The sequence below is a fragment of the Phytoactinopolyspora alkaliphila genome, assembly GCF_010550695.1.
Taxonomy (GTDB): Bacteria; Actinomycetota; Actinomycetes; order Jiangellales; family Jiangellaceae; genus Phytoactinopolyspora; species Phytoactinopolyspora alkaliphila.
The window spans coordinates 1-230,686 of record NZ_JAAGOB010000002.1; the positions used below are offsets into that span (position 1 = coordinate 1).

Annotated in this window: 214 protein-coding genes and 4 tRNA genes (1 of these 218 cut by a window edge); 65 read left to right on the plus strand and 153 right to left on the minus strand. The window is 67.9% G+C overall.

The genetic code is table 11. The features are described from left to right. Positions 1–157: 157 nt before the first annotated feature. From G1H11_RS03030 to G1H11_RS03050, 5 genes are all read right to left on the minus strand, one after another. On the minus strand, positions 158–502 hold the full coding sequence (locus tag G1H11_RS03030; protein ID WP_163815992.1) for a hypothetical protein: 345 nt from the start codon (positions 500–502) through the stop codon (positions 158–160). Between the two features lie 129 nt (positions 503–631). Continuing rightward, on the minus strand, positions 632–1,423 hold the full coding sequence (locus tag G1H11_RS03035; RefSeq protein WP_163815994.1) for an ATP-binding cassette domain-containing protein: 792 nt from the start codon (positions 1,421–1,423) through the stop codon (positions 632–634). Positions 1,424–1,433: 10 nt separating this feature from the next. Then, positions 1,434–2,324, minus strand: a complete 891-nt coding sequence (locus tag G1H11_RS03040; protein ID WP_163815996.1) for an ABC transporter permease — start codon at positions 2,322–2,324, stop codon at positions 1,434–1,436. A gap of 230 nt (positions 2,325–2,554) precedes the next feature. Beyond that, a complete protein-coding gene (locus G1H11_RS03045) occupies positions 2,555–3,664 on the minus strand; it encodes a glycosyltransferase family 2 protein (protein WP_216843397.1) in 1,110 nt (369 codons plus the stop codon). A 45-nt stretch (positions 3,665–3,709) separates the two neighbouring features. Next, a complete protein-coding gene (locus G1H11_RS03050; RefSeq protein WP_163815998.1) occupies positions 3,710–5,155 on the minus strand; it encodes an LCP family protein in 1,446 nt (481 codons plus the stop codon). Positions 5,156–5,608: 453 nt separating this feature from the next. Here G1H11_RS03050 and G1H11_RS25495 point away from each other — a divergent pair, with 453 nt between their 5' ends. The 6 genes from G1H11_RS25495 to G1H11_RS03080 all read left to right on the plus strand — a co-directional run bounded on the left by G1H11_RS25495 (position 5,609) and on the right by G1H11_RS03080 (position 13,534). Continuing rightward, a complete protein-coding gene (locus tag G1H11_RS25495; protein ID WP_216843398.1) occupies positions 5,609–6,835 on the plus strand; it encodes an LCP family protein in 1,227 nt (408 codons plus the stop codon). Between the two features lie 194 nt (positions 6,836–7,029). Continuing rightward, positions 7,030–8,094, plus strand: a complete 1,065-nt coding sequence (locus G1H11_RS03060; RefSeq protein ID WP_163816000.1) for a LacI family DNA-binding transcriptional regulator — start codon at positions 7,030–7,032, stop codon at positions 8,092–8,094. A 17-nt stretch (positions 8,095–8,111) separates the two neighbouring features. Further along, a complete protein-coding gene (locus tag G1H11_RS25110) occupies positions 8,112–9,398 on the plus strand; it encodes an ABC transporter substrate-binding protein (protein WP_163816002.1) in 1,287 nt (428 codons plus the stop codon). 58 nt (positions 9,399–9,456) lie between these two features. Next, entirely contained in the window at positions 9,457–10,485 is a 1,029-nt protein-coding gene (locus G1H11_RS03070) for a carbohydrate ABC transporter permease (protein ID WP_216843399.1), read from the plus strand. Between the two features lie 51 nt (positions 10,486–10,536). After that, entirely contained in the window at positions 10,537–11,484 is a 948-nt protein-coding gene (locus G1H11_RS03075) for a carbohydrate ABC transporter permease (RefSeq protein ID WP_163816006.1), read from the plus strand. Between the two features lie 16 nt (positions 11,485–11,500). Beyond that, positions 11,501–13,534, plus strand: coding sequence for a glycogen debranching N-terminal domain-containing protein (locus G1H11_RS03080; RefSeq protein WP_163816008.1), 2,034 nt, complete (start codon positions 11,501–11,503; stop codon positions 13,532–13,534). A gap of 35 nt (positions 13,535–13,569) precedes the next feature. Here the strand turns inward: G1H11_RS03080 and G1H11_RS03085 are convergent, their stop codons facing one another. After that, positions 13,570–13,854 carry an acylphosphatase gene (locus G1H11_RS03085; protein WP_163816010.1) on the minus strand — a complete coding sequence of 95 codons (285 nt, stop codon included), beginning with the start codon at positions 13,852–13,854 and terminating at the stop codon, positions 13,570–13,572. Positions 13,855–14,006: 152 nt separating this feature from the next. Here G1H11_RS03085 and G1H11_RS03090 point away from each other — a divergent pair, with 152 nt between their 5' ends. Then, positions 14,007–15,170, plus strand: coding sequence for an acyl-CoA dehydrogenase family protein (locus tag G1H11_RS03090; RefSeq protein WP_163816011.1), 1,164 nt, complete (start codon positions 14,007–14,009; stop codon positions 15,168–15,170). Positions 15,171–15,219: 49 nt separating this feature from the next. Here G1H11_RS03090 and G1H11_RS03095 read toward each other — a convergent pair whose 3' ends face one another. From G1H11_RS03095 to G1H11_RS03120, 6 genes are all read right to left on the minus strand, one after another. After that, on the minus strand, positions 15,220–15,492 hold the full coding sequence (locus tag G1H11_RS03095) for a hypothetical protein (RefSeq protein ID WP_163816013.1): 273 nt from the start codon (positions 15,490–15,492) through the stop codon (positions 15,220–15,222). 154 nt (positions 15,493–15,646) lie between these two features. After that, entirely contained in the window at positions 15,647–16,972 is a 1,326-nt protein-coding gene (locus G1H11_RS03100) for an ABC transporter substrate-binding protein (RefSeq protein ID WP_163816015.1), read from the minus strand. Between the two features lie 52 nt (positions 16,973–17,024). After that, positions 17,025–19,148 carry a glycoside hydrolase family 95 protein gene (locus G1H11_RS03105; RefSeq protein ID WP_163816017.1) on the minus strand — a complete coding sequence of 708 codons (2,124 nt, stop codon included), beginning with the start codon at positions 19,146–19,148 and terminating at the stop codon, positions 17,025–17,027. After that, on the minus strand, positions 19,145–20,044 hold the full coding sequence (locus tag G1H11_RS03110) for a carbohydrate ABC transporter permease (RefSeq protein WP_163816019.1): 900 nt from the start codon (positions 20,042–20,044) through the stop codon (positions 19,145–19,147). The genes G1H11_RS03105 and G1H11_RS03110 overlap by 4 nt, the downstream gene beginning before the upstream one ends. Then, a complete protein-coding gene (locus G1H11_RS03115; protein WP_163816021.1) occupies positions 20,034–20,993 on the minus strand; it encodes an ABC transporter permease subunit in 960 nt (319 codons plus the stop codon). The genes G1H11_RS03110 and G1H11_RS03115 overlap by 11 nt, the downstream gene beginning before the upstream one ends. Before the next feature lie 316 nt (positions 20,994–21,309). Continuing rightward, complete coding sequence (locus G1H11_RS03120; RefSeq protein ID WP_163816023.1) at positions 21,310–22,629, minus strand: ABC transporter substrate-binding protein; 1,320 nt, start codon at positions 22,627–22,629, stop codon at positions 21,310–21,312. A gap of 198 nt (positions 22,630–22,827) precedes the next feature. Between G1H11_RS03120 and G1H11_RS03125 the strand changes: the two genes are divergently transcribed. Then, on the plus strand, positions 22,828–24,213 hold the full coding sequence (locus G1H11_RS03125; protein WP_163816025.1) for a glycoside hydrolase family 5 protein: 1,386 nt from the start codon (positions 22,828–22,830) through the stop codon (positions 24,211–24,213). 18 nt (positions 24,214–24,231) lie between these two features. Here the strand turns inward: G1H11_RS03125 and G1H11_RS03130 are convergent, their stop codons facing one another. The 3 genes from G1H11_RS03130 to G1H11_RS03140 form a co-directional block, all read right to left on the minus strand. After that, positions 24,232–25,527 carry a sigma-70 family RNA polymerase sigma factor gene (locus tag G1H11_RS03130; protein ID WP_163816026.1) on the minus strand — a complete coding sequence of 432 codons (1,296 nt, stop codon included), beginning with the start codon at positions 25,525–25,527 and terminating at the stop codon, positions 24,232–24,234. 41 nt (positions 25,528–25,568) lie between these two features. Further along, entirely contained in the window at positions 25,569–26,030 is a 462-nt protein-coding gene (locus G1H11_RS03135; protein WP_163816028.1) for a YciI family protein, read from the minus strand. A 143-nt stretch (positions 26,031–26,173) separates the two neighbouring features. Then, positions 26,174–26,521, minus strand: coding sequence for an ArsR/SmtB family transcription factor (locus G1H11_RS03140; RefSeq protein WP_216843401.1), 348 nt, complete (start codon positions 26,519–26,521; stop codon positions 26,174–26,176). A 48-nt stretch (positions 26,522–26,569) separates the two neighbouring features. Between G1H11_RS03140 and G1H11_RS03145 the strand changes: the two genes are divergently transcribed. Next, positions 26,570–27,691, plus strand: a complete 1,122-nt coding sequence (locus tag G1H11_RS03145) for a flavin-containing monooxygenase (protein ID WP_163816030.1) — start codon at positions 26,570–26,572, stop codon at positions 27,689–27,691. Positions 27,692–27,741: 50 nt separating this feature from the next. After that, complete coding sequence (locus tag G1H11_RS03150) at positions 27,742–28,989, plus strand: MFS transporter (protein WP_163816979.1); 1,248 nt, start codon at positions 27,742–27,744, stop codon at positions 28,987–28,989. Here the strand turns inward: G1H11_RS03150 and G1H11_RS03155 are convergent. Further along, complete coding sequence (locus tag G1H11_RS03155) at positions 28,958–29,731, minus strand: IclR family transcriptional regulator (RefSeq protein ID WP_163816033.1); 774 nt, start codon at positions 29,729–29,731, stop codon at positions 28,958–28,960. The two genes, G1H11_RS03150 and G1H11_RS03155, sit on opposite strands and share 32 nt — an antisense overlap. A gap of 156 nt (positions 29,732–29,887) precedes the next feature. Between G1H11_RS03155 and hutH the strand changes: the two genes are divergently transcribed. The 5 genes from hutH to hutI are packed head-to-tail and all read left to right on the plus strand — an operon-like array spanning position 29,888 to position 37,077. Next, positions 29,888–31,495 (plus strand): histidine ammonia-lyase, encoded by a 1,608-nt coding sequence (hutH, locus tag G1H11_RS03160; RefSeq protein WP_163816035.1) that lies wholly within the window; start codon positions 29,888–29,890, stop codon positions 31,493–31,495. A gap of 17 nt (positions 31,496–31,512) precedes the next feature. Further along, the gene (gene hutU / locus G1H11_RS03165) at positions 31,513–33,198 is read left to right on the plus strand and encodes a urocanate hydratase (protein ID WP_163816036.1); all 1,686 of its coding nucleotides are present in this window, start codon (positions 31,513–31,515) and stop codon (positions 33,196–33,198) included. Positions 33,199–33,200: 2 nt separating this feature from the next. Then, entirely contained in the window at positions 33,201–34,448 is a 1,248-nt protein-coding gene (locus tag G1H11_RS03170) for an allantoate amidohydrolase (protein WP_216843404.1), read from the plus strand. Next, a complete protein-coding gene (locus G1H11_RS03175; protein WP_163816038.1) occupies positions 34,445–35,800 on the plus strand; it encodes a formimidoylglutamate deiminase in 1,356 nt (451 codons plus the stop codon). Before G1H11_RS03170 ends, G1H11_RS03175 begins: the two co-directional genes overlap by 4 nt. After that, the gene (gene hutI / locus G1H11_RS03180; RefSeq protein WP_163816040.1) at positions 35,797–37,077 is read left to right on the plus strand and encodes an imidazolonepropionase; all 1,281 of its coding nucleotides are present in this window, start codon (positions 35,797–35,799) and stop codon (positions 37,075–37,077) included. Before G1H11_RS03175 ends, hutI begins: the two co-directional genes overlap by 4 nt. Here hutI and G1H11_RS03185 read toward each other — a convergent pair. Next, positions 37,067–37,627: a CGNR zinc finger domain-containing protein gene (locus tag G1H11_RS03185; protein ID WP_216843405.1), complete on the minus strand. Its 561-nt coding sequence runs from the start codon at positions 37,625–37,627 to the stop codon at positions 37,067–37,069. The two genes, hutI and G1H11_RS03185, sit on opposite strands and share 11 nt — an antisense overlap. Positions 37,628–37,656: 29 nt before the next feature. On the opposite strand from G1H11_RS03185, the gene G1H11_RS03190 reads away from it, so the two are divergent. From G1H11_RS03190 to G1H11_RS03200, 3 genes are all read left to right on the plus strand, one after another. After that, the gene (locus G1H11_RS03190; protein WP_163816044.1) at positions 37,657–38,874 is read left to right on the plus strand and encodes an MFS transporter; all 1,218 of its coding nucleotides are present in this window, start codon (positions 37,657–37,659) and stop codon (positions 38,872–38,874) included. Beyond that, a complete protein-coding gene (locus G1H11_RS03195) occupies positions 38,871–39,299 on the plus strand; it encodes a CoA-binding protein (protein ID WP_163816046.1) in 429 nt (142 codons plus the stop codon). Before G1H11_RS03190 ends, G1H11_RS03195 begins: the two co-directional genes overlap by 4 nt. A 179-nt stretch (positions 39,300–39,478) precedes the next feature. After that, positions 39,479–40,552, plus strand: a complete 1,074-nt coding sequence (locus tag G1H11_RS03200; protein WP_174257372.1) for a potassium channel family protein — start codon at positions 39,479–39,481, stop codon at positions 40,550–40,552. A gap of 69 nt (positions 40,553–40,621) precedes the next feature. Here G1H11_RS03200 and G1H11_RS03205 read toward each other — a convergent pair whose 3' ends face one another. The 8 genes from G1H11_RS03205 to G1H11_RS03240 all read right to left on the minus strand — a co-directional run bounded on the left by G1H11_RS03205 (position 40,622) and on the right by G1H11_RS03240 (position 53,202). Next, positions 40,622–44,518, minus strand: a complete 3,897-nt coding sequence (locus G1H11_RS03205; protein ID WP_163816047.1) for a fibronectin type III domain-containing protein — start codon at positions 44,516–44,518, stop codon at positions 40,622–40,624. Between the two features lie 177 nt (positions 44,519–44,695). After that, positions 44,696–45,304 (minus strand): hypothetical protein, encoded by a 609-nt coding sequence (locus G1H11_RS03210; protein WP_163816049.1) that lies wholly within the window; start codon positions 45,302–45,304, stop codon positions 44,696–44,698. Further along, positions 45,304–47,286, minus strand: a complete 1,983-nt coding sequence (locus tag G1H11_RS03215) for a DUF4962 domain-containing protein (RefSeq protein ID WP_216843406.1) — start codon at positions 47,284–47,286, stop codon at positions 45,304–45,306. The genes G1H11_RS03210 and G1H11_RS03215 overlap by 1 nt, the downstream gene beginning before the upstream one ends. Continuing rightward, the gene (locus G1H11_RS26825; protein ID WP_163816053.1) at positions 47,283–49,160 is read right to left on the minus strand and encodes a heparinase II/III domain-containing protein; all 1,878 of its coding nucleotides are present in this window, start codon (positions 49,158–49,160) and stop codon (positions 47,283–47,285) included. The genes G1H11_RS03215 and G1H11_RS26825 overlap by 4 nt, the downstream gene beginning before the upstream one ends. Further along, positions 49,157–49,921, minus strand: a complete 765-nt coding sequence (locus G1H11_RS03225; protein ID WP_163816055.1) for an SDR family NAD(P)-dependent oxidoreductase — start codon at positions 49,919–49,921, stop codon at positions 49,157–49,159. The genes G1H11_RS26825 and G1H11_RS03225 overlap by 4 nt, the downstream gene beginning before the upstream one ends. 22 nt (positions 49,922–49,943) lie before the next feature. Further along, entirely contained in the window at positions 49,944–50,861 is a 918-nt protein-coding gene (locus G1H11_RS03230) for a carbohydrate ABC transporter permease (protein ID WP_216843407.1), read from the minus strand. Beyond that, entirely contained in the window at positions 50,858–51,802 is a 945-nt protein-coding gene (locus tag G1H11_RS03235; RefSeq protein ID WP_163816057.1) for a carbohydrate ABC transporter permease, read from the minus strand. The genes G1H11_RS03230 and G1H11_RS03235 overlap by 4 nt, the downstream gene beginning before the upstream one ends. A gap of 83 nt (positions 51,803–51,885) precedes the next feature. Next, positions 51,886–53,202, minus strand: coding sequence for an ABC transporter substrate-binding protein (locus G1H11_RS03240; protein ID WP_163816059.1), 1,317 nt, complete (start codon positions 53,200–53,202; stop codon positions 51,886–51,888). Between the two features lie 206 nt (positions 53,203–53,408). On the opposite strand from G1H11_RS03240, the gene G1H11_RS03245 reads away from it, so the two are divergent. Continuing rightward, positions 53,409–54,461: a LacI family DNA-binding transcriptional regulator gene (locus G1H11_RS03245; RefSeq protein ID WP_163816061.1), complete on the plus strand. Its 1,053-nt coding sequence runs from the start codon at positions 53,409–53,411 to the stop codon at positions 54,459–54,461. A gap of 10 nt (positions 54,462–54,471) precedes the next feature. Here the strand turns inward: G1H11_RS03245 and G1H11_RS03250 are convergent, their stop codons facing one another. The 3 genes from G1H11_RS03250 to G1H11_RS03260 all read right to left on the minus strand — a co-directional run bounded on the left by G1H11_RS03250 (position 54,472) and on the right by G1H11_RS03260 (position 57,562). Beyond that, positions 54,472–55,557, minus strand: coding sequence for a type IV toxin-antitoxin system AbiEi family antitoxin domain-containing protein (locus G1H11_RS03250; protein WP_163816063.1), 1,086 nt, complete (start codon positions 55,555–55,557; stop codon positions 54,472–54,474). A 248-nt stretch (positions 55,558–55,805) separates the two neighbouring features. Continuing rightward, positions 55,806–56,345, minus strand: coding sequence for a 5-(carboxyamino)imidazole ribonucleotide mutase (gene purE, locus G1H11_RS03255; RefSeq protein ID WP_163816065.1), 540 nt, complete (start codon positions 56,343–56,345; stop codon positions 55,806–55,808). A 92-nt stretch (positions 56,346–56,437) separates the two neighbouring features. Continuing rightward, a complete protein-coding gene (locus G1H11_RS03260; protein WP_163816987.1) occupies positions 56,438–57,562 on the minus strand; it encodes a 5-(carboxyamino)imidazole ribonucleotide synthase in 1,125 nt (374 codons plus the stop codon). 121 nt (positions 57,563–57,683) lie between these two features. On the opposite strand from G1H11_RS03260, the gene G1H11_RS03265 reads away from it, so the two are divergent. Then, positions 57,684–58,289 carry a GtrA family protein gene (locus G1H11_RS03265; RefSeq protein WP_216843409.1) on the plus strand — a complete coding sequence of 202 codons (606 nt, stop codon included), beginning with the start codon at positions 57,684–57,686 and terminating at the stop codon, positions 58,287–58,289. A 45-nt stretch (positions 58,290–58,334) separates the two neighbouring features. Here G1H11_RS03265 and G1H11_RS03270 read toward each other — a convergent pair whose 3' ends face one another. From G1H11_RS03270 to G1H11_RS03295, 6 genes are all read right to left on the minus strand, one after another. After that, a complete protein-coding gene (locus tag G1H11_RS03270) occupies positions 58,335–59,261 on the minus strand; it encodes a hydroxymethylglutaryl-CoA lyase (RefSeq protein WP_163816067.1) in 927 nt (308 codons plus the stop codon). A gap of 1 nt (position 59,262) precedes the next feature. Beyond that, positions 59,263–60,051, minus strand: a complete 789-nt coding sequence (locus tag G1H11_RS03275) for an enoyl-CoA hydratase/isomerase family protein (protein WP_163816069.1) — start codon at positions 60,049–60,051, stop codon at positions 59,263–59,265. 113 nt (positions 60,052–60,164) lie between these two features. Then, a complete protein-coding gene (locus G1H11_RS03280) occupies positions 60,165–61,274 on the minus strand; it encodes a GuaB3 family IMP dehydrogenase-related protein (protein ID WP_163816071.1) in 1,110 nt (369 codons plus the stop codon). A 79-nt stretch (positions 61,275–61,353) separates the two neighbouring features. Next, the gene (locus tag G1H11_RS03285; RefSeq protein WP_163816073.1) at positions 61,354–63,921 is read right to left on the minus strand and encodes a polysaccharide lyase family 8 super-sandwich domain-containing protein; all 2,568 of its coding nucleotides are present in this window, start codon (positions 63,919–63,921) and stop codon (positions 61,354–61,356) included. A gap of 112 nt (positions 63,922–64,033) precedes the next feature. Continuing rightward, positions 64,034–65,557 (minus strand): IMP dehydrogenase, encoded by a 1,524-nt coding sequence (guaB, locus tag G1H11_RS03290; RefSeq protein WP_163816075.1) that lies wholly within the window; start codon positions 65,555–65,557, stop codon positions 64,034–64,036. Between the two features lie 120 nt (positions 65,558–65,677). Beyond that, positions 65,678–66,601 (minus strand): alpha/beta fold hydrolase, encoded by a 924-nt coding sequence (locus G1H11_RS03295; RefSeq protein ID WP_163816076.1) that lies wholly within the window; start codon positions 66,599–66,601, stop codon positions 65,678–65,680. A gap of 96 nt (positions 66,602–66,697) precedes the next feature. On the opposite strand from G1H11_RS03295, the gene G1H11_RS03300 reads away from it, so the two are divergent. Then, complete coding sequence (locus G1H11_RS03300; RefSeq protein WP_163816079.1) at positions 66,698–67,378, plus strand: winged helix-turn-helix transcriptional regulator; 681 nt, start codon at positions 66,698–66,700, stop codon at positions 67,376–67,378. A 3-nt stretch (positions 67,379–67,381) separates the two neighbouring features. On the opposite strand, the gene G1H11_RS03305 is transcribed toward G1H11_RS03300, so the two are convergent. Further along, complete coding sequence (locus tag G1H11_RS03305) at positions 67,382–68,554, minus strand: pyridoxal phosphate-dependent aminotransferase (protein WP_163816081.1); 1,173 nt, start codon at positions 68,552–68,554, stop codon at positions 67,382–67,384. Between the two features lie 276 nt (positions 68,555–68,830). Here G1H11_RS03305 and G1H11_RS03310 point away from each other — a divergent pair, with 276 nt between their 5' ends. The 3 genes from G1H11_RS03310 to G1H11_RS03320 are packed head-to-tail and all read left to right on the plus strand — an operon-like array spanning position 68,831 to position 71,777. Continuing rightward, positions 68,831–69,874, plus strand: a complete 1,044-nt coding sequence (locus G1H11_RS03310; protein WP_163816083.1) for a putative F420-0 ABC transporter substrate-binding protein — start codon at positions 68,831–68,833, stop codon at positions 69,872–69,874. Continuing rightward, the gene (locus G1H11_RS03315; protein ID WP_163816085.1) at positions 69,871–70,962 is read left to right on the plus strand and encodes a putative F420-0 ABC transporter permease subunit; all 1,092 of its coding nucleotides are present in this window, start codon (positions 69,871–69,873) and stop codon (positions 70,960–70,962) included. The genes G1H11_RS03310 and G1H11_RS03315 overlap by 4 nt, the downstream gene beginning before the upstream one ends. Then, positions 70,959–71,777: an ABC transporter ATP-binding protein gene (locus tag G1H11_RS03320; protein WP_216843410.1), complete on the plus strand. Its 819-nt coding sequence runs from the start codon at positions 70,959–70,961 to the stop codon at positions 71,775–71,777. Before G1H11_RS03315 ends, G1H11_RS03320 begins: the two co-directional genes overlap by 4 nt. Here the strand turns inward: G1H11_RS03320 and G1H11_RS03325 are convergent. The 3 genes from G1H11_RS03325 to groES form a co-directional block, all read right to left on the minus strand. Then, positions 71,774–72,763 (minus strand): TIGR03557 family F420-dependent LLM class oxidoreductase, encoded by a 990-nt coding sequence (locus G1H11_RS03325; protein WP_163816087.1) that lies wholly within the window; start codon positions 72,761–72,763, stop codon positions 71,774–71,776. The genes G1H11_RS03320 and G1H11_RS03325 overlap by 4 nt on opposite strands. Before the next feature lie 228 nt (positions 72,764–72,991). Then, positions 72,992–74,614: a chaperonin GroEL gene (gene groL / locus G1H11_RS03330; protein ID WP_163816089.1), complete on the minus strand. Its 1,623-nt coding sequence runs from the start codon at positions 74,612–74,614 to the stop codon at positions 72,992–72,994. A 157-nt stretch (positions 74,615–74,771) separates the two neighbouring features. Then, positions 74,772–75,092 carry a co-chaperone GroES gene (gene groES / locus G1H11_RS03335; protein ID WP_343074799.1) on the minus strand — a complete coding sequence of 107 codons (321 nt, stop codon included), beginning with the start codon at positions 75,090–75,092 and terminating at the stop codon, positions 74,772–74,774. Between the two features lie 285 nt (positions 75,093–75,377). On the opposite strand from groES, the gene G1H11_RS03340 reads away from it, so the two are divergent. The 5 genes from G1H11_RS03340 to G1H11_RS03360 all read left to right on the plus strand — a co-directional run bounded on the left by G1H11_RS03340 (position 75,378) and on the right by G1H11_RS03360 (position 82,256). Beyond that, positions 75,378–77,126, plus strand: coding sequence for a serine/threonine-protein kinase (locus tag G1H11_RS03340; protein WP_163816091.1), 1,749 nt, complete (start codon positions 75,378–75,380; stop codon positions 77,124–77,126). Between the two features lie 131 nt (positions 77,127–77,257). Beyond that, positions 77,258–78,454 (plus strand): M20 metallopeptidase family protein, encoded by a 1,197-nt coding sequence (locus tag G1H11_RS03345; protein ID WP_163816093.1) that lies wholly within the window; start codon positions 77,258–77,260, stop codon positions 78,452–78,454. Positions 78,455–78,467: 13 nt separating this feature from the next. Continuing rightward, a complete protein-coding gene (locus G1H11_RS26830) occupies positions 78,468–79,712 on the plus strand; it encodes a THUMP-like domain-containing protein (protein WP_163816095.1) in 1,245 nt (414 codons plus the stop codon). 79 nt (positions 79,713–79,791) lie between these two features. Continuing rightward, positions 79,792–81,006: a glutamate--cysteine ligase gene (locus G1H11_RS03355; protein ID WP_163816097.1), complete on the plus strand. Its 1,215-nt coding sequence runs from the start codon at positions 79,792–79,794 to the stop codon at positions 81,004–81,006. Between the two features lie 89 nt (positions 81,007–81,095). Beyond that, positions 81,096–82,256, plus strand: coding sequence for an amidohydrolase (locus G1H11_RS03360; RefSeq protein ID WP_216843411.1), 1,161 nt, complete (start codon positions 81,096–81,098; stop codon positions 82,254–82,256). 248 nt (positions 82,257–82,504) lie between these two features. On the opposite strand, the gene G1H11_RS03365 is transcribed toward G1H11_RS03360, so the two are convergent. The 5 genes from G1H11_RS03365 to G1H11_RS03385 all read right to left on the minus strand — a co-directional run bounded on the left by G1H11_RS03365 (position 82,505) and on the right by G1H11_RS03385 (position 86,762). Beyond that, the gene (locus G1H11_RS03365) at positions 82,505–82,867 is read right to left on the minus strand and encodes a hypothetical protein (RefSeq protein WP_216843412.1); all 363 of its coding nucleotides are present in this window, start codon (positions 82,865–82,867) and stop codon (positions 82,505–82,507) included. 36 nt (positions 82,868–82,903) lie between these two features. Next, complete coding sequence (locus G1H11_RS03370) at positions 82,904–83,761, minus strand: ABC transporter ATP-binding protein (protein ID WP_163816099.1); 858 nt, start codon at positions 83,759–83,761, stop codon at positions 82,904–82,906. A gap of 91 nt (positions 83,762–83,852) precedes the next feature. Then, positions 83,853–84,656: an ABC transporter permease gene (locus G1H11_RS03375; RefSeq protein WP_163816996.1), complete on the minus strand. Its 804-nt coding sequence runs from the start codon at positions 84,654–84,656 to the stop codon at positions 83,853–83,855. A 39-nt stretch (positions 84,657–84,695) separates the two neighbouring features. Beyond that, complete coding sequence (locus G1H11_RS03380; protein WP_163816101.1) at positions 84,696–85,511, minus strand: ABC transporter permease; 816 nt, start codon at positions 85,509–85,511, stop codon at positions 84,696–84,698. Between the two features lie 54 nt (positions 85,512–85,565). Next, positions 85,566–86,762 carry an ABC transporter substrate-binding protein gene (locus tag G1H11_RS03385; protein WP_216843414.1) on the minus strand — a complete coding sequence of 399 codons (1,197 nt, stop codon included), beginning with the start codon at positions 86,760–86,762 and terminating at the stop codon, positions 85,566–85,568. A 364-nt stretch (positions 86,763–87,126) separates the two neighbouring features. Here G1H11_RS03385 and G1H11_RS03390 point away from each other — a divergent pair, with 364 nt between their 5' ends. Genes G1H11_RS03390 through G1H11_RS03410 form a run of 5 tightly spaced genes read left to right on the plus strand, consistent with a single transcriptional unit; the run spans position 87,127 to position 91,853 of the window. Further along, the gene (locus tag G1H11_RS03390) at positions 87,127–87,900 is read left to right on the plus strand and encodes an MHYT domain-containing protein (protein ID WP_216843415.1); all 774 of its coding nucleotides are present in this window, start codon (positions 87,127–87,129) and stop codon (positions 87,898–87,900) included. A 19-nt stretch (positions 87,901–87,919) separates the two neighbouring features. Beyond that, positions 87,920–90,403, plus strand: a complete 2,484-nt coding sequence (locus tag G1H11_RS03395) for a sensor histidine kinase (RefSeq protein WP_163816102.1) — start codon at positions 87,920–87,922, stop codon at positions 90,401–90,403. Then, the gene (locus G1H11_RS03400) at positions 90,400–90,828 is read left to right on the plus strand and encodes a roadblock/LC7 domain-containing protein (protein WP_163816104.1); all 429 of its coding nucleotides are present in this window, start codon (positions 90,400–90,402) and stop codon (positions 90,826–90,828) included. The genes G1H11_RS03395 and G1H11_RS03400 overlap by 4 nt, the downstream gene beginning before the upstream one ends. 10 nt (positions 90,829–90,838) lie before the next feature. After that, entirely contained in the window at positions 90,839–91,219 is a 381-nt protein-coding gene (locus G1H11_RS03405) for a DUF742 domain-containing protein (protein WP_163816106.1), read from the plus strand. After that, the gene (locus tag G1H11_RS03410; RefSeq protein ID WP_163816107.1) at positions 91,200–91,853 is read left to right on the plus strand and encodes a GTP-binding protein; all 654 of its coding nucleotides are present in this window, start codon (positions 91,200–91,202) and stop codon (positions 91,851–91,853) included. Before G1H11_RS03405 ends, G1H11_RS03410 begins: the two co-directional genes overlap by 20 nt. 37 nt (positions 91,854–91,890) lie before the next feature. Here G1H11_RS03410 and G1H11_RS03415 read toward each other — a convergent pair whose 3' ends face one another. The 4 genes from G1H11_RS03415 to tsaB all read right to left on the minus strand — a co-directional run bounded on the left by G1H11_RS03415 (position 91,891) and on the right by tsaB (position 95,896). After that, positions 91,891–93,546 carry a glycoside hydrolase family 3 protein gene (locus G1H11_RS03415; RefSeq protein ID WP_216843416.1) on the minus strand — a complete coding sequence of 552 codons (1,656 nt, stop codon included), beginning with the start codon at positions 93,544–93,546 and terminating at the stop codon, positions 91,891–91,893. A 73-nt stretch (positions 93,547–93,619) separates the two neighbouring features. Further along, entirely contained in the window at positions 93,620–94,666 is a 1,047-nt protein-coding gene (gene tsaD, locus G1H11_RS03420) for a tRNA (adenosine(37)-N6)-threonylcarbamoyltransferase complex transferase subunit TsaD (protein ID WP_163816109.1), read from the minus strand. 76 nt (positions 94,667–94,742) lie between these two features. Then, entirely contained in the window at positions 94,743–95,213 is a 471-nt protein-coding gene (gene rimI, locus G1H11_RS03425) for a ribosomal protein S18-alanine N-acetyltransferase (protein ID WP_163816111.1), read from the minus strand. Continuing rightward, positions 95,210–95,896: a tRNA (adenosine(37)-N6)-threonylcarbamoyltransferase complex dimerization subunit type 1 TsaB gene (tsaB, locus tag G1H11_RS03430; RefSeq protein WP_163817004.1), complete on the minus strand. Its 687-nt coding sequence runs from the start codon at positions 95,894–95,896 to the stop codon at positions 95,210–95,212. The genes rimI and tsaB overlap by 4 nt, the downstream gene beginning before the upstream one ends. Positions 95,897–96,021: 125 nt before the next feature. Between tsaB and G1H11_RS03435 the strand changes: the two genes are divergently transcribed. Then, a complete protein-coding gene (locus G1H11_RS03435; RefSeq protein WP_163816113.1) occupies positions 96,022–97,005 on the plus strand; it encodes an acetylxylan esterase in 984 nt (327 codons plus the stop codon). A 102-nt stretch (positions 97,006–97,107) separates the two neighbouring features. On the opposite strand, the gene G1H11_RS03440 is transcribed toward G1H11_RS03435, so the two are convergent. From G1H11_RS03440 to G1H11_RS03465, 6 genes are all read right to left on the minus strand, one after another. Next, on the minus strand, positions 97,108–97,413 hold the full coding sequence (locus G1H11_RS03440; RefSeq protein ID WP_216843417.1) for a pentapeptide repeat-containing protein: 306 nt from the start codon (positions 97,411–97,413) through the stop codon (positions 97,108–97,110). 343 nt (positions 97,414–97,756) lie between these two features. After that, positions 97,757–98,245, minus strand: a complete 489-nt coding sequence (gene tsaE, locus G1H11_RS03445) for a tRNA (adenosine(37)-N6)-threonylcarbamoyltransferase complex ATPase subunit type 1 TsaE (protein WP_163816115.1) — start codon at positions 98,243–98,245, stop codon at positions 97,757–97,759. Beyond that, entirely contained in the window at positions 98,242–99,405 is a 1,164-nt protein-coding gene (locus tag G1H11_RS03450) for an alpha/beta fold hydrolase (protein ID WP_163816117.1), read from the minus strand. The genes tsaE and G1H11_RS03450 overlap by 4 nt, the downstream gene beginning before the upstream one ends. Beyond that, complete coding sequence (gene alr, locus G1H11_RS03455; protein ID WP_163816119.1) at positions 99,402–100,580, minus strand: alanine racemase; 1,179 nt, start codon at positions 100,578–100,580, stop codon at positions 99,402–99,404. The genes G1H11_RS03450 and alr overlap by 4 nt, the downstream gene beginning before the upstream one ends. A 59-nt stretch (positions 100,581–100,639) precedes the next feature. Continuing rightward, a complete protein-coding gene (locus tag G1H11_RS03460) occupies positions 100,640–102,169 on the minus strand; it encodes an NAD(P)H-hydrate dehydratase (protein ID WP_174257374.1) in 1,530 nt (509 codons plus the stop codon). Continuing rightward, entirely contained in the window at positions 102,166–102,522 is a 357-nt protein-coding gene (locus tag G1H11_RS03465; protein WP_163816120.1) for a holo-ACP synthase, read from the minus strand. Before G1H11_RS03465 ends, G1H11_RS03460 begins: the two co-directional genes overlap by 4 nt. A gap of 288 nt (positions 102,523–102,810) precedes the next feature. Between G1H11_RS03465 and G1H11_RS03470 the strand changes: the two genes are divergently transcribed. Continuing rightward, on the plus strand, positions 102,811–102,954 hold the full coding sequence (locus G1H11_RS03470; protein WP_163816122.1) for a hypothetical protein: 144 nt from the start codon (positions 102,811–102,813) through the stop codon (positions 102,952–102,954). A 30-nt stretch (positions 102,955–102,984) separates the two neighbouring features. Here the strand turns inward: G1H11_RS03470 and glmS are convergent, their stop codons facing one another. Further along, positions 102,985–104,832 carry a glutamine--fructose-6-phosphate transaminase (isomerizing) gene (gene glmS, locus G1H11_RS03475; RefSeq protein WP_163816124.1) on the minus strand — a complete coding sequence of 616 codons (1,848 nt, stop codon included), beginning with the start codon at positions 104,830–104,832 and terminating at the stop codon, positions 102,985–102,987. Positions 104,833–104,976: 144 nt separating this feature from the next. Here glmS and coaA point away from each other — a divergent pair, with 144 nt between their 5' ends. From coaA to G1H11_RS03490, 3 genes are read left to right on the plus strand one after another with little or no spacing between them, the layout of a single operon-like run. Then, positions 104,977–105,930 (plus strand): type I pantothenate kinase, encoded by a 954-nt coding sequence (gene coaA / locus G1H11_RS03480; protein ID WP_163816126.1) that lies wholly within the window; start codon positions 104,977–104,979, stop codon positions 105,928–105,930. Between the two features lie 51 nt (positions 105,931–105,981). Further along, entirely contained in the window at positions 105,982–106,683 is a 702-nt protein-coding gene (locus G1H11_RS03485) for a ThuA domain-containing protein (RefSeq protein WP_163816128.1), read from the plus strand. 9 nt (positions 106,684–106,692) lie between these two features. Beyond that, positions 106,693–107,481: a PP2C family protein-serine/threonine phosphatase gene (locus tag G1H11_RS03490; protein WP_163816130.1), complete on the plus strand. Its 789-nt coding sequence runs from the start codon at positions 106,693–106,695 to the stop codon at positions 107,479–107,481. Between the two features lie 110 nt (positions 107,482–107,591). Here G1H11_RS03490 and G1H11_RS03495 read toward each other — a convergent pair whose 3' ends face one another. From G1H11_RS03495 to rplM, 4 genes are all read right to left on the minus strand, one after another. Further along, entirely contained in the window at positions 107,592–108,584 is a 993-nt protein-coding gene (locus tag G1H11_RS03495) for a GNAT family N-acetyltransferase (protein WP_163816132.1), read from the minus strand. 124 nt (positions 108,585–108,708) lie between these two features. Beyond that, positions 108,709–110,055 (minus strand): phosphoglucosamine mutase, encoded by a 1,347-nt coding sequence (gene glmM / locus G1H11_RS03500; RefSeq protein WP_163816134.1) that lies wholly within the window; start codon positions 110,053–110,055, stop codon positions 108,709–108,711. A 136-nt stretch (positions 110,056–110,191) separates the two neighbouring features. Beyond that, a complete protein-coding gene (rpsI, locus tag G1H11_RS03505; protein ID WP_163817010.1) occupies positions 110,192–110,674 on the minus strand; it encodes a 30S ribosomal protein S9 in 483 nt (160 codons plus the stop codon). 38 nt (positions 110,675–110,712) lie between these two features. Next, the gene (gene rplM / locus G1H11_RS03510; RefSeq protein WP_163816136.1) at positions 110,713–111,156 is read right to left on the minus strand and encodes a 50S ribosomal protein L13; all 444 of its coding nucleotides are present in this window, start codon (positions 111,154–111,156) and stop codon (positions 110,713–110,715) included. Positions 111,157–111,418: 262 nt separating this feature from the next. On the opposite strand from rplM, the gene G1H11_RS03515 reads away from it, so the two are divergent. Then, entirely contained in the window at positions 111,419–112,033 is a 615-nt protein-coding gene (locus tag G1H11_RS03515; RefSeq protein ID WP_163816137.1) for a histidine phosphatase family protein, read from the plus strand. Here G1H11_RS03515 and G1H11_RS03520 read toward each other — a convergent pair. Both G1H11_RS03520 and G1H11_RS26835 read right to left on the minus strand, forming a co-directional pair. Continuing rightward, complete coding sequence (locus tag G1H11_RS03520; protein ID WP_163816139.1) at positions 112,015–112,392, minus strand: nuclear transport factor 2 family protein; 378 nt, start codon at positions 112,390–112,392, stop codon at positions 112,015–112,017. The genes G1H11_RS03515 and G1H11_RS03520 overlap by 19 nt on opposite strands. Before the next feature lie 38 nt (positions 112,393–112,430). Further along, positions 112,431–114,107, minus strand: coding sequence for an ATP-binding cassette domain-containing protein (locus G1H11_RS26835; protein ID WP_163816141.1), 1,677 nt, complete (start codon positions 114,105–114,107; stop codon positions 112,431–112,433). Between the two features lie 226 nt (positions 114,108–114,333). Here G1H11_RS26835 and G1H11_RS03530 point away from each other — a divergent pair, with 226 nt between their 5' ends. Then, entirely contained in the window at positions 114,334–115,527 is a 1,194-nt protein-coding gene (locus tag G1H11_RS03530) for a CaiB/BaiF CoA transferase family protein (RefSeq protein ID WP_163816143.1), read from the plus strand. Between the two features lie 63 nt (positions 115,528–115,590). Then, positions 115,591–116,793 (plus strand): acyl-CoA dehydrogenase family protein, encoded by a 1,203-nt coding sequence (locus G1H11_RS03535; RefSeq protein WP_163816146.1) that lies wholly within the window; start codon positions 115,591–115,593, stop codon positions 116,791–116,793. Between the two features lie 274 nt (positions 116,794–117,067). Here G1H11_RS03535 and G1H11_RS03540 read toward each other — a convergent pair whose 3' ends face one another. Next, the gene (locus G1H11_RS03540; protein WP_216843418.1) at positions 117,068–118,168 is read right to left on the minus strand and encodes a C45 family autoproteolytic acyltransferase/hydrolase; all 1,101 of its coding nucleotides are present in this window, start codon (positions 118,166–118,168) and stop codon (positions 117,068–117,070) included. A 344-nt stretch (positions 118,169–118,512) separates the two neighbouring features. Here G1H11_RS03540 and G1H11_RS03545 point away from each other — a divergent pair, with 344 nt between their 5' ends. Beyond that, the gene (locus tag G1H11_RS03545; RefSeq protein ID WP_163816148.1) at positions 118,513–119,223 is read left to right on the plus strand and encodes a haloacid dehalogenase type II; all 711 of its coding nucleotides are present in this window, start codon (positions 118,513–118,515) and stop codon (positions 119,221–119,223) included. 38 nt (positions 119,224–119,261) lie between these two features. Here the strand turns inward: G1H11_RS03545 and G1H11_RS03550 are convergent, their stop codons facing one another. The 5 genes from G1H11_RS03550 to G1H11_RS03570 form a co-directional block, all read right to left on the minus strand. Next, positions 119,262–120,578, minus strand: a complete 1,317-nt coding sequence (locus G1H11_RS03550; protein WP_216843419.1) for an ABC transporter ATP-binding protein — start codon at positions 120,576–120,578, stop codon at positions 119,262–119,264. After that, a complete protein-coding gene (locus G1H11_RS03555) occupies positions 120,562–121,584 on the minus strand; it encodes an ABC transporter ATP-binding protein (RefSeq protein WP_163816149.1) in 1,023 nt (340 codons plus the stop codon). Before G1H11_RS03555 ends, G1H11_RS03550 begins: the two co-directional genes overlap by 17 nt. Continuing rightward, positions 121,581–122,705, minus strand: a complete 1,125-nt coding sequence (locus G1H11_RS03560; RefSeq protein ID WP_163816151.1) for an ABC transporter permease — start codon at positions 122,703–122,705, stop codon at positions 121,581–121,583. The genes G1H11_RS03555 and G1H11_RS03560 overlap by 4 nt, the downstream gene beginning before the upstream one ends. Further along, complete coding sequence (locus G1H11_RS03565; RefSeq protein WP_163816153.1) at positions 122,705–123,736, minus strand: ABC transporter permease subunit; 1,032 nt, start codon at positions 123,734–123,736, stop codon at positions 122,705–122,707. The genes G1H11_RS03560 and G1H11_RS03565 overlap by 1 nt, the downstream gene beginning before the upstream one ends. Before the next feature lie 219 nt (positions 123,737–123,955). Beyond that, entirely contained in the window at positions 123,956–125,572 is a 1,617-nt protein-coding gene (locus tag G1H11_RS03570) for an ABC transporter substrate-binding protein (RefSeq protein WP_163816155.1), read from the minus strand. Between the two features lie 242 nt (positions 125,573–125,814). On the opposite strand from G1H11_RS03570, the gene G1H11_RS03575 reads away from it, so the two are divergent. The 13 genes from G1H11_RS03575 to G1H11_RS03635 all read left to right on the plus strand — a co-directional run bounded on the left by G1H11_RS03575 (position 125,815) and on the right by G1H11_RS03635 (position 140,386). Then, positions 125,815–126,960 (plus strand): FAD-dependent oxidoreductase, encoded by a 1,146-nt coding sequence (locus tag G1H11_RS03575; protein ID WP_163816156.1) that lies wholly within the window; start codon positions 125,815–125,817, stop codon positions 126,958–126,960. Beyond that, positions 126,953–127,225 (plus strand): (2Fe-2S)-binding protein, encoded by a 273-nt coding sequence (locus G1H11_RS03580; protein WP_163816158.1) that lies wholly within the window; start codon positions 126,953–126,955, stop codon positions 127,223–127,225. Before G1H11_RS03575 ends, G1H11_RS03580 begins: the two co-directional genes overlap by 8 nt. Then, a complete protein-coding gene (locus G1H11_RS03585; RefSeq protein ID WP_163816160.1) occupies positions 127,206–128,657 on the plus strand; it encodes an FAD/NAD(P)-dependent oxidoreductase in 1,452 nt (483 codons plus the stop codon). The genes G1H11_RS03580 and G1H11_RS03585 overlap by 20 nt, the downstream gene beginning before the upstream one ends. Further along, on the plus strand, positions 128,654–129,547 hold the full coding sequence (locus tag G1H11_RS03590) for a dihydrodipicolinate synthase family protein (RefSeq protein ID WP_163816162.1): 894 nt from the start codon (positions 128,654–128,656) through the stop codon (positions 129,545–129,547). The genes G1H11_RS03585 and G1H11_RS03590 overlap by 4 nt, the downstream gene beginning before the upstream one ends. Positions 129,548–129,624: 77 nt before the next feature. Then, a complete protein-coding gene (locus G1H11_RS03595; RefSeq protein WP_163816164.1) occupies positions 129,625–130,626 on the plus strand; it encodes a proline racemase family protein in 1,002 nt (333 codons plus the stop codon). Further along, positions 130,623–131,549 (plus strand): carbohydrate ABC transporter permease, encoded by a 927-nt coding sequence (locus tag G1H11_RS03600; RefSeq protein WP_163816166.1) that lies wholly within the window; start codon positions 130,623–130,625, stop codon positions 131,547–131,549. Before G1H11_RS03595 ends, G1H11_RS03600 begins: the two co-directional genes overlap by 4 nt. Beyond that, entirely contained in the window at positions 131,546–132,841 is a 1,296-nt protein-coding gene (locus tag G1H11_RS03605; RefSeq protein WP_163816168.1) for an ABC transporter substrate-binding protein, read from the plus strand. Before G1H11_RS03600 ends, G1H11_RS03605 begins: the two co-directional genes overlap by 4 nt. Then, positions 132,838–133,887, plus strand: coding sequence for an ABC transporter ATP-binding protein (locus G1H11_RS03610; protein WP_163816170.1), 1,050 nt, complete (start codon positions 132,838–132,840; stop codon positions 133,885–133,887). Before G1H11_RS03605 ends, G1H11_RS03610 begins: the two co-directional genes overlap by 4 nt. Further along, positions 133,884–134,798, plus strand: a complete 915-nt coding sequence (locus G1H11_RS03615; protein WP_163816172.1) for an ABC transporter permease subunit — start codon at positions 133,884–133,886, stop codon at positions 134,796–134,798. Before G1H11_RS03610 ends, G1H11_RS03615 begins: the two co-directional genes overlap by 4 nt. Before the next feature lie 221 nt (positions 134,799–135,019). Then, complete coding sequence (locus G1H11_RS03620; RefSeq protein ID WP_163816174.1) at positions 135,020–135,523, plus strand: hypothetical protein; 504 nt, start codon at positions 135,020–135,022, stop codon at positions 135,521–135,523. A 366-nt stretch (positions 135,524–135,889) separates the two neighbouring features. Next, positions 135,890–138,283, plus strand: a complete 2,394-nt coding sequence (locus G1H11_RS03625; RefSeq protein ID WP_163816176.1) for a WD40/YVTN/BNR-like repeat-containing protein — start codon at positions 135,890–135,892, stop codon at positions 138,281–138,283. 20 nt (positions 138,284–138,303) lie between these two features. Next, positions 138,304–139,011 (plus strand): GntR family transcriptional regulator, encoded by a 708-nt coding sequence (locus tag G1H11_RS03630; protein WP_163816178.1) that lies wholly within the window; start codon positions 138,304–138,306, stop codon positions 139,009–139,011. A gap of 97 nt (positions 139,012–139,108) precedes the next feature. Further along, a complete protein-coding gene (locus tag G1H11_RS03635) occupies positions 139,109–140,386 on the plus strand; it encodes a PucR family transcriptional regulator (RefSeq protein ID WP_163816180.1) in 1,278 nt (425 codons plus the stop codon). Between the two features lie 274 nt (positions 140,387–140,660). On the opposite strand, the gene G1H11_RS03640 is transcribed toward G1H11_RS03635, so the two are convergent. The 18 genes from G1H11_RS03640 to G1H11_RS03725 form a co-directional block, all read right to left on the minus strand. Then, positions 140,661–141,602, minus strand: coding sequence for a hypothetical protein (locus G1H11_RS03640; protein WP_163816182.1), 942 nt, complete (start codon positions 141,600–141,602; stop codon positions 140,661–140,663). A gap of 161 nt (positions 141,603–141,763) precedes the next feature. Next, positions 141,764–143,776, minus strand: coding sequence for a CocE/NonD family hydrolase (locus G1H11_RS03645; protein ID WP_163816184.1), 2,013 nt, complete (start codon positions 143,774–143,776; stop codon positions 141,764–141,766). A gap of 93 nt (positions 143,777–143,869) precedes the next feature. Continuing rightward, positions 143,870–146,230, minus strand: a complete 2,361-nt coding sequence (locus G1H11_RS03650; protein ID WP_163816186.1) for a M6 family metalloprotease domain-containing protein — start codon at positions 146,228–146,230, stop codon at positions 143,870–143,872. A gap of 231 nt (positions 146,231–146,461) precedes the next feature. Beyond that, complete coding sequence (locus G1H11_RS03655) at positions 146,462–146,899, minus strand: redoxin domain-containing protein (RefSeq protein ID WP_163816188.1); 438 nt, start codon at positions 146,897–146,899, stop codon at positions 146,462–146,464. A 137-nt stretch (positions 146,900–147,036) separates the two neighbouring features. Beyond that, the gene (locus G1H11_RS03660; RefSeq protein ID WP_163816190.1) at positions 147,037–147,501 is read right to left on the minus strand and encodes a hypothetical protein; all 465 of its coding nucleotides are present in this window, start codon (positions 147,499–147,501) and stop codon (positions 147,037–147,039) included. Positions 147,502–147,536: 35 nt separating this feature from the next. Further along, positions 147,537–148,277 carry a TIGR03943 family putative permease subunit gene (locus tag G1H11_RS03665; RefSeq protein ID WP_163816192.1) on the minus strand — a complete coding sequence of 247 codons (741 nt, stop codon included), beginning with the start codon at positions 148,275–148,277 and terminating at the stop codon, positions 147,537–147,539. Further along, a complete protein-coding gene (locus G1H11_RS03670) occupies positions 148,265–149,260 on the minus strand; it encodes a permease (protein ID WP_163816194.1) in 996 nt (331 codons plus the stop codon). Before G1H11_RS03670 ends, G1H11_RS03665 begins: the two co-directional genes overlap by 13 nt. Then, complete coding sequence (locus G1H11_RS03675; RefSeq protein WP_163816195.1) at positions 149,257–151,920, minus strand: M64 family metallopeptidase; 2,664 nt, start codon at positions 151,918–151,920, stop codon at positions 149,257–149,259. The genes G1H11_RS03670 and G1H11_RS03675 overlap by 4 nt, the downstream gene beginning before the upstream one ends. A gap of 196 nt (positions 151,921–152,116) precedes the next feature. After that, positions 152,117–153,409: an alpha/beta fold hydrolase gene (locus tag G1H11_RS03680; protein ID WP_216843420.1), complete on the minus strand. Its 1,293-nt coding sequence runs from the start codon at positions 153,407–153,409 to the stop codon at positions 152,117–152,119. A 10-nt stretch (positions 153,410–153,419) separates the two neighbouring features. Continuing rightward, the gene (locus tag G1H11_RS03685; protein WP_163816197.1) at positions 153,420–153,821 is read right to left on the minus strand and encodes a hypothetical protein; all 402 of its coding nucleotides are present in this window, start codon (positions 153,819–153,821) and stop codon (positions 153,420–153,422) included. A 28-nt stretch (positions 153,822–153,849) separates the two neighbouring features. Then, entirely contained in the window at positions 153,850–154,302 is a 453-nt protein-coding gene (locus G1H11_RS03690) for a response regulator (protein WP_163816199.1), read from the minus strand. A gap of 114 nt (positions 154,303–154,416) precedes the next feature. Beyond that, positions 154,417–155,109 (minus strand): response regulator transcription factor, encoded by a 693-nt coding sequence (locus tag G1H11_RS03695; RefSeq protein ID WP_163816201.1) that lies wholly within the window; start codon positions 155,107–155,109, stop codon positions 154,417–154,419. Between the two features lie 29 nt (positions 155,110–155,138). Continuing rightward, positions 155,139–156,725 (minus strand): GAF domain-containing sensor histidine kinase, encoded by a 1,587-nt coding sequence (locus G1H11_RS03700; RefSeq protein WP_163816203.1) that lies wholly within the window; start codon positions 156,723–156,725, stop codon positions 155,139–155,141. A gap of 16 nt (positions 156,726–156,741) precedes the next feature. Next, entirely contained in the window at positions 156,742–159,111 is a 2,370-nt protein-coding gene (locus tag G1H11_RS03705; RefSeq protein ID WP_163816205.1) for an ABC transporter permease, read from the minus strand. Then, positions 159,111–161,570: an ABC transporter permease gene (locus G1H11_RS03710; RefSeq protein WP_163816207.1), complete on the minus strand. Its 2,460-nt coding sequence runs from the start codon at positions 161,568–161,570 to the stop codon at positions 159,111–159,113. Before G1H11_RS03710 ends, G1H11_RS03705 begins: the two co-directional genes overlap by 1 nt. Continuing rightward, positions 161,570–163,966: an FtsX-like permease family protein gene (locus G1H11_RS03715; protein ID WP_163816209.1), complete on the minus strand. Its 2,397-nt coding sequence runs from the start codon at positions 163,964–163,966 to the stop codon at positions 161,570–161,572. Before G1H11_RS03715 ends, G1H11_RS03710 begins: the two co-directional genes overlap by 1 nt. A 5-nt stretch (positions 163,967–163,971) precedes the next feature. Next, positions 163,972–164,724: an ABC transporter ATP-binding protein gene (locus G1H11_RS03720; RefSeq protein ID WP_174257376.1), complete on the minus strand. Its 753-nt coding sequence runs from the start codon at positions 164,722–164,724 to the stop codon at positions 163,972–163,974. A gap of 23 nt (positions 164,725–164,747) precedes the next feature. Beyond that, positions 164,748–166,079 (minus strand): adenylate/guanylate cyclase domain-containing protein, encoded by a 1,332-nt coding sequence (locus G1H11_RS03725; RefSeq protein ID WP_163816213.1) that lies wholly within the window; start codon positions 166,077–166,079, stop codon positions 164,748–164,750. Between the two features lie 186 nt (positions 166,080–166,265). Between G1H11_RS03725 and G1H11_RS26840 the strand changes: the two genes are divergently transcribed. Both G1H11_RS26840 and G1H11_RS03735 read left to right on the plus strand, forming a co-directional pair. Continuing rightward, positions 166,266–167,282, plus strand: a complete 1,017-nt coding sequence (locus G1H11_RS26840; protein ID WP_163816215.1) for a cyclic nucleotide-binding domain-containing protein — start codon at positions 166,266–166,268, stop codon at positions 167,280–167,282. An 80-nt stretch (positions 167,283–167,362) separates the two neighbouring features. Beyond that, positions 167,363–168,115 carry an MBL fold metallo-hydrolase gene (locus G1H11_RS03735; RefSeq protein ID WP_163816217.1) on the plus strand — a complete coding sequence of 251 codons (753 nt, stop codon included), beginning with the start codon at positions 167,363–167,365 and terminating at the stop codon, positions 168,113–168,115. A 3-nt stretch (positions 168,116–168,118) separates the two neighbouring features. Here the strand turns inward: G1H11_RS03735 and truA are convergent, their stop codons facing one another. From truA to G1H11_RS03970, 47 genes are all read right to left on the minus strand, one after another. Beyond that, complete coding sequence (gene truA, locus G1H11_RS03740) at positions 168,119–168,994, minus strand: tRNA pseudouridine(38-40) synthase TruA (protein WP_163816219.1); 876 nt, start codon at positions 168,992–168,994, stop codon at positions 168,119–168,121. Between the two features lie 74 nt (positions 168,995–169,068). After that, positions 169,069–169,632 carry a 50S ribosomal protein L17 gene (gene rplQ, locus G1H11_RS26845; protein WP_163816221.1) on the minus strand — a complete coding sequence of 188 codons (564 nt, stop codon included), beginning with the start codon at positions 169,630–169,632 and terminating at the stop codon, positions 169,069–169,071. A gap of 60 nt (positions 169,633–169,692) precedes the next feature. Continuing rightward, positions 169,693–170,706 carry a DNA-directed RNA polymerase subunit alpha gene (locus G1H11_RS03750; RefSeq protein WP_163816223.1) on the minus strand — a complete coding sequence of 338 codons (1,014 nt, stop codon included), beginning with the start codon at positions 170,704–170,706 and terminating at the stop codon, positions 169,693–169,695. A gap of 101 nt (positions 170,707–170,807) precedes the next feature. After that, a complete protein-coding gene (rpsD, locus tag G1H11_RS03755; RefSeq protein WP_163816225.1) occupies positions 170,808–171,413 on the minus strand; it encodes a 30S ribosomal protein S4 in 606 nt (201 codons plus the stop codon). 32 nt (positions 171,414–171,445) lie between these two features. Beyond that, positions 171,446–171,844: a 30S ribosomal protein S11 gene (gene rpsK / locus G1H11_RS03760; protein ID WP_163816227.1), complete on the minus strand. Its 399-nt coding sequence runs from the start codon at positions 171,842–171,844 to the stop codon at positions 171,446–171,448. A gap of 61 nt (positions 171,845–171,905) precedes the next feature. Further along, a complete protein-coding gene (rpsM, locus tag G1H11_RS03765) occupies positions 171,906–172,283 on the minus strand; it encodes a 30S ribosomal protein S13 (RefSeq protein ID WP_163816229.1) in 378 nt (125 codons plus the stop codon). A 201-nt stretch (positions 172,284–172,484) separates the two neighbouring features. Then, positions 172,485–172,598 carry a 50S ribosomal protein L36 gene (rpmJ, locus tag G1H11_RS03770; protein ID WP_163816231.1) on the minus strand — a complete coding sequence of 38 codons (114 nt, stop codon included), beginning with the start codon at positions 172,596–172,598 and terminating at the stop codon, positions 172,485–172,487. A 72-nt stretch (positions 172,599–172,670) separates the two neighbouring features. Continuing rightward, entirely contained in the window at positions 172,671–172,892 is a 222-nt protein-coding gene (gene infA / locus G1H11_RS03775) for a translation initiation factor IF-1 (protein ID WP_163816233.1), read from the minus strand. Positions 172,893–173,611: 719 nt separating this feature from the next. Beyond that, the gene (locus tag G1H11_RS03780) at positions 173,612–174,088 is read right to left on the minus strand and encodes a DUF1707 SHOCT-like domain-containing protein (protein ID WP_163816235.1); all 477 of its coding nucleotides are present in this window, start codon (positions 174,086–174,088) and stop codon (positions 173,612–173,614) included. A 90-nt stretch (positions 174,089–174,178) separates the two neighbouring features. Beyond that, positions 174,179–174,997 (minus strand): type I methionyl aminopeptidase, encoded by an 819-nt coding sequence (gene map / locus G1H11_RS03785; protein WP_163816237.1) that lies wholly within the window; start codon positions 174,995–174,997, stop codon positions 174,179–174,181. 13 nt (positions 174,998–175,010) lie between these two features. Then, complete coding sequence (locus G1H11_RS03790; RefSeq protein WP_343074800.1) at positions 175,011–175,592, minus strand: adenylate kinase; 582 nt, start codon at positions 175,590–175,592, stop codon at positions 175,011–175,013. Further along, a complete protein-coding gene (gene secY / locus G1H11_RS03795; protein WP_163816239.1) occupies positions 175,589–176,899 on the minus strand; it encodes a preprotein translocase subunit SecY in 1,311 nt (436 codons plus the stop codon). Before secY ends, G1H11_RS03790 begins: the two co-directional genes overlap by 4 nt. Positions 176,900–177,085: 186 nt before the next feature. Then, positions 177,086–177,538, minus strand: a complete 453-nt coding sequence (gene rplO / locus G1H11_RS03800) for a 50S ribosomal protein L15 (protein ID WP_163816240.1) — start codon at positions 177,536–177,538, stop codon at positions 177,086–177,088. Positions 177,539–177,542: 4 nt separating this feature from the next. Further along, positions 177,543–177,725, minus strand: coding sequence for a 50S ribosomal protein L30 (gene rpmD / locus G1H11_RS03805; RefSeq protein WP_163816242.1), 183 nt, complete (start codon positions 177,723–177,725; stop codon positions 177,543–177,545). Continuing rightward, the gene (gene rpsE / locus G1H11_RS03810; RefSeq protein ID WP_163816244.1) at positions 177,722–178,339 is read right to left on the minus strand and encodes a 30S ribosomal protein S5; all 618 of its coding nucleotides are present in this window, start codon (positions 178,337–178,339) and stop codon (positions 177,722–177,724) included. Before rpsE ends, rpmD begins: the two co-directional genes overlap by 4 nt. Before the next feature lie 53 nt (positions 178,340–178,392). Then, complete coding sequence (gene rplR / locus G1H11_RS03815) at positions 178,393–178,776, minus strand: 50S ribosomal protein L18 (RefSeq protein WP_163816245.1); 384 nt, start codon at positions 178,774–178,776, stop codon at positions 178,393–178,395. A gap of 2 nt (positions 178,777–178,778) precedes the next feature. After that, on the minus strand, positions 178,779–179,318 hold the full coding sequence (gene rplF, locus G1H11_RS03820) for a 50S ribosomal protein L6 (protein ID WP_163816247.1): 540 nt from the start codon (positions 179,316–179,318) through the stop codon (positions 178,779–178,781). Between the two features lie 23 nt (positions 179,319–179,341). Beyond that, positions 179,342–179,749, minus strand: coding sequence for a 30S ribosomal protein S8 (gene rpsH / locus G1H11_RS03825; protein WP_163816249.1), 408 nt, complete (start codon positions 179,747–179,749; stop codon positions 179,342–179,344). A gap of 80 nt (positions 179,750–179,829) precedes the next feature. Further along, positions 179,830–180,015: a type Z 30S ribosomal protein S14 gene (locus tag G1H11_RS03830; protein WP_163816251.1), complete on the minus strand. Its 186-nt coding sequence runs from the start codon at positions 180,013–180,015 to the stop codon at positions 179,830–179,832. A gap of 25 nt (positions 180,016–180,040) precedes the next feature. After that, complete coding sequence (rplE, locus tag G1H11_RS03835; RefSeq protein WP_163816253.1) at positions 180,041–180,604, minus strand: 50S ribosomal protein L5; 564 nt, start codon at positions 180,602–180,604, stop codon at positions 180,041–180,043. Between the two features lie 16 nt (positions 180,605–180,620). Continuing rightward, positions 180,621–180,956 (minus strand): 50S ribosomal protein L24, encoded by a 336-nt coding sequence (gene rplX / locus G1H11_RS03840; RefSeq protein ID WP_163816255.1) that lies wholly within the window; start codon positions 180,954–180,956, stop codon positions 180,621–180,623. Positions 180,957–180,959: 3 nt separating this feature from the next. Beyond that, positions 180,960–181,328, minus strand: a complete 369-nt coding sequence (gene rplN / locus G1H11_RS03845; RefSeq protein ID WP_163816256.1) for a 50S ribosomal protein L14 — start codon at positions 181,326–181,328, stop codon at positions 180,960–180,962. Positions 181,329–181,489: 161 nt separating this feature from the next. Then, on the minus strand, positions 181,490–181,786 hold the full coding sequence (rpsQ, locus tag G1H11_RS03850) for a 30S ribosomal protein S17 (RefSeq protein ID WP_163816258.1): 297 nt from the start codon (positions 181,784–181,786) through the stop codon (positions 181,490–181,492). Beyond that, complete coding sequence (gene rpmC / locus G1H11_RS03855; protein ID WP_163816260.1) at positions 181,783–182,049, minus strand: 50S ribosomal protein L29; 267 nt, start codon at positions 182,047–182,049, stop codon at positions 181,783–181,785. Before rpmC ends, rpsQ begins: the two co-directional genes overlap by 4 nt. After that, the gene (rplP, locus tag G1H11_RS03860; protein WP_163816262.1) at positions 182,049–182,468 is read right to left on the minus strand and encodes a 50S ribosomal protein L16; all 420 of its coding nucleotides are present in this window, start codon (positions 182,466–182,468) and stop codon (positions 182,049–182,051) included. Before rplP ends, rpmC begins: the two co-directional genes overlap by 1 nt. 4 nt (positions 182,469–182,472) lie before the next feature. Continuing rightward, complete coding sequence (gene rpsC / locus G1H11_RS03865; protein WP_163816264.1) at positions 182,473–183,372, minus strand: 30S ribosomal protein S3; 900 nt, start codon at positions 183,370–183,372, stop codon at positions 182,473–182,475. Then, the gene (rplV, locus tag G1H11_RS03870; protein ID WP_163816267.1) at positions 183,372–183,785 is read right to left on the minus strand and encodes a 50S ribosomal protein L22; all 414 of its coding nucleotides are present in this window, start codon (positions 183,783–183,785) and stop codon (positions 183,372–183,374) included. The genes rpsC and rplV overlap by 1 nt, the downstream gene beginning before the upstream one ends. A 32-nt stretch (positions 183,786–183,817) precedes the next feature. Continuing rightward, on the minus strand, positions 183,818–184,099 hold the full coding sequence (gene rpsS / locus G1H11_RS03875) for a 30S ribosomal protein S19 (protein WP_163816269.1): 282 nt from the start codon (positions 184,097–184,099) through the stop codon (positions 183,818–183,820). Positions 184,100–184,118: 19 nt separating this feature from the next. Continuing rightward, positions 184,119–184,955 (minus strand): 50S ribosomal protein L2, encoded by an 837-nt coding sequence (rplB, locus tag G1H11_RS03880; protein WP_163816271.1) that lies wholly within the window; start codon positions 184,953–184,955, stop codon positions 184,119–184,121. A gap of 35 nt (positions 184,956–184,990) precedes the next feature. Further along, positions 184,991–185,296: a 50S ribosomal protein L23 gene (rplW, locus tag G1H11_RS03885; RefSeq protein WP_163816273.1), complete on the minus strand. Its 306-nt coding sequence runs from the start codon at positions 185,294–185,296 to the stop codon at positions 184,991–184,993. Next, positions 185,293–185,973, minus strand: a complete 681-nt coding sequence (rplD, locus tag G1H11_RS03890; protein WP_163816275.1) for a 50S ribosomal protein L4 — start codon at positions 185,971–185,973, stop codon at positions 185,293–185,295. The genes rplW and rplD overlap by 4 nt, the downstream gene beginning before the upstream one ends. Next, a complete protein-coding gene (gene rplC / locus G1H11_RS03895) occupies positions 185,970–186,644 on the minus strand; it encodes a 50S ribosomal protein L3 (RefSeq protein ID WP_163816277.1) in 675 nt (224 codons plus the stop codon). Before rplC ends, rplD begins: the two co-directional genes overlap by 4 nt. Positions 186,645–186,657: 13 nt before the next feature. Next, complete coding sequence (rpsJ, locus tag G1H11_RS03900; RefSeq protein WP_026877498.1) at positions 186,658–186,966, minus strand: 30S ribosomal protein S10; 309 nt, start codon at positions 186,964–186,966, stop codon at positions 186,658–186,660. 569 nt (positions 186,967–187,535) lie between these two features. Then, a complete protein-coding gene (tuf, locus tag G1H11_RS03905) occupies positions 187,536–188,735 on the minus strand; it encodes an elongation factor Tu (RefSeq protein WP_163816279.1) in 1,200 nt (399 codons plus the stop codon). 118 nt (positions 188,736–188,853) lie between these two features. Continuing rightward, entirely contained in the window at positions 188,854–190,959 is a 2,106-nt protein-coding gene (gene fusA / locus G1H11_RS03910) for an elongation factor G (RefSeq protein ID WP_163816281.1), read from the minus strand. Positions 190,960–190,997: 38 nt separating this feature from the next. Beyond that, a complete protein-coding gene (rpsG, locus tag G1H11_RS03915; RefSeq protein WP_163816283.1) occupies positions 190,998–191,468 on the minus strand; it encodes a 30S ribosomal protein S7 in 471 nt (156 codons plus the stop codon). After that, positions 191,468–191,842, minus strand: a complete 375-nt coding sequence (gene rpsL, locus G1H11_RS03920; RefSeq protein WP_162450302.1) for a 30S ribosomal protein S12 — start codon at positions 191,840–191,842, stop codon at positions 191,468–191,470. Before rpsL ends, rpsG begins: the two co-directional genes overlap by 1 nt. A gap of 335 nt (positions 191,843–192,177) precedes the next feature. Further along, the gene (locus G1H11_RS03925; RefSeq protein ID WP_163816285.1) at positions 192,178–196,089 is read right to left on the minus strand and encodes a DNA-directed RNA polymerase subunit beta'; all 3,912 of its coding nucleotides are present in this window, start codon (positions 196,087–196,089) and stop codon (positions 192,178–192,180) included. 99 nt (positions 196,090–196,188) lie between these two features. Then, positions 196,189–199,656, minus strand: a complete 3,468-nt coding sequence (gene rpoB, locus G1H11_RS03930) for a DNA-directed RNA polymerase subunit beta (RefSeq protein WP_246210896.1) — start codon at positions 199,654–199,656, stop codon at positions 196,189–196,191. 412 nt (positions 199,657–200,068) lie between these two features. Then, the gene (gene rplL, locus G1H11_RS03935) at positions 200,069–200,461 is read right to left on the minus strand and encodes a 50S ribosomal protein L7/L12 (RefSeq protein WP_163816287.1); all 393 of its coding nucleotides are present in this window, start codon (positions 200,459–200,461) and stop codon (positions 200,069–200,071) included. Between the two features lie 53 nt (positions 200,462–200,514). After that, complete coding sequence (rplJ, locus tag G1H11_RS03940) at positions 200,515–201,066, minus strand: 50S ribosomal protein L10 (RefSeq protein ID WP_163816289.1); 552 nt, start codon at positions 201,064–201,066, stop codon at positions 200,515–200,517. A 477-nt stretch (positions 201,067–201,543) separates the two neighbouring features. Further along, the gene (locus G1H11_RS03945; RefSeq protein ID WP_163816291.1) at positions 201,544–203,328 is read right to left on the minus strand and encodes an alpha/beta hydrolase; all 1,785 of its coding nucleotides are present in this window, start codon (positions 203,326–203,328) and stop codon (positions 201,544–201,546) included. A gap of 61 nt (positions 203,329–203,389) precedes the next feature. Then, on the minus strand, positions 203,390–204,100 hold the full coding sequence (gene rplA / locus G1H11_RS03950) for a 50S ribosomal protein L1 (RefSeq protein WP_163816293.1): 711 nt from the start codon (positions 204,098–204,100) through the stop codon (positions 203,390–203,392). Positions 204,101–204,191: 91 nt separating this feature from the next. Then, positions 204,192–204,620 (minus strand): 50S ribosomal protein L11, encoded by a 429-nt coding sequence (rplK, locus tag G1H11_RS03955; RefSeq protein ID WP_163816294.1) that lies wholly within the window; start codon positions 204,618–204,620, stop codon positions 204,192–204,194. 81 nt (positions 204,621–204,701) lie between these two features. Further along, on the minus strand, positions 204,702–205,505 hold the full coding sequence (gene nusG / locus G1H11_RS03960) for a transcription termination/antitermination protein NusG (protein ID WP_163816296.1): 804 nt from the start codon (positions 205,503–205,505) through the stop codon (positions 204,702–204,704). A gap of 42 nt (positions 205,506–205,547) precedes the next feature. Beyond that, complete coding sequence (secE, locus tag G1H11_RS26305; RefSeq protein ID WP_163816297.1) at positions 205,548–205,796, minus strand: preprotein translocase subunit SecE; 249 nt, start codon at positions 205,794–205,796, stop codon at positions 205,548–205,550. Between the two features lie 109 nt (positions 205,797–205,905). Continuing rightward, a tRNA-Trp gene (locus G1H11_RS03970) sits at positions 205,906–205,978 on the minus strand. A 284-nt stretch (positions 205,979–206,262) separates the two neighbouring features. Here G1H11_RS03970 and G1H11_RS03975 point away from each other — a divergent pair. Genes G1H11_RS03975 through G1H11_RS03985 form a run of 3 tightly spaced genes read left to right on the plus strand, consistent with a single transcriptional unit; the run spans position 206,263 to position 209,235 of the window. After that, a complete protein-coding gene (locus tag G1H11_RS03975) occupies positions 206,263–206,874 on the plus strand; it encodes a hypothetical protein (RefSeq protein ID WP_163816299.1) in 612 nt (203 codons plus the stop codon). A gap of 52 nt (positions 206,875–206,926) precedes the next feature. Continuing rightward, positions 206,927–208,159 carry a pyridoxal phosphate-dependent aminotransferase gene (locus G1H11_RS03980; RefSeq protein WP_163816301.1) on the plus strand — a complete coding sequence of 411 codons (1,233 nt, stop codon included), beginning with the start codon at positions 206,927–206,929 and terminating at the stop codon, positions 208,157–208,159. Positions 208,160–208,203: 44 nt separating this feature from the next. Continuing rightward, a complete protein-coding gene (locus tag G1H11_RS03985; protein WP_163817021.1) occupies positions 208,204–209,235 on the plus strand; it encodes an adenosine deaminase in 1,032 nt (343 codons plus the stop codon). On the opposite strand, the gene G1H11_RS03990 is transcribed toward G1H11_RS03985, so the two are convergent. The 15 genes from G1H11_RS03990 to G1H11_RS04055 all read right to left on the minus strand — a co-directional run bounded on the left by G1H11_RS03990 (position 209,210) and on the right by G1H11_RS04055 (position 218,201). Then, positions 209,210–210,019 carry a PIG-L family deacetylase gene (locus G1H11_RS03990; protein WP_163816303.1) on the minus strand — a complete coding sequence of 270 codons (810 nt, stop codon included), beginning with the start codon at positions 210,017–210,019 and terminating at the stop codon, positions 209,210–209,212. The two genes, G1H11_RS03985 and G1H11_RS03990, sit on opposite strands and share 26 nt — an antisense overlap. 287 nt (positions 210,020–210,306) lie before the next feature. Further along, positions 210,307–211,374, minus strand: a complete 1,068-nt coding sequence (locus tag G1H11_RS03995) for a UDP-N-acetylmuramate dehydrogenase (protein WP_163817023.1) — start codon at positions 211,372–211,374, stop codon at positions 210,307–210,309. 14 nt (positions 211,375–211,388) lie between these two features. Further along, positions 211,389–211,814, minus strand: coding sequence for a MaoC family dehydratase (locus tag G1H11_RS26310; protein ID WP_163816306.1), 426 nt, complete (start codon positions 211,812–211,814; stop codon positions 211,389–211,391). Further along, entirely contained in the window at positions 211,807–212,253 is a 447-nt protein-coding gene (locus G1H11_RS04005; RefSeq protein ID WP_163816308.1) for an FAS1-like dehydratase domain-containing protein, read from the minus strand. The genes G1H11_RS26310 and G1H11_RS04005 overlap by 8 nt, the downstream gene beginning before the upstream one ends. A gap of 89 nt (positions 212,254–212,342) precedes the next feature. Continuing rightward, complete coding sequence (gene rpmG / locus G1H11_RS04010) at positions 212,343–212,513, minus strand: 50S ribosomal protein L33 (protein ID WP_163816310.1); 171 nt, start codon at positions 212,511–212,513, stop codon at positions 212,343–212,345. Between the two features lie 103 nt (positions 212,514–212,616). Then, a tRNA-Met gene (locus G1H11_RS04015) sits at positions 212,617–212,690 on the minus strand. A 33-nt stretch (positions 212,691–212,723) separates the two neighbouring features. Then, positions 212,724–212,796: transfer RNA gene (locus G1H11_RS04020), tRNA-Thr, on the minus strand. Between the two features lie 71 nt (positions 212,797–212,867). After that, the gene (locus G1H11_RS25120) at positions 212,868–213,260 is read right to left on the minus strand and encodes a hypothetical protein (RefSeq protein WP_216843422.1); all 393 of its coding nucleotides are present in this window, start codon (positions 213,258–213,260) and stop codon (positions 212,868–212,870) included. An 86-nt stretch (positions 213,261–213,346) separates the two neighbouring features. Next, positions 213,347–214,072, minus strand: coding sequence for an ANTAR domain-containing protein (locus tag G1H11_RS04030; protein WP_163816312.1), 726 nt, complete (start codon positions 214,070–214,072; stop codon positions 213,347–213,349). A gap of 113 nt (positions 214,073–214,185) precedes the next feature. Then, positions 214,186–214,344: a hypothetical protein gene (locus tag G1H11_RS04035; protein ID WP_163815990.1), complete on the minus strand. Its 159-nt coding sequence runs from the start codon at positions 214,342–214,344 to the stop codon at positions 214,186–214,188. 1 nt (position 214,345) lies between these two features. Further along, positions 214,346–214,471: a hypothetical protein gene (locus tag G1H11_RS26315; RefSeq protein ID WP_281352235.1), complete on the minus strand. Its 126-nt coding sequence runs from the start codon at positions 214,469–214,471 to the stop codon at positions 214,346–214,348. A 177-nt stretch (positions 214,472–214,648) separates the two neighbouring features. Then, complete coding sequence (locus G1H11_RS04040) at positions 214,649–215,917, minus strand: MFS transporter (protein ID WP_163816314.1); 1,269 nt, start codon at positions 215,915–215,917, stop codon at positions 214,649–214,651. Positions 215,918–216,052: 135 nt separating this feature from the next. Further along, positions 216,053–216,319 (minus strand): sulfurtransferase TusA family protein, encoded by a 267-nt coding sequence (locus G1H11_RS04045; RefSeq protein ID WP_216843423.1) that lies wholly within the window; start codon positions 216,317–216,319, stop codon positions 216,053–216,055. Between the two features lie 47 nt (positions 216,320–216,366). Next, complete coding sequence (locus G1H11_RS04050) at positions 216,367–217,536, minus strand: cysteine desulfurase family protein (RefSeq protein ID WP_216843424.1); 1,170 nt, start codon at positions 217,534–217,536, stop codon at positions 216,367–216,369. Continuing rightward, on the minus strand, positions 217,533–218,201 hold the full coding sequence (locus G1H11_RS04055; protein WP_163816318.1) for an ArsR/SmtB family transcription factor: 669 nt from the start codon (positions 218,199–218,201) through the stop codon (positions 217,533–217,535). Before G1H11_RS04055 ends, G1H11_RS04050 begins: the two co-directional genes overlap by 4 nt. A gap of 71 nt (positions 218,202–218,272) precedes the next feature. Here G1H11_RS04055 and G1H11_RS04060 point away from each other — a divergent pair, with 71 nt between their 5' ends. Beyond that, positions 218,273–218,635 carry a DsrE/DsrF/TusD sulfur relay family protein gene (locus G1H11_RS04060; RefSeq protein ID WP_163816320.1) on the plus strand — a complete coding sequence of 121 codons (363 nt, stop codon included), beginning with the start codon at positions 218,273–218,275 and terminating at the stop codon, positions 218,633–218,635. Between the two features lie 44 nt (positions 218,636–218,679). After that, positions 218,680–219,849 carry an NAD(P)/FAD-dependent oxidoreductase gene (locus tag G1H11_RS04065; RefSeq protein WP_163816322.1) on the plus strand — a complete coding sequence of 390 codons (1,170 nt, stop codon included), beginning with the start codon at positions 218,680–218,682 and terminating at the stop codon, positions 219,847–219,849. Here the strand turns inward: G1H11_RS04065 and G1H11_RS27555 are convergent. The 3 genes from G1H11_RS27555 to G1H11_RS04080 all read right to left on the minus strand — a co-directional run bounded on the left by G1H11_RS27555 (position 219,827) and on the right by G1H11_RS04080 (position 221,730). Next, the gene (locus G1H11_RS27555) at positions 219,827–220,360 is read right to left on the minus strand and encodes an endonuclease/exonuclease/phosphatase family protein (protein ID WP_163816324.1); all 534 of its coding nucleotides are present in this window, start codon (positions 220,358–220,360) and stop codon (positions 219,827–219,829) included. The two genes, G1H11_RS04065 and G1H11_RS27555, sit on opposite strands and share 23 nt — an antisense overlap. 113 nt (positions 220,361–220,473) lie before the next feature. Then, on the minus strand, positions 220,474–221,277 hold the full coding sequence (locus G1H11_RS04075; RefSeq protein ID WP_163816326.1) for an MBL fold metallo-hydrolase: 804 nt from the start codon (positions 221,275–221,277) through the stop codon (positions 220,474–220,476). A 371-nt stretch (positions 221,278–221,648) separates the two neighbouring features. Next, positions 221,649–221,730: transfer RNA gene (locus tag G1H11_RS04080), tRNA-Tyr, on the minus strand. 186 nt (positions 221,731–221,916) lie between these two features. On the opposite strand from G1H11_RS04080, the gene G1H11_RS04085 reads away from it, so the two are divergent. Then, positions 221,917–222,411 carry a YajQ family cyclic di-GMP-binding protein gene (locus G1H11_RS04085; RefSeq protein ID WP_163816327.1) on the plus strand — a complete coding sequence of 165 codons (495 nt, stop codon included), beginning with the start codon at positions 221,917–221,919 and terminating at the stop codon, positions 222,409–222,411. Between the two features lie 48 nt (positions 222,412–222,459). Here the strand turns inward: G1H11_RS04085 and G1H11_RS04090 are convergent, their stop codons facing one another. From G1H11_RS04090 to G1H11_RS04105, 4 genes are all read right to left on the minus strand, one after another. Next, positions 222,460–224,634 carry an ABC transporter ATP-binding protein gene (locus G1H11_RS04090; RefSeq protein ID WP_163816330.1) on the minus strand — a complete coding sequence of 725 codons (2,175 nt, stop codon included), beginning with the start codon at positions 224,632–224,634 and terminating at the stop codon, positions 222,460–222,462. An 18-nt stretch (positions 224,635–224,652) separates the two neighbouring features. Then, positions 224,653–225,825 carry an ABC transporter permease gene (locus G1H11_RS04095; protein WP_163816332.1) on the minus strand — a complete coding sequence of 391 codons (1,173 nt, stop codon included), beginning with the start codon at positions 225,823–225,825 and terminating at the stop codon, positions 224,653–224,655. 14 nt (positions 225,826–225,839) lie between these two features. Further along, a complete protein-coding gene (locus G1H11_RS04100; protein WP_163816334.1) occupies positions 225,840–226,835 on the minus strand; it encodes an ABC transporter permease subunit in 996 nt (331 codons plus the stop codon). 81 nt (positions 226,836–226,916) lie between these two features. After that, positions 226,917–229,343, minus strand: coding sequence for a golvesin C-terminal-like domain-containing protein (locus tag G1H11_RS04105; RefSeq protein WP_163816336.1), 2,427 nt, complete (start codon positions 229,341–229,343; stop codon positions 226,917–226,919). Positions 229,344–229,444: 101 nt separating this feature from the next. Between G1H11_RS04105 and G1H11_RS04110 the strand changes: the two genes are divergently transcribed. Next, positions 229,445–230,686, plus strand: partial view of an ABC transporter substrate-binding protein gene (locus tag G1H11_RS04110; RefSeq protein WP_163816338.1) — the 5' portion only. 708 nt of this gene lie beyond the right edge of the window; 1,242 of the gene's 1,950 nt are visible here — the first part of the coding sequence; the start codon lies at positions 229,445–229,447; its stop codon lies beyond the right edge, outside the window.

The window sequence follows — 230,686 nt, forward strand, 5'->3', positions numbered from 1 at the left end:
CTAGCGCCACGCACGCCGTTCTCCTCACACCTTGTTTTTGATCTTCGACAATCAAAAACCTAGGCGGAAAGAACGGCGTGCGCTGCTATGACACGCTCAACCCACCCACGGACATGTCACAAGAGCCTCATTTAGGTGGGCAGGGTTGACGGGCGCGTCAGGGGGTGGCACGGACCCCCACCAGAGCGGCCACTCGCCGTCTGGCACCGGCCAGCTTCCGGGCCAGGCGGTAGGAGCGGCTGCTGAGGATCCTCTGGAGACGGCCCTCCACATGGGCCAGGCGGGCCTCGGAAGCCGAAAGCCGGGCATGCAGCTCGTCGATCTCGGCGCGCATACGGCTCACCTCGTTCGCGGGACCTTGGTCGCGATTCGCGCTCTGGCGCGGCACGAGCGCCGTCGGTGCGGGGGCATCCGCCCGCGCGCTGGCCTCCGGCGTGTGGCGGCGCACGTGCAAAGGGTCTGGCTGGATCATCACGACGTGATCACTGTCACTTTGACGCACGAATATGACACTACGCAAGGGCGTCACGGAAAGTGAACGGTTCGGTCACACTCTGAGATGATCCTTGTCACATGGGGCTTCGCGCCCTGGGCAGCCGCGCTCCGCGCGATCGGCCGGGCGACGCGAGCCCTACATGTCCTCGAGAGAGAAGGCATCCTCGCCCACCTCGAGGAACTTCGTGTAGGCGGCGATCACCTCGGTGGGGTCTCCCTGCATCATCAGCTGGCCCTTGTGCAGCCAGAGAGCCTCGTTACAGAGCCGCTTGACGCTGCGCATGGCATGGCTGACCAGGAACATGGTGCCGGCGTTCTCGGCCACCTCGCGCATCTTGCGCGCGGCCTTCTGCTTGAACTTGGCGTCTCCGGTGGAGAGCGCCTCGTCGATCAGCAGAATGTCCGGATTCAGGTGGACCGCTACCGAGAAGGCAAGCCGAGCGGACATGCCCGACGAGTAGGTCTGCATCGGCATGTCGATGAACTCGCCGAGCTCTGCGAAATCGGCGATCTCCTCGTAGCGCTCGTTCAGCTCTTCCCGCGTCATGCCGGCTGCCAGGCCACCGAGGACGACGTTCTCGCGGCCGGACAGCTTGCGGTTGAACCCGACGCCGAGCGCGAGGAGCGTGCTGACCCGCCCGTGCACCTCGATCCGTCCTTCGCTCGGCGGAAGGATACCGGCGATGGCGCGCATCAGCGTTGACTTCCCGGCACCGTTGGCACCGATGATGCCGATGCTGGTGCCATGGTTGACCTCGAAGGAGACCTCACGCAGCGCCTCGACCAAATGGACGACGCGCTGGCCCCGGCCGAGCCGTCGTACGGCCGACCGAAACGTCGGGACCTTCTCGAAGGTGGTCCGGTAGCTGACCGATACGTTCTCCACGCTGACCGCGGGATCGGCAGTGGATGTGCTGTTCGTGGTCACAGTCTTGGCCTCAGAGACGGACGGCAAATTCGCGCTCCCTCGACATGAAGAACACGGCACCGGCGACGAAGGCGACAATCGACCAGACCGTGCCCGCTATCCACCACTCCGCGGCCGGAATCTGACCGCGGACCAGCAGGTCGCTCCAGCCTCCGAGCATCGAGTACAGAGGATTGACGTGCAACACCTGTGGCGGGATGCCGATCCGCTCCAGCCCGTCGGACGCCATCTCGGGATACCAGAGGATGGGCGACAGATAGAGCCACATCCGGATCATGTAGGTCAGGAAGTTGCCGATGTCGCGGAAGTACACCTGCATGGTGGCGAAGATCATCGCCATGCCCGCGCCGAAAAGGCCGAGCATGAGCAGGAACGCCGGAGCCATGATCGCTTCCCAGTGCAGGGGACGGCCGAACCCCAGCAGGATGACGAAGAACAGTGCGAGCGTCGGCAGGAACTTGAAGAACGCGGTACGCACCTCTGCCAGCGGGAGCAAGAGGCGGGGGAAGGACATGTTCAGCAGCAGTTTGCCGCCGCCGACGACGCTCGACGCACCTTGGCGCAAGCAGCCCGCGAAGAAGATGTGAAAGACGAACAGGCAGGCGCACAGGTGGACGAAGCGCACGACGTTCTCGTCGAACGAGTTGTTTCGCCCACGGATGATCATCAACAGCAGGAAGTAGACGCAGGCGAGCAGCAGCGGGTTCAGCACCAGCCAGATCTGGCCGAAGAACGTGTTGACGTTGTCGGCTCGGATGCTGGCCCGCGACATCTCGATGGCGAACGGCCGGCGCTGCCACAGCGCCTTGAAGTAGGGCCGCAGCCTCGGTAGACCGTTTCGGTGCGGCTCGTAGACGTGCACCGAGGAGGTGAAGTCCTCGTCGAGCCGAGTGGCGTTCATCTGTCCGGGTTGCCTTTCCACACCATGCGTTCCGTCCGCGGCACTACTGCGAGCCGTTGTTTCGCGGGTCGGGTCAAGGGTAGACGACCCGACCCGCTCACGCTCACGCGCACGCACACGCATCCTCCAACCTGACTCGACGACATTCCAGTATCACCGCTACGGCGGTTGTAGCCGAATCGGAGCTGGCGCGCGGGGGCCGCCGCAGCACCTCAGCGCAGTCCGGAACCTCACCGCGTCGCGCTCGGTGCCGTCGCCGTTGTACCGGCCGGCACCCGAGCACCCAACAGGAAGCCCACGCCCCAGCTCAGATGCACCGTGGCGAGAACCGCAGGCAGCCACAGGCGAGCCCGGGCGGGAAGCCCTCGCCCGACGACGACGCTCGCCGCGCCCACGCCCGCCATGTACCCGAGAGGGGCTAGCCAGCCCAGGGAGAGCCAGGCCGGCGCACCGAGCGCAGCCGCGACGCCCGCCACGGCGCCGACGCCCACCGCCGTCACCACTCCCGGCGCCGCCAGGTATCGCGCGCTCGCAGTGTCCGGGTATTTACGCACCACCTCCCGGCGCCATTGACCGGTGCGGAAGAACTGCCGAGCCAGGGCGGTGATGTCGGGCCGCGGCCGGTACGTGACCACCAGGTCGGGGGTGAACCACACACGTTCCCCGGCGGCGCGAATTCGGTAGTTGAGCTCCCAGTCCTGCGCCCGGGCGAAATGCTCGTCGAACCCGCCCAGCCGTTCCAGGACGTCCCGGCGGAAGACCCCGAGATAGACGGTGTCGGCAGGGCCGGCGTCTCCGCCGATATGGAACCGGCTGCCGCCCAGGCCCAGTTTGGAACCGTACGTGCTTGCCACGGCGCGTTCGAAGTCGGTCGTGCCCTCGGCGTGCATAATGCCGCCGACATTGGCCGCCGACGTCTCCTCCAGCACGGTCACCGCCGTGCGGATGTAGCCGTCGCTGAGGATCCCGTGGCCGTCGACGCGCACGATGATGCCGTGCCGTGCCGCGGCCAGGCCAGCGTTGAGGCCGGCAGGTGTCTTGCCCGCGGGGTTCTCGATGACCCGGATGCGCCGGTCCGCTACCGCAAGCTCGGCCGCGATCTCGGCGGTACGGTCATGGGACGGCCCGATCGCCAGGATCAATTCCATCTCGCCGGGGTAGTCCTGCGCCAGCACGCCCCGGACGGCGGAGCCGAGATGCCGCTCCTCGTTCCGTACGGGCATGACCACGGATACGGCCGGCCAGTCGCCGCCCGTCGCGCGAGCGTCAGCAGCCGGCTCATGAGCGGGGGTGTTGTCCATATCGGCGAGCACACTACCCGAGGCTGTGTGGTTCGCCATCATGGACACCCCGGGGGTGCATGAGTGTATGGACCCTCGGGCCGGTCACTCGTAGGAGCAGACGGAGGAGACCCCGACGGGTTCTCCGGATTCACCGGCCTCGCCCTCACCGGATTCGCCCGCCGTCTCATCCCGCTGCTCATCCGCGGGCTCGCTCGAGCCGCCGCTCGGCTCGTTCGACGCCGTGCTGTCTGAACCCGGGTCGTCGTCACTGGCCGCGACGTGCTCGTCCCCCGCGTCGTCGCTGCCGGTCGCCTGACCGGCGGTGGCATCCGGCCGCCCGGCGCCGGAGAGGAGCTCGGCCGTCTGGTCGGCCATCAGGGCGAAATCGGGGTCTGCCGGGACGATCAGCGGTGGCACGAACTGCAATGACATCAGCTCCTGGTCTTTCGCCTCGAAGGCGAGGTCCACCAGGTTGGACAGGTCCTGCCGCGGAATGTCGGTGCTCACGGTCTCCACGGATGCGTCGGCGACATCGAGGAAGTTCATCAGGACCGTTCTCGGATCCGCCTCCGTGAACAAGGCACCCAGAACGCAGCGTTGCCGCGCCATCCGGTCGTAGTCCGACGTGCTCTCCCGGGACCGGGCGTACCACAGGGCGTGATAGCCGTCGAGCGTCTGCAGCCCGGGCTCGAGCACCCTGCCCTTGTCGCCGATGGGCAGTTCCTCGTTGACGTTGAGCGTCACGCCCCCGAGGGCGTCGATGAGTTCCCGGAATCCCATCAGGTCGACCGCGACGTAGTAATGGATCTTGATGCCGAGAGTGCCCTCGACTGCCTGTTTCACCGCGGTGGGTCCGGGCCCGGACTCGCCTTCGAAGAGTTCGGGATTGGCCTCGCCGTAGGTCCACGTGGCGTTCAGCAGGTATTCGGAGCGGTCGCCGTCGCCGGTGAAGCCCTGTGGGAACTGTGCCGCGGCGGGTGTGCCACTGGCGAAACGCGCCCGTTCGAGGTTCCTGGGCAAGCTGATCAGGGCCGGTTCACCGGTCAGGACGTCGACCGACGCGACGTGGATGCTGTCGGGACGGGTTCCGTCCCGGCCGTCGCCGGAGTCGGCGCCCAGCAGGAGGATGTTCAGCCGGCCGTTGCTCGCCGCCGCGACCTCACCGGAGGGAAACATCCGCACGACGAGGTCATGGGCCGCCTCGGCATAACGGGCCGCCACCACGAACGGCGTCGATACGATCACGGCGAGGCCGATGGTGGCCCCCACCATGACCAACCGGTGTTTCCGGTTCAGTCCCGGCGGATGGCCGAGCCGCCAGGCGTCGACCAGGACGGCGATCCACGCCAGCGCGAGCACGAAAGCAAGCAGCCGGACGGTGGTGAGGATCCAGGGCTGTACGGCCAGTTTGGCCAGGTCGTTCGTCGAGGTCCGCCATGCCACGAGGAGGACTATCAGGATGAGGGCACCCCATACGGACAGGGCTATCTTGCCGAACCGCCGGTTGCCGCGGAGCAGCTGTGCGCTGCCCGGGGCCACCACCGACATGCCCATGAGCGTCAGAGAACGCCTGAACCGGGTGGCCTCCGCGCGTTGTTCACGCGTGGGTCTCGACGGACGGCGGGGAGGGGCGCCACGCGCGGAGCGGCTGTGCGCACGGGCGGTGCCCCGTGTACGTGCCGCTGGCGCCATATCGCGTCCCCCATGGACCCTTTGCGCCGATGCCCCCGTAGCACCGACCCTTCACCAGTATCACCACGAGCGACCCGCCGTTGCCCGGCGGCGCGCCGAGTGCACTGAGGTACCTTCAGTCACTTTTGTCACTTCGCTACCCATGACTCCAGTACCTGGCCACATCTTCACTGTAGATGTGACTTGTTGAGCACTATAGCGTCAAGGTCTGCACAGTCCGGCAGGATCGGCTCCGCGTGTCGGCCTGACATGCCACGGAAGCCAGACCAATCGAACACATCCTCATGGCAAGCAGGTACCGTTCACCCTGTGAGCGAGCATCGCCAGGATGACCAGTGGGCTCCCGGCCCGCCGCAAGCCGGGCCGATGAAGGTGACCACCTACACGTCGGGCAATGTGCCCGGCGTGTCGTACCGCGGTGGCTACGCTCACAGCCCGCGTGAGGAGGACGACGTGGAACCCGCCGCTGCCCCGCAGCCACCACCGCGTGGGAGCACCCGGGTCATGCCGGCCGACAGACCGTCCGCCGCAACACCTCCACCCCCGTCGAGGCCTCCTCAGTCCCGGCGCACCCGGGAAGCACGGCCCAAGCGCCGCCGCTCGGGCTTCGGTCGCTTCGTCCGGTGGCTACTCGCCGTCGTCCTGATCATCGTCGTCGCTCTCGTCGGACTGGTCTGGTTCGCCTGGTCCAAGATCGAGAAGGTCGACGCCATCCCGGACGACCACGGTTCGGCCACCTCGGCCGGCCAGGTCTTCCTCGTCGTAGGTTCGGACCAGCGCGACGACCTGACCGCGGAGGAGCAGAGTGAGCTCGGGACCGGAACCGCTGAAGGGCGACGAGCCGACACGATCATGCTCGTGCACGTGCCCACCAGTGGCCGGCCGGCGCTGATCAGCATCCCCCGCGACTCGGTGGTGAACATCCCGGGCCGCGAGTCCGGACGGATCAACGGTGCCTATGCCTTCGGTGGACCCGCGTTGCTGGTGGAGACGATCGAGGCCAACACCGGCGTCGCAATCGACGACTACGTCGAGATCGGATTCGGAGGCTTCGCCCGCATCGTCGACGCCCTCGGCGGCGTGGAGATGTGCCTGGACGAGGCCGTCCAGGACGAGAAGGCACACATCGACCTCCCGGCCGGCTGCCAGGAGCTGGGTGGCACCGATGCCCTCGGCTACGCCCGAGCCCGGTCCTTCGATCCGCGCTCGGACCTCGGGCGCGTGGAGCGCCAGCGCGAGCTGATCGGCTCCATCGCCGACGAGGCCCTATCACCCGGCACGCTGCTCAACCCCTTCTCGTTCGCCCGCACGGCCCTGGCCGGAGGGAACGCTCTGGTCATCGATGAGGGGACCGGCCCCCTGGACATGTTCGGCTTCGTCCGCGCGATGGGGAGCATCTCATCGGGTTCCGGTGACACGCTGACCGTTCCGCTGGCGCGCGTGGGCAACACCGTGGACTGGGACGAGGCCGCGGCCGGCGAGCTGTGGAGCGCCCTGCAGAACGGCTCCCCGGTGCCGAGCAGCCTGCTCGAATAGAGCTGCGCCCACTTCCGCTGCCAGCACCCGCGCTCGCTTCGGGCCCGCCACCATCCGGCGATTCTTGCAGGCACATCGATCTTCACGGCAGCCTGTACCCGCGCTCACCCTTGACAGCCCGGCCACCTTTGATCCATTCTGATTTGAACGTGCAAATTTGCACGTTCAAATCGGCACACCCAGAGGCGGCAAGGATGGCGGAGCAGCGTTCCGGCCGGGAAGACCCGCACCCCGCGGAGGCCCGTGGCGAGGGCCCCACCCTGAACGACGTCGCCCGCGTTGCCCGGGTATCGAGGCAGACCGTCTCCAACGTCCTGAACGCCCCGGACAAAGTACGGACCGAGACGACGCGGCGGGTGCAGCAAGCCATCCAGCAGCTCGGCTACCGCCCGCACCGGCTCGCCCGCAATCTCAAGACCCGGTCCTCAAGGATGATCGGCTACGAGATCGCCCGGTCCCGGCCGGGTGTCATCAACCCCGTACTCGACCGTTTCGTTCACGCCCTGGTCGAAGCCGCCCGCGACGACGGCTACCACGTTCTCCTGTTCACCCCTGACGAGGCCGGCCAGATCGCCGCCTATGACGAGCTGGTGGGCACCCGCACGGTCGACGGCTTCGTCCTGTCAGAGGTGAACTACGCAGATCCACGCGCGATCGCTCTGCAGGCTCGAGGTGTTCCCTTCGTGACGTTCGGCAGGCCCGACGTGCCCGTCGCCCACACCTGGATCGACGTCGACGGTGGCGCGGGCGTCGAGGCCGCGGTGCACCACCTCGCTGCGCAAGGGCACCAGCGAATCGCGTTCATCGGCTGGCCGGAGGGATCTGCCACCGGTGACCGGCGAGCCGAAGGCTTCGGCCGCGCCCTCGCCGAACTCGGACTGGATCACGACGCCGCCCTCGACGTGCGCGTCGAGGATGGCGCGGACGACGGGGCGCATGCCCTCATCCACCTGCTCCACGGTGCCGAGCCGCCCACGGCGGTCGTGTGCGTCAGCGACACCATCGCCGTCGGTGTCCTCCGCGCCGCCACCACACGCGGCCTAGCCGTCGGTTCCGAACTCGCGGTGGCCGGGTTCGACGACACTCCGGTCGCTCCCCTGCTCACACCACAACTCACGTCGGTCCGCCAGCCACTCGAAGCCGTGGCCCAGCGCATCGTCAATCACCTCACGGACATCCTCGCCGGCGGCGCCGGCAAGCCGGACGGCGAGCTGCTCGCACCCCAGCTCATCGTCCGCGCGAGCACCCACCCCTACTGACCCGAAGGAGAGCTGTTATGCCCCGATCGACCACCACGCATCCCACCCGCCTCGCGGCGCTTCTTACCGCGGCCGCCATGTTCGCCGCCGCGTGCGGCGGGTCGAACTTCGACGACAACGAGGGCAACGACGGCGCAGCGACGGGCGCCGAGAACGGCGACGCACCCACCGACGACGCCGACGGCGTATCCCTCACACTGATGGGCTTCTCCTCGGGCACCGCCGAGGACGACGCGCTCAACGCGATCATCGAAAGCTACAGCGAGCAGTCTTCCAACACGGCAAGGTTCAATCCCGTTCCGGAGTACGACACCGCACTGCAAGCGGCGCTCGCGGGGGGATCGCCGCCGGATGTCATCTACGTCGACTCCAACCGCCTGCCCGACCTGGTGGAAGCAGGTGCGCTGGCTCCGGCCGACGGCCAGGTGGAGAACGAGGAGGACTTCTACGAGTCTCTGCGCGGTGCGTTCACCTACGACGGGACTTTCTGGTGCCCGCCGAAGGACTTCTCCACACTGGCGCTCGTCTACAACGTCGACATGCTCGACGAAGCAGGTGTCGAGCCACCAACCGACTGGGCGGAGCTCGCGGAGGCGGCCGAGGCGCTGACCGACGGCGATCGGGCCGGGTTGGTCCTCGGGGCCGAGTATCCCAGGTGGGGCGCGTTCATGTTCCAGGCTGGCGGCAGCGTGACCGACGACGAGTTCACCGAGATGACGATCGACTCGGACGAGAATCGGGAGGCGTTCAATTTCCTCGCACAGCTGCACGCCGATGGTTACGCCACCACCGCGACCGAACTCGACGCCGGATGGCCGGGCGAGGCGTTCGGCCAGGAGCGCGCCGCCATGACCATTGAGGGCAACTGGATTGTCGGTGCCCTGCAGAACGACTTCCCAGACGTGAACTGGGCCGTCGCAGAACTGCCGGTGGGCCCGGCGGGACCCGGCACGTTCGTCTTCACCGTCTGCTACGCCGTGCCAGCCGCCAGCGAGAATCAGGAGGCCGCGTGGGACCTGGTCAACTACCTGGTGAGCCAGGAGGCGTTGCTGGAGTTCACCGAACAGTTCCCGGTCATGCCCGGGCGCGAGTCGCTGGCCGGAGACTGGACGGATGCGCACCCCGACCTGGGGGCGTTCCTCGCCGGTGCTGATTACGCCCGCCCGTTCCAGTTCATTCCGGGGTTCGCGGGCGTCCTCGACACGCTCAACGACGGCATCCAGGGCATCGCGGCCGGCAACCGTGAAGCAGACGAGGTGCTCCAGCAGGTCGGCGAGGCCGGCAGTCCGGTCCTGGGCCAGTAGGTCTTTGCCCTGCGCCGCGGCCCGCAGCCGCGGCGCAGGCCGACCTGAGGAGGCTGACGTGCCCACACTGCGAGACCGGCTGGCGACCAACGAGAAGGTCGCGGGCTGGGTCTTCGTCCTGCCAGTGCTGATCGGCATCGGTGTCTTCCTGATCGTGCCGATCGGGATGGCGCTGTGGATGAGCTTCACGGACTGGAACGGGCTGAGCCCACCGGGCGACGCCCAGAACGTCGGATTGGACAACTACCGGGATCTGCTCTCGGAGCCCGGGGTCCCGCGGCTGGACTTCGCCATGTCCATCCGGAACAACCTCTACTACGTGCTCGGCGTGGTGCCGGCCCAGACCGCCATCGCGTTCGTGCTGGCCGTCGTCGTCAACCAGAAGTTCCTTCGGGGGAAGGCATTCTTCCGCACCGCGTATTACTTCCCGTCCATCACGTCGTCGATCGCGATCTCGATCGTCTTCCTCTTCCTGTTCCAGCGCAGCGGTGCCATCAACCAGACGATCAGCGCGTTGATGCCCGGAGATGACTTCCGGCTGAACTGGCTGGACAACGCCGAGGGCGTTCTGCACAACGTCCTGGGTGCCGTGGGCGTGGACTCCGCGCCCGGCTTTCTCGCCGACAACGACATCATGGGACTGAGTCTGTGGCAGTGGCTGTCCGGCCCAAGCGTCACCATGTTCGCGATCATGATGCTCGCGACGTGGACGACCATCGGCACGATGATGCTGATCTTCCTCGCCGGCTTGCAGAACATCCCGGCCGACGTCGAGGAGGCGAGCCGGGTGGACGGCGCCACCGCGCTGCAGCGATTCCGGCTCGTGACGATCCCGATGATGAAGCAGCCGATGTTCTTCGTCCTGACCATCGGCCTGATCGGCACATGGCAGGTATTCGACCAGATCTTCGTCATCTCGTCCGGTGGGCCGCAGAAGACGACCCTCACTCCCGCGTATCTCATCTACCGGGAGGGCTTCCAGAACTTCTCGATGGGCAGGGCCACCGCGATCGCCTTCCTGCTGTTCGTCCTGATCATGGTCCTGACGCTCGTCCAGCGGCGGATCCTCCGGCCGGACCGGGACTAGGGCGGGCCCGATGGGTACGTGGCCTACTGCGCGACATCTAGGAGACGCGACATGACCGTTCCCCCACCTCGCGAGCGGACCGCTCGCGAGCAGCGGCGGGCCGGGTCCGGCCCGTTCCGCCCACGCGCTGTGACGAGTGCGCCGCCGCTCGAGGAGCGAGGGCAGCCGGCGTTGTACCGGATCGGCAAGCGGGTTCTCGGCTATGCCGTCCTGGCGTTCTTCGCCGCCCTCTTCATCGCACCGTTCGCGCTGGCGCTGGCCAACTCGTTCAAGACCCGGCCGGAGACGCTGGCCGACCCGCTCTCACTGATCCCCGGCGAGCCGACGCTTCGCGCCTACGAGATCATGGCCCGGACGGACATCCCCAGGTGGGCGCTGAACTCGGTGTTCGTCACGGTCATGGTGACGGTGGCGCGGCTGTTTCTCGACTCGCTCGCGGGTTACGCCCTGGCCCGGCTGCGGTTCCCGGGCCGTGCGGTGATCTTCGCGCTGGTGGTCGCCGTGCTGGCAGTCCCGCCGATCGTCCTGGCCATCCCCAGGTACCTCGTGCTGGGTCAGCTCGGCATGCTGGACACCTACAGCGGCCTGATCCTGCCGCTGGCAGTGGACGCGTTCGGGATCTTCCTGATGAAGACGTTCTTCGAGTCGATACCGCGGGAGATGGAGGAGGCAGCGCGGATCGACGGCGCGTCGATCTTCCAGACCTACCTGCGGATCATTCTGCCGCTCGCCGCGCCGGGGCTCATCGCGCTCACCATTCTCTCGTTCCAGGCATCGTGGAACGAGTTCCTCCATCCGCTCATCGCGGCGCCCAGCGATCCTGACCTGCGCACGTTGCCGGTAGGGCTGGCGTTGCTGCGCGGGGCGCAGGGAGAATCACAGGACTTTCCGCTCCTGCTAGGTGCGTCCCTGCTGATCACTCTGCCGGTCGCACTCATCTTCTTCGTCTTCCAGCGGTACTTCATCCAGGGCGTAGCCGCTTCAGCAGTCAAAGGTTAAGGATTCTTATCAGCTCATGGTTTCTCACGACACACCGCTCACCCTCGTCCGCGGCACCACGTTCATGGTTTCCGACCATGTCGGCGACATCGGCGCCGCCACCCATCACGGTGTCTTCCATCGCGATGTCCGCGTCGTCTCGTCGCTGGTCACCGCTGTCGACGGTGCCGCGCCCACCGTTCTGGCCAGCAGGCGGGACGGCGCCGACGAGGCGCACTGGGTGTACATCCTGGCCGCCGACGACGATGGGAGCCCGACGGCCGTGCTGACGCGGCACCGGCGCGTGGACGACCGCGTCCGGGAGCACTTCGTGGCCCGCGTCTACAGCGGACGGCTGGACGGCATCACCGTCAGTGTGGATGTCGCCACCGACTTCGCCGAGCTCCTCGAGCTCAAGGGCCGGGCGAGCACCCGTCCCGCCGCCGCACTGGTCGACGAGGGCGGAACCCTGACTGCCGCCGGGAACGAGATCCGGGTCGAGTACCGGGCCACGGCCACTGGCACTCAGATAGCGGGGGCCGGCTTCCGCTGGACACTCGACCTGGCCGCCGGTGAGGACCAGAGCTTCGATCTCGAGATTGTGCCTCAGCTCATCGACGACGAGCCGGCCCCGGGCTTCGAACCGGGCGCTGGCCCGGCGCCGCGCACGCTTGAGGTCACCGACGCAGGCGGACGATGGGCGCGCAGTATCGCCTCGGCGCTGGAGGACCTCGACGGTCTGCGGGTGGAGGTGCCGTCGATGGGTCTGCGCTATCTCGGCGCCGGCGCACCGTGGTTCATGGCGCTGTTCGGCCGGGACACTCTTCTGACCGCGTGGCAGAGCCTGATCGCCGGCCCGGAGCTGACGCTCGACACGTTGCGCGCTCTGGCCTCCCGGCAAGGCCGGCGCGAGGATCCACGGACCGGGGAACAGCCGGGCAAGATCCTGCATGAGATGCGTACCGGATTGATGCCGGTGTTCGGCGTCGAGCCAGGCACGCCGTACTACGGCTCCGTCGATGCGTCGCCCTTGTTCGTCATGGTGCTGGGCGAGGCCCACCGCTGGGGGGCCGCCGACGCCGCGGTGCGGGCCCTGCTGCCGGCGGCAAGGGCCGCGATGGACTGGTGCATCGAGTACGGCGACATCGACGGCGATGGCTTCGTCGAGTACCGCGCTGACGAGCGTGGACTGGCAAACCAGGGCTGGAAGGACTCCGGGGATTCGATGGTCCACGCCGACGGCACCCTCGCCACCGGGCCGATCGCGCTGTCCGAGGTGCAGGGCTATGTCTATGCCGCGTTCCGGACTCTGGCGCAGTTGGAGGAGCGGCTTGGCGATCCGGCGGCGGCCCCGGGCCTGTATGAGCGGGCGGAGAAGCTGCGGGCGTCGTTCCTCGAGACGTTCTGGCTGCCGGACCGCGAACTGGTCGCGATGGCCCTGGACGGTGCGAAGAAGCCGTTGGCCGTGGCGTCGTCAAATCCAGGGCACTGCTTATGGACCGGACTGCTCACCGGCACGGTCGCTGACGCGGCCGCTCGGCGGCTGACCGCTCACGATGTGGCCGCGACCTGGGGCATCCGCACTTTGAGCAGCACCGAGGCCGCCTACAACCCCCTCGGGTATCACCTGGGCTCAATCTGGCCGCATGACTCCGCCATCGGCGTCGCCGGGCTTGCCCGTTCCGGCCACTCCGAAGGCGCACGCAGACTCGCCGACGGGCTGCTGGAGACGGCTGAGGCTTTCGAGTGGCGGCTACCCGAATTGCTGGGCGGAATGGGCTCCGACGAGATCGGGCAGCCCGTTCCGTATCCCGTGGCGTGCAGCCCCCAGGCGTGGAGCGCGGCCGTGCCGCTCCTGCTGCTGCGGACCATGCTCCGGTTGGAGCCCGACGTCCCGGCCGGCGTCGTGCGGATCGCGCCGATACTCGATCCGGCCGAAGAGATGGTTGTGCGTGGCATCCCGATCGGCGACGGCCGGCTCAGCCTCCGTGTCCGCGGGGAAAGCTTCGAGGTGCTCGACGCTCCGCCGGGGATGGATGTGGTGGAAGGTGTCGCCGCCAGAGCCGGCTGAGTATCGAAAGCGGACAGTGCTTGGACAGCTCCGTGTCAGTCGCGGCGGATGACGAACTCCGTGAGTCCTTCCACCGGCTCCTCCATAACCTCGACACGTTCTACTCGTGCCTCGGGCGGCCCTTTCTCCGCCCAGGCCGCCATCGACGTGACGTCGTGGTCGGATCCTTCGAACACGGCCTCGACCGTCCCGTCGGGAGCGTTACGGACCCATCCGCTCACACCGCGCTGACGAGCTTCCTGGCGGCACGTAGCGCGGAAGAACACCCCCTGCACCGCACCGTGAACGACGATCTTGATCCGCCTCTGCGAACTGCCCATGTCCCCAGCGTGCAACAGACACGGCCGCTCTTCCAGGCACCTCGCCGGGGGCGATCCGTCCGGCTGCCGGCCGGTGGCCCCGAGTTCTGGACTATGTACCGGCCTGCGGATGCTCACTCGTGAGATGTGCTACTTGCCGGTAACATAACCGCATGAGCGCAGACTTCGACCTGTACAGGCTCTCCGAGGAGCACGACGCGATCCGGGAAGCGGTCCGTGAGGTGTCCGCCTCGAAGATCGCGCCGCATGCCGCCGAATCGGACGAGACCGCCCAGTTTCCTCAGGCCGCGTACGACGCCCTCCGCGCCACCGACTTCCACGCCCCGCACATCCCGGAAGCGTACGGTGGCGCCGGCGCCGACGCGCTCGCCACCTGTATCGTCATCGAAGAGGTGGCTCGGGTCTGCGCCTCCAGTTCTCTTATCCCCGCGGTGAACAAGCTGGGTACCATGCCGCTGCTGCTCGCCGGCTCCGAGGACGTCAAGAGCCGCTATCTGCCATCCGTGGCGTCCGGTGACGCGATGTTCTCCTACGGGCTCTCCGAGCGGGAGGCGGGGTCGGCCACGGCGTCGATGAAGACGCGGGCCGTACGCGACGGCGACGGCTGGGTGCTCAGCGGGCAGAAGTCGTGGATCACCAACGCCGGCGTCTCCGACTACTACACCGTCATGGCGGTGACCGATCCCGATGCCGGCTCCCGCGGCATCAGCGCGTTCGTAGTGGAAGCCGCCGACGACGGTTTCTCTGTGGGCGCTCTCGAGCGCAAGCTCGGCATCAAGGGGTCGCCCACCCGGGAGCTGCTCTTCGACCGATGCTGGATACCCGAGGACCGGCTGGTCGGCGACCTGGGGCAGGGACTGCGAATCGCGCTGCGCACCCTCGATCACACCCGGGTCACCATCGGGGCGCAAGCGGTCGGCATCGCCGACGGCGCCCTGACCGCGGCCACCGCCTACGTTCAGGAGCGCCAGCAGTTCGGCAAGCCGGTCTCGGACTTCCAGGGCGTGCAGTTCATGCTGGCCGACATGGCCATGAAGGTCGAGGCCGCACGCCAGATGGTCTATCGCGCGGCCGCCGCCAGTGAGCGCGACGAGCCGCGGCTCTCCTTCCTGGGCGCCGCCGCCAAGTGCTTCGCGTCCGACGTGGCGATGGAGGTCACCACCGACGCCGTGCAGCTGTTCGGTGGATACGGCTACACCCGCGACTATCCTGTCGAGCGTATGATGCGCGACGCGAAGATCACCCAGCTCTACGAGGGCACGAACCAGATCCAGCGCGTGGTGATGGCGCGGCAGCTCCTGAAGGGCAACGCCTGAGCCGTTCGCCGAACATGTGCCCGGGCATGGCGGTGGAGAACTTGAGCCGTCAGTCGGGCTCGTCACCCTCCAGGCAGTCGGCACAGGTGAAGAGCAGTTCACCCGACGTGCCGTGCCGGCCCGCGAACGTCAACGGGCCGTCCGGCCAGCCACCGCAGCGAGAGCACGCCACATCTCCCTCTCCCTGTCGCCGACTGCGCTCGATCATGCCGGTCAGTGCCGACAACGACGGCCCGTCGAGGTCACGTAGTACCTTCACCGCGGCATGTTCGGCCTCGGTGCGCGGATCCAGCATGTGCGTGATGCGGTCGCGAAAAGCCATGCGAAGCCCCCCAGCCTCGGCCTGTCCCCAGCCAGGTAGCAGACAATACGCCCAATTCACGCACGCGGCCAGGAACATGACCGTTCCGTGTCGCGGGCTCCATCACGTGTAGGCGCGTGAGCAGGCTAGCTCAGCGGCAACCATGAGGCGCTCGCTAGCCGATCGCCGCCTCGACCTCGCTGATAAGGCGCTCGGCGCCCTCCTGCGTGGTCAGGCGGTCGAAGAGCACCTCGACGTTGATCCGTTTGATGATGTCGACGAACTCCCCGGCACCGACGGGCGGAGCGGGGGGCGCGTCCACGACATCGGGGGCGATGTCGCTGAGGAACTCGGCCTCAATGGTCTGATACTCGTTGAGCTCCGGGGCGATCCGCTCCCGCTGTTCCAGGTTGACCGGCAGGCCGCGGTCCGAGCCGATGGCGTCTACCGCCTCGTCGTCGTTGAGCAGGAAGTCGAGGAAGAGCGCCGCCTCCTCGGGGTGCTCGGTACGCGCCGAGATCGAGTAGTGCATGGCCGGCTTGAGGAACAACCCGGTGCGCGCATTCTCGGTCTCGCCCGGCGGCCGCAGGAGAACGAGATCCCGGCCCGACGCCTTCGACATCGCTTCGAGGGCGTTCGACCAGTTCCACATCATGGCGGCCCGGTTGGTGCCGAGCAGGGTCTGCTCGGGACTTCCCACATCCTGGATCTCGGCCGACAGCGTCGCCGACGGTGTGCCGCCGGAGTCGCGCATCGCCAGCGAGTTCTCCCACCATTCGGCGGCGGTCCCGGCGGAGAAGCCGAGCTCGCCGTCCTCGGTGTAAAGCGACTCCCCGCGCTGCCGCGCGAAGATGTTCAGCCCCGCCTCGTTGCCTCCGTAGTCCTGGGCACCGAAGACGTCGCCGCCGGTGGCCTCACTGATCTGGGTGGTGATGTCGATGTAGTCCTGCCACGTCCACGACGTGTCGTCAGGCATGTGGACGCCGGCGTCGGCAAATGCTTGCGGGTCGGCATGGACCGCATAGGCATTGACACCTGTGGGGATGCCGTAGAGTCCGCCGTCCACTTCGCCACTGCCCATCACGAGCGGATCGAGCTGGGAGAAGTCGATGGTATCGGTGTAGCCGGACAGGTCGAGGAGCGCGCCCCGGCTGGCATATTCACGCAGGAAACGCTCCTCCTGTGCCATGATGTCCGGCGCGTCGTTGGCCGCCGTCGTCGTGGCCAGCCGGTCCCAGTAGCCGCCCCACTCGATGTACTCACCCCGGATGGTGATGCCCGGGTTTTTCTCCTCGAACCGGTCGATCGCCTCCTGGGTGATCTCGTTCCGGCCCTCACTACCCCACCATGCGAATCTGAGCTCCACGGGCTGGTCGCCGCGGGCCTCGGAGCCACCGTTCCCGCTACTGCCCGCGTCGTCACCGCCACAGGCCGCGACCGCGAGCGCCGATGCCATGCCTGCTGCCGCCACCTTGCTGACCGAACCGAATCTCATCGCCATGCCACCACTCCTTCGGGGTGCGCTGCCGGGCGAATCGCCCGGCAGTGCCGTGTCACGGGCTACGGACCAGTCCCTCGTGCGCGACCGACCATCGCCCGTCTGTCGTGGGAAAGCCCGGCGCATGATCCGCCGAACCGTCCCAGCCGGCGGCCATCATCGCGACGGCCGCCAGCATCCCCCCGTTTCCCGGCAGGTACAGCGGCAGAGAGTCGGTCTGCCAGTTGTGCCCACTCGGGAGAAATCGGTTCTTCGCCGCGTCCATGCTCAACGCGGAGACCGCCAGCTCCGGTTCGCCGAGCCTCGCCGCGCACATCGCGAGCACCGGGTAGTCCCATCCCCACGTGCTGCCCCAGTCCCAGCCGCCAAGCACATCCTTGAGAGTGGATCGCATGGTTTCCGTGTCGATCAACGGCGTGGGCGGCAGGAATCCCAGGCCGCACAGCATCGACGGGTGATCCGTACGCACGGTGTACGGGTCGACGTCGATGGCTGAGTAAACGCCGTGGCGCACGCGCGGGCGGACGAGTCCGTGCGCCACAGCAGTCCAATGGGCGTGCCGCTCCTTGCCGAGCCGGTCACGCCAGCGTTGTGCCGTCTCCAGGCCCCACTGCCAGTAGGCCAGCTCGAAGGTCGGGTTGGTGAGCCGCGCACGCATCGACGCGTAGGACTCCTGCGCCGGGATCAGCGGCGGCCCCAGTTCGAAACCGCGGGGAGTGCGGATGGCAAAGCTCGCCATGAACTCCGCCGTCTCGAAGACGATGTCCGCGTACTGCTCAAGAACCCGGCGGGCCGGCGCCGCCCGGTACAGCAGCTCGGCGAGGTAGATGGGGTGCGGCTGCTGCCAGATCAGGAACGGCCCGATGGGGCTGGGGCTCTCCCGCACGTCGGGGCCTATCTGCTTGGGCCAGCGCACTCCTCGGTAACCCTGCACTCGCGCGGTCTCCCGCCCCGCCTCGGCGGCGACGTGGTACCACCGCAAGCTGCGCTCGAGCAGCTCCGGGCGTCCCCATAAGGCGAAGTGCGCCGCGTGCCACCAGTGCATCTCCAGGTGGAACCGGCCGAACCACGAGTTCGCGACGAGCCCCGTCTCCTGCGGCGGAAGTGACCCAGCGCAGTTGATCGCCGTCAGGTACTGCGAAAGGACTACGCGCCGTTCGAGCTCGACGGCGCGCTCGTCAGAGCTCCCGGCTAGTTCCACCGCTCCGCCGGTCGACCAGAACCGCGGCCAGTGCTCCGCGGCGGCCTCTTCGACGTCATCGAACGACAGTGGCGGCACCGTGTGCTCGCCTGACTGGCTGAATCCCACGACCAGCTCCAGCCGGTCAGAGCTTGCGACGAGCCGGAGTTCGTGCGGCCCGAGCCGGTCGAGCGATGTTCCCGGCCTGGCGACGACGGTCACCGCATAGCGAGTGCCGTCGAGCCGCCGGTCGACGTGCCAGCCCCCGGGTGTCCGGGTCACCGCCGTGGTGTGGGCGTCCGGCCGGGTCCAGTCGGCGGCGTCGTGCCACTGCTCTGACCCGTAGGAAAACGCTATCCCTACGCCTAGCCGGCCATGACGCGCCGCGTTCGACGTGATCCGTATCGCCACGGCGTCGTGGCGCGGATGACATACGGTGTCGACGCGGACCTCGTCGCCTTTCACCGAATATGCGCTGTGCAGAATTCCGCGCCACAGATCGAGCTCCTGCCGGACATCGTGGACATCCTCCAGGCGTACCCGTTCAGGCCGGCCGGCGTCATCGATGAGGTGCAGGCCGATCCGGCCGAGGTCCAGGCGGTGCGGGTTGGCCCGCAGCCACCGCTCTGCCTCCGAATCCGCACGCTCGCCGTCGTCGCCGATAGTGCCGGACATGTCGACGTACGGCACCGGCCCCGTGGGCGTCTGGTAACTCACCCGGACGTCGTCCACGCTGTAGGCCTCGGCCGAGGGGACAGAGTGCCAACCCCATTGCGATTGCGTCCCCAGCAATGTGCCGGCCGGTGCGTCGCCCCGGCCGGCCACCGGGTAGCGGCCGGGAAAGGTCTGCAGCCCGGTCACATCGGCGGTGAAGCAGAACTCGCCATTGCCCACCGACAGCGGTGAGCGGACGTCGGCGGCGGTGAGGACCACGCGATGCCGTTCGACCAGGGCACGCCGGTCGATGACCGGACCCGCGCCGCCCGCGGCGGAGCTCACTTGATTCCCGTGGTGGCGATGCCGCGCACGAGATAACGCTGGCCGGCAAGGAAGAACCCGAAGATCGGCCCCAGGGCCACCAGCGACATCGCGAACAACGGCCCCCATGCCGACTCACCCTGTGAGTCGACGAAGGTCCGCAGCGCCACCGGAACCGTGTAGAGGTCCGGATCGGTGAGGAAGATCAGCTGGCTGTAGAAGTCGTTCCACACCCAGATGAACGTGAAGATCGCCGTGGTCGCCAGTGCTGGTGTACACAGCGGCATGATCACCCGCCAGTAGATGCGGACGTGGCCGCAGCCGTCGATCCTGGCCGCGTCGTCGAGCTCGCGCGGCAGGCCCCGGATGAACTGCACCATCAGGAAGATGAAGAATGCGTCGGTGGCCAGGAACTTCGGAACGATCAACGGGTAGTAGGTGTTGATCCAGTCCAGCTCCGAGAACAGGATGTACTGCGGAACGATCACCACGTGGATGGGCAGCATGATCGTCGCCAGCATGGCCGCGAAGAACCACTTCTTCCCGCGGAACTCCAGCCGGGCGAACGCGTAGGCCGCCATGGAGCAGGTGAGCAGGTTGCCGATCACCGACGCGACGACGATGACCGCCGAGTTGAACATGTAGTGGTGGAACGGCCGGGCCAGTGCCGTCCACCCCCTGCTGTAGTTGCTGAAGTCGAACACGCTCGGGATGAGCGACGGCTCCCGGAAGATCACATCCGATGGCTTGAACGAGCTCGACAGCATCCACAGCAGCGGATACAGCATGATGAAGCCGAACAGGATCAGCAGGGCGTGCTTGAGCAGGCGCCTGCGCCGCTCCGCCGGCCGCCGGATCTTGGTCGGTCCTCGCGTGCCGGTCGTCACGTCGCTGATGTTGTCGATGTCAGTCGCCATAGTGCACCCACCGCTTGGCAGCCAAGAAGTTGATCGCCGTGAACCCCGCGATCACCACGAGCAGGAACCACGCCAGGGCCGAGGCGTAGCCCATCTCGAACGAACCGAACCCGCGCTGGTAGACGTAGAGGGTGTAGAACAAGGTCGAGTCTGCCGGTCCTCCGGTGCCGCCGCTGACGATGAACGCCTGGGTGAACGTCTGGAACGACCCGATGATCTGCAGCACAAGGTTGAAGAAGATGATCGGCGTGAGCAGCGGGATGGTGATCCGCCAGAACTTGGTGAATCCGCTGGCGCCGTCGACGTCGGCGGCCTCGTAGTACATCGTGGGAATCTGCCGTAGCCCGGCCAGGAAGATCACCATCGGTGAGCCGAAGGTCCACACGTTGAGCACAATCAGCGTCGACAACGCGTGGTCCGGGTGCGACACCCACCCTTGACCTTGGATACCCACCAGGGCGAGCAACTGGTTGATCAGGCCTTCAGTGCCGAAGATCTGCCGCCAGAGGATGGCGATAGCAACGCTGCTGCCGAGCAATGACGGCAGGTAGTACACGGACCGGTAGATGGTGAGGCCCCGCACGCCTTTGTCGAGGAAGAACGCCAGGGCGAGCGCGAGCGCCAGCTGCAACGGCACGGAGACGAACACGTAGGTGAACGTGACCCGCAAGGCGGCATGAAGTCGCTCGTCCTCGAGCATGCGCTGGAAGTTGTCCAGGCCGATCCATTCCGGCGGCTGAAGGAGGCTGTACTGGGTGAACGACAAGTACAGCGAGCCGAGGATGGGCCCGATGGTGATCAGGCCCATCCCGACGAACCACGGCGCCAGGAAGAGGTAAGCGGCTCGCCCCTCCCGCTTCGCGAGGGAGCTCCGCTGTCGCTTTGGCCGTGCCGGTGCGGGCCGCTCGTCCAGTGTGGTCACTGGACTCTCCCGGACCGCGTCAGCCATCGCGACCCGTGACCTGTCGATCTGTACAGCTCTGCTGGTGCACGGTGACCATCGGCGTCCTCCTCGCATGTGGCCCGACGTCGCCGCAGGGCCTCTGAGCCGAGATATCGCTTTCTAGCAAGGTTTTCCAAAACGTGTCAATGCCTCTCAGCAGGAGCAGAAGGCGGCCTATTCAATCGCAGTTCACGCGGGGTCCACGTGCTGAGATACCGGTTCCTGATGTGGACACTCACCGCCGCTCAGCATCGCGACCTACGCTACTTCGGGCCTGCTCCGGCTTCCCGCCGGGCTTCGCGTGGATCTCCGGCGCAGGACACTAACCGATGGCGGCTTCCATCTGCCGGATGAAGCTCTCGGCCGCCTGTGCCGGCGTCGTCCGGTCGAAGAGGACCTCGTCGTTGAGGCGCTGCATGATTGACACCGACTCCGTCGAACCGGTCGGCCCGATGATCAGATCCGGGTTCACGTCACCCGAGACCTCGGCGATGAACTCCGCCTGTACCGTCGTGTCCTCGTCGAGCAACGGCGTGATCGCCTCAAGTACCTCGCTATTGGCCGGCAGGCCACGGTCGGCCAGAATGAACGAGGCGGCTTCCTCGCTGTTGACCAGGAAGTCGATGAGCATCGCCGCTTCTTCCGGATGCTCGGACTGGGAGTAGATCCCGTAGGACTGCGACGCCTGGAGCCACATGCCCGGGGCCACGCCGGTCGACTCCCCGGGGGCCCGCAACATCTGCAGATCCGCGCCGGACGCCCCCCGCAGCGCGGTGAGCTGGTTACTCCAGTCGAACTGCATCCCCGCCAGCCCGCGGCCCATCAGCGTCTGTTCCGGACCGGGCTGGCCGGCGAGTTCGGTGGTGAGGGTGGCCGAGGGAGTGGCCCCGGACTCACTCATCCCCTTGGTCATCGTCCACCAGTTCTCCAGCGTCTCCGCCTCGATGGCGAGCTCACCGTCCTCGGTGTAGAGGCCGGCACCCGTGTGCTGGCGAGCATAGAGGTCGACAACGTCCGGTGCGGTCGGGTCGACCAGTCCGTAGGTGTCGTCCGGGGTGCTATCGGAGATCTCCTGGGCGATGTCGACCATGTCGTCCCATGTCCACGACGAGTCGTCGGGCAACGGCACGCCGGCGGCATCGAACACCTCCGGATTGACGACGATCGAGTACGTGTTCACGCCGGTGGGGATGCTGTACTGAACGCCGCTGAAGAAGCCGTTGCTCAATGCCGACTCGTCGATCAAGTCGGTGGGCAGCTGTTCGGACACTGTGGACAGGTCGAGCAGGGCGCCCCGGTCGCCGTACTCCCTCGGGTAGGCGCCGCCCAGAGTGATCACGTCCGGGGCGTCACCGGCGGCGACGCTGGTGGCCAGCCGGTCGAAGTAGCCGTCGAAGTCCAGCGGCTCACCGTTGACCGTGATGTTCGGGTTCGCCTCTTCGAACGCATCGATGGCCTGCTGGGTGATGCGTGCCCGCTCGTCGTTCCCCCACCAGGAGAAACGGAGGGTGACATCGCCGGTCGCCTCGTCGGAGCCCCCGCCGTCGCTGGAGCCCCCACACGCGGCGACAGTCAGCATGGCCGTGACGCCGGCTGCACAGGCCCAGCGGAACCGCCTGAAAGCTCGAGGTGCCTGTCTCATGTGTTCCCCTTCATCCGGATGGAAGTTACTCTGAGTGACCGGTTTCTGCGCTATGTTTCAGGTAAGACTCGTGGATATGACGTCGGATAGTCCTCATCGTGGCATAGGGAGCCGACGTTGGTCACCATTGCTCCGGTACCGGTTTCTGAAACGTTATATTTCTCGGGACGATGGTTGTGGATCACAGGAGGTCTTGACATGACGATGTCGTGGTTGCGCATCGACGGCGACCGGCTGGCTGACGAGCGCGGTGAGGGTATCGCGCTCCGCGGCTTCGGACTCGGCGGCTGGATGAACATGGAGAACTTCATCACCGGCTATCCCGGCACGGAGTCACAGGTCAGGGCGGCTATGAAGACCGCTTTGGGTGAGGACGGGTACCGCCGCTTCTTCGATCGGTTCCTGCGCGACTTCTTCACCGACGACGACGCCGCGCTGCTCGCCTCTCTGGGCCTGAACTGCCTCCGGGTGCCGTTCAACTATCGCCATTTCGAGGACGACGATGCCCCCTTCGAACTCAAGGAAACCGGATTCCAGCAACTCGACCGACTGATCGCGGTGTGCGCCCGGCACGGGATCTACACCATCCTCGATCTGCACGCGGCACCCGGACACCAGAATCACCACTGGCACAGCGACAACCCCACACATCAGCCGCTCTTCTGGACCCACCGGCACTTCCAGGACCGGGTGGTGCATTTGTGGGAGGCTCTCGCCGGGCGGTACCACGACAACCCCGCCGTGGCCGGCTACAACCCGCTGAACGAACCGGCCGACGAGAGCGGCGAGGTCATCGGCCCGTTCTACGCGCGGCTGGAGCGGGCCATCCGGGCTGTCGATCGACGCCACATCCTGTTCCTCGACGGCAACCGGTACTCCAGCGACTTCTCCGTGTTCGGCGAGCCGGTCGACAATGCCGTCTATACGGCACACGACTACGCCCTGCCGGGAATCGCGCGAGACAGCGAGTACCCCGGCATCACCAGGGGCGAGTTCTTCGACCGTGACGTCGTGGAGAAGACCTTCCTTCGGCGGACAGAGTTCATGCGGCGGACAGGCACACCGATCTGGATCGGCGAGTTCGGCCCCATCTACACCGGAGACCCGCGGCGCGACGCGGCATGCGCGGACCTCCTCCGCGACCAGCTGGACATCTACCGTGCGCACGGTGCGAGCTGGTCGCTGTGGACCTACAAGGACATCGGCCGGCAGGGCCTCGCCTTTGTCCCGCCGGAGAGTCCGTACCTCCAGCAGATCAAGCCCTCGCTGGAGCAGAAGGAGAGGCTCGGCACGGACTCGTGGGGCGGATCCGACGCGCAGGTCAGGCACATTCTGGAGCCGATCGAGACCCTGATCGCCGACGAGTTCCCCGACTTCGCCCCGTACCCATGGGGTCAGCGCCAGTGGATCCCCCTGCTGATCCGGAACATCATGTTCGCCGAACCCGCGGCCGAGCGTTTCGGCCGGTGCTTCGAGGGCGTCACCCCTGCCCAGGCGGAAGACCTCGCCTCGGCGTTCGCCTTGTCGCGGTGCACGGTCCGGACCGAGCTGGCTGAGGTTCTGAAGGCGCACGTCGCGGCGTAGCTCGCATCAATGCCGGCGTCACCCGGCGCGGGAGGCGACGTCTCCCGTACCGGCGGCGGCCGCGCGGCGGAGGAGCAGAGTACGCTCACGCTCGTTGGCGGTGAGCTCGGCGGCGCGGGCGAACTCGGCCCGGGCCTCGTCAGCCCGTCCGAGCTTGAGCAGCAGGTCACCGCGGACACTCGGCAGCAAGTGGTACTTCGCCAGGGCCGGCTCGTCGAGCAACGAGTTCACCAGCTCCAGCCCTGCCGCCGGCCCGAACGCCATGCCGAGGGCGACGGCACGGTTCAACTCGACCACGGGTGTGGGCCACACCTGCGCGAGCGCCGCGTACAGGGCTGCGATCCGGATCCAGTCGGTGTCCTCGGCGGTGACGGCCCGGGCGTGACACGCCGCGATCGCCGCCTGCAATCCGTACGGCCCAGATGGTCCCGGGAGTGCCTTCGCCCGCTCCAGAGCATCCAGGCCCCGGCGGATCAGGAGCTGGTCCCATCGAGCCCGGTTCTGCTCGAGCAGGAGGATCGGCTCGCCGTCCGGGCCGGTGCGGGCGCGCAGCCTGGATGCCTGCAGCTCCATCAGCGACACCAGCCCGTGCGCCTCGGATTCGTCCGGCACGAGCCCGACGAGTATCCGGCCGAGCCGAAGGGCGTCTTCGCACAGCGCCGGACGGATCCAGTCCGCACCGGACGTGGCGGAGTAACCCTCGTTGAAGATGAGGTAGACGACCTCGAAGACAGAGGTCAGCCGCGCCGCCCGGTCTTCTCCGTGGGGCAGTTCGAACTCCACCCGATTCTTGGTCAGCGTGCGCTTCGCGCGGACGATGCGCTGGGCCATGGTCGGCTCGGACACGAGGAACGCGCGGGCGATCTCGTCCGTGGTCAGCCCACCGAGCAGGCGCAACGTCAGCGCCACCCGGGCTTCCGTGGACAAGACCGGATGGCAGGCGGTGAAGATCAGTCTGAGGAGATCGTCACCAATGTCGTCGTCGATCGCGTCGTCCAGATCGTCGGCATGGTCCTGCCGTCCCTCCAGGTCCCGACCGATCTCGGACACCTTGCGTTCTAGCCGTTCCTGCCGCCGGAAGTGGTCGATGGCGCGCCGCTTGCCGACCGACATGAGCCATGCTCCAGGCTTGTCCGGGACGCCGGTCTCCGGCCATTGCTCCAGGGCGGCTACCAACGCGTCCTGAGCGAGGTCCTCCGCGAGGCCGACGTCCCGGACCATGCGCGACAGCGCGGCGATGACCTTGGCCGCCTCGATACGCCAGATCGCGTCGATGGTGCGGTGGACGTTCGTCGGTGAGGTGGCGCCGGGCACGGAGTCATCAGAGCAGCTTCGACGCCCGGCCGCAAGCGTCCCTACTGAGTCGAGCCACCCGTAGGCTGTTCGGTGGGCGCGCTCTGGGCATGCTCCTGCTCGCGTATCCGGGTGTCGATCTCCCGCAGCTCGGGGGTGAACTCGTCGCCGAAGTCCTCGGCCTCGAAGACCGGCCGGATCTCCAGTTCACCATGGTCGCCGTGGGGGTTCGGGCACCGTTTCGCCCATTCGATGGCCTCGTCCATCGACCGGACCTGCCAGAGCCAGTACCCGGCGACCAGCTCCTTGGTCTCGGAGAACGGGCCGTCCACGACGGTGCGACGCTCCCCGGCGAACGTCACGCGCGCGGCTTTCGAACTTGGGTGCAGGCCATCTCCGGCCAGGATGACGCCGGCCTTGGCCAGCTCCTCGTTGTACCTCATCATCTCGGCCAGCTGCTCCTCCGTGGGCAACTGGCCCGCCTCGGAGCTTGCACTGGCCTTCACGAGCACCATGACACGCATCGGGGTACCTCCCTGAGAGACGAGACCGGGCCCTGAACGCTCATGAACAGGTGCTTAACCCTGTCTCTGCCTACGCGTCGAACATCGGAGCCGCGAATCGACACGTCGCGCACATAATCTCAGCTTCACCGCCGGACGACAGGTCAGCAGCAGACTTCCAGATAGGCCTGGAGCTCGCTGAGGGCCTTGCGGATGCCGTCGCGATCACCCCGGTATCGGATGATCTTGCCCTCCCGGCGCGGGGTGACCACGCCGCCCCGGCGTAACAGAGCCAGCTGTTCCGACGCGGTGGACTGGCCGATGCCTGCGCGCTCGGCCACCTCACCCACAGAGAGCTCAGCGCCCTGGAAGAAGAGCATCATGATCCGCTGGCGACTGGGGCTGGCGAGCGCCCGGAGGAATTCATGGGTGTCAGCGCTCAGCTCGGCTGGCGCTTGACCAGCGCCGTCTTCTCTCACCGCGACGGGCTCCACCATGCGATCGACCTCCATGACCACTGTATGACACTCCCCTACTTTGTCATTTCGCGATATGACGATATGTTGGTCGCCGTGAGCACCCCACCTGATCCCGTGATCATCATCGGCGGCGGCCAATCCGGCCTGAACACCGCGCGTGCCGCGCTCGAAGCGGGCCTGCGGCCCGTGGTGCTGGAGAGCGGCCCCCGAGCGGTCGGCTCCTGGCCCCACTACTACGACAGCCTCACTCTCTTCTCGCCGGTGAAGTACAGCTCGTTTCCAGGTGCTCCGTTTCCGGGGGAGCCCGACGAGTACCCCGCACGTGATGCCGTCATCGCCTACCTGGACAGCTATGCCCGGGACCTGGACGTCGAGATCCGTACCGACACCCGGGTCAGCGCGGTGACGTCCAGCCGCAAAGGCGGTTTCCAAGTGCACACCGAGGCCGGGGAGGAGATCGCCGCGAGCGGTGTCGTGGCGGCGAGTGGCTCCTTCGCCAATCCCTACCGGCCACAGGTTCCCGGGCAGGATCACTTCGCCGGGGCCGTGCTGCACGTGGCCGAGTACCGCAATGCCCAGCCGTACGCGGGCAAGCGCATCGTGGTGGTCGGCGCCGGCAACTCGGCCGTCCAGGTCGCGTACGAACTGTCCGGCAGGGCCTCCGTCACTCTCGCCACCCGAGCCCCGGTTCATTTCGTCGCGCAGCGCCGGCTGGGCAAGGACCTGCACTACTGGCTCAAGACCACCCGCCTGGACGTGTTACCGAGGGCGTGGCTGGTGCGCATCTTCACCTCGACGCCTGTCCTCGACACCGGCATCTACCGCGACGCGCTGGCGTCCGGACAGCTCGACCGCCGGCCGATGTTCACGCGATTCGACGGCGACGACGTCGTGTGGCCGGACGGCAGCCGGGAGAAGGTGGACGTGGTCATCTATGCCACCGGCTACCGGCCGAATCTCGGATACCTCGAGGGGCTGGGCGCACTGGACCAGACCGGCATGCCCCGTCACCACGGCGGGATCTCCACCACGCATGCCGGACTGGTGTACGCGGGGCTGGAGTTCCAGCGGTCGTTCTCCTCGAATACCCTGCGAGGGGTGCACCGTGATGCGAAATACGTCGTCGAGCCGCTCGCGGCCCACGTGAACAACACCACGCGCGTCGTCAGCAGCGGCGGAGCGGTTCCCGGGCCGGCTGGGTGAGCACGAGCGCTCCGGACTCCCCCGGCTCCGGCGGCGGGCCACCAGAGCCGATGCCCCGCGCCGGGCGACGACGCGTCCTGGCCGTCCTCTGCTTCACCGTGACCATGAGCTACGGGATCCTGTTCTACGCGTTCCCCGTGCTCCTCACCGAGATAAGTGCCGATACCGGCTGGTCGAGGGCAGCGCTCACCGGAGCATTCTCGGCCGGCTTGCTGGTGGCGGCAGCCGTCGGGGTTCCGCTCGGTCACCGGCTCGATCGGCACGGCCCGCGCTGGCTGATGACGGCCGGTTCCCTACTGGGCGGGCCGTCGCTCGTCGTCGTCGCTCTCGCCCCGAGTCTTGCCGTCTTCATGATCGGGTGGGTTCTGGCCGGCCTCGCCATGGCCGCGCTCTTTTACCCGCCGGCGTTCACCGCGGTGACCCGCTGGTACGGGTCGCAACGGGTTAAGGCGCTCACCCTGCTCACGCTGGCCGCCGGTTTCGCCAGCACTGTCTTCGCGCCGCTCACGGCGTGGCTGCTGGATCAGATCGGCTGGCAGTCGACGTATCTACTTCTGGCCATTGGGCTGTCACTCGTCACGGCGCCGGCCCACTGGTGGGGCCTGCGTGGTCCCTGGCCCGAGTCCACCGCAGCGGTGATCCCGAGCACCGAAGCGTCGGCGGCCGCGCCCCCGGCCGCCGAACCTGGGCGCATCACTCGCAGCCTGTCGTTCGTGGCCACCACGCTCGCCGTCAGCCTGGCGTCGTTCACCGCCTACGCCGTCGTGATCAACCTCGTCCCGCTGCTCGTGGAACAGGGGATGGACACAGGTCAGGCGGCTGTGGCACTCGGTCTGGGCGGTGTCGGCCAAGTGGCGGGGCGAGTGGCCTATCCGGCCATGACGCGCCGCCTGAGCGTGCGCACACGCACCACGGTGATCTTACTGGCTACAGCGCTCACCACGGTTGCGCTCGGGCTCGTGACGGTAGCCATGGCCCTGATCGCGGCGTCGGTGGTGGCCGGGATGGCTCGTGGGCTCCTGACGCTGGTGCAGGCCACAGCGGTGAGCGAGCGGTGGGGCGTCGCACACTACGGGAAGCTCACCGGCCTGCTGTCCGCGCCCGTCACGGTCACCGTCGCCCTCGCGCCGTGGGCGGGGGCGGCGATCGCCGGCCTCACCGGCAGCTACGCCTCGGCGTTCCTGGTGCTGGCCGGAATCGGGCTGGTCAGTGTGGCATTCGCCCTGGTGAGCGTGCCGCTGACGCGGACGAGGGCCGGCACGCGGGTCAAGGACGGCCACCGCCGAGCCGCCGGCTGAGGTCGCTCGCGGTCCGCACGATCCGGCCGGCCAACGCCGGCCGCACCCGCAGATCGACGGCATCCTCGGCGAACGTCACCGCGATCCCGGCGATGGGGTAGCCCGCGTGATCGCGCGCAGCGACCGCCACGGACGCGAATCCTGGCGTGACCTCCCCGGATTCCGTCGCGTGCCCGAGCTGCCGCACCTCGGAGAGAACGATGCGCAGCGCGGACAGACTGCGTGGGCCAACTCCGTGCCGATCGGCGAACGCCGACGCATCCGGGAACAGCGCACGCACCTGCGCGGCGTCGAGGCCGGCCAGGATCGCCCGGCCGCTGGCCGTGAGATGAGCGGGTAGCCGGACTCCCACCCCCGTCACCAGAGACGGGCTGCCAGGAGCTCGCTCCTCGAGCAGGTACACCACCTCGCGTCCATGGAGCACGGCCAGGTGGGCGCCGTGCCCGACGTCGTCCACGAGGTCATGGAGGAGCGGCCGGGCCAGCCGAGCCAGCGGCGCCTGCCTGGTGTAGGCGGAGCCCAGCTCGAAGGCCCCGAGGCCGAGTCCGTACCTGCGTTCCTCAGGCAAGTGGACCACCAGGCCGTCCGTCTCCAGTTCGGAGAGCAGGTGATAGATCGACGAGCGAGGCAGCTCGAGCTCGCGCGCCACCGCCGCCGCGGGCATCGGGCCACCGTGCCGCGCCAGCAGCCGCAGAATGCGCACGCCCTGTCGCAAAGCCGGGACTCGGCTGCTGCGTCCCATCCCGCACCACCTTTGTCTGAGATACCAGACAGTATCTCCCGCGAGTGTGTTCCAGCCTCGTGCCGGCCGCGATCCAATGGCAACTATGAGCGCCTACGACCTCACGGGTGTTGGTCATTGCCGAGTGACACGCCCTACCGCGGGAGAAGTCGGGCGATGATCGAGGACACCCCTACCGTCACCGTCGGGACCGGTCCGATCAGCGCCGCCGACGTGGTCACCGTTGCCCGGCACGATGCTCCGGTGACCCTGAGCGACCAAGCTCGGGCGGCCGTCGCCCAGAGCCGGGCGATCATCGAGGATCTCGCCGATGACGACGCTCCACACTATGGCGTGTCCACCGGCTTCGGTGCTCTCGCCACCCGGCACATCCCTCGCGAACGACGAGCCCAGCTGCAGCTGTCACTCATCCGCTCTCATGCCGCCGGCTCCGGGCCCGAGGTAGAGCGCGAGGTGGTGCGAGCCCTGATGCTCCTGCGGCTGTCCACCCTGGCCACCGGACACACAGGAGTTCGCCCCGAGACCGTACAGGCCTACGCCGACCTTCTCAACCACGGCCTCACACCGCTCGTCTACGAGTACGGCTCACTCGGCTGCTCCGGGGATCTGGCGCCCTTGGCGCACTGCGCCCTCGCCATACTTGGCGAGGGCTACGTTCGCGACCGGACGGGCCGCGTCGTTCCCGCCGCCGACGCCCTGGACGCAGCCGGCCTGCGGCCGGTCATCCTCGCCGAGAAGGAAGGGCTCGCGCTGATCAACGGCACCGACGGCATGCTCGGCCAGCTGGTGCTCGCGCTGCACGACCTCGACGTGCTGATGACCACCGCCGACGTCGCCGCAGCCATGAGCGTCGAGGCCCTGCTCGGCACCGATGCCGCCTTCGCCGCGGATCTCGTGGCCCTGCGCCCCCACCCGGGCCAGGCCGACTCGGCGGCCAACATGCGAGCGCTGCTGGACGGCTCGGCGATCATGGCCAGCCACCGGACGCCGGAGTGCACCCGAGTCCAGGACGCCTACTCGATGCGCTGCGCCCCGCAAGTACACGGCGCCGCCAGGGACACGCTGAGCTTCGCGCGCGACGTCGCGGAACGAGAGCTCGCCTCCGCGATCGACAACCCGGTGGTCACCGCGGACGGACGGGTGGAGTCGAACGGCAACTTCCACGGCGCGCCGGTGGGGTACGCGCTCGACTTCGTCGCGATCGCCGTCGCCGACGTCGCCAGCATCTCCGAGCGGCGCACCGACCGGATGCTCGACGCGAATCGCAGCCAGGGCCTGCCCGCGTTCCTCGCCGACGATCCAGGTGTGGACTCCGGTCACATGATCGCCCAGTACACCTCCGCCGGGATCGTGTCCGAGCTGAAGCGCCTCGCCGTGCCGGCCTCCGTCGACTCCATCCCGTCGTCGGCGATGCAGGAGGACCACGTCTCGATGGGATGGGCCGCTGCCCGCAAGCTGCGCCGTGCGGTCGACGGCCTCAGCCGCGTGCTGGCGGTCGAGATCCTGACCGCCGCACGTGCCCTCGATCTGCGCGCGCCGCTCACCCCGGCCCCGGCCACGGCGGCGGTCGTCTCCGCTGTTCGCCGTGGTGGTACCGGACGGGGCCACGCCGGCGCCGGCACGGACCTCGCCGACGCCGGCCCAGGAGTCGCTGGTCCGGGTCCGGACCGTTTCCTCGCCCCCGAGATCGAGAACGTCGTCGCCCAGGTCCGTTCTGGCGCCCTGCTCGACGCTGCCGCCGCCCACCTTTCCGGCCTGCGCTGAATCTGAAGGAGCCCCGCATGACCACACCACGCACGGTCCGGTCCCCTCGCGGCACGTCCCTGACGGCTCGTAGCTGGCAGACCGAGGCGCCGCTGCGGATGCTCATGAACAACCTCGATCCGGAGGTGGCCGAGCGCCCGGACGACCTCGTCGTCTACGGGGGCACCGGAAAGGCGGCGCGGGACTGGGCCAGTTACGACGCCATCGTCCGCACCCTGACCGACCTGGGCGACGACGAGACACTGCTCGTGCAGTCCGGCAAGCCTGTCGGAGTGCTGCGCACGCACGAATGGGCGCCGCGCGTGCTGATCGCTAACTCGAACCTTGTGGGTGACTGGGCGACCTGGCCGGAGTTCCGGAGGCTAGAGAAGCTGGGACTCACCATGTACGGGCAGATGACCGCGGGCTCCTGGATCTACATCGGCACCCAGGGAATCCTTCAGGGGACCTACGAGACGTTCGCGGCTGTCGCGGCCAAGCGGTTCGGCGGCACACTGGCCGGCACTCTGACCGTCACCGGCGGCTGCGGTGGGATGGGCGGCGCGCAGCCGCTTGCCGTCACCTTGAACGACGGCGCCTGCCTGGTCGTGGAGGTGGACGAAGCCCGGCTTGACCGGCGGGTCCGCCAGCGGTACCTCGACACCTACAGCACCGACATCGACGACGCCGTGCGCCAGGTCGAGGCGGCGAAGGCCGAGCGGCGGGCGCTCTCCGTGGGGCTGGTCGGCAACTGCGCCACGGTGCTGCCCGAGCTGCTCCGGCGTGGGGTTGGCGTCGACATCGTCACCGACCAGACATCAGCGCACGATCCGCTGAGTTACCTGCCCGAGGGCATCGCCGTCGAGGACTGGCACGACTACGCCGAGCGAAAGCCGGCCGAGTTCACCGAGCGCGCTCGCGCCTCGATGGCCGCGCACGTCCAAGCCATGGTCGGGTTCCTCGATGCCGGTGCGGAAGTCTTCGACTACGGGAACTCGATCCGCGACGAGGCCCGCGCCGGTGGCTTCGCCCGCGCCTTCGACTTCCCCGGATTCGTTCCGGCCTACATCCGGCCGCTCTTCTGCGAGGGCAAGGGCCCGTTCCGGTGGGCGGCGCTGTCCGGCGACCCCCGCGACATCGCCGCCACCGACGAGGCCGTGCTCGAGCTGTTCGACGACGATCACCTGCACCGCTGGATCCGCGCCGCCCAGGACAAGGTGGCCTTCCAGGGCCTGCCCGCCCGGATCTGCTGGCTGGGCTACGGCGAGCGGCACCAAGCTGGCGTGAAGTTCAACGAGATGGTGGCGGACGGGCGGATCAGCGCGCCGATCGTCATCGGCCGGGACCACCTCGATGCCGGGTCCGTGGCCTCTCCCTACCGGGAAACCGAGGCGATGGCCGACGGCTCGGATGCCATCGCCGACTGGCCCCTGCTCAACGCGCTGGTGAACACGGCCTCGGGTGCGTCCTGGGTATCGATCCACCACGGCGGTGGCGTGGGCATGGGCAGGTCGATCCATGCCGGCCAAGTCAGCGTCGCCGACGGGACGGAGCTGGCGGCCGCGAAGCTGGAACGGGTACTGACCAACGATCCCGGCATGGGCGTTCTGCGCCATGTGGACGCGGGTTATCCCCGGGCTCGGGAGATCGCCGCCTCCCGTGGCCCGCACGCTCCCATGATCATCGACGATCAGCCGGGTCGTAGCACGGGCGACCGTCGATGATCATGGGAGCGGATGGGACGTTCGAGCGGATGTGGTCCGAGCTGGAGCCGGTCGGGCGCCACCCCCGCAGCGGAGGGTACCGGCGGTTCGCCTGGGCCGATGCCGATCTGGAGTGCCGAACGTGGTTCGTGGCCAATGCCGCAGAGCGGGACCTGGACGTCGAGGCCGACGGCAACGGCAACCTCTGGGCCTGGTGGGGCGACCCCGAAGCCGGGAACGCGCTGGTGACCGGTTCGCATCTGGACTCGGTGCCCGACGGCGGCGCGTTCGACGGCCCCCTCGGCGTCGTGTCCGCGTTCGCCGCCCTGGACGTCCTGCGTGCGCGCGGCTTCACACCGTCGCGGCCGGTCGCCATCGTGGCGTTCTCCGACGAGGAGGGCGCTCGGTTCGGCGTGGCGTGCGGCGGCTCCCGCCTGATGACCGGAGAACTCGACGCGGACCGGGGCCGGGCGCTGACCGACGCCGAGGGCGTGACCATGGCCGAGGCGATGGCCGCCGCGGGCCACGACCCGGCCGGCGTGGGCACCGACCCCGAGCGGCTGTCCCGTCTCGGCCAGTTCGTCGAACTCCACGTCGAGCAGGGCCGGGTACCCCTGACCACCCCTGACGGAGCCAGGGTATGGGGGCTCGACGGGTACGGCGCGCCGATCGGGCTCGCCTCGATGATCTGGCCGCACGGCCGCTGGCGGTTCGACTTCGCCGGACGAGCCGACCATGCCGGAACCACTGCCCTGGGCGACCGCGACGACCCGATGATCCGCTACGCCGATGCCGTCCTGGCGGCCCGCGCGGCGGCTGAACGGCACACCGCGGTGGCGACCTTCGGGAAGGTGAGCGTCCATCCCAATGGCGTCAACGCAATCCCCTCACTCGTGCAAGCGTGGCTGGACGCCCGGGGCAGTGACGAGGAACGCGTGCGCGCGACGGTGGCCGACGTCTCCGGCCATACCGGAAGCCGAACCAGCCCGCAGCCTGCCGTCGAGGAGTCCTGGACGCCCGCTGTCCGGTTCGACGATGCCCTGCGCGACGTGGTCGCCACCGCCCTGAAACCCAGGTTCGGCGCTGTCCCGGTCCTGCCGACGGGGGCCGGGCACGACGCCGGGATCCTAGCCGCGGCCGGCGTCCCGGCGGCGATGCTCTTCGTGCGCAATCCGACCGGCGTCTCCCACTCGCCCGCGGAGTCGGCCGACCGCGCCGACTGCCTCAGCGGTGTCGAAGCCTTGGCCGATGTCCTGGAGGCGCTGGGATGACCGGCTTCTGGTGTGAGCGGGCGTGGCTGCCGCCAGATGGAACCGCGAGACGGCCGGAGCGCCATGGAGCGGCGGTGGACGGCGTCCGGGTCGCTGTCGACAACGCGGGGATGATCATGGGCGTCCAGGTGGACGCCCGGCCGGAACCCGGTGACGTCCATCTGCACGGGATGGTCTTCCCCGGCTTCGCGAACGCCCATTCGCACGCCTTCCACCGGGTGCTGCGCGGCCGGACCCATCAGGATGGTGGGACGTTCTGGACCTGGCGAGAGTCCATGTACGCCGTGGCCGGAATGCTCACCCCCGACAGCTACTACCGGTTGGCGCGCGCCGTTTACGCGGAAATGGTGCTGGCCGGGATCACCTCCGTGGGCGAGTTCCACTACCTGCATCACGGCCCGGGCGGGACGCCGTACAGCGACCAGAACGCGATGGGCATTGCTCTCGCGGAGGCGGCCGCCGACGCGGGCATCCGCCTCACCCTGCTCGACACGTGCTACCTGCGGGGCGGGATCGACAAGCCGCTGCGAGGCGTTCAGGCCCGGTTCGGGGACGGAGATGCCGAAAGCTGGGCCGATCGGGTGACGAGGCTGCGCGCCTCGGTGCCGCCGGCTGTGGTGGTTGGTGCGGCGCTGCACTCGGTGCGAGCGGTGCCCGAGACCGAGTTGCACGTCGTCGCTGGCTGGGCCCGGGACGTCGTCGCTCCCCTGCACGTGCACCTGTCCGAGCAGCCGGCCGAGAACGAGGCCTGCCTCGCCACGTACGGGCGCACCCCGACCGCGGTGCTGGCCGATGCCGGGGTGCTGGGCCCGCGGACCACGGCCGTGCACGCCACTCACCTGACCCGGGCCGATGTCGCGCTGCTGGGCCGTTCGGGAACGTCTGTGTGCGGGTGTCCCACCACCGAACAGGACCTCGCGGACGGGATATCTCCGATGGGTGCGCTCGCTTCGGCGGGATGCGCCGTGTGCCTCGGCAGCGATCAGCACGCCGTCGTCGACCTTCTCGGCGAGGCCCGGCTGCTGGAGATGCACGAACGGCTCAGCGGCGGGCAGCGCGGCCGGTTCTCACCCGGAGCGCTCGTCGACGCGCTGACCAGGAACGGTCAGGCCGCGCTGGGACGGCCCGGTGACGGCCGAATCGCCCACGGCGCCACGGCTGACCTCGTCGCGGTGCGCACGGACACCGTGCGCACGGCCGGGTCCGACCCGGCGCAGCTCGTCCTGACCGCGACGGCGGCCGACGTCGACACGGTGGTGGCCGGGGGCCGCGTCGTCGTCGACGGCGGTAAGCACCTGCTCGGCGACATCACGACGCTGCTGACGGACAGCATCACCCCACTCTTCCCATGAAGAGACCAGGAGGCACACGCGTGACAACGACGACGCTCGTCACCGGGATCGGCGAACTGGTGACCATGGACCCTGCGCACGCGCCGGGTACCAGGTACGACGACGTCCCCACGGGCTCTGCACATCGGCCGCATCTGGGGATCCTGGAACACGGCGCTATGGTCGTGGACGCTGACACAGTCCTCTGGATCGGCCCCCAGGACTCGGCACCGGAAGCCGACCAGCGCGTCGACCTCGGCGGCCGGGCCGTGGTCCCCGGATTCGTCGACTCCCACTCGCACATCCTCTTCGCGGGCGATCGCGCGCGGGAGTTCGAGGCCCGGATGGCCGGTGAACGCTACGACGGTGGCGGCATCACGACGACGGTCGACGCCACCCGCGCCGCGGATCAGGACACCCTCGTCCAGCACGGCGGGAGGCTGCTGGCGGAGATGCGCCGGCAGGGCACCACCACCGTGGAGATCAAGAGCGGATACGGGCTCACCATCCACGACGAAGCAAAGCTGATGCGCGCCGCGTCGGCGCTCTCGCCCGAGACGACGTTCCTCGGTGCGCACGTGGTACCACCGGAGTTCCGGACCGACCGGGCCGCGTACGTCGATCTGGTCACCGGCCCGATGCTCGACGCCTGCGCGCCCTACGCGCGGTGGGCCGACGTGTTCTGCGAACCGGGAGCACCCACCGCCTTCGACGGTGACGAGTCACGGGCGGTGTTGGAGGCGGCGGCCCGCGCCGGCCTCGGCCTACGCGTGCACGCCGGACAGCTCGGGCCAGGCCCGGGGGTCGCGCTGGGGGTGGAGCTCGGTGCCGCGAGCGTGGACCATTGCACGTATCTCACCGACGAGGACATCGACCTGCTGGCCGGCGCTCAGCGATCGGGCGATGCCGAGTTGCCGCCGGGCAAACCGCCGGCGGGGCCTGTGGCGACGCTTCTGCCAGGCGTCGAGTTCTCCACTCGATCGCCGTATCCGGACGCACGACGGCTGATCGACGCGGGCGTCCCCGTGGCAATCGCGACCGACTGCAACCCGGGGAGTTGCTACACGTCGTCGATGCCGTTCTGTATCGCCCTTGCTGTACGGGAGATGGGGATGACACCAGCCGAAGCGTTGTGGTCCGCCACGGTGGGAGGGGCCAGGGCGCTGCGCCGCTCCGACGTCGGCCATCTTTGGGTGGGAGCCCGGCCCGATCTGTGCGTCCTCGACGCCCCGTCGTACCGTCACCTCGCCTACCGCCCCGGCGTCCCCATCGCCTCGGTCCCGGCGCTCACGTCCTGACTCCCCCACGCCCCGGCGGCGGGGCCGGAGCCGTGTTCCGCGCCCGGCCGCGGTGCCGGGCCACCCGGGCGCGGCTGGCACATCTCGCCGAGCAGTAATGACGCTCACCGCCACGGCCGTCACCGACGTAGTACCGCTCGCAGCTCTCGGCCTCGCACTGACCCCACGTGCGGCGGCCGTGCTCCTGGATCGCCGCCGCCAGCGCCAGCGCGCTGCTGGCCAGCAACCATGTTCCCCACCCAGCGCCCTCCGGATCAACATGGACGTGCCACGGCGTTCCGTCGTGCTTCGACAGACGCGGACGTGCGGCGACGTCATCGAAGATGCGGTTGATGTGCTCCGCGGCGAGGTCGATGTCCTCGATGCGCAGCAGCGCGCGGAGGCGATCCAGCGCACCGAGCAACTCCTTCTCCTGGGCGGGGCCGAGATGGTCCACCTGTTCGCCGTGCTCACGCAGCACCGCCACGATCGCGGGCCAACGCGCCTGACCGTCAGGCGCCGCCACGTTCAGCAGGGCTTCGAGCCGGTTCAGCGGGCGAATTCGATCCACACCGCCAGCGTACTGTAACGTACTCTCGAATGAAGGCGTTACACGCTTCGGCTGGCCGCCGGCTTCCACCCGCATACGTCGGGGCGGCGTTCTTCGCGCGCATGGCCGCAGAAGGCGCGCCGGTAGTGATCGTCCTCCTCGCCCTGCACCGCACCGGAGAGGCGTGGCTGGGCGGCCTCCTGGTCGCGGCCGCCACTCTGCCCCACGTGATCACCGGGCCGCTCGCGGGACGAGTACGAGACCGGACCGGTCACCCGGTGGCGGTCACCGTGGCAGCGGCTCTCATCGTCGCCGCCGCCCTGGCCGCACTCGCCGGCACGACAGGTGTCGCCGCCTGGCCGGTCGTCGCTTTGTTCGCTGTGATCGCCGGTACGGTCGAGCCGCTTCTCCTCGGTGGATTGTCGAGCCTCATCGGCGCGCTTGTGCCTGCGGACCGGCGGCACACCGCCCATGCCGTCGATGCGGCCACCTACAACGTCGCGGGAATTGCCGGACCTGCTGCCGGCGCCGCTATCGCCACGGTGGCTTCGCCCGCGATCGCACTTGTGTCGCTCGCGGCAGCCGCCGCCCTCGGTGCCGGATTCGCGGCCGGCCTTCCCCGCCTGCCCGGACCTAGCGCCGGCGCCGAGAGCGCCGGCTGGGCGGATGGGTTCAGATGGATTTGGCGCACCCCGATTCTGCGGACGACGACCGTCGTCACCACCCTGGCCCACGGTGGACTCGGTGGACTAGCCGTCGTGGCACCGATCCTTGCCGTTCACCTCGGCGCGTCGGAGAACGTGGGAGGGCTGTTTATCTCGGTGTTCGCGGCCGGCGCGGCAGCCGGATCGTTGGCTATCAGCCATCCGAGTGCCCGGCGCCTGGCGCCGGTACCCGTCGTCCTCACCAGCCTGGCGGTCATGGCCGGCGGCCTCGCCTTAGGGGCCGTGGCATCGTCAGTCGCGGTGGCGGCGTGCGGCTTCGCCATCGCCGGCCTGGCGGACGGGCCGCTGCTCACCACCACGCTGCACGTGCGGACCATGACCAGTCCGGCGCCGGTGCGCACCCAGGTGTTCATGGTGGGCGCCAGCCTGAAGCTCACCTTCTCCGCCGTGGGCGCGGCGGCCTTCGGGCTGCTCGCCGATGTGGGCGGCCCCACGTTGCTCGCCGTCGCGGCCGTCGTCGTCGTCGCTTCGATACTCCCCGGTCTCGGGGCCCGCAACCATGCCATCACCGATCGAAGGTCCCATGGCAGAGTGACGACATGACTCATTCGAACGATCCGGATCTCGTGCGCAGGCTCCTCACCACCCCGGCCACGTGGGCTGTCGTCGGCCTGTCCGCCAACAAAGCGCGCGTCGCCCACGGAGTGGCCGGTTTCATCAAGGACGGCCTGGGCATGCGGATCGTTCCGGTGAACCCGCGCTCCGAGGACGCCCATGGCGAGACGGGTTACGCCCGGCTGGCGGATGTTCCGGCTCCGGTCGACGTCGTGGACTGCTTCGTCAACAGCTCACGCGTGGGCACTGTCATCGACGACGCGATCGCCGAGCGGGAGCGCCTGGGCATCAGCGCGGTGTGGCTCCAGCTGGGAGTGATCGACGACGACGCGGCCCAGCGCGCCAGGGACGCCGGCCTGGACGTCGTCATGGACACGTGCCCCGCGATCGAGGCGCCGCGACTCGGACTCTGACGGCCGTCGCCCGACTGACGGTGTGCGGCTGCGCAGACAGTGCGGGGCCGAAGACAGCATGGAAGCTCGGTGTCGTCCCAGCGACACCGAGCTTCCATGGTGCGGCGCGCATCATGATGTTGCCGAGCACAAAACCGGCCCCGACGGTACGGTCCGGCCGTTCCGGGTAGTTCAGCACCATGAATATCGCGATCATCGTCCTCGGCGTAATGGTGACGCTCCTGGTGGTGCGCGATGTGTGGCAGACGGTGCTGCATCCGGATGCGGAGGGCATGGTCGCCGCCTTGACCAGGCGCGCCATGTGGCGGCTCGCCACGGGCGCGGGCATCCGGCTGCGGTTTCGGCGCCGGCGGATCCTGGCGCTGGCCGGCCCCGGAATCGTGGTGCTGACGTTCGTCGCGTGGATGGGGTTGCTCACGCTCGGGCTGACACTCGTCTTCTGGCCCATGGGAGATCAGTTCGCCTCCGACCCCGCATTGGGGTCCCTCACGTTCCTTGACACGTTCTACTACGTGGGCGGGACAGTGACCGTGCTCGGCTTCGGCGACATCACTCCCATCTCGGGGCTCGGCAAGCTCCTCACGATCAGTGCGGCTGCCCTGGGCTTCACCATGTTCACCGCCATGGCGTCGTATCTGATCGAGGTGGTCAACGGGCTGTCCGCACGTGACCGGTTCACGCTGGCGATCCACGACGAGACGCGGGGCCGCACCGGGGACGTCGCGCTGGCAGAGTTCCTCGCGTACGAGGGCGCGGATGAGACACGTAAGAGATGCCGGGTCTGGGCGGCGCATCTGCGCGGCGTCGACGAGATGGTGCACCGGTATCCGCTGGTCGCACTGACCTACCGGTCCAGACGCGCCGAATACGACCCCGAACCCGCGCTCCGCCGGTGCGCCGAGGCTGCCGCGGCGGCCCTGGTGGCGGTGCGGTTCGAACCTGCGCTACGGTCGGCCGCCGACGAACTGGCCACTGCGATGGCCAGGCTGGAGCGCACCATCGCCGAGAACTACCTGGCCGACGAGGTCGTCAGGCGACTCTCCGATGCCGAGCCGGAGGAACGCGACCTGAACACGGTGGACGAGATCCACCGGCTGCTCGCGGAGCGGCTCGGACCGCATGCGGCGTCCGTGGCCACCGACGGACACGCCGGCGAGGCCGTGTTCCGCGCCAGGGTCTTCCTGTCCTCACTCCGAGACTGGTCCCGTGCCGACGTCAGCGGCTACGAGTGGGGCGCCGGATCGAATGCCTAGCCCGTGACAGACACCGGCGCGGCATGACCTACCCGGGTCATGCCGCGCCGCGCGCCGGACGGCGACCGGTTAGCCGCCCGTCACCACCGGTGAGGGAGGCGACTCACCTACCGCGTTGGACGCGATGATCGAGTACGACGCCGTCCCGCTCGTGCCCGAATCGGTCCATCTGGTGGCGGTGAGCCCGGTGGCCACCACGTCGCCGTCCCGGAGCACCGTGTACGACTCCGCCAGCCGGCTGCCGGACCAGGCCAGGCGCACACCGTCGTTGGTCACGGTCGCCGTCGACGACGTCACCGCCTCCGGCACGCTCGGCTCACCCGCGCCGTCGCCGCACCCCGGGTCGGAAGGCAGCGTCCAGGTCTCGGAGAACCGCACGCTGTCCGGAATGCCGCTGGCCGGGTAGATCACGAACCGGTCCACCCTGGCGCCGTCCTCCCGGGAGGAGATCAGGAGGGTGTGGAAGCCTTCCTCCAGGTCGAAGCCGATGGGCGACTGCCGGTAGAACCACTCACCCACGCTGAGGTTGACCGTGGTGGGGGTGCTGTCATCCACTGACAGGTGCACGCTGTCGTTCGAGCCGGACTCGCCGTAGCCGAGCACGGCCACGTAGTAGCGGCCGGCTTCCTCGACCTCCAGGTCGTACCGGCCCCACAGGTCCGGATTGTTTTTGTACTCCGATCCGCGCGGGACTTCCGCGACCCGGCCGCCGAAGCGGGCGAGGTCGTCCACCAGCTGGTACTCGCCGCTGCGGCCGCTGTACCGTTCGGCCTCGATCACCGCGCCCTCCGGCCCGACGCCGTGCGTCAGCGTGCAGCCGGGCACCGCCGTCACCGCCGGCGACGCCTCGCTCGCCCCGGCGTCATTCTCGGCGACCACCCGGTAGGCGTACCCGGTGCCGTCGATCACGTCGGTGTCAGTCCACCACGGGTCACCGGTGGCGGCCACGACGGTGAAGTCGCCGCTGGTCAGTCCGGCGCGCCACACCTGGTAAGACTCAGCGCGCGGAACGTCCGCCCAGGCCAGCGTCACTTCGCCTGGCGCTCGCCCCACCGTGACGCCCTGCGGCGTGTCCGGCGGCGTCGTCGACGGTGTCAGCTCCACGACGTCCGAGAGGGCGCCGTTGCCCGCCGCGTTGACGGCCCGGACCGCGTACCGGTAGGTGACGCCGTTGGCGACCGTGGTGTCGGACCATTCGGCCGCGGTCACCCCTTCCGCGACCGGCTCCGGCTCTCCGCCCGCCTCGGCTCGCAGGATGTCGTACGACGACGCGTCCCGCACCGGCAGCCAGGACAGCTCCACCAGGCGGTGCGAGGCCGTGCCCGCCAGACCCGTGGGAGCCGCCGGCTCTCCGAGGCCCGCACGGACCGTGACCGCCGACGACGGCCGCCCGGAACCGCGCTCGTTCACGGCCACCACCCGATAGGGATAGGTCATCCCGTCCGACACGTCCGGGTCCTCGTACGACGGGGTCGTCACCTCGGCGATCCGCTGCCCGCGCCGGAGCACCTGATACGACGTCGCGGTCGGAACGGGATCCCACGAGAGTTCCACGGCGCCGGCGTATCCGGTGCCGGCCAGGCCGGCCGGTGTGCCAGGTGCCGCGTCCGGAGCGCCGTAGGAGAAGACCAGCTCCCCGCCGCCTGTCACCTTCACCATGACCCGGCCGTCCACGATCTCGGCGGCCACGGGTTCGCCGTCGAACGTTGCGCCGGTCAGTTCCCGCCCTGGTGAGGCGGCCAGGTCCACCTGAACGTCACCGTCGACCGGAGCGATCTCGATGACGTGCCGGGTCGGGTCCGTCACGTCGGCCGACAACGTCAACGGCGACGACGCCTCCACCAGCGAGACCCCATTCCACGAGGCCGACTCGCCGTCGTGCACGGCGAATCCGGTCAGCGCCCCTCCGGTGGTCCGGACCCAGCCGAGGCCAGCCTCGACGTCGAGCCCTCCCGCCGAGGCGGACGAGCCGGAGCGCGGCGCCACCACGGTGTCCACGTAGTCGTCCGCCGAGACCCGGGCGGCCAGCACGTCGTCGGTCCCCAGATCCTCCAGCCGCGGCGCGGCTCCGTCGACGGAGGACGGCACTAGGACGGACAGGAGCTGCGCGTCGGTGCCCTCCTGCGTCAGCCGCAGGCCGGTGGTCTCCTCGACGTCCGTGGACGGGTCGGGATAGCCCTCGAAGCCGGTGTCGGTTCCGGTGCCATAGGGGTTGAACTGGTCGTCGACGGTGCGGAGCTCTGTGTCGGACGGCACCGTCAGCGCATGCAGCCGGGCAGCGTCGCCCCACGGACCGTCCTCCGTGGTCCAGGTACGCCGGTTCGCGGCTCCGGAGAGATCGCCCCGCACATGCCAGTACGCGTCCCACGTCTTCGGTTCCGCGGACTCCATCCGGTCGAGCACCACGAAGTAGTCCGAGCCGGGGAAGGCCACCGCACGGGTGTGAGAGGCGTCCTGGTCGTTCCAGTACGCCGCGGCCTTCTCGGCGAAGCCGAAGACCGATCCGGAGAGGAAGCCGCGGGTGGGTGTCGGGTCCCCGACCGCCGCGCCGTCGGCCGTGACGACGTTGTGGTGCTCCGGCCCCTTCCACTCGTTGCGCCCGCTGAACCGCCGCGGGCCGTAGCCGTTGTCCCGGGCTAGCACCGCGTTCTCGGCCTCGATGAGGAACTGCAGGCCGTCGGCGTGGTCGTGGTTGTTGCTCATGGCCGTGCCGCCGAAGTAGCCCCAGCGGGTAGCGGCGTCGCCCATTCGCCAGTCGCTGCGGAAGATCGTGTCGCCGCCGCGCGGGCCCTCGTTCATGTCGATCGTCCCGGTGCCCTCGTCCGGGGCAACCTCATCGATCGTGGAGTCGTAGAGGGCGATCTCCTCCGGCCAGCCGTAGAACTGGTCGCGGGCTCCGGTCCAGTCGTCGGGGTAACGGGCGGCGGCCAGGTCGCTACTGAAGAACTGCCATTGGAACAGCTCACCGAGCGTACCGGTGGAACTCAGCTCGGTGGGTGTGTCCGCGTAGGCGGCGGCCACGGTGTTCAGCCAGGTCACCTTGTACCAGCCGTCGTCCAGGGGCGGCTGCAGGCCCTTGGGGTTCACCGTCTTCAGCTGCCATTCGAAAGCCGGCTGCAACGCCGGGAACAGGTCGACGCCGGAAGCGTTGCGGTACTGCCACATGAACGGCGTGCTGTTGATGATTGTGAAGATCCAGTAGTAGCCGGAACCGTCGCGGTAGATGCCGTCCTTGGTGAACATGTACCGGAACACCCGGTTCATGTTCTCCAGAGAACGGTCCAGGTACGCCTGCGCGTCCGCATCAGCGGAAAAGGCCAGTGCCCACGAGCCCAGCGCCGCCCCGGCCTTCGACCGGTGGTTGTGGCTGCGCACACCCTCGTCCTCGAGGTAGGTATACAGCCAGTCCGCGCCGCGCTTCACCGCCGTGCGGATGGCCGCGTCGTCGTCGGCGCCGATGTCGGCGGCGATCCAGTCGTAGGCGAGCGCGTAGTTGGTCATCTGCTGCGCCACGTACTGGTCGGTGGGGATGATCGTGTCGTAGGCGGCGCGCAGGTTCGCCACGGCCGCGTCCAGGTACCGCTGCTCCCTGGTGATCAGCCAGGCGAACGCGGTCGCCTTGGCCGCCTTGGTCTTGACGTTGTCCGAGGGGTCGACGACGCCGGCCTCCGCGGCCGCGTCGGCATCCTCGATCAGCCGGTTCCAGGCCATGGCGTAGTGCCCGTGCGGATCGGGGGCGTCGCCCTCCACGCGGGCGCGCAGCACCTCCACGCCCTCAGCGTCGACGTACTGGCTCGGGTGGATCTCCTGGTCGGGCAGGACACCCTCGGTGGGGATGGTGATCCCTTCCCACCATTCCTCGTCCGGGTCCTGCCCGACAGACTCTCCCGGCACCAGCGGTGGGCTCGCCGCCTGCACGGGCCCCAGCAAGGCCCCGGTGACGACCGTCGCCGCCAGGCCTGCCATTACTGCGTGAACCGTTCTTCGCCGAGCCACGTGGGTTCTGCACAAGTCCGGCGACGATGGTGGGGGCCCGTGCTTTCTGCGGGTGCCCACCTGAGGAGTCGGAGACGAAGGTTCTTGTGCATTACCCACTTCGGAATAGGCCTGCATGGATCGCTCCGATCGGTAGGGAAGGAGGTGTTACGCGGACCGCGGGCGGGCCGTGGTCAGGCCGAGCCACACGGGCAGTGAGATGCCGAGGAACGGCACGATAGTGGGGAGAAGCACGCAGGTCAGCCCGAACGCCACCACGATCGCGAGCAGGACCAGCGAGGCGAGCGGACGCTGGGCGGCGAGCACCACCGCGCCGCGCAGCCACACCCGCATGGTCGCGTCCCGGTCGGCCGATGCAGCGGCCGGGAGCATCAGGACGACGAGCAGCAGGGTGGCCGCGAGCGGAATCGTCGCCATCCCGAAGAGGAACGCCACCGGCGCCTCCCGGCTGCCGAGGAAGATCAGGTTCAGCGCGATCATCGTCGCCATCGCCGTGGCGGCGATGCTCGCGGGCAGAGTCCGGCGCCACGTCGCCGCGAACTCCCGGAACGTGCCGGTGAACGTCCGGTCGTCGCCATCGCTCTGCCACCGGTGCAGCGCCCGGCCAGCGGCGATCGCCGCGGACAGCCAGGTCACGACCCCCAGGGCCAGCACGAACGCCGCGACGCCGGTGAAGGCGAGGTTGGCCGGGTACGAGAGCCCGGCCAGCGCCTTCTGCTCCCAGCCGCGCCGCACCTCTCCGGTCTGCACGGCCATCAGCGCTCCGTCACCGAGTACGCCGCGAAACCGTCGCCGGCGATGTCCGGCCCGGCGCCGAGCGCCTCGGTGGCGTCCTTGCCGTTGAGCTGGAAGGCGACGATCTCCCGGTCACCATCGCGCTCGATGTCGACAACGACGTCCCGGGCGGTGGCACGCACGGATATCCGCGAGATCGCTTGCTCGTTCCACGGCAGCGGCTCCAGGACGGTCACGTACCGCGCGGTCGTCGTCGGCTCGGTGGCGCGCCGGAGCGTGTGCTGGACCTTCTCGATGGCCAGGCTGGGCGTGCTCGAGGTCGGGTTGGCCGCGATCGGTGTGGCCACCACGTCGTCGACGCTGCCCTCCGGCTCCACGGCGGTGATCCGCAGCCGCGCCGACCCGCATTCGGCCTCCCATTCGCCGCCGCCCGTCGGCTGGGCCGGGTTGTCCGTCTGGAGCAGCCAGGTCCAGGTGCGTGGTTCGGTCGCGGCGAGCTCGTCGACCAGGATCAGCGTGCCCCGTGGAGACATCACCAGGTGCCGGTCCACCTGGCGCACACCGAGCTCTGGTGGGTACATCGCGGCGCTCTCACTGACCGCGTGCACCCACCCGTCACCGACACTGGCCGAGCGGATCCGGGCAGTGTGCTCGTGCGCCAGGCCCTTGTAGACGTGGTAGCGGTCCTCGTTGACGAAACCCTGGCCGTCCACCAGGACCGAGTTGTGGTGCTCCGCCCGCTTGCGGTTGGAGTATCCCTCGTCGACGGCCAGGTAGGAACCGTGCCCGAGCAGCACGAAACTCCCGGCGTCAGGGTGATGGTGCCCGGCGTTGAGCGTCGTCCAGCCCTTCTCCACGGCCATCCGTTGCGACGCCTCCCATGCCTTATGGCCACCGCCGGGTGAGGCCTTGAAGGACACCAGGCACGCGTCGTCGGCCCAGGACGTGCGGCCCACCACCAGGCCCAGGTCGGGAAAGACGCGGCCCAGCGGCAGCGACTCCGGATTCTGCTCAGGCACCTCGGGGTCGTACCAGAGCAGTTCCTGGTATGCCTCCGGGCGGACGCCCGGCTTCACGCCGCTCTCGTACGCCTCGCGCCAGAAGAAGTCGTCGAGCACCCGGTTGGCCAGCCACTGCGCCTGCGGGATCCGGTACTCAGCAGCCAGCTTGTAGTAGAACGCGGTGGAATGCCCGCTGCGCCGGTCGTGGCAGTCGCCGTGGTCGACGATGCGTTCGAGGTCCGGTGCGGCCTGGTAGAGCCGGTACCAGAAGGTCTCGCGCAGGTAGGGGCTGCGGGGGAACCAGTCGATGCCCTCCGCCGCCTTCAGGACATCCAGGTACGACGCGATCCAGGGCACGCCGTAACGCCAGTAAACGACGCCCTCGCAGTTCGACCCGTCCTCCGGCATCAGTTCGAGCACCGTGTCGAAGTTCCGCTTCGCCCGCTCGGTCCAGTCCCGCGCAGCGGGATGCTCGCCGGCGAGGACATACCCGGCCGTGGCCAGCCCGGCGTAGCAGATCCAGTTGTGGTTCTGCCAGAACGACGACGACCACCAGTCGCCCTCCGAGGCGAGCGCGAATTCGTAAAGCCGCGTGCCCTGCAGGATCAACTTGTCCCGCAGTGCGGCCCGTTCGTCGTCGGGCAGCGCGTCCCCGGCCCATGAATAGGCCAGCGACAGGCCGTGGCACAGCCAGCCCGCGTCGAGATCGTGGTCCGGCATGTGCGCCTTGCCCCAGTGCGGGAAGGACACCGGCACCGCCACCCAGCGGCGGAGTTCATCCAGGTAGTGCTGCTGCCCGGTCAGGCGGAAGGCCAGGGCGAGGTTCGCCGCGGCCGGCCCGAAGTAGGTGATGCTCTCCCGTGGATGCTCGGCCGGGAGCGCGATCCCGCGGTAACGTTCGCACTCCTCGAGCAGCCGGCGGAACTGACGATGCCGGACCGTGGCCGACTGTTCGCGAAGCTGGTCCAGGCGGCCGGCCAGGAGCAGGGGTTGCGTGGTCACACGTCCTCCCAGAGGTATTCGTCGGTGCGTCCGTCGTCGAGCGTGAGCCGGACCCGGCCGGCTCCGGCCCGGCGGGTGCTTTCTCCATCGGCCGAGTGCCGTGTCGCTGCCGGGTCGCCGACCGTCGCTGAGCCGGTGCTCGTGGTCAGCTCGACCTCGCTGACCTCGCGTGGGCCGTCCGGCCAGAGCACCGACACCATCGCGATGTCCGACGCTGTGGCGGTCCAGTCCCCGGTCGTGAGCACTGCCGCCGGGTCGTCGGAGGGGCCTCGACCCGGCCCGATCTCCAGGGCCGATGGGCTCGACGCCAGGTGGATGCCGTGCAGCGGTCTGCCATCGGCGTCCCAGCGGCTGCGCCATCGGCCGTCGTCGCCCGCGGTGACATGCAGTCCGTGACCCGGCCGGAAGCCGAGAGTGACCACCCGCTCGTCGCCGGAAGAGGTACTCACCCGGACGATGTCCAGAAGGTAATCGCCGTGCATCACCACCTCACGCACCATCGACACGCCCGGAAACGCCTGGCCGGAGCGGACGACGGCGCGGGTGACGTCGCCGGTCTCCCAGCTGAGCACCTCGCCGGTGCAGGGCCGCTGATCCTCGCCGTCCACCCGGACAGTGGGGTGCGCGACGGTCCGCGCGTAGTAGCCACGGCGGAATCCGCTCGCGTACGGCGGGACACCCGGTGCGGGCTGCCACGCCTCGCCGTCGCCGTAGAGGTAGAGGGCAAGCTTGTCCAGGTGGCCGTGGGATCCGCCGTGCGGACCGGCGTCGATCACGGCCTGCCAGGTGTCTTGCGGGTCGCGCAGGACCATGACGCCGACGTCGCCGAAGCGCACCGAGCCGCGGTCCACGCCGATCCCGGCCCTCGGCGGGCCGTCGAACCAGCTGGTCAGCAGATCCTCCATGCCGTCGTGTGCGTCGCCGAGCTGGGAGCGGGCATGCGACTCGATCCGTTCCGTCCCGGGCTCGCGCCAGAACTGTTTGGCCAGGACGCATAGCTCGATCAACTCCAGGTAGACACCGGCGCGGCGATACGGACCGTCATGCAGCACCGGGAGCGCACCGTCGGGCGCCGCCAGCGACGTGAGCACCCGGACCATGCCCGCGAGCCGGTCCGCCGCGTCGGCCGGCAGGCCGCACGGGTCGGTGCCGGCCAGGTTGAGGAGGTAGGCCCGGAGCACGAACAGGTGGTAGTACGTGGCGCCCTCCCACTCCCAGCCGTCCTTCCCCACGGCGGCGCCCAGGTGCTCGAGGGTGCCCTTGACCCACGGCTCCGGATCCTCGGGAGTGCCGAGCGCGGTGAGAGCTCGGGCAATCATTCCGCCGGCACAATCCAGCCAGGCGGTGTAGTTGCTGCGCAGGTCTCCGCGCTCGTCCACCAGAACGCGCCGCGAGTCGGCCGCGGTAGTCAGCAACCCGTGGAGGAGGTCTGCCACCGGTGCCTCCAGCAGCGGACGCGTTGCTGGGTCGTCGGCCAGGGTCCGGACCGCGTCGGCGATCTGCACCGCCCACAGTCCTTCAGTCAGGGCCTGGGAGAACAGCTTGCCGCGCAGCATCCAGGATTCCGCCTGCTCGCTCCAGCCGTCGGCGGCGACCTCGCCGTAGAGCCGCGCGTACCCCTCGATGAGCTCCAGCGCCCGGTCGCGGTCGGCGTCGTCGCCGCCGGCCCGGTAGCGGTGGGCGAGAAGCCGGGCCTCCCGGGCCCGGGTCTGATGCTCCAGCACGGTCCAGGCCGCCCAGTACCGTTCTCCGGTCAACCGGCAACCCCGCGGGCACGGGTGACCGTCCAGCTCCGGCGGGCCCAGCTCGATGCCGTGAGTGGGGCACACGTAATCGTGCCACCAGCCACCACGCGACCACGGGATCGGTGTCACCGGAACTGCGACCCCCCGTTGATGTCGACGACGTGCCCCGTGACGTAGGACGACAGCGACGACGCGAGGAAGGCCACCACACCGGCCACGTCGTCCGGTGTGCCTTCCCGCCCGAGCGGCACGCCCGCGAGAATCCCCGGCCGGGCCTCGGGCGCGGTGAACGTGTCGTGGAAGGCGGTCTGACCGATGAAACCGGGGGCCACCGCATTGACGGTGACACCGTCCGGCGCCAGTTCCTTGGCCAGTCCCCTGGTCAGGCCGATCACGGCGGCTTTGGAAGCCGAGTACGCCGCGGAGCCGTTTCCGCCGCCGTTCTCGGCGGCGAGCGAGGACATCATCACCACCCGGCCGGCCGGGGAATGCCGCAGGTGCGGGATCGCGGCCCTGGTCGTCACGAATGCGCTGGTGACGTTGAGATCCATCACCTTGGCCCAATGCTCGTCGGACATGTCCTCGATGGGGGAGCGGCCTACCAGGTGGCCGGCGTTGTTCACCAGCACGTCCAGCCCGCCGAGCACCTCGGCGGCGCTTGTCACCAGGCTGGAAGCCTCCGTGGACACGGTGAGGTCCGCCTGCAGGGCAATCGAACGGCGGCCGTCGGCGGCGATCTCCTTCGACACCTCCTCCGCGCCGTCCCGGCTATTGGCATAGTGCACGGCGACGTCGGCGCCGCACACACCGAGTGCTCGGGCGATGGCGCGGCCGATCCCGCTGCCTCCTCCGGTGACGAGTGCCCGCCGGCCGGTCAGATCGAGCTGCATGTCGTGTCCTCTTTCTTCTCGGTTACTTGATGCCCGCCGTGGCGAAGCCCTGAATGAAGTACCGCTGGGCCACCAGGAACAGCACCACCATCGGGATGGTGGCCAGCGTGGTGCCGGCCATCAGGTACGCCCACTGGGTCGTGCCCTCCTGCTGGAAGACGGCGAGCCCCACCTGGATCACCCGCAGGTCGTCCCGGGTGGTCACCAGGAGCGGCCACAAGAAGTTGTTCCAGCTGTCCTGGAAGGTCAGTAGGGCGACGGTGGCGATCGCGGGTTTGACCAGGGGCGTGTAGACCTGGCCCCAGATCCGGAACTCGCCCAGCCCGTCCAGGCGGGCGGCCTCCTCCAGCTCGCGGGGCAGCGACAGGTAGAACTGGCGGAAAAGGAAGATCGCGAATGGGCTCAGCCCGCCCGGAATCAGCAGCGCCCACCACGTGTTCAGCCAGCCGCTGCCGCCCTGCCCGAGGATGTCGTTACCGCCGAACAGCGGCATGAACTTCACCAGCAGGAACTGCGGGACGATCTTGGTGTACGTCGGGATCATGAGCATCGCGATGAACCCGAGGAAGATCAGTTCCCGGCCCCGGAACGGGATGCGCGCCAGCGCGTAGCCAGCCATCGCCCCGAAGAACACCGTGATCAGGGTGTGCCCGGTGGCGATCACCAGACTGTTGCGGAAGTAGGTGGCGAACGGCGCGGCGTCCAGCGCCTCGGTGTAGTTGCTCCACACCCACTCCTTCGGCCAGAACGACGGCGGGAACTCGATCAGCTCGGCCGGGCTCTTGACCGACGTCAGGATCATCCACAGAAACGGGATGATCATGGTGAACGCTCCGAAGGCGAGCAGCACGGTGAGCAGGACCCGCCGGGCGTTCACCCGAGGACGCCGCTCGGCCGGCTGGCCCGCGCCGTGCGATGCGGAGGTCGTCGTCGCAGTCACTTCTCGTCACCTCCCGTCAGGCGGCGGTTGATGACCGTGAGGACGATCAGGAAGGCGAACAGCACCACCGATTGCGCGCAGGCCATGCCCATCCGGAAGTTCTGGAAGGCGCTGCGGTAGACCTCGTAGGTCATCATCGTCGTGGCGTTCGCCGGGCCGCCGTCGGTGAGGACGTAGATCTGGTCGAAGACCTGGAACGCACCGATGATCGAGATGACGAAGACGAAGAACGTGGCGGGCTTGAGCATCGGCAGCGTGATGGAGAAGAACTGCTGCACCTTCGACGCGCCGTCGATCGACGCCGCCTCATACAGGTTCTGGTCGATGTTCTGCAGCGCAGCCAGGTAGATCAGCATCTTCATGCCGATGCCCTGCCAGATCCCCACCGCGATCACCGACCACAGCGCCAGCGACGGGTCACCCAGCCAGATCTGGCGGGGCACCCCGACCATCGAGAGCAGGCCGTTGAGCAGGCCGTACTGCGGGTTGTACATCCACAGCCAGACCATCGCGATGGCGACCGTCGCCGTCACCTGAGGCAGGAAGAACGCCGCCCGGTAGATGGTGCGTCCGCGGAGTTTCTGGTTCAGCAGCACAGCGATGACGACGGCTACCGCCATCGACACCGGGACGGTGAAGAAGGTGTACACGATGGTGTTCCACGTCGCCTTGCGGAACACGTCGTCGTTCCAGAGCTCCACGTAGTTCTCCAGCGCCACCCAGCGCGGAGCCCGGAAGACCTGGTAGTCGGTGAAGCTGAGCACCAGCGTGGCCAGCACCGGTATCGCGATCCAGAGGATCGTGTGGGCCAGCGCCGGCGCCACCATCAGCCAGCCGGCGCGCCGAAGCTTGCGACCAGCCGGAATACTGCGCCGCGGCCGCCGCCGCGCAGCGGATGCCGCCTCCGAGGCAGTGCCCGGCGGCTTGATCGTCATCGTCATCGCCCTCACCAGTTCGACATCTGGAAATCCGGTCCGGCGCGAGGACCGGCATCGCGCCGGACCGAACGTGTGTCTGCGTTCCGCTATCGATCCATCGCCGCGCGAGCACCATCGGCCAGATCGTCCAGCGCCTCCTGGGCGGTCTTCTGCCCGAGCAGCGCGGATTCGACGGCCGGGGTGAAGTCACCCCGGATCTCCAGCCATTGCGGAACACCACCCTCACGCTGGGCGACGTCGAGGTTCTCCATGGCGAACTGGACCAGCGGGTTGCTTTGGACGTACTCGCTGTCCAGCAGAGCCGTGCGGGCCGGCACATTGCCGCGTTGTTCGTTGGCTGCCAGCGCCGCCTCCTCGCCGGCCAGGAACTCGACGAGGGCCATGGCGGCCTCCGGGTGGCTCGAGCCCGACGAGACCGTGGCGAGCGTGCCGCCGAAGAACATGCCGGGCTGAGTACCGGTGATGGAGAACGGCATCAGCTCGTCGGCCAGTTCGGGGGCCGCTTCCTGCAGCTGGATCCACAGGTTGTTGTGGCCTACGGCCATCGCCGCCCGGCCGTTCAGCAGCGGATGCACGTCGATGTCGGTGCTGGAGAAGCCGATGTCCTCCACTTCGTCCTCCTGGACGAGGTCCACGAGGAACTGCAGTGCCTCTACGCCTTCGGGTGAGTTGAAGGCCGGCTCGGTGTAGTCGTCGTTGAACAGCGAGCCGCCGTTCGCGAACAGGAACACCTCGTACATCTGCCGCAGGTCCATCGAGAGCAGGTCGAACCCGGCACGCTCGAGCTCACCGCTGTCCGAGCGCTCGGTCAAGGCAATGGCGTACTCGCGTAGCTCTTCGAAGGAGCCAGGTGGCTCGGTGAAGCCGGCCTCGGCGAGGATGTCCTTGCGGGCAATGCCGAACCGGGTGTCGAGCATGATCGGCACGGCGTAGAGGTCGCCCTCCCACACGCCGCCTTCCAGGATCTCCGGCGTGAAGTCCCCGGAGAGCTCGTCGATGGTGACGCCGTGTTCACCGAGGTCGGCCAGCACTCCGTTCGAGGCGAACGCCTCGATCCAGCCGACACCCATCATCATGACGTCCGGAACGAGGCCGCTGGCCACCGCCGTGGTGAGCTTCTCGTTCAGGCTCCCGAAGTTGGTGTAGTCGACGGTGACCGTGACCTCCGGGTACTGCTCGTAGAACTGCGGGAGCAGCTCCTCCTCGAGTAGCTGCTTACCTTCGTTGCCCTCGTAGATCGGGGTGAGCAGGGTGATGTCTCCGCTCACCTCGGAGTCACCTGAGTTCGCGTCGCCACGGGCCTCCGAGCCGTTGTCGGTGCCTCCGCACGCCACGAGGACGAGCGAGAACGCGGCGGCCCCGGCCGCCAGCGAGGCCTTGACCCGGCGTGTCTCCTTCTTCATGCGCTGCGCTCCTTCACGAGTGCGTCAACGTGCTGTCGGCTTCGTTCACTGTAACGTTGCAGTGACAGTAGGCCACCATTATCCGGACGTCAAGGGCGTGTTACCGTACTTTTCATTCGCCACCTGCAGCGATGATGATCTTTCTGCAGTAGATCGTTACACTGCTAAGATCTCCATACCTGCCCCGACCCGGAGGAGCCCAGACGATGGCAGACGTCACCATCCAGCACGTCGCCAAGGCCGCTGGCGTATCTCCCAGCACGGTGTCCAACCTGCTGAACGGACGGGCTCACCTGATGCTCCCGGAGACCCGGCAGCGGGTGGAACAGGCCATCGAGGAATTGGGCTATCAGCCCAATCGGTCCGCCCGGAATCTCCGCACGGGGCGCACCCGCACCATCGGCCTGGTGGTGCCGTCGGTGGGCAACCCGTTCTGGGGGACCTTCGCCCGTTATGTGGAGTCGGCCGCGCTCGCGGAAGGCTACAACGTCCTGCTGTGCAACAGCGAGCGGGACCCGAACCGGGAGCAGCGTTACATCGAAGAGCTGTGGTCGGACGGAATCCGCGGCCTCGTGCTCTGTTCCTCCCTGCCGTCGCTCGACCACGTCTCCGCCCTGATGAAGCGCGGCCTGCAGATGGTCGCCTTCGACCGGACGGCGCAGATCGGTGACCCCGACACCCTGGTCAGCATCAGCATCGACAACACGGTGGGAAGCGAGCTGGCAACGACGCATCTCACCGGCCTCGGCCACCAGCGTCTGGCCTTCGTCTCCGGTGCGCTGGGTAGCGTCAACCGTAAAGACCGTTTCCGCGGCTTCGCGGCGGCGCTCGAACGGGCCGGCCTTCCGAGCGAAGGCACGCTATGGCCCGGCGCGGCCGAGCAGCGCTTCGGCGACGTCGAGTCGGCGGAGCTGGGGCGCCAAGCCGCGCGGGAGTTGCTGTCCGCCGACGAGCCCCCCACCGGCATCGTCGCCATCAACGACATGTGCGCTCTGGGCGTGTGCCGCGGGGTCCGGGACGCCGGGCTCGAGGTCGCCAAGGACGTCTCGGTCGTGGGTTTCGACGACATCGTGCTCGCTGACCTCTACGACCCGCCGCTGACCACCGTCCGGCAGCCGATGCAGGACATGGCAGCGATGGCCATCAGCGAACTCAAGGCACGGGTCGAGGACTCCGGCACCAGCCACGGCCGCTCGCTCCTGCTCCGGCCGGAGCTGATCGTCCGCGAATCGACCGCTCCACCGCGCGCTGATCGTTGACTTCAACCGGTTATCGATGCCGGCGGCGTTCGGACTGCCAGCCCGCCGGCAGAGCCATCGACACCGGGTGTGGGGACGGCCAATCTTCAGCGCTTGGCTCCACCGGCCCGTGACCGGGCACGTGCTTCCACCACCGCACGGGTTCTGCACGGACCGCGTTGTCGCGCAACAGATCTCCGAAGCGTGTGGCGAGCTCCGCGCGCTGCCGATATGCCAGGTCCCAGGTGTAGCGGGCGAGGTCGAGGCCGAGGCGTCGCAGTACCCATTCACGCTCGTTCTGATGGGCGACGACGTACGACGCGTCCGGCCGGTTGTCATACTTGAGCGCGCCGTCGGCCTCGAAGCCGGCCCAATGGAACGGCCAAAGACCATCCAGCCGGTAGGTAGGACCATCTACACCGACCCAAGCATTCGACACCGGCATCGGAAGATCGGCGACGATGCAGCAGAACCGGCCGAGGGTCTCGAGCGGCGACTCCGCCAGCGGATCGGCGTGCGCTGCCACCCAGCGGGCGCGAGTGACTCCGGGCCAGCGGGGCATGTGCCGGATCGCGTCTTGCAGGTCTCGCCCGTCTCGAACCACCGCGTCGGCCACCACGAGCGCGTCCGCGACCGGGGCGTTGAGAGCGATGGTGGCCGCTGCCCACTCGGGACTCACTAGTGTCGTCTGCTCTTTCCGCCATTGATGATCAGGCGGCAGGTGGACGGCGTGGAGCGTGCCGTGGGTGCTGACGATGGCGCCCCGGCCCGTGTTCTTCGGCCGGACCGCCGCGGGCTTGCGCGGCGGCGAGCCAAGAGTCGGCAGGTCCCAGACCGCGGCGGCGGACCAGCCGGTGAGATAGGCGGGCACACCGCACGAGCGGACGAAAGCCCGCGCCTTGATGCCATGACGACGCCAATCCGAGGATTTCCACAGAAGCTCCGTCGACGTGTACACACCGTCGGCGACCCTCGTCAGATGACCGGCTTTCACTAGCCGCACCAGCCGGTCGAGGGAGACGCCAGCCGCGAGGGCCGAGTCTACGTCCACGATTCCGTCACCACGGTGAAGGAGTTCCGCGATGTCGGAGGGGATACGGAGAAGCCGGGAGGTCATGTCCAGCAGGCTTCCCGATTGTGGGAGCGCGGCACAGGGGGCAGGAAACGAACTGTGGATAACTCGGCTGAAGCGCGCCACCACCACACGTGGATTTCGCTGCCCAGCAGGGCCGACTTCACTGCTCAGGGTTAACTTCACTGCCCAGCTGATCGCGCGAACGCCGCCCGATCAGCTGGCACACGCGATTCACAGCAGTGAAGTCAACCCTAGGCAGTGAAGTGGCGGCCGGAGGACGCGGAGATCGCCTATTCCGGCCGTTCGTCGCGCAACTTCTCGCGCAGCGCGTCGCCCTTGGCGCGGGCCGCCGCGTCCAGCTCGGCCCGGAAGCCGTCCATGCGCGCCCGCAGCGCGTCGTCGGCGGCACCGAGGATGCGGGCGGCCAGCAGCCCGGCGTTACGAGCGCCACCGACCGAGACTGTGGCCACCGGCACACCGGCCGGCATCTGCGCGATCGAGAGCAGTGAGTCCATCCCGTCGAGGTACTTCAACGGCACCGGCACGCCGATCACCGGCATCGATGTGACGGACGCCAGCATGCCCGGGAGATGGGCCGCGCCACCCGCGCCGGCGATCAGCACCCGGAGGCCCCGGCCGGCGGCCGCCGCCCCGTAGTCCAGCATCGCGTGCGGCATCCGATGAGCGGACACTACGCCCACTTCGTGCGGTATCCCGAACTCCGACAGCGCGTCACACGCGGCGGACATGACCGGCCAGTCGGAGTCCGATCCCATCACGACGCCCACCCGCGGCTCGCCCTCACCGCGACGCGTCACCAGCTCACTCATCCACATCTCCAGGTCACATTCCTCAGTTCGTTCACTCCGCGGGCGACCTCGTCCCTCGGCCGACCACTCCGCGCACTCACCTCGTCACCAGCTCACTCATCGATGTCCCCCCGGATGTAGTCGGCCGCGTGCCAGGCCCGTTCGCGGAGCGAGGCGAGGTCGTCTCCGTAGGCCGTCACGTGCCCGACCTTGCGTCCCGGCCGCACGGCCTTGCCGTACCAATGGACCTTCAGCCCGGAGTCGCGTGCCATCACATGCCGATACGCCGGGTACACGTCGGGCAGGTCGCCACCGAGGATGTTGACCATGACCGTGTACGGCGCGCGTGCGTCCGGCGATCCTAGGGGCAGGTCCAGCACTGCCCGCAGGTGGTTCTCGAACTGGCTGGTGACCGCGCCGTCGATGGACCAGTGACCGCTGTTGTGCGGACGCATCGCCAGCTCGTTGACCAGCAGCTCGCCCTCGGTGGTCTCGAACATCTCGACGGCCAGAACTCCAACGACGCCGAGCTCCGCGGCGATGCGCAACGCCGTCCGCTGCGCCTCCACAGCACGCTCGGATGGCATCCCGGGGGCGGGCGCGACGACCTCCACACAGATGCCGGCTTTCTGGACCGACTCGACGACCGGGTATGCGACGGCCTGACCGTGTGGTGACCGCGCCACCACCGCGGACAGCTCGCGGGCGTAGTTCACGCGCTCTTCGGCGAGGACCGGCACACCGGCCCGGAACGGCTCGGCCACCACCTCGGGTGCCGTGTCCGTGTCGATGAGCCAGACGCCCTTGCCGTCGTATCCCCCGCGGGTGGTCTTCAGGACGGCATGCCCACCGTGCTCCACGACGAAGCGCGCCACCTCGCCCGGATCGGCGACGACGCGATACCGGGGGCAGGCGATACCCATGGCGGACAGGCGCTCACGCATCGCGCCCTTGTCCTGCGCATGCAACAGCGCGTTGGTGCCCGGGCGGACCACGACACCGGCGGCTTCCAGAGCCTTCAAGTGCGCCGGGGGGACGTGTTCGTGGTCGAACGTCAGCACGTCGCACGACTTCGCGAACGAGGTGAGATCTTCCAGCGCTTTCTCATCGGCCACGACGGGTTCGCGCACCACTTGCGCGGCGGATTCCCCGGCGTCGGCGGCTAGGACGGCCAGGCGAACGCCGAGGGCTACAGCCGCCGGCTGGGTCATCCGGGCCAGCTGGCCGCCACCGACCATTCCCACCACGGGCCAGAACGCATCAGTCACGAACGCCTAGCCTACGCGAGCCGGTGTGCCTGCGCCGATACCCGTGGCCATGGACCATGCGTGAGCTGCACGGATGCCCACGCTGCAGCCGATGCGTGTCGAATTTTCGCACTATGTGGCTTACGCTGGGCAGGTGCTCGATACCTGGCCGCCCGAACCTCGCGCGCCGTCGTCCGCGCGACGACGGCTGCTTTATGCCGCGTTGCACATGTGGTACCGGCGTGACCGGGTCGTCCGTGAGCTGCTCAAGTTCGGCGCCGTCGGCGGCGTCGGCTTCATCGCCGACATCGGCCTGTTCAACCTGCTTCTCTTCGCCGGCGGCGAAGGTCCCTTGCACGATCAGCCGCTGGTGGCGAAGACACTCTCGGTGACGTTGGCGACCATCATCACCTACGTCGGCCACCGGGCGTGGACCTTCCGGCACCGCACCCGCATCAAGCACTCCCGCGGCTACCCGCTGTTCTTCCTGTTCAACGGGCTCGGCTTGGGCATTGCACTGTCGTGCCTCGGGATCTCGCGCTACGTCCTGGACCTGTCCGGGCCCATCGCGGACAACATCTCCGCGAACGTGGTCGGCCTTGCCCTCGGCACGCTGTTCCGGTACTGGTCGTACCGGACGTGGGTATTTCCGGCCAATCCGTCCGGCCCGGTACCGCCTCCGCCCGCGGCACGCGAAGCCGAGCCGGTCAACGCCTGACCACAGCCCGGATACCGCACCCGGGCATGGAACCGTCCTGGCGGCTCAATCGGCCGGGGGCCGCGGAACGGTCTTCCAGCGGGGGCCCGCTCGCAGGACCTGCGACGGCGCTGGATGCCCGACATATGCTTCGGCCATCCCCGCGACTTCGAGAAGAGCTTCGAGGTCGACGCCGGTCTCCACACCCATGTCCTCGAGCATCGAGACCACCTCTTCGGTGGCGATGTTCCCGGATGCTCCAGGTGCGTACGGGCAACCGCCGAGACCGGCCACTGCGGCGTCGAAGTCGTCCACGCCGAGCTGCAGCGCGGCGTACACGTTCGCCAGCCCGGTACCGCGGGTGTTGTGGAAGTGCAGCCCGATCGGGCTGTCCGGGTGCGCTGCCCGGACCTCGCCGACCAGGCGGGTCACCCGGGTGGGTGTGGCCATTCCGGTGGTGTCCCCGAAGGCGAGGGAGTCGACGCCTGCCGCCACACCCTGTTTGACCACTCGCAGCACCCGTTCAACGGGCACCTCACCCTCGTACGGGCAGCCCCATGCCGTCGAGACGATCAACTGGAGTGTCGCGCCTCCGGCGTGGGCGAGTTCGGCAAGCTCGGGCAGGCCGGCTAGTGACTCGTCAGTCCCGCGCTTGATGTTCTCCCGGTTGTGAGTGTCCGAGGCCGAGATCACGACCTCAAGGTCCACGAATCCCGCCGCCAGAGCGCGCTGCAGGCCACGCCGGTTCGGCACCAGCGCGGAATAGCGCACGGAGTCTCGCGGGCGCACCCCTGTCCAGACCTCGTCGGCGTCCGCCATCTGCGGGATCGCCGCAGGATGGACGAACGACACCGCCTCGATCCGGCGCAGCCCAGTGGCGGAGAGCGCCTCGATCAGGTCGACCTTGGCCGCGGTGGGAATCGGATCCTCGTTCTGCAGCCCGTCCCTCGGCCCCACTTCGCGCAGGCTCACCCGCGCCGGCAGTTCAGTCATCTCACGCCCCGGTTCGTGGCCAGTTCGGATCTCTCTTCTCATTGAACGCCGCGATGCCCTCTTTTCTATCCGCGCTGAACGCGGCCGTCCGCCAGGCGGCGTCCTCGATCTCCAGCCCGGCGGCCAGCGAGCCGTCCATCCCGAGGCGCATGGCCCGCTTCGCCTGCCGCAAACCCACCGGCGAGTTCGAGGCGATGTGGGTCGCGAGCTCTAGCGCGGCCTCACGAGCCTGCCCGGACATCACCAGCCGATCGGCGATACCCATCCGGTAGGCCTCGTCGGCGTCGATGCGGCGGGCGGTGAAGGTGAGGTCACAGGCACGCCCCCAGCCGATCCGGCGGGCGAGCAGCTGGGTTCCGCCTCCGCCCGGGACCAGGCCGACCGATACCTCTGGGAGCCCGAGCACAGCAGTATCGTCGACGACGATCAGATCGCAGGCGAGGGCCAGCTCGAAGCCGCCTCCCAGCGCGTAGCCCTGGATTGCGGCAATGGTGGGAACAGGCAGATCCAGGATGCTCGTATACGCCGCCCGGGTGATCGGTCGCTGGTCGCGCAGCTCGTCGTCGGTGAACGACGCGCGCTCCTTCAGATCCGCGCCGACGCAGAACGCCTTGGGCGACGACGACGTCAGCACCACCGCCCGCATGGTGGTGTCCTCGGCGAGACCCCGTCCCACGGCGGCGAGGGCGCGCGCGTGCTCGGTGGAGACCGCGTTGAGCGCGTCCGGCCGGTCAAGCACGATCTCCACCGTGCCGGACGGATCGTGCCGGCGAATCTTCACAGTCTCCATCGGCCGACCTTATCCCGCTGCGCGGTGTTCGTCAGGCCCCGCGGGGAAGCGCCGGGAGTGTGGCCGACCATAGCGGGACCCAGCCGCCTGAGATTCTCGCCTGGTGGCCGGGTCTAGCGCAGAACCGTGACCTCGACCCGCTGGAACTCCTTGAGCTCGGTGTAGCCGGTGGTGGCCATGGACCGGCGCAGCGCGCCGACAATGTTCATCGAACCGTCGGCGAGGAACGACGGCCCGTTCAGGATCTGCTCCAGGGGCGCGATGGTCCCCGTCCACAGGCGCTCGCCCCGGGGCAGATCCGGGTGGTGCGCCTCGGAACCCCAGTGCCAGCCGCGGCCCGGCGCTTCGGCCGCACGGGCCAGGGGTGAGCCCACCATCACCGCGTCGGCGCCACAGGCGATCGCCTTCGCGATGTCGCCGGAGCGGCCGATCGAGCCGTCGGCGACGACGTGGACGTACCGTCCACCGGACTCGTCCAGGTAGTCACGCCGGGCTGCCGCGACGTCCGCGACGGCACTGGCCATCGGCACCGTGACACCGAGCACGGAGCGAGTGGTGTGTGCCGCGCCGCCACCGAAGCCGACCAGGACACCCGCCGCGCCGGTCCGCATGAGGTGCAGCGCGGCCTGGTACGTGGCGCAGCCGCCCACCAGCACCGGGACGTCGAGCTCGTAGATGAACTGCTTGAGGTTGAGCGGCTCGGCCTGCCCGGAGACGTGCTCCGCGGAGACCGTTGTCCCGCGGATGACGAACAGGTCGACACCGCCGTCGATCACCGCCTGGTAATGCTGCTTGACCCGCTGCGGGGAGAGCGCACCGGCCACCGTGACGCCGGCAGCGCGGATCTCCCGGAGCCGCTCGCCGATGAGCTCCTCGCGCACCGGCTGGCCGTAGATCTCCTGCAGCCGGTTGAGCGCCTTGCCTTCTTCGAGTTCGGCGATCTCCTCGAGCAGCGGTTCGGGATCCTCGTAGCGGGTCCACAGTCCCTCGAGATCCAGGACGCCAAGGCCGCCCTTCTTCCCCAGCGCGATCGCCGTTGCGGGCGACATCACCGAGTCCATGGGAGCCGCGATCAGCGGCGTGTCGAACCGGTAGGCATCGATCTGCCAGTGGGTCGACACTTCCTCCGGGTCCCGGGTACGACGCGACGGGACAATCGCCACGTCATCGAACGCGTACGCCTCGCGGCCGCGCTTACCCCGGCCGATCTCTACTTCTGCCACTGGACCAGGCTACCGGGAAAGGCGGCACACGCTGGCACCGCATCCGGACGTGCCCGGACGCGGTGCCGGCAGATGGATCTCAACGCCTGCGCAACCGCGCCGTGAAGCTGCGCCCGTAGGCCTCGCGGGTGCGCACGTCGATGCGGATGCCGCCCTGGGCCGGTCGTACGTCGACACCGTCGTCGGCCGATTCGAGTGTCAGGGGGCGGCCACGGACGACGATCGAGATCTCGGCGCGGTTCATGGTCGGGTCGGACACGGCGACCGTGACGATCCCGTCGCGTTCCCGGACGATGACCGATGCGGGCCCGTGGATCGCCACGTGCCCGGCATGGTGCCATCCGTCCGCGAAGACGTTCGCCGCGATCATCCCGAGGCCGGTGTGCTTGACCGCCTGCAGCCGCGGGTTGTTGACCAGGACGCTCAACCGGCCGTCGGCGTATGCCTGCAGCCGATCCTCGTCCGCGTGGGGCACCAGCGCGTACGCCACGGACGCTTCACCCTCCCCGGCCGGGTGGGAGACCGAAACCCCGAAGACCTTCTTGCTCACCTGAGTGTCCGGATTGGACACCCGCACAGCGCGGCGGCTCCGGGTGACCTGCTCCAGATCGACGTTCACCGGCGACGCGTCGCCGAGCAGCAGATACCCCACTGCGACGCCCTCGGTGCCGTTGGCGTAGCGAAGCCAGGCCAGCTTCGCGGAACCGGGGCCGGACCACGACGAGCCGTCGGGCCGCGCGCCGGACACCACGACATCGTCTCCGGTACCGGCGATGCGGCTGTCGATGGTGGTCACCGCGTCACGGCCACTCTGACCGGAGATCCCGGAAGCCAGGACCACGATCTCGTCGTCGAGCATGAACCACGATTTCGTCGACGTGGCGTTCTGGTAGGCCACGAAATCCTCGGGCAGGATTCCGGCCTGCTTGTCGGCGTACGGAACGTCGTCGGACTGCACCATTCCCGCGACGCCGTAGGTGCCGAGCGTGGCACCGCCGGAGTAGCCGTTGGTGCCTGTCGGGAAGTAGACGTAGGTGTTCTGCGACACCGACGACGACGTGAACCCCAGCGGATGGTCCGGGTTCTCGTACCAGAACCGCCCATAGAGGTCCGGCACCGTGGAACGCTCCTCGACCGGGGCCGTCACACCGGACAGCCGGTACGGCGAGACCGTGGTGTAGTAGTCGACGCCGAAGGCCTTCGTCTGGTCCTGCCCGGACAGGTAGAGGTAGTACGCGCCGTCGCCCTGGAACCAGGGCATCAGGTTCTCGCCGTTCATGTACTCGTACTTGCTGATCCGATCCGAGCTGCGAGCCAGCGCGAAGGCATACCCGGGCCGAATGTGCACCGCCTTGTCCATGGCGTTGAACGCGACGCTGCGCTCGGCCGGATTGAGATCAGCCGCGGGAATGGCGTCGTCGGCCAGGATGTCGGCGTACCGGGTGATGCTGACCGGAGAGACGAAGCTGCCCGGGTTGAGCGTCGTTCGTGACGTGGACCGGATGAACTTCACGTATCCCTTGAGGTCTCGGGCATCTTCACCGTCGAGGTAGTCGGCGAGGTCGACGATCGCCTCCACGATCACGCCCACGTCGGTATACCCGGTGGTGGTCCGCGAGACCGCCCGGCCCTTGACGATCTCCATCATCCAGCCTTCGAAGATCAGCGGCGCGAACCCGTTCACCACCCATCCACGCACCACGTCGACGAGTTCGCCGCCGCTGGCGTAGGACGTGCCGTCGAGAATCTTCACCGACTGCACGACGCGCGTGAGCAAGCCCTTGCCGTATGAACCGGTGTAGGCAACCGAATGATGCTGGATGAAGGAGCCGTCCTCGTAGTAACCGTCGGTGTTTCCGTGCTGGAGGTTGTACGGATCGATCGTCGCGAACACGGTCGACTGGTCATCGACTGCCTTGGCGATCCGGGCGTCGTCGCCCAGCATCGCGCCCTGGATGATCCGGTTGGCGGTGATGTCGGCCAGGTTCGCGCCCGTGTGGAAACGCGAGTCGAGATCGACGTCGCCGTCCTTGCCCTCCCGAAGATAGGCGTCCAACGACGCCACGTATGTCTCGACCAAGCCCGGCGCGTATTCGGCCACTTGCTCGGCAAGCAGCGCGAAGGTCTTGCTGACATGCGTGGGGATGGCGATCTCCCAGACGTGCCAGTTGCCGTAGTATCCCTGCTCCTGATCGCCGAAGTGGTGATCGTGCAGCCAGATCAGCCCGTCGATGACGCGCCGCTGAACCCCGATATCGCCGACCAGTTCGGAGTCGACGCCAGGTGTGGCCGTGGCCAGCGCGATCTCGTAGAGGAACTGGTAAGCCGACCGGAGGTTGGTCTCATCGCTGCCGAGCTGCTGTCCGGCGAACAACTGACCGTTGCCGGCGTTGTCCATGGCGGTGAGCCGGCTGCGGGCGGTCTGGTGAATGGTCGCGAGTTTGCCAGCAGCCTCGGGTCGCGAGTTCGACTCGGCCTGTCCGGCGAACATCTCGACCGTGTTGGCGAGCAGACGGGTGTGATCCGCAGCGGCCTCGGCCAGGCTTCTGGTGGGCGTCGTTGTGACAGCACGCGCTGGATCAGCGACGGAGAGGAGCCCGACAGCGGGAATGAACGAAAGCACTCGGCGGCGGGAGATCTGAGGCATTGCGGAGCCTCCAGTCAGGTAGAGGTATAGACCACGACCTCTGATTCAAGCAAGCGCTTGCCGGGATGGCAAGGCCCGCATCGTCGGTTTCTCTCCTTGAACCGGACCTGGCCTACCTGCGCGACGCGTAGTTCGGAGCCTCGACGGTCATCTGGATGTCGTGCGGATGGGATTCCTTCAGGCCCGCCGAGGTGATCCGGACGAACCGGCCCCGCTCCTTGAGATCCGGCACCGTCCTGGATCCGGTGTAGAACATCGCCTGCCGGAGGCCGCCGATCAGCTGGTGCGTCACGCTGCTCAGCGGGCCCCGGAAGGGGACCTGGCCCTCGACTCCTTCCGGAACCAGCTTGTCCTCCGACGAGACGTCGGCCTGGAAGTAGCGGTCCCGGGAGCCGGTGTCAGCCGCCCCGCGCTTGCGCAGGGCACCCAGGGATCCCATGCCCCGATACGACTTGTACTGCTTGCCGTTGACGAAGATCAGCTGGCCCGGGCTCTCCTCGACGCCCGCGAGCAGGGAGCCCAGCATGACGGTGTCGGCGCCCGCGACAATCGCCTTCGCGATGTCACCCGAGTACTGCAACCCACCGTCGCCGATGACCGGGACCCCAGCTGGACCGGCGGCCAGCGACGCCTCGTAGATGGCCGTGACCTGGGGAACACCGATACCGGCCACCACGCGCGTGGTGCAGATGGAGCCGGGCCCGATGCCGACCTTGATGGCGTCCGCGCCCGCGTCGATCAGCGCCTGCGCGCCAGCACGGGTGGCGATGTTGCCGCCGACCACCTCCACGCCGGCAGCGGCGGGCTCCGACTTCAGCCGGCGGACCATGTCCAGGAGGAGGCTGGTGTGCCCGTGCGCGGTGTCGACCACCAGCACGTCGACCCCCGACTCCACCAGCGCCATGGCCCGTTCCCAGGCATCGCCGAAGAAGCCGACAGCGGCACCGACCACCAGGCGGCCGTCGGCGTCCTTGGTGGCCTCGGGGAACTGCTGGGACTTCACGAAGTCCTTGACCGTGATCAGTCCGCGCAGCCGGTCGTGCTCGTCCACCAGCGGCAGCTTCTCGATCTTGTGCTTGGCCAGAAGGGCGATCGCGTCCTCGGGCTTGATCCCGACGGGCGCGGTGACCAGCGGCATCGACGTCATGGTCTCGCGCACCGTGCGGATGTGATGCTGATCTTCCGGCACGAACCGCAGATCCCGGTTGGTGACGATCCCCACCAGCACGCCGTCAGCGTCGACCACCGGCAGCCCGGAGACGCGATAGTGACCGCACAGCGCGTCCACCTCGGCCAGAGTGGAGTCCGGACCCGTGGTGACCGGGTCGGTGACCATGCCGGACTCGGAGCGCTTGACCTGGTCCACCTGGCGGGCCTGATCCTCGATGGAGAGGCTGCGGTGCAGCACGCCCAGGCCTCCCTGGCGGGCCATGGCGATGGCCATCCGGGACTCGGTCACCGTGTCCATCGCGCTGGAGACCAGCGGAATGCGCACGTCGATGTTCCGCGTCAGGCGCGAGGTGGTGTCGACCTCGCTCGGGACGACGTCGGATTCGTTGGGCTGCAGCAGGACGTCGTCGAACGTCAGCCCGATGGTCGCGAACTTGTCGGGGATCTCGTGCGGTCTGGACTCCATAAAGATGATCCTCGTGCGTGAAGGCGGGCAATGCCCCCATGGTATGCCGGGCGCCGGCGTCTGACGTATGGGCCGTTCGTGTATCCCGTGCGGGCCGGCAGCCGTGGCATCGGTCACCCGTTACCCGGCGGTGTGGTCCAGGATGGCGGGAACGACGACGTCCCAGACGTCCACCGCCGGGAACTCGTGTCCCCCGCCCTCCAGCGGCAGGAACCGTGCACCCGGGATCTCCCTGGCCAGCGCCTCGCCGTGTGACAGCGGGAACAGCGGGTCAGCGGTGCCGTGCATGACGAGCGTGGGCACATCGATCTCCCGCAGGCGATGCCGGATGGGCTCGCCGTCTTCGAGGATCCAGTGGTTCGTCTGGCTCGCGGCGATGTTCGTGGTGCGATCGTAGATTCGCCCGACGAGCCGGTGCAGGCGCGTCGCGTCGAACGGGTGCGTCCCGCCGAACGCACGCAACTCTTCGACCATCGACTCGACCACCGCATCCCGGTCCGACCAGTCTGGCTCGGGCGCGGGCTCCGCGAACATCGCCCGCACATGGTCCGCAGGCGGCGGAAGCTCCGGATCGTCAGGCCCACCCGTTCCACCAGGGGAGGTGGACAGCAGCGTGAGCGAACTCACTCGCTGAGGATGCTCCAGCGCGATCCGCTGGGCGATACCCGCACCCATCGAGATACCCACCAGGTGCGCACTCGGCGCACCGAGCACGTCGAGCAGGCCCACGACGTCGCCGGCCAGATCCTGACCGGTATAGCCGGGCGCGCCGGCCGGATAGCTGACCGAGCGGCCGGTGTCACGCAGGTCGTACCTGACGACGTAGCGCCCTCTAGCGGCGATGCGCTCGCAGAACTCGTCCTCCCACCAGTCCATGGAACTGGCCGCGCCGCCGATCAGAAGGAGTACCGGATCGGACCGGTCTCCGAACGTCTCGATGCACAAATCCACGCCGTTGGCGCGGACGATCCGCTCGCCGGAACGCTCCGGCGCGGTGGTGGAGCGGCTACGTTCCTGATCCGAACTGTGGTGATCCGTGTTCATGGCTACCTGCCTTCCGTCTGTTGCGACGACTGTACTACACTTTCCTAAGTAACTGCTACACTTTTCTAAGTAAGTCGAATCAACGTGAGGATGGCCATGACCACCAGCCGTACGTACGGCGAGGCGTGCCCCATCGCCCACGCCATGGACATCGTCGGTGACCGGTGGGCGCTCCTGGTGGTGCGGGAGCTGCGACTCGGCCCCCGCCGCTTCAGTGACCTGCAGGCGAGTCTGCCCAAGGCCGGCCCGAACATGCTGACTCAGCGGCTTCGGGACCTCGAGCGGTCCGGCGTCGTCGCCAAGCGGAGCCTTCCGCCCCCTGCCGGCTCGACGATCTACGAGCTCACCCCATGGGGCAGTGAGATCGAACCCGTCTTCCGGGCACTGGCCCGCTGGGGTGTCCGGGCGCCGGTGCCGCCGGACGGCACCAGGCTCAGCCCCGATTCGGTGATGCTGGGCCTGCGGACCTTCTTCACCGAGCGGCATGACCCAGCGTGGTCCGCGACGTACCACATCAGCCTCGGCCGGGAGAGCTATCGGCTCACCGTGACCGAAGGAAGACTCACCGAGCTCACCCGCGGCCGCGTCGATGCGCCGGCCGACGGAGCGCCTGCCGCCACGGTCACCTGCCAGGACCACATGACCATGCACGCGCTGATCGAGGGCAGGGAGGACCTGCCTGAATTGACCGATCGCGGTGAGCTCACCGTGGCAGGTGATCTCGCGGCGGTGCGGCGCCTCGTGGCGGCTGTGAGCAAACCGCGCCGGACCTCGTGACGGTCACCGCGAACGTAACCGGGCCAGCCGGTCCACCGCCTCGGCCAGGACCTCGTCACGCTTGCAGTACGCGAACCGGACGAGTGTGCGCGCCGCCGCCTTGTCGTCGCAGAACACCGAGACCGGAACGGCGGCGACGCCGGCCCTCTCGGGCAGTCGCAGGCAGAAGTCGACGCCGTCGTCGTACCCGAGTGACGCGACGTCTGTGATCACGAAGTACGTGCCGGATGTCGGGAAGACGTCGAAGCCCGCCGTGCGCAGCCCGGCGCAGAGCAGGTCACGTTTTGCCTGCATGCCGGCGGTCAGACCGGCATAGAAGTCGTCGCCGAGCCCGAGCGCCGAGGCGACCGCCCGCTGAAAGGGACCACCGCTCACGTACGTGAGGAACTGCTTGACCGCGCGGGCGGCCGCCACGAGCTCGGCTGGGCCGTGCAGCCAGCCGATCTTCCACCCGGTCACGGAGAACGTCTTGCCCGCCGAGGAGATGGTGACGGTCCGCTCTGCCATGCCGGGCAGCGTCGTCATCGGGATGTGCGGGCGGGCGTCGAAGGCAAGGTGCTCGTAGACCTCGTCGGTAACCACGACGGCATCGTGCTCGACGGCCAGCCTGGCCACGAGTTCCAGCTCCGCGCGACTGAACACCTTGCCGGTCGGGTTGTGCGGGCTGTTGAGCAGCACCACCCGGGTCCGGTCGGTGAAGGCGGCCCGCAGTTCGTCGTCGTCGAACCGGAAGTCCGGAGCACGAAGGCGCACGGTCCGCCGCCGCGCTCCCGCCAGCGCGATGGATGCCGCATAGGAGTCGTAGTAGGGCTCAAATGTCACCACCTCGTCGCCCGGTTCGCACAACGCGAGGATCGTCGACGCGATCGCCTCGGTGGCGCCGGCGGTGATCAGAATCTCCGAGTCGGCGTCGGCCTCGATCCCGTAGAAGCGCTTCTGGTGGTGAGCGACGGCGGCCCGCAGCTCCGGCACACCCGGCCCGGGCGGGTATTGGTTCTCTCCGCTGTGGATGGCCTCCGTGGCCGCGTCCAGGATGAGCTGCGGCCCGTCGGTGTCGGGGAAGCCCTGACCGAGGTTGATAGCGCCGGTGCGCACGGCCAGCGCCGACATCTCCGCGAAGATCGTCGAGGTGAACGGTCGCATCCGTTCGATGAGATGGGCGCGTGGCTCGCTCATGTCCGCCACCCTACGCGAGCCCTGGCATGGGTTGAGGTCGTAAATCCGCCCGAAATATCCCACTTGTGGGACCACAACCCATGCCAGGGTTCCGAAATCGGGTGAAGGGCTTAGACTTGGCGGCAGGCCCAGGAGCATCACTTGTGCTCCCATGTGTCTGCCCGATGAGTGGGTAGCTGGTTCGGCGGTCGCCTTGGTCGCCTCACCGCTCGCTGTCCCCTGCCGTGCCGTTCGCCGGCCCGGCATAGACCGGCACCCGCCATCGTTGGAGTATCCGTGTTTGCTCTCCCGCCGCTTCGCGCATCCAGCCGTACCGCGGCCACCGTCCTCTCGCTCCTCTCCGTCGGCGTCCTCGCCGGTTGCGCAGCCGAGGCCACCACCGGCGACCACGGCCGGCCTTCGCAGGCGGCCGAGGCGCCCGGCGGCCCCACGACCCTCGACAACTGCGGCTTCGAGGTGACCGTCGACGACCCGCCTGAACGCGTCGTCACGATCAAGTCCACGTCGACTGAACTGATGCTGGCGCTCGGCCTCGCGGATCGGCTCGTCGGCACGGCGTTCGCCGACGGCGCCGTCCCGGACGAATACGCCGCGGATCTCGCCGGCGTGCCGGTCCTCTCCGAGCAGGTGCCCGGCCAGGAAGCCCTGCTCGACGCCGAACCGGACTTCGTCTTCGCCGGCTGGGAGAGCAACTTCGCCGTCGATACCGCAGGTGAGCGGCAGGCGCTGGCCAGCTTCGGGATCGACACCTACGTGGCGCCTTCCGCCTGCAAGGAACCCGGATACCAGCCCGATCCGATGACATTCGACGCGCTGTTCGACCACATCCACGAGCTGGCCGGGATCTTCGATGTGGAGGACCGGGCCGACGCCCTCGTCGCCGAGCAGCGAGAGCTGCTGGAGGGGGTGGACGCGCCCGGCGACGGGCTCACCGCCCTCTGGTACAGCTCAGGTGAGGACACGCCGTACGTGGGCGCTGACATCGGCGCGCCGGCGATGATGATGCGCGAGCTCGGTCTGGAGAACATCTTCACCGACGTCCACGACACCTGGGCGAGCGTCACCTGGGAACAGGTGGTGGACAGGGACCCGGACGTGATCATCCTCGTCGACGCGGCGTGGAACACCGCGGACAACAAGATCCAGCTGCTGGAGTCCAACGCCGCCACCGCCGCTCTGCCGGCGGTGCAGGAGGGACGCTATCTGCGGATCCCCTTCCCGGCGGCGGAGGCAGGAGTCCGCAACGCCGGTGCTGTGGTGGATCTCGCTGCTCAGCTGGACGACCTCGGACTGACCGAGGCGGAGAGCGGCCGACGATGACAGCGTCCCTCACCTCCGGGAACCCGGCGACGACGGAGTCGCCGCCCGGACCGGCGCGTCGCCGGCACGTTCCGACAAGCGTGTGGACCGCTGCGATGACGGCCGTCCTCGTCGCCTCTGCCACCGTCGCGGTGACGATCGGCTCGGCGGACATCGGCGCCTTGGACGTCTGGCGCTCGATCGGCAGCCACGTCGGCCTGGAGCGCGTCGGGTTCCAGACGTCGTTGTCGGAGCTCAGAGATGGGATCGTCTGGGAGTTACGCCTGCCGCGCGTCCTGACGGCCGCCGCCGTCGGTGCGGCGCTGGCAATCTGCGGGGCCGTCATGCAGACGCTCACCCGTAACCCCCTCGCCGAGCCCTATCTGCTGGGGCTGTCGTCGGGCGCGTCCGTCGGTGCCGTGGTTGTGCTCGTCCTTGGCGTCGGGACTCTCGGCCTGCCGGTCGCCGCGTTCGCGGGTGCGCTGCTCGCCCTCGCAGCCACCCTGGCCCTGGCCAGCCGCCGCGGCGAGCTGCCGCCTACCCGTACCATCCTGGCCGGTCTCGCGGTCTCATACCTGTGCTCGGCCGTCACCTCGTTCGTCATCTTCTGGTCCGCGACGGGTGATTCCTACCGCTCGATCCTCAGCTGGCTGCTCGGATCGCTGGGAGGCGCGAGCTGGAACGACGTGGCGGTCGTCAGCGCCGCCGTGGCCGTCGTCGGCACCGCCCTGATGTCGCGCAGCCGGACCCTGGACGCGTTCGCCTTCGGCGACGGGGCCGCGTCGAACCTGGGCATCAATGTCAACGCGACCCGATGGACCATGCTGGCCCTGGTCGCTCTGCTCACCGGAGCCGCGGTGGCGGTCAGCGGCGCGATCGGGTTCGTCGGGCTGATGCTGCCCCACGCGGTCCGGCTGCTCGTCGGCGCCGGTCACCGGCGAGTCCTGCCCCTGGCCGCGCTTGCCGGGGCGAGCTTCATGATCTGGGCCGACACCGTCGCCCGCACCGTGTTCGATCCGCGAGAACTCCCGGTCGGGGTGGTCACCGCCTTCCTCGGCGCGCCCGCATTCGCTGTCCTCCTGCGACGACGGAAGGTTGGCCGAGCATGACGATGAGCGCCCATAGCACCGTCACCATGGCCCACCCCACTCTCCCCGGGGTGCGCCCGGACGCCGCCGGATTGCGGGTCACCGATGTGTCGTGGTCGGTCGATGGAAATCTGATCATCGACGGCGTGGACGTGGCTGTACGGCCCGGCACTCTCACCGGGCTGCTCGGACCCAACGGGTCGGGGAAGAGCACCCTGCTGCGCGCCGTGGCGGGCACCACCCGCCCGGACCGCGGCACGGTCGCGCTCGGGGGCGAGGACCTGCGCAGCATGCGCCGCCGCGAACGCGCCCGCCGCGTGGCTGTCGTGGAACAGGAGGTGTCGACCGATGTGCCGTTGCGCGTGCTCGACGTGGTCCTGCTCGGCCGCACGCCGTACCCGGCGTCGGACTCCGACGACGACATCGCCCTCGGCGCGCTGCAGACCGTCGGCGTGCCCGGGCTGGCCGAACGCGACTGGCACACACTCTCGGGTGGGGAACGTCAGCGCGTCCACCTGGCACGCGCCCTGGCCCAGCAGCCCGAGCTTCTCCTACTCGACGAGCCCACCAACCACCTCGACATCCACGCCCAGCTGGACCTGATGAGCAACGTGCTCGAGCTGGGCCTGACCTCGCTCGCCGCACTGCACGACCTCAACCTTGCCGCCGCGCATTGCCACCAGGTGGTGGTACTCGATCACGGCCGGGTCGCGGCGACCGGGGCACCGGAGGACGTCCTGGTTCCGACGCTGATCCGGGACGTATTCCGTGTGGACTGCGACGTGCACCCACATCCCCGCACCGGCCGCCCCGTGCTGACGTTCTCGCCGCTCTAAGGCGTGAGCCCGGGGATCACCTCACGTCCGAAGGCCTTGAGCCAGCCCAGCTGATCGGTTCCGGCGTTGTGCAGGTACACATGCGTCGCCCCGACGTCGAGGTACCGCTGGATCTCGCGGCGGTGATCGTCGGGGTCGGCAGAGATGAGCAGCTGGCCCTCGAAGTCTTCCGCGCGTACCGTCCTGGCGATCTGCTCGATGTCATGCGGCGAGCGGATGTCCGCCTTGGAGAACCGCATGGCACCGTTGGGCCACTCGCGTACCGCCTGGGCGGCGGCCTCGAGGGGGTCCGGTGCCCAGGAGAGGTGGATCTGCACGATCTTCGCCGCCGACGACGGGTCCTTGCCGACCGAGCGTGCCCCCTCGTCAAACCGGGAGAACAATGCGGCCACCTTCTCCGGCGTCGATGCGACCGTGATGATCCCGTCGCAGACGGAGCCGGCACGACGCGCGGTGACCGGGCCTGACGTCGCGACGTAGACAGGGGGTGGGACGTCCGGCCGGGTCCAGAGCCGGGTCCGCTCCAGGGTGAAGAACTTGCCGTCGTGCCGGACGTCACGGCCGGAGAACAGCTTCTGGATGATCTCGATCGCCTCGAACATGCGGGCGATCCGCTGGGGCGCTTCCGGCCAGTATCCGCCCACCACGTGCTCGCTGATGGCCTCACCGGATCCGATCCCGAGCCAGTGCCGCCCCGGGTACATCGCTTCCAGCGTCGCGGCGGCCTGCGCGACGACGGCCGGATGCCAGCGGAAGGAGGGACACGTGGCGCCGACACCGACAAGGCCATGAGTGCGCTCGGCCATCGCCGTCATCACGTTCCAGACGAACCCGGCGTGTCCCTGGCGCGGCGTCCACGGCTGGAAATGGTCGTCGGCCATGACGCCGTCGAAGCCGGCCCGCTCCGCTTCGACCGCGAGATCCGTCACGTCGGACGGGTGGAAGCGTTCCAGCATCGCCGCGTATCCCACGCGTGCTCCGCTCATGCGCCGCTCCTCCTGCTCGCCCTAAATGATCATGTAAACCATGTTTGTACGTGCTTCACCATGCCTGCAGGCATGGTAGGGCACGAGAAAACATGGTTTACATGATCATTTAGGATGGCGCCGTCATTGCGGAGGCAAATACGGTGGAGATGAGCCGGGGCTCGTCCGCTGAAATTCTGTAGCGGACGAGCCCCGATATTTTCCACGCAATGTGCAGCGAACTGATCTTCAGTGGCCGTGCCCGTGACCGTGACCAGCAGCGGCAGCGGCTTCCTCGTCCTCGGGCTTGTCCACGACGAGCGCCTCGGTGGTGAGGAGCATGGCCGCGATCGAGGCGGCGTTGGCCACCGCGGAACGGGTCACCTTCACCGGGTCCAGGACACCGTCGGCCAGGAGGTCTCCGTACTGGCCGGTGGCGGCGTTGAAGCCGTGACCAGGCGTGCCTTCGGCAACCTTCGACACGACGACATAGCCGTTCTCGCCCGCGTTCTCAGCGATCCAGCGCAGCGGCTCGACGAGGGCATCGCGGACGATGCTCACGCCCACCTGCTCGTCACCGGTCAGGCCGAGGTCACCGTCCAGAGCGGAACGAGCGTGCACGAGTGCGGCACCTCCACCGGAGACGATGCCTTCCTCGATGGCGGCCCGAGTAGCGGACACCGCGTCCTCGATGCGGTGCTTGCGCTCCTTGAGCTCCACCTCGGTGGCCGCGCCGACGCGCACCACACCGACGCCGCCGGCGAGCTTCGCCAGCCGCTCCTGCAGCTTCTCCCGGTCCCAGTCGGAGTCGGTGTTCTCGATCTCCGCGCGGATCTGGTCGACCCGACCCTGGATGTCCTCAGCCGCGCCGGCACCGTCGACGACGGTGGTCTCGTCCTTGCCGACGACGATCCGCCGGGCGGAACCGAGCACCTCGAGGCCGACCTGGTCGAGCTTGAGGCCGACTTCCTCGGCGATGACCTGGCCACCGGTCAGGATCGCCAGGTCCTGCAGCATGGCCTTGCGGCGGTCGCCGAAGCCGGGAGCCTTGACGGCTACCGACGTGAACGTGCCGCGGATCTTGTTGACGACGAGCGTGGACAGCGCCTCGCCCTCGACGTCCTCAGCGACGATGAGCAGCGGCTTACCGGCCTGGACGACCTTCTCCAGCAGGGGCAGCAAGTCGGCGACCGACGTGATCTTGCCCTGGTGGATGAGGAGGTAGGCGTCCTCCAGGATGGTCTCCTGGCGCTCGTGGTCGGTGACGAAATGCGGGCTCAGGAAGCCCTTGTCGAACTGCATTCCCTCGGTGAACTCGAGCTCGGTGCCGAAAGTCTGCGACTCGTCGACCGTGATGACGCCGTCCTTGCCGACCTTGTCGAAGGCTTCGGCGATGATCCGGCCGATCTCGGGGTCCTGCGCCGAGATCGCCGCCACCGAAGCGATGGACGTCTTCTCGTCCACCGGCTTGGCGGACTCGACCAGCCGGGCGGTGACCGCCTCGACGGCCGCGTCGATGCCACGCTTGATGGACATCGGGCCCGCGCCGGCGGCGACGGCACGCAGGCCACGGTGCACCATGGCCTGGGCCAGCACGGTGGCCGTGGTGGTGCCGTCTCCGGCGATGTCGTTGGTCTTGGTGGCGACTTCCTTGGCCAGCTGTGCGCCGAGGTCTTCGTAGGGGTCGTCCAGCTCGATCTCGCGAGCGATCGTGACGCCGTCGTTGGTGATGGTGGGCGAGCCGAACTTCTTGTCAATGACGACGTTGCGACCACGCGGGCCGAGCGTCACCTTCACGGTGTTCGCGAGGGCGTCCACGCCGCGCTCAAGGCTACGGCGGGCTTCCTCGTCGAACGAGAGAATCTTGGGCATGGGTTCTTTCAACGTCCTTCCACGTCAAAAGGACGACGCCCCGGCGCGGCGGCCCGCTCGCTAATTGAGCGGGCCAAGAGCCACCGGATGGAGGCCCTCCGCCGCACCGGGGCGTCGCACTGATACGTCCTCAGTGGTTACAGAGGTCGCTCGTGCGTCACTTGTTGACGACGGCGAGCACGTCGCGGCTAGACAGGATCAGCAGCTCGTCGCCGCCGTACTTCACCTCGGTGCCGCCGTACTTGGAGTAGAGGACGACGTCGCCGACCTTCACGTCGACGGGGATGCGCTTCTCGCCATCCTCGTCCCAACGGCCCTCGCCCACGGCGACGACCTCACCCTCCTGGGGCTTCTCCTTGGCGGTGTCAGGAATGACGAGTCCGGATGCTGTGGTCTGCTCCGCTTCCAGCGGCTTGACCACGATGCGATCCTCAAGTGGCTTGATGGAGACCGACACTAGTCTGACCTCCCCTTTCACGGGATGTCACGGATGCTTCGTATGGACTGGCCGCGTGCCACCGTCGTCGCGGGTGCCGGCGGTATCGGCCGTTGGCACTCTCCATGTGAGTGTGCCAATGTCGAACATAGCCAATCATTAGCACTCGGTCAAGGTGAGTGCTAGGCCGGGGGCGTGAACGCGTCCCATTACGATCGCCGTCACGTCCGGTTCGGCGGCAGCGTCGCCGACACGAGCACTACACTCGGAGCCTGCAGGCGTGCTGTCCGGCCTACATGTACCCCACGACCATGGATACAACGAGCGATGACTGTGCTGTCCGGAAGATACGAACTCGGCGAGCCGCTGGGTTCCGGCGGCATGGCCCGTGTGGTCAGCGCGTACGACCGGGTCCTCCAACGCGACGTCGCGGTCAAGCTCATCCACGACGCGTTCGCCTTCGACCCCTCCAGCCGCGAGCGGATGCTGCGGGAGGCCCGTGCCGCCGCAGGCTTGCACCATCCCCACACGGTGGCGGTGTTCGACGTCGGCGAGGCGGATGGGCGCCCGTTCATCGTGATGGAACTGGTCAAGGGGCCCACGCTGGCGGATCGGCTGCGGACCGACGGCCGTCTTCCACGGAGCGAGACGCTCGCCGTCGCCGACGCGGTACTGTCCGCCCTCCACGCGGCACACGAGCGTGGTCTCGTGCACCGGGACGTCAAACCGTCGAACATTCTCTTGCCCACCGCCGGCGGCGTGAAGCTGGCCGACTTCGGCATAGCCAAGGCACTGACCGAGGGTTCCAGCGGCCTGACAGGAACCGGCCAGCTCCTCGGCACCCCGCGCTATCTGACCCCCGAGCAGGTAGCGGGCCATCCGGCTACGCCGGCCAGCGACCTCTACTCACTCGCCGTCGTCCTCTACGAGTGCCTCACCGGTGATCCGCCGTTCCGGGCCGACACACCCATCGCTGAGGCGCTCGCGCATCAACGCCAGCCGGTGCCGCGGGTCTCCGATGTGGTCACGGATGTCCCGCCAGCAGTGGCCGCCGCGGTGGAACGAGCGATGGCCAAGGATCCACAGGACCGATACCCCAGCGCGGCGGCGATGCGCGCAGCCCTGCACCAGCGCCCCAATGAGTACCCTCCACCACCGCCGCCGGAGACCATGGCAAGCATCTCGGCGCCACAAAACTCCGCCGTCACACCTGCGCAGACCACTCGGGTATTGCCTGCCGCCCAAAGCTCTGTGGACGCGCCGCCAGATCCGCCCAGCTCGGCTAGAGCCACGACCGACCGGGAACGGTCACGACACCGCCTCGCCCGCCGCCTATGGGCACTGGGCCTCGTCGCCGGTATCGCGGCGGCGATCGTGGTGGTGGCGTTGGTGGTCAGCAATGGGGATGACCCAGACGATCTCGCGGCGCCGCGAGAAGCCGACGGCATGAGCGCGGAGGACAACTCGCCCGATGACCCCGGCCAGGATGACGAATCCGAAGAGAGTTCGGATGAGAACGACGACGACCGCACCGCGCGGGACGACGACGCGGGCGACGACCCGGGCGACGAGGCCGCCGGCTGGCCTGAGCACCTTGAGGGACTGATCGCCGCGTTGGACGCCGATGGCGCCGCCGCCGGCCAGAAAGGCGAAGACCTCGCCAAAGCCCTGCGGGAGAAGATCCAGCAAGAGGGTAGGGAAGGCAAGCGCACCGAGGAAGCACGCAAGCTGATCATGGAAACGTCGTCATGGCTCATGGACGGCGAGATCGATACCGCGGCTGGACAGGCCGCCATTGTGGCACTAACCCCTCACGTAGGCCCTCAGGACGACCGACTCACACCCGTGCGGGAGCTTTTCGTCGACGTCGCCGTGGCCCGGAGGGATTGGGGCGAGAAAGGGGATAGCCTGCTATCCGAACTCGATGAGGTCCTCAAGGCCGAGAACCCTCGCAAACGTACGCAGAAAGCGGCTGAACTCCGACGGGAGCTGGCCGAATGGATCGACGACGACGAGATCGACCGGGAACGGGGCGAGCGGGCTCGCCAGACGCTGCGGCCTCTGAGTTCTCGCTGATCGGCAGTGCGCCCCCAGCGCGTGCGTCCCAGCACACGCATCCCAGCGCCGCACGCGGCCTACGCGGCGTGGCGTAGCCGCGCGTCCCCCGCCCGGACGTCGCCGGGAGCCGGTTCGGCATACTCACATAGATGACGACGCCGCTGCTCGAGGCCGCGCAGGCATTGGCCGAGCGCACCATAGCCTTCCGCCGTGCCCTGCACCAGCATCCCGAGATCGGCCTGCATCTGCCGGTCACGCGGCAGGCGGTCCTGGACGAGCTCGCCGACCTGGGGTTGACGCTGCGGATGTCGGACACCACGTCAGCCGTCGTCGCGGAGCTGGACGGCGCGCACCCGGGGCCCACGCTCATCCTGCGGGGCGACATGGACGCTCTTCCGCTGCGCGAGGATACCGGCCTGCCGTTCGCCTCGCGCATCGACGGAGCCATGCACGCGTGCGGACACGACACACACGTCGCGATGCTGGCAGGCGCCGCCCGCCTCCTGGCCGCGAAGAGAGACGAGCTGGCCGGCAGGGTCCTGTTCTTCTTCCAGCCCGGGGAGGAAGGTGAGCACGGTGCCCGGTTCGCCCTGGAGGAGGGCCTGCTCGACGACCCCGATGTGGTGGGCGCGTTCGCGCTGCACATCACCACCCAATTCCCCAGTGGCGAGATCCACATCCGGCCGGGTCCCACCATGGCCGCCGCCGACACGTTCGAGCTCGTACTCACCGGCCGTGGTGGGCACGCGTCGGCGCCGCATCGGGCCCTGGACCCCGTGCCAGCCGCGTGCGAGATCGTCACGGCTCTCCAGGCGGCGATCACCCGCCGCGTCAACGTGTTCGATCCGGCGGTGCTCACCGTGGGCCGGGTCTCGGCTGGGACGACGTCGAACGTCATCCCAGCCACCGCCGAGATCGAGGGGACCATCCGTACCTTCTCCGCACGGACCCGCGACGAGGCGCACCGGCAGCTGCGTTCCGTGGCGGAAGGCGTTGCGGCGGCCCACGGCCTCCGGGTTGAGCTGGAGATCGTGCAGGGTTACCCGGTCACCATCAACGACGCCGCGTTCAGCGCCACAGTGCGCGAGGTCGCCGCGGCATTGCTCGGCGAACAACGCTCGGCCGAGCTGGCCGAGCCGCTGATGGGCGCCGAGGACTTCTCCTACGTCCTGGAGCGGTACCCGGGCGCTATGGCGTTCCTCGGCGCCTGCCCACCCGGAATCGACCCGCAGCACGCTCCTGCCAACCACTCCAACCTGGTCGTCTTCGACGAGGCGGCGCTCAGCTCCGGGGTCGCCATGTACGCGGGCGTGGCGCTCGACCGGCTCCGCCCCGGCTCGCCCTAGTCACCCGCCTACCGTGGACATCCGCACATTGCGGCATCTGGCCTCGCCGGAGGGCAAGGCGCTACTGCGCGAGGCCGAGAGTGGGTTCGGCGTCGAGACCGAGTTCGCACTGGGTAGCCGGCTGCGACGCGATCACGCACCCGAACTCGTGGCCGCCGCGCTCACCCAGGTGCGCCTCCGGCGGCGGGCGACGGCGAAGTTCCACCCGGCTGACGCCGCGCGGATGTTCCTCACCGTCGACGGCTATGAGCAGGCCACTCGAGCCACTGTCGCCTCGCACCGGGCCCGCAGGCTCGCGGATCGCCGGCCGGGCGGACGTCTGCTGGACCTGTGCTGCGGCATCGGCGGCGATCTCATCGAGCTGGCCCGCGCCGGCCTGACGGTCACCGGGGTGGAGATGGACGAGCTCACCGCCGAGGCAGCGCGGCTGAACATCGCCGCGCTCGACCTGACCGGGCGAGCCGGCGTGCTGACTGGTGACGCCGCCCGGCATGACCGGTCGGGCTACGACGCCGTCGTCTGCGACCCGGCCCGCCGCACGGCCCGTGGGCGGATCTTCGACCCCGATGCCTACCAACCGCCGTGGTCCTTCGTGCTGGAGCTGCTCGACGGTGACGCGTGTGTGAAGGTCGCGCCGGGGATCCCGCACGACCGCGTGCCGGCGGGCGCCGAGGCGGAGTGGGTGTCGGACAACGGCGAGGTCAAGGAGGCCGCGATCTGGTCGGGCGAGCTGGCCAGTGGCTGCCGCCGCCGGGCGACGGTGCTGCGCGGCGGCGCGGGGCCCGGTTCCGTCACTGCGGGGCCTGGCTCCGGGACCGCGGGGTCCAGCGCAGCGGCTCACATGGCAACGCTGACCGACGCGGACGACCCCGGCGATCCCCGGGTTCACGCACCGGGGCGTTTCCTGTACGAACCGGACGGCGCGGTGATCCGCGCCGGGCTCGTCACGGCGGTCGCGGCCATGACGGACGGCTGGCTGCTCGACTCGTCGATCGCGTACGTCAGTGCAGACACCCATCTCAGCACGCCGTTCGCCCGCGCCTACGAGGTGACCGAGGTTCTGCCCTACGACGTGAAGGCGTTGCGACGCTACGTCCGGGCCCACGACATCGGCTCACTCACGATCAAGAAGCGCGGCGTCGAGGTCACTCCGGAGGAATTGCGCAGGTCGCTGCGGCCGAAGGGCTCCCGCACCGCCACGCTGGTGGTGACCAGGGCAGGGCGCCGCACCATCGTGCTCGTCGCGACACCGCTGTGATCACGGACGGATCGTCACGTTAAGTGAGGAAATGAGACGAGCTATTCCATGATCTCTAACTACGTGTCACACTCCAGAGATGGAGATCCCGTTCAGGCAGTCCGACCGGGCAAGTCTCGGTGTCGAATGGGAGCTCCAGCTGATCGATTTAGACACCCGTGAACTCACCTCCGGCGCTGTCGAGATCCTCCGCGAGATCTGTCCGGAGGGCGCGGACGAACATCCCCGGGCCAAGCACGAACTCTTCCAATCCACCATCGAGGTCATCACAGGCGTCTGTGAAAGCGTCGCCGAAGCTCGGGACGACCTTGACCAGACGGTCCGGACCGTGACGCAGGCCGCAGCACGCCGCGGGCTGGCGCCCATGTGCGCCGGGACCCACCCCTTCACCGACTGGAACACCCAGGAGATCAGCCCCAAGGAGCGCTACCGGCAGCTGGTGGATCAGCTGCAGTGGCTGGCCCGCCGGCTGCAGATCTTCGGCGTCCACATCCATGTGGGCATCCGTTCCCCGCACAAGGCGATCCCGATCGTCAATGCCCTGACCTCGTACATCCCCCATTTCCTCGCCCTCTCCGCCTCGTCGCCGTTCTGGGTCGGACACGACACCGGGCTGGCATCCTCACGCAGCAAGGTGTTCGAGACGCTGCCCACCGCCGGCCTGCCGTATCAGCTGTCCGGCTGGAACCAGTTCGAGGACTACATGGCCACCATGATCTCGGCGCAGACTGTCGAATCGGTCCGCGAGGTGTGGTGGGACGTCCGGCCACACCCAGACTTCGGCACCGTGGAGCTGCGGGTCTGCGACGGGCTGCCCACCCTCGACGAGGTCGGCATCATCGCCGCGCTCACCCAGAGCCTGGTTCACAAGCTCGATCACGAGCTCGACCGCGGGTACACGCTTCCCAATCCGCCCAGCTGGGTGGTCCGGGAGAACAAGTGGCGCGCCGCGCGCTACGGGCTCGAAGCGGAGATCATCGTCGACGAGCACGGCGGCACAGTCCCGATCCGGCAGGCAATTCTCGATTTGGCCGACGATCTGACACCGACTGCGCGTAGACTCGGCTGCGCTGATGAGCTCGCGATGGTCGAGCACCTGTTGCGGATTGGCGCGAGCTATCAGCGCCAACGCGCTATCGCGGAGACCAGCGGCGGAGACCTGACCAAGGTCGTCGATGGCCTCCTGGACGAGATGAGGACCGGCCTTCTGGTGCCACCCGGGCAACGGATATCCGGAGTGCCGCTCCCGAGGGTCGCCACAAGCGACTACCTCGAGTCCGACGCAGTAGTCTGATCCGGTTCCACCGCAGACGACTCCTCGGTGACGCCGGATACCACTCAGGTAGCGCTGTCACCTGCCGCACACACATAAGAGGCACGAGCGTGAGCACTGACTGGCTTGCGAGCTGGGCGCAATCACATCACGACGACCTGGTGGCCCTGCGCCGCCGGATCCACGCGTTCCCCGAGCTCGGCATGAACGAGCACGTCACCACCGACCTGATCGCGAAGATGCTGGCCGAGGCAGGCCTGAAACCACGCATCCTGCCCCGGGGCACCGGCCTCGCCGTCGACGTCGGCTCGGGACCGCGCACCGTAGCGATCCGGGCCGACATGGACGCCCTGCCGCTGATGGATCTCAAAGACGTGCCCTACCGCTCGACCGTGGCCGGCGTGTGCCACGCCTGCGGCCACGACGCCCACACCACCATCGCCCTGGGTGTCGCGCTGGCGCTGTCCCAGGCTCGCGAGCTTCCCGGCCGAGTGCGCGTGATCTTCCAGCCGGCAGAGGAGAAGATGGCCGGCGCTCGCGAGGTCATCGCCGCCGGGGAGCTGTCCGGGGTCGAGCGGGTCTTCGCTCTGCACTGCGATCCCCGGCTCCAGGTCGGGCGGGTCGGAATCAAGCTCGGCCCCATCACCGCTGCCTGCGACCTGATCGAGGTCAAGGTCAGCGGCCCAGGCGGGCACACCGCCCGCCCGCACCTGACCGTCGACGTGGTGGACACCCTCTCCCGCATCGCCGTGGACGCACCCGGCCTGCTGGCCCGCCGCACCGATGTCCGCGCCCGGCTCCTGCTCACGTGGGGCGCCATTCAGGCCGGCGACGCACCGAACGCCATCCCCAGTGAAGGAGTGCTCAAGGGCACAGTTCGTGTCCTCGACCATGCCGCATGGGCGGATGCCGAAAAACAGTTCCGGTCGATCGTCTCGGACATCGCCGCCGCGTGCGGGGCTGACGTGGAGATCAACTACGAACGAGGCGTTCCGCCCGTCATCAACGACGACGCCTGCGTGGAATTGATGCGCGGAAGTATCGCCACGGAGCTGGGGGCCGACGCCGTCGCCCGCACTAATACCAGCATGGGCGGCGAGGACTTCGCCTGGTACGGCGAGCACGCACCGATGGCGATGGCCCGCCTCGGCGTGCACGGCGGCGGCACCATGCACGACATTCACCAGGGCAGCTTCGACATCGACGAACGCGCCCTCGGCATCGGGGTCCGTGTCCTGGCCCGCACCGCCCTGGACGCCCTCACCACCTGACCGACTTGGTCACCTGATCGTCGAAATGTCAGCTGATCGCTTCCGCGCGAGAGATCAGGTGGACCAGAGGCGGTGATCAACGCCGGTTTTGTCGTCTGATCGCGTCTCACGATACGAACAGCAAAAGATCAGGTGCACAACAACCGCGATCTGGGCCGGTTCTGTCATCTGATCGCGTCGGTCCCGCCCCGGCCCCACCCCAACGCCAACGACGACGCCAACGGCGACGACGCCAATGACGACGACGATCAGCGCAGCAGCGACACGCGCTCCCCTGGGCGGATCTCCTTGATCCAGTACTTGCGTGCCATCGCGTCGACCGAATCCTGAGTGACCATGTGCAGGTGGATCACATTCTCGGAGGTGCCCCGTGTCCGCCCGTACTCCTGAAGCTCCAGAACGTGGAAACGTTCCGGCGGGAAGTCCAGGACGACGTCCACCGCGAAGCGCCCTCGCGCATCAGGGTCGGCCCCCACCCCGTCCGCCACCTTCCCGGAAGCGGCGAGGCCGATCCAGATCTGGTACGCAAGGATGAGCACCACCAGCGCCGCGAGCGTGCGCCCGCCGACAGTACCCAGGATCCTGCGCACCACCCACATCACCCGCGACACCAGCCACCCCGCACACGTCGCATCATGCCGAGATCCTCAACTCTCGCCGCCGGCGTCCGCCCGGACCGGCGGCTCGGACGACGAGTCCACCCGGCCCGACAGCCGTTCGGCCTGCTCCTCGCCATGGGCCCGGCCACCTGCCAGCAGGTCCGTCAGGTGAGTGACGGTATGTCTGAAGTCGGGATTCTCCAGGACCGAACGCCAGTTCCGGGGTCGCTCCAGAGGCACCGTCACGATCTCGGCCACCGTGCTCGGCCGGGAGCTCAGCACGACGACGCGGTCGGAGAGGAACACCGCCTCGTCGACGTCGTGCGTCACGAAGAACACCGTGGGGCGTTTGGCCTGAAAGATATCCGTGAGGTCTTCCTGCAGCTTGCGGCGAGTCTGGGCGTCGACGCTGGCGAATGGTTCGTCCATCAGCATCACCTCCGGCTCGTTGGCCAGGACGCGGGCCACCCCCAGCCGCTGCTGCATGCCGCCGGAGAGTTCATGCGGGAACTTGCGCTCGAATCCCTCCAGGCCGACCAGTTCCAGGTACTGCCTGGCGACCGGTTCCCGTTCGCGTCGCGGCACGCCACGCATCCGCAGCCCGAAGGCCACGTTCCCGAGCACCGTCTTCCACGGGAACAGTGCGAAGCTCTGAAACACGACGCCGCGCTCCGGCGACGGCGCCGTCACCGGTTTCCCTCCCACCTCGACAGATCCGCTGGTCAGCTTGTCGAACCCCGCGACGACGTTAAGCACGGTGGTCTTTCCGCAGCCACTCGGGCCGAGGATGGAGACAAACTCACCCCGGTCGACGCTGAACGAGACATCGCCGACAGCCGTCACCGTCTCACCGGTGTACGCGTCGACGTACTCCTTGTGCAGGTTCTTGATCTCAAGGGTGCTCATGATCTCGTCCGCGCTCCGTTCCTCGTCGCCCGTGGTCCCGCCCGGCCCGGCACGCCGCCGCTCGGCCCGCTCGACCCACCCGGCTGGTCGCTCATCTGGCCACCTCCGCCGTCTGGATCATTCCCCAGCGCTCGATGGTGCTGCGCTCGAACGGCGCGAGAACCAGGGCGTCGAGCGCGAACCACAGGATGCCCAGCACGATCATTCCCACGAAGACGCCGGTGACCTCGCCCGCCCGGCGGGCGTCGAACATCATGAAGCCGATACCGCTGGTACCGACGATGATCTCCGCCGCGATGAGGGCACGCCAGCCGTATCCCAGGCCGGTGCGGATCCCGGTGGCCACAGCAGGCAGCGCACCGGGAAGGATGACGTCGGTGAACACCCGGAACCTGCCGGCGCCCAGGCTGCGCGCGGCCCGGACCATATCCCGTGGCACCTGCTCGACACCGGCGACGATGCTGATCATCAGTGGGAACACGATGGTGTAGACGATGACGAACGTGACCGCGGTCAGGCTGAAGCCGAACCATACGATCACGATCGGCAGCCAGGCGATGTCGGCGATCGCCTGGAAGAACATCAGCAGCGGCCAGGTCAGTCTGCGCGCCCACCTCGACATCGCCACCAGGAACCCGGCGGGGATCCCGATCAGCAGGCCGAAGACGACACCGGTCCAGAGTCTGGTCACCGAGTCCGAGAGGTAGGCGGGCAGAATGCCCTTCTTGATCAACTCTGCGAACTCAGCGACGACGACGTCCGGCCCGACGAAGAACGCCGCGGGGAAGAACTCCAGCTCCGCGACGGCCCACCACGCGAGCACCACCGGAACGAACGGGCCGAACGTCCGCACGACCCGGCTCCGGCCCAGCCGCCGCCACCAGAAGCCGCCCATCGCGGGACGCGTGCGCTGAGTAGCACCCGACACTGTCATCTACGCCGTCACCGCCTTCATCCCCCACCGCTCCACGGTCCGACGTTCCAGTGGAGCCAGGACGGCACGGTCAGTGATCAGCCAGAGGACCCCAATCACGATCATGAACGCGATGATCACATCGGTCCGGAAGAACTTCTGCGCCAGGAAGATCGAATACCCCACTCCCGCGCTCGCGGCGATGATCTCCGCAGCCACCAGCCCACGCCAGCCGTAACCGAGCCCCACTCGCAAGCCGGTGACGATGTTCGGCAACGCGCCAGGGAGCAGGACCTCGGTGAACATTCGTGCCCGAGGCGTACCCATGCTCCTGGCGGCACGCAACAGCTGGGTGGGGATCCGCTGCACACCGAGCATCGTGTTGTACGCCAGCGCGAAGAACATCGCGTTCCAGACGATGAAGATGACGGCCCGCTCGCCGTACCCGAGCCACAGCGTCGCCAGCGGTATCCACGCGATCCCGGCCAGCGCCACCGAGAACCGCAGCAGCGGGGCGAAGAACGCCGCCACCCACCGGCTGGAACCGAGCAGGATCCCGAACGGAATCCCGGTCAGGATGGCGGCGATCACACCGAGCACCACCCGGCGCAGGCTCGCCCCGACGTGGGTGAAGAGTTCACCGCTGGACCACAGTTCGCCGAACGCTCCTGCGACGTCCGTGATCTGCGGGAAGATCCGCATCTCCACCTCGGTGACCTCGACGATCACCACCCAGACGGCCGCGAGCAGGACGAACGGCAGCAGGAACCACAGTGCAGCCGAAAGCCGGCGGGACAGTTTCCCGCCCCGCCGGCCGGCTGGTGACGTCAGCGCCATCAGGACCCTCTCGAACGGGCTGGTCCGGAGCGCCTCGTCATCGCGTCCCGCACGTCAGCCCTCGGGGCACGCGCTTTGCGCCTCGCCCCGCGCGAACGTGTAGTCCGGCGTGATCTGTGCCTCCTCGGGGATCTCCGGGAGGTCGTCGAACAGTTCCGGATACTCCTCCATGACGCTGAGGATGGGTCCGGGCATGAAATGGTCGTTGACGTCGTACGTACCGTCCACGACCTCCATGTCGGCGAACACCTGCATCATGGTGTCGAGCGCGAGGTAGTTGCAGGCCGAGAAACGCGGGTCCAGCTGGATGATGTTGTATTGCATGGCCTCTTCGGCCACCTCGATCTCCGTCCCGGGGATCCAGCGCACGGTCACGTCCGCCGCTTCCTCCGGGTTCTCCCGCATCCAGTGGTCGGCGGCCGCCCTGGCGGTCAGCACCGCCTCCACCACCTCGGGATTGTTCTCGACGTACTCACGCGTCGACACGATGTAGCCGATGTACGCGATGTGCCCACCACCTCGGCTGACCTCGAACACGCCGTCTACGTCTTCCCGGATGGTGATCGGCCATGGATCCCAGACCACCGCGGCGTCGAGGCCGTCGGTCTCCATCGCGACCCCCATATCCGGCGGGGGAGTGTTCACCAGCTCGACATCGTCCGGGCCAAGGCCCGCGTCTTCGAGCACGCCGAGCGCGTACAGGTGGTTGATGGAGCCGATCGACACACCGATGCGCTTGCCGGCCAGGGTGCTGAGGTCGTCCGGGTCGATCTCCGACTCCTCGGTGGCCACCATCGCCATCGTTTCGTCGATGCCGAGCTGGCTCGAGCTCCCGGAGTAGTTGCCGAGGTAGACCAGGTCCATGCCTTGCAGGACCGCGCCGATGCTCGGGGTGCCGACCTGGACGAAGTCCACGTCGCCGGCGTCGAGCGCATTCAGCGCGTCCACCCCGGTGGGGAAGGGTTGTGCGAGGTTCACGTCGAGGTTCAGTTCATCGTAGAAACCGATATCCAGGGCGACCGCCGCACCCATCTGGTCGACGGCGGACACGTAGCCGATGGTGACCTCGGTCAGGTCCGGCAGAGCTTCCGGCTCCTCCTCGGCATCCTCCGTGTCCTCCGCGTCCTGTTCCTCCGCCTGCGGCTCATCTGCCGGATCGGAATTGTTCCCATCATCCGATCCGCACGCGGCGAGCAGCGCAACGGCCGCACCGCCTGCCAGGACCTTCCGCAACCGCGACGTGCGAGACACGTGTTCCTCCCTTGTTTACTGCAGAGTCAAGACAAATTACGCAAAGTTAAGCAACCGTGCAATCCCACCTAGATCGGTCCGACCCTAGGGCGGCCCACTGCCGGTGTCAACCATGCCCGACCAGCCAGCCCCCAAGATCATCCACCTTCGTGGCCGCAGCCTTCGGAGCCTGTACCGGCGCCGTTCACCGAAGGCAGTGCGGCCGTTCCGGGTCCGCACGGATGGCGTACATTTACGTTTCCCAGCCGCCCAGCCCTTGATCGACTGCACCGGATTTGTCATAGTGTGTCCGGCTAACGGAGAGACGGCCAGCACTTCGCCGGTCACAACTCAACCAACAAGGGCGATCATGTAGGGACTTCACGTGGAGCACCTGCAACACTTCTTCCAGTACGGTCCGATCACGGCCGTCGTCGCGTTTCTGATGGCGTGCATCGGTGCCGGACTCGGCTTGCGCTGCGTGGTCCGCGCCTTCGCGGCAAGCGGTTTCGCCAAACACAGCTGGCTGATCACCGCTGCCGTGGCCATCGGCTCCGGAATCTGGACCATGCACCTCATCGCGATCCTCGGCTTCGGAGTGGACGGCTCTCCGGTCCGGTACGACGTCCCGCTCACTCTGCTCAGCTTGTTGATCGCCATCGGCGTCGTCATGACTGGCGTGTTCGCCATCGGGCTCAGCAGGTCCCGCCTCCGCGGCGTCGTGCTGGGCGGCGTCGGCATCGGCGGCGGGATTGTGGCCATGCACTACGTCGGCATGTCGGCGATGCAGATCCACGGCACCCTCGGCTACGAGATGCCGGCTGTCGTCTTGTCGGTCGTCATCGCGATGGCCGCCGCGACCCTGTCGCTCGCGGTAGCGTTCCTCGCCCGCAGCTTTCGAGGCACCGCCGCCGCCGCGCTTCTCATGGGGGCGGCGGCAAGTGCCACGGAATACACGGGCATCGTGGCGTTGCGGCTGGAGATCACGCCCGGGACGTCGGTTCTGTCCGGAGCGAGCGCCGTCGAGTTCGTCTTTCCCTTCATTGTCGTTTTCGGTTCATTCCTGTTCCTGAGCTCGGCGTTCGTCGCGCTCTCCCCCATCCGGCAAGAGCGGGAGCCCGCCGTCGCCTTCGCCGGGCCGGGCCGAGACTCCAACTAGCGAGCTGATCGAGGCAACCATGCGTGAACGCCAGGACGAGGCGTACGACGAGACTTCTGAGAACGAGCAGGCGATCGAGGCCGCCACGGACGACGACGAGGGGGAGGACGCGAGGGACGACGGCCAGTCCACGCGCTCGGGCCCGCGGCACGCATCGAGGCGGGCCGCGGCGAGTCGCGTCAAGCAGCCGAACAGCCGGCGGCCACGATCGGTCCGCGCGAAGATCGTCACCGTGCTCATGGTGCCGGTGATGTCGTTGATGGCCCTGTGGGGATTCGCGACGGTCACCACCGCCCAGAACGTCTCCGAGCTCCAGCAGCTCAAAGAGGTCAACGACACGCTGCTCTCGCCGATCAACCAGTTCGTCACAGCGGTCCAGGCGGAGCGGGTCGCCGCATCGGAGTACCTGGTCGACCCGGAGGCCGGAGAGGAAAGCCTCACCACCGCGGGCCAGAATACCGACGCCGCCGCGGCCGCCCTGCGCAACGGCATCTCCCGGAGCAGCACCGATGCGGCCGGACTCGACACCCGGCTTCCTGGCCGGATCGAAGCTCTGGTGGACGCCACCGACCACGTCTCCACCATTCGTGACCGTGTCGGGGAGAGCTCGGTCAGCTGGCTGGCCAGCTACAACGCCTACACGGACCTCATCGGCCGGGCCTTCAGCGTGACCGGGGTGCTGACCCAGATGGACGCACCGGGTGTGGAGTTCGACCCCCGGGTGGTGCTCGAGCTGTCCCTGGCCAGGGAGATGATCGCCCGCGAGGACGCCATCATGGCCTCCGCTTACGCCGCCGAGGTCATGACTCAAGCACAGTACGCGTCGCTCACCGAGGCGACGCGAGCCGGACAATCCATGCTCTGGACCGACATCGACGATCCACGGCCGTCGGCCGAGGCCGCCTACCGCGACGTCCTCGCCAGTCAGTCGTACCAGACACTCCGTGACATCGAGAACACCCTCGGCCAGTCGCAGGCCGGGTACACCATCGTCACGGAGATTCCACAGAGCGAGTGGAACGAGGTCGCCAGGTCTGTTCAGGACGATCTTGCCTCGGGTGAAGAACGGGTCACCACCATCGCCGCACAGGAGGCCAACCTTTTCGGCTTCGACGTCCTCGGCACGTCGGGCCTGGCCGTCGTGCTGGGCTTGGTCGGTGTCATCCTGTCACTGCTGATCTCGGTGCTGATCGGCCGCGGACTGGTCGTGGAGCTCGCCGGCCTGCACAACTCCGCCATGGACCTGGCCCGGCGCAAGCTCCCGGCCACGTTGCGGAAGCTGAACTCCGGACAGACCGTCGACCTGGAATCGGAAGCCCCCCGGGCAGCACACGCCGACGACGAGATCAGCCAGGTCGCGGAGGCCCTCAACGCGGTCCACCGCTCCGCGGTGCAGGCGGCGATCGAGCGCTCGGACGTCCTCAAGGGCATTTCCGGCGTGTACGTCTACCTGGCGCGCCGTAGTCAGGTGCTCCTCCATCGCCAGCTTGCCTTGCTGGACAGCATGGAGCGGCGGATCGACGATCCCGACCAGCTCGAGGATCTCTTCCGGCTGGACCATTTGACCACGCGCATGCGGCGGCAAGCCGAGAGCCTGATCATCCTCTCCGGTGTGGCGCCCGCACGGCGGTGGCGCAACCCGGTACCGATGATGGACGTCGTCCGCGCTGCGGTGGCCGAGGTCGAGGACTTCACCAGGGTCGAGGTCGGGAACATCCCCAACGTGCGGATCACGGGCACCGCCGTAGCCGACCTCACACACCTGATCGCCGAGCTCGTCGAGAATGCCGTCGTGTTCTCCCCGCCGCACACCAAGGCGACCGTCCGCGGCGAAGTGGTGGGAACCGGTCTGGCCCTGGAGGTCGAAGACCGTGGTCTGGGCATGAGCCGGCAGGCCATGAACGACGCCAACCGCAGGATCCGGGAAACCGACCAGGTGGACCTCCTCGAAGCCGACCAACTAGGGCTCTTCGTGGTCAACCGGCTGTCTCGCCGGCATGACGTGGAGGTGACCCTGCAGCGGTCCGCGTACGGCGGCGTCAAGGCGATCATTCTTCTGCCGGACCAGCTTCTCGACCGGAGCACTCCGCCCGAGGTGATCACGGCACACGAGGAGTCCGCTCCGGTCGAACGTGCTCAGCTGACGGCTGTCGCTTCGTTGTCGGCCGTCCCGAGCCCCCGGCCCGCCCCAGCGCCGCAGCAGCCCGAGCCGGCACAGGCGCCGACAGGGACCTCCACGCAGGCGCCTGCCGGCAACGGCAGGTCCACCACCGTGCTGCCGGGGCATTCCCCGGACAGTGAACTCGAAGACCTGCCACGCCGCGTCCGGCAAGCCAGCCTGCGGCCGGAGCTGCGGGCGACCCCGCCGCCTCCACCCCCGGCCGGCGCCTCACATGACACCATGGCACGTACACCAGAAGAAGCCCGTGCCACGCTGTCGGCGATGCGCACCGGGTGGCTGCGGGGGCAGTCCGAGAAAGATGACAAGGGAGAAGACCGATGACCGAGCCGACACAACCATCGGGTGAGCTGAACTGGCTCCTCGATGAACTGGTGGGCCGCGTGTCACAGATTCGCCACGCCGTAGTGCTGTCTGGAGACGGCCTGCCGGTCGGGGCGTCGAACCAGCTGAGCAGGGAGGATCGCGAGCGGTTCGCGGCCATCGCATCGGGTTTTCACAGCCTCGCGAAGGGGACCGGCCAGCATTTCGAGGCGGGCGGCGTCGTCCAGACCATGGTTGAACTCGAGGGGGGCTTCCTCTTCGTGGTCGCCGCCGGCGACCGCTCGTGCCTCGCCGTCTTCGCGGGGGCCGACGCCGACATCGGGCTGATCGCCTACGAGATGGCTCGCCTGGTCAAGCAGGTGCACGAGCATCTCTACGTGCCGAGCCGGCCAGGCTCGACGAACTCTTCCTCCACGCCGAGATGACGCGGCCGCGATGAGCGATTCCACACCTCAGTGGTACGACGACGAAGCCGGTCCTCTCGTTCGGCTGTTCGCCATGACCGCAGGTCGTGCGCGCAGCAAGAACTCGGACGAGACGTTCGACCTCATGGCTACCGTCGAGGCGGACGCGTCTGCGTACGACGTGCCGACGCTCTCGCCCGAACAGCGCATCATCCTGCGGATCTGCCTGCGTCATCCACAGACCGTCACCGACATCGCGTCGGAATCCAACCTGCCGCTGGGCGTGGTCCGGGTTCTGCTCGGCGACTTGATGGAAGCGGGCCACATTCGGGTCAGCCGCCCGGTCCAGCCCACCCAACTCCCAGACACCCGAATCCTCAGGGAAGTCATCGATGGCCTCCGTGCACTCTGACCACGGCGCTAACGGCGCCAACCCTCTTGTGGCCCTCAAGATTCTCATCGCCGGGGGGTTCGGCGTGGGTAAGACGACGCTGGTCAGCTCCGTCAGCGAGATCCGCCCGCTGCGCACCGAGGAGTCACTCACCGGCGCCAGCCAGGTGGTCGACAAGCTCGACGGCGTGGAACAGAAGACCACCACCACCGTCGCCATGGACTTCGGCCGGATCACTATCCGCGACGGCCTGTGCTTGTACCTTTTCGGCACTCCCGGCCAGGACCGCTTCTGGTTCATGTGGGACGAGCTCACCCGCGGCGCGCTCGGCGCCGTCGTCCTCGCCGACACGCGTCGGCTGGAGGACTGCTTTCCGGCCGTGGACTACTTCGAGCACCGCAACATCCCGTTCGTCGTCGGGGTCAACTGCTTCGACGGCGCACGTCGCTACATGCAGGACAGTGTGCGCAAGGCCCTCGATTTGGACGAGGCGACGCCGGTAGTGATGCTGGACGCGCGGGACCGCGACTCCGGCAAGGAAGTCCTCATCACGCTGGTGGAGCATGTGAGCACCCTTCACCCGGGTTCCCAGGCGCGACTGTCGACAGCCACGCAGACCAAGGGCGGCCTGCCCAAACGCCCCCTCAAGCGGTAGCGACCATAACCCCTGGCATGGGTTGTGGTCGGGGGCGCTAAGGGGAACGTGGGCAGCCGAGCTGGTCGGCGCCTTCGACGTCGACGGGCAGGCGGCCATGGCCTGTCTCGGCGCCGCGCAACACGTCCACCAGCGCCCTGAACGCCGCCGGAGTACGACCGTAGATCGCGATCTTGGTGCTCGCCTCACTCGGCCCGAGCGGATACGGGGCGTCGAGCGCCACCGCGACGTCACCGGCCCCCGGACCGGAACCGCCGAGCAGGCGCACCGTATCGCCACCGGAGCCCACGGTCAGGCCGGCTTCCTCGGCCGCCGCCACGAAGCGGGCCCGGTCTTGTTCGGTACCGCCGGAGACGGCGACGGTGTCGCCGACGTACGGACCTCGGCATTCGCCGGCCGCGATGGTCACCGCCGCCAGCGACGCTTCGTAGGACACGTCCTCGTGAGCACCCACGACGTCGGCGGACGGCGGATCGTCAGCGGCGTCCTGGTTCAGCATGACCGCGACACCGCGGGTGGCGGCCTCCTCGAGCCGTTCGGCCGGCAACCGCCCGTCCTCCACCGCGGCGACGATGGCCTCGTGGGCGACCCGGGCGTCGGCGGGCATCAGAACGACGTCCGCACCCGCCGCGAGTGCGCCGACGGCGGCCTCCCCAGGCCCGTACAGGGCGGTGACCGCAGCCATGTCCTGCGCGTCGGTGACCAGCAGCCCGCCGAACTCGAGCTCGCTGCGGGCGAGCTCGATGACGTCGCCGGACAGGGAGGACGGCGTCCCGGGGTCAACGGCTTCCACGTCGATGTGCGCCACCATCAGGGCGGAGGCGCCGGCGTTCACGGCGGCGTGGAAGGGCGCGAAGTCACGCTCCAGCAGCTCCTCCAGCGGCGCGGTCTGCACGGGCAGCTCCTCATGGCTGTCCGCCGGTACCGAGCCATGCCCGGGAAAATGCTTCGGGACGGCGACGATCCCGGCTTCGGCGTACCCGCGCAGCGATCCGACGACGATCTCGGCGACCAGTTCAGGGTCGGACGAGGCTGACCGGCTGGCGATCGTCGGATCGTCCGGCCCGATGGTCACATCGGCGTCGGGCGCGAAAACCATGGTGAAGCCGAGGGCCCGCAGCTCCTCCCCGCTGGCCCGGGCGACGTCGGCGGCGAGCTCGGGGTCGCGGGCGGCCCCGAGCGCCATGTAGGCGGGGAACTCGGTCGCCGGCTCGCGGACGCGCGCCACATTGCCGCCCTCCTGATCGACCGCCACGATCAACGGATAGGGCCGCTCGTCGGCCTCCCGCGCAGCCGCGGTGGCGGCGGCCACTTGATCGGTCGACTCGACGTTGTCGCCCATCAGGATGACACCACCGAGCCCGAGCTCGGCGATCAGCTCGGTGGGAGGCTCGAGCCCGGCGTAACTGGCGACGATGACCTGTCCGGCCTGCTCCTCCACGGCCATGTCCGCGACGATCGACTCGGCCTGCTCGTATTCCGCCACGGTGGGTCCCCACGGCAACCGCTCGAGCTCTTCCGGCGTCGGGCTGGCGGTCGTCTCCGTCGGGCTGGGCGTCTCGTCCGGCGCTGGCGACGAGGCAGTCGGCGTCGGGAGGGCGGCCCCCGGCGCGGCGTCGTCCGACCCGCACGCCGCCAGCACGCCGGACACGCAGATCGCCGCGGCCATCGCCAGCACCCGTCGTCGCCTCATCAGAGGAAGTCTGCCATGCGGGCGCGCGGCGTTCGGCACGTGTTCACCCGTTCCCATACGTTGTTTCACCGCGTCAGACAAGAACCTGCGTGACCGGCAGCGACGAGTCGCTGGCGAACGACGCGGGGCTCGGTGGGAGCCCACGCTCGACGACGGCCGCACCGAGGGCCGCGATCATGGCGCCGTTGTCGGTACACAGTGACAGTCGCGGCTGCCTGAGCTCGATGCCGGCCGCGGCGCAACGCTCCTTCGTCAAGTCCCGGATCCGGGCATTGGCTGCCACCCCACCCGCGAGCACCATGGTGCTCACCCCGCGCTCCTGGCACGCCAGCACGGCCTTGCGGGTGAGCACGTCCGCCACGGCTTCCTGGAAGGCTGCCGCGACGTCGGGGACCGGGACGGGGACGCCGTCACGCTCTGCGGTCTCTACCCACCGGGCCACGGCCGTCTTGAGCCCGGAGAAGGAGAAGTCGTAACGGTGCCGGCTCATGTCGCGCTGACTGGTGAGCCCTCGCGGAAACGCGATGGCCGTCGGGTCGCCGTCGGCCGCCGCCTTCTGGATGTGCGGCCCGCCGGGATACTTCAGCCCGATCAGCCGGGCGACCTTGTCGAACGCCTCGCCCGCGGCGTCGTCCAGCGTCTGCCCCAGCAGCTGCGCGGACGACGCGATGTCGTCGACTTCGAGGATCTCGGTGTGCCCGCCGGACACCAGTAGGGCGATTACCGGCTCGGTGAGCGGGCCATTCTCCAGCTGTTCAGCCGCGACGTGGCCGACCAGGTGGTTGACACCGTACAAGGGCTTGTCCAGCGCTATGGCGAGCGCCTTGGCCGCGGACACTCCCACCATGAGCGCCCCAGCGAGGCCCGGTCCGGCGGTGACGGCGATCGCGTCGACGTCGGACAGCTGGACTCCCGCCTCAGTGAGCGCCCGGCGCAACGTGGGCACCACCGCCTCCAGGTGGGCCCGGCTGGCGACCTCCGGAACGACGCCGCCGAAGCGCACGTGCTCCTCGACGCTGCTGGCCACCGCATTGGCCAGCAGTGTGGTCCCGCGGACCAGCCCGACGCCGGTCTCGTCGCAGGACGTCTCGATACCCAGGATCAGCGGTTGCTCAGCCACGGGCCCACATTATCTCCGCCCAGTCCCATGAACATCGACGAGTTACCTGTGCTGGTGCGCCGTGAACCGGCGACGATCATGGAGCTGCCGGGAGGCGCATCCGCAGCACCAGGCCATCACGCCCGCCGCCGTAGTAGGCCCGGCGAGTGGCGATGCGTTCGAAGCCGTAACGGCCGTAGAACGCCAGCGCGGCGTCGTTGTCTGCGCGGACCTCCAGCAACAGCGAACCCGCTGCCCGTGCCCGGGCCTCGGTGATCAGCGCGTCCATGAGCGTCGCTCCCACCCCTCGGCGCTGGTGGGCCGGCGCGACGGCGATCGTCTGAATGTCGGCGGGCTCACCCGGCATGCCCAGTGCCCGCAGCCCCGCGTATCCGGTGAGCTCGTCCTCCTCGACCGCCACCACGTACCAGCGGGTGTCCGGGACCCCGGCGAGCTCTTCCAGAAACTGTTCCCTGGTCCACGGCGGATCGTCGGGGAACAGCTCCCGCTCGAGCGGCTCGATCGTCTCGACGTCCTCCGGGCCCATCGGCCTGAGGGCGATGGTCATGTCAGTACGCTCTTCCGTGGAGCCGGCGGGGCGATGTCCGGCCGGCGCAGGTACAGCGGGTCTGGTTCCACGATCTCGGCGTATCCGCCCACGACGACGGCCGCGAGGTCCGCCGCGGATGGATACTCCGGCTCCACCGCGACCGGGAACGCGTCGGGATAGAGCCGAGGCCCGGCACCGGCGGCCGGTGCGGTCATGTCGTCGGCCCCCGCGATGGACAGGTGCTGCCCGAACGCTGCTGCCGCATCGGCCGCGGTAGCCACCTGCGGCGGCGTCAAGCGCCGGCCGGAGGCGTCGTATCCGGCCCAGTACACCTCGCGACGCCTGGCATCGGTGGCCACGACGAACGGCCGACCTCCGCCGCCCGAGGCGATCACGCCGTGCGCGACGACGTCCAGGCTGCACACGCCCCGCACCGGGCGGTCGAGAGCAGCGCCCAGCACCTGCGCGGCGGCCAGCCCCACACGGAGGCCGGTGAACGGCCCCGGGCCGACGCCCACGGCTATCTCGGTGATCTCACGGCGATCCGCTCCGGCGGCGCGCAACACGCCGGTGATCGCGGGCGCGAGCAATTCGGTGTGACGGCGAGCGTCAACGGTGGTCGACTCCGCTACGACATCCCGGCCGTCATGCAGGGCGACCGTGACGGCGGGAGTGGCGGTATCCAAGGCCAAGAGCAGCACGGTCTCCAACCATACGCCGCCCGGCGGCGAGCCGCGCCGCTTGCCCGCCGCCTCGACGGACCGGACGCCCCGCCGGGGGCTGCCGGCGGGTCCGGACGCGTCGCGAAGCATGATGGACTTGCGGCATGCGACCTCCTTTCGACGACTGGTTCGGCGACGCCGCGTTCGACGCGACATACGGCTACGACGAGGCTGCCTTGCTCCGCGTCGGTGCACCGGACGAGCCGCCGGGCTTCGCCGAATTCTGGCAGGGCCTGTACCGGCGAGCGCTCACGGTGGACCCGGCGCCGGTGCTCTCGGCACCGGTCCTTTCACCCGCTCAGCAGAGCGGCTGCGGCATGAGGGTTCACGAGGTGGAGTTCAGCTCCCTCGGCGGAGTTCGTCTCGGCGGCTGGGTCGTGCTTCCCGCCGACGACGAGGTGAGTCAGGCCGTCGTCGTCGGCCACGGCTACGGCGGCCGCGCCGAACCCGACCTGACCGTGGTGCCGGAGCGGGCCGCGGCGATCTTCCCGGTGTCTCGCGGTCTTGAGACCCACGGGGTCCTCCCCGGTATCCCGTCGAGCTCGGCCGAGCACGTGCTGCACGGCATCGACTCCGTCGACACCTACGTGCACGGCGGATGCGCCGCAGACCTGTGGTGCGCGGCCAGCGCGCTGCTCCAGCTGCTGCCGATCCGTCCAGAGGGGCTGAACTACCTCGGCGGCAGTTTCGGCGGCGGCATCGGGGCGCTGGCGCTGCCCTGGGACCCCCGCTTCACCGCAGCCGCACTGCACGTGCCGAGCTTCGGCAACCATCCCTTGCGTCTCACTCTGCCGTGCACCGGCAGCGGCGAAGCGGTGCGACGGTACGCCCAGATGAATCCGCACGTGGCCGGCGTGCTCCGATACTTCGATGCGGCCGTTGCCGCCAGGCATCTGCGCATTCCGGCCGTCCTCGGACCGGCCTTGTGGGACCCGGCCGTACCGCCACCGGGACAGTTCGCCGTGTGCAACGCCGTCGCCGCTGAGAAGGAGCTCTTCGTCTTCAGCGCCGGACATGCCGACTATCCCGGCGACGCCGAGGAGCTCGACCGGTTTCACCAGCTGGCCCACAAGCTCTTCCAAGGCTGACAGGGCGGCACCGGCGCGGATCCCACGACCCCATCGCTCGCCGCGCACACGCCCCGGCACAGGCGTCGGGCGCCGGATACGAGCTGACCGCACCCCCGGGCATCAGCCCTCGACGACGATGCCGAGCTGGCCGAGGATCACGGCCGCCTGATCCGCGGAGATGGTGGCGCCGGCCAGCCGATGAGCGTCCTGCAAGGGAAACTCGCCGAGGTCAGCACCACGCAGGTCGGCGCCGTCGAATTCGGCCGCGCGCAGGTCGGCGCCGTCGAATTCGGCCGCGCGCAGCTCGGCACCACGCAGCCGTGAGCCGATCCACACCGTGTCCCTCAGGTCGGCTCCGGCGAGCACGGCATCGTCGAGCCACGCCTTCGACAGGTCCGACTCGGAGAAGTCACAGCGCCGGAACACCCGCGGATGATCCAGTGCGCGCCGAGGACCTCCCTGAGGTCACGGGCCGACAGATCGGCGTCGGTGATCTCGGCGCCTGAGGCCAGGCGCTCGTCGAGCGACGTCGGCGCAACACCGGAATGATCAGCATGGGGACTCTCGGGTCTGCTCTGCACACACCCAGGCTTGCATCTCGAACCGACACAGTCCGCTCCGCGGCTCACTTCTCTGCTCAAGCTTGACTTCACTGCCCAGAATCGCGCGAATGCCGCCGAACGTGCCCGCAAACGCGATTCACGGCAGCGAAGTCAAGCCTCAGCAGCGAAGTCAAGCCGGGCACCAGAGTCAGGCCTGTGCAGAGGAGTCAGGCCACCAGGAGGCCGCGCAGGTCGGCGTCGTTCCAGCGGGGGCCGACACCGGCGATGCGCACCCGCCGCAGATCCGCCCGGCCTTCCGGCGCGCCGTGCACCGACCGGTCGATGTGGATCTCCAGGCGTTCTCCGGCCAAGCCTTCGGCGAAGTCCTCACCCCACTCCACCACGGTGACCGCCTCGTCCAGGGTGGCTTCGAGGTCGAGGTCCTCGAGCTCGTCCCACCCTCCGAGCCGGTAGGCGTCCACGTGCACCAGCGGCACGCCGCCGCGCAAGGACGGATGAACCCTGGCGATCACGAACGTGGGCGAGGTGACCGGGCCGCGCACGCCGAGGCCCGCGCCGAGACCCTGAGTGAACGTGGTCTTTCCGGCACCGAGCCCCCCGCCGAGCAGCAGCAGATCACCGGCGCTCACGATGCCGGCCACCCGCCCGCCGAGCTCCTGCATGGCCTCGGCATCCGGGATATCGAGCTCGATCATCGCCGCCCCAGAAGACTCTTGACTCTCGTCATCGTGCGCCGGGGCGGCGGCATGCCGTCGCGTACCCGGGCCACCAGCGCCGCCAGGTGCTCGGTGACGAGTTCGTGCCGTTCGAGCAGAACCATGTGCCCGGAGTCGGCTACCTCGATGTACTCGGCGTGCGGCAGCGCCTTGGCGATGTCCCTGCTGTGCTTCACCGGGGTGAGATGATCGTGGTCGGCGGCGATGACCAGTCCGGGCAACGGGGCCAGTACCGGCAACGCATCGTGTGCGTCGATGCCCCACACCACCGGAAGGAACTCCGCGAGAACCTCCACCGGCGTCGACGCGTTCATGGCTGCGGTGAACTCGACCAGCGCGGGCGACCCGCCGTCGTCGAACGAGTAGCGCCGGGTCACCACGTAGCCGAGGTCGCTTCCCACCCGCCGCCCTCGCTCGATCAGCTCCGGGCGGCGGGCCAATGCGGCGACCAGTCCCGGGGCGCTGCGGCTGGCCAGCTTGCCCACTGGTGCCGGGAGACCCAGGGCCGATCCGTTGAGGCCCGTGGCGGTGGTGGCGATCATCGCCACGCCTCGGATCCGCTCGCCGAACAGTTCCGGACGCTCCAGCGCCAGCGCCAGGATCGTCATCCCGCCCATCGAGTGCCCGACGAGTATCATCGGCCCGGTGGGCACCACGGCGTCGAGCACCGCGGCGAGGTCGGCCGCCAGCCGTTCCCGGACTACGGCCTGCCTCGAGGGTCTGCGGCCGGTGCCCTGATTCGGGGGCGGTGAGAGGTCGTCACCCCCGGGAGCGCCACCCGAGCGACCGTGCCGCCGCTGATCCCAGAAGACCAGCCGGGCGTGGCCGCGAAGGTCGCGGCGCTGAAAATGCCACGAATCCTGTGTCAGCGCGTAGCCATGGCTGAACACGATGGTGAGGTCGGTGGGTTGCGGCGGCTCGTCGACCTCCACATACAGCGGCGCGCCGTCGTCGGCTACCACGATCTGCGAGGTGCCTCGCAACGTGCCGAACGGCTCGTCGGCGTACGGGTCGTCACGCCGGAGGGACCGGCCCATCACATAGCGCTCAGCCGCGAACCCGACCGCCGCTCCCGCGGCGGCCACCCCGAGCCAGGCTCCCGCCACACCCATGTTCTTGCCTCTGGTGAGGAGTCTCACGCCCGGTCCTCCTCCGCGCCGGTATACACGCGGGGCAGCCGCGGCGCGAATCTGGTGACGATCTCGTAGGAGATGGTCCGGCAGGCCTGCGCCCAGTCCTGGGCGGTGGGCTCGCCGCCGACGCCATCGCCGAACAGGACGACGTCGTCGCCGGCCCGGACGTCGTCGTCACCGAGGTCGACGACGAACTGGTCCATGCACACCCGGCCGGCCACGCGACGCACCTTACCGCCTACCAGAACGGGCGCACCGGGACCGCCGTCGCCGCCCGAGCCGTGCCGGGGCACCCCGTCGGCATAGCCCAGCGGCACCAGGCCGAGTGTGGTCTCTTTGTCCGTCACGTAGAAGTGCCCGTAGGACACGCCGCTGCCGGCGGGAACCCGCTTGGTGAGCGCCAGCCGCGCGTGCACCGACATGGCCTGACGCAACCCCACGTCCGGCGGAGCCGCCAGGTCCGGCACCGGTGAGAGCCCGTATACGGCCAGGCCGGCGCGGACGAGATCGAAATGGGTGTGCGGGAGCATCAGGGTAGCGGCCGAGTTCGCCAGATGCCGAACCTCCGGACGCGCCCCGCGGGCCTCGGCGAGGGCGACGGCGGACTGGAAGGCCTCGATCTGCGCGGTGTTGACCGGGTGGTACGGCGCGTCGGCGATCGCGAAGTGCGACCACAGCCCCACCACCTCCAGGACACCTTCCGCCTGCGCCTTCAGGGCATGATCGACCAGCGCGGGCCAGTCGGCCTGGGTGGCGCCGGATCGGCCGAGGCCGGTGTCGACCTTGAGGTGCAGCCGGGCGACTCGACCCGTCTCACGTGCGGCCGCCGCGATCTCGTCCACCGCCCAGGTAGCCGACGCCGAGACGTCGACGTCCGCGGCCAGGGCATCCGTCCACCGCTCGCCCGGCGCGCACAGCCAGGCCATCAGCCGTCCGCCGACTCCGGCCGCGCGCAGCGCGAGCGCCTCCGTCAGCACGGCCGTGCCCAGCCACGTGGCACCACCGGCCTGCGCGGCCCGGGCGGCCTGGACCAGGCCGTGGCCGTAACCGTCCGCCTTGACCACGGCCATCACCTGTGCGGATCCGGCCCGTGCCCGCAACTCGGCCACGTTGCCGCGAATGGCCGCCAAGTCGACGCGCACCTGGGCATGCGCGACGGCGGCACCTGCGTGTTCGACCACGTGGCGATTCTCGCAGAACCAGCCGCGGCGAACACGTCAACCCCGGCCTGATCGGCCGATCAGAGCAGGTCGTGCGCGGCCACCAGGCTGACCATCGCGCCTGGGACGGCGTCCAGCACGTCGCTGGCCGCGGGTTGTCCGGCTGTCCCGGCCGCCACCTGACCTGCGACGCCGTGGATGTGGGCGGCGACGCTGCCGGCGTCGAGCGGGTCCAGCCCGGCCGCGAGCAGTGCGCCGCCCAGGCCCGCCAGCACGTCCCCCGAACCGGCCGTGGCCAGAGCGGGCGTACCGGTGGAATTAACCCGGACCCGCCCGTCCGGTGACACAACGAGCGTCGTCGATCCCTTGAGCAGGACGGTGGCACCCCATCTCCGGGCTGCTTCCCGGGCATGATGCAGCCGGCGGGCTTCGACGTCGCCACGGTCCACGTCGAGCATCCGGGCGAGCTCTCCGGCGTGTGGCGTGAGCAGCGCCGGACACGTCAGTTCGGCGGGCAGGTGGCGGAGACCATCGGCGTCCACCAGCACCGGCAGGCCGGAGGCGAGCGCGGCTTCGGCCTCGTCGCCGCGATCGTCACCGAGACCCGATCCCACCGCCCACGCCTGCACCCTGTCGGTGTGCTCGACGTCCGGTGCAGTGACGGCCTCGGGCCAGCGCTCCAGCACCATCGCGGAGACCTCGCGTGGGCCGGCGTAGCGGACCATGCCGGCCCCGCCGTGCACGGCACCGCCCACGGACAGCAGGGCAGCACCGCGATACCGAGTGGAGCCGGCGAGCATGCCGAGCACGCCACGCCGGTACTTGTCGGCGTGCCGGCCCGGGACCGGGATTCGGGCCGCAACGTCGCCGTGTTCGAGCATCTCTACCGCCGGCCGGGGCAGGTAGGGTCCCAGTCCGATATCGACCAGCTCGATGTGCCCGGCGGCTTCGGCTGCCGGGTCGATCAGCAACCCGACCTTGTGCGTGCCGAACGTGACGGTGACGTCCGCGCGCACATGCGCGCCCGGGGTCTCTCCCGTGTCCGCGTCGATACCGCTGGGCAGGTCGACCGCGATCACCAGGCCCGCGTCCGCGGAGGCCAGTGCGGCGAGGTACGCCGCGTCGTCGCGCAGTCCGCCCTTCCCGCCGATGCCGAGGATGCCGTCGAGGACGATGTCCGCCTTCCTGACGGCCTGTTCCGCTGCCGGCGTGAGGGGGCCGTCGTCGTCGGAGAGCACGCGCCCGCCGGCATCGAGGAACGCGCTGAGGCCCGACTCGTGGACCCGGTCGTGCCGCAGCACCACCGCATCCACACGGGCTCCGCGCCGCGCCAGCCGGGCGCCCGCCCACAAGGCGTCGCCGCCGTTATCGCCGCTGCCGACCAGGAGCACCACACGGGCGCCGTAAGGCCCGCCGCGAGCTGGCCGCGTGACCTGTCCTCCACCACGCCAATCCATTCCGGGTGAGGCGTTGTCCGCGCCTCGCAGGATCCGGGCGCACACCGCTGCCAGCCCCGCTGCCGCTCGCTGCATGAGCGCACCGTCGGGGAGCGTCGCCAGGAGTGCCGACTCCGCCGCACGTACGTCGGCCACGGAATGCGCGGTGATCATTCAGCTCCCTCCAGGACCACCATCGCCGACGCCACCCCGGCATCGTGCGACAAGGACAGATGCATCGTCTTCACCCCGAGTTCGGCACAGCGCCGCTCCACGGTGCCGCGGACGGCGAACCACGGCCGGCCGTTCTCGTCGCTGACCACCTCGGCGTCGTGCCACTGCAAGCCGATGGGTGCGCCGAGCGCCTTGGCCAGCGCCTCCTTCGCCGCGAACCGCGCGGCCTGCGAGGAGATGGGCCGGTCGCGCTCGGCCGGAGTGAAGACCCGCTCGGCCAGCGCCGGCGTCCGTTCCAGCGTCTCGGCGAACCGCCCGATGTCCACGACGTCGATACCCACGCCAACGATCACCCTCTCAGCCTACGGGTCCGGTCGTCGGCCGCGGCCGCACACTGGCCTGGGTGGGCCGAGTACCTGCTCCGCCGGCCGTTTCGTTCACTTCTCGGAGGCGGTCAGCGCATCACGCTCCGTTCCTGTGCGGGGCACTAGACTCGACCATCGTGCTCAGTCTCCTGGCGGTCGCTCATCTAGGGCTGCTAGCCGCGTGGCTGGGTTCGACGCTGTACAGCCTTGTGATCGTGCAGCCGAGGGCGGCTCGCTTCTTCGGCTCCGACGACGAGCAGGCGCCGTTTCGTTCGCGTGTCGTGGCGGCTATGGCCGCAACGGATCTTCGCTCTGCCGGAGGAGCGCCCGGCGCATCGTTCAGCACTGCGGCGGCACGCCTTGACCATGGTGGGCCTGGTCGGCACGGCGTTCGTCCTCGCCGTCGTCGGGCTCACCTGATCCACAAGAGCGCAGCCGTGCAAGCAGCGCCTACTCGACGGTGACGCTCTTCGCCAGGTTCCGCGGCTGGTCCACGTCGAACCCGCGAGCGCTGGCCATCTCGCAGGCGAACACCTGCAACGGAACTGTGGCTACCACCGGCTGCAGAAGGGTGGGGCAGTCCGGCACCCGGACGATGTGATCGGCGTAGGGCGCCACGGCTTCGTCGCCCTCCTCGGCGATTACGATGGTGCGGGCGCCGCGGGCACGGATCTCCTGGATGTTGCTGACAATCTTGTCGTGGAGCACGGACCGCCCTCGAGGGGACGGCACGACGACAATCACCGGCACCCCGTCCTCGATCAGCGCGATGGGGCCGTGCTTCAGCTCGCCCGCCGCGAACCCCTCGGCGTGCATGTAGGCGAGCTCCTTGAGTTTGAGCGCGCCCTCGAGGGCCACGGGGTAGCCGACATGGCGGCCGAGGAAGAGCACCGACGTGGCGCCGGACAGCTCGCGAGCCAGTGCCCGGACCGGCTCCATGGTCTCCAGGACCTGGTCCACCTTGGACGGCAGGTCGGACAGGTCCCGGACGACGGAGCGGATCTCGTCGCCCCATTTGGTCCCGCGCACCTGCCCGAGATACAGACCCACCAGATAGCACGCGATGAGCTGGGTGAGGAACGCCTTGGTGGACGCCACCGCCACCTCGGGACCGGCGTAGGTGTACAGCACCGCGTCGGACTCTCGCGGAATAGTCGAGCCGTTGGTGTTACAGATCGCCAGCACACGCGCACCTTGTTCCCGCGCGTAGCGCAACGCCATGAGCGTGTCCATGGTTTCGCCGGACTGGCTGATCGCGATGACGAGCGTCTGCCGGTCGACCACCGGGTCGCGGTAGCGGAACTCGCTGGCCAGCTCCACTTCGCAGGGCACCCGGGTCCAGTGCTCGATGGCGTACTTGGCCACCATCCCGGCGTGATAGGCGGTGCCGCACGCGATGACGACGACCTTGTCGATCTCCCGCAGCTCCTCGTTGGACAGCCGCATCTGGTCCAGAGACAGCTGCCCACCCGCGCCGACCCGCCCCAGCAGCGTGTTCGCCACCGCCTTGGGCTGCTCGGCGATCTCCTTGAGCATGAAGTAGTCGTAGCCGTCCTTGGCCGCGGCCGAGGCGTCCCAGTCGACGTGATACCGGCGCTCCTCTGCCGGCGCGCCGTAGAAGTCGGTGAGCGTGACCTCGTCGGCGGTGAGGTCCACCACCTGCCCGTCGCCCACCTCCAGCGCTTCCCGGGTGTGGGCGATGAACGCGGAGACATCCGAGGCGAGGAAGTTCTCGCCCTCCCCCAAGCCGACCACCAGGGGGGAATTACGACGAGCCGCCACCACCCGGTCCGGCACGTCGGCATGCACGGCCAGCAGCGTAAACGCACCCTCGAGACGCAGGCACACCGCACGCATGGCGTCGGCCAGGTCCGCCCCGCCTGCGACCTCGGCGGCAAGGAGGTGGGACACCACCTCGGTGTCCGTGTCCGAGGCGAACGTCACGTCGGACGCCTCCAGCTCGGCGCGCAGCCGGGCGAAGTTCTCGATGATGCCGTTGTGGATCACCGCGACCCGGCCGGCCTCGTCCAGGTGTGGGTGGGCGTTGCCGTCGGTGGGCGGCCCGTGCGTGGCCCAGCGGGTGTGTCCGAGACCGGTGGTGGACGCGGGCAACGGCACCTCGTCCAGCGCCTTCTCCAGGTTGGCGAGCTTACCGGCGCGCTTGGTCGACGCCAGCGCGCCGTCCGCGACGACGGCGATGCCGGCGGAGTCGTATCCCCGGTACTCGAGTCTGCGCAGCCCCTGCACGACGATGTCGATCGCCTGCTGGCCGCCTACGTATCCCACGATGCCGCACACGCCAGCCAGCGTAGTCCCCGCCACACCCGCGGCCCCAGTCCACCCGCTCCGGCGGCTTACGCCACCCGCCCCGGGCCGTGCCGTGAGGTCGTCGTGGGTACCCGTGCTGCGAGCGACGCCTCGCTCGCGCACAATAGGGGCGCCATGACCGAACACGGAGCAGCGCCGCTGTCCCCCTTCGTCGACCTCAACCGGGCCGAGTGGGCGCACCTGCGCGACCAGACCCCCCTGCCGCTCAACGCCGACGAGCTGGAGGCGCTGCGAGGGCTCGGCGACGAGGTGGATCTCGACGAGGTCCGCGACATCTACCTGCCCCTGTCCCGGCTGCTGAACCTGCGGGTGCGGGGAACAGCGCGCCTGCATGAGGCGACGACGACGTTCCTCGGATCCTTCGCGGAGCGCACGCCTTTCGTGATCGGCATCGCGGGTTCCGTGGCGGTCGGCAAGTCCACCATCGCACGGCTCCTGCGGCTGCTCCTCGCCCGCTGGCCGGACCACCCCCGCGTCGCGCTCGTCACCACCGACGGATTCCTCCTGCCCAACGCCGAGCTGGAACGGCGCCAGCTGTTGCAGCGCAAGGGGTTCCCGGAGTCCTACGATCGCCGCGCGCTCCTGCGTTTCGTCGCCTCGGTGAAGTCCGGCGCGGAGGAGATCACCGCGCCTGTCTACTCCCATTTGACGTACGACATCGTGGCCGGTGAGCACGTGGTGCTCAAACGGCCGGACATCGTCCTCCTGGAGGGCCTCAATGTGTTGCAGCCGGCCCGGGCGCGGGGCAACGGCGTCTCCGGGCTCGCGGTCAGCGACTTCTTCGACTTCTCCATCTACGTCGACGCCGCCGACGACGACGTCCGCCACTGGTACGTGCGCCGTTTCCTGCGCCTGCGCGAAACCGCCTTCCGGCGGCCCGAGTCCTACTTCCGGCGGTATGCGGAACTGGACCACGATGCCGCCGTCGCCCAGGCCGAGCACCTCTGGGACACGATCAACGGCCCCAACCTCACCCAGAACATCCTCCCCACCCGGGGCCGTGCGACGCTCGTCCTCACCAAGGCCCACGACCACGCGGTCCAGCGGATCCGGCTACGCAAGATCTGACGCCGCGGATGGGCTCCCGGGGCCGTGTGCGTCTTTCGTTAGGATCAGCGGGTGACTGGTCGCCTGCTCGTGTTCTCCAAGACCACCGGATACCGGCACGAATCCATCGAAGCGGGTGCCGCCGCGCTGAGCCAGATCGGAGCCGAGGCCGGATACGGCGTCGAGGTGACCGAAGACGCGTCTGCCTTCACTCCGCAGAACCTGGCCGGCGTCGCGGCCGTGGTGTTCCTGAGCACGTCCGGTGAGGTTTTCGACGACGCCCAGCGGAGGGCGCTGGAGAGCTACATTCGATCCGGCGGGGGATACGCGGGCATCCACGCCGCATCCACGACGGAATACCACTGGCCGTTCTACGGCGACGTCGTCGGCGCGCGGTTCAACGGGCACCCGCACGTGCAGCCCGCCACCGTCGTCGTCGAGGACTCCACGCATCCTGCCACCGCCCATCTCGGACCGACATGGGCGTGGACCGACGAGTGGTACAACTTCCGTGCAGACCCCCGGGGCCGGGTCAACGTGCTCCTCTCCGTCGACGAGTCGACCTACGAGGGCGGCGAGATGGGACCGGGCCACCCCATCGCCTGGCACCATCGCGTGGACGACGGCCGCTGCTTCTACACCGCCCTGGGGCACGCCCCCGAGGCCTTCGGCGAGCCCCGCTTCCGCCAGCATCTGCTGGGCGGCATCCGGCACGCCGCTGGAGATGATCCAAACTCGGGCGTGCCATCACCATCCGCGGCGTCGGCACCCTAGGGTGTACTCATGCACTTGCGCTACACAGCGCGTTCAGACGTCGGTCTCAGCAGAGACGGCAACGAGGACGCGGCGATCGCCGGACCGAACGTCCTGGCTGTCGCCGACGGTATGGGCGGGCACGCTGCCGGTGAGGTCGCCAGCCACGCGACGGTCGACGAGCTGATCCGGGCAGACCTCGACGGGGCCCCGGACCCGGTCGGCTCGCTCGCCGCATTGTTCTCCGCGGCCAATGCGCGTATCCGGCAGCTCGTCATCGACGCGCCGGAGCGCAACGGCATGGGCACCACAGCCACCGTCATCGTCACGTCGGGCGCGCACCTGCCGCCGGGCACGGTGGCGGTCGGCCACATCGGCGACTCCCGGGCCTACCTCCTGCGAGCCGGGGAGCTGCGCCAGCTCACCCGCGACCACACCTTCGTCCAGACCCTGGTGGACGACAAGCACATCACACCGTCCGAGGCGAGAGTGCACCCGGCGCGGTCCGTGGTGACCAAGGTCTTGCAGGGAGTCGAGCCGGTCGAGCCGGATCTCTTCCTGGTGGAGGTCGAGGTCAGGGACCGGATTCTCATCTGCAGCGACGGCCTCACCGACGTCCTCACCGACGAGGTCCTTCAGGAGACGCTCACGTCGGCGGATACGGTCGAGTCGGCTGCCGACGAGCTGATCCGGCTGGCGCTCGACGGCGGTGGACCGGACAACATCACGGTAGTCCTGGCCGACGTCGTGGGGCTGGAGCCGGCCGACGGCCAGGTCGACCCAGCACCAACCTACGTCACCGGCGCCGCCGCCTCCTGAATGATCATGTAAACCATGTTTTCTCGTGCTTCACCATGTCTGCAGCCCTGGTGAAGCACGAGAAAACATGGTTTACATGATCATTCAGGGCTGGCGTGGGTGGGGAGCGGTCACACGTCGCGCTGATACCCGGCCGCCCAGCCCTCCACCCGGTAGCCCAGCGTCTCGTTGATGCTGATCATCTGCTGATTCGAGTCAGCGTTCCAGGTCCAAATGGCTTGAATACCCGGTCGGTCACGCAGCACTTGACGGAAGTTCGCCGCCTTGAGCAGGAGACCGAGGCGATGCCCCCGGTGACCGGGGTCGACCAGCGTCGTGTCCTGGAAGCCGACCTCGTCGCTGTCCTGGTGAACGGTGATCCGGGTCAGACCGGCCATGGTGCCGTCCCCGGACACCGCCACGGCGCTCCATGCGCTGCGGCCCATACGCTGCGCCCGCTCCTCGATCTTGCGGATCCTCGCTTCGTCCCAGACTTCCGGCTGGTAGTCCAGCTCGCCGAGCGGTGCATCGGTGGAGAGCCTTCCCTCAAGCCGGGCGTACTCATCCACCAGGTCATCGGGTACCCGGTCTCGCCAGGCCACGATCTGGTACCCCTCCGCGTGCGGACGGGCTTCGTCCTCCGCCTTGGCGATGGCGTCCAGATCGAACGGTGGCCGCTGTACCCGGGCGATCTCGGTGATGCGGCGGGTGAACCCATGCTTCTCGAAGAACCGCGTCCCCGACGTCTGCGACGCGTCGGCCGGACCTTCAAGGTAGGTAAGCAAGCTCGTGCGCTGGTTCTCCCGGGCCGCACCCTCGAGCGTCTCCAGAAGCGCTGTGCCGACCCCGCGCCGCCGTGCCTCGGGCCTCACCCAGATCTCCGGCTCGCCGAGGGCCGTGTTGTCTCGCAACGGAAGGCCGAGCTTGGCCGCGCCAACTGGGCGAGCGTCCTCCTCCGCCAGCCACAGCTTCGCGTCCACGTGCTCGCTGGGATCGAAGATCACCCGAAGCTCGCGCTCGCTATATCGCGGACCGGTCGGATGGTCCGCGACGTGCGCCGAGTGGTAGGTCTCGTACCACGCCGAGAAGGCGTCCTCTGCTGACGTGATGGTCCGGATGCGCATGCACCAAGAGTGGCGCTTACCAAGACACGACCGCAACGGATTTTCGCGGCCGGACCCTGCTCCCCTAGTGGATCAGATGCCGAAATCGCCCACAGAGAGCGCCGTTCGATCAGCTGATCGCTGATCAGAGGGCGAGCGACTCCTCCACCGCGGCGGCAAGACGACGAGCCACGGCATCGGCCTGGTCGACGGTGGCGGCCTCGACCATCACCCGGACAAGCGGCTCTGTCCCCGATGGGCGCAACAGCACCCGGCCGGTTTCGCCCAGCTCCGTCTCGGCCGTGGCGATGGCCGCACGGACGCCGTCGTCGGTGGCAACCCTGGCTTTGTCGACCCCGGGCACGTTGACGAGCACCTGCGGCAGCCGTTCGACGATGCCGGCGAGATCGCCGAGAGGGCGCCCCGTGCCGGCGACTCGGGCGAGCAGGTGCGCCGCCGTGAGCACGCCATCGCCGGTGGTGCTGTGGTCGAGCAGGATGACGTGCCCGGACTGCTCGCCGCCCAGCGCATAGCCGCCGTCTTTCATCGCCTCGAGCACGTAGCGGTCTCCGACGGCCGTGTCGATCACGGTGATGCCGGCCGTCCGCATGGCCAGCCGGAGGCCCTCGTTGGACATCACCGTGGCGACAACGGTGTCGTGACGGAGCAACCCGTCCTCGTGCATGCCGGCGGCCAGGATGGCCAGGATCTGGTCGCCGTCCACGATCTGCCCGGCCGCGTCGACGGCGAGGCATCGGTCCGCGTCGCCGTCGTGCGCGATGCCGGCATCAGCGCCGACCTCGACAACGGTCTCGACGAGACTGTCCATGTGCGTCGATCCGCAGCCGTCGTTGATGTTCAAGCCGTCCGGCTCCGCACAGACCGTCACGACGTCGGCGCCAAGCCGGCGCAACACCTCAGGCGCTGCCTGATACGCCGCGCCATGAGCGCAGTCGACCACGACCTTCAGCCCGTCCAGCCGGTATGGGGCAGAGCCCACCACGTGGGCGACGTAGGTCTCCAACCCTTCCGGGTAGTCGAGCACACGCCCGACGCCGGCGCCGGTAGGGCGCTTCCACGGCTCGCGCAGCCGGGCCTCGATCGCGTCCTCCAGAGCGTCTTCGAGCTTGTGCCCGCCCTTGGAGAAGAACTTGATGCCGTTGTCCGGCATCGGGTTGTGGCTCGCCGACAGCATCACGCCGAGCTCGGCATCGAGGCGGCCGGTGAGGAACGCGACGGCAGGAGTGGGCAGAACACCGACGCGCAGCACGTCCAACCCCGCGCTCGCCAAGCCTGCCACCACGGCGGCCTCGAGGAACTCCCCGGAAGCCCGCGGATCGCGGCCCACCACCGCGGTGGGCCGGTCGGTGCCGAACGCTCCGGCCTCACCGAGGACGTGCGCGGCAGCCACGGACAGATCAAGCGCCAGCTCCGCCGTGAGATCGACATTCGCCAATCCCCGTACGCCATCGGTGCCGAAGAGACCCGCCACGTTCTTCTCCTTGTTCCGGCTTCATCGCCCAGGTCACAAGCCGCGGCCGCGCCTGTGTACGCGGAACGAGTTCGACCCCGGGAGCCGTCGAGTCCCCCGGGGCCGAACCATCTGACAGGCGCGGTGCTGGCGCTGTCTAACGCTTGCTGTACTGCGAGGCCTTACGCGCTTTCTTCAGACCGGCCTTCTTGCGCTCCGTGACCCGAGCGTCGCGGGTCAGGAATCCGGCCTTCTTGAGCACGGCGCGGTTGTTGTCGACATCAGCGGCGTTGAGCGCCCGCGCGATGGCGAGGCGCAGCGCGCCGGCCTGTCCCGAGGGGCCACCGCCGTGCAGCCGTGCCTGGATGTCGTAGCGGCCGTCCAGCTCCAGCTCGACGAAAGGCGAGCGGATCAGCTGCTGGTGAACCTTGTTCGGGAAGTACTCTTCCAGCGCGCGGCCATTGACCTTCCACTGGCCGCCGCCGGGCGTGATACGGACCCGCGCGATGGCCTCCTTGCGACGGCCGGTGGCCATCGCCGGCTCGATCGCGGAGAATCGCGATGGGGTCGACTCGGATGTGAAGCTCTCGGGCGAGGTCTCCTCGGCGCCGGCCTCGTTCTCGACTGTGGTTTCCGTCATGTCCTCGCTCACGGTGTTGATCTGGGTGTCGGTGGCACTCACTGCGCGACCTGACCGATCTCGAAGGGAACCGGCTTCTGAGCCGCGTGCGGGTGCTCCGGTCCGGCATAGACCTTCAGCTTGCCCAGCATCTTCCGGCCGAGGCTGTTGTGCGGCAGCATGCCCTTGACAGCCTTCTCGATGACCCGGCGCGGGTTCTTCTCCAGCAGGTCCGCATAGGTGGTGGCGCGCAGGCCACCGGGACGGCCGGAGTGCCGGTAGTCAATCTTCTGATCGAGCTTGTTACCGGTCAGCGCCACTTTGTCCGCGTTGATGACGATGACGAAGTCACCGGTGTCAACGTGCGGCGCATAGACGGGCTTGTGCTTTCCGCGCAGCAGAGTGGCGGTGTGGGAGGCGAGCCGGCCGAGGACGATGTCGGTGGCGTCGATGACATGCCACTGACGCTCGACGTCACCGGGCTTGGGGCTGTACGTGCGCACGGTCGTAGGCCTTCGCTTTGGTCGGTAAGGATGGTTCGGTCTTGGTGCACCGCCCACCCGACAGGGCAAAACGCCGGCACACACAACGACGCCCTAGCTTACTCGGCCCGGGGGCACGCGGTCAAAACATGAGCCGCCACCCGGGCGTCGTCGCCAGTGGGAAGCCCTACGCTGTGGTATTGCTTCCCGTCACGACGTTCCAGGTCGCCGAGTATACGGCCTCCGCACCACCTCTAGCCACAGCAGCGAGGAGTGATCCGGCGTGCCCGTCGAGCTTGTCTACGAGACCCATTCGATCAGCGAGGACAACGAGAAGGGCATAGCCACCGGCTGGCTGCCGGGCAAGCTCTCCGCACGTGGCCGCCACCTCGCGGCCGACCTGGGCGCGCGACGTCGAGACGATGGCATCGCCGCCGTATTCACCTCCGATCTACGCCGGGCCGTCGAGACGGCGGAGATCGCCTTCGCCGGCACATCCATCGAGATCATTCAGGATCCGCGGCTGCGCGAATGCGACTACGGCGAGCTCAACGGCTGCCCCGTGGAGGTGCTGGCGGCCGAGCGCGCCATGCGGGTCGACGTGCCGTTCCCGGGAGGGCAGAGCTACCGAGACGTGGTCGCCGCTACCGCACTGTTCCTGAACGACCTGGCCGCGACCTGGCAAGGAAATCGGGTTCTTGTGATCGCACACTCCGCGAACAGGTGGGCCCTGCAGGTTCTGCTCGGCGGCGCGTCCCTCGGGGACGTGGTGGACGCCCCGTTCACATGGCAAGAGGGCTGGGAGTTCGTAATCCCGACAGACCGGCCGATCGGTGAAAGCCTCCGGGCGCCGTCGGGCCTACCCCCGTTCGGCGCGCGTCACAATGGCTCGACATAGCGCCGACGCCACTCCGGCGCCGGGTCACCGCCGACACTCGTCCAGTACTCGCGGCCGTGGACGACCTGACCGTCGCGCACGGTCCAGAACGACGCCGCCCGGAACACGCCCATGCTCACGTGCGGCACCTCCACCTCGGCCACGACGTCGTCCCCATCGGCCACGATCCGCAGCACCCGGATGGACCAGCCCTCGGGGTACTCACTGTTCACCGCGACGAAGTTCGTCCGCCCGACGATCCGCTCACCGCTCGCCGGCCACTCGATCACCGCATCTTCGGCCACGAGATCGCCGACGCCGGCCCAGTCCCGCTCCTCGATCCGCTCCCACAACGCTTCGACCACCTTCATCGGCTCCATGCCCTGAGCATGCCAGGAAGGTCTGACAACACCGCGGGTCAGCGCGGGCGTACGACGCGACCCTCGTCCCACACCGGCTCCGGCGACTCGTAGACCGTTCCGTCCGCGCCGAAGACGAGGAAACGGTCGAAGTCCCGGGCGAACCACCGGTCATGGGTCACCGCGAGCACGGTTCCGTCGAATGCCTCCAGCCCGTCCTGCATTGCCTCGGCCGAGACGAGGTCAAGGTTGTCGGTGGGCTCGTCGAGCAGGAGCAAGGTGGCACCGGACAGTTCGAGGAGCAGGATCTGGAACCGGGCCTGCTGCCCGCCGGACAGGGAGTCGAAGGCCTGCTCGGCCGCATAGGCCAGCTCGTAGCGGTCGAGGGTGCGGCCCGCCTCCTCCCTCGCCATGCCGGAACGGCGGCCGTCACCACGGTGCAGGATCTCCAGAAGAGAACGCCCCGCAAGCTCCGGGTGGTCGTGGGTTTGTGCGAACCAGCCAGGGCGTACCCGGGCGCCGAGTCGCACCACACCGGAATGTGCCACCGGCGGGATCGGGACGTCGTCGACCGGTAGATGCTCGGCTTCCGGATCGGTACCGCCACCAGCGAGCAGGCGCAGGAAGTGGGACTTACCGGAACCGTTGGAGCCGAGCACGGCGACCCGCTCGCCGTACCAGACCTCCAAATCGAACGGACGCATCAGGCCGGTCAGTTCCAGTTCTTCACACACCACCGCGCGCTTGCCGGTGCGCCCTCCGCGCAGCCGCATCGTCACGTTCTGCTCGCGCGGTATCGCCTGTGGCGGACCGGCCTCCTCGAACCGCCGCAGTCGGGTCTGGGCAGACCGGTACCGCGAGGCCATGTCGGAGTTGTAGGCGGCCTTCTGCTTGTACATCTGCACCAGCGCCTTGAGCTTGGCGTGCTCCTCGTCCCAGCGACGACGCAGCTCCTCCAGCCGGGAGAACCGGTCCCTGCGCGCCTCGTGGTACGACGCGAACCCGCCGGGGTGGACCCACACGGTGTTGCCGGCCGAGCCGAGCTCCACGGTGACGATGCGAGTGGCGGTGCGCGCAAGCAACTCCCGGTCGTGGCTGACGAACAGGACCGTCTTCGGCGTCTCGGCGATCCGCTCTTCGAGCCAGCGTTTACCGGGCACGTCGAGGAAGTTGTCCGGCTCGTCGAGCAGCAGCACCTCGTCGGGCCCGTGCAGCAGTGCCTCGAGCACGAGCCGCTTCTGCTCGCCGCCGGACAAAGTGGAAACCTGCCGCCACTGGCACCGTTCGAACGGCACGCCCAGAGCCGTCGTCGTGCATACGTCCCACAACACCTCGGCCTCGTAGCCGCCGGCGTCGGCCCACTCGCTCAACGCCTCGGCGTAGGCCATCTGGGTGGGCTCGTCGTCGCGGTCCATCATGGCCAGCTCGGCGGCGTCGACGGCCGCGGCCGCACGCCGGACTCGCGGCGGGGCGACCGACAGCAGCAAGGACCGGACGTCCTCGGCGTCACGCGCCACGAACTGCCGCATGATGCCCAGGCCACCGGTCCGGGTGATCGCGCCTTGGTGCGGCTCGAGGTCGCCCGCCACGATCTTCAGTAGCGTCGTCTTGCCCGATCCGTTGGGTCCTACCAGCGCAACCTTCGCGCCGTCGCCCACTCGGAAGGACACGTCGTCGAGCAGCACCCGCCCGTCGGGCAGCGTGAAGGAGACGGAGTTCAGGTCGACGTGGCCCACAATCATCCAGTGTCCCGCCGTCCTAGGCGGCGTGTCGATGCATTTTCGTCCGCAGCCACGCCAGAGAACCGACATTGTCGGGGCGATCACCCTGACAACGTCGGTAACCTGACGCTGCGCACACTGCTTCAGGTCAGACGAAGCCCGAGTCGCGCAGAGCCAGCCACGTCGTGGCAGCGGTCCACCCGGTTCGTTCCGACCAGCGGAACGAGAGATCATCGACGGTATGACCCCACCCCTCGACGGGCTGCTCGTCGCCGACTTCAGTCGCGTGCTGGCCGGGCCGCTCGCCACGATGACCCTGGCCGACCTGGGCGCCACCGTGATCAAGGTGGAACGTCCGGGTTCCGGCGACGACACCCGCTCGTGGGGTCCGCCCTGGACGCCAAGCTCGAGCTCCTACTTCGAGGCCGTCAACCGGTCCAAGCAGAGCGTGGCACTGGATCTCGGTGATCCGGACGACCTGGCCCGCGCACAGGAACTGGCGCGCCGGGCGGACGTCGTCGTCGAGAACTTCCGCACCGGGACGATGGCGAAGCACGGCCTGGGGTACGACGACGTGGCCGCCACCAATCCGGGCGTCGTGTACTGCTCGATCACCGGGTTCGGCAGCGGCGCGGGTGCGGACATCCCCGGCTACGACTTCGTGGTGCAGGCCGTCGGCGGGCTGATGAGCGTGACCGGTGAACCGGACGGGGAACCGCAGAAGGTGGGCGTCGCGCTGGTCGACGTGCTTACCGGCAAGGACGCGACTATCGGCATCCTCGCGGCGGTCGAATCCCGGCGCCGGACGGGCCACGGCAGCCACGTGGAGGTGAACCTGCTCTCCAGCCTCCTCGGATCCCTCGTCAACCAGGTCTCCGGATACCTCACCACCGGCGAGCCGCCACGGCGCATGGGAAACCGGCACCCCTCGATCGCCCCGTATGAGGTGCTGCGCTGCCAGGACGGCTTTCTTGCCTTGGCATGCGGCAACGACCGGCAGTTTCGCCGCCTCACCGAGGTCCTCGGCGTACCGTCCCTCGCCGACGACCCTCGCTTCACCACCAACGGCGCCCGGGTGGAGAACCGGCACGCGTTGACCGGGTCCCTGGAGGCGGCGCTGGCGTCGAACGTGCCGGAGGTGTGGGAGCCGAAACTGCTCGCTGCCGGCATCTCGGCCGGCCAGGTGTCCGACATCGCTTCCGCCGTGACCCGGGCCGAAGAGCTGGGGCTCGCCCCCACGGTGGAGATGGGCGAGGACCACCCCCGTCAGGTCGCTCCCCCGGTCCGGTTCTCCAGCCGGAGGCACGAGCATGCCGACGCCCCGTCCGCAACCTCGCGGCCCACACCACCCCCGCGGCTGGACCAACATGGCGACACCGTCCGAGCGTGGCTCTCCGGCGAACCGTCGGCGCCGCTGCCCCGGCCCGGCGGCTGATCGCCACTACCCGCCGCTACCCGTCGCCGCTTTTCCGCCGCGCGCACCCCGGAAGGACCCTCGATGACGATCAAGTCCGCTCACGAGACCGCCCTGCTCACGTTCGACCCGCATGATCCCGCCGGTATCGATGACGAGCTCACCGACGACGAGCGGGCCATTCGGGGGGCGGTGCGGCAGTTGTGCAGCGACCGGATCCAGCCGCATGTAGGCGACTGGTTCGAGGACGGCGAGATTCCCGACGTGCGCGGCCTGGCACGCGAACTCGGGACGCTCGGCGTCCTGGGCATGCACCTGACGGGCTACGACTGCGCCGGCATGTCCGCCACGGAGTACGGCCTGGCCTGCCTGGAACTGGAGGCGTGCGACTCCGGCGTGCGCTCCCTTGTGTCCGTGCAGGGCTCCCTCGCGATGTACGCCATCTGGCGATTCGGCTCGGAGGAGCAGAAGCAGGCGTGGCTTCCGCCGATGGCGGCCGGGACCGCCATCGGCTGCTTCGGGTTGACCGAGCCGGACCACGGCTCCGACCCGGCGGGCATGCGAACCCGCGCGCGCCGGGACGGCACGGACTGGGTGATCGACGGGCGGAAGATGTGGATCACCAACGGCTCGATCGCCGACGTGGCCGTGGTGTGGGCGCAGACCGACGACGGCATCCGCGGCTTCGTCGTACCGGCCGACACACCAGGGTTTTCCGCACCGGAGATCAAGCACAAGATGTCGCTGCGGGCGTCGGTCACCAGCGAGCTTGTCCTCAACGGCGTCCGTCTTCCGGCCGACGCCATGCTCCCCGAGGCACAGGGGCTGCGAGGGCCGCTGTCCTGTCTGAACGAGGCCCGCTACGGCATCGTGTGGGGCGCCATGGGCGCCGCCCGCGCCGCATTCGAGTCCGCGCTCTCCTACGCCTCCGACCGCGAGCAGTTCGGCCGGCCCATCGCCGGGTTCCAGCTGACTCAGCAGAAGCTTGCGAACATGGCCGTCGAGCTGGTGAAGGGCCACCTCCTGGCGCTGCATCTGGGCCGGCGCAAGGACGCTGGACGGCTCCGGCACGAGCAGGTCAGCCTGGGCAAGCTGAACAACGTCCAGGAAGCTCTCGAGATCTGCCGGACTGCCCGCGGCATCCTCGGCGCCAACGGGATCTCGCTGGAGTATCCGGTGATCCGGCACATGAACAATCTCGAATCGGTGCTCACCTACGAGGGCACCGTCGAGATGCACACGCTCGTGCTCGGCCAGGCCCTGACCGGCCACGCCGCCTTCCGCTGACGTCGTCAGCCTGAGCCGCCGGACCTCCGGCCCCGACCCCTTCCCTGCCCGTTGGTCATGGGCAGAGGAGGTATCGTCGCGAAGTGCCGCCACTCGACGTCCCGGTCGAAAATGCGCTCAGGCTTAGGGATCATGGCGCCACCAATGATAGGAGCATGTTTCGACGAAACATGCTCCTACCTTCTGCGCCGCACCAGTGCTTCGCATGGGCTGTGGTCCCACACATCGGACAAATCGCCCCTCACAGCGACCACAACCCATGCCAGGGGTTGGATTAGACGCGTTGCCAGGTTTCGCGGGCAACTTGGCAGGGACCGCCGCGGTGCACCATGAGCCGACCGTCGGCCACGTCGATGCTCACCGTCGCCAGCGTCTCCGACCGCAGCTCGAAGGGGTCGTCGGCCGAGGCGTGACAGCACACCGGCGCACCGTCCTCAGCATGGCTGAGCATCGCCTCCACTCGCGTCATCAGATCCGCCGACGACAATCCGGCCCCCCGGGCACGCATCCGCTTGAGCCGGTCGTAGGTGTTCGGCCGCACCGTCCCGAGTCGTTCGCCGCCGCTCAACGAGGCGTCCAGGAAGTGGTTGGTGTGGACGTAGAAGCCGTCGTCGTCGGGCTCGGCCATTCCGACCCCGGCCGGACTCAGCTCCAGCCCAGCGACGCTGCCGCGCTCACCGTCGTGCGCCACGACGGTGAGCACCGTCGACGCAGACAACCGCGCGGAGCGGGCGATCTCGGTCGCTTGGTCCACGGTCGACGCCTCGTCGAGGATGTGCCGGGCCACTGCATGGACCGGCACGCCGATTCGGTCGTGGTCCGAGGCGTGCCGGAGGATATTGAAGTGCACGCCGAGACCGGCGCTGTTCACGCCGATCTTTCCGAGGATCCCGAACTCTGTGAGGCCGCGAACCACATGACCGTGGCGGGGCTCGTAGATCCACGCCATCGGCGTATCCCGGAGGCTGTCGTTCCAGTCCCAGGTCTGGATCGTGCGGGGTGTCCCCCTGAGGGGGACCGAGACCGCCGTCGAGCATTCGTTCGGACCACGGGCACGGACCGCCGCCAGGATCTCGGTGCGCGCGTTCACCGCGCCGACCTGCCACACCGGCATGCCCGCTCCGGTAGCGATCCCGGCGATCTCCTCCGCCAGCTCAGGAGCCCACGCCTGGATCTCCTCGAGAGCGCGCTCGGCCCACGAGCGGACCTCGTCGACGCTCGCGCCCACCGCACCGAACAATCTCAGGTAGCCGGCGAGGCCCGCCTGAATCTCCTCGCTCCACGCCGCGCCATACTCCCGGCCTCGGCCACCGGCCGTCATCACGGTGGAGGTGAACGCCGGCAAGGCATCGGGGTGGCGCCGCACTGTGGACATGCCGGTCACGCTACCGCGCTGAGAACGGCGTCCCAAGCGCCTCGGAGGCGATGGAACCGAAGCCGGCCGGCACGGCCGGCACGGTCGGCTTCGGCGGCGTCGTCGTCTCATCAGCAGGCAAGGACGGCGACTTATGATCGGGGCTGTGCCAACCGATCGGCCGGTCAACCTCATCATCGCCCCCAAGCGGACGGGCGTGTCCTGCGGGACCGGCTTCACGAGACCGGTGCGCAACGTCCGCGAGCGCCGAGCGCCTCCACCCGATCCGGCTCGAGCTGTGCGAGTCCACGCAACGACGCCCCCTGCCCCCAGGCAGCGCCAGCACATCGGAAAGGCGGAGCAGCATGCCCTCGTACGCTGACATCGACCTCGTGGTCTTCGACATCCTGGGCACCCTCGTCAACGAGCCCGGCGGGCTGCACGACAGCATCCGCGAACTGGCTCCGGACAGCAGCGCCGGAGATGTCGGCGGCCTCGTCGAGATGTGGCAGAACTACGTCGCAGACGAACAACAGAAGATGCTCGACCGCGGCCGCCCCTACGCCAACAGCGACGCCGTCGACCGCGAAGCGGCGGAACTCATCGCGGCCAGGTGTGGCGTCACCGACGCCACCGCCGTCGACAGGCTCGCCACGGCAGAGCGACGGCTCGACCCGTGGCCCGACACCGTCGAAGCTCTCGAACGGATCGCACGTCATCTCCCTGTCGTGGGCCTGTCGAACGCGAGCCGGGCAACCCTGACCGGCCTCAACCTCCACGCCGGACTGCGATGGCACTACGTGCTCTCTGCCGAGGACGCACAGAGCTACAAACCCGCCCCTGACGTCTACCGGCTCGCCGTGGACCTCACCGGCGGCACCCCTGAGCGCGTGCTCATGGTCGCCGCTCACGCATGGGACCTCCGCGGCGCTCAAGCCCTAGGACTGCGCACGGCCTATGTCCGGCGGCCCGTCGGCGACCCACCCCGGGCCACCGACGCCTTCGACTACCGAGCCGACAGCCTCGCCGATCTCGCGGCTGTACTCCTCGGCCGCCAGCACGCGCGAGTCCCGTGATCATCGACGGTTGGCCACCTGACCCATGTGCCCAACCGTCAATGATCGTGGGAGAGGTTGGGGTCGTGGAGGTGACAGGCGACGTCGACGGCGTTCACACGGAGTAGTCCGGGGTCGATTCCTGGACGGAAGCGCACCACCACGGCACCGCCGTCGGACTCGATCCGCTCGACACCCTTCCACAACGGGTCGTCCGGTTCGTCGGCGCGCGCCTCCTCCAGGAGCGCCGTGAGCTCGGCAGCGCGCCCGCCCGCTCTCACCCGGACCATCTCCTCGTGCGCGTCGACCTCGGTCAGCTCACCCACCAGAGGCTCTTCCCGTGCAAGCGCGTCCTCGCCCAGCCGGATCCACCGTCGCTCGAACATCGCCCGCAGGTCACGTGCCTCCCAGCCGCACGGTTCGAACGCGAACGGACAGCGCGGGTGGAACGAGCAGCCGTGTGGCGGCGCAGCCGCATCAGGTATCTCGCCCCGAGGCAGATCCCGGGGCACCTTTCGCTCCGGGTCGAGGTCGGGGACGGCACGCAGGAGCGCCTTCGTGTAGGGGTGCTTCGGATCGGCGAAGATCTCCTCGGTGGGCCCGATCTCGACCACCCGGCCGAGGTACATGATGGCCACCCGGTCGCAGAAGAATTTCGCTGTCGCCAGGTCATGGGTGATGTAGACGTAGGTCAGGTCGAGATCCCGCCCGAGCTCGAGCATCAGCTCGAGGATCTTCGCCCGGACGCTCATGTCGAGCATGGAGATCGGCTCATCGGCGACGAGCAGTTCCGGTCCGCAGATGATGGCCCTGGCGATGACCGCACGCTGTTTTTGCCCGCCGGAGAGCTCTGCCGGCAGCTTGTCGAGAAACTGGTCAGCCGGCGTCAGCCCCACCCGTTCGAGTGTCTCCCGGACACGTTCACGCGCTTCGGCCTTGCTCTTGACCAGCTTGTGGATCCGGAGCGGATGACCGATGGCGGTGGCCAGGTCCATCGACGGGTTGAGCGCGGCGTGCGGGTCCTGGAACACCATCTGCAGGCGGCGACGGACCGAACGCAGCTGTCGCTGCGGCATCCGCGCCAGGTCCAGGTCGCCGTAGGTGATGTGGCCGGAGGTAGGCCGGACCAAGCCCAGCAACGCCCGGCCCAGCGTGGTCTTGCCACTGCCGGACTCTCCGACCAGGCCGAGCACCTCACCCTTGCGCAGCGCGACGTTGACGCCGTCCACGGCCTTGACGGTCTCGCCCTCACCGCCCACCAGCCGGGCCAGCGCGCTGCCGCGAAGCTCGTAGTGAACCTTGAGGTCGCGGATCTCCATCAGAGGCCGCTCGGCGGACTGCTCCGGCGTAGTCATCAGCTCAGGCTTCGTCGGCAACGGTGATCTCCTCCCGGACCAGCGGTTCACGGCCGCCCTCTGGTACCAGCTCGTCCGGGCCGTGCAGCCAGCACTCGACTCTCTGCGGGCCTACCTCGACCTGCTCCGGGAACTGCTCCGGGCAGACGCGCATCGCCGACGGGCAGCGCGGATGGAAACGGCACCCCGACGGTGGCTCGATCAGGTCCGGCGGCGCTCCGGGGATGTAGTGCAGACCTGTGGTGGACAACGAGATGGTGGAGCGCAGCAGCTCCCGCGTGTAGGGGTGCTGCGGGCGGGCGAAGACCTCGGTGACCGGGCCCTGCTCCACGATCCGGCCCGCGTACATCACCGCAACCCGATCACATGCCTCGGCCACGATGCCCAGGTTGTGGGTGATGAACAGCAACGATGTGTCGAAATTGCGCCGCAGGTCACCCAGGATGCCGATGATCTGCGCCTCCACGAGCACGTCCAGAGCTGTGGTCGGCTCGTCGGCGACGACGAACGACGGACGCAGCACCAAGGCGAGGGCGATCATGATGCGCTGCCGCATCCCTCCGGAGAATTCGTGCGGGTATGCCCGGTACCGTGTGGGCGGGATGCCCATGGCGCGCAGCACCTCGATGCTGCGGTGCCGGATGTCTTGCTTCGACAGCCCCGGCTCGTGCGTACGCAACGTTTCCTCGAACTGGTCCGAGATTCGCAGCAACGGATTCAGCCGGGTGAGCGGCTCCTGGAAGATCAGCCCGAGATCCGGGCCACGCAGCCGCTGGATCGCCTTCGGGCTCGCGGTCACGAGGTTGCGGCCCTCGTAATTCACCTCTCCGGCCAGCTTCGCCCCACGCGGGAGTAGCCCCAGAACACCACGTCCCAGGGTCGACTTCCCGCATCCCGACTCGCCTACCAGCCCCAGCGTCTCACCGGGGCGCAGATCGAAGGTGACGCCGTCGACGGCTCGTACCGGGCCGCGCTCACTTCCGTACCAGACCCGCAGGTCGCGCACGGAGATCACCGGTTCGGTCATGCCGCACCTCCCTTGCCGGTTTCCCCGGAGCCGGGTTCCCGGCTGTTCCGGTCCTCGCCGCCGGTGTCCACCGGCCGGTCCTGGCCGGGCCGGTCGCGCTCCGGGACCTGGGCGGCTTTTGTCCGCTGGGCGGCGGTCAGCTCGGGCATGCTGATGGGGATCAGCCGGCGCACCCGGATGGCGGGGTTCATCGTCTCGTTCAAGCCCTCACCCATCAGTGTGAGCCCCATGACGAGCAGGACGATCGCCAATCCGGGGTAGAGACCGGTCCACCAGATGCCGGCGCCGGTGTCGGAAACCGCGCGTTGCAGGTCGTAGCCCCACTCGGCCGCCTCCGTCGGCTGGATGCCGTAGCCGAGGAAGCCCAGGCCGGCCAGGGTGAGAATGGCGTCGGCGGCGTTCAGCGTGGCGATCACCGGCACACTCTGGATCACGTTGGTCAGCAGGTAGCGGAACATGATGGTGGCCGGGCGTGCTCCCATGGCCCGGGCAGCCTCGACATAGGTCTGCTCCTTGGCGCTGACCGTTGCCGCTCGCACCACCCGGAAGTACTGGGGCACATATACGGCCGTGATCGCCAGGGCGGCCGTCGAGGCGCCACCTCCGACGTACTCGGAGAGCAGGAACGCGACGACGATGGCGAGCAGCAGCGCGGGCAGGGCGAACAGCGCGTCCATCACCATCACCAGCACGCGGTCCACCCACCGGCCGACGAAGCCGGCGATCAATCCCAGGAGCACCCCCAGGAAGAGCGAGAAGGCCAGCGCCAGCAGGACCACGGTGACGGCGGTCCGGGCACCCCACACAACGCGGCTGAACACATCGAAACCCTGGGTGGTGGTCCCGAAGATGTGCTCTGCGCCGGGCTCGGCGTGGTTCATGAACCGCTGGCCGTCGGCGCCGGCGACCTGGGAGAAGCCGAACGTGGCGATCAGCGGCGCGAAGACGGCCGTCAGCAACATCAGGACGACCAGGACGGTACCCGTCACCAGCATGAACCTGCCGACGCCGTGCGAGTTCCGGTACGGCCGCGCGATGCCGCGAAGCAATCGCACGACGCGGGTGCTGCCCTTCACCGGAGTCCGGCCGGGACCCGGCATGGGTTGGGTCACCGTGGCCATCAGTACCTCACCCTCGGGTCGATGATCGCGTTGATGATGTCGATCAGCAACGATGCCGTGACGACCGCGAGTGCCACCAGCGTGATGATGCCCTGCACCGCCACGTAGTCGCGGCTGTCCAGGTAACGGACCAGCTGGCTGCCGATGCCGTTCCAGTTGAACGTCTGCTCGGTCAGGATGGCTCCGCCCAGGAGCAACGCCACCTGAAGGCCGAGAATGGTGACGAAAGGCACCAGCGCGTTGCGGAACGCGTGCCTGATCACCACGTTGCCCTCCGACACACCACGCGCCCGGGCGGCCTCGACGTAGTCGCTGCGCAACGTCTGGATCAGGTTGATCCGGACGATGCGCATGAACACGCCGGACAGGAGCAAGCCGAGCGTCAGCGCCGGCAGGATCAGGTGTTGCACGCCGTTCCAGAATGCTGCTGAGTCCCCGGCCAGTAGCGCGTCGACGAGGAAGATGTTTGTCTCCGACGGCACCCGGGCCAGTACCAGCGGGCTCGCTTGCGAGCTGGACGGCAGCCATCCGAGGTTCCGTGCGAACACCAGCTGGAAGATCAGCCCCAGGAAGAAGACCGGTGCGGCATAGGTGAGGATGCCGAATACCCGCAGGCCGGCGTCCAGGCCGGTGTCACGGACACGGCCGGCGATCAGGCCCAGCGGAACGCCGATCAGCAGGGCGATCACCAACGCCGACGACGTGAGGGTGAGCGTCGCACCGCCGTTCACCTTGAAGATCTGGGTGACCGGGCGGCTGTCGACAATGGTGGTGCCGAGGTCGAACCGGACGATCCCGCTGATGTACTCCCAGTACTGCACGAAGATGGAACGGTCGTAGCCTGCGGCGGCGCGCAGCTGGGCGAGCTGCTCGGGTGAGCGCTGCCCGCCGAGGGCCACGGTGACGGGGTCACCCGGTGCCACCCGCATGAGGACGAACACGATGGTGAGAATCACGAGAACCTGGGGCACGAACAGTACTACCCGGGTGATCAAGTACGTACGCAGCGACCCAGCTGTGCGAGTCGACACCGGCACCAGCCTTTCTTCGGTTCATGACCTGCCAGGCGAAAAGGGCCCTGGGTGGGTATGCACAAGGCCGGCGACGATGCTGGGAGCCCGCGCTCTTGGCGGGCTCCCAGCATCGGGAGCCGGAGCTGATCTTTGTGCAACGCCCATCGATGTATGTGCTTGGTGCGGAACTCACCGGACCGCACCAGAGCCCCTTGATCGTTCGCGGTGCGACAGGACCTACTCTTCGACTCCGCTCACCATGTTGTAGTAGAAGATGAACGACGGGTCGAGGGTCTCTTCGACACCGGTGACGCCGTCCCGGACTGCGGCGATCTGGTCGCGCTGCCACAGCTGGATGATCGGAGCTTCCTCCGCCACGATCCGGGTGGCGTCTTCGATCGCCGCGACCCGGGCATCCTGGTCGGTGTCAGTACGGATCACCTCGATGAGCTGGTCCATCTCATCGTTGCTGTATCCGTAGTTGAGGAAGTTCTCCGTGTGGAAGAACGGCACGATGTAGTTCGACGCGTCCGGGAAGTCCGGGAACCAGCCCAGGTCGAAGGCGTCCATGCTGCCGTCCGAGAACACCGTGGAGTACTGGCCCCAGGACAGCTGCTCGAGGGTGACGTCGAACAGGCCGCTGTCTTCCAGCTGCCGCTCGATCTCGCCGTACATGTCGCCGATCTCGGCGCCGTAGCGGTCCGGCATCCACCACAGGTCGAAGGAGACCGGGGTCTCGACGCCGGCGTCGGCGAGGATCTGCTCCGCCGCGGCGACGTCGGGCTCACCGTACTGCTCCTGGAACGACGGGACGTGACCCGCGACGCCCTCCGGCACCGGGCCGTACAGCGGCGTCACCGTGCCGCGGTAGACGGACTCGGCGATGGCATCCCGGTCGATGATCTGGGCGATCGCCTGCCGCACGGCCGGCTCGTCGAACGGCTCCCGGCTGACCTGGAGCACCATGTAGTTGATCTCGGTGCCTTCACCGACCACCACGTTGACGCCGCGGTCGGCGCCGTTCTCCTCGAGGTCGGCGATGTCGGTCACGGACAGGCTGCGGTAGGCGATCATCACCTCGCCCTCTTCGATGGCCTGCTTCAGCGCGGACTCCTGCTGGTAGAACTGGAGCAGGACACCGCTGTTGTTGAGCGGGCGGTCGCCGGAGTAGTTCGCGTTGATGCCCAGCTGGATCTGCTGGGTGACGTCGAACGACTCGATCGTGTACGGACCGGAGCCGAACGCCTGATCGTTGGGCTGCAGGGCGTCCGCCGGGTAGGACATCGGGACGATCGACGCGGCCGCCGTGGTCAGGATGTAGGGCAAGGTCGCGTCAGCAGTCGACAGGTTGAACACCACGGTGGACTCATCGGTGGCCTCGACGCTCTCGATCGTGGCCAGCAGCTCCCAGCCGCCCGACTCGTGCTCGATGGCCTTCTGCCGCTCGATGGAGTGCACGACGTTCTCGGCGGTCAGCTCGCTGCCGTCGGAGAACAGCAGGCCGCTCTTAAGCGTGCAGCTGTAGGTGGTGTCGTCGACCCAGTCGCAGCTCTCGGCCGCGTCCGGCTGGGGGTCCGTCTCACCGAGCGGCACCGCGAGCAGCCGCTGGTAGACGTTGTAGGCGATGTTCCAGGACGGCTTGTCGTAGGCGCCAGCCGGGTCGACGTTGGTAACGGTGTCGGTCGTGCCGAGCACGATGGGCAGCTCCGAGGTGGGCTCTTCGACATCCGCGTCGTCGCCATTGGCGGCGCCGTTGGCGTCAGCCGGTTCCTCGTCGTCTCCACCGCATGCTGCCAACACGAGCGCGCCCGCCGCCGCGAGTGCGGCCGCGGCTCTGAACCTCCGTGTGCGCATTAGGTCCACCTCGATGTTCTAGGAGTGTGGCCGCCATCGTGACGGCTGGGGTGTTTCTCGGCAGGTTAGTCGCTTCATGACCCCGTGTGCGATGGACCGAGATCCCACTCAGGTAACGATCCGGTCACGCCGGGTGACCCCTTCCGTCACGTGACGGAAGGACCCCCGACCGGGGTTCGACGTATGTGGTGAACTGGCCCGAAGGCGCTGTCAGCAGCGCTGAAATGTGACATATTGCGCCTGTGCCTGCCAGCCCTTCCGCAGACGTGATCGTCATCGGCGCGGGCGTCGTCGGCGCCTCGTGCGCGTGGTACGCCGCACGCGCGGGGCTGAAGGTGACGGTCGTGGACCGCGGCGCCGTCGCCGGCGGGACCACCGGTGCCGGCGAGGGGAACATCCTCGTCTCCGACAAGCCCGCGGGCCACGAACTCGATCTGGCGCGGCTGTCCTCCGGCTTGTGGGCGCAGGCGCATGCCGAGGTCGGAGGTTTCGAGTACCAGCGCAAAGGGGGCTTGGTCGTGGCGGAGTCCGAGGCCGAGCACGCCGGACTCCTGGCCACGGCCGCCGGTCAGCAGGCAGTGGGCGTGGAGACCGTCGTCGTCCCCGCGCAGGATCTGCCGGAGCACGAACCGCACCTCGCCCGCGATCTTGCCGGCGGCGTCTACTACGCGCAGGATGCCCAGGTGCAGCCGATGCTGGCGGCGGCCAGGCTGCTCGCCGATGCACGCGCCCATGGCGCGCAGGTCCGCACCGGAGTCGAGGTGACGGGCATGCTCCGGGCCGGAGACCGGGTGACCGGAGTCCGCACCGCCGAGGGCGATCTCCCGGCCGGCGCCGTCGTGAACGCGGCCGGCACCTGGGGCGGCGAGGTGGCGGCGATGGGCGGAGTGCGCCTGCCGATCCTTCCCCGGCGCGGGTTCATCCTGGTCACCGAACCGCTGCCGCGCATGGTCCGGCACAAGGTGTACGCGGCCGGGTATGTGTCCGACGTGGCGAGCGACGACTCCGGTCTGCACACGTCACCGGTCGTCGAGGGGACCGAGGCCGGGCCGGTCCTGATCGGATCGAGCCGGGAACGCGTCGGGTTCGATCGCGCCATGTCCGTCGGCATCCTCAGCCGGCTCGCGGCACACGCCGTCCGGCTGTTCCCCGTGCTGACCGCGGTCAAGGTGATCCGGGCCTACCGGGGCTTCCGTCCGTACTGCCCGGATCACCTTCCCGTGCTCGGTCCGGACGCCCGGGCCCCAGGTCTCCTGCACGCGTGCGGGCACGAAGGCGCGGGAGTCTGCCTGGCGCCCGCTTCTGGCCACGTCATCGCCATGGCGCTCACCGGCCAGGCCAGCCCCGTGGACCCGCATCCGTTCCGCCCGGAGCGATTCGATGAGTGACGTCTTCGACTTCGACGGCCGGGCCGTGCCGTTCAGCGCGGGGCAGAGCGTGGGCGCCGCGCTCGTGGCGGCCGGGATCCTCTCCTGGCGCACCACGCGGGCAGGCCACCGGCCGCGAGGCATCTTCTGCGGGATCGGCGTCTGCTTTGACTGCCTCGTCACGGTCGACGGGGCGCCGAACCAGCGCGCCTGCCTCACCACGGCGCGAGGCGGCATGCGGGTACGTGCCCAGGAAGGAGACGGCCATGCCGGACTGGACACTTGACGTGGCGGTGGTCGGTGCCGGTCCTGCCGGCCTCGCGGCGGCCGCCGCTGCCGCCCACACGGGTACGCGGGTGGGGGTCGTGGACAACGGCCGCCGGCCTGGTGGGCAGTTCTGGCGGCACCCGGTGCACCGCGGGCACGAGGTCGCGGACCTGCAGCACGACGTGCACACCTTCGCCGCGCTCGCGCCCGCCCTGCACTCGGTCACGTACCTCTCCGTCCACGACGTCTGGTCCGTGGCCAGGACGGACGGCGGGTTCACCATCCGTGCGCTGCACCAGGACGCCGAGGTCACGGTCCACGCCCGGACACTCGTACTGGCCACCGGCGCCTACGACCGGCAGCTTCCCTTCCCCGGCTGGGACCTGCCGGGCGTCTATACCGCGGGCGGCGCGCAGGCGCTACTCAAAGGGCACCAGGTGGCCGTAGGCCCACGGGTGGTTGTCGGGGGGACCGGGCCGTTCCTGCTGCCGGTCGCGGCCGGGCTGGCGCGGCGCGGCGCACACGTGCGCGGGGTGTTCGAGGCGAATCGTACGGCGGGCTGGCTGCGTCACCTTCCGGCTGTAACCGGGGCGGGAGCCAAGGCGGCCGAAGCCACCGGCTACGCGGCCACGCTGGCTCGGCACCGGGTGCCGTATCGCGGCTCGCACGCCGTCGTCGCCGCCCACGGAGACGGCCACGTGGAAGCGGTGACCGTCGCCCGCCTCAACAGGGACTGGTCGGTGCGGCCGGGATCCGAGCGTACGGTCGCATGCGACGCCGTCGCCGTGGGCTGGGGGTTCACGCCACGGCTCGAGCTGCCCCTGGCGCTGGGCTGCGCCACGCGTGTGGATGTCGACGGCTCAGTGGTCGTCGATGTCGACCACCGCCAGGCGAGCAGCGTCCCGGGTGTCTATGTCGCCGGCGAAGCGACCGGCGTCGGCGGTGCCGCGCTCGCCGTCCTCGAGGGCGAGATCGCCGGGCTCGCGGCCACCAGCCTTCCCACGCACCATCTGCTCCGGCACCGAGCCGCCCTGCGGCGTTTCGCCGCGGCCATGCATGCGGTTCATCCGGTACGGGACGGCTGGCAAGATTGGCTCTCGCCGGAGACCGTCGTCTGCCGGTGTGAGGAGGTCACCGTCTCCTCCATCCGGTCAGCCGTGCACCAGCTCGGAGCCACGGACGCCCGGTCGGTGAAGCTCATGTGCCGGGCGGGCATGGGCTGGTGCCAGGGACGGATCTGCGGCTTCCCGGCCGGCGTCATCGCGGCGGCCGAGACCGGCAGGCCGGCGGACCTTCGGGGCCTTTCCGAGCGCCCGATCGCCGTACCGATTCCGCTCGGCGTCCTCGCCGCGGCGCACGAGGATCACCCCGGGACCGCCCGGACACTAGCGCGGACGTCCGGCGCAGCAGGCGCCGAGGACGACCCACCACGAAGGGAACACAAGGGATGACAGCTTCGGACCGCACACCCTGGCACGGTGTCATCGTCGCCACTGCACTGCCGTTCCGGGACGATCTCGGCGTCGACCTGGACCGGTTCGCCGAGCACGTGCGATGGCTGGCGGAGAACGGCTGCGACGGTGTCTGCCCGAACGGTTCGCTGGGCGAGTACCAGGTCCTCACCGACGACGAGCGGGCGGCCGTCATCCGTACCGCCGTCGACGCGGCACCGGAGGGCTTCACAGTGATGGCGGGCGTCGGCGCGTACGGAGCCCGGGAATCGCGACGCTGGGCCGACCAGGCGGCCGAGGCTGGTGCCCAGGTAGTGCTCGCGCTGCCGCCGAACTCCTACCGAGGTGACCGCCGGGCCGTCGTCGATCACTACCAGCAAGTCGCGGCGGCCGGCTTGCCGGTCTGTGCCTACAACAACCCCATCGACACGAAGATCGACCTGACCCCGGATCTGCTTGCCGAGCTGCATCAGCAGGGCCTGATCGTGGGGGTCAAGGAGTTCACCGGCGACCCGCGGCGCGGCTACGAGATCGCTGAGCTCGCCCCCGGCCTCGACGTGCTGGTCGGCACCGACGACTCCGTGGTGGAGATGGGGCTCGCCGGCGCCAAGGGATGGATCGCCGGCTTCCCCAACTCGCTGCCCCAGCCGTGCGTCGAGCTGTACCGAGCCACCATGGAACACGACCTGGACACCGCACTGCCGCTGTACCGGAAGCTGCACAAGCTGCTCAGATGGGACTACCGTACGGAATTCGTGCAGGCCATCAAGGTATCGATGGAAGTCATGGGCCGGTACGGCGGGCCCTGCCGGCCGCCGCGGCAGCCGCTGCTTTCAGAACAGGCCGCCGAGGTCCGCCGCGAGACCGAACGCTGCGCCCCCTCCCAATGATCATCGACGATTGATCGTGTCATAGCACGGTCAATCGTCGATGATCACGGGGAAGGGGCGGGAGAAAGGAGCAGGCGATGCGAACCAGCCGGGTCTTCCACGCCGTGGACTCGCACACCGAGGGCATGCCCACCAGAGTGATCACCGGTGGGGTCGGCACGCTGCCGGGAGCGACGATGTTCGAGCGGCGGCAGTGGTTCGTCGAGAACATGGACGCAGTACGCAGGCTCCTCGTGAACGAGCCGCGGGGCCACGCTGCGATGAGCGGCGCCATCCTGCAGCCGCCGACGCGGCCGGACGCCGATGCCGGGGTTCTGTTCATCGAGGTCTCAGGGTGCCTGCCGATGTGCGGACACGGCACCATCGGAGTCGCCACCGTCCTGGTGGAGACGGGCATCGTCGCGGTCACCGAGCCGGTGACCACCATCCGGCTCGACACCCCGGCGGGCCTGGTGGTCGCGCAGGTGGCGGTGCGCGACGGCGCGGCCGAGTCGGTGACCATCCGCAATGTGGCGTCCTTCAGTCACGAGCTCGACGCCACGGTAGACGTCCCCGGGTACGGCACCGTCCGCTACGACATCGCCTACGGCGGCAACTTCTACGCCATCCTCGACCTGGACCAGCTGGACATTCCGTTCGATCGGTCCGAGAAACAGCGCATCCTCGACGCCGGCCTCGCGATCATGGACGCCGTCAATCAGCAGCGGCGCCCCGTGCATCCGGACAACCCGGCCATCGACGTCTGTCACCACGTGCAGTTCCTGGCTCCCGGCTCCACTGCCCGGCACTCCCGGCACGCCATGGCCATCCACCCCGGATGGTTCGACCGATCACCGTGCGGCACCGGAACGTCCGCACGGATGGCGCAACTGCATGCCCGGGGCGACCTGCCAATGGACACCGACTTCGTCAACGAGTCGTTCATCGGCACCCGCTTCGTCGGGAGGCTCGTGGACGAGACGACGGTGGCCGGAAGGCCGGCTGTGGTGCCGACGGTCACCGGCCGGGCATGGATCACCGGCACCGCGCAATACATGCTGGACCCGTCCGATCCGTTCCCCGAGGGCTTCCAGCTGTGACGCAGACTACCCGTCTCTCGGCCGCACGTTCCGGCGCACCACCGGGTGGCCGCGTTCGCGAGAGTGTCTCTGGCCGGAGGCCCGGCACCCGCCGTGCCGTGCACGTACTGGGCCGATTCGCCGTGCCCGCACTGCTGGCGGCCCTGTTCGCCGCGCCGCTGTGGTTCATGGTGACCGGGTCGCTGCGACCGGCCGGGCTGCCGCCTCCACGGACGCTGGAGATCCTCCCGCCCGAGCCGACACTGGCGGCCTACACGCGGCTGCCCGAGCTGATGCCCTTGTTCACCTACCTCGGCAACTCTGCCCTGGTGGTCGCGATCGCCGTTCCGGTCACCGTTGTCGTCGCCGGGCTCACCGGCTTCGGCATCCGGCTGCTGAGCCGCACTGCCCGCCGGCGGGTGCTCGTGGGACTTCTGGTGGTGCTCCTGGTACCGGTGACCGCCGTGTGGGCCACCCGGTTCGAGGTCTTCCGGCTGGCCGGGGTGGTCGACACGTTCATCCCGCTGCTGGCCCCGGCACTGCTGGCGGTGAGCCCGTTCCTCATCTTGCTCTATGCGTGGAGCTTCGGCGGAATCCCGGAGAGCCAGCTCCAGGCAGCGCGCCTCGAGGGCGCAAGCTGGCTGGCGATCTGGCGGCGACTGGCCATGCCGCAGGTCCGTCCGGCCACGCTCGCGGTCGCCGTGCTCGCGTTCACCTTCCACTGGGCCAACTTCATCGACCCACTGCTCTACCTGCACAGCGGCGACCGCTACACGTTGCCGCTGGGACTGCAGTTCCTACGGCTGCTCAACCCGACGGACTGGCCGCTGCTCATGGCCGGATGCGTCATCGCCACCCTGCCGTGCGCAGTGGTCTTTCTCTTCGCGCAACGGATTCTGTTGAGCGACGACCCCCTGGCCGCTCTTCGAGGAGGACGACGTTGACCCGGACCGACAGCTGGCGCCTCGGCGTCGCGGCCGTGCTTGCCCTCATGCTGGCCGCGTGCGGGGGAACCACGGGAAGCGCCTCGACGACCGACATCACCGTGGTCCTGTTCGGTGACGCCGAGGAGATCACCGGCTACCAGAGCATGGTGGAAGCCTTCGAGGACGAGAACTCCGACATCAGCGTCACGCTGTCCCCCGTGGCCACCCAGGACGACCTGATGGCTCGCCTGACCACGTCGTTCGCGGGTGGGAATCCACCGGACGTGTTCCTGCTGAACTTCCGCCGCTACGGGCAGTTCGCCGCGCAGGGCGCCATCGAACCCGTCCAGTCCTATCTGGACGACAGCGAAGTCCTCGACGAGAGCGACTTCAGCCCCAGAGCGCTCGACGCCTTCCGGTACGACGGCGACGAGCTGACCTGCATGCCCCAGAACCTGTCCTCGCTGGTGGTCTATTACAACGAGGATCTGTTCGACGCGGCCGGCCTGCCGTACCCCGAGCAGGGCTGGGCCTGGGACGATTTCCTCGCCGCCGCGAGCGAGCTGACGTCCGGCGACCATTACGGCGCGGGCGTCGCGCCGTCGATCATCCGGCTGGCTCCGTTCGTGTGGTCCAACGGCGGCGAGATCGTCGATGACGCCGACCGGCCCACCACCTTGACCCTGACCCGCGACCCCGCGACCCGTGAGGCCGTGGACTGGTTCCTCGACCTGCAGCTGGTGCACGGCGTGGTGCCGCCGGACGCGGAGGAGCAGAGCGAGTCGAGCGAAGCCCGGTTCCTGCGCGGAACCCTCGGCATGTACTTCAACAGCAGAGTCGCCGTGCCCACCCTGCGCACGATCGACGGGTTCGAGTGGGACGTCGCTCCGCTGCCCGTGGCTCCGGGCGGTGAGCCGGTCTCCATCCTCCACAGCGACGCCTACTGCATGAGTGCCGGCCTTCCGGATCAGGACGCGGCCTGGCGGTTCATCGAGTTCGCGATGAACACCGGCGGCCAGGAGATCCTCGCCGAGTCCGGCCGTACCGTGCCGTCGCGACTGGACGTGGCCGGGTCGCCCGCCTTCCTCGAACCCGACTTGCCACCCCGCTCGTCGCACGTCTACCTGGACGTGGAGCCGTACCTGCGTGCGACGCCGCGAACGGCCACCTGGTCCCGGGTGGAACGAGAATCCAACGCCTTGCTCGAAGAGGTCTTCTACGGCCGGGTGGACCGCGAGGAGGGGCTGCGGCAGCTTGAGGACAGCGTCCGTCCCCTCTTCGATCTCCAGGTGGGAGATGACGGCTCATGAGCGGCGGACTGACAGGAGCCCGGAACGGCGACGGCCGGAGCGGCGGCGCAGGCATCCGCCTGGAGAAGCTGTCCAAGTCTTACGGCCGGGTGCGCGCACTCGACGGCGTCGATCTCGACGTGCCGGCCGGCGAGCTGGTCACGCTCGTCGGCCCGTCGGGGTCCGGCAAGTCGACCATCCTGCGGCTGATCGCCGGGCTGGACCGGCCGGACGGCGGACGGGTGCTGGTGGGCGGCCAGGATGTCGGCGAGCTGCCACCGCATCGCCGCTCGGTGGCGATGGTATTCCAGGACTACGCGCTCTACCCGCATCTGAGCGTCCTGGAGAACCTCCTGTTCGGCATGCGGGTGCGAAAGGTACCGCGCGCGGAGGCCCGGCGCCGGGCCCACGACGCGGCTGCCCGGCTCGGCATCTCCGACCTGCTCGAGCGGCATCCGGACCAGATGTCCGGCGGTCAGCGTCAGCGGGTCGCCCTCGCCCGCGCGGTGGTCCGGGAGCCGAGCGTATACCTGCTCGATGAGCCGCTCGCCAGCCTCGATGCCCAGCTGCGGATCACCACCCGGGCGGACTTGCTGGCCCTGCACCGCCAGCTGGGAACCACGACCGTCCACGTCACCCACGATCAAGCTGAGGCGATGACTCTCGGAGACCGGGTCGTCGTCGTCCATGAGGGGCGGGTGCGGCAGGAAGGCCCGCCGCAGGAGGTGTACGACGAGCCGGTCGACACGTTTGTCGCCCGGTTCCTGGGCAGCCCGCCGATGAACCTGGTCGCCGGTGGCGGCGTGCTCGGAGGCGAACCCGAGACCATCGTCGGGCTACGCCCGGAAGACCTCGCCCTGGACGCCGACGGGCCGATCGAAGCGAGCGCCGAGGCGGTGGAGACGCTGGGGAACGAGGCAGTACTGCTGGCCCGCTGTCTCGACGGCACTCGTCTGACAGCCCGCACGGAGCCGCGGCTCCGCATCCGCCCCGGCGATGCGGTACGGCTCCGGGCCATCCCGGGACGGCTGCACCGGTTCGATGCCGGCACCGGACGGCGGCTGTGACGGCGCCCGAGGTGGCACCGCCGGACACTCCACGACGCGCACGATCGGACCGGACGCTTAGCGGGTGGGCCTTCCTCGCGCCCTACGGCCTGGCCGTGGCCGTGCTGATCGCGTTGCCTGCGCTTCTCAACGTCGGGTACGCCTTCACCGATCACACCGGGTTGACGCGCGACCCGCAGTTCATCGGACTGGACAACGTCCAGAGACTCACCTCGGACACGTTCTTCCGCGACAGCGTCGAGGCTTCGTTGTTCCACGTCGCGGTCTCCGTGCCACTCCGGCTGATCGCGGCGGTGGGCTTGGCCCTGCTCCTCGCGGCGCCCCGACCCGGCGGCCGGTGGTTCCGCACCGCGGTCTACCTGCCCACCGTGATTCCGGACGTCGCGCTGGCGGTGCTGTTCCTCTGGGTGCTCAATCCCCTGTACGGGCCGCTGAACCAGCTGCTGGGGTTGTTCGGGCACTCCGGCTTCAACTGGCTGGCGGACCCGTCGACCGCACGGGTAGGCGTCGTACTGATGCTGCTCTTCCCGATCGGTGAGGGCTTCATCGTGGTGCTCGCCGCGCGCCGGATGCTCGATGGGCGGCTGTACGAGGCGGCGGCGCTGGAGGGTTGCGGCCCGTTCGGGCAGCTTCGCCGGCTCACCCTCCCTCTGCTCGCACCGGTACTGATCCTCCTGGCCGTCCGGGACACCATCCTGACCCTCCAGGTCAATTTCGTCCCGGCCTATGTGCTCACCGACGGCAGGCCGGCCAACGCCACGCTGTATCTGCCGGTCTACATCTTCGACCAGGCCTTCGAGTTCTCCGGCTTCGCCTATGCCGCTCTGATCACGATCGTGCTCATGGTGATCACCGCGACGATCATCGTCGCCCAGCTGCTCGCGGTACGACGCTGGCGGATCCTCCGATGATCTACACCACGCTCCGCGTTGGCTCGAATCGCCGAATTGGCCATTGGTCGCGCTTCAATTCCATCCACCACCCGTTGAGGAGCCTCACTTCTATGCGCACAGTTGACTTCTCTGCGCAAAATCGCGCCACGGCCCCCGTAAGCTCCCTTTCGCGCGATTCTGCGCAGAGAAGTCAATCCACAGCAGAGAAGTCGCGGCAGGATGCCCCCATCAGTGAACCCGTGACCAGAATGCGCTTCACGGCGATCAAGCGCTGCGCCGCGGCTGCCGTCGCCGGGGCGGTTCTCGCCGCATGCGGCGGCGACGACCCCGGGGCCAGCGCGGAATCAGGCATGGGCCAAGCCGAGGGCATGCTGGCCAATCTGCCGAGCTGCGACCGGGTACCGCTCGACGAGGAACCGGAGATCGACGCCGACGTGCCCGGCCTGGTCCTTCCCGACGACGCCCGGCTGACCTCGGTTCTCGAACAGGGCTCCCTCACCACGGTCGACGGCACGATCCGTATGACACCGCTCGATCTGCGGGCCGACTACGAGAGCCGCACAGACCTCGACGTGATCCGGATCGAGGACGAGATCTTCGAGACGGAAGTGCTACTCCGCGCTGACGGACACCGGATGTACCTGCGAGCCACTGCGCTGTGTGCCGACGGAACCGCGCTGTCGGCCGTCATCGGCCCCGATACCGAGGATACCGATCTCCCGGAGTTTCAAAGCGATCTTTAGAATGATCATGTAAACCATGTTTTCTCGTGCTTCACCATGTCTACAGTCCTGGTGAAGCACGGGAAAACATGGTTTACATGATCATTCCGGCGCCCACAGCCATACTCGACGCTCCAGGCCACCGGTCACAGTCGCCGTTCCACACCCCCGGGTCACGCTCAACTCCTCACTCACTCCGCGGCACGGCCTCGCACGCTCACCCGACCACTCCACTCACTCGTCGTCTCGCCGTTCCTTCAGATGTCTAATCGATCCCATCGCGATTCCCGGCACTTGCTCGGTGACGGCAGGTCGGGGCCGGTTTAGTCTGCGCACAATGCGACCGGTCCTCAGGTCGCTCCCGTGCGCCGGACAGGGAGATTCCGCATGAACGCGACACTCACCCGACATCGCCGAAGCATCGCGGCTGCGGCGATCCTCGCCCTCGTCACCGCTGTCACACTGATCGCGTCTCTGGTATCGGCGGGTGATCAGGACTCGCTGGCCACAACGACGCCTACCGGCCCCATGGAGTTGCCCGACGAGTGGATGGCCGCACAGCGGATGAGCGACGGCAGTACCGAGATATCCGCTGCGACCTACAATTCGGCACGCTCGGAGGCGGACAAGATCGCCCAGCGCACCCGCAGCGTGTACCGCCACCTCGCCGAGCAGGACTGGGAGTTCTTCGGCCCCTCAAACATCGGTGGCCGGATCGTCGACATCGCCGTGGACCCCGAGGTGGACGACCAGATCTTCATCGCCGCCGCTTCGGGTGGTGTGTGGAAATCGAGCGACGCCGGCATGACCTACGAGTCCGTCTGGCCGGACTCCTGGGTTCAGGGCATGGGCGCGGTGGCCATGACCAGCGACGGCGTCCTCTTCGCCGGTTCCGGTGAAGCCCAGCCGGGTGGTGGATCGATCACCTTCGGCGGCAACGGCGTCTACCGCTCGACCGACCGCGGCGAGACATGGGAGCACCTCGGCCTCGAGGACAGCCACGCTATCGCCCGGTTCGCCATCGACCCGAGCGACGAGGACCGGATCTTCGCGGCCGCTGCCGGAAACCTGTTCACGCCCGGCGGCGAACGCGGTGTGTACCTGACCGAGGACGGCGGCGACACCTGGACCCAGGTGCTCGCGCCACTCAACGACACCACCGGCGCCACCGAGGTGGTCATCGACCCGGACAACCCGGATCGCGTCTACGCAGCCATGTGGGACCACCTCCGTGAGCCTCACCAGCGCACCTACGGTGGGCCCGGATCCAGCCTGTGGCGCTCCGACGACGGCGGCGACACCTGGCAGCGGATGACCAACGGACTGCCGACCGACGACGACCAGGGCCGCTGGGGACTGGCATTGGCGCCCAGCAACCCGGATCGCCTGTACGCCTACGTCGGAACCGCGCTCGGCCCGTTCCGGGCCTTCTACCGGTCCGACGACGGCGGCGACACGTGGACGCAGACACCGGTCACCGCCGCGCAGGCCTCGCAGTCGACGTTCAGCTGGTGGTTCGGCAAGATCTTCGTGGACCCGGAGGACCAGAATCACGTCTTCCTCATGGGCGTGAACCTGATGCGCTCGACCAACGGAGCGAACTCGTTCTCCAGCTCCAGTGGCGTCCACGCCGACCAGCACAAGATGGTGTGGGACCCGAAGGTACCGAACCGCGTGTACCTCGGCAACGACGGCGGCATGTACCGCTCGGACACCAACGGTGTCAGCGGTTCGTGGACAAAGGCCACCTACGAGCCGTACACGCAGTTCTACTCCGTCGACGTCGCGGAGACAAACCCCGTCCTGCATGTCGGCGGCACCCAGGACAACGGCTGCAACCGTGGCTACAACGGGGTCGGCGGCCCCTGGAACTCCATCGGTTGCGGTGACGGCCTTCAGGTCATCATCCATCCGGAAGACCCCACCATCGTCTTCGGCTGCAGCCAGTACGGCTCCTGCTACCGCTCGGAGAACAGTGGCGGTACCCCGCGGCAGAACATCGGGCCCGGCCAGACGACTTCGGCCCGGCGCAACTGGTTCACCCCGCTGCAGTTCGACCCCAGCAACCCAGACGTCATGTACTACGCCGGGAACATCGTCAACCGCTCGACCGACAACGGTCGCACCTGGACGGCCATCAGTCCGGACCTGACCGACGGCGGCCCGAACGACCCGGCAGGCTACCCGTGGGGCACGATCACCGCGGTGGCTGCGGCACCCACGGACGGCGACAAGCTGTACGCCGGCACCGACGACGGCAACATGTGGTGGACCGACGACCTGGGCGAGAACTGGAACCAGGTCGACGCCGACCAGATTCCCGGCACGTGGGTCACCAGGATCGCCGTGCACCCGGACGACGCGGACATCGCCTACGCCACGTTCTCCGGTTTCCGCTCCGGCAGCGACCGGCCGCACGTGATGGTCACTCAGGACGGCGGCAAGAGCTGGACCGACATCGGCAAGGGCCTGCCCGACGCCCCGGTCAACTCGGTGATTCCGACGTCCGACGGCCTCCTGGTCGTGGGGACCGACGTAGGTGTCTTCATGTCGGCGTGGAACGGCGGTGAATGGGCAGCGCTCGGCGCTGACCTGCCCATGGCTGCCGTAATGTACATGCGGTACCACGAGCCCAGCCGGCAGCTGACCGCGGCCACGTTCGGGCGGGGCATCTACGACATCGAGGTGCCGAAGTGCCGGGCCGCGTCGACCAAACTCCCGCTGCGCAATCCGGGCTCGGGTGTCACCGGAGTACTGGCCTCCTGCCGGGGAGCTCAGTGACCAGGCTCTAGGCTTGGTGCATGAGTGGGACGGGCTCGATCAAGTTGCCGACATTCGCCAAGCGGACCAGTCTGAGAGAGCAAGTCGCGGATGCGCTACGCGCGGCCGTCGTGTCAGGCGAGATGAAGCCGGGGCAGGTCTACTCTGCCCCGGCGCTCGCCGCGCGCTTCGGGGTATCGGCGACGCCGGTCCGAGAAGCGATGCTCGACCTGTCCAAGCAAGGCTTGATCGAGACCGTCCCGAACAAGGGCTTCCAGGTCACCAGTATCTCCGATGCCGATCTGGATCAGATCACCGAGATCCGACTACTGCTTGAACCGCCGGCGGCCTCGATTGCCGCACGGCGTGCCACCGACGCCGACGTCGTGCGGCTGCGGCCATTAGCACAGGAGATCGTCGAATCCGCCGCCCGCGGCGATCTCATCAGCTATGTCGAGGCCGACCGCGCATTTCACGGCCAGTTGCTCACCATCGGTGGGAACCGGCAGCTCGTGGACATCGTCTCGGAGCTGCGCTCGCGCACCCGCCTGTACGGGTTGTCCGGACTCGCTGAGCGGGGCCTGCTGGACACCACGGCGCGGGAGCACCTGACGATGTGCGACCATCTAGGCCGAAACGACGCAGATGCACTGCGCACGCTGATGCATACTCACATCGGGCACGTCCGCCACGAGTGGGCCGGCAAAGCCCTTGCGCACCATGCCGTTGATGGCAATTCGCCAGCATAATTGACGGTCTGTATTTGTAACATGTGATATGTCATACTGCTATTGTCCGTGAGTCTGCGCGCAGCTTTTCCCTGTGGAGGAGTATTTGGAACTCACGATGCAGCAGTTGTTGGACGCACTCGCCGAGCGGGTTCGCCGTCCGGCGGTGCTCGAGGATCGCTTCATGCGTCTGGTGGCCTACAGTTCGCACGATCAAGCGATCGATCACGTCCGGGAAGACTCGATCCTGCGCCGCCACGCGTCCGCCGAGGTGAAGAGCTGGCTCACCGAATTCGGTCTCGGCACCGCACGGCGTCCGTTCCGGCTCCCGGCCAATCCCGAGCTCAACATGCTGCCGCGAGTATGCGTTCCCGTGCTGCACAAGGACAAGGTCCTCGGCTATCTATGGTTTGTCGACCAGGACGGATCCATGAGCACCGCGGATATCGAGTTCTGCCTCAGGGAGGCAGCGGAGCTCGGAGGACAGCTGCATCGAGACAGCGTTGCCAGCCTGTTCTCGAACGCGCGCCTTTCCGGCGCGATGCACACGCTCTTGAGCGACTCGCCGCTGGCCGGCGAGGCAGCCGAGACGCTGGAGGAAGCCGGCTACATCGCACCGGAGCAAGGCATAGCAGCCGTCGTCATTCAGGGAGTTCCGGCGGATTCTTCCGAGAGCGTCGACATCGAGGACCCTCTCACCCAATCTGTGGCCGACTTCTGCCGCCTGGTCCGGCGCGGGCAGGCGCTCGACCTGGTCCGCAAAGATCATTGCGTACTTCTGCTCTCCTGCGCCGACGACGACGATCCGTATCTGCGGGAACGCGTCGAGCTCGCCACGCAACTGACCAGAACCGCCCTTGCCGCCGCTGGCTCGTCGGCCTCGCTGGTGGTCGGCGTCGGCGGCCGCCGAACCCGCCTCCACCAAGCCAACGAGTCGTTTCACGAGGCACGGATGTCCGCCGACGCAGCACGGCTCCTCCCCGGCATCGGTGAGGTCATCTACTGGTCCGGGCTAGGGGTTCACCAGATCGTGGTGAAGCTCGCCGCGCTGGGTGAACAGGTGCCGATCGTCCATCCTGGCCTGGGAAGGCTCATGGCCGAGCCCGACGCGTTACCACTGCTGGAGACGCTGGAGACCTATCTCGACGTCGCGGGCAACGCACAAGTCACGGCTGAGCGGCTCAACCTGCACCGCACGTCGCTCTACTATCGTCTCCAGCGCCTGGAACAGCTCGCTCACACCGACTTGAAGAACGGGGTGGAACGGCTCGCGCTCCATCTGGCTCTCAAGGTGGCGCGTATGACAGGCCAGTACGTACCGCGACTCGCGCGCGAGGACGCCCAGCCCAACTCCTCGGCCCAGCGCACCGGTCCACGCGTCGCCCTCTCCCGCTGACCCTGACTCCCCTGTTCGGGCGAGGGGTGGCGGAGATCGCTCTGCGGGCTCCGCAATCTGTGGCGGTGAAGCATGCCACAGATTGCTCTTTAGACGCCCGCTGCCGCGATCTCCGCCACCCCTCGCACCGTCCCAGACCCCGGGACGTGAGGTGAGGTCGGCGTGAAGGGTCGGGAAGTGCGGCAGCGGGCACCCTACGAGCTTCGTGTGGCATGCTTCACCGCCACACGACGCGAGGCCCGCAGAGCACTTCCCGACCCTTCACGCCCACGCCCTACTCGAAGGCAGGCCCGGCGTCCTCGGCCGCTTGCTCACTCGCGTCGGCGCGCTCGTCGATCTTGGCGAGCACCTCCGCCTTGCGGGCGTCGGCGTCGATCTGCGCGCCCCGGCCGAACGTGGTCATCGCCGCAGATCCGCAGTCCTCGCTCCCGCGTACCCGGTTGCCGCTGGCCACGGTAGCCGGGTCGTTGTCGGAGCAGGTGAGGTCACCACGGATCACGTTTCCGGTGACGAACGAGTCTCCACTGGACCCGGTGATGGCGAGATCGCCGCCGAACACGTTGAACTCACACCCGGACACCGGTCCGGCGCCGATCTGAACGAGGTCCCCGTTCCCGGTGAAGGTCGCTGCACCGTCGATCTCGGAGCCGCAGACCACGCTTCCCCATTCCGAGTCCGTGACGCTCAGCGAACGCTCCACGACCGTGTCGTAGACGTCGGTGAGCAGGTCACCGGTGGTGGTGACGTTGCGCGCCACCCATCCGGATTCGATGAACGTCTCACCCTCGGTCGAGGTCACGTTGTTGCCGTGCACGGAGTCGAGGCTGTAGTAGAACTCCGGCGCGTTGGCATTGACCGCTCCGGTGAGCTCGCTACTCTCCGTGTACACGCCGAACGCCGCGTTCAGCCGGGTGGAACCGGCGACGGCGCTGTCCACTACGCTGGCGAACCCGTCCGCTTGGACCACGAGGTTCCCCGCCACCGAGGTATCGGTCAGCAGCAGGTTCCCACCCGCCCGTACCGTCGCGTTGCCCTGAATCACCACGTCGCTCAGCTCACACGACGCGTCCGCGCGCACCACCAGGTCTCCCGGGATGGTCACGCCCGATGCCGTGCCGTCGCAGAACGTCGTCAATTGCGCCTGCGACGGCGCCGCCACCCCAACCAGGACCAGGCCGACACCGGCCGTGGTCACCATCAAACGCTGAAACCGCATGTGTCTCCCCTTGTTTTGAGAACAGATAACGGTGAATGTGTTCCGGGTGAGGCGTCAGCCGACGCCTCACGACCGCGTACGCATCGCGCACGGCGATCACCGTGCCGCGTGATCTACACGCTGATGACCACCTCCTCCGAATCGAGCGACACGGGCTCTCGCTACCCGAGGGCCCGCCGCAGCGCGGCCGCGCCGCCCACCACCGGCAGGTGCACGTGGCTACCGTTGAGGTGCACGTCGATCTCGCTGCCGAAGTTGAAGCGGGACTGGATGTTGGTGTCCACGCCAGCGATGACGATCCCGATCCGGTGTCCGGCCTCGAAGACGTAGTCGTCGGTCATGATGTCCCACTCCAGCCGGTGCGACTCACCCGGGTCGAAGCCGCTCTCCCCGGTGAGGAAGCTGGCGCTCGCCCAGCCGCGCGCCACGACCTCATGTGGCAGCGTCCTGGTCACGCGTTCGACGTCGGGGTAGCACCCGGTGTCGGCTTCGGTTCCCTGCCCGAAGCAGCTGATCGTGGAGAGGTTGGTGATGCCGCCGTTGGTCCAGTTGGTCCGCTCGGCGGTGCCATAGTCCACCACGTAGGCGGACAGACCTGCGTCGAGTCCGTCGATGGTGGCGCGCAGAGACATCTTCGTCTCACCGCTGATCCGAACCGGCTCGGTGAGCTCGTCGGTCATGAACACCAGGCGCCGCGAGTCGTCGCTGAACCCGTTCTGCACCACCGTGTTCAGAGCCCGCCGCGATTCGGTGAAACTTTGGGTACGCGGGGACAGGTTGCGGCGGTCGAGGCTCAGCGCTCCCTGCCGGGGATCGGAGGCGTTCTCCGGCTGCCCCAGCCGAAGGAGGGTCTCGGAACCGCCGGGCCAGGTGTCGAAGGTGCCCCAGTCTCCCAAGCCGTGTTCGATGTCGGCCACCGGCTCGTCCATGATCCCGTTCTCGATGCCGTGCAGCCAGTAGTCGAACCAGCGGTGAATGGTCACCATCCATTCGTCGCGACGGAAGTCGAAGGCCTTCTCGTGCGCCACCGGGGAGAGCCAGATCTTGCGCGGCACATCGTTCTCGGCCAGAGCGTCCCACCACTCGCCGTAGTTGATCGGCTTGACGTTGTAGTCGTTGGTGCCGTGGACGACGAAGACGCTCGCCTTGACCTTGTCGGCGTCCTTGATGAAGTCCCGCTCCACCCAGAACTCGTGATTCGGATCGGCGGTGATCTCACCGAGCGCGAGCTCGGATCGGACATCGGAGCATTCCGAGAACGGCGGCAGCTGGTTCGAGCCCTGGATGGAATTCGCGAGGCTCAGCGCGGTGTGACCCTGGAAGTGGACGCCGTTGTGCCAGTACCAGTGATACCAGCTGGAGATGCCCTCGATCGGCACGATCGTCGCCAGGCCATCCACACCGCGCGCGGCCACGCCATTCGCCACCGTGCCGTCCCACGACTTGCCCACCATGCCGGAGAGCCCGTTGGACCAGTCGGCAGCCACCTCGTTGCCGTCGAGGTCATAGGCGACGCCGTCGCCCGCCAGCCACTCGATCAGTTTGACGGTGTTGTCGATCTCGGCCGGCCCGCCGATGTCCAGGCAACCGGTCGAGCCCCGGGTGCCGGCTAGGTCCAGCAGCGCCACCGCGTAACCGCGCGGGACGAAGAAGTTGTCGTAATACAGGGGGAACTGATCGATCGGCCCGCCGGGCACGGGTTTGCGTTCGCCGAGCCGCCCTCGCCCATTGCTGTGATAGTACGGGCTGGCGACGACGATGGTGGGTACCTTGACGCCGTCCTCCGTTGCCGCAGGCCGGATGATGTCGACGTAGATCTCGTCCAGCTCGCCGGTGTCCTGGCTGCTCGTGGCGCCCGGCAGGACGATCGCTTCCCGGACCGCGCCGGCGTAGTCGAACGCGGGCTGCGTCACACCGTCCTCGACCACGATTCCGGCCGGCTCAGCGGCCGTGGTCGTCTTGAACTGGTCGCCGTCGAGCAGCCGGCGAGCATCCCGCTCCGCCGAGGGGTCGACGTCCGGGGTGTCGGTGAAGATGTCGGTGGCCGGCCACTCGTCGACCGGCTGGTCGGAGGCAGGCTGAGCTTGTCCTGCCGCGGGAATGGTCGTGGCGGCGAGGACTCCGGCCCCGACCACCACCACCGCGCGCCGCCATGCGTGCCTGAACGTTCCCACTGGCTCTCCGTTCTCGTGTCGTGAGTGGCTCGGAGGTGGCGCGGACGACGAAGCCGCCGCGCACACCTCCAGGCCGGGGACTTCAGTCGTCGATCACCTCAGGTCGCCGGCGAGTGAGATCAAGGCAGCACTCGCCAGGGTTCGCGGGCCGCTGCCGTCAATGTTCTGCGCCAAAGCGACGAACCGGTCCAGTGCCTGCGCCGCTCCTCTGCCGCTGGCCCGCTCGGCCACCGTCAGCTGCGCCTGGAGCCGCTGATACTCCGACCGGCTCAGAACTCCGTGCGCGTGGTACGCGTCCAGCAGGGCCGACGAGCCGGCGAAGGTGACCTTCAGGTCCGCGCTGCTCAACTCCAGCTCGATAGTCACCGTCGCGTCCGGGTCGGACTCGCTGGTGGCCGTGATCGTCACCGTCGCCGACTCGGTAGCACCATCGCCGGCCCGCGCGTAGACCGGGACGGACACACTGTCGCCGGCTTCCACCGCGGTCACCTCGTACGGCAGAGTCACCTCCCAACCGTCACCGGCCACCGACGACGAGAGTCGGTAGACGTCGGAAGCGAACAGGCCCTCGCCGGCCACGCCGGTGTTGGTGAACGGCGCCGTGATCAGCGCGGTAGACGCACCCACGGCGTACGACGACGCCTCGCCCGCAGCCACCGAGCGATCGAAGCCACCGGCACCGTCGGTGTTGCGCACCGCGACGTCATAAAACAGTGTCCCGTCGGCGTCCCGGTACGTGTCCAGGATGTAGAAGTGCAGGTTGTTGTACTCGTCGACGTACTCGTAGTCGCTGTCGGAACCCGTGCCGGCGTGGAAGGTCGCGTCGTCGAGCTGGCGCGGATCTCCCTTCGACACCGCGACGGGCTCGCCGCCGGGCTCGTCGTCGTTCCCCGGCCGGTAGAAGTCGATCCGGTCGATGTCCTCCGGATTAGCGTCGATCAGCCACACCCGCGGGGTGCCGCTGTTGCGTGCCTGCGCGAGCAGGACACCGTGGCCGGCGGTGAACGAGTCGTTGCCCACGCGATCAACCACTTCCATGGTGAACCGCTGCCAGTTGGTCGCCACCGGGGTGCACCAGAAGGGGTCGTCCACTCGCTCGGCGCACGCTCCAGGAGTGAATCCACCGTCGTCGAGGTGGACGGTCAGGCCGACCAGGTCGCCATCAGGGATCGACGAACGGGCCTTCAGCGGCAGCCGCGCGATGCCCTCTGCCGCCAGGTCGCTCCGGTTCAGTTCGATGTGCTCGCCGTCGTCGAGGACGCCCAATCGCCCGCTGCCGCTGGTCTTGAAGTGCAGCATGTGGTGCGGACCGAGCCCCGAGCCGCCGGCGTTGGGAACCTGCCACCGGTTGTGGGTGCCACCTGGGCCGTTGAACGTACCCCGGCTCATCATCTCCCAGTAGCCGGTGTAGTTGCGCCCGGTGCTTGGGTCGAATGGGTTGTTGTAGTTGTCCGGAAGGCCACGCAGGTGACTGAACTCGTGCGCGAACACGCTCCCGCCTGAGCTCTCGGCCTGGGTGGACGTACCGCCGCTGGCGTTGGGCCAGTGGTTGGCCGCCGAGCGCCACGACGTCCAGGGCACGTAACGGGTCCCGGCATACGCCGTGATCGGGTTGCCGGCGTTGTTCAGCACGGGGCCGTCTTCGGCTCCAGGCGGGCCGAACGACGCCGGGACGTCCTCAGGCGTGCGGAACATCATCTCGCCGAATTCCTGCCACGTGGCAGATTCGTCGTGGCCAGCGGTGACGTAGAAGCCGTTGTCGAACTCGCACAGGCTGGACTCGCACCCGGTGTCCGCCCGCCACAGCGCGCTTGCGTCGGCCCGGAGATTCTTGTTGCACTCGTCTCCGGCCGGGCACAGCGAGTCCGGCTGATTGCCCACTGGCCGGTTCCAGCCGGCCAGCCCGTACTCGTGCAGCTTGCCCGGAAGCGTGTACGGGCCGAACACCTCGACATCGACACCGATACGTCCGTGGCTGTCCTCCATCCAGTATCCGTGGAAGGTCTGGCCGCCGTTGAACTCGTTCGGCACCGCGTAGTACTCGTAGTACCACTGCGCGGCGTCCTCCTCCGGCACCGGCTCCCAGCCGCTCTGCGGGTTTCCGAACGGGTGAGACTCGGCGTCCTGAGTGATCAGCAGCGGCTGATCCTCGAAGTCGACCAGAATCACGGCCGTGCGGTACTGGCTCTCGCTACCTTGGCTCGTCTCCGCCGAATTCCATTCGGCCGGGCGCACGGGCGTGTAGTCGTCCCACGTGAGATCCGCTTGATCCACCCAGTCCTGGGGGTCCACCGGGACGATCGGTCCGCCGCCCGTGTCCGCCAGAGGGACATCCTGGGCGGCCGCGCCCAGTCCACCCATGATCGAAAGCACCATCGCTCCTGCCACGGCCCCTGAGCCAAGCAGCCATCCGATGGGTCTCGCCTTGCCGGCCACCTGTCCGTTCGTCGTCATGGGCCCTCCCAGGACTGCCGTCGCGTCGGTCGCTATAGGCATCGGTGTCTGGGACCTTAGGGCGCACCGCTACACAGCGTCACCGATCATCTGAACGAAGTTGCGTCCCGTCCCGTAGGACATCTGTCGAGAAGCCCTGCCGGTGATCGACGGCGGATTACTCGCCACAGCCGTGATCGCCGGCGCGTTGGGCAGGCGGAGTGAACGGCGTGGTGCCGATCATCACCGGGATCAGCCGAGGACAAGCCGGTCGATATGCTCACGGAGCTCGGCCGTGCCGATCCCGCCCGGCCAGCCCCGCACCAGGCGACCGTCCTTGCTCACCAGCGCGACCAGTGGCGGTTCGGCCACGGCGTACTTCAGCCAGCGGCTGTCGTCCTGGTCGATTCCCACGGGATATGCGACGTCATACTCGCTCACATACTGCCGCACGTTCTCGGGCTCGGACCGGCCCGCGATACCGACGAAGAGCACCACATCCTGGTAGTCGCGGGCCAGATCGTTGAGGCCGGCCTGCGCATCCCGGCACGGCTCGCACCACGTCTCGAAGAACACCAGGACCATCGGCCGTTGCGACCATTGCTCGCCGGCATCGAGCGGCGTGCCGTCCAGCAGTTCGAGTTCGAAGGACGGCGCCCGTGGAGCGTCGTCGGGCGGGTCGCGAAACACCGCATCCGAAGGGACCGGACCGGGCAAAGCGCCGGCAGAACCACTGCCTTCCGACGCAGACGAACACCCCGCCACGGCCATGCCCATGCCTACGAGGAGCGGAACCGCGACCCGAGGGACGCGCCGCCACCGGCCGGTCATGGCAAGACCACCTCCGCCGGGCCGTCGAGATCGGGGTTGGCGAGTATCGGCACCGGCCGGCGATCGCTCAGGATGAATACGTGGCCGTCGACCGTCTCCAGGCCGGGAACCTCGATCATCATCACACAGACCGTCGGCTGGCGACTCTCGCCGGCCTCCACCATCGCGGCCTTCTCCGCCGTGCCGTGTGGCAACGTTCCTGTTGCTCGGCGCGCGCCAGTGCCGTCCTCGATGGCGAAGGAGGCTTCCGGATGGGCGAACCGGTACGCGCCGGCCCCGGAGCACGACGCTTCTGGCTCCCGGATATGGCCGTCCGGAATCACCAGCCGCACCGTCACCGTCGCCTCGTCCCCGGCGGCGTGCCCTGTCGCGTGCCGGGTATCCGCTGAGTCGTCGGCACAGCCACCAATCAGCAATGCCGCGGCCGCAGCGACGAGGCACCATGCCACGTCGCTGCCCACTGGCCACGTCCTGAGCAACCGCACTCCTGTCATGCTCAATACTCGTAGGGCTCGTCCGGCGCGGGTATGACGCTCACCTGCTCGGCCACAATCACCGGGGGCTCGTCGCTCAGCGTCCCCGGCTCGTGACCGGGCCGTTGTTCCCACCGCCCGGTGACCTCCAGCCAGGTGTCCGGGGGCCGGGCGGCATCGCCCACCACCTCGACGCTGAACGCGGTGGCGTCCGCCGCGCAGCAGTTCACCGTGAAGCGGGAGAGCCGGTAACCACCGTCGTCGTCCGGCGTGGCGAAACCGACGAGTCGCACCGGCACGCCGTCCAACGATCTCCCGGGGTCATACAAGGCACGGGAGACGTATTCACGCAGTGCGAGGTCTACGGCGCCTTCCCGGGGAGCGGGAAGTTCCAGGAATCCGACCCCGGCGGATGCGGGCGGAGCACTGCCCTGCCGGTCTACGGCGAAGGACCCCAGCGCGGGCGGTGCGATCAACAGGAGTGCCAGCAGCGGCACCATGAGGAGCCAGGCGACGCCAGGCGCGTGGCGATGGTCGTGGTCCGCCCCGTCACCGCCGGGCGAAGGACCAGATCGGAGTGAACGCAGCAACCCGTGCCCGCCCAGCAGGGCCAGAGCGATACCCGCCACGAGTAGGGCCGGCTGAAGGCCAGGCTTGATGTATGCCAGAGCGGCGCTGGAGAGTCCCAGCCGTATGGAGATCGCCGCGAGAGCGAGCAACAGCACGGCCTGGGTCCGCTCGTCCATCGCCTTCACAGCAACCACCAGCCGATCACCAGGGCGCTCACCACAGCGACGACGAAGGCTAGCGGCGCGAACCGCAGTGCGAATCCCTTGCCGAAAACACCCACCTGCAACGCGATCAGCTTGATGTCCACCACCGGCCCCACCACGAGAAACACCAGCCGAGCGGTCAGGGAGAACTGGGTCAGGCTGGCCGCCACGAACGCGTCTGCCTCCGAGCAGATGGCCAGCACGACGGCCAGCAGCGCCAGCACCAGAACAGCCAGCCACTCCGTGGTCGCCACCGTGGACAGCACCGACCTGGGCACGAACACCTGCAGTGCGGCTGCAGCGCCGGCACCCACCACCAGCCAGCCACCCGCGTGCAGGAAGTCGTGACGGGCCGTTCCGGCGAACACATCCCATCGATTGCCACCCGCGGCGGCCACGCGCCGAGGCAGCCGCATCCACGTGCCTTTCCCGAAGCGTGCCCATAACAGCCCCACGGCCATGGCCGTCAGGAACGACGCGACGAACCGGGCCACCACCATGTCCGGCCTGCCCGGGAACGCCACCGCCGTGGCCGTCAGCACCACGGGGTTGATCGCCGGCGCTGCCAGCATGAATGCCAGCGCCGCCGCCGGTGCCGCACCCTGGGCGGTCAATCTGCCGGCGATCGGCACCGACCCGCATTCGCAGCCCGGGAACACCGCGCCCGCCAGGCTCGCCGACGGCACCGCCACAGACGAGCGCCCGGGTATCAGCTTCGTGATGATCGCCGGCGAGACAAAGGCCGCCACGGCCCCGCTCACCGTGACCCCCAAGATCAGGAACGGCAACGCCTGAATGGTGATGGAGACGAACACCGTGGACCATGTCTGCACCCGTGGGTCGTCGAACAGTCCAGCAAGGTAGGGCCGCAGGATCAGCGCCGCCACCAGCCCGAGCGCCAGTAATTCGGGGGCGAACTGGCCGGGCCGGTGGCGGCGTTGCTCCGGGATTAAAGAGTCCGTCAGATCGGTCACAGGTCCGCGCAGTCACCTGCCGCGTGCCCGTCGACGGCGTTGGGAGCATCGAAATCCCGAACCGGCGCGCTATTGTCCGAGCAGGTCAGACGTCCCGAGAACGTGTTGCCGGCAAGAACGGGGCCGTACTCGAACCCGTAGAGCGCGAACCTCTCGGCCCATTCGTGATGCGGCACCTGGTTATTGCCGGTCAGCGCCACCGTGCCCCGGAAGGTGTTCCCGGCCGCGGTGATCCCGCTCGTCGTCCCGGAGATCCGCACCTGCCCGCTCACCGTCGAACCGAACAGCTGTACCTGCTCGGCACGGTCGGCCACCAGGTTGCCGGTCAGCACGCTGTCCGTCACCACGATCGAGCCTCCGGAACGCACTGTCACCGTACCGCGGACCTGGGCATCGGTCAGGCAGGTGACACCGCTGGTGACCAGTAACGCGCCGTTGTGGTTGCCGGTGATGGTCCGCGTGCACTCGGGCATCTCACCGGGCAACACCGTGGCCCGGTACTCCTCGGCGTCACCGATGTTGCCGGCCGGGTCGATGGCACGGTGCTCCACCGTGTGCGTGCCGTAGCCGGGCACGAACGGTCCGTTCGGGTCGTCAGGGCCGTAGTACTGCTCGAACGTGGCCTTCGACAGGCCACCGGTGCCGAGATTGCCGTACGTCAGCGCCTTCACATCGGTGCCCGAGTGGCGGAACTTGAACGGCGACTCCGGCATCGGCTCCTCCGGGAACCCGAAGTAGTTGAACCATCCGTCGCCGTTCAGACGCAGCTCCCCGACCACGTACAGGTCCTCGTCGTACCCGGTCCGGTCGTCCTGTGGGTCCAGCCACATGTCCCAGCCGTCGAAATAGACCGGGTGCTCGTCGTCGAGTGTGGTCAGGGGCTCGGAAAGGGTCCGCTCGGCAGTGGGGCCGACGTTGTCCACGGTCCAGGTCACGCTGTCCGATCCGGCGTCCGGCGCCGCCGGGTCGGTCACCGTGGCCGTCAGCTCGTAGGTGCCGCTGTCCAGATCGAGAGCGCCAAGGTCGAGGTTGCGGCTGTTGGCGGGGTTCGGCAACTCCTCGCCGTCCAGGTGCCAGGCCACATCCAGAACGCGGTCGGCCGGGTGCGTCGTCTCGACGAACACGACCTCGTCGCCACTCACCGGCCGCGTCGTCAGAGACGCGGCGGTGATCTCCACGGGAGCCGCCTCCGGGACAACCCTGTGCCGGCCAACCGTCCATTCACGGGTCTGGACGAAGCGGGGACCGTTGTAGCCCGAGTCTGTGGCGCTGCTGCCGGCGGACGGGTTGCGCACCCAGTCCAGGCCATCCGGCCCGACCGGGTCACGGACCTCCACGTGCACGACGGTGCCAGGCGCGAGGTTCAGCGAGCCGAGGTCCAGGTTACGGCTGTTGCCGGTGTCCAGCACCTCGCCGTCGGGTCCGCCGACCCGCCACGTGACGTCCAGCTCGTGGAACTTGGGATGCATGGTCTCGACCCACAGAACACTGTCCCGGCGCACCTCGCCCTCAGGCGTGTGCTCGAGGGCCATTTCTCCACGATCGCGCTGGCCGGTGATGCGAGCCACCATGTTCTCCCGGCCCACCTGGTCGAAGTAGAACCCGATCCACCGCATCATCGAATGCGAGCTGGGACGCCACACGTTCGATCCGTTGTAGGTCCCGCTCTCGTAACCGTCAGGATCGGCGGCCCGGATGATCCCGCCGGACTCGCTCTCCTCACCCAGCCAGCGCCACCACTTGGCCTGGGACTCCGTCATCTCCTCGGAGGTCATCCTGGTGTGGTGGAAGGAGCTCGGCTCGAAGTTGCCGTGCGGAGGCCCGGGGTCGGGGCGGTTGGAGTACGGGTACTCGTCCTGCATGGTGCCCAGGGAGTGGCCCAGCTCGTGCAGGGAGATCAGGGGCGACTGCGGGCTGCCACCGGACGTGGTCGCGTCGCGGCCGCCGATACCGCCGTAGGTGAACGTGTTGGAGATGGCCAGCGTCTGCACGTTCTGCGGACCCGAGTTGGCTCCGCCCGTCGGCCGGAAGCTGCCCGAGGGGAGCCCGAGGGCCGGCGCCACATACGAGTTCAGGTACATCGCCCGCTGCTGGTTCCCGTTACACCTGAGATCCCCGAGAATGCCCGGTGCCAGGGGATACTCCGGGTTCGTGCTTGCTGTCGGGTGACCCGGGCACGCACTGCCGTTCGACGGTCCTTGCAGTGGCTGACCATAGGTGATACCCCGGGCCAGCGGATTGGTGAGACCGTCGGAGTACCAAAGCCGAAGCGGTGTGTTCTTCGCGTCCTTGACCTCCGGTGGAGCGTCTTCTTCCGGGTCACGGCGCACACCGGAGTCGGGCGACACCATCTCCACCAGATAGACGTTGATGTAGCTGCGGTAGGTCCGGAACGGTTCCACGCTCCACTGAATGGCCTGGTTCCGGTCGACATCCTCCCGGCACCGGTCCATCTCCTCGTACTGGTACCCGTCGCACAGGATCACCAGGTTGAGCCGGTCGTCCGCTGGTCCGGTCTCCTGCAGCGGTACCACCCGAGCACTTCCCACCTCGGGCCACTGTGGCAGCGCCTCGTTGGCGGACGGCACGCCCGCCATGGGCACGGCCAGGAAGCCCGCTCCTAACGCGAGCGGGGCAAGGGCAGCAATCACACGTTTCATCCGCAGACCACCTCACAGCGACGACGCCGGCGCGTCGACCGGCGCCGGGCACCTGCCCGGGCAGACCGGTCCACACATGGTGATCAGGCACGCTACCGGTGTTCCGGCGGGCGATCACCCGTCATCTGAAGGAACTTCGGCGCCCGTCGTCCGTCCAACGTCGAACGCTCCCCTCTCTCCGATAGGAGCGGAGCGGTCACAGCTCGCCGCGGACCATCCGGATCAGGCGGTCCAGCACGTTGTCGGTCTCACGCAAGCCGTCGTGCTCATAGGCGTTGGTCTTCCAGACGCGAGCGCCCCGCACCTCCCGAGCCGTCACCTCGGAGAAACCGGCGTCGACGTACATGTCGTCGGTGTACAACGCCGCTGCCACCGGCACCTCGTTGCGGCGGAGCTGGCCGACGTCGTACAGCGCCGGCCAGTCGGAGCGTTCCGCGAGAAGCTCCGCCGCTTCAGCGAACGGCGTCAGCGCCGGGTCTTCCTCGAACATCCAGGGATAGATCATCTCGCCGGTGAACAGCAGCGGCGCCGCGTCCGGGTCGAAGTCCGGCGGCCGGAGCCGGTGAGCCGCCCAGCGAGTAGCAGCTCCCTGCGCGTAGCAGGGCTCGTGCAGGACGGCGAAAAGCGGGCGGCCAGCGTACGACACCTGAGCCTGAACACCGTGCAGGAAAGTCTCCGACAGCTCGCGTCCTCCCGGTCCATCCGCGAAGGCCTCTTCGAAGAGGTAGTGGATCGGAGGCGTGCCGATCCGGGAGCCGAACGCCATGCCGAGGGTCTGCAGCCGCTGCACCGACAACGGGGATCCGTCAGGGAGCCTGACGTCGCCTTTGCGCAAGAGATCAGCGACCGCTTCGAGCGTGTCGCGGGCCTGCGGATACGCGGCGTGGAAAGCAGCGTTCTTCTCCCGGACGTGCCCGTAGGTGACGCGGTACACGTCGTCGGCACTGTTCTGGATGGGCCCGAGTCCCCCGGTGATGTAGGCGGCCGAGAGGTGGTCCGGGGCCAGGGACAGGTACGTGAGTGAGCAGAACCCACCGAAGGATTGCCCGAGAATGCTCCAGGGCCGGTCTCCCATGAGCGTGCGCCGGATCAGTTCGGCGTCGGCGACGATCGAGTCAGCCCGGAAATGGGAGAGATACGCCGCCTGCTCGGGCACCCCGCCGCGGGTGAGGATGGTCCGAGCCGTGATGGGCGTGGAGCGCCCCGTCCCGCGCTGGTCGAGGAGGAGCACCCGGAAGTCCTCGACGGCGCGGCCGATCCACCCGGTGGCGCCGGTGGGACGCGGGCTCTTGCCACCCGGCCCGCCTTGGAAGAACACCAGCCAGGGCATGTTCTCGTCGTCGACCGACGACGCCGAGGCGACCTCGCGCGCGTAGACCCGGATGGTCTCACCGTCCGGCGCGCCGTGGTCGAGAGGGACGTCGAACCAGTGGTCGCGCAGCGCCAGGCCGCCTATGCGGAGGGTGCCGTCGTTCCGGGCAGGAATCACGGGCCGGATACTACTCGATGCCGTGCTTACGCAGAATCGCCTCGATGTCGTCGAAATCGTCGTCGGTCTTCTGTGCGCTCTTGCGCTTGGGCGCGGGCTCGACCGCGGGCTTGCCGGAGCCGTCGACCTGCTTGGTCTTCCTCGGCTTCTCAGACGGGCCCTCGAGTTTCTGCCCGACGAGGAACAGCACGCCCGCGAGCGACAGGAACCCGACGCCGATCCAGGCCAGCGGGTTGAATACCAGCGTGGTCATGAAGCGCACCAGCCCGGTGGCCGACGCGCCGATCAGCAACGCGCCAAACGCGGCCAGCTGGAACGCCGCGGCGGCACCTTTGGTGCGCACCTCTCGGATGGCGCCCGCCACCATACCGGCCCCGAGAACGGCCACGGCGATAGAAATCAGAGTGCCCATACCGTCCAGGTTACGTGCCGGACACGCGCTACGCCTCAGGGTGATCCCCGACATCTCCGGGTGACCAACCCGGAGGCTGGTTTCCTGTCATGACCGCTTCGAGCACGTCCGGCGTCAGGTCCTCCTTGTGCACATACGCAACCGCGCCACAGGTACGAGCGTCCGGGGGTAGGTCCGATGCCGGATACGTGGACATCAACACGACGATGGTCGCCGGACAGGCAGCGAGCAGCCTCCGAGTCGCCTCGATGCCGGAGATACCTGGAAGGTTGATGTCCATGAGCACGAGGCCCGGGCACGACGACGCAGCTTGGCGCACGGCATCCTCACCGGTCTTCGCCTCCCCGACCACCTGAAAACCACGCGTGGCACCGACAACGACGCGTGCGACGGACAGGAAGGTCTCCTGATCGTCCACCACCAGCACGTCCACCGCCGACGTACGCGACTCGACAGGGAATCGCTGGGGAGTACCGGCCATGTCATCAGGATCCCCCGCATCCGGCCCGTTATCCACCCTGAGGGCACCCCTCCCATGGTGGTGCTGGCACCAAGGGCACCACATCACCGCACCAGAGATGGCATGTGGCCATGGTCAGCCGCGCAGGGAAGCCAGGTACATCAAGACGGCGGTGACCCGGCGATGCGTCTCCGGCTCGCTGGACAAGCCGAGTTTGGCGAACAATGCGTTGATGTGTTTTTCGACGGCGCGCTCGGTGAGCACCAGATCGGCGGCGACACCGGCGTTGCTCTTACCCTGCGCTATTCGCTCCAGCACCTCTCGTTCGCGGGGGGTGAGCCTGCTGAGCGGATTGTCGGCCGGACGCGCCCCGGCGACGAGCAACTCGACGACATCCGGGTCCACAACGCTGCCACCGCGAGCCACCTCGCGGATAGCGCCGGCCAGCTGGTCCGGCTGGCTCACCCGTTCCTTCAGAAGGTAGGCACGGTGCTTGGAACCGCCCGCCAGCAACTCCAGCGCATACCCCGGCGCCGCGTACTGGGAAAGCACCACCACTCCGGTGCCGGGTGATGTCTCGCGGAGCCTGGTAGCCGCGCGGATCCCCTCGTCGCTGTGTGTCGGAGGCATCCGGATGTCGGTCACCACCACGTCGGGCTCCCGCGCGCGGACGACAGCCATCAGCCCGTCGAGATCGGCGGCCACGCCGACAACCTCGAGGTCCGGGTACAGCTCGAGGACACGTTGCACGCCTTCCCGGACCAGCAACGCGTCGTCGGCGACGACCACCCGCACCGTACCCGCCGGTGGCGCGTCTGTGTCGGCCATGACCGCAGCGTACAGCGCGACGGCACCGGTCACGTGGATTCGTCCGGTGCGGGCACCGGGAGCTGGCCCCGGACGACCGTCCCGCTCCCCGTCGAGCTTTCGACCTCCAAACGCCCACCGAACGCACCGACCCGGTCGCGCATGTTGACGAAGCCGGCCCGGTCCTTCGCGGCCACCGGATCGAATCCCAGCCCGTCGTCGGCGACCTCGAAGAGGAGAGTCGTTCCCTTGTCGGCGAGACGAATCACCAGTTGAGCGCCCTCGCCCGCGTGTTTACCCGCGTTCTGCATTGCTTCGAGACAACAGAAGTAGACAGCGGATTCGAGTTGCGGGCCGAACCGCCGTTCAAGGTCGTTCTCGATCGTCGCCGGGACCGTCGACCGGTTCGCCGCATTTCGCAACGCCTCTGGGAGACCGTGCTCGCGCAGCAACGGAGGATAGATGCCGTGGGCTAGGTCGCGGAGCTCGGTCAATGTGTCCTGGGCATCGCCGCGCAATTCATCGAGCATCGCCGAGAGTTGCGGCGCACTGCCGTCCACCAGCCTGCGGGCGAGTGCGATCTTCACAGCGATGGCCACGAGCCGTTGCTGGGCGCCGTCGTGGATGTCGCGCTCGATCTGGCGCCGGGAGGCATCGGCGGCGGACACGATACGGGCACGCGAGGCTTGCAGCTCCTCATTGCGCTGGCGCAGTTCCTCCAGGGACGCCTGCAGCGCTGTGTCCAGCGAGACGTTGTGCAGAGCGAGGCCAACCTGTCTGGCCAACTCGGTCAGCACGCGATCGTCCTCGTCGGTGAAGCCCGGACTGTCCGCAGCCCGGGAGCTCGTCAGCAGGCCGAGAAGCCGGCCGAGGTGGGTGATCGGTGCGATCCGGAGCACGGTTCCCTCGGGCCGGCCGATCAGCACCTGTGGCAGCCAGACCTCCGCCCAGGCATTGCCAGACACCCGAGCCGCACTCACCGCCGTCAGCTCCGGGCCGGACAGCGCGATCCGGGTGCGCGGCTGCTCCGGCACTGAGACGGTCCGTTCCAGGACGCCGTCGCTACCGGTCCAGACTTCCGCACCAACGGGTCCCATGGTCGATCGCAGCGTCTCTGTGAGCTGCAGCAGCAACTCGTCCATCGGCACCGCCCGGCTCATCCGGGTACCGAACGTCTCGAGGACGGTCTTGGGAGGACGACGCCGGGCACCGACCACCCCGTCGGCCAGCTCCCCCAGCCGGGTTCGGGCCGGCCCGGTCAGCAGAAGAGAGATCAGGCCGGCCACGATGGACAAACTCAGGATCCGGTGCTCGTCGCCCTCGACACCGTCGCCCAAGCCGACCACCACAACCAGATACACCGCGAGCACCATGAGCAGCACACCGCTGACGACGAGTGTCGGGGCGAACACGGTTCCCGCACGCCGGCGCCCCCGCGCGGAGAACAACGCGGCGCCGGCAAAGGGTAGAGCGAGCAGACCACCCAAGGCGTACGGCATCATCCGCTCCGGTACGTCCAGGAGAATGCGCAGCGCCCAGACGGCAACTGCCACGGTGACCGTGACCAGCACCAACCATCCGATCCACAGCACCACGTCGCGACGACTCCTGGCTCGTTCGCTCTGGATCCTGCTCATGCCACTCACCTCCCTGCTATTCAGCTCTCAGAACGTGCCCGATGCGCATCGTCGCCGCCCGGTGCCCCGGCCAGGCTGCCAGCAGGTTCGCTGCCAGCAGCGCCAGCGGAACCACCAGGAGCAGTGCCGGCCACGCTGCCGGCGGCACGTAGTGCACGTGGGTGGTGTCCGCGTAGTACCGCCACAACACGCGTCCCAGCGCGATGCCGAGCGGCACACCCGCGGCCACACCTACCAGCGCCGGAACAGACGCCTGCGTCACCACGACGGCCCGGCTCTGCCAGGCCGTCATGCCGAGGGCGCGTAATACCGCAAGTTCCTGTCGGCGGCGACGTACCGCAGTGGTGAGCGTGTGCCCGACCGCCCCGAGCGCCAGGAGCGTGAGGAACGCGGCCAGGAAGACCGGCAGGCGCCGTATCTGCCTGAGCTCGCCCTCCGAGCTGCGTTCCAAGGCGGGCTGAATGAGCTTCTCGTCATCGCCTGCCGCGCGTTGGAGCCGGGCCAGCACGGCCGCCGGATCCGCATCCTCGCGCACCACGATGTGGGCCGTGTGGAACATGAACTCACCGAAGAGCGAATCGAACTCGGATCTGGACACCCACGCACCGGTGTTGTAATAGTTCTGCACTCCTTCCGGGACGAACCCGAATCCGGTGACGGTGAGCTCGCGCGTCGCCCGCGTTCCCGTCAGCTCGATCGTGTCGCCCACGGCAACCCCGGCCGCCGAGGCGTACGGCGCGACGACGATCTCGGCCGACCGGCTCGGCAGTCGGCCGCTCGTGACCACCGCGTCGATCGCGGTGCCGACCGGATCCAGCGTGTACACGGTGATCTGGATCTCGGCGTGCTGGGCCACGGCGGACCGGCTGTCGTTGACGGCCACGACGTCCGGGTCGGCCGCGATGATCGCCAGCATCTCGTCAGCGGAAACGACATCCTCGCCGAAGAAGCCCAATGTCGCCTCGAGCTGGTGAACCTGACCGTATCGGGCTGGGTTGGCTATCGCATCGTCGACAGCGCTGGAAAAGATGAGGGCGGCGACCACTCCGCTGACGCCGGCGACCGCGCCCAACAGAGCCGGACGTACCGAGACGGCACGCGATCCCTGCCCCGATTCGAGCGCGAACCTCGCCCCGACCACGACCGGCACCGGGAAGCCGGCTCGAGCAGCACCGGCCACGGCGGCCGACTGCCGCAAAGACCCCGAGGAGCGCTGGGCAAGCCAGCTCGCGCTGACGGCACCGGCCGCCACCAACAGTGGGACGCCTACGATCCCCGGCACCAGTACCCGCAGGTCCACGTCGACTCCAGGTTCCGGCTCCATCCACGATGCCGCTCCATACGGGAACCATTGCGACGCGACGACGGAGGCCGCGCCGCCGAGCTGCGTACCGATCACCGCCGCCAGCAAAGGGCCGAGCGCTGCCGCCCAACTTGACGCACGCGGCGTCATCCCCAACCACCGGAGCACCTCGAGCTCCGCCGTGGCAGAGGTGGTGTGCCGGGCAATCGCCTGGCCCACCAAGACCACCGAGGCCGCGCCCACGGCTACGGCTACGGCTAACATCGCGTTCGACTCGAAGCCGGTGATGCTCTGCTCGTACTCGACGGAATCCACATGCGACCAGACGTCGATGTCGCTGCGACCGGTGACCCGGACCAGGTCAGCCGCGAAGGCGGCGATCGCGTCGCCGCCTTCCTCGAGCCGCACCAATCCGCTCATCATCGCGACGGCTCCGGAGGCACCGAGCAGGTTCGGGGCATACTCGGTGACCAGCCCGGCGGATGGGACGAGGATTCCACGCGTGTCCAGGGCACTGTCGGACAGCAGATACGACCGGACCACCCCGACGATCTGAATCTCTACCGCGGGACCATCTGGGAGCAGGTCCGGATCGCGCCAGAGAGCCTCTAGTGTGTCTGGCTCGTACAGCGCAAGGATCACAGAATCACCAACACCCTTCCCCGACGTCTCCACGAAGCCGCTCGTGACCACGGCCTCGTCCGGTTGGGTCGGGTCAGCCAGCCGGCCTTCCAGGACTACCGGCCGCTCCACCGTCCGCATGGCGTCAACGCCGATCGGCACCGGCTGCTCGCTCGCCTGGCCGTCGACGTAATACCGGGTCCAGGCCGTCTCGGCCACTGCCGCGACTTGCGGCATCTCCCGAATCACATCCCAGTCGAACTCCGGATCGTTGGGCACCACTTCCACGGTGGCCGGCAGCGTCCGGTCCAGCAGCCGCTCCACCGCGCTCGCGCCCCTGAGCGCACCGGCCAGGGCCGTCATGACCGCGCCCGCGGCCAGGGCGATCAACAACGTGAGCACCAGCAGCGATCGCCACCGTCGCCGGAGGTCCAGGCGAACCCAGAATGTGATCGCCGCCATCACTCGGCCCTCAGAACTTGGCCGACCCGCATCGACGCTGCTCTCTGGCCGGGCCAGGCCGCCAGCAGGTTCGTCGCCAGCAACGCGACGGGAACGACGAGTATCAGCGCCACCCACGCCACCGGCGGCACGTAATGGACGTACAGCGCGTCCGCGACATACCGCCAGACTCCGCGTCCCAGGGCGACGCCCAAGGGAATCCCCACCACGAGGCCTGCGAGGGTGAGCACCGTTGCCTGGGTGAACACTGCGCCGCGCGCCTGCCACTGGGTCATGCCCAGGGCCCGCAGCACGGCCACGTCGCTCCTGCGCCGCCGGACCGCCGCAGCCAGCGCGTAGCCCACCGTGCCGAGCGCCAGCACCGCCAGGAAACACGCCAGGAGGACAGGCAAGGGGCGCATGAACCTGAGCTCCGGCGGGCTTTGGAACACGTACGGAAAGAGGCCGAACTCGTCGGTCCCCGCCACGGCGTACAACTGCGGAAGAATCGCCTCGGGGTCGACGCCGGACTCAAGCACGATCTCGCCGTAGTGGAACATGAACTCCCCGGCGAACAGAGCGTCATAGGCCGCCGGAGTGGTCGTCATGTCCGGCCCGAAGGAGCGATCAGTCACGCTGATCCCGACGACGACCAGGTCGGTGGAGCCTGTCGTTCCGGTCACCACGACGGTGTCGCCGACGGTGGCGTCGAGGGCGTCCGCCGCGACGCGCGAAAGCATCGCCTCGGCCGGTCCCAGCGGCGGTCTGCCCTCGGCGATGGTGTGGCCGGGAGGGCTTCCTTCGGCGCTGTACGAGAGTACCGTGACCTGTTCACCACCGACTCGGGCTACCTGCGCCCGGATGCCGTTGACCCCGGTCACTCCCGGCACGTCCGCGAGGGCGGGGAAGACGACGTCGGACTGGACGTACGTGCGGTTGTCGAAGCCGATCCATGCCTCGACCTGGTGGACGATCCCAAATCGGGCCGCGTTCGTCGCGGCGTCGTCGACGGCGGCGGAGAAGGTGAAGGCGGCCAGCACGCCAGTCACGCCGGCCACCGCGCTCACGAGAGCCGGCCGAACCGGGACGGACGTCGAGCCTCGCCCTGGCTCCAAGGCGAATCGAGTGCCCATGATCACGGAGACCGGCAGCCCCATCGACGCCGCCGCCGTGGCGACCACGGAACGGCGGGGCGCGGGTGCAAACCTGAGCGCACGCAGGGTCGACGCGGCCGTCATGGTAGCGGCGGCTCCGACCAGCACCGGCACGATGAACAGCCCCCCACCCATCACCAGGATGTCGACGTGGGCCCCCGGGGCAGGCTCGGCATGCGACGCCGATCCGATCGGGAACCACCGCGACGCCACCACCGCCACGAGCACGCCGAGTACAGCTCCGGCAGCCGCCGCGGCTGCCGGTCCGGCCGCGGCCGCCCGGGCGGCCTGACCTGGTGTCATTCCGACACCACGCAGTATCCGGAGGTCCGTGGCCGCTGAAGCCGCAAGCCGCGCGATCGAGGTTCCCACGATGAAGATCGACGCGATGCCGGCCGCTGCCGCGAGGGTGTACAGGCTAGTGGTTTCGAACCCGATCGCGTCCTGCATCTCACGCGCGATGCTGGCCAGGTTGTGCACGTCGATGTCGGACCGACCGGTCGCCTCCTGCAGGCTCGCCAGAAACGCCGGAATCTCACGCTCTCCTCCCTCCAGGCGCACCAGAGCGTTGATGGAGGCAAGGCTCTCGGCGCCGAGGAGGTTGGGCGTGTATTCGGCGTACAGGCCGGCCGACGGCACGAGGTACCCAGCCGTGTCCATCCAGTCGCCGAACCAGGGGGAGCGCACAATGCCAACGATCGTGGCTTCTATCACCGGTCCCGCCGCCTGAGCCGTATCGTTGGGGCTCAGGCCGGCCTCAACGGCAGCGGTCTGCTGGTGACTCGTCAGGAGCCAGAGCTCGGCACGGTTGCTCCGTGCGGCGGCCGGGCCCTGGCCGGTGTCGATCTGCTCAGGCGTGTACAAGCCCAACGCCACGGTGTCACCGACGGCCTTGCCATACCGGCTGGCATAAGCGGGAGTGACCACCACCTCATCCGCCCTGGCGGGATCGGAGAGCCTTCCGTCGAGTACCACGGCCCTCTCCAGGCTCCGCATCGCCTCGGCGCCGGCCGGCGGAACCATGAGGGAGTCAGCGGCCGGCTCGCCGTCGATCTCGAAGCCGCTGTAGACGACCTCTGCCAGCGCCTCGACCTGGGGCAGCTCGCGAACCGGTTCCCAGTCGAAGCCAGGTGTGAGGGGAGCCACCAGGACCGTGGCCGGAATGGTCTGGTCGACGAGCCGATCCATCGCACTCCCGCCACGTCTCGCGCCCGCGATAGCCGTCAGCACGACGCCGGCGGCGAGGGCGATGAGCAGGGTGAGGACCAGGATCGACCGCCAGCGACGACGGAGGTCGATCCGGAACCAGAAGATGATCGCGGCCATCACTCGGCCCTCAGAACATGACCGACCCGCATCGACGCGGCCCGATGTCCGGGCCAGGCCGCCAGCAGGTTGGCCGCCACCAGAGCGACCGGCACCACGAGCACGAGCGCTAGCCAGGCCACCGGGGGCACGTAGAAGACGGGGGTGGTGTTCGCGACGTAGCGCCAGACCGTCCGGCCGAGCGCCACTCCCAGCGGCACCCCCGCGGCCAGGCCCACCAGCGCCAGCACCGACGCCTGGGTCACCACGACTCCGCGGGACTGCCACCGCGTCATGCCCAGGGCGCGAAGCACCGCGAGGTCGTGCCGGCGTCGGCGTACCGCCGTGGCCAGCGCGTGTCCGACCGCCCCGAGGGCCAGCAGCGCCAGGAAACCGGCCAGATACACCGGCAGTTCACGCACCTGCTGCAGCTCGGCCAGCTCAACCGGTGGAGCCACCGGCTCAAGCGTGAGGCCGGCCGACTCTGCCGCCCGAGCGATCACGGCGGCGGGATCGGCACCCGAGCGAAGGGCTACCAGGCCGAGATGGAACTTGAAGCCATCGAAAAGCGCGTCATACGTCTCCGGCGTGACCCACGCCCCGGTCGCGTAGTCGTTGTGCGGCGCGGCCGGCACGAATCCCGTGCCAGCAACGGTGGCTTCGCTATCTCCACGGGTGCCGGTGAGGCGGATTGTGTCCCCGACGGCCGCACCAATGGAGTCCGCCGTCCTCGGCGCCAGCACGATCTCACCGGCACGCTCCGGCATCCGCCCGCCGGTCAGCACGACGTCCAGCGGGTTCCCCACCGGCCGGAACGTGGCCACCGCCACCGCCACATCGCCGGCCTGCGCTATGTCCTGCCGGGTGTCGTTGACCGCAACGACATCTGGGTCGTCGGCGAGCGCCGGCAACAGTGTGTCAACCGCCGCGAAGTCACGGCTGTTGTAGCCCAGGAAGCCCTGCAACTGGTAGGTCTGGCCGAACCGTTCCAGGTTGGTGGCGGCGTCGTTGATCCCGCTGGAGAAGGTCATCGCCGCCAGCACACCGAGCACGCCGGCCACCGCGCCCAGGATCGCCGGGCGCACCGGCACCGCGCTGCGCCCTTGGCCGGCCTCGAGCGCGAACCTGGCCCCCACGATCGCCGGCACCGGAGCACCGACACGGGCCGCCGCTGCGGCCACGGCCGACCGATGACTGGGAGCAGTCCGCAGCGTAGAACGCACCGCGAACCAGGCGGCCCCGACGGCTGCCAGCGCGACCAGCAGGGGCGTTGCCACCACGCCGGTGACGAGCACCGCGGGGTCGACGTCCATCCCGGGGGACGGCTCCGCCAGCGCCGCGGTGCCGATGGGGAACCATTGTGACGCCACTACCGCACCCGCCGTGCCCACAACGGCTCCTGCCCCGGCCGCCAGGGTCGGTCCGATCACCGCAACCAATCGCGACTGATCCGGAGTCATACCCACGGCCCGCATCACCTGAAGGTCGGCCACGGTCGACGCGGCGTAACGGGCGATCGACTGGCCGAGCAGGAATACCGCGGCGATCCCGGCCGCCGCCGCGAACGCCAGCAGGCTGTTCGCTTCGAACCGGGTGACGTTCTCGACATGGCGCGCCTTGTCGAACCAGTTCCAGACGTCGATGCCGGAATTTCCGGTCACCCCCGCGAGCGCCGCTTTGAACTCCGGGAGGGCCGACTCGCCGCCGTTCAGGCGCACGAGCGCGTTGATGGACGCGCTGCTGAGCTCTGAGCCGAGCAGATTGGGCGCGTATTCCGCGTGCAGGCCCGGTGACGGAACGATGAATCCAAGATCGTTCACCGTCTCCTCGCTGAACCAGCCGGAGCGGATGACGCCAACGATCGTCGCCTCGATGGCCGGCCCTTCCCCCCATGTCGGCTCGATGTCGTCCTCGAAGTACTGGTCGACCTGCTCAGGGGCCGCCAGCTCGATGGTGACGGTGTCGCCCACGCCGAGACCGAACGAGTCCTCGAACTTGGCAGAGACCACGACTTCGTCGGGTCGGGTCGGGTCGGCGAGGCGTCCTTCGAGCACCACCGGCCGCTCGATGGTGCGCATGATCTCGTCGTCCGCCGGCGGGAAGTGGCCAACGAAGGCCTGGTGCTCAGGCGGGACGCCATCCACCACATAGCCGGTCACCACGAACGTAGTCAGCGCTTCCACCTGGGGTAGGGCACGTACCGCGTCCCAGTCGAAGCCTGGCTGGTTCGGCAAGACGACCGCCGTCGCCGGTAACGTCTGTTCCACCAACCTGTCGATCGCGCTCGCGCCGCGCCGGGCCCCGGCGACAGCCGTCATGACGGTGCCGGCGGCTACCGCTATCAGCAGCACGAGCACCAGCAACGACCGCCACCGCCGGCGGATGTCGATCCGGACCCAGGACGCAACGGCGCTCATGACGGTCAGCTCGTCTGAGCCGGCGCATCGGCCATTACGTCGACACCGGCCGCCCGGCCGTCGTCGTTGTTTCCCTGGCCGTCGTCGTCATCTCCGATGATCCGCCCGTCACGCATGCGGACCACCCGCGACGCGCCGCTGGCGACGTCGGCCGAGTGTGTCACCATCAGGATGGTCTGCCCGTCGCCGTGGAGGCGGCGGAACAGCTCCAGGATCTCGACGCCGCCCTCGGAGTCCAACGCGCCCGTCGGCTCGTCGGCCAGCAGCACGGCCGGCTCGTTGACCAGTGCCCTGGCTATCGCCAGCCGCTGTCGCTGGCCGCCGGAGAGCACCGACGGGACCTCCTCGGTCCGGTCTCCCAGGCCCAGCAGGTCCAGCAGGTCGCGGGCACGGGTCTCCGCGGCCTTCCGGCGCATGCCGCCGAGGATCGCCGGCAGAGCGATGTTGTCGAGGGCGGACACGCCCTCCAGCAGGTTGAAGAATTGGAAGACGATGCCGACGTGGTGCCGCCGGAACTTCGCCAGCCAGTTCTCGTCGCGATCGTGGACCTGCAGCTCGTCGACGAACACCTCGCCTTCATCCGCCTGGTCCAGGCCGGCGAAGATGTTCAGCAGTGTCGACTTGCCGCAGCCGGACGGCCCCATCAGCGCGACGAACTCGCCTCGGGCGACGTCGAGGTCGACGCCGCGCAACGCCCGCACTGGCGCAAGCTCCGCTTCGAACGTGCGACGGACGCCACGTGCTTTCAACGCGGTCATCTCTTGCCCCTCTTCTCGGGCATTCAGCCCTCTGGTGATCCGAAGACGCGGCAGGCCGTGACCGGCGCGTCGCGTCCCTTGACGTGTACGGGATCGAGCCGTTCGAACGTCCATTCCGGCGCGGCCAACGCGGTGGCTTCACTGACCACGGTGGTTCCCGCTGGCCGGGCCAGGTCCTGCAGCCGCTGTGCGAGGTTGACGGTGTCGCCGACCAGCGTGTATTCGAGTCTCTCGTCGCTGCCGAGCAGCGCCGCAGCCACCTCACCGGTGGACAGGCCGATGCCCATCCCGAACGGCTCAAGCCCTTCCGTGGCCCAGCCGCGGTCTACCTCGGCTTGCAGACGGTGCATGTCGAGGGCGGCGACCAGCGCCCGCTCGGCATGATCGGCCTGCGGGAACGGTGCGCCGAAGACAGCCATCACCGCGTCCCCCACGTACTGCATGACGGTCCCCTCTTGCTTAAGAATGGCAGAGTTCATGGCTTTGCGGTGCATATTCAGCTGCCGGGCCAGCACTGACGGGTCACTGCGTTCGGCGATGCCGGAGTAGCCCCGGACATCGGACATCAGCACCGTGACCGTCAGCCGTTCGGTGCGGCCGATGGCACCCGGGTCGTCGCGCAGCTTGTCCGCCAGGCCAGAAGGAAGCAGCCGAGACAGGCTCTCGCCCTGTTCCTCGCGGTCCAGGATCGCGTTGTGCAGGGTGCGGAGCCGGTTCAGGGCGTCTCGGCGTCCCGTACTCGCGTCCCGAGCCAAGTGCAAGAAGAGCTGCTCCACAGCGGTGTCGACAGCCGCGGGCGTCGTCTGCAGCTGCGCGGCGATGGCCTTGACGGCCCGACCCTCCGCCACCATGGTCAACAGCGTCTCTTCGTCTTCGGACAATCCGGTGCCGCCCCGTGCGGGAGCCACGAGCGCCGCCACGATCTCTGGATCGAGCATCGAGCCCCCCGCGGCGACCTCCCGCACCGCTCGCACCAGCCGATCCCCGTCCGCGACCCGCTCCTTGAGCAGATACGCGTAACCGGCAGCCCCCTGCGCGAGCAAAGCGACCGCATACTCCGGGTCGCCGTACTGAGACAGCACGACGATCCCCGTCCCGGGCAGGCGCTTACGCACCTCTTTGGCCGCTTCGATCCCCTCGCTGCCGAACCGGGGCGGCATCCGGATGTCCGTGACCACGACCTGTGGACGGTGCTCGGTCGCTTGGGTGACCACGCCGTCGTAATCCTCGGCGGTGGCCACCACATCGACGTCGCCTGCCAGTGTCAGCAGTGCGTGCACACCAGCGCGAACGATGGCGTTGTCATCCGCCAGCAGTACGCTGATCCGTCCGTCTGTCGAGGTCACAAGGCTCATCACACTCCCCAGCAACCTCTTAGTGCCAGGGTGTCGGCCTCCGGATCTGCCGGGGTGCCAGCATCCCCCTCAACGGCCAGCTTGCACCCTGGTACCGCCTGAGCACCAGATCTAACGTCGTCAGTACCGCCGTTCCGGGCGGTACCGATGCTCAGATCGGAGTTGACCACAATGTCTTCCACGACCGTGCGAGCGACGATCACGTCACTTTCCTGGATTCCGTCCGAAGCCGTCACCGGCATGTCCAAAGGCGCGTTCGAGCTGGGTGTGAGTCACTACGACGAGCCCCCGCCGGACTCGTTCGAGGACCTGGAAGAGCTACGCGCGGGTGACCGTTTCCGCTTCGCCAACGTGCTGGCCGCCTCCGGCCGGGTCGAGGACGGCCGGATCGTACGAGCCGTCTACCAGCCGCACTCCACCGTGGTCATGGGCTCTACGACGGTCCGCGTCGGCAGGCTCGGGGCGACGTTCGCGGCGGTGCCGCTGCCGGTCCTTCGTGGCGAGCCTGAGTTCCGGCCCGACGGCAGCGTCCGGCTGACGCAGACGTGCGGCGGGCGGACGGCGGTGCCGATACCCCGGGCCGTCCCCCATCCACCGTTCCTGAAGATGCAGGCACCGTGGGTATGGACCACGCTCGGTCTCACCCTCCGTCCCGACGGCACGTCGGAGACGGAACTCATCGGTGCGAGCACCTTTCCGCGGCATTGGGTGTACGACGCGAGCCGGACGCTGGCGTTCAAATCCGGTCTCACCGACTACGCCGGTTGGGCCGCGCACTCGTTCGGCGCCCGTACGCCGTGGGGAGACGAGGATTCCCCGGCGCTGGTCACCGAGGCGGAGAGCGCGAGCGAACGCGTCCTGTCCAAGCTACTGATGAGTGGCGCGTCCCGGCCGAGAATCACCTCCCTGCGCGCAGGCGAGACGCTCACCCGGCAAGGTGACGCTGGAGACGAGCTGTATCTCCTGCTCGACGGAGTTCTTGCTGTCGACGTCGACGGCGACGAGCTCGCACAGCTGGGCCCCGGCGCGATCCTCGGCGAGCGGGCCGTTCTGGAGCACGGCCTTCGCACGTCGACGCTCACCGCCGTCACACCGGTGCGAGTCGCCGTCGCACCGGGAGACACGATCGACCGGGCTCGGCTCGCCATGCTCGCGGACTCGCATCGGCGCGAAGACCGCGCCGGCCGAGCTGAGCCGGCGTGAAGCTGGTCCTTCACGGGGTTCGCGGCTCGACGCCGGCGTCCGGACCGGGGTTTCTCCGCGTCGGCGGACATACGTCGTGCGTGTCCGTGACCTTGCGCAACGCGGCGGCGCCGGCACTCGTCCTGGACGCGGGGACCGGATTGACCAATCTGTCGGCGATGCTCGGCGGAGCACCGTTTCGCGGCGAGATCGTGCTGAGCCATCTGCACTGGGACCATGTCCAGGGGATCCCGTTCTTCCGGGCGGGCGACACCGCTGCCGCCGACGTCATCCTGCATCTGCCCGCCCAGGACGGCGCCGCGGCGGGCAGGCCGGGATCGGCCGCCACGCTCCTGCGCCGCACGATGTCGCCGCCGCATTTCCCGATCGGCCCGGAAGGCCTTGCCGGTCGATGGCGCTTCGAGGCCCGCGACGCCGGATGGTTCACGGCGGGCGGGGCGAGGGTGCTGCTCGCCGACGTGCCGCACAAGGGCGGGCGAACCTTCGGCATCAGGGTGGAGGCCGACGACGCCTCATTCGCCTATCTGCCGGACCATGATCCTTCTCTCGACCCCGGACCCGGCGTCGCGTTGGCCAAGGGTGTCGACGTGCTTCTTCACGACGCCCAGTTCACCGACGCCGAACGTCGGTGGGCGCGGGCGTACGGGCACGCGACCATCGAAGACGCGATCACCGTGGCGGTCCGCGCCGGAGTGCGCCGCCTAATGCTGGTCCACCACGGACCGGCCCGCACCGACGACCAGATCGAGGAGCTCACCGCGAAGTATGCCGCCGATGCACCACTTCCCGTGACCGTGGGCCGGGAGGGCGACGAACTCGACCTCGGCCGCTGATCGTCACGGGTCGGGAAGCACCCGGAGCCGACGGGTCGCCCGCGCCTGTGTGGCGAGCTCGCCGTCCGGCGGATAACCGACCCGCTCCAGCGTGAGCCCGTGCGCCGGCGCCACCGTCACTGCGGAGTCCCGCACGCCCTTCGCCAACACGGTCGCGGGCCAGTCGACCGGGCGCCGGCCGTCGCCCACGAACAGCAGCGCGCCGATCATCGCGCGAACCTGGTGGTGACAGAACGCGTCCGCCTCGACGACAGCGAACGCGAGCCCATCGACGGTCCGTTCCCACGACAGCGTCCGCAGCTCTCGGATGGTGGTGGCACCAGCCCGGGCGCGGCAGTAGGCGGCGAAGTCGTGCTCACCCAGCAGCCCCGCTGCAGCCGCGTTCATCGCGGCCAGGTCGAGTGGGCGGTCATGCCACAGGATGTGCGAGCGCAGGAGCGGGTCCACGCCGTACGACGAGTCGGCCACCCGATAGACATAGCGACGCCAGATCGCGGAGAAGCGCGCGTCAAACCCGTCAGGTGCGACGGCGGCAGCGGCCACGCGAACGTCGTCGGGCAGCAACCCGGCCAGCCGCCGCACCAATGCGCGTTCCGGCGGCACGTCGGACCGCCCCGGCAATGATTCCCAGCCCTCGACGGGTAAGTCAACGTGGCATACCTGGCCACGAGCATGCACACCGGAGTCCGTCCGTCCCGCCACGGTGAGGCGCGGAGCCTCGGTTCGCAGGACCGTGCCCAAGGCCGTTTCCAGCACACCCTGGACCGTGCGCAGCCCCGGCTGCGCAGCCCACCCGGAGAAGCCGGTGCCGTCGTAGGCGACGTCGAGCCGGACACGCAACAGCCCACCGCTCCCAGGTGCGGAGTCGGTGGGCTGCATGCTGTGAGAATCTCACGGTGCTCGCGGCGGAACACTACCCGGTGCTGGGGCAGGCGGCCACGAGCACCGGCGAGTCAGGCCTTGGCCTCGTCCTCGGGCTCGTCCTGCGAGCCCTCGGCCTCGTCGACCGCGGCTTCCTCGTCGGTGGTCTCGGGTTTCGATTCCTCGGCCGCCTCTGCGGTGACCTCAGCCTCGTCAGCCGCCTCGGCCGCCGGAGCCGCGGTGGTGTCCGCCGCGGCCCGCCGGGTAGCGCTGGTCGCTTCCTGGACGACCTGCTCCGCCAGCGGCTCGACCAGTTCGATGACGGCCATCGGAGCGTTGTCGCCCTTACGCGGGCCGATCTTCACAATCCGGGTGTAGCCGCCGTCGCGGTTCTCGTACCGCGGCCCGATCTCAGTGAAGAGAACGTGGACGATTCCCTTGTCGCGGATCGTGCTCTGCACCTGCCGCCGAGCGTGCAAGTCGCCACGCTTGGCCTTGGTGATCAGCCGCTCCGCCACCGGCCGCAGCCGGCGGGCCTTGGCCTCGGTGGTGGTGATGCTGCCGTGCTCGAACAGCGCCGTAGCCAGGTTGGCCAGGATCGCACGCTGGTGCGACGGCGAACCGCCCAGGCGAGCACCCTTGGTGGGGGTGGGCATCGTGATCTTCTCCTGTGTTGGTCAGTGTTCAGCCCGGACGCCCGAAGGCGACAGGACGGATCAGTACTGCTCGTCCTCAGCGAAGGACTGGTCGTCGTCGCCGTATGCGTCAACCGCCGCGGTGGGGTCGAATCCCGGTGCGCTGTCCTTGAGCCCGAGGCCCATGGTCACCAGCTTCGCCTTCACCTCGTCGATCGACTTCTGCCCGAAGTTGCGGATGTCGAGCAGGTCGGCCTCGCTGCGCGAGACCAGCTCACCCACCGTGTGGATGCCCTCCCGCTTGAGGCAGTTGTAAGACCGGACCGTGAGCTGCAGGTCTTCGATCGGCAGCGCCAGGTCCGCCGCGAGCTGCGCGTCGACCGGCGACGGGCCGATCTCGATGCCCTCGGCCTCGATGTTGAGCTCCCGCGCCAGCCCGAACAGCTCCACGAGGGTGCTACCGGCCGAAGCCAGGGCATCCCGGGGGCGGATCGACTGCTTGGTCTCCACGTCGACGATGAGCTTGTCGAAGTCGGTGCGGCCCTCGACTCGGGTCGCCTCGACCTTGTAGCTGACCTTCAGGACCGGCGAGTAGATGGAGTCGACCGGAATCCGCCCGATCTCGGCGTCGTTGCGCTTGTTCTGCACCGCGGAGACGTAGCCGCGGCCACGCTCGACGGTGAGCTCCATCTCAAGCTTGCCCTTGCCGTTGAGCGTGGCGATGTGCAGGTCTGGGTTGTGCACCTCGACGCCGGCGGGCGGCGCGATGTCCGCCGCCGTCACCGCTCCGGGGCCCTGCTTGCGCAGGTACATCACGACCGGCTCGTCGTGCTCCGACGAAACCACCAGGCCCTTGAGGTTGAGGATGACGTCGGTGACGTCCTCCTTCACCCCCGGGATGGTGGTGAACTCGTGCAGAACTCCGTCGATGCGGATGGAGGTGATCGCCGCTCCCGGAATGGAGGAGAGCAGCGTACGGCGCAGCGAGTTGCCGAGGGTGTAGCCGAAACCGGGCTCCAGTGGCTCGATGACGAACCGGGAGCGATCATCGGCCACGGTCTCCTCGGAGAGCGTGGGACGCTGGGTAATGAGCACGGGTACTTCCTTTCCGCGCCGCCCGCTATTTGACGGTCGCGATCAGGCGTGAGTCCGGTCGTCCACCGGACGACCGGAACCACATCGAGTAGTTTGGTGCGCTACTTCGAGTAGAACTCGACGATCAGCTGTTCCTGAACCGGCGTGTCGATCTGCTGCCGGGTGGGAAGCTGGTGGACGAGGACCCGCAGCTGGTTGGGGATGACTTCCAGCCAGGGCGCTACGGGACGCTCGCCGTGGGTTTCACGAGCGATGATGAAAGGCGTCATCTCGCGGGACTTCTCCCGGACATCGATGACGTCGTAGGGGCTGACCTGGAAGGACGGAACGTCAACCTTGCGTCCGTTCACCAGGAAATGGCCGTGCACGACGAGCTGGCGGGCGTGCCGCCGGGTGCGGGCCAGGCCGGAGCGGTAGATGACGTTGTCCAGCCGCGACTCCAGGATCTGAAGAAGCCGCTCGCCGGTACGTCCCTTGGTCTTGTTCGCCTCTTCATAGTAGCGCCGGAACTGCTTCTCCAGGACGCCGTACGTGTAACGCGCCTTCTGCTTCTCGTGCAGCTGTACGCGGTACTCGCTCTCCTTCTGCCGGCCGCGGCCGTGCTGGCCGGGCGGGTACGGGCGGCGTTCGTAAGCTTTGTCCTCGCCCAGGAGGTCGACGCCGAGACGGCGCGACTTCTTCGTGATGGGGCCGGTGTAACGAGCCATGGTGGTTCAGGTCTCCTCGTGATCTCGGGCGGTCAGACGCGTCGACGCTTCGGCGGACGGCAGCCGTTGTGCGCCTGCGGGGTCACGTCGGAGATCGAGCCGACCTCGAGGCCGACGGCCTGCAGCGACCGGATCGCCGTCTCCCGGCCCGAGCCCGGACCCTTGACGAAGACGTCGACCTTGCGCATGCCGTGCTCCTGAGCGCGACGCGCGGCGGCCTCGGCCGCCATCTGCGCAGCGAACGGAGTCGACTTGCGGGAGCCCTTGAAGCCGACCTGGCCGGCACTGGCCCACGAGATCACGTTCCCCTGCGGGTCGGTGATCGAGACGATGGTGTTGTTGAAGGTGCTCTTGATGTGCGCTACACCATGAGCGACATTCTTGCGTTCCTTACGACGCACCTTGGTTGTGCGCCCCTTGGCTGGTGGCATGTGTGGTTCTCCCTGTCAAAAGTCTGTTGTGGTCAGCACTGGCGAGCGGGCTGCGGAAGCGTTACTTTCCGGCCTTCTTCTTGCCGGCGACGGTCTTCTTGCGGCCCTTGCGCGTACGGGCATTGGTGTGCGTGCGCTGACCACGGACAGGAAGTCCGCGGCGGTGCCGGATGCCCTGGTAGCTGCCGATCTCGATCTTCCGGCGGATGTCGCCCTGCACCTCGCGGCGCAGGTCGCCCTCGATCTGGTAGTTGGCTTCGATCCAGTCACGGAGCTTCACGAGCTCCTCGTCGCCGAGATCCTTGACCCGAAGGTCCGGGCTGATGCCGGTCTGCTTCAGGGTCTCGAGCGAACGGGTCCGGCCGATGCCGAAAATGTAGGTAAGTGCGACCTCGAGGCGCTTGTCGCGCGGGAGGTCTACACCAACAAGGCGTGCCATGTGGTTCTCGCTTCTCCTCAAACGAGTGCGATGGTCTGTGCGCGTCGCGTCTCGGCCGGCCATGCTTGGCGGTCGAGCCCCGGCCAACGCTTCCGGGGGTGGGCACCCACGTGAGTCTCGGTGTGGGCGGTGCTGACGCGCTGAGTGATATTCAGTTGTCTCGGGGCGATCCGGCCTGGAACGGCCGCGCCGGTGGTGTGATCAGCCCTGCCGCTGCTTGTGACGCGGGTTATCGCAGATAACCATCACACGGCGGTGGCGGCGGATCACTCTGCACTTGTCGCACATGGGCTTGACGCTCGGCTTGACCTTCATCAGATCTCTCTCATCAACGCGTGTTGCGTAGGTCGGACGGGCTGGCCCGCGCCTTCAACACATGTGAATGGGTTACTTGTAGCGGTAGACGATGCGACCGCGGGTCAGGTCGTACGGACTCAGCTCGACCACAACCCGGTCCTGCGGGAGGATCCGGATGTAGTACTGACGCATCTTTCCGGAAATGTGTGCAAGGACCTTGTGACCATTGTCCAGCTCCACCCTGAACATGGCGTTGGGTAGAGCTTCGGCCACGGTGCCCTCGATCTCGATGACCCCGTCTTTTTTCGCCATAGCCTCCGCACTTCTTCGTCTTGTCGACTGCCTCAGGCACACTGATCCGCCACCACGCAACGTGCCGGCGGTGAGCCTGGCCGCACACTTCTATCCTCGACGACAAGCATCGGGATCAGCCGCGAAGGCGCGATCAGGCAAGCCACAGTGGGCCAACGCCAGATTCTACGCCACAACCCACGGCCAAGCCAAACCGCCAGGCGGCGGCAAAACTGGGCGGTAAGCCACCACGCCCGCTTGCTCCCCGCGCTGTGTCACCTGATCGTCGATATGTCGTCTGATCGTTCTACTGGTTGTGATCAGACGTCGAACACCGCGACAGATGCCGGAGTGTGCCATCTGATCTCGTCTCACGGTGTGGACGCGAGACGATCAGGTGTCCGAACTGACTCCATACCCGGGCCTTGGTCATCTGATCCATGTGACTCACCGGCGTCGTTGCAGCGGAAACGTCATGTACCGACCACCCCGCACAAGACAGACAGCGTAGCGCGCTAGTGGTGAGCGACAGCTAGATCGGCTGAGCCATCCCCGGTGGATCAGATGACGATGACGCGCACAAGGGCGCCGCTTGGCCATCTGATCCTCTTGCGTCCACACGGTGAGATAGATCAGGTGGCACATCGGGGCCGCTGCCAGCGTGTTCGTCGTCTGATCATCACCACCGGAAACGATCAGACGACGTATCGACGATCAGGTGACACAACCGGGACGAGGCTTCATTTCAGTGGACGGTCGCCCCATTTGGAGCGGTAGGCGAGCTCGCCGGTACCGAGGACGACGCCCCATGGTCCCGCCACCCACAACGGCCAGAGGTATTGCAGGCCCTCGTCCGAGGCCACCAGCACCAGGAACCAGATCACCATGCTCAAGGCAACGGTGGCGCCGTAGACCCACCAGCTCACCGTCAGCAGGGTACGGGCGATGCGCTGCAGCGTGATCCGCCGCGCCGGTGGTGGAGCGGACCGGGGCAGCCGATTGACCTGCGGCATGAGGGGAGCGGGACTTCTCCGCGCGATCGGGAGGTCGTCGATCACGTCGTCGAGTTGCCGGTAGGTGCGAGCTCCGTACGCGGACTCGATCCGGTTCATGAGTTCGTCCTGGTCGAGGCGGCCCTCGGTGTGGGCTTCCTGCAAGATCTCGACCACGCGCTCGCGGTCGGAGTCACTGGCGCGCATATCGGACCGGCTGGGCATGCGTCCAGTATCGGCGAAGGCGCGTCTCACGGCCATGGGGGTAACCCCCGATTCCGCCCTCAGGGACGCCCGTGCGTGAAGCGGGACTCGTCAGGACAGGGCGCCCGAATGGTGCACACCGAGCGCCGAGAGCCGTTCTACTCCGCCATCGGGCGCCGTCAGCACGAACGGCCCGTCGTCGGTGACCGCCACGCTGTGCTCGACGTGGGCCGCCGATGATCCGTCCGCGCTCTTGACCGTCCAACCGTCCGCCAGAGTCACGGTGTCCGCGCCGCCGTTGGTGATCATCGGCTCGATCGCCAGACACAGGCCGGGCACCAGTTTCGGCCCACGCTGCCGGGTGCGGTAGTTCATCACGTGTGGATCCTGGTGCATCTGAGTGCCGATCCCGTGCCCGCCGAACTCCTCGACGATGCCGTACTCGCCCCGCGCGCGAACCAGGTTCTCCACCGCCGTGCCGATATCGCGAAGCCGCCCGCCCGGCTGCATCGCAGCGATTCCGGCCCACAACGCGTCCTCGCAGGTGGTGAGCATGTGGGCGACGTCCTCGGGGATCTCGCCCACCGGGATGGTGACGGCGGCATCGCCGTGCCAACCGTCGAGGACCGCGCCGAAGTCGAGCGACACGATGTCGCCCTCCTGGAACGGAGTGTCGTTCGGGATGCCGTGAACGACGACGTCATTGACCGACACGCACACGGTCGCCGGAAAGCCGTGGTAGCCGAGGAAGTTCGACCGGGCGCCGCGGGCGGCCAGTTCGCGCCGGGCGATCGCGTCCAGGTCCATGCCGGTGGTGCCCGGCTGTACCGCCTCGCGCATCACCGCATGGATCTCGGCGACCACCAGCCCAGCGGCGCGCATGCCGGCGAGTTGTGCCTTGTCCTTGATCTCCAAAGTCGGCCGTTTCACGTCGGCTGCCGGTTCACGCTTCCGGGCTGGCCGCGGAGATCGCGTCCTCCACCCGTGCGGCCACGTCGTCGACCGCGCCTTGGCCGTCGACTCGCAGCAACAGACCTCGTTCGGCGTATACCGCCGTCAACGGAGCGGTCTGCTCCCGGTAGACCCGGAGCCGGTTACGGATGACCTCTTCGGAATCGTCTGTGCGTCCCTCTTCGGCGGCCCGCTTCAGCAGCCGCGCCACGATCTCGTCCTCGTCGACGACGAGCTCGATCACGTGCTCCAGCGGCGCGTTCTGCGCGGCGAGCACGTTGTCCAGAAATTCGACCTGGGACAGGGTCCGGGGGTAGCCGTCCAGCAGAAAGCCACTGGCGGTATCGGGCTGCGCAAGCCGGTCGCGAACCATATCGTTGGTGATCTCGTCCGGAACGTAGTCGCCGGCGTCCATGTAACGCTGCGCCTCGACACCGAGCGGGGTGCCCTCAGACACGTTGGCGCGGAAGATGTCGCCGGTGGAGATCGCCGGCACGCCGAAATACTCCGCGACCAGGACTGCCTGGGTGCCTTTGCCCGCCCCGGGAGGGCCCATGATGAGAAGTCGGGTCACTTCAAGAATCCCTCGTAGTTGCGCTGCTGCAGCTGGCCCTCGATCTGCTGCACGGTCTGGAGTCCGACACCGACCATGATCAGGATGCTCGTGCCGCCGAACGTGTTGCTGAACGCCATGCCGCTACCCGGATTGATGATGTTGAACGCCATCAGAGGCAGCAGCGCCACCAGGCCGAGGTAGATGGCCCCCGCGGACGTGATGCGGTTCAGGATGTATGCGAGGTATTCCTCCGTGGGCCGGCCCGCCCGGATGCCCGGGACAAAGCCGCCGTAGCGCTTCATGTTGTCGGAGATGTCCTTCGGGTTGAACGTGATCGACACGTAGAAGAACGCGAAGCCCACGATCAGCAGGAAGTAGAACGCCAGATAGATCGGGTGATCACCACGCTGGAAGTGTCGCTCGACCCAGCCAGCCCAGCTTGCGTCGGCGTTGAACTGAGCGGCCAGCATCGGGACATAGAGGAGCGAGGAGGCGAAGATGACGGGGATCACGCCGGCCTGGTTGATCTTCAGCGGGATGTACGTCGACGAGCCGCCGTACATCTTTCGCCCGACCATCCGCTTGGCGTACTGCACGGGGATGCGTCGCTGAGACATCTCGACGAAGACGATGAGCGACACCACCACGAGCGCGACCGCCAGCACCAGGGCGAAGATGCCCCAGCCGCGCGTCACCTGGATGTTCCAGAACATGCCCGGCACGCTCGCGACGATCTGCGTGAAGATCAGCATGGACATGCCGTTGCCGACGCCTCGGTCGGTGATGAGCTCTCCCAGCCACATGACCACCGCTGTGCCCGCGGTCATGGTGAGGATCATCAGCGCGATCCATTGCACGGAGTTGTTGGCGACCAGGTCCTCGGCACAGCCGGGGAAGAACCGGCCGCTTTCCACCAGCGTGATGATGGTGGTGGACTGCAGGATGGCCAACCCGATGGTCAGGTATCGCGTGTACTGGGTGATCTGCGCCTGGCCGGACTGCCCTTCCTTCTTCAGCGCCTCGAGCTTCGGAATCACCACAGTCAGCAGCTGGAAGATGATCGCAGCCGTGATGTAGGGGATGATGCCGAGCGCGAAGATCGCCAGATTGAGCAGCGCCCCGCCGGTGAACAGATCGAGCATTCCGTAGAGACCGAAGCCCTCGCTCTCCCGGGCCTGGTCAACACAGATGCCGACCGCTTCCACGTCGATGTTCGGGGTGGGGATGGCCGAGCCGAGTCTGAACAGGACAATGATGCCCAGTGTGAACAGCAGCTTCTGCCGCAGGTCAGGCGTCCGGAACGCCTGAACGAACACTCTGAGCACGTCACTGCCTCCTGAAGGCCGTCATTACGTGGCGACCCTTCGATCGTGTGGGACCCCTCAGCCGGCCACCGCGATGAACGACGGCCGACCCCGGGACGATAACGTATCCGGCCACCCAGAACCTAACCCCGGTCACCTGCTCGAGGTCACCTGAAGGCGCTCATCTGGGCACCGGATACGTCATCACTACAGTTCAGTTGTGGATCCGCCGGCAGCGGCGATCTTTTCCTTGGCCGAGCCGGAGAACGCATGCGCCGTCACGTCGAGCTTGACCGAGACGTCGCCGGTGCCGAGCACCTTGACCGGGTGACCGGAACGCACAGCGCCCTTGTCGACCAGGTCGGCGACGGTGACCGAGCCACCCTCGGGGAACAACGTGGCAAGCTTGTCGAGGTTGACGACCTGGTACTCGGTCCGGAACGGGTTCTTGAAGCCCTTCAGCTTCGGAAGCCGCATGTGCAGCGGCATCTGCCCACCCTCGAACCTGGCCGGGACCTGGTTGCGAGCCTTCGTACCCTTGGTACCGCGTCCGGCGGTCTTACCCTTCGACGCCTCACCGCGACCGACCCGGATCTTGGCCTTCTTGGCCCCCGGGGCGGGACGCAGGTGGTGCGGCTTGAGCGGGGATTCACCACTCATCGCGTCAGTCCACCTCCTCGACGGTGACCAGATGGGACACCGTGTTGACCATGCCGCGAACCTCAGGTCGGTCTTCCCTGACGACCTCGTCGCCAATGCGCTTCAGACCTAAAGAGCGCAACGAATTACGCTGCGACGACGTTCCGCCGATCGTGCTTTTGACCTGTCGGATCTTGAGCTGGCTCATGCGTTGGCCTCCGCTCGGGCCCGCAGGAGTGCCGCCGGCGCCACATCCTCGAGCGGCAGGCCGCGTCGTGCAGCCACCTGCTCGGGACGTTCGAGACCGCGCAGAGCGGCCACCGTCGCGTGCACGATGTTGATCGCATTGCTGGAGCCCAGCGACTTGCTCAGCACGTCACTGATCCCGGCTGCTTCCAGCACCGCGCGGACCGGGCCGCCCGCGATGACTCCGGTACCCGGCGACGCCGGACGCAGAAGAACGACGCCTGCCGCCTTCTCACCCTGCACCGGATGCGGGATGGTTCCCTGAATCCGCGGCACCTTGAAGAACTGCTTCTTGGCTTCCTCGACACCCTTGGCGATCGCCGCGGGCACCTCCTTGGCCTTGCCGTAGCCGACGCCGACGGTTCCATCACCGTCGCCCACGACCACCAGGGCGGTGAAGCTGAAGCGCCGGCCACCCTGCACGACCTTGGCGACACGGTTGATGGCGACGACGCGCTCGATGTAGGCGGTCTTATCCGCCCCGCCGTCGCCGCGACGGTTGTCGCGGTCGCGACGGTCACGGCGTTCGCGGCGCTCGCCACCGGCACCGCCTGCGCGGCGCTGTGGTTCAGCCATGATCTCCTCTTTCGTTCGAATTCGTCGTCAGTCTCATCTGGTCGACTCTCCGCTTACAGTTTCAGACCCGACTCGCGGGCGCCGTCCGCTACCGCGGCCACCCGGCCGTGGTACCGGTTGCCGCCCCGGTCGAACACGACGGCATCGACGCCGGCGGCCTTCGCCCGCTCGCCGACGATCTCGCCGACCCTACGGGCCTTGGCGGTCTTGTCGCCCTCGAGCGTGCGCAGGTCGGACTCCATGCTGGACGCCGAGGCGATGGTGCGCCCGGTCGTGTCGTCCACGACCTGCGCCACCATGTGCCGCAGCGATCGGGAAACCACCAGCCGAGGACGCTGCGTGGTTCCACTGATCCGCTTGCGAACCCGCAGATGCCGCCGGCTTCGCGCAGCAGCCTTGTCGCCACGCTTCACGCGACGGTTGATCGCGATACCCATGGTTACTTACCAGCCTTTCCGACCTTGCGCCGGACCTTCTCGCCCTCGTAGCGGATGCCCTTGCCCTTGTACGGCTCCGGCGGGCGAACCCCGCGGATCCGCGCGGCGGCGTGACCGACTCGCTGCTTGTCGATGCCCTGCACCGAGAACCTCGTCGGAGACTCGACCACGAAGGTGATGCCTTCGGGCGCCTCGAACACCACGGGGTGGCTGAAGCCGACCGCGAGCTCGATGTTCGATCCCTTGGCGGTGACCCGGTAGCCGACCCCGACGATCTCCAGCTTCTTCTCGTACCCGTTCGTCACGCCGGTGACCATGTTCGACACCAGCGTCCGGGTCAGCCCGTGCAGGGCCTTGTTCTGGCCCTCGTCGTTCGGACGACGCACCTCGAGAGTGCCGTCCTCCACCCGCTCCAGGTCGATGGTCTCCGGCAGCGTGTGCTGCAGCGTTCCCTTCGGCCCCTTGACCGTGACCTCACGGCCCTCGACGGCGACGTCGACACCGGCCGGCACGGGAATCGGGAGCTTGCCAATACGCGACATGTTCCTCTAACGCTCCCTTCCTGCTACCAGACGTAGGCGAGGACTTCCCCGCCCACCCCTTGCTTGGCCGCGGCACGATCGGTCAGCAAGCCGTGCGATGTCGAAATGATCGCGACCCCGAGGCCACCGAGCACCTTCGGCATGTTGTTGGCCTTCGCGTAGACGCGCAGACCCGGCTTGCTCACCCGGCGCACGCCGGCGATGGAACGCTCACGGGAGGGGCCGTACTTCAGCGACACCACAAGGGTGCTACCGGTCTTGTCCTCGTCGGCTTCCTCGACGTTGAATCCGCCGATGTAGCCCTCTTGCTTGAGGATCTCCGCGATGTGCGCCTTGAGCTTGCTGTACGGCATCGCCACGGTGTCGTGGTACGCCGAGTTGGCGTTCCGCAGACGCGTGAGCATGTCTGCGATTGGATCGGTCATGGTCATGGTCGTATGAACCACTTTCCCGCCGCGGTTTCCGCGTCAGCGGACCTTCGGCGATCGAGAAATGTCACCAGCTTGGCCAATTACCAGCTGGATTTCGTCACACCGGGAAGCTCACCGCGGTGAGCCATCTCGCGCAGGCAGACCCGGCAGAGCCCGAACTTGCGATACACGGAATGCGGACGACCGCACTTCTGGCACCGCGTGTAGGCGCGGACAGCGAACTTCGGCTTCCGCTGTGACTTGTTGATCAGCGCTTTCTTCGCCACGTCAGTTCTCCTCGCTCATCGTTCGTCACTTCTCCTTGAACGGGAAGCCCAGGTGGCGCAGCAGCGCCCGGCCTTCGTCGTCGTTGGTAGCCGACGTCACGACCGTGATGTCCATGCCGCGTACCCGGTCGATCTTGTCCTGGTCGATCTCGTGGAACATCGACTGCTCGTTGAGACCGAAGGTGTAGTTGCCACGACCGTCGAACTGCTTGGGCGACAGCCCACGGAAGTCACGGATGCGCGGCAGCGCGATCGAGACCAGGCGGTCCAGGAACTCCCACATCCGGTCCCCGCGCAGGGTCACGTGGGCACCGATCGGCATACCCTCACGCAGCTTGAACTGCGCGATGGACTTCCGGGCCTTGGTCACGGCCGGCTTCTGACCCGTGATGTCAGCCAGGTCGCGCACCGCGCCCTCGATCAGCTTCGCATCACGAGCCGCTTCGCCCACGCCCATGTTGACCACGACCTTCTGGACCGTGGGCACCTGCATGATGTTGGCGATGTCGAACTCGTCCCGCAGCGCCGACACGATCTCCTCGCGGTAGCGCTGCTTCAGGCGCGGGATGTCTGTGGTGGTAGTGCTCATCAGCCTTCCCTGCCGATCAGATCGTCTCGCCGGTGCGCTTGGCATACCGGACCTTGTTGCCGTCGTCGTCGAATCGGTAGCCGACCCGGGTGCCGACGGTCTTCTTCTCGCCCTCGACGTCGACCTCGACCGCAAGCTGCACGTTGGACACGTGGATGGGAGCCTCCTGGTGGATGATCCCACCACCCTCGCTGCCCCGAGCCGTACGAGTCGGCTTGGCGTGCTTGGTGATGCGGTTGACGCCCTCGACGAGCACCTTATCTTCGCGGGGGTACGCCGTGATGACCTTGCCGACCACGCCCTTGTCGCGGCCCGCGATCACAACGACCTTGTCGCCCTTCTTGACGCGCATGGTTTACAGCACCTCCGGAGCGAGAGAGATGATGCGCATGAAGCGCTTCTCCCGAAGCTCGCGGCCGACCGGCCCGAAGATACGCGTGCCACGCGGGTCGCCGCCGTCGCGGATGATGACGGCCGCGTTCTCGTCGAACCGGATATACGAACCGTCCGGGCGACGCCGCTCCTTCACGGTCCGGACGATGACGGCCTTGACGACGTCACCTTTCTTCACGCCGCCGCCGGGGATGGCATCCTTCACGGTCGCCACCACGACGTCGCCGATGCCGGCATATCGCCGGCCCGAGCCGCCGAGCACACGGATGCACAAAAGCTCCTTCGCACCCGTGTTGTCGGCGACGCGTAGTCGCGACTCCTGCTGAATCATCTCTAAAGGCTCCTGTTTGTCGCGCTGGTTCTCATCACTCGGCTCTCGCCCACCGATGAGCCTGGCGGAACGGACCTTGGGGCTTTGCCCCCTGGCTTGTCTATGGCTTGGCGGGCCCGGCCCCTACGTGTTGGGGTCGCGGGGCCGAACCCGCACAGTTCTTACTTGGCCTTCTCGAGGATCTCGACGACGCGCCAGCGCTTCGTGGCCGAAAGCGGCCGGGTCTCCATCAGGAGCACCCGGTCACCCAGGCCGGCGTTGTGCTCGTCGTGAGCCTTGAGCCTGCTCGTCCGCCGCACGACCTTGCCGTACAGCGCGTGCTTGTACCGGTCTTCGACGGCCACGACGACCGTCTTCTGCATCTTGTCGCTCACCACGAGGCCCTCACGGACCTTGCGGAAGCCACGGGTCTCGTTCTTCTTCTCACTCACCGAGGTGTCCTTGCTCGTGGGGCTCATGCCGCATCTCCCTTGGCCGCATCATCGGATGCCGACGCGACGACCGGGATGATGCCGAGCTCGCGCTCGCGCATGATCGTGTAGATGCGGGCGATGTCCCGCCGCACGGCCTTCAGCCGGCCGTGGCTCTCGAGCTGGCCCGTGGCTGCCTGGAACCGCAGGTTGAACAGCGATTCCTTGGCCTTGCCCAGCTCTTCCACCAGGTCCGCGTCCGACTTCTCACGCAGCGACTCGGCGTCGAGGTTCTTCGATCCGATGGCCATCACAGATCACCTGTCTCGCGTGTCACGATCTTGGCCTTCATCGGCAGCTTGTGGATCGCGCGGGTCAAGGCCTCACGCGCCACCGTGTCGTTCGGGTAGGACAGTTCGAACATGACCCGGCCCGGCTTGACGTTGGCCACCCACCACTCCGGCGAACCCTTGCCGGAACCCATACGGGTCTCGGCCGGCTTCTTGGTCAGCGGCCGGTCCGGATAGATGTTGATCCAGACCTTGCCGCCACGCCGGATGTGCCGGGTGATGGCGATACGTGCTGCCTCGATCTGGCGGTTGGTCACGTAGTGGCCTTCCACCGCCTGGATGCCGTACTCGCCGAAAGCCAGGCTGGTACCGCCCTTGGCCACGCCACGCCGCTTCGGGTGGTGCTGCTTGCGGTGCTTGACCCTGCGGGGAATCAGCATGACCTCACACCTCCTGCTCGTTCGTCGTCTCCGAGGTGGCCGGCGCCTCGACGGCCAGCGACTCGACCGCGGGAGTCTCCACAACGGGGCTCTCGCTGGCCGGCGTCTCGACCGCAGGGGTCTCCACCGCGGACTCGGTCTCGGCCGGGGCCGAACCCTGCTGGCCGCCGCGTCCACGCGTGGGACGACGACGCTCGGGGCGACGACGCTCACGCTGCTGGGCACGGGCCGCGGCAGCCTGCTCCGCGGCGCGCTCGGCGCGCGATCCGCTGACGTCACCCTTGTAGATCCACACCTTCACGCCGATCCGGCCGAAGGTGGTACGCGCCTCGTAGAAGCCGTAGTCGACGTCCGCGCGCAGCGTGTGCAGCGGCACCCGGCCCTCACGGTAGAACTCCGAACGGCTCATCTCCGCGCCGCCGAGCCGACCGGAGCACTGGATCCGTACGCCCTTGGCGCCGGCGCGCATGGTGGTCTGGATCGCCTTACGCATCGCACGACGGAACGCCACTCGGGCGGACAGCTGCTCGGCCACCCCTTGGGCGACGAGTTGCGCGTCGACCTCGGGCTGCTTGACCTCGAGCACGTTCATCTGAACCTGCTTGCCGGTCAGCTTCTCCAGCTCGGAGCGGAGCCGATCGGCTTCCACGCCACGGCGGCCGATCACGATGCCCGGCCGGGCGGTGTGGATGTCGACCCGAACGCGGTCACGCGTGCGCTCAATCTCCACGCTGGAGATGCCGGCGCGCTCCATGCCGGTGGTCATCAGTTTGCGGATGGCGACGTCCTCGGCGACGTAGTCGCGGTAACGCTGGCCCTTGTTGGTGCTGTCGGCGAACCACCGGCTCTTGTGATCGGTGGAGATGCCGAGCCGAAACCCGTGCGGGTTGATCTTCTGACCCACTAGCGGGCCCCTCCCTTCGAGGCACCGGCAGAGGCTCGCTTCTCCGCCGAGGCCGCATCATTGCTGGCGCCGGCCGTCCGCTTGTCGTCCACGGTGACGGTGATGTGGCATGTGCGCTTCTTGATCCGGAACGCACGGCCCTTACCGCCCGGCCGGAATCGCTTCATCGTCGGTCCTTCGTTCACATACGCCGATCCGACGACGAGCGAGTCCCGCTGCGCCCCGGTCTGGTCGTATGCGTTCGCCACGGCGCTCTCCAGTACCTTGAGCACCGGTTCGGCGGCGGCGATCGGCGTGAACCGCAGAAGGGCGGACGCCTCGTCGACGTCCAGGCCACGGATGAGGTCCACCACGCGGCGCGCCTTCATGGGCGTCACGCGGACGAACCGCGCCTGAGCCCTGGCTGCTTCCATCGTTGACTCCTAATGTTCTGCGTGGTCGACCATCACCGGCGGCGGGCGCGGCGATCGTCCTTCTCGTGGCCCCGGAAGGTCCGCGTAGGAGCGAACTCGCCGAGCTTGTGGCCCACCATCGACTCGGTGATGAACACCGGGACGTGCTTGCGGCCGTCGTGCACCGCGATCGTGTGCCCGATCATGTCCGGCACGATCATCGACCGGCGCGACCATGTCTTGATCACGTTCTTCGTGCCCTGGTCGTTCTGCACCTCGACCTTCTTGGCCAAGTGCTCGTCGACGAAGGGGCCCTTCTTCAGACTTCGTGGCATCTCTTCGTAACTCCCCGACTCAGCGCTTCTTACCGGTCTTGCGGCGGCGGACGATCTGACGGTCACTCGGCTTGTTCTTGCGACGCGTGCGGCCTTCCGGCTTACCCTTCGGGTTCACCGGGTGACGGCCACCGGACGTCTTGCCCTCACCACCACCGTGCGGGTGGTCCACCGGGTTCATGACCACACCACGGACAGTCGGGCGCTTGCCCTTCCACCGCATCCGGCCGGCCTTACCCCAGTTGATGTTGGACTGCTCGGCGTTGCCGACCTCGCCGACGGTGGCGCGACAGCGCACGTCGACGTTCCGGATCTCGCCGGACGGCATGCGCAGCTGCGCCCAGGTGCCTTCCTTCGCTACCAGCTGGACGCTGGAGCCGGCGGAGCGGGCGATCTTCGCACCGCCGCCAGGACGCAGCTCGATCGCGTGCACGACCGTACCCACCGGAATGTTGCGCAGAGGCAGGTTGTTGCCGGGCTGGATGTCTGCCTTCGGCCCCGACTCCACCGTGCGTCCCTGGGCCATGCGGCTCGGCGCGAGGATGTACCTCTTCTCGCCGTCCGCGTAGTGCAGCAACGCGATGCGCGACGTGCGGTTCGGGTCGTACTCGATGTGAGCGACCTTGGCGGGCACGCCGTCTTTGTCAGCGCGCCGGAAGTCGATCACTCGGTACTGCCGCTTGTGCCCGCCACCCTGGTGACGGGTGGTGATGCGGCCGGAGCTGTTCCGTCCGCCCTTCTTCGGCAGCGGCCGAACCAGCGACTTCTCCGGCTCGGCCCGGGTGATCTCGGCGAAGTCGGCGACGCTGGAGCCACGCCGGCCCGGCGTCGTCGGCTTGTACTTACGGATTCCCATTCCAGACCTCGATAACTCGTATCCCGTGCCTGTCTCTACGAGACCGGGCCGGAGAAGATGTCGATTCGCTGACCGTCGGCGACCGTCACGATCGCGCGCTTGGTGTCCGGCCGCTTACCCACGCCGAAACGCGTCCGACGACGCTTGCCGGCGCGGTTGGCCGTGTTGACGCGAAGGACTTTGACGTTGAACACCTTTTCGACCGCGATCTTGATCTCGGTCTTGTTCGCGCCGGGATCGACCAGGAAGGTGTACTTGTTCTCGTCAAGCAGGCCGTAGCTCTTCTCGGAGACGACGGGCTTGAGGAGAATGTCGCGTGGATCCTTGCGAACGCCGTTCATTTGGCCTCCTCCGTCTCAGCCGCGTCTTCCGAGGCTCCGTTCGCCGCGATCTTCTGCCGGCTGGCGAGAAACGCGTCGAGCGCCGCCTTGGTGAAGACGAGCTCATCAGCGCAGAGCACGTCATAGGTGTTGAGTTGGTCTGCGACGAGCAGGTGCACGCCGTCGACGTTGCGAAGGCTCTTCGTGGTGAGCTCGTCACCACGCTCCACGACGACCAGCACGTTGCGGCGCTCGGTCACCGACTTGAGCGTGGCCAGCGCGGCCTTCGTGGATGGCGTCTCGCCGTCCACGAAGGACGTCACGACGCGCACACGCTCGTGGCGGGCACGATCGGACAGTGCGCCACGCAGCGCGGCGGCCTTCATCTTCTTCGGCGTCCGCTGCGAGTAGTCTCGCGGCTGCGGGCCGTGAACGACGCCGCCACCAGCGAACTGGGGAGCACGGATGGAGCCCTGACGGGCCCGGCCGGTGCCCTTCTGCCGGTAAGGCTTCGCACCGCCGCCGCGGACCTCGCCGCGGCTCTTGACGGAGTGGGTGCCCTGCCTGGCCGCGGCCAGCTGAGCCACCACGACCTGGTGAATCAGCGGCACGTTGACCTGTACGTCGAAGATCTCCGCGGGGAGCTCGACGCTGCCCGCGGCAGCGCCCTTCGGATCATGAACGGACACGGTTGTCATTTCGCCGCCCCCTTCGCAGCTGTGCGGACCAGCACCAGGCCGCCGTTGGGGCCTGGCACGGCGCCCTTCAGCAGCAGCAGGCCGTTCTCCGCGTCGACGGCGTGGACGGTGATGTTCTGCGCGGTCACCCGCTCGTTGCCCATCCGGCCGGCCATCTTCATTCCCTTGAACACTCGTCCAGGGGTGGCGCAGCCGCCGATGGAGCCAGGCGAGCGGTGCTTACGCTGCACACCGTGCGACGCGCGCAGGCCGTGGAAGCCGTGGCGCTTCATCACGCCGGCTGTCCCCTTGCCTTTGCTCGTGCCGGTCACGTCGACCTCTTGGCCCGCCTCGAACACCTCAGCGGTGAGCTCCTGGCCCGTGGTGTACTCCGACGCGTCAGCGGTACGGATCTCCACCACATGGCGGCGCGGCGTCACGCCGGCCTTGTCGAAGTGGCCCTTGGCGGGCTTGGTGACCTTGCGTGGGTTCGGAGCGCCGTAGGCGATCTGAACAGCGTCGTAGCCATCGGTGGCCGGCGTACGGACCTGCGTCACTACGCATGGTCCCGCCTTGACGACCGTGACCGGAACGATGCGCTGCTGCTCGTCCCACACTTGTGTCATGCCGATCTTCTCGCCGAGCAGGCCGGAAACGACGCGGCTGGCGGACTGGGTTACGTCGATAGTCATCGCCCTCGGACCCTCAGAGCTTGATCTCGATGTCGACACCGGCCGGGAGGTCGAGACGCATCAGCGAATCGACGGTCTTCGGCGTGGGGTCGATAATGTCAATGAGCCGCTTGTGTGTGCGCATCTCGAAGTGCTCGCGACTGTCCTTGTACTTGTGCGGCGAGCGGATGACGCAGTACACGTTCTTCTCGGTCGGCAGCGGCACCGGGCCCGCGACCTGCGCACCAGTACGAGTCACCGTGTCGACGATCTTCCGTGCCGACGTGTCGATGACCTCGTGGTCGTAGGCCTTGAGCCGGATGCGGATCTTCTGTCCCGCCATGGCTGCTTATCGTCCTTTTCTTCGTACCGCTTACGAACCGAATACTGACTGTTGCTCGACCGACCCCCGCGGTCGGGCGTGTCGCGGTCTGCAGGCACATTGCACCCACGGTTCGCGATTCACTTCTCATCGGGGAGTTCAGCAGGGCCCACACCCACGGCATGGGCGAGGCCACTGACTACGAAGCCTCCGCTTCGGCTGCGCCTGGCCGGAACAACTTCCGGGCAGCGCACCACGGCAACCTCATCCGAGCAACCTGAACAGTATGCCAAAGAATAGTGGCCTTTGGCCAATCCAGTGATCAGCACCGGCAATCGCGCCGGTCACCGACCATTGCGGGGCGGGCGTCGCGCAGTCACGCTGGCCACGATCGGCCCCGCGATCTTCACGTTGTCCGTTGGTTGCGCCGACGACACCGAAGACCAAACCGCACCACAGGGGCGGGGCCGGAAGGTCCCGTCCAGGGTTCGGACGGGCATCGGCGAGGTACGAGCCGCGGGCGGGGACGGGACCTTCCGACCCCGCCCCAGCGCGCCGCAACCACATTGTCGACCGCCGCAACCGCCAAACTACTTGATGATCTTGGTGACGTGACCCGCGCCGACCGTACGCCCACCCTCGCGGATGGCGAACTTGAGCTGCTCCTCCATGGCGACCGGCTGGATCAGTTCCACCTTCATGGTGGTGTCGTCACCGGGCATGACCATGGCGTCCGGGCCGTCGGGGAGCGTGACCACACCGGTCACGTCCGTGGTACGGAAGTAGAACTGCGGACGGTAGTTGTTGAAGAACGGCGTGTGCCGCCCACCCTCGTCCTTGGACAGGATGTAGACCGTCGCCTCGAACTCCGTGTGCGGCGTGGTGGTGCCGGGCTTCACGACGACCATGCCGCGCTCGACGTCTTCCTTCTTGGTACCACGCAGAAGGAGTCCGACGTTCTCACCCGCACGAGCCTCGTCGAGCAGCTTGCGGAACATCTCCACACCGGTGACGGTGGTCTTCTGGGCCAGACCCGGACGGATACCGACCAGCTCGACCTCCTCGTTCACCTTCAGCATGCCGCGCTCGACACGGCCGGTGACGACGGTGCCACGTCCGGTGATGGTGAAGACGTCCTCGATCGGCATCAGGAACGGCTTGTCCGAGTCACGCACCGGGTCCGGCACGTTCTCGTCCACCGCGTCCATGAGCTCTTCGACGGTCTTGACCCACTCGGGGTCGCCCTCCAGCGCCTTCAGCGCGGAGACCTTGATGACCGGGACGTCGTCGCCCGGGAACTCGTACTCGGTGAGCAGCTCGCGGACCTCAAGCTCGACGAGCTCGAGGATCTCCTCGTCGTCGACCATGTCGGCCTTGTTGAGAGCCACCAGGATGTAAGGCACGCCTACCTGGCGGGCCAGGAGCACGTGCTCCTTGGTCTGGGGCATCGGGCCGTCGGTAGCCGCGACCACCAGGATCGCGCCGTCCATCTGCGCCGCGCCGGTGATCATGTTCTTGATGTAGTCGGCGTGACCGGGAGCATCGACGTGCGCGTAGTGGCGCTTGTCTGTCTGGTACTCGACGTGCGCGATGTTGATGGTGATACCGCGCTGCTTCTCCTCGGGGGCCTTGTCGATGTCTTCGAAGGCCGAAGCATCGTTCAGGTCCGGGTACTTGTCGTGCAGCACCTTGGTGATGGCCGCCGTGAGGGTGGTCTTGCCGTGGTCGACGTGACCGATCGTACCGATGTTGACGTGCGGCTTCGTCCGCTCGAACTTCGCCTTAGCCACTTTAGGTCCTCTCCGTATCTAGGACTCGAAGGTTGTCGTATAGCCGGTTCATGCTCGGCCGTCTTACTTGTCGGGGGCCGGGTGGCTCCACCCGGGGCGAGATTACCTGGATGTGTGGTTACTCTCCCCGGACTTTCTTGATGATCTCCTCCGCCACATTCCGCGGAACCTCGGCGTAGGAGTCGAACTGCATCGAGTAGTTCGCCCGACCCTGGGTCTTGCTGCGGAGGTCACCGACATAGCCGAACATCTCCGACAGCGGGACCAGCGCCTCGACGACGCGCTGGCCAGCACGCTCCTCCATGGCTTGAATCTGACCACGGCGGGAGTTGAGGTCGCCGATGACGTCACCCATGTACTCATCGGGCGTCGACACCTCGACCGAGAACATCGGCTCGAGGAGCACCGGATCCGCACGGCGTGCGGCGTCCTTGAATGCCATCGAACCGGCGATCTTGAACGCCAGCTCCGAGGAGTCGACGTCGTGGTAGGCACCGTCCTGGAGTGTGACCTTGACGTCCACCAGCGGGTAGCCGGCGACGACACCGAACTCCATCGCCTCCTGGCAGCCCTCGTCCACCGCGGGAATGTACTCCCTGGGGATGCGGCCACCGGTGACGTTGTTGACGAACTCGTAGCCCCCGTCGCCTTCCCCACCGGTCGGCTCGATGTCGATGATCACCCGGCCGAACTGACCGGATCCACCGGTCTGCTTCTTGTGGGTGTACTCGACCTTTTCGACCTTCCGGCGGATGGTCTCGCGGTAGGCGACCTGGGGCTTACCGACGTTCGCCTCGACCTTGAACTCGCGCTTCATCCGGTCCACCAGGACCTCGAGGTGAAGCTCGCCCATACCCGAGATGATGGTCTGGCCAGTCTCCTCGTCGGTACGGACCTGGAATGTCGGGTCCTCTTCGGCCAGACGCTGGATGGCCGTGGACAGCTTGTCCTGGTCACCCTTGGTCTTAGGCTCGACGGCGACGTGGATGACCGGAGCCGGGAACTTCATCGACTCGAGGATGACGGGCTTGCCGGAGTCGGACAGCGTGTCCCCGGTGGTGGTGTTCTTCAACCCCATCACCGCGACGATCTGCCCGGCACTGGCCTTCTCGATCTCTTCACGCTTGTTCGCGTGCATCCGATAGATCTTGCCGATGCGCTCCCGGTGACCCTTGGTGCTGTTCAGCACCTGGGTGCCGGCGGTGACCGTACCCGAGTACACCCGGATGAAGGTCAGCTTGCCGAGGTGCGGGTCAGACATGATCTTGAATGCCAGCGACGCCAGCGGAGCGTCCTCGTCCGCCTCGCGGGTGATGACCTCGTCCTCGTTGTCCGCCGCGTGGCCTTCGATGGCTCCAGCCTCGAGCGGCGACGGCAGGTACCGGACGACGGCGTCCAGCATCGGCTGGACGCCCTTGTTCTTGAACGCCGAGCCGCACAGCACCGGAGTGATCGCGCTGGCGATCGTGGCCCGGCGGATGGCCGCGATGAGCTCCTCCTCGGAGGGCTCCTTGCCCTCGAGGTACAGCTCCATCATGGCGTCGTCGTTCTCGGCGATGGTCTCGAGCAGCTTGTCGCGGTACTCGGCGGCCGCCTCGACGTGAGTGTCGGGAATGTCGACGGTCTCATACATCTCGCCCAGCGGCGTCTCGGCCGACCAGACCAGCGCCTTCATGCCCACGAGGTCCACCAGACCGCGGAAGTCCGCCTCGGCACCGATGGGCAGCTGGAGCACCAGCGGTGTCGCCTTGAGTCGCGAAACGATCATGTCGACGCAGCGGTGGAACTCGGCTCCGGTGCGGTCGAGCTTATTGACGAAGCAGATTCGCGGCACGCCGTACTTGTTCGCCTGGTGCCACACGGTTTCGGATTGCGGCTCCACACCGGCGACCCCGTCGAAGACCGCGACGGCGCCGTCCAGCACGCGCAGGTTGCGCTCCACCTCGACGGTGAAGTCGACGTGGCCGGGCGTGTCGATGATGTTGATGGTGTGGCCGTCCCACTCGCAGGTGGTCGCGGCGGAGGTGATGGTGATGCCGCGCTCCTGCTCCTGCTCCATCCAGTCCATCGTGGCCGCGCCGTCGTGGACCTCACCGATCTTGTAGGTGATACCGGTGTAGTAGAGGATGCGCTCGGTTGTAGTGGTCTTGCCCGCGTCGATGTGCGCCATGATCCCGATGTTGCGGACCTGGGCGAGATCGATCTTGCGAAGGTCGGTCGCCATAATCTCTGGTGCGTCTTCCTACGTCGTGGGTGATACCGCTACCAGCGGTAGTGCGCGAAGGCCCGGTTCGACTCGGCCATCTTGTGGGTGTCTTCCCGACGCTTCACGCTGGCTCCCAGGCCGTTGGACGCGTCGAGGATCTCGTTCATCAACCGCTCCGTCATGGTCTTCTCACGACGGTCACGGGAGTAGTTCACCAGCCAGCGCAGCGCGAGCGTGGTGCTTCGGCCCGCACGGACCTCGACCGGTACCTGGTACGTGGCGCCACCAACCCGGCGGCTACGCACCTCCAGGGTCGGCTTGACGTTGTCGAGCGCCCGCTTGAGGGTGACGATGGGGTCGGTGCCGGTCTTCTCACGGCAGCCTTCGAGGGCTCCGTGAACGATACGCTCGGCCACCGTCTTCTTTCCATCGACCAGCACCTTGTTCACCAGCTGCGTGACCAGCGGGGAGCTGTAGACCGGATCGACGACCAGCGGCCGCTTCGGAGCGGGACCCTTACGCGGCATCAGCTCTTCTCCTTCTTCGCGCCGTACCGGCTGCGCGCTTGCTTACGGTTCTTCACGCCCTGGGTGTCGAGCGAACCACGGACGATCTTGTACCGAACGCCCGGGAGGTCCTTCACACGACCGCCGCGCACGAGCACCATCGAGTGCTCCTGCAGGTTGTGTCCCACACCCGGGATGTAGGCCGTGACCTCGATCTGGCTGGTCAGCTTCACACGGGCGACCTTGCGAAGAGCCGAGTTCGGCTTCTTCGGTGTGGTCGTGTAGACGCGGGTGCACACGCCGCGCCGCTGCGGGCTGCCTTTGAGGGCAGGCGTCTTCTTCTTGGCGACCTTGTCCTGGCGGCCCTTACGGACCAGCTGCTGGATCGTGGGCACTACGTCTCCGTCATCCTCGTACGTCGCACCGGGCTTCCCCGGTGTTGTCGGCTATTGGATCTGACTGGCGGCCTCACGACGCGTGTCCGAGAACACGGAGGTCGTTGCCACCCCCGCGGTCGGGCGTGTCGCCCGGTCCGGCTCCGCACCGCTCGGCCGAGCCGATCAGCGTGGTTGGTTACTTCAACCCCGCCCGCTCTGGGCAAGCAGGATGGCCTAGAAGAACTCCAGGCACGAAGAAAGAGACTACCCGCTCGGGCAGCCCTAGGTCAAAGCGAAGGCGCGTGGAGCGCCTTCGCTTTGACCATACCAGAGAGTCTTGGGCACGACGACGGTCAGCTGAACGAACCGAAGTCGTAGTCCTCGAGACGGACGGCTTCGCCCGACCCCTGCCCGAACTCGTAATCGGAGTAGTCCGCGCCGTAGTCGACCATCGAGTACATGGCGGCCTTGGCTTCCTCGGTCGGCTCCACCCGGATGTTGCGATACCTGGGCAATCCGGTACCGGCCGGGATGAGCTTACCGAGGATGACGTTCTCCTTCAGACCGATCAGCGGATCAGACTTGGCATTGATCGCGGCCTCAGTGAGAACACGGGTGGTCTCCTGGAACGACGCCGCCGACAGCCACGAGTCGGTCGCGAGCGACGCCTTCGTGATACCCATCAGCTGCGGACGCCCGGAGGCCGGCTGACCGCTCTCGGCCACCACCCTGCGGTTCTCCTCCTCGAACCGGGACCGCTCCACGAGCTCACCCGGCAGCAGGTTGGTGTCGCCACTCTCCAGCACCGTGATCCGGCGCAGCATCTGCCGCACGATGATCTCGATGTGCTTGTCGTGGATGGACACGCCCTGGGAACGGTAGACCTCCTGGACCTGGTCGGTCAGGAAGACCTGGACCGCCCGCTGGCCCTGGACCCGCAGCACGTCGTGCGGATCCGCGGTACCCGAGTGCAGCAGCTGCCCGACCTCGACGTGGTCGCCCTCCTGGACACGCCACTGGGCGAGGCCCGGCGCGTACCGGTTCGTCCAGTCGAACACGCGGCGGCTCAGCGGGAACGACTGCTCCTCGCTGCCGTCGTCGGGAACGACGACGACGCGAGCGCCCTTGCCGTCCTCTTCGATCCGGGCGCGACCCGCGAGCTCGGCGATGGGCGCCTTGCCCTTGGGTGCCCGCGCCTCGAACAACTCGACCACACGCGGCAAACCGTGCGTGATGTCCTCACCGGCAACACCACCGGTGTGGAAGGTACGCATCGTCAGCTGGGTTCCCGGCTCACCGATGGACTGTGCCGCGATGATCCCGACCGCTTCTCCGACGTCGACGAGCTTGCCCGACGCCAGCGAACGCCCGTAGCACATGGCGCACACGCCGGTCTTGCTCTCACAGGTCAGAACGCTGCGCACCCGGACCTGCTCGACTCCGGCTTCCACCAGGCGCCGGATCTCGACGTCACCCAGGTCATCGCCGGCCGACGCAGCGGTGGTGCCGTCGGAGCCGGTGACGTCCTCGGCGAGCGACCGGGCGTAGACCGAGGTCTCGACCAGATCCTCCACCACGAGGGTGCCATTGGCGTCGCGAGTGGCAATCGGCAGCACGAGGCCGCGCTCGGTCCCGCAGTCCACCTCGCGGATGATGACGTCCTGCGAGACGTCGACCAGACGACGAGTCAGGTAACCCGAGTCGGCCGTACGAAGCGCGGTGTCGGCCAGACCCTTACGGGCGCCGTGGGTGGAGATGAAGAACTCCAGCACCGACAGGCCCTCGCGGAAGCTCGCCTTGATCGGACGCGGGATGGTCTCGCCCTTGGGGTTCGCCACCAGACCACGCATACCGGCGAGCTGCCGGATCTGCATCCAGTTACCACGCGCACCGGAGTGGACCATGCGGTGGATCGAATTGTCCGGCGTGAACGCCTCGCGCATGGCTTCGTCGACCTTGTTGGTCGCGTCGGTCCAGATGTCGATGAGCTCCTCGCGGCGCTCACCGTCGGAGATCACACCACGGTTGAAGTTGCGCTCCACCTTCGCGGCCTTCGCCTCGAACTCCTCGAGGATCTGCTGCTTGGCGGGCGGCGCGACGACGTCCTCCACCGAGACCGTGACTCCGGAGCGGGTCGCCCAGTAGAAGCCCAGGTCCTTCAGGGCGTCCAGGGTGGTACCCACGACGGTCTTCTGGTAGCGCTCCGCCAGGTCGTTGACGATGTCGCCCAGCCTGCCCTTGTCGACTTCAGAGTCCACGTACGGGTAGTCCGGCGGCAGCGTCTCGTTGAACAGGGCGCGGCCCAGCGTGGTGGTGAGCGTCAGCGGCTGGCCGGGCTCCCAGTCCTCCGGCGGCTGCCAGCCCCGAGGCGGGATGGCATCGGTGACCCGAACCGCGATCTGTGCCTGCATGGCCAGCTCGCCCTTGTCGAACGCGCTGATCGCCTCGGCGATGGACGAGAAGGCCCGCCCCTCGCCCTGCAGACCTTCCGTGTAGCTGGTCAGGAAGTGGATGCCCAGCACCATGTCCTGAGTGGGCATGGTGACCGGACGGCCGTCGGCGGGCTTGAGGATGTTGTTGCTGGACAGCATCAGCACCCGGGCTTCGGCCTGCGCCTCGGCCGAGAGCGGAAGGTGGACGGCCATCTGGTCGCCGTCGAAGTCCGCGTTGAACGCGGTGCAGACCAGCGGGTGGATCTGGATCGCCTTGCCCTCGATGAGCTGAGGCTCGAAGGCCTGGATGCCCAGCCGGTGCAGAGTCGGCGCACGGTTGAGCATCACCGGGTGCTCGGCGATGACCTCTTCGAGGACATCCCAGACCACGGGCCGGGCCCGCTCGACCATCCGCTTGGCGCTCTTGATGTTCTGCGCGTGCGACAGGTCGACCAGACGCTTCATGACGAACGGCTTGAACAGCTCGATCGCCATGCCCTTCGGCAGACCGCACTGGTGCAGCTTGAGCTGCGGACCGACGACGATCACCGAACGGCCGGAGTAGTCGACACGCTTACCCAGAAGGTTCTGGCGGAACCGGCCCTGCTTGCCCTTGAGCATGTCGGAGATCGACTTCAACGGGCGGTTGCCTGGACCGGTGACCGGCCGGCCGCGCCGGCCGTTGTCGAACAGCGCGTCGACGGACTCCTGGAGCATCCGCTTCTCGTTGTTGACGATGATCTCCGGCGCGCCCAGGTCAAGCAGCCGCTTGAGCCGGTTGTTCCGGTTGATCACCCGGCGGTAGAGGTCGTTCAGGTCGCTCGTCGCGAACCGCCCGCCGTCCAGCTGCACCATCGGGCGAAGGTCCGGCGGCATCACCGGAACGGCGTCGAGCACCATCCCGCGCGGATCGTTGCGCGTGGTGAGGAACGGCGAGACGACCTTGAGGCGCTTGAGCGCCCGGGTCTTCTTCTGGCCCTTGCCGCTGCGGATGATCTCGCGCAGCTTCTCCGCCTCGGCCTCGAGATCGAAGCTGTCGAGGCGCTCCTTGATCGCCTGCGCGCCCATGCCACCGCTGAAGTACGCGCCGAACCGGTCGCGCATCTCACGGTAGAGCATCTCGTCGCCCTCGAGGTCCTGGACCTTGAGGGAACGGAACCGCTCCCATACCGCGTTCAGCCGATCGATCTCGGCGTCGGCCCGCTTGCGCAGCTGGCTCATCTCACGCTCAGCCGACTCCTTGACCTTACGGCGCACGTCACCCTTGGCGCCCTCGGCCTCGAGCTCGGCGAGATCGGCCTCGAGCTTCTTCGCCCGGGTCTCGATGTCGGCGTCGCGGCGCTGCTCGATCTGCTTGCGCTCGACGTCGATCTGCCCCTCCAGCGACGAGAGGTCGCGGTGACGCGCGTCCTCGTCGACCGAGGTGATCATGTAGGCCGCGAAGTAGATGACCTTCTCCAGGTCCTTCGGGGCGAGGTCCAGCAAGTAGCCGAGGCGGGACGGAACACCCTTGAAGTACCAGATGTGGGTGACCGGCGCGGCGAGCTCGATGTGGCCCATCCGCTCCCGTCGCACCTTGGCACGGGTGACCTCCACACCGCAGCGCTCGCAGATGATGCCCTTGAAGCGCACCCGCTTGTACTTGCCGCAGTAGCACTCCCAGTCCCGGGTGGGACCGAAGATCTTCTCGCAGAAGAGTCCGTCCTTCTCCGGCTTCAGGGTGCGGTAGTTGATGGTCTCCGGCTTCTTGACCTCACCGTGCGACCACTCGCGGATGTCGTCCGCGGTCGCGAGGCCAATGCGTAGCTCGTCGAAGAAGTTGACGTCGAGCACGTGAATCCTTCTCTCAGATCAATCAGTGTTCGAATGCGAGTGGGTCAGTGTGAGACCGCGATGTCAGAGATGGGCGGTGCCAGGGGCACCGCCGCATCCTCAGACTTCTTCAACGCTGCTCGGCTCGCGCCGGGACAGGTCGATACCAAGCTCTTCGGCGGCGCGGAACACGTCCTCGTCGCTGTCGCGCATCTCGATCTGTGTACCGTCACTCGACAGAACCTCCACGTTGAGGCAGAGAGACTGCATCTCCTTGATGAGCACCTTGAAGGACTCGGGGATGCCTGCCTCGGGAATGTTCTCGCCCTTGACGATCGCCTCGTACACCTTGACTCGGCCGAGGATGTCGTCGGACTTGATCGTCAGCAGCTCCCGAAGCGCGTAGGCGGCGCCGTACGCCTGCAGAGCCCAGACCTCCATCTCACCGAATCGCTGGCCACCGAACTGCGCCTTACCGCCCAGCGGCTGCTGAGTGATCATCGAGTACGGGCCCGTGGACCGGGCGTGGATCTTGTCGTCCACGTGGTGGTTGAGCTTCAGCATGTACAGGTAGCCGACGGAGACCGGCTCCGGGAACGGCTCACCGGAGCGGCCGTCGATGAGCCGGGCCTTGCCGCTGCGCCCGATCATCTGCTGGCCGTCGCGGTTGGGCAACGTGGAATCGAGCAGCCCGGCGATCTCGTCCTCCCGGGCGCCGTCGAAGACCGGCGTCGCGACATTGCTGTTCGGCGGTGCTTCAGCCGCACCGATGGCCAGCAGCCGCTGCTTCCACTCGTCGTCGTCGCCCTCGACCTTCCATCCGGACTTGGCGACCCATCCGAGGTGCGTCTCCATGACCTGACCCAGGTTCATCCGGCTGGGCACACCGAGCGGGTTCAGCACGATGTCCACCGGAGTGCCGTCCTCGAGGAACGGCATGTCCTCGACCGGAAGGATCTTGGAGATGACACCCTTGTTGCCGTGCCGGCCGGCGAGCTTGTCGCCGTCCTGGATCTTCCGCATCTGGGCGATGTAGACGCGCACCAGCTGGTTCACGCCGGGCGGGAGCTCGTCGCCCTCGTCCCGGTCGAACAGCCGGACACCGATCACCTTGCCGGACTCACCGTGCGGCACCTTCAGCGACGTGTCGCGAACCTCTCGCGCCTTCTCACCGAAGATGGCCCTCAGCAGCCGCTCCTCCGGGGTCAGCTCGGTCTCGCCCTTGGGCGTGACCTTGCCGACGAGGATGTCACCGTTGGTGACCTCGGCGCCGATCCGGATGATGCCGCGCTCGTCGAGGTCCGCAAGGACGTCTTCGGAGACGTTCGGGATGTCCCGGGTGATCTCCTCCGGACCGAGCTTGGTGTCCCGGGCGTCGACCTCGTGCTCCTCGATCTTGATCGAGGTGAGGACATCCTCTTCGATGAGCCGCTGGGACAGCAGGATGGCGTCTTCATAGTTCTGGCCCTCCCACGACATGAACGCGACGAGGAGGTTCTTGCCCAGAGCCATCTCGCCGTTGTCGGTGGACGGGCCATCAGCGATGACCTCACCCGCCTCGACGCGGTCGCCCTCGCTGACCACCGGCTTCTGGTTGATGCACGAGCCCGCGTTCGAGCGTCGGTACTTCGCCAGCTGCTGTGTCTGGTACGTGCCGTCGTCGGCCATGATGGTGACGTAGTCGGCGGAGACCTCGGAGACGACACCCGACTTCTCGGCGACGACGACCTCGCCGGCGTCGACCGCGGCGTGGTACTCCATGCCGGTACCGACCAGCGGAGCCTCAGCCCGCAGCAACGGCACGGCCTGGCGCTGCATGTTGGATCCCATGAGCGCGCGGTTGGAATCGTCGTGCTCCAGGAACGGGATCATCGCCGTCGCGACCGACACCATCTGGCGCGGCGAGACGTCCATGTAGTCGACCTCGTCGCCGGGCACCAGCTCGACCTCACCGCCGCGCTTACGCACCAGAACGCGCTCGGCGACGAAGTAGCCGTCGTCCTGCAGCGGCTCGTTGGCCTGGGCGATGACGTTGTGATCCTCGACGTCGGCGCTGAGGTACTCGATCTCGTCGGTGACCCGGCCGTCGCGGACCCGCCGGTACGGCGTCTCCACGAAGCCGAACGCGTTGACCCGCCCGAAGGTGGCCAGCGAACCGATCAGACCGATGTTCGGCCCCTCAGGGGTCTCGATCGGGCACATCCGGCCGTAGTGCGAGTGGTGGACGTCACGGACCTCCATGCCGGCCCGCTCACGGGACAGGCCACCCGGGCCGAGCGCCGACAGGCGGCGCTTGTGGGTGAGCCCGGCCAGCGGGTTGGTCTGGTCCATGAACTGGGACAGCTGGGACGTTCCGAAGAACTCCTTGATGGCCGCGACGACCGGCCGGATGTTGATCAGCGTCTGCGGCGTGATCGCCTCGACGTCCTGAGTGGTCATCCGCTCCCGGACCACGCGCTCCATCCGGGACAGCCCGGTGCGCACCTGGTTCTGGATGAGCTCGCCCACGGTACGCAGCCGGCGGTTGCCGAAGTGGTCGATGTCGTCCACTTCGACGCGCACGTCGCGATCTTCGCTGGTCATCTGGTCCTCGCCGGCGTGCAGCCGGACCAGGTAACGCAGCGTGGCGATGACGTCGTCGACCGTCAGCGTGTTCTGGTCGATCGCCAGCTCGAGGCCGAGCTTCTTGTTGAGCTTGTACCGACCGACCTTCGCGAGGTCGTACCGCTTCGGGTTGAAGTACGCGTTTTCGAGGAGCTGCTGCGCGGCCTCGCGCGTGGGCGGCTCACCAGGGCGCATCTTGCGGTAGATGTCGAGCAGCGCCTCTTCCTGGGTGGTGGTGTGATCCTTCTCCAGGGTGGAACGCATCGACTCGTAGTCGCCGAACTCTTCCAGGATCTGCTCGTTGGTCCAGCCGAGAGCCTTCAGCAGAACCGTGACGTTCTGCTTGCGCTTGCGGTCCAGACGGACTCCGACCGTATCCCGCTTGTCAATCTCGAACTCGAGCCACGCGCCGCGCGACGGGATGACCTTGGACGTGTAGATGTCGCGGTCCGAGGTCTTGTCCAGCGAACGCTCGAAGTACACACCGGGCGAGCGGACCAACTGGGAGACGACGACACGCTCGGTGCCGTTGATGATGAACGTCCCCTTGGGGGACATCAGCGGGAAGTCACCCATGAAGACCGTCTGAGACTTGATCTCACCGGTCTCATTGTTGATGAACTCGGCGGTGACGAAGAGCGGAGCCGAATACGTGAAGTCACGCATCTTGCACTCTTCGATGGTGTTCTTCGGGTCCTCGAACCTGGGGTTGGAGAACGACAGCGACATGGTGCCGGAGAAGTCCTCGATCGGGCTGATCTCGTCGAGGATCTCCTGCAACCCGGAGGTGGTGTTGATGTCCTGGCGCCCCTCGGCCTCCGCCTCGGCTACGCGCGCTTGCCAGCGCGAGTTTCCGAGTAGCCAGTCGAAGCTGTCGATCTGAAGAGCGAGGAGGTTAGGAACCTTGAGAGGGTCTCTGAGCTTGGCAAAAGAGATGCGGCGAGAACCGGTGGTGAACTGTGGGGTGATGGGCGTGACGGCCAACAGGGGTCCTTCCGAGGGCACACGGTCGGATTTAGTCGAGTCATTCGGGTTTTTGCACAGACCACACCCGATGCAGACTACTGGGCAGTGGACAGCGCAAAGACGCAGTCTAGCCTATAAGGCTCACTGCTGTCGAGTGGCGGCCCATAACCCGTTCAGGACGCTCCCTATGTTTGCCGTGACGCTGGAAGAAGGATCTCCCGGACGTATCGCTCACGTCAAGCACCGACCGCGGTGGCGAGCCGGGAATCCGCCCGGTGAGGCACCCGGGCCACTCCTCGCCCACGTCGGCGCCGGAGGCCGGGACACCCCGCATCACCAGCGAAGACGTGCGGTGCCGAAAGATGGGGCCGACATGCATCGAGGGCCCGGCGCACATGCGCCGAGCCCTCGATGTCGATCAGGCAGGTGCTTACTTCACCGTGACGGTGGCACCGGCGCCCTCGAGCGCCTCCTTGGCCTTCTCCGCGGCTTCCTTGTTGACCTTCTCGAGCAGCGCCTTCGGGGCACCCTCGACGAGGTCCTTGGCCTCCTTGAGGCCGAGCGAGGTCAGTCCGCGGACCTCCTTGATGACCTGGATCTTCTTGTCGCCGGCCGACTCGAGGATGACGTCGAACTCATCCTGCTCGGCGGCGGCCTCGGCGTCGCCGCCTCCGGCCGCCGGAGCTCCGGCAGCCGCCACGGCCACCGGAGCGGCCGCGGTGACCTCGAAGGTCTCCTCAAACTTCTTCACGAACTCCGAGAGCTCGATCAGGGACATCTCCTTGAACGCGTCCAGGAGCTCATCGGTGCTGAGCTTCGCCATGGTGGCGGTTTCCTTTCTGGTGGTCGGCTGACGCCGGGGTGGTGGGCGGGCTGTCAGCCCTCGTTCTGGTTGGAAGCTCCGGCGTCGCCGCCGGCCTCTACCTTCTGGCGGAGCGCATCGATCACGCGGGCCGTCTGCGAGAGCGGCGCGGCGAACAGCGACACAGCATTCTGCGTGGACGCCTTCATCGCGCCGGCCAGCTTGGCCAGCAGAACCTCACGCGACTCAAGGTCGGCGAGCTTCTTGATCTCGTCCGCCGTGAGCGGCGCGCCGTCGAGCAGGCCACCCTTCAGGACGAGAACGGGGTGATCCTTGGCGAAGTCACGCAGACCCTTGGCCACGACGACGGGGTCGCCCTTGACGAAGGCGATCGCGGAAGGTCCGACGAGGTGCTCGTCGAGACCATCCACGCCGGCCTCCTTGGCCGCGAGCTTGGTCAGCGTGTTCTTCACCACGGCGTACGACGCGTTCCCGCTGAGCGATCGACGGAGCTCCGTCAACTCCTTCACGGAGAGACCGCGATACTCGGTCAGCACGACGGCAGACGAGCTGCGAAACTCGTCGGCCAGTTCGGTGACCGCGGCTGCCTTGTCAGGCCTCGCCATGGGACTCCTTAGGACGTACGGGTGGGGTGCATCGCCACCACCGGACACGGGAGCCACACATGAAAAAACGCCCCTGCGCACGGCACGGGGCGATGGTCATGCTTGTTCGGCACGACGTCTCGTCTTACGCACCTGCGCGGGCCGTCCGCATGTCGCGGAACCTTCATCACGTCCGGGAACGTGAGACCGGCGGTCTTCGGCAACGGCCATACTACGGTCTCGCGCACCGATTCACCAAACTCACGAGTCTCGCGCACCCCGACTTCGGTGACGAGCGGCTGGGCGCTAGTGGATCAGATGGCACAAATGCGTCCAAACGTCCCGTTTAGTCACCTGATCACTTCGCGTCCACGATGCGAGACAAGATCAGATGGCATATTCAGCCGTCTACCACAGTGTTCGTCGTCTGATCATCATCAAGGGGACGATCGGAGGACAAATCGACGATCAGGTGACCAAGGTGCCAGCGCGTTGCGATCACCAGCGACGGCTCTCGTCGAACGGGTCGAAGGACTGCACGATGTCGCGCAGCTCCTCAAGCTCCGGCTCGGACCATTCATGTTCCGGCGGCATCACCTTGAGCCAGGCATCCACCAGTTCGCCGCCGTAGTTGTGGGCGTGGCCCTCAGGCATCAGCGCGGACACCGCCATGTCCGCGGTGATCTGCCAGAACGTGACGAACGGATACCAGTTGAAGTTGGGTAGAACGTCCGGGCCTGGGGGTTCTCGCATCCAGTCCGGCTGGGACCAGATCAGCTCGGGCGACCAGAACGACACGGGATCGGACGCGTGCTGCAGGAACAGCACCCGCGGCTCATCCCACCCGTCGACGTCGAGAGGTTCCTGCCAGCCGGCCCAGAACCGCACGGTCCCACCGTCCTGGAATCTCGGGAGACGTTCGGGTGAACCCGGGTCCCGGTTCTCCGTGACGTATTCACGCAGGGGATGCCAGCGCGGCGAACCGACCCAGAGCGCGCCGTCGACCTTGCCGACGAGATCGCCGATACCGTCGAACGCCGCAGCGCTGCCGACCGCGCCGAAACTCTCGCCGTAGACCACCAGCTTGGGCCGGGAGTCTTCCGGCAGCCTCGACCACCGTTCGTGGACGGCGCCGAACAACTCCTGACCGGCGATGTCGACCTGCTCGTGATCGGCCAGGAAAGAGAGCCAGCTCGGCAGGTACGAGTACTGGATCGACACGATCGCGCTGTTGCCGTTGTAGAGGTACTCGAGCGCGTCGGCGGCGCCTTCGTCGACCCAGCCCGTTCCGGTGGGCGTGACCACCACCAGAATGTCGCGGTCGAATCCCCCGGCGCGCTCAAGCTCACGAACCGCCAAAGACGCGAGGCCGGACGGTGTCTCCGCCGAGTCCATGCCGATGTAGGTGCGCACCGGGTCCATCGCCGGCCGGCCGCTGAACACTTCAAGCTCATCCGCTGTAGGCCCGCCCGCGATGAACTCACGTCCCTTGCGACCCAGCGAGTCCCACGTGACCAGGGAACCCGGGCCGCCCGAGTGCGTCGCCACCGCCGGTGGGCTCTCACCCGCCTCGGTCTCCTGATTGATCGCAGCGAACGCGTCGTTCGCGGTGCCGAGGAGCCATGGATAGAACAATCCCGTCCATGACCAGAATGCGATTCCGGTCACGACCAGCGCGGAGGTCACTACCGCGACCGGGATGGGCACCCAGCGCGCGAAGAACCGGCCCAAGCGGCGCGAGGCACCTCGAAGCAACCTGCCGATGGCGAGGAACCCGATGAAGATCAGGAAGGAGATGAGGATGATGTAGATGTAGTGGACCAGCCGCGGGCTGTCCACGTTCATCAGCTCGCGCAGATCGCTCTGCCATCGTGCGGAGCCGAACAGGTACCACGTGGCCACACCGGTACCGGCGACGCCGAAGACCGTCCACGCGATCAGCACGGTCTGCCGCGCCAGCGGCCGGCCCCGGCGAACTCTGCGGAACACCATGCGGATCAGGACGCCGAACAAGGAGCCGATCGCATAACCGACCGTGGCCGTGACGCCGGTCACGAGCGCCTGGTAGTACCAGGTTCTGGGCAGCAGCGACGGCGTGAGGGACCAGCAGAAGAAGAACGTGCCGACCACACCGCCGGCGAAGTCCAGGCGCAGCCACGTGATCAACGGCCCCAGAATCGGCACCTTGCGCACCGTCGAGAGCCTGCGCTGAACCGCTGGGAGCCGCCGCCGCAGTGGCGTGGCTCGGTCGACGAGCGTGGCCATCACAGGTATGCCAGCCATTTCGCAACAATGACCCAGCCGCGGCCCCACAACCGTGGGAGCCGCGGCTGGGCCGGGTGGATCATGCTCGGGTGGTCTCCGGCGCGTGAACCTTGCCCGGGTCTACCGGGATACCGGGGCCCATCGTGGACGTCATGGTCGCCTTCTTGATGTAGCGACCCTTCGACGACGACGGCTTGAGCCGGTTGATCTCGTCCAGCGCGGCGACGTAGTTCTCGATCAGGGCGTCCTCGGTGAACGACGCCTTGCCGATGACGAAGTGGAGGTTCGCGTGCCGGTCGACGCGGAACTCGATCTTTCCGCCCTTGATGTCGCTCACTGCCTTCGCGACATCCATCGTGACCGTTCCGGTCTTCGGATTGGGCATGAGGCCTCGCGGACCCAGCACCCGGCCCAGCCGGCCGACCTTGCCCATCAAGTCGGGAGTGGCGACGGCCGCGTCGAAGTCGAGCCGGCCGTTCTGAACCTCTTCGATCAGCTCGTCGCCGCCGACGATGTCGGCTCCGGCGTCAGTGGCCTCCTGCGCCTTCTGGCCCACGGCGAAGACCAGGACCCGAGCGGTCTTGCCGGTGCCGTGCGGAAGGTTGACGGTGCCCCGCACCATCTCGTCGGCCTTACGGGGGTCGACGCCGAGCCTCAGCGCCACCTCGACGGTGGCGTCGTACTTGGTCTTGGTGGTCTCTTTGACGAGGTTGATCGCCTCGGCGGCGGAGTAGAGCCGATCCCTGTCGATCTTCTCTGCCGCCGCGCGGTATGCCTTGCTGCGCTTCATGTCTTCTCCTGTATGAGATCGGAGCTGTGGTGCGGGCCGAGCGCTGCCCCTCCCACGTCCCGGTCACGGTGCGTGCCGGGTGAGTTGGCACTTACTTGACGTCCACACCCATCTGGCGGGCCGTACCTGCGATGATCTTCTCTGCCGCGTCCAGGTCGTTCGCGTTCAGATCAGGCATCTTCTGCTCGGCGATGGCACGGACCTGGTCGCGTGTGATGGTCGCGACCTTGGCGCGGTGTGGTTCGCCGGAGCCCTTCTCCACACCTGCGGCCTTCAGGATCAGGGTGGCGGCCGGCGGGGTCTTGGTCACGAAGGTGAACGAACGGTCTTCGTAAACCGTGATCTCCACCGGGACGACGTCACCCCGCTGGCTTTCGGTAGCGGCGTTGTAGGCCTTGCAAAACTCCATGATGTTGACGCCATGCTGGCCGAGTGCCGGGCCAACGGGCGGCGCTGGTGTCGCGGCACCGGCCTGGATCTGGAGCTTGATCAGGCCTGCGACTTTCTTCTTCGCGGGCATGTTTCCTCGGGTCCTCGTCGTTTCTTGTCGGAGTGATGTGGTCGTGGCAGGTTCGACGTGCCGCTGACCAGGCGGCGGCCGTTAGAGCTTCTGGATCTGGCTGAACGAAAGCTCCACCGGTGTTTCCCGGCCGAAGATCTCGACCAGGCCTTTCACCTTCTGCGAGTCCGGGTTGATCTCGTTGATGGTGGCGTGCAGGGTGGCGAACGGCCCGTCGACCACCATCACTGAGTCGCCGACCTGGAAGTCGACGACCTCGACCGGACGCTTCTCCGTGGTCTTCTCGACCGGCTGCTCGAACTCGGGAGCAAGCCAGCGCTCGACCTCGGCCAGGCTCAGCGGCAACGGCTGGTTCCCGTGGCCGACGAACCCGGTCACCGCAGGTGTGTGCCGGACCGCCGCCCAGGACTCGTCCGTCATTTCCATGCGGACCAGGACGTAGCCGGGGAACCTATTGCGCTTGACCATGCGGCGCTGGCCGCCCTTGATCTCGGCGACCTCTTCGGTGGGGACCTCGATCTCGAAGATGTAGTCCTCCATGTTGAGGCTGATGATGCGGTTCTCCAGGTTCAGCCGGACACGGTTCTCCATGCCGGAGTACGTCTGGACGACGAACCACTCACCAGGCTTCGAACGCAGGACCCGGCGGAACTCCTCGAGGGGGTCGACGACCTCCTCGGGCTCCGCGTCCTCAGCCTCGGGGGTGCCGGAGCCCTCTTCCAGGCTCTCGCCCTCGTCCGGGGCTTCATCGTTCGCCCCGGCCTCATCACTCGCCTCGACCTCGTCGTTCGGCTCGACGGCATCACCGGGCTCATCCTGAGCGGCCGATCCGGCCGGAGCATCGGTCGCCTCGGCGTCATCGACTGGCGTGTACTGTTCGGACACGGTGTGGACTTCCTCCTGGTAGCTGCTGGGCACTGGGCAGGTTCAGCCGAATATCTCGAGCATCGCCCAGCCGAAGCCCAGGTCGAGTACGGAGACGATCGCGATCATGATCGCCACGAACACGAGCACCACTGCCGTGTAGGTCAACAGTTGCGATCGCGTCGGGTACACGACCTTGCGGAGCTCGGCCACCACCTGCCGAACCCACAGCGACAGACGCGCCACCGGCCCGCGCCGCTTGGGCTGACGCGGGCGATCAGGTGTCGCGGTCTGGCCGCTCGTCTCCGTCACGTGCTACCTCACTTGGTCTTTTTTCCTCTTCGCCGCCCCGGCGGACGGCATGTTCGCCGGGGCCACCGGGCACCCTGGAGCCGATGGCGACTCATGGCCTGGTGGCCAGCAGGGCAGGAGGGACTCGAACCCCCAACCGCCGGTTTTGGAGACCGGTGCTCTGCCAGTTGAGCTACTGCCCTTCGGTGAACGAACGACACCTACTCACACCGTAGCGCCTGAGGGCAAAATCTGAGCAGGGATCAGTGACCACCGAAGAGAGAGTGTACGGGGTGAGGGGCGCTGTGGTCGAACTCGCGCGATCAAGAGATCCGGACCACGGTGTTCTCGCCGCATCGAAATGCGGCTTCACATGCGGGACAACGCCTGTCGTGCTCGCTAGATGGCGTACGACCCCGCTAGGGTGCCAGGTGTAAAACACGATAATCCTTCGCCACGATCACAAGACTCGTAGGGAGTACGCGAGATGAGCGGGACGACGCCAGGCGGTAGTTCCGGGGACGAGCCCCAGAAGGATCCCTTCAGCCAGCCCACGGAACCAGCCCGCCAGCCACCCTCGTGGGAGCAGAGCCAGCCTCCCGCGTGGGAGCAGGACAACACCGCCGGCAGCCCCTATGCACGCCCGGTGCCGGAGACCCCGAAACCCATCCTCACGGCCGCCAAGCTCATGTATGTGGGCGCCTTCTTGTCGCTGCTCGGCGGCATCTTCGCCCTGATGGGCCGCGACGCCGTGCGTGAGGAGGCCATCCGCCAGAGCCCGGATGCCACGGCGGACGAGATCGACGCGTTCGTCAACACCTTCACCGGGTTCATGGTCTTTGTCGCGCTGATCTCCATCGGCCTGTGGCTGTGGATGGCTTCGGCGAACAAGAAGGGCAAGTCGTGGGCGAGGATCGTGGCCACGATCCTCGGTGGCCTGAACATCCTGTTCGGGCTGTGGGGCCTCACGGCGGGCGGATTCGACATCAACACGCTCATCAACCTGATCTCGCCCGTGCTGGCCGCGGTCATCCTGTACATGCTCTACCGGCCGGAATCCACCGAGTACTACCGGGCGATGTCGTCCAAGACCTTCTGAGGCAACCGAAGTCCTTGGCGAGACCGGCCGGGGTGGTGCAAGGATAGTCGTCATGACCCTCGCTACCCCGGCCGGCGCCACCGCCGGCACCTCGCGCCCTCGCGTCTCGCGTCGCATCTCCGCCATCGCCGAGTCGGCCACCCTGGCCGTGGACGCCAAGGCGAAGGCCCTCAAGGCCGCGGGCAGGCCGGTCATCGGATTCGGAGCCGGTGAACCCGATTTCGCCACGCCGGACTACATCGTCCAGGCGGCGATCGACGCGTGCTCCAATCCCAAGAACCATCGCTACACGCCTGCCGGCGGTCTTCCCGAACTGAAGGACGCTCTGGTCGCCAAAACGGAGCGAGACTCGGGCTACACCGTGGAGGCCAGCCAGATCCTGGTCACCAACGGCGGCAAGCAGGCGGTCTACGAGGCGTTCGCCGCGATCGTGGATCCCGGGGACGAGGTCCTGCTCCCGGCGCCCTACTGGACCACCTACCCGGAGTCGATCAGGCTGGCCGGAGGCGTCCCGGTGGAGGTGATCGCCGACGAGACCACCGGTTACCGGGTGAGCGTCGACCAGCTCGAAGCGGCCCGCACCGAGCGCACCAAGGTGCTCCTGTTCTGCTCGCCGTCCAACCCCACCGGCGCGGTCTATCCTCCGGAGGACGTCAAGGCGATCGGCCAGTGGGCAGCTCAGAACGGCATCTGGGTCGTCACCGACGAGATCTACGAGCACCTCACCTACGGCGACGCACAGTTCACGTCGATGCCAGTGGAGGTGCCTGAGCTGGCAGAGACCTGCATCGTGGTCAACGGCGTGGCGAAGACGTACGCGATGACCGGCTGGCGGGTCGGCTGGCTGATCGGACCGAAGGACGTCGTCAAGGCGGCCGGAAACCTCCAGTCGCACGCCACGTCCAACGTCGCGAACGTCTCCCAGCGGGCCGCGATCGCCGCCGTCACCGGTGACCTGTCAGCGGTCGCCACCATGCGCGAGGCGTTCGACCGTCGCCGGAAGACCATCGTCGCGATGCTGAACGAGATCGACGGCGTGCTGTGCCCGGAGCCTGAGGGCGCCTTCTACGTCTACCCCTCGGTCAAAGGTGTGCTGGGCCGCGAGATCGCCGGCCGGACACCCACCACCAGCGTGGAGCTCGCGGAGATCATCCTCGAAGAGGCGGAGGTCGCCGTCGTGCCCGGCGAGGCCTTCGGCCCGAGTGGCTACCTCCGGCTGTCCTACGCGCTGGGCGACGACGACCTTGCCGAGGGCGTCGGCCGGATCCAGCGGCTGCTGAGTTGAGCCGGCCGGGGGTGGCGGACGGACCGGGCGGAGTTGACGGCTACGTGGCTCCCCGTGACCTACGCGGGCTCCCCAAGGCGCACCTGCACCTGCACTTCACCGGCTCGATGCGGCACTCGAGCCTGGTCGAGCTCGCTGATCTTCACGGCGTCCGGCTGCCTGACGCGCTGCGTGAGCAATGGCCCCCGCAGTTGTCGGCGGCGGACGAGAAAGGGTGGTTCCGGTTCCAGCGGCTCTATGACATCGCTCGCTCCGTGTTGCGCACCGAAGACGATGTCCGGCGACTAGTCCGTGAGGCCGCCGAGGACGACGCGGCCGAGGGATCAGCGTGGCTGGAGATCCAGGTCGATCCCTCCGGTTACGCAGCCCTGTTCGGCGGCATCACCGCGTTCACCGATCTCGTGCTCGACGCCGCCCGTTCCGCCTCGGAGTCGACCGGGATCGGCATAGCGGTGGTCATCGCGGCCAATCGCACCCGGCATCCCCTGGATGCTCGAACGCTCGCCCGGCTGGCCGTCCAGTACGCGGGGCGCGGAGTGGTGGGCTTCGGCCTCTCCAACGACGAGCGCCGGGGCGTCACGGAGGATTTCGCCGCCGCGTTCCGGATCGCCGATCGCGCGGGCCTGATCGCGGCGCCGCACGGTGGTGAGCTGCGCGGCCCGGACAACATCCGCACCTGCCTCGACGCGCTTGGTGCCGACAGACTCGGTCACGGCGTCCGAGTCGCAGAGGATGCCGCGTTACTTGCCCGGGTGGTCGAACAGCAGGTGACACTGGAGGTCTGCCCGGCCTCGAACGTCTCCCTGGGGGTGTACCCGGAACTGCGCGCCGTGCCGTTGCGCCGCCTCGTGGACGCCGGCGCCAGGCTGGCGCTGGGAGCGGACGACCCTCTCTTGTTCGGCTCCCGGCTCCTGGACCAGTATCAAGCCGCGCGAGATGCGCACGGCTTTAGCGACGCGGAGCTCGCCGCCTTGGCCCGCGCGTCGATCGAAGGCTCGGCAGCGCCGCCGAATGTCCGAAAGCAGGTGCTGGAGGACATCGACGCGTGGCTCAACTCACCGGGGCCGGTGCACTGAACAGCTCAGCAGCTCCGCGGTCACCCAGCTCGTCGAGAATGCCCGCCGGCCCGGATCGCACGTACCACTCGAACCCGTACGCCTCGTCGAACGCCGCATGTGCGACGTCGTCCGCGGCGATCTGGCTGGCGTGGGCGCGGATGGCCGCCCGCTTCGTATCGAGTTCGCGGGCCGTGGCGGCGACCATGAGCTCGACGTCGGCGGCGGGTATCCCGAATGGGAGTGCCGTGGCCCGTGCCGCGGCGTGCACCAAGTGCGGGCGGGTCTCGTGCAGATGGTCGCGATCCACGGTCGTCTGGTAGGAGGTCACCCCCGCCATCCGAGCCGCCAGGGCGCCGATACGGTGACTGGCCAGGTGGTCGGGGTGTCCGTAGATGCCCGACGCGTCGTCGTGAACGAGCGCCTCGGCACTCTCCTCCTCGGCCACGGCCGCCACCCGGCGTGCCACGCGCTCCGCGTCCGCCGCGGCAAGAGCATCGGGATGGACGTTATCGGCAGCGCCGGGCAGGCCGGAGTCACGGCGGCCGAGGAGAACGAGCCTGGTGACGCCGAGCAGGCCCGCCGCGCGCTCGAGCTCCGCGGTACGCCGCTGGACGAGTGACTCGCCCGGCCGCAGCGGCACGAGGGTCTCGCCGAGGTCGCCGAGCGTCGCTGTGACGAGAACCACGCGGGCGCCCTCGTCGGCGAGCCGGCGCATGGTCACACCGGTGAAAATGGCCTCGTCGTCGGGGTGCGCATGCAGCACGACGACGCTCCGCCCGCGCAACGACTGTGGCCGGCTCATGCCGTTCCCGCGGAGGGACGATGGATACGGAATCATCACGTGCCTGCTGTCGTCAGAGTCGAGCCCGGCTGCCCGGGCTGACATGGTCAGGGGTTGGTCGCGTAAACGTCAGCGACAACAACAGCAAGACACGGCAGAACGCACCGCCAGAACGGCGTTGAGGCTCTGCGTCTCGGTCACGAGGAGAGATTGTGCCACAGCGCGGGCCCGCGCGCACCCCCCAATCGCGAAGCCTGTCCGTCCTGGGCGCGTCACTCAGCCGAACACGTCCGTGATGCCAGGTGAGGTCATAGAGCGCAGCCGACCAGGACCGGCTCGTTGACCAGACGGACCCCGAAGGCTGCCAGGACGCCGTCTCGAACCTCACGGGCCAGGCCGAGCACATCTGCGGCCCGGGCGTCGCCGCGGTTGGTCACCGCCAGTGTGTGCTTGGTGGACAGCGATACCCCGGCGCGGTCGCCCCGAAAGCCGCGCCCGAACCCGGCGTGCTCGATCAACCAGGCCGCGCTGGTCTTCACCCGGCCGTCGGCCTGCGGCCAGCGCGGCGCGTCGACCGGCAATCTGGCGGCCGCATCCGGTTCGAGCACGGGATTGGTGAAGAAGGACCCGGCGCTCCACGTGTCGTGGTCTTCGTGGTCGAGCACCATGCCCTTGCCCCGGCGAAGCTTGAGCACAGCGTCCCGGACGTCGCCGAGCGGTGCACGCTCCCCCAGGCCGACGCCGAGCGTGCGGGCGAGCTCAGCGTAGGCGACCGGCGCCCCGAGCGATCCCTGCCTGAGCTGGTAGCTGACCGAGAGGATCACGTACCGTTCGGATCCCTTGAACCGGCTCTGCCGATACTCGAAGCCGCACTCGGCGTTGGCGAAGGTCCGTACCCGCTCGTCGACCCGGTCGTAGGTGCGCACGTTCCAGATGGTCTGCGCGACCTCCTGACCGTAGGCACCCACGTTCTGCATGGGGGTGGCGCCGACCGCACCCGGTATGCCAGACAGCGCCTCGATGCCCACCCATTGCTCGGCGACGGCCCGCTGGACGAGCTCATCCCAAGGCTCACCAGCGGCGACGGTAACGTTGATCCCGCCACAGGCGGCGAGGTCGTCCGCCTCGCAGGAGGCGGAGTCGTCGACCTCGACTCCGCGGGTCATGACGCGGACGACCGTGCCGCCGAACCCGTCGTCGGCCACCACCAGGTTGGATCCACCGCCGAGCACCAGCACCGGCTCACTCCGGCGGTCGCACTGACGCACCGCGTCGATCAGTTCTGCCTCGGTGTCCACCTCGATCATCCGCGCGGCCGGTCCGCCGACCCGGAGGGTCGTCAGCTCGGCAAGGCGGATGCCGTGCTTGTCCCGCATCACGGATACCGCAGTCAAGAGGCGTTCTTGGGCGGGCGCGCGAGCGCGCGGGCCTGGGTCAGAACCTTCTGCTCGTCCACGCGGACCGCGAGCTCGACGCCCACCAGGCCGTCGTCGCGAACCTCGGTGACGGTCGCCGTCACGTGCACGGCCACGCCGTCGGCGTCATCCGGAACGACGACGGGGCGGGAGAACCGGACGCTGTACTCGACGACAGCGGCCGGGTCGCCCACCCAGTCGGTGAGCAGCCGTCCGGCCAGCGCCATGGTCAGCATGCCATGGGCCAGCACGCCGGGCAGGCCGACCGCCTTCGCGACCCGGTCGTTCCAGTGGATTGGGTTGAAATCGCCCGAGGCGCCCGCGTAACGCACCAGGTTCTCGCGGGTGATGCGGTACTGCTCGTCAGCGACGACCTGTCCGACGGCCAGCGGCTCAGACATCGTCCTTCTCCTCCGGCCGGATCAGCAGAGTCGCCTGCGACGTGCACACGTGCTCGTCAGCGGCACGGACGTCGCTGCGGATGGTGAGGAGGTCGTTGCCTGCCACCTGGCGCAGCGCGTCCAGTGTGGTGGTCGTCTCGAGTCCGTCGCCGACGAGGAGCGGACGCGAGTAGGTGAAACGTTGGTCGACGTGGACCACCCGGGCAAATTCGATGCCGAGATCGGCCATCAAGGTGTCGAATCCACGCATCACGGGAATCATCACGAACGTCGGCGGCGCGACGACGTCGTCATGACCGTACTCACCCGCCATGCCGGTGTCGACGTACACGGGATTGGGGTCACCGATCGCCTCCGCGAACTCCCGGACCTTCTCCCGGCTCACCTCATAGGGCTGTGGTGGATAGACGCGCCCGACGGCGGAAGGATCAATGGCCATAACTCGACGTTACCGGCGGCCCACTCCGGCCACCGACGTGGGCCCCGGCATAACCGGGCATCCACGCCGGATTCGGCCGGACAGCATGATCAGCGGGTTTCGCGGTGCGCCGTGTGTGTCCGGCAGCGCGGGCAGAACTTCTTCAGCTCCAGCCGGTCAGGATCGTTGCGCCGGTTCTTCTTCGTGATGTAGTTGCGCTCCTTGCACTCCGTGCAGGCCATGGTGATCTTGGGACGGACATCAGCGCTCTTGGCGGCCACGGGTGCCTCTCTTAGATCTGGGGTTTACGAACCTAGTAAGGGTAGCCGACCACGGCGTGAGTCCCTAATCGAAGCCTGGGACATTCACCGCGGCCGGAGCCGGTAGCGGGGGCGGGACTCGAACCCGCGACACCACGATTATGAGCCGTGTGCTCTAACCACCTGAGCTACCCCGCCAGGGGTTCCCGCTCCGTCGACGGGCGGGTATAGAGCCCCAATACGGAATCGAACCGTAGACCTTCTCCTTACCATGGAGACGCTCTGCCGACTGAGCTATTGGGGCGCTCGCGCCAGTCGAGGGTACACGGCGAAGGGCCTTGAGGGGAAATCGATAGGGCCAACCCCATCGGGACCTCACCGTTGCTCGGCCACCGACCTCGCCACCGGGTAAGCGCGACCACGTCGGCGCTGCTTGGGCAGAGGGTCGGTCAGCGACAAGCCCGTGACTGATGCGGGCAGATCACCGTCGGCTGCCCCGGCCGCGATCATGTCCGGACAACCCGGGTCCGCCGGTCCGGTCATGCTCGCAACGACGACCCTGGCCGCCCGCATGCAACGCGCCGAGCAGTAGACCACGCCGTCCGCGTCCAGTCCGTGCCCGATGACGGCGCATGCACATTTCGCGCATCGTGGCGCACACAGCTGGATCGCGCATTCGAAGCTGTCGAATCGGTGGACGCCGCCCCCGGGCATGGTGATGCTGAACCCCAAGTCGCTGTCGTTGCCGCATACGTCGCACATGCCCATGGCGTCCTCCCAGCCTCCAGAATCTGGCAAACCGGCCGGGCTCTGCACGGCACGATTGCCGCATTGGATACCCTCACCGCCCGAAATCACGCGAACGGCCGGTGATCGACATCGTGACGCCGGCCACTATGACTCGTACCGCCCCCCGGTACCCGATCACAGGTGACGACGAGCCGTTCGGCGACCTCGATGAGGTCGGCGCCGCCCTCTTGCGCGTAGCACTGCAGGAGTTCGAGCGCGTTGCGTGCACTGAGGCCGTGGCGTTCCATCAGCAGGCGCTGAGCTTCGGCGACGACCGGACTATCGTCCACGACCTCGTGACAGCCGGTCCGTGTGATCAGCTGCTCGAGGATGGCCGCCCCCCAGTCGGCGAGGGGCGCGACCGCTTGGACGCTGTCCGGGCCCAGCGTGGCCTTCTCGGCGTAGACGCTCAGGGTGCCGAGCACTCTCCCAGGGGTGTGCAAGCACGCGGCGGTCACTGCGTGGACACCTCGACGATTGGCCAGCCGGGACCACTCCGGCCAGCGCTGATCATCCCCGATGCCCGTGGCGAACAGCGCGCGCTTCTCCCTCACGGCATACACGCCCGGGCCATGACCGAGCCGGTGCTGCTCAAGGTCGATCCAGCCGATACCCACGGAGGAAGCCGCAGCCATATCCCAGCGACCGGCACACCTGAGAAGGAGCACGCCGGCATCCGCCCCGGTGGCGTTCATGGCTCCGTCGACCAGGCGCGTTGCTGCGCTGCTCAATGCGGCACGGTCCGGCACACCGGCGACAGCGCCGACCACATCAGCTTGAGGACTCGTCACATCCGGACCTCACCCTTCTCGAGAGGGGCAGAATGCGCCGGGTACCCGTTACACCTGCCGTCATTGGTGCATCGAGAGATCCCCTGTCCGCGATAGTTCATGCGTGTTCGTTGTCAACCTGTGTCCGTTTTCTTCCGCTCCCGCTCCACGGCGTCGGCGACCGGCAGATTCACACGGCGGGTCAGGAGTTGCCGGTCAAGCGTCGCGCGATTGAGCTCCCGCGGGTTCAACGCGTTGACGAGGCTCCGGCGGCCGGACCCGCGAAAGCCCATGTCAGCGCACCTTGCAGAAGGAGTCGCGAATGTCGCCGACCAGGATTTCCGGCTTCTCCATCGAGAGGAAATGACCGCCGCGCTCGGCGTCCAGCCCCCAGGTGTCCGCCGAGATGCTGATGGCCATAGCCGACGCCTGCCGACGCCGGGAACGGCTGGTCTGGATGATCGCCTCTCGATGTCGACGTCACCGTCACAAGCGGACCTCGGGAGCTCATCGACGTCCTGGGCGCGCAGGCACGGTGATGCCAGCGCTCGGTCCACGGCATGTGACGGTGCGTCGGCGCCGCGCTGCGAGGTGTCGTCACCACGGCGCAAGGTCGTCGATGTCTCGCGTGTGGCGGAGCACCAGGTACACCGGCAGCGCGGAGAGGACGATCAAGCCCTGTGACACGAAGAGCGTGACGCGCAGCCCGGCGAGCTCCCCGAGCATTCCTCCGACGAGGGCACCCAACGGGAACACGCCCATGATCAAGAAGCGCATGGTGGCGTTGACCCGCCCAAGGATGTGGCCCGGACAGAGGCGCTGGCGCAGGCTGAGGCTGGTGATCGCGTACACGATCTGGCCGAGCTCACCCGCTGCACCGCCCACGACTATCAGCAACACCCACCAGCCGGGCTGGGCCAGCGGCCCGAGCACAGCGACCGGACCGGTGACGGCCAGCGACAGCCAGATGATCCGCGCCGATCCGAACCGGCGGCTCAACCGCGGTGTCGCGGCGGCACCGATGACGACCGCAATCGAACCCACAGCGACCACGAGGCCGATCGCCGATGGCGGCAGCTCCAGGGTGCGGGACAGGAAGATGATGGTGACGGCGGAAGCCACCGCGAAAGCGAAGTTGGCTAGTGCGCTGGCCAGCGCGAGGGCACCCAGCACCCGATTGCGTAGGACGAAGGTGAGGCCTTCCCGCACCTGCGCCGACAGTCGTGGCCGCTCGGCGGACCGGGGCGGCGCGGGCTCCGGGGTGCGGATCGCCAGCAGCGAGAGTGCGGAGACCGCGAAGGTCGCAGCTTGGATGGCGACGACGTTCGCAGCGCCGACCAGTCCGACGAGCCAGCCCCCCAGCCCGGGACCGGCGAACTGGCCGCTCGCGCGGGCTGTCTCCATGGCCGAGTTTCCGGCCAGCACCCGGCCCGGGCCCAATAGCGTCGGCAGGTAACTCTGATAGCCGACGTCGAAGAACACCCGGGCCACCCCGGCCAGCAGTGAGACGACGATCAGATGGGTGATGCTCAGCCGTCCCTGCCACGCGGCCAGCGGGATGCTGGTCAGGAGGATCGTGCGCGCCAGGTCACTGATGACCAGCACCCGGCGGCGGCGCAGGCGGTCCAGCCATACGCCTGCCGGGAGACCGATCAGCGCGAAGGCAATGGTGGACGAGGCGTTCACCACCCCGAGCTGCCATGGCGAGGCGTGCAGTGTGAGCACAGCCAGGAGCGGAATCGCCACGCCACTGATCTGGGCGCCGAACTGGCTGGCGGTCTGGCCGAATAGGAGAAAGCGGAAATCACGGCGCGCGAACGGCGATTCACCGGACACATGAGCCTCCAGAAGCTCCGAGGTGGGCATTGACCCCACCCCGGAATCTAAAAGGCGTTGATCCGGGGGGACTACATTACCCGGGCCTACGGAGCCGTCAAACCTGCAGGTCAAGACCGTCAAGACTGGCGAAGCCGGAAGACCGTAAGGCGGCTAGATGACGAGCTACCGAGTGCGCTGGTCCGCATCGGGATCCGACGGACCCGGACACCACGGACTCGCGTCACACGCCCGGCGTGCGCTCACGTCGCTCTTGATCGCGTAAGTGGTCCGGCGAGCCGTCGTCGACACCGGCCCGAGGTAGTGGTGGCCGGTGAAGTGGCACCAGGCGGCGAGGTCGAGCGGTGCGGCGGGGTCGGTGGCTGTCAGGTAGACGGTCGAGCCGGGCGGGATCCGCTCGATCAGCCGGCGAAGTTCGATAAGCAGGTGCACGCAGCGAAGCTCACCGCCGTCGAGATGATGTGTGTCCAGCGTAGCTCCTATTCGACCAGCCGACGATGCGCCGCGGCGATCAGGTCGGCGGCACGGTCGGCGTCGTTGCTGGTCGACCAACGTCCCAGGGAGAACCGTAGTGCGGACATGCTCCGTTCGTCGTCACACCCCATCGCGGTCAAGACTGGTGATGCCTGCGCACGTCCGGTGTGACAGGCCGACCCGGTCGATGCGGCCACGCCGGGAGCGACCGCCAGAAGGTCCTCGCCTCGGACACCGGCGATGCTGACATTGAGCACGTGCGGCAGCCGCTGGTCAACGTGACCGTTGAGTCGAACAGATCTGGGCAGGCGCTGTTCAAGGTTCTCGTGCAGACGATCCCGCAGTGCGCGTAGCCGCGCCCCGCTGTTGTCGGCGAGTTCGGCGGCAGCCAGCTCCGCGGCCAGGCCGAGAGCGACGACGGCGGCGACGTTCTCGGTGCCGCTACGCATGTCGTTCTCCTGCCCGCCTCCGTAGACGAGCGGCTCCAAGCTCAGCCCAGGCCGGACGTAGAGTGCCCCGACACCCTTGGGGGCATACATCTTGTGCCCCACCACAGTCAGCAGATCCACCTCCAGCTCCGCTACGTCGACCGGCATCTTCCCGACAGTCTGAGCGGCGTCGGTGTGAAAGAGTGCGCCGTGCTCGTGGGCCATACGCGCTAGCTCGGCAACGGGCTGGATCACCCCCGTCTCGTTGTTCGCGTGCATGATCGAGACGAGGTTCGTCTCGGGCGTGAGCGCAGCGGCCAAGGTTCGCGGATCAACGAGTCCGTCCTTGTCGACCCGCAAATAGGTGACCTCTGCATGGTGCAGGCGCTCGGCTGCGCGACACGCGGCGATGACCGACGGATGCTCGCTCACCTGCGTGATCACGTGCGGGCGCTCTGTGCCGGCACCGATGATCGCGCCACGAATAGCCAGGTTGTTGGCCTCCGATCCGCTGCCGGTGAAGACGATTCCCCCAGCGGGTGCACCGATGAGCCGCGCGACCTCAGCGTGCGCTTGTGCCAATGCCAGCCGCGGCTCTTCGCCATACGCATGTGCGCTGGACGGGTTTCCGAAGTGCGCGTCAAGAAACGGCCCCATCGCGCCGGCCACCCGCGGGTCCACCGGCGTGGTGGCGTTGTAGTCAAGATAGATCGGCCCGTTGGCCAGGCCGGGATGAGCAGCGCTCACGGCGGGCTCCCCGCTTCGACGGGAAGTTCGGCTAGCCGCCATTCGAGCATCCCGTCGGCCAGCTGGCGAGCGGCCCTTCCGCGCTCGGACAACAGCCGCACAGCATCCGGCGCGAGGACACAGTTCACCCCACGGCAGTAGGCGACGATCTCCGTATCCGCGGGCAGCTCGGTGAGGCGGTCGGCGAGTTGATCCAGCGGGATGCTGACCGCTCCCGGGATGTGCCCCGCTGCGTACTCCTCGGCCGGGCGCACATCGAGTACGACGACGTCGCCGCGTCGGACGCGATCCAGCAGATCGTCCCGAGTCACATGCTCCACCTCCGGCCCGAGGAACTCGGTGACAGCGACGGCTACATCCGCCAGGTGGGTGGTCGCGACGTCGCGCAGGTTCGCGTACAGCCTCGCCACGTCTGGGCTGGCCAGTCGGTAGTAGATGCGGGTGCCCTCCCTCCGGGTGGCGACCAGCCCACCCTGTTTCAACGTCTGCAGGTGGGCCGACGCCGTGCTCACGCCCAGTCGAGCAGACTTAGCCAGGGCCTCCACGGTCCGCTCGGCCTGGGCCAGCAGATCCAGCAGCTCTAGGCGCTTACCGCTCGCAAGCGCCTTACCGACCCGGGCGATCTCCTCGAACATCAACTGCTTGTCCGTCACATGCTCACCCATGCATCCTCCAATATTCCTTGGAATAGTGTAGCTTGTTCTTCACCAGCTTTGCCTTGGGATGGAGTATCGCGATGAAGTACCTGTTCGTCTTGCACGATCCGCCTTACGGGACCGAACGCGCCTACAACGGTCTGCGGTGGGCCAGGCAGATGGTGGCCACCGATGCGGACGTATCGCCCAACGAGGTCAAGGTCTTCCTGTTCGCCGACGCCGCAGTGTCCGCGATAGCCGGCCAGAAGACCCCGGATGGCTACTACAACGTCGCTTCCATGCTCCGTGGGCTAGCCGGCAAGGGAGCGACCATCGGAGTCTGCGGAACCTGCGCGGACGCACGGGGCATCGACGACAGCATGATGCTGCCTACCGCACACCGCTCGTCGATGGCCGAACTGGCTGAGTGGACCACGTGGGCGGACCAGGTCATCAACATCTGATCACCCGAACCGGGCCATGGCCACCCAATGAAAGGGATCCGTTCATGTCGAACACAGCGGTCGTCCTCGGCGCCGGATTCGGCGGCCTGAGCACGGCCTCACGCCTACGCGAAACACTTCCGGACGGCGACAGGGTCGTCTTGGTGGACCGCACGTTCGAAAACGTCCAAGGGCTGTCGCTCCTCTGGTTGCTCCGCGGCTGGCGAAGCCTCGACGAGGTCCTGGTGACCCCCGCCTCGGGGAGACTACCGGGCGTCGAGCTCGTCACCGGGACCGTCGAAGACATCGATCTGGTCAATCAGCGGATCGGGACCACGTCCGGGACTCTGCCCTACGACGCGCTCGTCGTCGCTCTCGGCAGCGAGCTGAACACCGCCGCCGTCCCCGGGCTCGATGAGGCGCTGGCCGGCGGCGTGGCTGCCCACTACTACACCCCCGAAGCGGCGCTCGACGCACACCAGAAGCTGAGCCAGGTCCGCGCCGGCACGGTGCTGTTCCTGGTGACGAGCATTCCCTACAGATGCCCGGCCGCGCCGTACGAGGGAGCCATGCTGGCGGCCGACCTCCTGACGGAGACCGGCGCGCGCCCGAACGTGTCCATCGAGGTGCACACACCTGAGCCGCAACCCATGCCCGTGGCCGGGCCGGTGGTCGGGCAGGCCGTAACCGCCATGCTCGACGAGGCCGGGATCGGCGTCCGCACCGGTCGGCAGGTCGAGCGTGTCGACGCCGCGGCCAGGCAGGTGGTGTTCACCGATGGCCGCACCACGTCGTTCGATCTCCTCGTCGTCGTCCCACCGCACCAGCCACCCGGCCCCGTGGCGGCCGCCGGGTTCTCCGACGCCGGCTGGATCCCCGTCGACGCCGAGACGCTCGCCACTGCGGTGGCCGGCGTCTGGGCGCTCGGAGACGTCGCCTCGATCACCCTGGCCAGCGGCAAACCGCTCCCTAAGGCCGCCGTCTTCGCCCGAGGACAAGGTCCCGTCGTCGCCGCAGGTGTAGCGAACCACCTCGGCTACGGCGTACTCGACTCACGTTTCACCGGTGACGGGCACTGCTACCTGGAGGCCGGTGGCCACCGGGCGGCCCTCGGCAGCGGCAATTTCTATCACCCTGACGGTCCGCGGATCACCCTGTCCCCGCCGTCCGCGGAACTCCATCACGCCAAGGAGGACGAGGAAGCCCAATGGATCAACCAGTGGAGCGACGCCTGACACAAAGCCGCCATGAATAGGGCGGCCGCGGCCGTGCAGTCACCCCCATATCTCCAGGTCCGCGACGACGGCGAAGTGGTCGGAGGGATGTAAGCCGTCGACGATGTCGCGGACGACGTGTGCCCGCTGGACGCGGACCTGTCCTCCATTCCGAGGCGGCCGGAAGAACACGTAATCGATGCGGCGGTCGAGTTGTTTCACCGCTCCACGTGGCGCGAAGGGGACATCGAAGCTGAGGGTAATGCCAGCGGCTGAGCACCGCGACACCGAGATCGATGTCGCGGTAGTCCGGCGACTCCGGTTCAGCGGGGAGCGCCGGCAAGGACGGTCCGGCGAAGGCCGAGTACATCCCCAGGGATGCGGCTAGCGCTTCGGCCTGAGCCGACTCTCTGCTGGCCCATGATTCCTGAAGCCCGAGAATGTCCGGCTGCTGTGTCGCGATCGTCGATGCAATTCCCGCCTGGCGATCCCGCCACCGGTCGCCGAAACGCCACCAGACGTTCCATGTCATCAATCGCACAGTGCCAGGGCTCGTCACGTCTCAACACCTCCAGCATGGGGAGTACCCGTGCGGGCATGGTTGGTGCACGCACGCACGCGCCGCTCGGCGCATGCGGAAGATCGTCACGTCTGCCAGCGTCGTGCGAGTCCCGGGAGTACACGCCCGAAACGCAGTTCGGGGAAGTGTGCCCCGGCACCGATCGTCTGTCCGTCTTCAAGCTCTCGCCAGAGACGTTCTCGCGTGCGGTCGGCCAGGGCCGGGTCGACGTCCCCCATGGAGTGCCAGGACGGCTCGTCGAGCTGGATGGGACAGGTGATCGCATCCCCCAGAAGGAGCACGCGCTCGTGCCCGGACGAGACAACGACACAGAGGTGCCCGGGGGTATGCCCTGGCGTGAGCAGCGCGGTGACCCCTGGCGCGATTGTGGTGTCCTGGTCGATCAGCTGGACCCGCGATGCCTGCGCGGGAGCGCTGAATCCTTCCCGGATGTGCGCGGCCATGTGCCCGGCGCCCGCGACGAAGTGCCGCCAATCGGCGGTGCCGAGCCAGATGCTCGCCCTGGAGAAGATCGGCTGGGAGCCGAGGTCGAAGAGCCAGCCGACATGGTCGCTGTGGAGGTGGGTGCAGACGACGTCTGTGACGTCGGCGGGGGCCAGACCAAGGGCACGTAGACCGGTGAGGAGCTGGCCACCGACCAGGTACATGCCGTGCGGCAGTTCCTGCAACTCGGGACCGAGGCCGGCATCGATCAGGACGATCCGGTCCCGGGTTCGGACCAGGAAGGAGCCGATCGGCAACCAGGCGGCCCCATGGCGGTCGAAGAACTCCGGGCGCGTCGCCGATGGCAGGTGCTCGCCGAAGTACGCAGGACGAGCGACGAAGGTCCCGTCGGAAATCGGCAGCAGATCCAGTCCGCCGATCCGCATAGGTCACCCTCCTCCCGCCCTTCCGTATCACAGCTGAGCCTGGTGCAACCTGGATCAGATGACAATGACGGGTGCAAAGACACAGTTGGGTCACCTGATCCTTCCGCGTCCACGTTGTGAGATCAGATCAGATGGCACAACCCTGCATCTACCGCGGCGTTCGGCGTCTGATCATCACTACTGGGGACGACCGGACGACACATCGACGATCAGGTGACCAAGGCGGGGTGGCGGGCGAGTTCCTTGGCTAAGTCGCTGCGACGCCTGAGGCGGCACCGCCAGAAGTCGACGTCCGGCCGGGCTGTTGTCACAGGAGCAAAACGCGAGCAGGGCATCCGTCGCGTTGACGAATGCCCTGCTCAACGACCCTGTGGCAGGTGTAGGATTCGAACCTACGAAGGCTGTGCCGGCTGATTTACAGTCAGCTCCCTTTGGCCGCTCGGGCAACCTGCCGGGCTTTCCGGAGCAGTGCCCCGGACCGATGAGAGAATACCCCATAGAAGCAGGCACTCAGCAACTTGGATCCATGGCGTGGCGACGCTCACACGCGTTGCCGGGCACTGGAGGGGCACCAGCAGCCGCCGGATATGTGCCCGGACATGGATCACACGATCATCACAAGGGACGAAGGAGCAACAGGTGGCTAGCGAGTCGTCGTTCGACGTGGTCAGCAAGGTCGATCGCCAGGAGGTGGACAACGCGCTCAACCAGGCGGTCAAGGAGATCTCCCAGCGCTTCGACTTCCGCGGCACCGACGCGGCCATCACATGGTCAGGTGAGTACGGCATCGAGATGGAGGCGTCGGCGGAAGACCGGGTGAACGCGGTCCTCGACGTGTTCAAGGACAAACTGGTGAAGCGGAAGGTGTCCCTCAAGGCCCTGGACGTCGGAGAGCCGAGGCCGTCCGGGAAGCTGTTCAAGATTTCCGCGACCCTTCAGGACGGGTTGAACCAGGAGCAGGCCAAGAAGATCACCAAAGCGATCCGTGACCACGGCCCCAAGGGTGTCAAAGCTCAGGTGCAGGGTGACGAGGTCCGGGTGTCGTCCAAGAAGAAGGACGATCTCCAAGAAGTGATGACCCTGCTTCGCGAGCAGGACTTCGACTTCGCCGTCCAGTTCACCAACCGGCGCTGAAGCCCGGCCGGCGAACGCGGATCCTGGCGGATCACCGTCTGCGGGTGCTCAGGAGACACCTCGCAGGGTGAGGCTCTCCGCGTAGTGGCATGCCGTGTGCCGGTTCGGGCCGGTGCTCCGGAGCTGAGGGACCTCGTCGTCGCAGTGGTTATCGCGCCGGTGCGGACAGCGCGTGTGAAACGGGCAGCCCGGCGGAGGATTCGCCGGATCCAGCACGTCGTCGGGCACGTCAGGTAGGTTCCGGCTGCCGCGCAGCCGTGGATCCGGCACCGGCACGGCACGCATCAGCGTCTCCGCGTAAGGATGGTGCGGCTGCCGGTAGAGGTCGGCCGTGGCCGCCGACTCCACCACCTTGCCCAGATACATCACCGTCACCCGGTCGCTGATGTGCTCCACCACCGACAGGTCGTGCGAGACGAAGAGGTAGGTGAGGTCGAACTCGGCTTGGAGATCGACCAGGAGATTGAGGATCTGTGCCCGTACGGACACGTCGAGCGCGGACACCGCCTCGTCCGCGATGACCAGGCGGGGTTCGGTGATCAGAGCCCGGGCGATGTTGATGCGCTGGCGCTCACCGCCGGAGAAGGCGTGCGGATACCGTCGGATGTACTCGGGCCGCAGGCCCACCCGGCTCAGCATCTCCGCCACCCGGTCCTCCCGCTCCGAACCCTCCGCGATCCGGTTCGCCCGCAACGGCTCACCGATGATCTGGCCCAGCGTCATCCGGGGATTCAGCGAGGAGTGCGGGTCCTGGAAGATGACCCGGATCTGCCGCCGGTAGCGCTGCAGGTCCCGGGATCGCAGACCGGCGAGGTCGACGCTCTCGCCGTCGGTGCCCCGGTAGTGGATCTGGCCGGCGGTCGGCGTGAGGATGCGGGCGATGCAGCGGCCGAGCGTGGTCTTTCCGCACCCGGACTCACCCACCAGACCGAGAGTCTCGCCCGCGTTGATCTTCAGGTCGACGGCGTCCACGGCACGGACGTAACCCCGGGTTCGCTGAAGTAGCCCCGACTTCACGGGGAAGTGCATGGTCAGGCCCTGGACGTCGAGGATCGGCGCATCGGCGCGCGGCGATGGGCGCTTCGCTTGCGGCTCCTCCACGGTGGCCACACTCATCACCGGCGGCTTCGGGCTGGTGTCACGCAGTTCACCCGACTGGTCGTACAGGTGACACAGCGCTCGATGCCCTTCCCCGCCGAACTGGATCAGTGGCGGCTCGGTGGATTCACACGTCCCGGGGATCGCGGAGTCGCAGCGCGTGTGGAACGGGCAGCCGGAGGGCCGGTTCTGCGGATGCGGGACCATGCCGCGGATGGCCGTCAGGCGACCCCGGCCGGCCCCGCTGGACGAGCGCATCGTGGGGATCGAACGCAACAACGACTGTGTGTACGGGTGTTTCGGGTTGGAGAAGATCTCGTCGACGGAGCCGTGCTCGGCCACCTTGCCGAGATACATCACGGTCACGTCGTCGGCGATCTCGGCCACCACACCAAGATCGTGGGTGATGAAGACGATCGCCATCCCGTTCTGATCCTGTAGGTTCTTCAGCAGTTCGATGATCCGGGCCTGCGTCGTCACGTCGAGCGCCGTGGTGGGCTCGTCGGCGATGAGCAACGCCGGATCGCACGACAGCGCGATGGCGATCACCACTCGCTGGCACATCCCGCCGGACATCTGGAACGAGTAACTGTCGAAGATCCGCTCCGGCCGCGGCAGTCCCACCCAGCGGAGCAGGTCGATCCCCTTCTCCCGCGCCTGCTCCCTGGTGAGCCCCTGGTGCAGGCGCAGTGTCTCCGCCAGCTGGTCACCCACGGTGTACATCGGCGAGAGCGACGCCATCGGCTCCTGGAACACCATGCCGATCTCGCCGCCGCGGATCCGGCGGATCTCCTCGCCTGCCGGATCGAGTCGCGCGAGATCCGTCGCCGGCCCGGTGCCCGGCCGCCACCGGACCTCCCCACCGACGATTCGGCCGGGGCGGTCGACGAGCTGCAGCACCGAACGTGCGGTAATGGACTTCCCACACCCCGACTCACCCACCACACATATGGTCTTGCCCCGCGGCACAGTCAAGTCCATGCCGTCGACCGCCTTGACCACGCCCTCATTGGTGAAGAAGTGCGTGCGCAGGCCGTCTATCCGCAGGAGAGGCTCGTCGTCCTGCCGCCGCGTGGACCCGCCCGCAGGCATGACACTCGGCGCCTGAGTGGGAATGGCGTGCATCGATGCTCCCTCCATGTCCTAGTGCTTGTACGGGTCGGCCGCGTCGCGCAGGCCGTCGCCGAAGAAGTTGAGCGAGAGGACCGCCACGATGACGGCCAGGCCGGGCAGCATCATCCACGGCGCCGTCTCGATCACCCGGATGCTCTGCGCCTCCTCCAGCAGCACACCCCAGCTCACGGTGGGCGACTGGAGACCGAGGCCGATGAAGGACAGGGCCGTCTCGGCGAGGATCATCGCCGGTATCGCCAGCGACATGTTCGCGACGATGTGGCTGGTGAACGACGGCAGCACGTGACGGAAGATGATCCGCGGCCGGCTCACGCCGTCGACGGTCGCGGCCATCACGAACTCCTCGCCGCGTACCGCGAAGAACTTCCCGCGGACCTCACGCCCCAGCGCGGCCCAGCTGATCAGGGAGAGGATCACCGTCAGTGCGAAGTATCGCTGCAACGGACCCCAATGCTGGGGTATCGCCGCCATGAGCCCCATCCACAATGGGATGGTGGGTATGGAGACCACGAATTCGATCACCCGCTGGATCACGTTGTCGATCCAGCCGCCGAAATACCCGGACATGCCGCCCAGGGTGATCCCGAGCAGGAAGCTCAGCACCACGCCGACCAGACCGATCGACATCGACACCGCCGTGCCGTGAATGATCCGGGAGAGCATGTCATGCCCCAGCGCGTCGGCGCCGAGCAGATACATGGGCGGCCCGGCGGCGTCTTTCGGGCCGATCAGGTGCCGGTCCCAGGTGAACAAGCCGAGGAGGCGATACTCGTCACCTTTCACGAACAGGCCGACGGGCACCTTCTGGCTCTCGTCGATCTCCCAGCTCAGCCCAAGCGTCTCCGGGTCCTGCTCGGAGGTGTAGCCATGCACGTACAGTCCCCACTCGCCGTCGTCGACGACATGCAAGCGTTGCGGGGGCGCGTACGCGTACTCGGAATCGAAGTAGGAGTTCGAGTATGGAGCGAGAAACCCGGCCAGGACCGCCACGAGGTAGATCACCACGGTGACGACGCCGCCGGCCAGCGCGAGCCGGTGCCGCTTGAAGCTCCACCACACGAGCTTCCATTGCGGCGCGACGGCTATCTCCCGCTCCGGCACGGGTTCAGCCGGGCTTCCGGCTTCGATCGTCCCCTCGGGCCGGTCGTCCACCGGACCGGGCTCGCCTGCGATCCACGTCATGGTGTCAGCGCTCCTTACTGTCCGTACCGCAGCCGCACGCGGGGATCCAGCCATCCGAGCAACAAATCGGAGATCAGCGTGCCGATGACCACCAGGACGGCACTGATGAGAATCAGGGAGCCGGCGAGGTACATGTCCTGCGCCATCAGCGCACGCAGCAACAGCGGACCCGTCGTGTCCAGGTTGAGAACACGGGAGACGATGGCGTCGGCTCCGATCAACGACGCCAAGATCCATCCGATCGTCGAGAAGAACGGGTTGAGCGCCACGCGGAGTGGATACTTCACGGTCAGCCGCCGCTCCGGCAGCCCGCGAGCCCGCGCCGCCACGACGTACGGCTTGCGTAGCTCGTCGAGAAGGTTGTTCCGCAGGATCCTGATCAAACCCGCCGTGCCTGCGGTGCCCCAGACCACCACCGGCACCCAGAGATGTCCGAGGACATCGAGAAGCTTGCCGAGGTTCCAGGCGGCTCCCGCGTACTCGGGCGACACGATCCCACCGGGGCTCTGGCCGAAGTAACGCAACCCGACCCACATCAACACCAGAGCGATCATGAAGTTCGGCACGGCAAGCCCGATGAACCCGATCATGGTGAAGGCGTAATCGCCGATCGAGCGCTGGCGCAGCGCGGAGTAGACCCCGATGGGGAACGCCACGAGCCAGATGAACAGGATCGTGCAGATCGACAACGCCACCGTCAGTGCTAGCCGGTCACCCAGCAGGCCCGACACCGGCCGGTTCCACTCGAATGAATGTCCGAAGTCCAGGTGGAAGACGATGTTGCTGATCCATGCGTAGTACTGGACGAAGAACGACTCGCCGAGGCCGTAGCGCTCGCGCAGCGCAGCTAGCTGCGCCGAGTCGACCTCGCCTCCCTCGACCTCCAGCTGGGCGACGACCGTTGTGAGGTAGTCGCCCGGAGGAAGCTGAATGATGGCGAACGAGAGAACAGAGATCACGAACAACGTCGGAATCATCACCAGGACGCGACGCGCGATGTATCCCAGCACTCGTGCACTCTCCCTTCTCTGCGGCGCATTGGGGCGCGTCTCCAGCCGCGCCGGTTCTGGGCTGAGCCCAGGCGGAGCGCATCACGGCCCATCGCGGCCATCTACCGGCCGGAATCGGATCGCGTCTGCGCGGTGGTAGCCGGACCCGACGGTGAGCGTCACATCACCGTCCGTACCGGCTTCGAACGCCCAGCGCCCCAGGACTGTCCAGGTCCCCATGCCTTCCACCGGGTCAATGGTCACCTCGGCGGGCGCACCCGAGCCGTTGATCGTGTACCGGGCCGACCTGGTGGTCGTGGGATGGTCGGGCCACCAGATGGCGACCTCGTAGTCGCCGTCTGCTGGCAGCTCCGGCGTCCAGGTCGCCGTCGATCCGCTGACATTGCTGTACCGGGTGGGAGAACCGTCGTGCCCGGACAGGTTGCTCGACGTCCAGGAGCCGGACTCGTGGTACAGGGGCATGCAGTCCGACCCGAGCGTCTGGGTCGTCACGACGACGTCCTGGGTACCTTCTGTCCGGTGCCGGCCGCGGGCTGGCGCATGCGGCGGCGGACCGGTACGCCGAGCCTCGTAGGGAACGAGCTCGACCGCAGAGGACAGATCGCCGCCGCTGCTGTGCTCGACCGTCAGGCGCAGGTATCGTGCGGTCACGCCGGCGAGGTCCACATCCTTGGGAAACCGGGTCCGGTCCCACTCCACGACGGCGACATCGGTGAAGGACGAGCCGTCGTGGCTGGCCTGGAGCGTCGCCCGCAGGATCGTGCCGATCGAGCTGTCGAACCGGGGCTGATAACGCAGCGCGGAGAGGTTACGGACCCGCTGCATGTCGATGGTGATCTCGTGCGGCAGGTCGGTCACCGGATCGGTGTCGGAGTGCCAGTGCGTGCGCAGATCTCCGTCGACCGCACGCCCGGCGCCGCGGAACTCGTCCTCGGTCGACGCGACGGCGGTCAGATCATGAGCCGGAATCCGCGCACCGTCCGGCTCGCCGGGCCACTCGGCGTCAGCGTCGACCGGCACCTCGGCAAGCGGCTGCCGACCGGGGTCCTGACCCTCACCTGTCCCTCGGATCAGCACATCGGTCAGCACCGCGGCGTGGTCGGAATAGAACGGGAAGCGGTCGTCGAGGTCTGTCCCGCGATGCTCCGGCAGTCGCTCGGTCCGGATCGCGGAGCCCAGCACCCGGACGTCGTCACCCCGGGTGAGCACGTAGTCGATCCGGCCGGGCACGACGATCTGGCCTCGGGCCGGGTCCATGGTGGATCCCGGGTACCGCGCGGCGTCCGGGTACGTCCACCGATACGTGTCGGTGAATCCGGCCTCGGTGAACATGCGGGTCACCGGCCAGTCCAGAACCAGGCCGCCGTGTCCGGGTGCACCGGCGAAGCGTTCGGACCAATCCTGGTGGGACAGGGTGTTGAAGTCGCCTCCGATGATGACCGGCGCGCCGTCGTCCCCGGTGTACTCCCGCAACCGTTCTTCGAGAATGGTTCCGGCCTGGCCGAGCCGGGTGCGCTCGTCGGTGGCGAGGATCTCCTCGTCGGAGTTCGACCGGCATAGTCCGAGGAACTCCTCGGCGGCCGCGTTGTTGGTATACACGCGAGCGTTGTCGAGGTGGTGCAGCCACGTGGTGAATGCGTGCACGTGTCCGCCGGTGGGCAGACCGAGGCGGGCGCCGCCGAAATGGAACGACGTCACGCCGCCGCCGGACACGCGGTCGTAGATCTCCTCGACAGGAAGCCAGGTGTACAGCCACAGGTTGTCGCGATCCGGGTCTTGACCGGGCTCCCGGGTGACCTGGACACCGGTGAACTCGCGCCCGTCGGTGCGGTCCTGGTTCAGCGCCTGCTCCACCCGTTCGCCGGCGCCGTAGGTCTCCACCAGGAACAGGACGTCTGGGTCTTCGTGCCGGACGAACTCGAGCAGTTCGTCAAGGTTGCGCTCCCCCATGCCAGCGCCGTGCGCCGGGTCCAGGGTCCCACCGAGCCAGATGTTGAACGCCATCACCCGCAGCGCCGTGCCCACCTCGTTCGCGGGCGTCGCTCCAAGGGTGAGGTCGATCGCGAACTCCGCTGGTGAGCTGTCCGCGAGCAGCTCGAACTCCCGGCTGGTGGAGCGTCCGTCAGCGGAGTACCGCAGCCCGCGTTCGACGGCCTCGCCGTCCAGCGAGACCGTGATTGTCGCCTCGTGGCGCACGGCCTCACGCATCGGCCAGGAGGCGTCAACGTGGCAGGCGCCCGTGATGTCGTCCACCGGGACGGTCACCGGGACACGCTCGGTATCGGTGAACTCGGCGGCCGCGAGCCGCTGATCGTCACAGACCAGCTCGACGAGCACCGGGCCGTCCTCGGCAGCCAGGTCCGGTGGCGTCGTCAGCGTGAAGGTCACCATGCCGCTGGGGGCCTCGGATGGAGCCACGTTGCCATAGGCAGCGGAGCCCTTCGGGAGCACAGCGACGCTCGCCATGACAGCGGTCGCCACGAGAAGTGCTCCAAGCATGTAATGCATCTTGACGCCTTGACTATGCGTTGTGTGCATGCTGTGATCTCAACATGCACACAGTCCACAGTCAAGGGTCGATTTATTAGCGTTCGAAGAGGAGGACACTCGTGACGAAGAGCCTGTCGCGCAGGCGGTTCCTAGCCGCCGGAGGTGGCGTGTTCAGCGCATACCTACTGGTGGGGTGCAGCCTCGAACCCGAACCACGCCACAGCGGTGACACCAGCCCGGACAGCCCGGGCGGTGGAGAGTCACCGATGCTGGCTCGCCGTGTCGAGGCCGGCGAGCTGCCACCGCTGGCGGAACGGCTCCCGCTGAACCCGCTGGTTGTCGAACCGGTCGCGGAGATCGGCCGTTACGGCGGCGAACTCACCAGTGCGATCCTCGGCCCAGCAGAGGCCATCCAGCTGTACCGGATCGTCGGCTACGAGGCACTGATGCGCTGGACGCCGGAGTGGGACGTCGCCCCTGGCTTGAACGTCGCGGAAAGTGTCGAGGTCAGCGCGGACGACCGGGAGTTCACCTTCCGGCTACGCGAGGGAATGAAATGGTCGGACGGCCAGCCCTTCACCGCCGACGACCTCGTCTTCGCTCGCAACGACGTGCTCAACAACCAGGAGCTCTTTCCCGGCAGCGCCTCCAATCCGGTCCGGGCCGAGAAGATCGACGACCACACGGTGACGTTCGTCTTCGAACACCCCGAAGGCCTGTTTCTCCAGCACCAGGCGAAGGCGTACGGCGCGAGTTCGGGAACGACGCTGGTCAGCCTGCCTCGGCATCACCTGGAGCAGTTTCATCCGGACTACAATCCTGACATCGACGAGCTGGTCGACGCCGCCGGCTCGGCGGACTGGGTGCAGTTGTTTCAGGACCGCTCGGAGATCTGGTCCAACGCGGATCTGCCGACGCTGAACCCCTGGATCATCACGCACCCGGTAGGTGAGGGAAACCAGGTCCGGCTCGAACGCAATCCCTTCTATTTCAAGACCGATCCCGAGGGCAACCAGCTGCCGTACATCGACTCGGTCACCTACGACATGATCCAGGACGACGAGGTCATCCTGCTCCGGGTCGTCTCCGGCGACATCGACTTCCAGCTCCGCCCGGTCAACAGCCTGGAGAACAAGCCGGTGCTGGCGGCCGACCGCGAAGCCGGGGGCTACCGATTCTTCGACGCCATTCCCGCGAACATGAACACGATGGCGCTGGGCCTCAATCTGAGCCACAAGAACGACGCCGTCCGGGAGGTCTTCCGGATCAGGGACTTCCGGATCGCGCTCTCGCATGCGATCAACCGCGAGGAGATCATCACCGCGGTATACCAGCGGCAGGGCGAGCCGTGGCAATGCGCG

Excerpts from the sequence above, each read along its gene's own strand:
- G1H11_RS03040 (WP_163815996.1), bottom strand. The coding sequence starts at position 2,324 with ATGAACGCCACTCGGCTCGACGAGGACTTCACCTCCTCGGTGCACGTC.
- G1H11_RS03045 (WP_216843397.1), bottom strand. The coding sequence starts at position 3,664 with ATGGCGAACCACACAGCCTCGGGTAGTGTGCTCGCCGATATGGACAAC.
- G1H11_RS03050 (WP_163815998.1), bottom strand. The coding sequence starts at position 5,155 with ATGTCGGTGGTGGCCCCGGGCAGCGCACAGCTGCTCCGCGGCAACCGG.
- G1H11_RS03060 (WP_163816000.1), top strand. The coding sequence starts at position 7,030 with ATGGCGGAGCAGCGTTCCGGCCGGGAAGACCCGCACCCCGCGGAGGCC.
- G1H11_RS25110 (WP_163816002.1), top strand. The coding sequence starts at position 8,112 with ATGCCCCGATCGACCACCACGCATCCCACCCGCCTCGCGGCGCTTCTT.
- G1H11_RS03075 (WP_163816006.1), top strand. The coding sequence starts at position 10,537 with ATGACCGTTCCCCCACCTCGCGAGCGGACCGCTCGCGAGCAGCGGCGG.
- G1H11_RS03080 (WP_163816008.1), top strand. The coding sequence starts at position 11,501 with ATGGTTTCTCACGACACACCGCTCACCCTCGTCCGCGGCACCACGTTC.
- G1H11_RS03085 (WP_163816010.1), bottom strand. The coding sequence starts at position 13,854 with ATGGGCAGTTCGCAGAGGCGGATCAAGATCGTCGTTCACGGTGCGGTG.
- G1H11_RS03090 (WP_163816011.1), top strand. The coding sequence starts at position 14,007 with ATGAGCGCAGACTTCGACCTGTACAGGCTCTCCGAGGAGCACGACGCG.
- G1H11_RS03095 (WP_163816013.1), bottom strand. The coding sequence starts at position 15,492 with ATGGCTTTTCGCGACCGCATCACGCACATGCTGGATCCGCGCACCGAG.
- G1H11_RS03100 (WP_163816015.1), bottom strand. The coding sequence starts at position 16,972 with ATGGCGATGAGATTCGGTTCGGTCAGCAAGGTGGCGGCAGCAGGCATG.
- G1H11_RS03110 (WP_163816019.1), bottom strand. The coding sequence starts at position 20,044 with ATGGCGACTGACATCGACAACATCAGCGACGTGACGACCGGCACGCGA.
- G1H11_RS03115 (WP_163816021.1), bottom strand. The coding sequence starts at position 20,993 with ATGGCTGACGCGGTCCGGGAGAGTCCAGTGACCACACTGGACGAGCGG.
- G1H11_RS03120 (WP_163816023.1), bottom strand. The coding sequence starts at position 22,629 with ATGAGACAGGCACCTCGAGCTTTCAGGCGGTTCCGCTGGGCCTGTGCA.
- G1H11_RS03125 (WP_163816025.1), top strand. The coding sequence starts at position 22,828 with ATGACGATGTCGTGGTTGCGCATCGACGGCGACCGGCTGGCTGACGAG.
- G1H11_RS03135 (WP_163816028.1), bottom strand. The coding sequence starts at position 26,030 with ATGCGTGTCATGGTGCTCGTGAAGGCCAGTGCAAGCTCCGAGGCGGGC.
- G1H11_RS03140 (WP_216843401.1), bottom strand. The coding sequence starts at position 26,521 with ATGGAGGTCGATCGCATGGTGGAGCCCGTCGCGGTGAGAGAAGACGGC.
- G1H11_RS03145 (WP_163816030.1), top strand. The coding sequence starts at position 26,570 with ATGTTGGTCGCCGTGAGCACCCCACCTGATCCCGTGATCATCATCGGC.
- G1H11_RS03150 (WP_163816979.1), top strand. The coding sequence starts at position 27,742 with ATGCCCCGCGCCGGGCGACGACGCGTCCTGGCCGTCCTCTGCTTCACC.
- G1H11_RS03155 (WP_163816033.1), bottom strand. The coding sequence starts at position 29,731 with ATGGGACGCAGCAGCCGAGTCCCGGCTTTGCGACAGGGCGTGCGCATT.
- hutH (WP_163816035.1), top strand. The coding sequence starts at position 29,888 with ATGATCGAGGACACCCCTACCGTCACCGTCGGGACCGGTCCGATCAGC.
- hutU (WP_163816036.1), top strand. The coding sequence starts at position 31,513 with ATGACCACACCACGCACGGTCCGGTCCCCTCGCGGCACGTCCCTGACG.
- G1H11_RS03170 (WP_216843404.1), top strand. The coding sequence starts at position 33,201 with ATGGGAGCGGATGGGACGTTCGAGCGGATGTGGTCCGAGCTGGAGCCG.
- G1H11_RS03175 (WP_163816038.1), top strand. The coding sequence starts at position 34,445 with ATGACCGGCTTCTGGTGTGAGCGGGCGTGGCTGCCGCCAGATGGAACC.
- hutI (WP_163816040.1), top strand. The coding sequence starts at position 35,797 with ATGAAGAGACCAGGAGGCACACGCGTGACAACGACGACGCTCGTCACC.
- G1H11_RS03190 (WP_163816044.1), top strand. The coding sequence starts at position 37,657 with ATGAAGGCGTTACACGCTTCGGCTGGCCGCCGGCTTCCACCCGCATAC.
- G1H11_RS03195 (WP_163816046.1), top strand. The coding sequence starts at position 38,871 with ATGACTCATTCGAACGATCCGGATCTCGTGCGCAGGCTCCTCACCACC.
- G1H11_RS03200 (WP_174257372.1), top strand. The coding sequence starts at position 39,479 with ATGAATATCGCGATCATCGTCCTCGGCGTAATGGTGACGCTCCTGGTG.
- G1H11_RS03205 (WP_163816047.1), bottom strand. The coding sequence starts at position 44,518 with ATGGCAGGCCTGGCGGCGACGGTCGTCACCGGGGCCTTGCTGGGGCCC.
- G1H11_RS03210 (WP_163816049.1), bottom strand. The coding sequence starts at position 45,304 with ATGGCCGTGCAGACCGGAGAGGTGCGGCGCGGCTGGGAGCAGAAGGCG.
- G1H11_RS03225 (WP_163816055.1), bottom strand. The coding sequence starts at position 49,921 with ATGCAGCTCGATCTGACCGGCCGGCGGGCACTCGTCACCGGAGGAGGC.
- G1H11_RS03235 (WP_163816057.1), bottom strand. The coding sequence starts at position 51,802 with ATGACGATGACGATCAAGCCGCCGGGCACTGCCTCGGAGGCGGCATCC.
- G1H11_RS03240 (WP_163816059.1), bottom strand. The coding sequence starts at position 53,202 with ATGAAGAAGGAGACACGCCGGGTCAAGGCCTCGCTGGCGGCCGGGGCC.
- G1H11_RS03245 (WP_163816061.1), top strand. The coding sequence starts at position 53,409 with ATGGCAGACGTCACCATCCAGCACGTCGCCAAGGCCGCTGGCGTATCT.
- G1H11_RS03250 (WP_163816063.1), bottom strand. The coding sequence starts at position 55,557 with ATGACCTCCCGGCTTCTCCGTATCCCCTCCGACATCGCGGAACTCCTT.
- purE (WP_163816065.1), bottom strand. The coding sequence starts at position 56,345 with ATGAGTGAGCTGGTGACGCGTCGCGGTGAGGGCGAGCCGCGGGTGGGC.
- G1H11_RS03260 (WP_163816987.1), bottom strand. The coding sequence starts at position 57,562 with ATGGTCGGTGGCGGCCAGCTGGCCCGGATGACCCAGCCGGCGGCTGTA.
- G1H11_RS03265 (WP_216843409.1), top strand. The coding sequence starts at position 57,684 with ATGCGTGTCGAATTTTCGCACTATGTGGCTTACGCTGGGCAGGTGCTC.
- G1H11_RS03270 (WP_163816067.1), bottom strand. The coding sequence starts at position 59,261 with ATGACTGAACTGCCGGCGCGGGTGAGCCTGCGCGAAGTGGGGCCGAGG.
- G1H11_RS03275 (WP_163816069.1), bottom strand. The coding sequence starts at position 60,051 with ATGGAGACTGTGAAGATTCGCCGGCACGATCCGTCCGGCACGGTGGAG.
- G1H11_RS03285 (WP_163816073.1), bottom strand. The coding sequence starts at position 63,921 with ATGCCTCAGATCTCCCGCCGCCGAGTGCTTTCGTTCATTCCCGCTGTC.
- guaB (WP_163816075.1), bottom strand. The coding sequence starts at position 65,557 with ATGGAGTCCAGACCGCACGAGATCCCCGACAAGTTCGCGACCATCGGG.
- G1H11_RS03295 (WP_163816076.1), bottom strand. The coding sequence starts at position 66,601 with ATGAACACGGATCACCACAGTTCGGATCAGGAACGTAGCCGCTCCACC.
- G1H11_RS03300 (WP_163816079.1), top strand. The coding sequence starts at position 66,698 with ATGACCACCAGCCGTACGTACGGCGAGGCGTGCCCCATCGCCCACGCC.
- G1H11_RS03305 (WP_163816081.1), bottom strand. The coding sequence starts at position 68,554 with ATGAGCGAGCCACGCGCCCATCTCATCGAACGGATGCGACCGTTCACC.
- G1H11_RS03315 (WP_163816085.1), top strand. The coding sequence starts at position 69,871 with ATGACAGCGTCCCTCACCTCCGGGAACCCGGCGACGACGGAGTCGCCG.
- G1H11_RS03320 (WP_216843410.1), top strand. The coding sequence starts at position 70,959 with ATGACGATGAGCGCCCATAGCACCGTCACCATGGCCCACCCCACTCTC.
- G1H11_RS03325 (WP_163816087.1), bottom strand. The coding sequence starts at position 72,763 with ATGAGCGGAGCACGCGTGGGATACGCGGCGATGCTGGAACGCTTCCAC.
- groL (WP_163816089.1), bottom strand. The coding sequence starts at position 74,614 with ATGCCCAAGATTCTCTCGTTCGACGAGGAAGCCCGCCGTAGCCTTGAG.
- G1H11_RS03340 (WP_163816091.1), top strand. The coding sequence starts at position 75,378 with ATGACTGTGCTGTCCGGAAGATACGAACTCGGCGAGCCGCTGGGTTCC.
- G1H11_RS03345 (WP_163816093.1), top strand. The coding sequence starts at position 77,258 with ATGACGACGCCGCTGCTCGAGGCCGCGCAGGCATTGGCCGAGCGCACC.
- G1H11_RS03355 (WP_163816097.1), top strand. The coding sequence starts at position 79,792 with ATGGAGATCCCGTTCAGGCAGTCCGACCGGGCAAGTCTCGGTGTCGAA.
- G1H11_RS03370 (WP_163816099.1), bottom strand. The coding sequence starts at position 83,761 with ATGAGCACCCTTGAGATCAAGAACCTGCACAAGGAGTACGTCGACGCG.
- G1H11_RS03375 (WP_163816996.1), bottom strand. The coding sequence starts at position 84,656 with ATGGGCGGCTTCTGGTGGCGGCGGCTGGGCCGGAGCCGGGTCGTGCGG.
- G1H11_RS03380 (WP_163816101.1), bottom strand. The coding sequence starts at position 85,511 with ATGGCGCTGACGTCACCAGCCGGCCGGCGGGGCGGGAAACTGTCCCGC.
- G1H11_RS03395 (WP_163816102.1), top strand. The coding sequence starts at position 87,920 with ATGCGTGAACGCCAGGACGAGGCGTACGACGAGACTTCTGAGAACGAG.
- G1H11_RS03400 (WP_163816104.1), top strand. The coding sequence starts at position 90,400 with ATGACCGAGCCGACACAACCATCGGGTGAGCTGAACTGGCTCCTCGAT.
- G1H11_RS03405 (WP_163816106.1), top strand. The coding sequence starts at position 90,839 with ATGAGCGATTCCACACCTCAGTGGTACGACGACGAAGCCGGTCCTCTC.
- G1H11_RS03410 (WP_163816107.1), top strand. The coding sequence starts at position 91,200 with ATGGCCTCCGTGCACTCTGACCACGGCGCTAACGGCGCCAACCCTCTT.
- G1H11_RS03415 (WP_216843416.1), bottom strand. The coding sequence starts at position 93,546 with ATGAGGCGACGACGGGTGCTGGCGATGGCCGCGGCGATCTGCGTGTCC.
- rimI (WP_163816111.1), bottom strand. The coding sequence starts at position 95,213 with ATGACCATCGCCCTCAGGCCGATGGGCCCGGAGGACGTCGAGACGATC.
- G1H11_RS03435 (WP_163816113.1), top strand. The coding sequence starts at position 96,022 with ATGCGACCTCCTTTCGACGACTGGTTCGGCGACGCCGCGTTCGACGCG.
- tsaE (WP_163816115.1), bottom strand. The coding sequence starts at position 98,245 with ATGATCGAGCTCGATATCCCGGATGCCGAGGCCATGCAGGAGCTCGGC.
- G1H11_RS03460 (WP_174257374.1), bottom strand. The coding sequence starts at position 102,169 with ATGATCACCGCGCATTCCGTGGCCGACGTACGTGCGGCGGAGTCGGCA.
- coaA (WP_163816126.1), top strand. The coding sequence starts at position 104,977 with ATGACCGAACACGGAGCAGCGCCGCTGTCCCCCTTCGTCGACCTCAAC.
- G1H11_RS03490 (WP_163816130.1), top strand. The coding sequence starts at position 106,693 with ATGCACTTGCGCTACACAGCGCGTTCAGACGTCGGTCTCAGCAGAGAC.
- G1H11_RS03495 (WP_163816132.1), bottom strand. The coding sequence starts at position 108,584 with ATGCGCATCCGGACCATCACGTCAGCAGAGGACGCCTTCTCGGCGTGG.
- rpsI (WP_163817010.1), bottom strand. The coding sequence starts at position 110,674 with ATGACGGAAACCACAGTCGAGAACGAGGCCGGCGCCGAGGAGACCTCG.
- G1H11_RS03520 (WP_163816139.1), bottom strand. The coding sequence starts at position 112,392 with ATGGAGCCGATGAAGGTGGTCGAAGCGTTGTGGGAGCGGATCGAGGAG.
- G1H11_RS03530 (WP_163816143.1), top strand. The coding sequence starts at position 114,334 with ATGACCCCACCCCTCGACGGGCTGCTCGTCGCCGACTTCAGTCGCGTG.
- G1H11_RS03535 (WP_163816146.1), top strand. The coding sequence starts at position 115,591 with ATGACGATCAAGTCCGCTCACGAGACCGCCCTGCTCACGTTCGACCCG.
- G1H11_RS03540 (WP_216843418.1), bottom strand. The coding sequence starts at position 118,168 with ATGTCCACAGTGCGGCGCCACCCCGATGCCTTGCCGGCGTTCACCTCC.
- G1H11_RS03545 (WP_163816148.1), top strand. The coding sequence starts at position 118,513 with ATGCCCTCGTACGCTGACATCGACCTCGTGGTCTTCGACATCCTGGGC.
- G1H11_RS03555 (WP_163816149.1), bottom strand. The coding sequence starts at position 121,584 with ATGACCGAACCGGTGATCTCCGTGCGCGACCTGCGGGTCTGGTACGGA.
- G1H11_RS03560 (WP_163816151.1), bottom strand. The coding sequence starts at position 122,705 with ATGGCCACGGTGACCCAACCCATGCCGGGTCCCGGCCGGACTCCGGTG.
- G1H11_RS03570 (WP_163816155.1), bottom strand. The coding sequence starts at position 125,572 with ATGCGCACACGGAGGTTCAGAGCCGCGGCCGCACTCGCGGCGGCGGGC.
- G1H11_RS03580 (WP_163816158.1), top strand. The coding sequence starts at position 126,953 with ATGAGTGACGTCTTCGACTTCGACGGCCGGGCCGTGCCGTTCAGCGCG.
- G1H11_RS03585 (WP_163816160.1), top strand. The coding sequence starts at position 127,206 with ATGCCGGACTGGACACTTGACGTGGCGGTGGTCGGTGCCGGTCCTGCC.
- G1H11_RS03590 (WP_163816162.1), top strand. The coding sequence starts at position 128,654 with ATGACAGCTTCGGACCGCACACCCTGGCACGGTGTCATCGTCGCCACT.
- G1H11_RS03595 (WP_163816164.1), top strand. The coding sequence starts at position 129,625 with ATGCGAACCAGCCGGGTCTTCCACGCCGTGGACTCGCACACCGAGGGC.
- G1H11_RS03610 (WP_163816170.1), top strand. The coding sequence starts at position 132,838 with ATGAGCGGCGGACTGACAGGAGCCCGGAACGGCGACGGCCGGAGCGGC.
- G1H11_RS03625 (WP_163816176.1), top strand. The coding sequence starts at position 135,890 with ATGAACGCGACACTCACCCGACATCGCCGAAGCATCGCGGCTGCGGCG.
- G1H11_RS03630 (WP_163816178.1), top strand. The coding sequence starts at position 138,304 with ATGAGTGGGACGGGCTCGATCAAGTTGCCGACATTCGCCAAGCGGACC.
- G1H11_RS03635 (WP_163816180.1), top strand. The coding sequence starts at position 139,109 with ATGCAGCAGTTGTTGGACGCACTCGCCGAGCGGGTTCGCCGTCCGGCG.
- G1H11_RS03640 (WP_163816182.1), bottom strand. The coding sequence starts at position 141,602 with ATGCGGTTTCAGCGTTTGATGGTGACCACGGCCGGTGTCGGCCTGGTC.
- G1H11_RS03650 (WP_163816186.1), bottom strand. The coding sequence starts at position 146,230 with ATGACGACGAACGGACAGGTGGCCGGCAAGGCGAGACCCATCGGATGG.
- G1H11_RS03675 (WP_163816195.1), bottom strand. The coding sequence starts at position 151,920 with ATGAAACGTGTGATTGCTGCCCTTGCCCCGCTCGCGTTAGGAGCGGGC.
- G1H11_RS03685 (WP_163816197.1), bottom strand. The coding sequence starts at position 153,821 with ATGGGCACTCTGATTTCTATCGCCGTGGCCGTTCTCGGGGCCGGTATG.
- G1H11_RS03690 (WP_163816199.1), bottom strand. The coding sequence starts at position 154,302 with ATGGCCGGTACTCCCCAGCGATTCCCTGTCGAGTCGCGTACGTCGGCG.
- G1H11_RS03695 (WP_163816201.1), bottom strand. The coding sequence starts at position 155,109 with ATGGCCGACACAGACGCGCCACCGGCGGGTACGGTGCGGGTGGTCGTC.
- G1H11_RS03700 (WP_163816203.1), bottom strand. The coding sequence starts at position 156,725 with ATGAGCAGGATCCAGAGCGAACGAGCCAGGAGTCGTCGCGACGTGGTG.
- G1H11_RS03705 (WP_163816205.1), bottom strand. The coding sequence starts at position 159,111 with ATGGCGGCGATCACATTCTGGGTTCGCCTGGACCTCCGGCGACGGTGG.
- G1H11_RS03710 (WP_163816207.1), bottom strand. The coding sequence starts at position 161,570 with ATGGCCGCGATCATCTTCTGGTTCCGGATCGACCTCCGTCGTCGCTGG.
- G1H11_RS03715 (WP_163816209.1), bottom strand. The coding sequence starts at position 163,966 with ATGAGCGCCGTTGCGTCCTGGGTCCGGATCGACATCCGCCGGCGGTGG.
- G1H11_RS03720 (WP_174257376.1), bottom strand. The coding sequence starts at position 164,724 with ATGACCGCGTTGAAAGCACGTGGCGTCCGTCGCACGTTCGAAGCGGAG.
- G1H11_RS03725 (WP_163816213.1), bottom strand. The coding sequence starts at position 166,079 with ATGAGCCTTGTGACCTCGACAGACGGACGGATCAGCGTACTGCTGGCG.
- truA (WP_163816219.1), bottom strand. The coding sequence starts at position 168,994 with ATGCAGCCCACCGACTCCGCACCTGGGAGCGGTGGGCTGTTGCGTGTC.
- rplQ (WP_163816221.1), bottom strand. The coding sequence starts at position 169,632 with ATGCCCACCCCCACCAAGGGTGCTCGCCTGGGCGGTTCGCCGTCGCAC.
- rpsD (WP_163816225.1), bottom strand. The coding sequence starts at position 171,413 with ATGGCTCGTTACACCGGCCCCATCACGAAGAAGTCGCGCCGTCTCGGC.
- rpsK (WP_163816227.1), bottom strand. The coding sequence starts at position 171,844 with ATGCCACCAGCCAAGGGGCGCACAACCAAGGTGCGTCGTAAGGAACGC.
- rpsM (WP_163816229.1), bottom strand. The coding sequence starts at position 172,283 with ATGGCACGCCTTGTTGGTGTAGACCTCCCGCGCGACAAGCGCCTCGAG.
- rpmJ (WP_163816231.1), bottom strand. The coding sequence starts at position 172,598 with ATGAAGGTCAAGCCGAGCGTCAAGCCCATGTGCGACAAGTGCAGAGTG.
- infA (WP_163816233.1), bottom strand. The coding sequence starts at position 172,892 with ATGGCGAAAAAAGACGGGGTCATCGAGATCGAGGGCACCGTGGCCGAA.
- G1H11_RS03780 (WP_163816235.1), bottom strand. The coding sequence starts at position 174,088 with ATGCCCAGCCGGTCCGATATGCGCGCCAGTGACTCCGACCGCGAGCGC.
- rplO (WP_163816240.1), bottom strand. The coding sequence starts at position 177,538 with ATGAGTGGTGAATCCCCGCTCAAGCCGCACCACCTGCGTCCCGCCCCG.
- rpmD (WP_163816242.1), bottom strand. The coding sequence starts at position 177,725 with ATGAGCCAGCTCAAGATCCGACAGGTCAAAAGCACGATCGGCGGAACG.
- rpsE (WP_163816244.1), bottom strand. The coding sequence starts at position 178,339 with ATGGCTGAACCACAGCGCCGCGCAGGCGGTGCCGGTGGCGAGCGCCGC.
- rplR (WP_163816245.1), bottom strand. The coding sequence starts at position 178,776 with ATGGGTATCGCGATCAACCGTCGCGTGAAGCGTGGCGACAAGGCTGCT.
- rplF (WP_163816247.1), bottom strand. The coding sequence starts at position 179,318 with ATGTCGCGTATTGGCAAGCTCCCGATTCCCGTGCCGGCCGGTGTCGAC.
- rpsH (WP_163816249.1), bottom strand. The coding sequence starts at position 179,749 with ATGACCATGACCGATCCAATCGCAGACATGCTCACGCGTCTGCGGAAC.
- rplE (WP_163816253.1), bottom strand. The coding sequence starts at position 180,604 with ATGAGCACTACCACCACAGACATCCCGCGCCTGAAGCAGCGCTACCGC.
- rplX (WP_163816255.1), bottom strand. The coding sequence starts at position 180,956 with ATGCGCGTCAAGAAGGGCGACAAGGTCGTTGTGATCGCGGGCCGCGAC.
- rplN (WP_163816256.1), bottom strand. The coding sequence starts at position 181,328 with ATGATTCAGCAGGAGTCGCGACTACGCGTCGCCGACAACACGGGTGCG.
- rpsQ (WP_163816258.1), bottom strand. The coding sequence starts at position 181,786 with ATGAGCCCCACGAGCAAGGACACCTCGGTGAGTGAGAAGAAGAACGAG.
- rpmC (WP_163816260.1), bottom strand. The coding sequence starts at position 182,049 with ATGGCCATCGGATCGAAGAACCTCGACGCCGAGTCGCTGCGTGAGAAG.
- rplP (WP_163816262.1), bottom strand. The coding sequence starts at position 182,468 with ATGCTGATTCCCCGCAGGGTCAAGCACCGCAAGCAGCACCACCCGAAG.
- rplV (WP_163816267.1), bottom strand. The coding sequence starts at position 183,785 with ATGGAAGCAGCCAGGGCTCAGGCGCGGTTCGTCCGCGTGACGCCCATG.
- rpsS (WP_163816269.1), bottom strand. The coding sequence starts at position 184,099 with ATGCCACGAAGTCTGAAGAAGGGCCCCTTCGTCGACGAGCACTTGGCC.
- rplB (WP_163816271.1), bottom strand. The coding sequence starts at position 184,955 with ATGGGAATCCGTAAGTACAAGCCGACGACGCCGGGCCGGCGTGGCTCC.
- rplW (WP_163816273.1), bottom strand. The coding sequence starts at position 185,296 with ATGAACGGCGTTCGCAAGGATCCACGCGACATTCTCCTCAAGCCCGTC.
- rplD (WP_163816275.1), bottom strand. The coding sequence starts at position 185,973 with ATGACAACCGTGTCCGTTCATGATCCGAAGGGCGCTGCCGCGGGCAGC.
- rplC (WP_163816277.1), bottom strand. The coding sequence starts at position 186,644 with ATGACTATCGACGTAACCCAGTCCGCCAGCCGCGTCGTTTCCGGCCTG.
- rpsJ (WP_026877498.1), bottom strand. The coding sequence starts at position 186,966 with ATGGCGGGACAGAAGATCCGCATCCGGCTCAAGGCCTACGACCACGAG.
- fusA (WP_163816281.1), bottom strand. The coding sequence starts at position 190,959 with ATGGCGACCGACCTTCGCAAGATCGATCTCGCCCAGGTCCGCAACATC.
- rpsG (WP_163816283.1), bottom strand. The coding sequence starts at position 191,468 with ATGCCGCGTAAGGGTCCCGCTCCGAAGCGGCCGCTGGTCGTCGATCCG.
- rplL (WP_163816287.1), bottom strand. The coding sequence starts at position 200,461 with ATGGCGAAGCTCAGCACCGATGAGCTCCTGGACGCGTTCAAGGAGATG.
- rplJ (WP_163816289.1), bottom strand. The coding sequence starts at position 201,066 with ATGGCGAGGCCTGACAAGGCAGCCGCGGTCACCGAACTGGCCGACGAG.
- G1H11_RS03945 (WP_163816291.1), bottom strand. The coding sequence starts at position 203,328 with ATGGCTGGCATACCTGTGATGGCCACGCTCGTCGACCGAGCCACGCCA.
- rplA (WP_163816293.1), bottom strand. The coding sequence starts at position 204,100 with ATGAAGCGCAGCAAGGCATACCGCGCGGCGGCAGAGAAGATCGACAGG.
- rplK (WP_163816294.1), bottom strand. The coding sequence starts at position 204,620 with ATGCCCGCGAAGAAGAAAGTCGCAGGCCTGATCAAGCTCCAGATCCAG.
- G1H11_RS03975 (WP_163816299.1), top strand. The coding sequence starts at position 206,263 with ATGAGCGGGACGACGCCAGGCGGTAGTTCCGGGGACGAGCCCCAGAAG.
- G1H11_RS03980 (WP_163816301.1), top strand. The coding sequence starts at position 206,927 with ATGACCCTCGCTACCCCGGCCGGCGCCACCGCCGGCACCTCGCGCCCT.
- G1H11_RS03990 (WP_163816303.1), bottom strand. The coding sequence starts at position 210,019 with ATGAGCCGGCCACAGTCGTTGCGCGGGCGGAGCGTCGTCGTGCTGCAT.
- G1H11_RS03995 (WP_163817023.1), bottom strand. The coding sequence starts at position 211,374 with ATGCGGGACAAGCACGGCATCCGCCTTGCCGAGCTGACGACCCTCCGG.
- G1H11_RS26310 (WP_163816306.1), bottom strand. The coding sequence starts at position 211,814 with ATGTCTGAGCCGCTGGCCGTCGGACAGGTCGTCGCTGACGAGCAGTAC.
- G1H11_RS04005 (WP_163816308.1), bottom strand. The coding sequence starts at position 212,253 with ATGGCCATTGATCCTTCCGCCGTCGGGCGCGTCTATCCACCACAGCCC.
- G1H11_RS25120 (WP_216843422.1), bottom strand. The coding sequence starts at position 213,260 with ATGGGCATGTGCGACGTATGCGGCAACGACAGCGACTTGGGGTTCAGC.
- G1H11_RS04035 (WP_163815990.1), bottom strand. The coding sequence starts at position 214,344 with ATGGGCTTTCGCGGGTCCGGCCGCCGGAGCCTCGTCAACGCGTTGAAC.
- G1H11_RS26315 (WP_281352235.1), bottom strand. The coding sequence starts at position 214,471 with ATGGCCATCAGCATCTCGGCGGACACCTGGGGGCTGGACGCCGAGCGC.
- G1H11_RS04040 (WP_163816314.1), bottom strand. The coding sequence starts at position 215,917 with ATGCCCACCTCGGAGCTTCTGGAGGCTCATGTGTCCGGTGAATCGCCG.
- G1H11_RS04055 (WP_163816318.1), bottom strand. The coding sequence starts at position 218,201 with ATGGGTGAGCATGTGACGGACAAGCAGTTGATGTTCGAGGAGATCGCC.
- G1H11_RS04060 (WP_163816320.1), top strand. The coding sequence starts at position 218,273 with ATGAAGTACCTGTTCGTCTTGCACGATCCGCCTTACGGGACCGAACGC.
- G1H11_RS04065 (WP_163816322.1), top strand. The coding sequence starts at position 218,680 with ATGTCGAACACAGCGGTCGTCCTCGGCGCCGGATTCGGCGGCCTGAGC.
- G1H11_RS27555 (WP_163816324.1), bottom strand. The coding sequence starts at position 220,360 with ATGACATGGAACGTCTGGTGGCGTTTCGGCGACCGGTGGCGGGATCGC.
- G1H11_RS04075 (WP_163816326.1), bottom strand. The coding sequence starts at position 221,277 with ATGCGGATCGGCGGACTGGATCTGCTGCCGATTTCCGACGGGACCTTC.
- G1H11_RS04090 (WP_163816330.1), bottom strand. The coding sequence starts at position 224,634 with ATGCACGCCATTCCCACTCAGGCGCCGAGTGTCATGCCTGCGGGCGGG.
- G1H11_RS04095 (WP_163816332.1), bottom strand. The coding sequence starts at position 225,825 with ATGACGTGGATCGCAGGCGAGCCCGGTCCGGTGGACGACCGGCCCGAG.
- G1H11_RS04105 (WP_163816336.1), bottom strand. The coding sequence starts at position 229,343 with ATGCATTACATGCTTGGAGCACTTCTCGTGGCGACCGCTGTCATGGCG.